General features: G+C 65.4%; 191 protein-coding genes, 1 tRNA gene, 1 other RNA gene and 4 pseudogenes. 105 read left to right on the top strand and 92 right to left on the bottom strand.

Going from position 1 to position 206,534, the window contains the following annotated elements:
• Positions 1–102 (top strand): annotated as a pseudogene (locus tag C7T96_RS18280) (IS5/IS1182 family transposase); the annotation flags it as partial.
• A 16-nt stretch (positions 103–118) separates the two neighbouring features.
• Here the strand turns inward: C7T96_RS18280 and C7T96_RS18285 are convergent.
• Positions 119–934: a tetratricopeptide repeat protein gene (locus C7T96_RS18285; RefSeq protein WP_106572704.1), complete on the bottom strand. Its 816-nt coding sequence runs from the start codon at positions 932–934 to the stop codon at positions 119–121.
• Positions 935–1,054: 120 nt separating this feature from the next.
• Between C7T96_RS18285 and C7T96_RS18290 the strand changes: the two genes are divergently transcribed.
• The 3 genes from C7T96_RS18290 (at position 1,055) to C7T96_RS18300 (ending at position 3,709) form a co-directional block, all read left to right on the top strand.
• On the top strand, positions 1,055–2,431 hold the full coding sequence (locus C7T96_RS18290; protein WP_106572705.1) for a leucyl aminopeptidase family protein: 1,377 nt from the start codon (positions 1,055–1,057) through the stop codon (positions 2,429–2,431).
• Between the two features lie 73 nt (positions 2,432–2,504).
• Positions 2,505–2,855 (top strand): MarR family transcriptional regulator, encoded by a 351-nt coding sequence (locus C7T96_RS18295; RefSeq protein ID WP_106572706.1) that lies wholly within the window; start codon positions 2,505–2,507, stop codon positions 2,853–2,855.
• Complete coding sequence (locus tag C7T96_RS18300) at positions 2,852–3,709, top strand: NlpC/P60 family protein (protein WP_106572707.1); 858 nt, start codon at positions 2,852–2,854, stop codon at positions 3,707–3,709. Before C7T96_RS18295 ends, C7T96_RS18300 begins: the two co-directional genes overlap by 4 nt.
• Before the next feature lie 27 nt (positions 3,710–3,736).
• On the opposite strand, the gene C7T96_RS24090 is transcribed toward C7T96_RS18300, so the two are convergent.
• The 8 genes from C7T96_RS24090 to C7T96_RS18335 form a co-directional block, all read right to left on the bottom strand.
• The gene (locus C7T96_RS24090) at positions 3,737–3,874 is read right to left on the bottom strand and encodes a hypothetical protein (protein ID WP_158264414.1); all 138 of its coding nucleotides are present in this window, start codon (positions 3,872–3,874) and stop codon (positions 3,737–3,739) included.
• 109 nt (positions 3,875–3,983) lie between these two features.
• Positions 3,984–4,934: a glyoxylate/hydroxypyruvate reductase A gene (locus C7T96_RS18305; protein ID WP_106572708.1), complete on the bottom strand. Its 951-nt coding sequence runs from the start codon at positions 4,932–4,934 to the stop codon at positions 3,984–3,986.
• 26 nt (positions 4,935–4,960) lie between these two features.
• Positions 4,961–6,589 carry an ABC transporter ATP-binding protein gene (locus C7T96_RS18310; RefSeq protein ID WP_106572709.1) on the bottom strand — a complete coding sequence of 543 codons (1,629 nt, stop codon included), beginning with the start codon at positions 6,587–6,589 and terminating at the stop codon, positions 4,961–4,963.
• Positions 6,586–7,737 carry an ABC transporter permease gene (locus C7T96_RS18315; RefSeq protein ID WP_106572710.1) on the bottom strand — a complete coding sequence of 384 codons (1,152 nt, stop codon included), beginning with the start codon at positions 7,735–7,737 and terminating at the stop codon, positions 6,586–6,588. The genes C7T96_RS18310 and C7T96_RS18315 overlap by 4 nt, the downstream gene beginning before the upstream one ends.
• Positions 7,737–8,828, bottom strand: coding sequence for a microcin C ABC transporter permease YejB (locus C7T96_RS18320; protein WP_106572711.1), 1,092 nt, complete (start codon positions 8,826–8,828; stop codon positions 7,737–7,739). Before C7T96_RS18320 ends, C7T96_RS18315 begins: the two co-directional genes overlap by 1 nt.
• 39 nt (positions 8,829–8,867) lie before the next feature.
• Complete coding sequence (locus tag C7T96_RS18325) at positions 8,868–10,739, bottom strand: extracellular solute-binding protein (RefSeq protein WP_106572712.1); 1,872 nt, start codon at positions 10,737–10,739, stop codon at positions 8,868–8,870.
• Between the two features lie 13 nt (positions 10,740–10,752).
• Positions 10,753–12,591, bottom strand: coding sequence for an extracellular solute-binding protein (locus C7T96_RS18330; protein WP_245414172.1), 1,839 nt, complete (start codon positions 12,589–12,591; stop codon positions 10,753–10,755).
• A 179-nt stretch (positions 12,592–12,770) separates the two neighbouring features.
• The gene (locus C7T96_RS18335; RefSeq protein WP_106572714.1) at positions 12,771–13,541 is read right to left on the bottom strand and encodes a cytochrome c family protein; all 771 of its coding nucleotides are present in this window, start codon (positions 13,539–13,541) and stop codon (positions 12,771–12,773) included.
• 165 nt (positions 13,542–13,706) lie between these two features.
• Here C7T96_RS18335 and C7T96_RS18340 point away from each other — a divergent pair, with 165 nt between their 5' ends.
• Both C7T96_RS18340 and C7T96_RS18345 read left to right on the top strand, forming a co-directional pair.
• A complete protein-coding gene (locus tag C7T96_RS18340; protein ID WP_106572715.1) occupies positions 13,707–14,444 on the top strand; it encodes a 3-deoxy-manno-octulosonate cytidylyltransferase in 738 nt (245 codons plus the stop codon).
• A gap of 4 nt (positions 14,445–14,448) precedes the next feature.
• Positions 14,449–15,315, top strand: coding sequence for a prephenate dehydratase (locus tag C7T96_RS18345; protein ID WP_106572716.1), 867 nt, complete (start codon positions 14,449–14,451; stop codon positions 15,313–15,315).
• Between the two features lie 65 nt (positions 15,316–15,380).
• On the opposite strand, the gene nudC is transcribed toward C7T96_RS18345, so the two are convergent.
• Positions 15,381–16,325, bottom strand: coding sequence for an NAD(+) diphosphatase (gene nudC / locus C7T96_RS18350; protein WP_106572880.1), 945 nt, complete (start codon positions 16,323–16,325; stop codon positions 15,381–15,383).
• A 33-nt stretch (positions 16,326–16,358) separates the two neighbouring features.
• Positions 16,359–16,778, bottom strand: coding sequence for an HIT family protein (locus C7T96_RS18355; RefSeq protein WP_106572717.1), 420 nt, complete (start codon positions 16,776–16,778; stop codon positions 16,359–16,361).
• 239 nt (positions 16,779–17,017) lie between these two features.
• On the opposite strand from C7T96_RS18355, the gene ffs reads away from it, so the two are divergent.
• The 5 genes from ffs to C7T96_RS18380 all read left to right on the top strand — a co-directional run bounded on the left by ffs (position 17,018) and on the right by C7T96_RS18380 (position 21,366).
• Positions 17,018–17,115, top strand: an RNA gene (ffs, locus tag C7T96_RS18360) — signal recognition particle sRNA small type.
• 83 nt (positions 17,116–17,198) lie between these two features.
• Complete coding sequence (locus tag C7T96_RS18365) at positions 17,199–19,058, top strand: DNA polymerase III subunit gamma/tau (protein WP_280951742.1); 1,860 nt, start codon at positions 17,199–17,201, stop codon at positions 19,056–19,058.
• 16 nt (positions 19,059–19,074) lie between these two features.
• The gene (locus C7T96_RS18370) at positions 19,075–19,398 is read left to right on the top strand and encodes a YbaB/EbfC family nucleoid-associated protein (RefSeq protein WP_106572719.1); all 324 of its coding nucleotides are present in this window, start codon (positions 19,075–19,077) and stop codon (positions 19,396–19,398) included.
• Positions 19,399–19,486: 88 nt separating this feature from the next.
• Positions 19,487–20,488, top strand: coding sequence for an LLM class flavin-dependent oxidoreductase (locus C7T96_RS18375; RefSeq protein WP_106572720.1), 1,002 nt, complete (start codon positions 19,487–19,489; stop codon positions 20,486–20,488).
• A gap of 32 nt (positions 20,489–20,520) precedes the next feature.
• A complete protein-coding gene (locus tag C7T96_RS18380) occupies positions 20,521–21,366 on the top strand; it encodes an arylamine N-acetyltransferase (protein ID WP_245414173.1) in 846 nt (281 codons plus the stop codon).
• A 102-nt stretch (positions 21,367–21,468) separates the two neighbouring features.
• On the opposite strand, the gene C7T96_RS18385 is transcribed toward C7T96_RS18380, so the two are convergent.
• From C7T96_RS18385 to rmuC, 3 genes are read right to left on the bottom strand one after another with little or no spacing between them, the layout of a single operon-like run.
• The gene (locus C7T96_RS18385) at positions 21,469–22,698 is read right to left on the bottom strand and encodes a lytic murein transglycosylase (protein WP_106572882.1); all 1,230 of its coding nucleotides are present in this window, start codon (positions 22,696–22,698) and stop codon (positions 21,469–21,471) included.
• Positions 22,699–22,723: 25 nt separating this feature from the next.
• Positions 22,724–23,329: a recombination mediator RecR gene (gene recR / locus C7T96_RS18390; protein WP_106572721.1), complete on the bottom strand. Its 606-nt coding sequence runs from the start codon at positions 23,327–23,329 to the stop codon at positions 22,724–22,726.
• Positions 23,330–23,386: 57 nt separating this feature from the next.
• Positions 23,387–24,640 carry a DNA recombination protein RmuC gene (gene rmuC / locus C7T96_RS18395; RefSeq protein WP_106572722.1) on the bottom strand — a complete coding sequence of 418 codons (1,254 nt, stop codon included), beginning with the start codon at positions 24,638–24,640 and terminating at the stop codon, positions 23,387–23,389.
• 101 nt (positions 24,641–24,741) lie between these two features.
• Between rmuC and def the strand changes: the two genes are divergently transcribed.
• From def to truA, 4 genes are all read left to right on the top strand, one after another.
• Entirely contained in the window at positions 24,742–25,272 is a 531-nt protein-coding gene (gene def / locus C7T96_RS18400) for a peptide deformylase (protein WP_106572723.1), read from the top strand.
• A 79-nt stretch (positions 25,273–25,351) separates the two neighbouring features.
• Positions 25,352–26,287, top strand: coding sequence for a methionyl-tRNA formyltransferase (fmt, locus tag C7T96_RS18405; RefSeq protein ID WP_106572724.1), 936 nt, complete (start codon positions 25,352–25,354; stop codon positions 26,285–26,287).
• Positions 26,284–26,781, top strand: a complete 498-nt coding sequence (locus C7T96_RS18410) for an N-acetyltransferase (RefSeq protein ID WP_106572725.1) — start codon at positions 26,284–26,286, stop codon at positions 26,779–26,781. Before fmt ends, C7T96_RS18410 begins: the two co-directional genes overlap by 4 nt.
• A 5-nt stretch (positions 26,782–26,786) precedes the next feature.
• Positions 26,787–27,530, top strand: a complete 744-nt coding sequence (gene truA, locus C7T96_RS18415) for a tRNA pseudouridine(38-40) synthase TruA (protein WP_106572726.1) — start codon at positions 26,787–26,789, stop codon at positions 27,528–27,530.
• 22 nt (positions 27,531–27,552) lie between these two features.
• Here truA and C7T96_RS18420 read toward each other — a convergent pair whose 3' ends face one another.
• Both C7T96_RS18420 and dapE read right to left on the bottom strand, forming a co-directional pair.
• Positions 27,553–28,146, bottom strand: coding sequence for a transporter (locus C7T96_RS18420; protein ID WP_106572727.1), 594 nt, complete (start codon positions 28,144–28,146; stop codon positions 27,553–27,555).
• 7 nt (positions 28,147–28,153) lie between these two features.
• Positions 28,154–29,341 carry a succinyl-diaminopimelate desuccinylase gene (gene dapE / locus C7T96_RS18425; protein ID WP_106572728.1) on the bottom strand — a complete coding sequence of 396 codons (1,188 nt, stop codon included), beginning with the start codon at positions 29,339–29,341 and terminating at the stop codon, positions 28,154–28,156.
• A gap of 144 nt (positions 29,342–29,485) precedes the next feature.
• Here dapE and C7T96_RS18430 point away from each other — a divergent pair, with 144 nt between their 5' ends.
• Positions 29,486–30,523, top strand: a complete 1,038-nt coding sequence (locus tag C7T96_RS18430; protein WP_106572729.1) for a 2-dehydropantoate 2-reductase — start codon at positions 29,486–29,488, stop codon at positions 30,521–30,523.
• A gap of 29 nt (positions 30,524–30,552) precedes the next feature.
• Here C7T96_RS18430 and C7T96_RS18435 read toward each other — a convergent pair whose 3' ends face one another.
• Positions 30,553–32,136: an adenylate/guanylate cyclase domain-containing protein gene (locus C7T96_RS18435; protein ID WP_106572883.1), complete on the bottom strand. Its 1,584-nt coding sequence runs from the start codon at positions 32,134–32,136 to the stop codon at positions 30,553–30,555.
• Between the two features lie 327 nt (positions 32,137–32,463).
• Between C7T96_RS18435 and C7T96_RS18440 the strand changes: the two genes are divergently transcribed.
• Positions 32,464–32,901: a YqaA family protein gene (locus C7T96_RS18440; protein ID WP_106572730.1), complete on the top strand. Its 438-nt coding sequence runs from the start codon at positions 32,464–32,466 to the stop codon at positions 32,899–32,901.
• 63 nt (positions 32,902–32,964) lie between these two features.
• Here the strand turns inward: C7T96_RS18440 and C7T96_RS18445 are convergent, their stop codons facing one another.
• From C7T96_RS18445 to dapD, 3 genes are read right to left on the bottom strand one after another with little or no spacing between them, the layout of a single operon-like run.
• Positions 32,965–33,678, bottom strand: coding sequence for a hypothetical protein (locus C7T96_RS18445; protein ID WP_106572731.1), 714 nt, complete (start codon positions 33,676–33,678; stop codon positions 32,965–32,967).
• Between the two features lie 9 nt (positions 33,679–33,687).
• Complete coding sequence (locus C7T96_RS18450; RefSeq protein ID WP_158264415.1) at positions 33,688–34,050, bottom strand: DUF805 domain-containing protein; 363 nt, start codon at positions 34,048–34,050, stop codon at positions 33,688–33,690.
• A gap of 5 nt (positions 34,051–34,055) precedes the next feature.
• Positions 34,056–34,910, bottom strand: a complete 855-nt coding sequence (dapD, locus tag C7T96_RS18455) for a 2,3,4,5-tetrahydropyridine-2,6-dicarboxylate N-succinyltransferase (protein ID WP_106572884.1) — start codon at positions 34,908–34,910, stop codon at positions 34,056–34,058.
• Between the two features lie 150 nt (positions 34,911–35,060).
• Between dapD and C7T96_RS18460 the strand changes: the two genes are divergently transcribed.
• On the top strand, positions 35,061–35,900 hold the full coding sequence (locus C7T96_RS18460; RefSeq protein ID WP_106572733.1) for an LOG family protein: 840 nt from the start codon (positions 35,061–35,063) through the stop codon (positions 35,898–35,900).
• Between the two features lie 36 nt (positions 35,901–35,936).
• Here C7T96_RS18460 and C7T96_RS18465 read toward each other — a convergent pair whose 3' ends face one another.
• Complete coding sequence (locus tag C7T96_RS18465; protein ID WP_106572734.1) at positions 35,937–36,650, bottom strand: pyrimidine 5'-nucleotidase; 714 nt, start codon at positions 36,648–36,650, stop codon at positions 35,937–35,939.
• Between C7T96_RS18465 and C7T96_RS18470 the strand changes: the two genes are divergently transcribed.
• Positions 36,649–37,551, top strand: coding sequence for a GGDEF domain-containing protein (locus tag C7T96_RS18470; protein WP_245414174.1), 903 nt, complete (start codon positions 36,649–36,651; stop codon positions 37,549–37,551). The genes C7T96_RS18465 and C7T96_RS18470 overlap by 2 nt on opposite strands.
• Before the next feature lie 83 nt (positions 37,552–37,634).
• Positions 37,635–38,540, top strand: coding sequence for a DMT family transporter (locus tag C7T96_RS18475; protein ID WP_106572736.1), 906 nt, complete (start codon positions 37,635–37,637; stop codon positions 38,538–38,540).
• Positions 38,541–38,569: 29 nt separating this feature from the next.
• Here C7T96_RS18475 and argB read toward each other — a convergent pair whose 3' ends face one another.
• On the bottom strand, positions 38,570–39,466 hold the full coding sequence (gene argB, locus C7T96_RS18480) for an acetylglutamate kinase (protein ID WP_106572737.1): 897 nt from the start codon (positions 39,464–39,466) through the stop codon (positions 38,570–38,572).
• A gap of 273 nt (positions 39,467–39,739) precedes the next feature.
• On the opposite strand from argB, the gene C7T96_RS18485 reads away from it, so the two are divergent.
• Together C7T96_RS18485 and yihA are read left to right on the top strand one after the other, a co-directional pair.
• The gene (locus C7T96_RS18485; RefSeq protein WP_106572738.1) at positions 39,740–40,378 is read left to right on the top strand and encodes a CatB-related O-acetyltransferase; all 639 of its coding nucleotides are present in this window, start codon (positions 39,740–39,742) and stop codon (positions 40,376–40,378) included.
• Positions 40,375–41,031, top strand: a complete 657-nt coding sequence (gene yihA / locus C7T96_RS18490) for a ribosome biogenesis GTP-binding protein YihA/YsxC (RefSeq protein WP_106572739.1) — start codon at positions 40,375–40,377, stop codon at positions 41,029–41,031. The genes C7T96_RS18485 and yihA overlap by 4 nt, the downstream gene beginning before the upstream one ends.
• Positions 41,032–41,082: 51 nt before the next feature.
• Here yihA and msrB read toward each other — a convergent pair whose 3' ends face one another.
• Entirely contained in the window at positions 41,083–41,592 is a 510-nt protein-coding gene (gene msrB, locus C7T96_RS18495) for a peptide-methionine (R)-S-oxide reductase MsrB (RefSeq protein ID WP_106572740.1), read from the bottom strand.
• Positions 41,593–41,781: 189 nt separating this feature from the next.
• On the bottom strand, positions 41,782–42,339 hold the full coding sequence (locus tag C7T96_RS18500) for a fasciclin domain-containing protein (RefSeq protein ID WP_106572741.1): 558 nt from the start codon (positions 42,337–42,339) through the stop codon (positions 41,782–41,784).
• Between the two features lie 273 nt (positions 42,340–42,612).
• Between C7T96_RS18500 and C7T96_RS18505 the strand changes: the two genes are divergently transcribed.
• A complete protein-coding gene (locus C7T96_RS18505; protein ID WP_106572742.1) occupies positions 42,613–43,413 on the top strand; it encodes a glutathione S-transferase family protein in 801 nt (266 codons plus the stop codon).
• Between the two features lie 36 nt (positions 43,414–43,449).
• Here the strand turns inward: C7T96_RS18505 and C7T96_RS18510 are convergent, their stop codons facing one another.
• The 5 genes from C7T96_RS18510 to rpmH form a co-directional block, all read right to left on the bottom strand.
• A complete protein-coding gene (locus C7T96_RS18510) occupies positions 43,450–44,190 on the bottom strand; it encodes an anti-sigma factor (protein WP_106572743.1) in 741 nt (246 codons plus the stop codon).
• Positions 44,187–44,726 carry a sigma-70 family RNA polymerase sigma factor gene (locus C7T96_RS18515; RefSeq protein ID WP_106572744.1) on the bottom strand — a complete coding sequence of 180 codons (540 nt, stop codon included), beginning with the start codon at positions 44,724–44,726 and terminating at the stop codon, positions 44,187–44,189. The genes C7T96_RS18510 and C7T96_RS18515 overlap by 4 nt, the downstream gene beginning before the upstream one ends.
• Before the next feature lie 151 nt (positions 44,727–44,877).
• Positions 44,878–46,695, bottom strand: a complete 1,818-nt coding sequence (gene yidC, locus C7T96_RS18520) for a membrane protein insertase YidC (protein ID WP_106572745.1) — start codon at positions 46,693–46,695, stop codon at positions 44,878–44,880.
• Positions 46,679–47,047 (bottom strand): ribonuclease P protein component, encoded by a 369-nt coding sequence (rnpA, locus tag C7T96_RS18525; protein ID WP_280951743.1) that lies wholly within the window; start codon positions 47,045–47,047, stop codon positions 46,679–46,681. The genes yidC and rnpA overlap by 17 nt, the downstream gene beginning before the upstream one ends.
• 16 nt (positions 47,048–47,063) lie before the next feature.
• On the bottom strand, positions 47,064–47,198 hold the full coding sequence (gene rpmH, locus C7T96_RS18530; RefSeq protein ID WP_106572747.1) for a 50S ribosomal protein L34: 135 nt from the start codon (positions 47,196–47,198) through the stop codon (positions 47,064–47,066).
• Between the two features lie 335 nt (positions 47,199–47,533).
• On the opposite strand from rpmH, the gene C7T96_RS18535 reads away from it, so the two are divergent.
• The 7 genes and pseudogenes from C7T96_RS18535 to C7T96_RS24395 all read left to right on the top strand — a co-directional run bounded on the left by C7T96_RS18535 (position 47,534) and on the right by C7T96_RS24395 (position 53,861).
• Positions 47,534–48,376 (top strand): DUF547 domain-containing protein, encoded by an 843-nt coding sequence (locus C7T96_RS18535; RefSeq protein WP_106572748.1) that lies wholly within the window; start codon positions 47,534–47,536, stop codon positions 48,374–48,376.
• Positions 48,377–48,386: 10 nt separating this feature from the next.
• Positions 48,387–49,133: a TVP38/TMEM64 family protein gene (locus tag C7T96_RS18540; RefSeq protein ID WP_238719639.1), complete on the top strand. Its 747-nt coding sequence runs from the start codon at positions 48,387–48,389 to the stop codon at positions 49,131–49,133.
• A gap of 61 nt (positions 49,134–49,194) precedes the next feature.
• The gene (locus C7T96_RS18545) at positions 49,195–50,625 is read left to right on the top strand and encodes an FAD-dependent oxidoreductase (RefSeq protein ID WP_106572750.1); all 1,431 of its coding nucleotides are present in this window, start codon (positions 49,195–49,197) and stop codon (positions 50,623–50,625) included.
• 31 nt (positions 50,626–50,656) lie between these two features.
• Complete coding sequence (locus C7T96_RS18550; RefSeq protein WP_106572751.1) at positions 50,657–52,153, top strand: HAMP domain-containing sensor histidine kinase; 1,497 nt, start codon at positions 50,657–50,659, stop codon at positions 52,151–52,153.
• Positions 52,154–52,158: 5 nt separating this feature from the next.
• Positions 52,159–52,362 (top strand): annotated as a pseudogene (locus C7T96_RS18555) (ATP-binding protein); the annotation flags it as partial.
• Positions 52,363–52,823: 461 nt separating this feature from the next.
• Positions 52,824–52,900, top strand: a tRNA-Arg gene (locus C7T96_RS18560).
• A gap of 721 nt (positions 52,901–53,621) precedes the next feature.
• Entirely contained in the window at positions 53,622–53,861 is a 240-nt protein-coding gene (locus C7T96_RS24395) for a hypothetical protein (protein ID WP_106572753.1), read from the top strand.
• A 551-nt stretch (positions 53,862–54,412) separates the two neighbouring features.
• Here the strand turns inward: C7T96_RS24395 and C7T96_RS18575 are convergent.
• Positions 54,413–54,733 (bottom strand): hypothetical protein, encoded by a 321-nt coding sequence (locus C7T96_RS18575; protein WP_106572754.1) that lies wholly within the window; start codon positions 54,731–54,733, stop codon positions 54,413–54,415.
• A gap of 97 nt (positions 54,734–54,830) precedes the next feature.
• On the bottom strand, positions 54,831–56,012 hold the full coding sequence (locus C7T96_RS18580) for a hypothetical protein (protein WP_106572755.1): 1,182 nt from the start codon (positions 56,010–56,012) through the stop codon (positions 54,831–54,833).
• A gap of 161 nt (positions 56,013–56,173) precedes the next feature.
• Between C7T96_RS18580 and C7T96_RS18585 the strand changes: the two genes are divergently transcribed.
• The 3 genes from C7T96_RS18585 (at position 56,174) to C7T96_RS18595 (ending at position 57,608) form a co-directional block, all read left to right on the top strand.
• Positions 56,174–56,812, top strand: a complete 639-nt coding sequence (locus C7T96_RS18585) for a hypothetical protein (protein WP_106572756.1) — start codon at positions 56,174–56,176, stop codon at positions 56,810–56,812.
• Positions 56,813–57,039: 227 nt separating this feature from the next.
• A complete protein-coding gene (locus tag C7T96_RS18590; RefSeq protein WP_106572757.1) occupies positions 57,040–57,282 on the top strand; it encodes a hypothetical protein in 243 nt (80 codons plus the stop codon).
• Entirely contained in the window at positions 57,279–57,608 is a 330-nt protein-coding gene (locus C7T96_RS18595; protein WP_106572758.1) for a DUF3768 domain-containing protein, read from the top strand. The genes C7T96_RS18590 and C7T96_RS18595 overlap by 4 nt, the downstream gene beginning before the upstream one ends.
• 58 nt (positions 57,609–57,666) lie before the next feature.
• On the opposite strand, the gene C7T96_RS18600 is transcribed toward C7T96_RS18595, so the two are convergent.
• The 4 genes from C7T96_RS18600 to C7T96_RS18615 all read right to left on the bottom strand — a co-directional run bounded on the left by C7T96_RS18600 (position 57,667) and on the right by C7T96_RS18615 (position 65,363).
• A complete protein-coding gene (locus C7T96_RS18600) occupies positions 57,667–61,269 on the bottom strand; it encodes an autotransporter domain-containing protein (RefSeq protein WP_106572759.1) in 3,603 nt (1,200 codons plus the stop codon).
• A gap of 153 nt (positions 61,270–61,422) precedes the next feature.
• Complete coding sequence (locus C7T96_RS18605; protein ID WP_158264416.1) at positions 61,423–61,746, bottom strand: recombinase family protein; 324 nt, start codon at positions 61,744–61,746, stop codon at positions 61,423–61,425.
• Positions 61,747–62,208: 462 nt separating this feature from the next.
• On the bottom strand, positions 62,209–62,718 hold the full coding sequence (locus C7T96_RS18610) for a hypothetical protein (protein ID WP_106572761.1): 510 nt from the start codon (positions 62,716–62,718) through the stop codon (positions 62,209–62,211).
• Positions 62,715–65,363 carry an AAA family ATPase gene (locus C7T96_RS18615; protein WP_245414175.1) on the bottom strand — a complete coding sequence of 883 codons (2,649 nt, stop codon included), beginning with the start codon at positions 65,361–65,363 and terminating at the stop codon, positions 62,715–62,717. The genes C7T96_RS18610 and C7T96_RS18615 overlap by 4 nt, the downstream gene beginning before the upstream one ends.
• A gap of 304 nt (positions 65,364–65,667) precedes the next feature.
• On the opposite strand from C7T96_RS18615, the gene C7T96_RS18620 reads away from it, so the two are divergent.
• The 3 genes from C7T96_RS18620 to C7T96_RS18630 are packed head-to-tail and all read left to right on the top strand — an operon-like array spanning position 65,668 to position 67,941.
• Complete coding sequence (locus tag C7T96_RS18620) at positions 65,668–65,874, top strand: CopG family transcriptional regulator (protein WP_158264417.1); 207 nt, start codon at positions 65,668–65,670, stop codon at positions 65,872–65,874.
• Positions 65,874–67,031 (top strand): DNA cytosine methyltransferase, encoded by a 1,158-nt coding sequence (locus tag C7T96_RS18625; protein WP_106572763.1) that lies wholly within the window; start codon positions 65,874–65,876, stop codon positions 67,029–67,031. The genes C7T96_RS18620 and C7T96_RS18625 overlap by 1 nt, the downstream gene beginning before the upstream one ends.
• A complete protein-coding gene (locus C7T96_RS18630; RefSeq protein WP_158264418.1) occupies positions 67,021–67,941 on the top strand; it encodes a NotI family restriction endonuclease in 921 nt (306 codons plus the stop codon). The genes C7T96_RS18625 and C7T96_RS18630 overlap by 11 nt, the downstream gene beginning before the upstream one ends.
• Here C7T96_RS18630 and C7T96_RS18635 read toward each other — a convergent pair.
• From C7T96_RS18635 to C7T96_RS18675, 9 genes are all read right to left on the bottom strand, one after another.
• A complete protein-coding gene (locus tag C7T96_RS18635; RefSeq protein WP_106572765.1) occupies positions 67,938–68,351 on the bottom strand; it encodes a very short patch repair endonuclease in 414 nt (137 codons plus the stop codon). The two genes, C7T96_RS18630 and C7T96_RS18635, sit on opposite strands and share 4 nt — an antisense overlap.
• 413 nt (positions 68,352–68,764) lie before the next feature.
• Complete coding sequence (locus tag C7T96_RS18640) at positions 68,765–70,243, bottom strand: TraM recognition domain-containing protein (protein WP_245414176.1); 1,479 nt, start codon at positions 70,241–70,243, stop codon at positions 68,765–68,767.
• A complete protein-coding gene (locus C7T96_RS18645; protein WP_106572766.1) occupies positions 70,240–70,473 on the bottom strand; it encodes a hypothetical protein in 234 nt (77 codons plus the stop codon). Before C7T96_RS18645 ends, C7T96_RS18640 begins: the two co-directional genes overlap by 4 nt.
• Positions 70,470–70,967, bottom strand: coding sequence for a hypothetical protein (locus tag C7T96_RS18650; RefSeq protein WP_106572767.1), 498 nt, complete (start codon positions 70,965–70,967; stop codon positions 70,470–70,472). Before C7T96_RS18650 ends, C7T96_RS18645 begins: the two co-directional genes overlap by 4 nt.
• 23 nt (positions 70,968–70,990) lie before the next feature.
• Entirely contained in the window at positions 70,991–72,262 is a 1,272-nt protein-coding gene (locus C7T96_RS18655; RefSeq protein ID WP_106572768.1) for a relaxase/mobilization nuclease domain-containing protein, read from the bottom strand.
• Complete coding sequence (locus C7T96_RS18660; protein WP_199190513.1) at positions 72,259–72,726, bottom strand: hypothetical protein; 468 nt, start codon at positions 72,724–72,726, stop codon at positions 72,259–72,261. The genes C7T96_RS18655 and C7T96_RS18660 overlap by 4 nt, the downstream gene beginning before the upstream one ends.
• A 227-nt stretch (positions 72,727–72,953) precedes the next feature.
• Positions 72,954–74,324 carry a hypothetical protein gene (locus C7T96_RS18665; protein ID WP_146149209.1) on the bottom strand — a complete coding sequence of 457 codons (1,371 nt, stop codon included), beginning with the start codon at positions 74,322–74,324 and terminating at the stop codon, positions 72,954–72,956.
• 359 nt (positions 74,325–74,683) lie between these two features.
• Positions 74,684–74,878, bottom strand: coding sequence for a hypothetical protein (locus tag C7T96_RS18670; RefSeq protein ID WP_106572770.1), 195 nt, complete (start codon positions 74,876–74,878; stop codon positions 74,684–74,686).
• A gap of 359 nt (positions 74,879–75,237) precedes the next feature.
• A complete protein-coding gene (locus C7T96_RS18675; protein ID WP_106572771.1) occupies positions 75,238–77,670 on the bottom strand; it encodes a DUF3772 domain-containing protein in 2,433 nt (810 codons plus the stop codon).
• 269 nt (positions 77,671–77,939) lie between these two features.
• Here C7T96_RS18675 and C7T96_RS18680 point away from each other — a divergent pair, with 269 nt between their 5' ends.
• The 9 genes from C7T96_RS18680 to C7T96_RS24235 all read left to right on the top strand — a co-directional run bounded on the left by C7T96_RS18680 (position 77,940) and on the right by C7T96_RS24235 (position 85,876).
• The gene (locus tag C7T96_RS18680) at positions 77,940–78,827 is read left to right on the top strand and encodes a LysR substrate-binding domain-containing protein (RefSeq protein WP_106572772.1); all 888 of its coding nucleotides are present in this window, start codon (positions 77,940–77,942) and stop codon (positions 78,825–78,827) included.
• Between the two features lie 141 nt (positions 78,828–78,968).
• Positions 78,969–79,970 (top strand): L,D-transpeptidase, encoded by a 1,002-nt coding sequence (locus C7T96_RS18685; protein ID WP_106572773.1) that lies wholly within the window; start codon positions 78,969–78,971, stop codon positions 79,968–79,970.
• A 120-nt stretch (positions 79,971–80,090) separates the two neighbouring features.
• Positions 80,091–80,420: a hypothetical protein gene (locus C7T96_RS18690; RefSeq protein WP_106572774.1), complete on the top strand. Its 330-nt coding sequence runs from the start codon at positions 80,091–80,093 to the stop codon at positions 80,418–80,420.
• Between the two features lie 15 nt (positions 80,421–80,435).
• Positions 80,436–80,879, top strand: a complete 444-nt coding sequence (locus C7T96_RS18695) for a hypothetical protein (RefSeq protein WP_106572775.1) — start codon at positions 80,436–80,438, stop codon at positions 80,877–80,879.
• 109 nt (positions 80,880–80,988) lie between these two features.
• Positions 80,989–81,777, top strand: a complete 789-nt coding sequence (locus tag C7T96_RS18700) for a CPBP family glutamic-type intramembrane protease (protein ID WP_106572776.1) — start codon at positions 80,989–80,991, stop codon at positions 81,775–81,777.
• Between the two features lie 79 nt (positions 81,778–81,856).
• The gene (locus C7T96_RS18705; RefSeq protein ID WP_106572777.1) at positions 81,857–82,519 is read left to right on the top strand and encodes an MliC family protein; all 663 of its coding nucleotides are present in this window, start codon (positions 81,857–81,859) and stop codon (positions 82,517–82,519) included.
• A gap of 10 nt (positions 82,520–82,529) precedes the next feature.
• Positions 82,530–84,596, top strand: coding sequence for a M13 family metallopeptidase (locus C7T96_RS18710; protein ID WP_158264419.1), 2,067 nt, complete (start codon positions 82,530–82,532; stop codon positions 84,594–84,596).
• 29 nt (positions 84,597–84,625) lie between these two features.
• The gene (locus C7T96_RS18715; protein WP_106572779.1) at positions 84,626–84,940 is read left to right on the top strand and encodes a hypothetical protein; all 315 of its coding nucleotides are present in this window, start codon (positions 84,626–84,628) and stop codon (positions 84,938–84,940) included.
• A gap of 162 nt (positions 84,941–85,102) precedes the next feature.
• Positions 85,103–85,876, top strand: a complete 774-nt coding sequence (locus C7T96_RS24235) for a hypothetical protein (RefSeq protein ID WP_199190514.1) — start codon at positions 85,103–85,105, stop codon at positions 85,874–85,876.
• 14 nt (positions 85,877–85,890) lie between these two features.
• On the opposite strand, the gene C7T96_RS18725 is transcribed toward C7T96_RS24235, so the two are convergent.
• The 12 genes from C7T96_RS18725 to C7T96_RS18780 all read right to left on the bottom strand — a co-directional run bounded on the left by C7T96_RS18725 (position 85,891) and on the right by C7T96_RS18780 (position 95,565).
• Positions 85,891–86,097 (bottom strand): DUF3955 domain-containing protein, encoded by a 207-nt coding sequence (locus C7T96_RS18725; RefSeq protein WP_245414177.1) that lies wholly within the window; start codon positions 86,095–86,097, stop codon positions 85,891–85,893.
• A 223-nt stretch (positions 86,098–86,320) separates the two neighbouring features.
• On the bottom strand, positions 86,321–86,980 hold the full coding sequence (locus C7T96_RS18730) for an SH3 domain-containing protein (RefSeq protein WP_106572781.1): 660 nt from the start codon (positions 86,978–86,980) through the stop codon (positions 86,321–86,323).
• Positions 86,981–87,081: 101 nt separating this feature from the next.
• On the bottom strand, positions 87,082–87,399 hold the full coding sequence (locus C7T96_RS18735) for a hypothetical protein (protein ID WP_106572782.1): 318 nt from the start codon (positions 87,397–87,399) through the stop codon (positions 87,082–87,084).
• A gap of 250 nt (positions 87,400–87,649) precedes the next feature.
• Positions 87,650–88,396 (bottom strand): hypothetical protein, encoded by a 747-nt coding sequence (locus tag C7T96_RS18740; RefSeq protein ID WP_106572783.1) that lies wholly within the window; start codon positions 88,394–88,396, stop codon positions 87,650–87,652.
• Between the two features lie 52 nt (positions 88,397–88,448).
• Complete coding sequence (locus C7T96_RS18745) at positions 88,449–89,807, bottom strand: hypothetical protein (RefSeq protein ID WP_106572784.1); 1,359 nt, start codon at positions 89,805–89,807, stop codon at positions 88,449–88,451.
• Between the two features lie 112 nt (positions 89,808–89,919).
• On the bottom strand, positions 89,920–91,035 hold the full coding sequence (locus C7T96_RS18750; protein ID WP_106572785.1) for a nucleotidyltransferase family protein: 1,116 nt from the start codon (positions 91,033–91,035) through the stop codon (positions 89,920–89,922).
• Between the two features lie 15 nt (positions 91,036–91,050).
• The gene (locus tag C7T96_RS18755) at positions 91,051–91,446 is read right to left on the bottom strand and encodes a hypothetical protein (protein ID WP_106572786.1); all 396 of its coding nucleotides are present in this window, start codon (positions 91,444–91,446) and stop codon (positions 91,051–91,053) included.
• 100 nt (positions 91,447–91,546) lie between these two features.
• Positions 91,547–91,834, bottom strand: coding sequence for a hypothetical protein (locus C7T96_RS18760; protein WP_106572787.1), 288 nt, complete (start codon positions 91,832–91,834; stop codon positions 91,547–91,549).
• A 269-nt stretch (positions 91,835–92,103) separates the two neighbouring features.
• Complete coding sequence (locus C7T96_RS18765; RefSeq protein ID WP_106572788.1) at positions 92,104–92,595, bottom strand: MarR family transcriptional regulator; 492 nt, start codon at positions 92,593–92,595, stop codon at positions 92,104–92,106.
• Positions 92,592–93,293, bottom strand: a complete 702-nt coding sequence (locus tag C7T96_RS18770; protein ID WP_106572789.1) for a fumarylacetoacetate hydrolase family protein — start codon at positions 93,291–93,293, stop codon at positions 92,592–92,594. Before C7T96_RS18770 ends, C7T96_RS18765 begins: the two co-directional genes overlap by 4 nt.
• An 11-nt stretch (positions 93,294–93,304) precedes the next feature.
• On the bottom strand, positions 93,305–94,354 hold the full coding sequence (gtdA, locus tag C7T96_RS18775) for a gentisate 1,2-dioxygenase (protein ID WP_106572790.1): 1,050 nt from the start codon (positions 94,352–94,354) through the stop codon (positions 93,305–93,307).
• Between the two features lie 29 nt (positions 94,355–94,383).
• On the bottom strand, positions 94,384–95,565 hold the full coding sequence (locus tag C7T96_RS18780; RefSeq protein ID WP_106572791.1) for a 3-hydroxybenzoate 6-monooxygenase: 1,182 nt from the start codon (positions 95,563–95,565) through the stop codon (positions 94,384–94,386).
• Positions 95,566–95,771: 206 nt separating this feature from the next.
• On the opposite strand from C7T96_RS18780, the gene C7T96_RS18785 reads away from it, so the two are divergent.
• The 7 genes from C7T96_RS18785 (at position 95,772) to C7T96_RS18815 (ending at position 104,467) form a co-directional block, all read left to right on the top strand.
• Positions 95,772–96,893, top strand: coding sequence for a hypothetical protein (locus C7T96_RS18785; RefSeq protein ID WP_106572792.1), 1,122 nt, complete (start codon positions 95,772–95,774; stop codon positions 96,891–96,893).
• A gap of 27 nt (positions 96,894–96,920) precedes the next feature.
• Entirely contained in the window at positions 96,921–98,873 is a 1,953-nt protein-coding gene (gene asnB, locus C7T96_RS18790; protein ID WP_106572793.1) for an asparagine synthase (glutamine-hydrolyzing), read from the top strand.
• Between the two features lie 29 nt (positions 98,874–98,902).
• Complete coding sequence (locus tag C7T96_RS18795) at positions 98,903–99,175, top strand: acyl carrier protein (protein ID WP_106572794.1); 273 nt, start codon at positions 98,903–98,905, stop codon at positions 99,173–99,175.
• 12 nt (positions 99,176–99,187) lie between these two features.
• The gene (locus C7T96_RS18800; protein WP_106572795.1) at positions 99,188–100,738 is read left to right on the top strand and encodes an AMP-binding protein; all 1,551 of its coding nucleotides are present in this window, start codon (positions 99,188–99,190) and stop codon (positions 100,736–100,738) included.
• Complete coding sequence (gene nadE / locus C7T96_RS18805) at positions 100,735–101,724, top strand: NAD(+) synthase (protein WP_106572796.1); 990 nt, start codon at positions 100,735–100,737, stop codon at positions 101,722–101,724. The genes C7T96_RS18800 and nadE overlap by 4 nt, the downstream gene beginning before the upstream one ends.
• A 99-nt stretch (positions 101,725–101,823) precedes the next feature.
• Positions 101,824–102,627, top strand: a complete 804-nt coding sequence (locus C7T96_RS18810; RefSeq protein WP_106572797.1) for an enoyl-CoA hydratase-related protein — start codon at positions 101,824–101,826, stop codon at positions 102,625–102,627.
• A gap of 16 nt (positions 102,628–102,643) precedes the next feature.
• Positions 102,644–104,467: an acyclic terpene utilization AtuA family protein gene (locus C7T96_RS18815; protein ID WP_106572798.1), complete on the top strand. Its 1,824-nt coding sequence runs from the start codon at positions 102,644–102,646 to the stop codon at positions 104,465–104,467.
• 108 nt (positions 104,468–104,575) lie between these two features.
• Here C7T96_RS18815 and C7T96_RS18820 read toward each other — a convergent pair whose 3' ends face one another.
• Positions 104,576–104,977 (bottom strand): ester cyclase, encoded by a 402-nt coding sequence (locus C7T96_RS18820; protein WP_199190515.1) that lies wholly within the window; start codon positions 104,975–104,977, stop codon positions 104,576–104,578.
• Positions 104,978–105,150: 173 nt separating this feature from the next.
• Here C7T96_RS18820 and C7T96_RS18825 point away from each other — a divergent pair, with 173 nt between their 5' ends.
• Complete coding sequence (locus C7T96_RS18825) at positions 105,151–105,993, top strand: LysR family transcriptional regulator (protein WP_106572800.1); 843 nt, start codon at positions 105,151–105,153, stop codon at positions 105,991–105,993.
• A gap of 65 nt (positions 105,994–106,058) precedes the next feature.
• On the opposite strand, the gene C7T96_RS18830 is transcribed toward C7T96_RS18825, so the two are convergent.
• The 11 genes from C7T96_RS18830 to C7T96_RS18885 form a co-directional block, all read right to left on the bottom strand.
• Positions 106,059–106,994, bottom strand: a complete 936-nt coding sequence (locus C7T96_RS18830; RefSeq protein ID WP_245414181.1) for an oligopeptide/dipeptide ABC transporter ATP-binding protein — start codon at positions 106,992–106,994, stop codon at positions 106,059–106,061.
• A gap of 116 nt (positions 106,995–107,110) precedes the next feature.
• A complete protein-coding gene (locus tag C7T96_RS18835) occupies positions 107,111–108,166 on the bottom strand; it encodes an ABC transporter ATP-binding protein (RefSeq protein WP_106572802.1) in 1,056 nt (351 codons plus the stop codon).
• A complete protein-coding gene (locus tag C7T96_RS18840) occupies positions 108,163–109,146 on the bottom strand; it encodes an ABC transporter permease (protein ID WP_106572803.1) in 984 nt (327 codons plus the stop codon). Before C7T96_RS18840 ends, C7T96_RS18835 begins: the two co-directional genes overlap by 4 nt.
• 3 nt (positions 109,147–109,149) lie before the next feature.
• On the bottom strand, positions 109,150–110,130 hold the full coding sequence (locus C7T96_RS18845; protein WP_106572804.1) for an ABC transporter permease: 981 nt from the start codon (positions 110,128–110,130) through the stop codon (positions 109,150–109,152).
• 71 nt (positions 110,131–110,201) lie between these two features.
• Positions 110,202–111,818, bottom strand: a complete 1,617-nt coding sequence (locus C7T96_RS18850) for an ABC transporter substrate-binding protein (RefSeq protein ID WP_106572805.1) — start codon at positions 111,816–111,818, stop codon at positions 110,202–110,204.
• Between the two features lie 257 nt (positions 111,819–112,075).
• Positions 112,076–113,470, bottom strand: a complete 1,395-nt coding sequence (gene lpdA / locus C7T96_RS18855) for a dihydrolipoyl dehydrogenase (RefSeq protein ID WP_106572806.1) — start codon at positions 113,468–113,470, stop codon at positions 112,076–112,078.
• Positions 113,471–113,474: 4 nt separating this feature from the next.
• Complete coding sequence (locus C7T96_RS18860; protein ID WP_106572807.1) at positions 113,475–114,833, bottom strand: dihydrolipoamide acetyltransferase family protein; 1,359 nt, start codon at positions 114,831–114,833, stop codon at positions 113,475–113,477.
• A 1-nt stretch (position 114,834) separates the two neighbouring features.
• Complete coding sequence (locus C7T96_RS18865) at positions 114,835–115,848, bottom strand: alpha-ketoacid dehydrogenase subunit beta (protein ID WP_106572808.1); 1,014 nt, start codon at positions 115,846–115,848, stop codon at positions 114,835–114,837.
• A 2-nt stretch (positions 115,849–115,850) separates the two neighbouring features.
• Positions 115,851–117,083, bottom strand: a complete 1,233-nt coding sequence (locus C7T96_RS18870) for a 3-methyl-2-oxobutanoate dehydrogenase (2-methylpropanoyl-transferring) subunit alpha (protein ID WP_106572888.1) — start codon at positions 117,081–117,083, stop codon at positions 115,851–115,853.
• 340 nt (positions 117,084–117,423) lie between these two features.
• The gene (locus C7T96_RS18880) at positions 117,424–118,248 is read right to left on the bottom strand and encodes a metallophosphoesterase (RefSeq protein WP_158264420.1); all 825 of its coding nucleotides are present in this window, start codon (positions 118,246–118,248) and stop codon (positions 117,424–117,426) included.
• Between the two features lie 154 nt (positions 118,249–118,402).
• Complete coding sequence (locus C7T96_RS18885) at positions 118,403–119,332, bottom strand: sugar phosphate isomerase/epimerase (RefSeq protein WP_106572811.1); 930 nt, start codon at positions 119,330–119,332, stop codon at positions 118,403–118,405.
• Between the two features lie 274 nt (positions 119,333–119,606).
• Between C7T96_RS18885 and C7T96_RS18890 the strand changes: the two genes are divergently transcribed.
• From C7T96_RS18890 to C7T96_RS18975, 18 genes are all read left to right on the top strand, one after another.
• Positions 119,607–120,281: an XRE family transcriptional regulator gene (locus C7T96_RS18890; RefSeq protein WP_199190516.1), complete on the top strand. Its 675-nt coding sequence runs from the start codon at positions 119,607–119,609 to the stop codon at positions 120,279–120,281.
• A gap of 10 nt (positions 120,282–120,291) precedes the next feature.
• Positions 120,292–121,884 carry an ABC transporter substrate-binding protein gene (locus C7T96_RS18895; RefSeq protein ID WP_106572813.1) on the top strand — a complete coding sequence of 531 codons (1,593 nt, stop codon included), beginning with the start codon at positions 120,292–120,294 and terminating at the stop codon, positions 121,882–121,884.
• Between the two features lie 65 nt (positions 121,885–121,949).
• Positions 121,950–122,975: an ABC transporter permease gene (locus tag C7T96_RS18900; protein WP_106572814.1), complete on the top strand. Its 1,026-nt coding sequence runs from the start codon at positions 121,950–121,952 to the stop codon at positions 122,973–122,975.
• Positions 122,972–123,805 carry an ABC transporter permease gene (locus tag C7T96_RS18905; RefSeq protein ID WP_106572815.1) on the top strand — a complete coding sequence of 278 codons (834 nt, stop codon included), beginning with the start codon at positions 122,972–122,974 and terminating at the stop codon, positions 123,803–123,805. Before C7T96_RS18900 ends, C7T96_RS18905 begins: the two co-directional genes overlap by 4 nt.
• On the top strand, positions 123,802–124,692 hold the full coding sequence (locus C7T96_RS18910) for an ABC transporter ATP-binding protein (protein WP_106572816.1): 891 nt from the start codon (positions 123,802–123,804) through the stop codon (positions 124,690–124,692). The genes C7T96_RS18905 and C7T96_RS18910 overlap by 4 nt, the downstream gene beginning before the upstream one ends.
• Positions 124,689–125,501, top strand: a complete 813-nt coding sequence (locus tag C7T96_RS18915) for an ATP-binding cassette domain-containing protein (RefSeq protein WP_106572817.1) — start codon at positions 124,689–124,691, stop codon at positions 125,499–125,501. The genes C7T96_RS18910 and C7T96_RS18915 overlap by 4 nt, the downstream gene beginning before the upstream one ends.
• The gene (locus C7T96_RS18920) at positions 125,488–125,991 is read left to right on the top strand and encodes a GAF domain-containing protein (protein WP_106572818.1); all 504 of its coding nucleotides are present in this window, start codon (positions 125,488–125,490) and stop codon (positions 125,989–125,991) included. The genes C7T96_RS18915 and C7T96_RS18920 overlap by 14 nt, the downstream gene beginning before the upstream one ends.
• A gap of 2 nt (positions 125,992–125,993) precedes the next feature.
• Positions 125,994–128,069 (top strand): hydantoinase/oxoprolinase family protein, encoded by a 2,076-nt coding sequence (locus C7T96_RS18925; RefSeq protein WP_106572819.1) that lies wholly within the window; start codon positions 125,994–125,996, stop codon positions 128,067–128,069.
• Between the two features lie 11 nt (positions 128,070–128,080).
• Positions 128,081–129,745, top strand: coding sequence for a hydantoinase B/oxoprolinase family protein (locus tag C7T96_RS18930; RefSeq protein WP_106572820.1), 1,665 nt, complete (start codon positions 128,081–128,083; stop codon positions 129,743–129,745).
• Between the two features lie 27 nt (positions 129,746–129,772).
• Positions 129,773–130,609, top strand: a complete 837-nt coding sequence (locus C7T96_RS18935) for an aspartate/glutamate racemase family protein (protein ID WP_106572821.1) — start codon at positions 129,773–129,775, stop codon at positions 130,607–130,609.
• A gap of 92 nt (positions 130,610–130,701) precedes the next feature.
• A complete protein-coding gene (locus tag C7T96_RS18940) occupies positions 130,702–131,814 on the top strand; it encodes a Xaa-Pro peptidase family protein (protein ID WP_106572889.1) in 1,113 nt (370 codons plus the stop codon).
• Positions 131,815–131,921: 107 nt separating this feature from the next.
• Positions 131,922–132,920 (top strand): zinc-binding dehydrogenase, encoded by a 999-nt coding sequence (locus tag C7T96_RS18945; protein ID WP_106572822.1) that lies wholly within the window; start codon positions 131,922–131,924, stop codon positions 132,918–132,920.
• Between the two features lie 117 nt (positions 132,921–133,037).
• Entirely contained in the window at positions 133,038–134,609 is a 1,572-nt protein-coding gene (locus C7T96_RS18950) for a hydantoinase B/oxoprolinase family protein (protein WP_106572823.1), read from the top strand.
• A 105-nt stretch (positions 134,610–134,714) separates the two neighbouring features.
• Positions 134,715–135,641, top strand: coding sequence for an ABC transporter ATP-binding protein (locus tag C7T96_RS18955; RefSeq protein ID WP_106572824.1), 927 nt, complete (start codon positions 134,715–134,717; stop codon positions 135,639–135,641).
• Positions 135,638–136,399, top strand: a complete 762-nt coding sequence (locus C7T96_RS18960; RefSeq protein ID WP_106572825.1) for an ABC transporter permease — start codon at positions 135,638–135,640, stop codon at positions 136,397–136,399. Before C7T96_RS18955 ends, C7T96_RS18960 begins: the two co-directional genes overlap by 4 nt.
• A gap of 184 nt (positions 136,400–136,583) precedes the next feature.
• Positions 136,584–136,889, top strand: coding sequence for a DUF6074 family protein (locus tag C7T96_RS18965; RefSeq protein ID WP_106572826.1), 306 nt, complete (start codon positions 136,584–136,586; stop codon positions 136,887–136,889).
• A gap of 428 nt (positions 136,890–137,317) precedes the next feature.
• The gene (locus C7T96_RS18970; RefSeq protein WP_199190517.1) at positions 137,318–138,289 is read left to right on the top strand and encodes a flagellin; all 972 of its coding nucleotides are present in this window, start codon (positions 137,318–137,320) and stop codon (positions 138,287–138,289) included.
• A gap of 166 nt (positions 138,290–138,455) precedes the next feature.
• Positions 138,456–139,295: a protein-glutamate O-methyltransferase gene (locus tag C7T96_RS18975; RefSeq protein WP_245414178.1), complete on the top strand. Its 840-nt coding sequence runs from the start codon at positions 138,456–138,458 to the stop codon at positions 139,293–139,295.
• Between the two features lie 135 nt (positions 139,296–139,430).
• On the opposite strand, the gene C7T96_RS18980 is transcribed toward C7T96_RS18975, so the two are convergent.
• Complete coding sequence (locus C7T96_RS18980; protein WP_106572890.1) at positions 139,431–139,979, bottom strand: VOC family protein; 549 nt, start codon at positions 139,977–139,979, stop codon at positions 139,431–139,433.
• A 175-nt stretch (positions 139,980–140,154) separates the two neighbouring features.
• On the opposite strand from C7T96_RS18980, the gene C7T96_RS18985 reads away from it, so the two are divergent.
• Positions 140,155–141,384, top strand: coding sequence for a hypothetical protein (locus C7T96_RS18985; RefSeq protein WP_106572829.1), 1,230 nt, complete (start codon positions 140,155–140,157; stop codon positions 141,382–141,384).
• Positions 141,385–141,400: 16 nt separating this feature from the next.
• Here C7T96_RS18985 and C7T96_RS18990 read toward each other — a convergent pair whose 3' ends face one another.
• The 5 genes from C7T96_RS18990 to C7T96_RS19010 all read right to left on the bottom strand — a co-directional run bounded on the left by C7T96_RS18990 (position 141,401) and on the right by C7T96_RS19010 (position 147,480).
• The gene (locus C7T96_RS18990; protein ID WP_106572830.1) at positions 141,401–141,652 is read right to left on the bottom strand and encodes a formate dehydrogenase subunit delta; all 252 of its coding nucleotides are present in this window, start codon (positions 141,650–141,652) and stop codon (positions 141,401–141,403) included.
• Complete coding sequence (fdhD, locus tag C7T96_RS18995) at positions 141,642–142,466, bottom strand: formate dehydrogenase accessory sulfurtransferase FdhD (protein ID WP_106572831.1); 825 nt, start codon at positions 142,464–142,466, stop codon at positions 141,642–141,644. Before fdhD ends, C7T96_RS18990 begins: the two co-directional genes overlap by 11 nt.
• Before the next feature lie 13 nt (positions 142,467–142,479).
• Entirely contained in the window at positions 142,480–145,365 is a 2,886-nt protein-coding gene (fdhF, locus tag C7T96_RS19000) for a formate dehydrogenase subunit alpha (protein ID WP_106572832.1), read from the bottom strand.
• Between the two features lie 76 nt (positions 145,366–145,441).
• Positions 145,442–146,998 (bottom strand): NADH-quinone oxidoreductase subunit NuoF, encoded by a 1,557-nt coding sequence (locus C7T96_RS19005; protein WP_106572833.1) that lies wholly within the window; start codon positions 146,996–146,998, stop codon positions 145,442–145,444.
• Positions 146,995–147,480, bottom strand: coding sequence for a formate dehydrogenase subunit gamma (locus C7T96_RS19010; protein WP_106572834.1), 486 nt, complete (start codon positions 147,478–147,480; stop codon positions 146,995–146,997). The genes C7T96_RS19005 and C7T96_RS19010 overlap by 4 nt, the downstream gene beginning before the upstream one ends.
• Positions 147,481–147,896: 416 nt before the next feature.
• Between C7T96_RS19010 and C7T96_RS19015 the strand changes: the two genes are divergently transcribed.
• The gene (locus tag C7T96_RS19015) at positions 147,897–148,577 is read left to right on the top strand and encodes an NYN domain-containing protein (protein ID WP_106572835.1); all 681 of its coding nucleotides are present in this window, start codon (positions 147,897–147,899) and stop codon (positions 148,575–148,577) included.
• A gap of 2 nt (positions 148,578–148,579) precedes the next feature.
• Here the strand turns inward: C7T96_RS19015 and C7T96_RS19020 are convergent, their stop codons facing one another.
• From C7T96_RS19020 to C7T96_RS19035, 4 genes are read right to left on the bottom strand one after another with little or no spacing between them, the layout of a single operon-like run.
• Positions 148,580–149,482 carry a LysR family transcriptional regulator gene (locus C7T96_RS19020; RefSeq protein ID WP_106572836.1) on the bottom strand — a complete coding sequence of 301 codons (903 nt, stop codon included), beginning with the start codon at positions 149,480–149,482 and terminating at the stop codon, positions 148,580–148,582.
• Positions 149,483–149,539: 57 nt separating this feature from the next.
• Positions 149,540–149,767 (bottom strand): DUF4287 domain-containing protein, encoded by a 228-nt coding sequence (locus C7T96_RS19025; protein ID WP_106572837.1) that lies wholly within the window; start codon positions 149,765–149,767, stop codon positions 149,540–149,542.
• A 27-nt stretch (positions 149,768–149,794) separates the two neighbouring features.
• Positions 149,795–150,283 (bottom strand): VOC family protein, encoded by a 489-nt coding sequence (locus tag C7T96_RS19030; protein WP_106572838.1) that lies wholly within the window; start codon positions 150,281–150,283, stop codon positions 149,795–149,797.
• A gap of 23 nt (positions 150,284–150,306) precedes the next feature.
• A complete protein-coding gene (locus tag C7T96_RS19035) occupies positions 150,307–150,717 on the bottom strand; it encodes a VOC family protein (RefSeq protein WP_106572839.1) in 411 nt (136 codons plus the stop codon).
• Between the two features lie 263 nt (positions 150,718–150,980).
• Between C7T96_RS19035 and C7T96_RS19040 the strand changes: the two genes are divergently transcribed.
• The 3 genes from C7T96_RS19040 to C7T96_RS19050 all read left to right on the top strand — a co-directional run bounded on the left by C7T96_RS19040 (position 150,981) and on the right by C7T96_RS19050 (position 158,470).
• A complete protein-coding gene (locus C7T96_RS19040; RefSeq protein ID WP_106572840.1) occupies positions 150,981–152,135 on the top strand; it encodes an Mrp/NBP35 family ATP-binding protein in 1,155 nt (384 codons plus the stop codon).
• Between the two features lie 241 nt (positions 152,136–152,376).
• Entirely contained in the window at positions 152,377–154,197 is a 1,821-nt protein-coding gene (locus tag C7T96_RS19045) for an adenylate/guanylate cyclase domain-containing protein (protein ID WP_106572841.1), read from the top strand.
• A gap of 85 nt (positions 154,198–154,282) precedes the next feature.
• Positions 154,283–158,470: a cytochrome P450 gene (locus C7T96_RS19050; protein ID WP_106572842.1), complete on the top strand. Its 4,188-nt coding sequence runs from the start codon at positions 154,283–154,285 to the stop codon at positions 158,468–158,470.
• Between the two features lie 44 nt (positions 158,471–158,514).
• Here the strand turns inward: C7T96_RS19050 and C7T96_RS19055 are convergent, their stop codons facing one another.
• Positions 158,515–159,204 (bottom strand): Crp/Fnr family transcriptional regulator, encoded by a 690-nt coding sequence (locus C7T96_RS19055; RefSeq protein ID WP_245414179.1) that lies wholly within the window; start codon positions 159,202–159,204, stop codon positions 158,515–158,517.
• Between the two features lie 151 nt (positions 159,205–159,355).
• Here C7T96_RS19055 and paaG point away from each other — a divergent pair, with 151 nt between their 5' ends.
• On the top strand, positions 159,356–160,153 hold the full coding sequence (gene paaG, locus C7T96_RS19060; RefSeq protein WP_106572844.1) for a 2-(1,2-epoxy-1,2-dihydrophenyl)acetyl-CoA isomerase PaaG: 798 nt from the start codon (positions 159,356–159,358) through the stop codon (positions 160,151–160,153).
• Between the two features lie 124 nt (positions 160,154–160,277).
• Here paaG and C7T96_RS19065 read toward each other — a convergent pair whose 3' ends face one another.
• A complete protein-coding gene (locus C7T96_RS19065) occupies positions 160,278–160,730 on the bottom strand; it encodes a carbon monoxide dehydrogenase subunit G (RefSeq protein WP_106572845.1) in 453 nt (150 codons plus the stop codon).
• Positions 160,731–160,873: 143 nt separating this feature from the next.
• On the opposite strand from C7T96_RS19065, the gene C7T96_RS19070 reads away from it, so the two are divergent.
• Entirely contained in the window at positions 160,874–162,691 is a 1,818-nt protein-coding gene (locus C7T96_RS19070) for an IlvD/Edd family dehydratase (RefSeq protein ID WP_106572846.1), read from the top strand.
• 60 nt (positions 162,692–162,751) lie between these two features.
• On the opposite strand, the gene C7T96_RS19075 is transcribed toward C7T96_RS19070, so the two are convergent.
• A complete protein-coding gene (locus tag C7T96_RS19075; protein WP_106572847.1) occupies positions 162,752–164,242 on the bottom strand; it encodes a PLP-dependent aminotransferase family protein in 1,491 nt (496 codons plus the stop codon).
• A gap of 212 nt (positions 164,243–164,454) precedes the next feature.
• Here C7T96_RS19075 and pgi point away from each other — a divergent pair, with 212 nt between their 5' ends.
• Together pgi and C7T96_RS19085 are read left to right on the top strand one after the other, a co-directional pair.
• Entirely contained in the window at positions 164,455–166,098 is a 1,644-nt protein-coding gene (gene pgi, locus C7T96_RS19080; RefSeq protein WP_106572891.1) for a glucose-6-phosphate isomerase, read from the top strand.
• 4 nt (positions 166,099–166,102) lie between these two features.
• A complete protein-coding gene (locus tag C7T96_RS19085; RefSeq protein ID WP_106572848.1) occupies positions 166,103–166,804 on the top strand; it encodes an HAD family hydrolase in 702 nt (233 codons plus the stop codon).
• A gap of 54 nt (positions 166,805–166,858) precedes the next feature.
• Here the strand turns inward: C7T96_RS19085 and C7T96_RS19090 are convergent, their stop codons facing one another.
• Positions 166,859–168,556, bottom strand: a complete 1,698-nt coding sequence (locus C7T96_RS19090) for a long-chain-fatty-acid--CoA ligase (protein ID WP_275068976.1) — start codon at positions 168,554–168,556, stop codon at positions 166,859–166,861.
• 187 nt (positions 168,557–168,743) lie between these two features.
• A complete protein-coding gene (locus tag C7T96_RS19095; protein WP_106572850.1) occupies positions 168,744–169,307 on the bottom strand; it encodes a DUF924 family protein in 564 nt (187 codons plus the stop codon).
• Between the two features lie 226 nt (positions 169,308–169,533).
• Here C7T96_RS19095 and C7T96_RS19100 point away from each other — a divergent pair, with 226 nt between their 5' ends.
• The 5 genes from C7T96_RS19100 to C7T96_RS19120 all read left to right on the top strand — a co-directional run bounded on the left by C7T96_RS19100 (position 169,534) and on the right by C7T96_RS19120 (position 174,807).
• On the top strand, positions 169,534–171,126 hold the full coding sequence (locus C7T96_RS19100) for an ABC transporter substrate-binding protein (protein ID WP_106572851.1): 1,593 nt from the start codon (positions 169,534–169,536) through the stop codon (positions 171,124–171,126).
• 85 nt (positions 171,127–171,211) lie between these two features.
• Positions 171,212–172,216 (top strand): ABC transporter permease subunit, encoded by a 1,005-nt coding sequence (locus C7T96_RS19105; protein ID WP_106572852.1) that lies wholly within the window; start codon positions 171,212–171,214, stop codon positions 172,214–172,216.
• 4 nt (positions 172,217–172,220) lie between these two features.
• Positions 172,221–173,129, top strand: a complete 909-nt coding sequence (locus C7T96_RS19110) for an ABC transporter permease subunit (protein ID WP_106572853.1) — start codon at positions 172,221–172,223, stop codon at positions 173,127–173,129.
• Between the two features lie 2 nt (positions 173,130–173,131).
• Entirely contained in the window at positions 173,132–173,983 is an 852-nt protein-coding gene (locus C7T96_RS19115; protein WP_106572854.1) for an ABC transporter ATP-binding protein, read from the top strand.
• Entirely contained in the window at positions 173,980–174,807 is an 828-nt protein-coding gene (locus tag C7T96_RS19120) for a dipeptide ABC transporter ATP-binding protein (protein ID WP_106572855.1), read from the top strand. Before C7T96_RS19115 ends, C7T96_RS19120 begins: the two co-directional genes overlap by 4 nt.
• Here the strand turns inward: C7T96_RS19120 and bhcR are convergent, their stop codons facing one another.
• Entirely contained in the window at positions 174,808–175,647 is an 840-nt protein-coding gene (gene bhcR, locus C7T96_RS19125) for an HTH-type transcriptional regulator BhcR (RefSeq protein WP_106572856.1), read from the bottom strand.
• A gap of 235 nt (positions 175,648–175,882) precedes the next feature.
• Here bhcR and bhcA point away from each other — a divergent pair, with 235 nt between their 5' ends.
• From bhcA to bhcD, 4 genes are all read left to right on the top strand, one after another.
• Positions 175,883–177,082, top strand: a complete 1,200-nt coding sequence (gene bhcA, locus C7T96_RS19130; protein ID WP_106572857.1) for an L-aspartate--glyoxylate aminotransferase BhcA — start codon at positions 175,883–175,885, stop codon at positions 177,080–177,082.
• A gap of 20 nt (positions 177,083–177,102) precedes the next feature.
• On the top strand, positions 177,103–178,059 hold the full coding sequence (gene bhcB / locus C7T96_RS19135) for a beta-hydroxyaspartate dehydratase BhcB (protein ID WP_106572858.1): 957 nt from the start codon (positions 177,103–177,105) through the stop codon (positions 178,057–178,059).
• A 30-nt stretch (positions 178,060–178,089) separates the two neighbouring features.
• Complete coding sequence (locus tag C7T96_RS19140; protein WP_106572859.1) at positions 178,090–179,211, top strand: DSD1 family PLP-dependent enzyme; 1,122 nt, start codon at positions 178,090–178,092, stop codon at positions 179,209–179,211.
• A gap of 95 nt (positions 179,212–179,306) precedes the next feature.
• Positions 179,307–180,272 (top strand): iminosuccinate reductase BhcD, encoded by a 966-nt coding sequence (gene bhcD, locus C7T96_RS19145; protein WP_106572860.1) that lies wholly within the window; start codon positions 179,307–179,309, stop codon positions 180,270–180,272.
• Positions 180,273–180,590: 318 nt separating this feature from the next.
• Here bhcD and C7T96_RS19155 read toward each other — a convergent pair whose 3' ends face one another.
• Entirely contained in the window at positions 180,591–181,517 is a 927-nt protein-coding gene (locus C7T96_RS19155) for a helix-turn-helix domain-containing protein (protein WP_106572861.1), read from the bottom strand.
• A 228-nt stretch (positions 181,518–181,745) separates the two neighbouring features.
• Here C7T96_RS19155 and C7T96_RS19160 point away from each other — a divergent pair, with 228 nt between their 5' ends.
• The 11 genes from C7T96_RS19160 (at position 181,746) to C7T96_RS19210 (ending at position 194,815) form a co-directional block, all read left to right on the top strand.
• Complete coding sequence (locus C7T96_RS19160) at positions 181,746–183,860, top strand: PQQ-dependent dehydrogenase, methanol/ethanol family (protein ID WP_106572862.1); 2,115 nt, start codon at positions 181,746–181,748, stop codon at positions 183,858–183,860.
• Positions 183,861–184,293: 433 nt separating this feature from the next.
• Positions 184,294–185,253 carry a sugar-binding domain-containing protein gene (locus C7T96_RS19165; RefSeq protein ID WP_106572863.1) on the top strand — a complete coding sequence of 320 codons (960 nt, stop codon included), beginning with the start codon at positions 184,294–184,296 and terminating at the stop codon, positions 185,251–185,253.
• A gap of 54 nt (positions 185,254–185,307) precedes the next feature.
• A complete protein-coding gene (locus tag C7T96_RS19170) occupies positions 185,308–186,492 on the top strand; it encodes a RuBisCO large subunit C-terminal-like domain-containing protein (RefSeq protein WP_106572864.1) in 1,185 nt (394 codons plus the stop codon).
• Between the two features lie 25 nt (positions 186,493–186,517).
• Entirely contained in the window at positions 186,518–187,504 is a 987-nt protein-coding gene (locus C7T96_RS19175; protein ID WP_106572865.1) for a substrate-binding domain-containing protein, read from the top strand.
• Between the two features lie 78 nt (positions 187,505–187,582).
• A complete protein-coding gene (locus C7T96_RS19180) occupies positions 187,583–189,070 on the top strand; it encodes a sugar ABC transporter ATP-binding protein (protein WP_106572892.1) in 1,488 nt (495 codons plus the stop codon).
• Positions 189,067–190,050, top strand: a complete 984-nt coding sequence (locus C7T96_RS19185; RefSeq protein WP_106572866.1) for an ABC transporter permease — start codon at positions 189,067–189,069, stop codon at positions 190,048–190,050. The genes C7T96_RS19180 and C7T96_RS19185 overlap by 4 nt, the downstream gene beginning before the upstream one ends.
• Entirely contained in the window at positions 190,047–191,042 is a 996-nt protein-coding gene (locus C7T96_RS19190) for an ABC transporter permease (protein WP_106572867.1), read from the top strand. The genes C7T96_RS19185 and C7T96_RS19190 overlap by 4 nt, the downstream gene beginning before the upstream one ends.
• Entirely contained in the window at positions 191,039–192,574 is a 1,536-nt protein-coding gene (locus tag C7T96_RS19195) for an FGGY family carbohydrate kinase (RefSeq protein ID WP_106572868.1), read from the top strand. Before C7T96_RS19190 ends, C7T96_RS19195 begins: the two co-directional genes overlap by 4 nt.
• Positions 192,571–192,885, top strand: a complete 315-nt coding sequence (locus C7T96_RS19200; protein WP_106572869.1) for a putative quinol monooxygenase — start codon at positions 192,571–192,573, stop codon at positions 192,883–192,885. Before C7T96_RS19195 ends, C7T96_RS19200 begins: the two co-directional genes overlap by 4 nt.
• On the top strand, positions 192,882–193,805 hold the full coding sequence (locus C7T96_RS19205) for a thiamine pyrophosphate-dependent enzyme (RefSeq protein WP_106572870.1): 924 nt from the start codon (positions 192,882–192,884) through the stop codon (positions 193,803–193,805). Before C7T96_RS19200 ends, C7T96_RS19205 begins: the two co-directional genes overlap by 4 nt.
• A 2-nt stretch (positions 193,806–193,807) precedes the next feature.
• Positions 193,808–194,815 carry a transketolase C-terminal domain-containing protein gene (locus C7T96_RS19210; RefSeq protein WP_106572871.1) on the top strand — a complete coding sequence of 336 codons (1,008 nt, stop codon included), beginning with the start codon at positions 193,808–193,810 and terminating at the stop codon, positions 194,813–194,815.
• Between the two features lie 1,024 nt (positions 194,816–195,839).
• Here C7T96_RS19210 and C7T96_RS24240 read toward each other — a convergent pair.
• The 7 genes and pseudogenes from C7T96_RS24240 to C7T96_RS19245 all read right to left on the bottom strand — a co-directional run.
• Positions 195,840–196,040, bottom strand: a pseudogene (locus C7T96_RS24240) (transposase); the annotation flags it as partial.
• A gap of 465 nt (positions 196,041–196,505) precedes the next feature.
• Positions 196,506–197,345: a fumarylacetoacetate hydrolase family protein gene (locus C7T96_RS19220; RefSeq protein ID WP_106572872.1), complete on the bottom strand. Its 840-nt coding sequence runs from the start codon at positions 197,343–197,345 to the stop codon at positions 196,506–196,508.
• A 33-nt stretch (positions 197,346–197,378) separates the two neighbouring features.
• The gene (locus C7T96_RS19225) at positions 197,379–198,209 is read right to left on the bottom strand and encodes an ABC transporter ATP-binding protein (RefSeq protein ID WP_245414180.1); all 831 of its coding nucleotides are present in this window, start codon (positions 198,207–198,209) and stop codon (positions 197,379–197,381) included.
• Positions 198,209–198,979: an ABC transporter permease gene (locus C7T96_RS19230; RefSeq protein WP_106572873.1), complete on the bottom strand. Its 771-nt coding sequence runs from the start codon at positions 198,977–198,979 to the stop codon at positions 198,209–198,211. Before C7T96_RS19230 ends, C7T96_RS19225 begins: the two co-directional genes overlap by 1 nt.
• A gap of 68 nt (positions 198,980–199,047) precedes the next feature.
• Complete coding sequence (locus C7T96_RS19235) at positions 199,048–200,052, bottom strand: ABC transporter substrate-binding protein (RefSeq protein ID WP_106572874.1); 1,005 nt, start codon at positions 200,050–200,052, stop codon at positions 199,048–199,050.
• A gap of 59 nt (positions 200,053–200,111) precedes the next feature.
• On the bottom strand, positions 200,112–200,861 hold the full coding sequence (locus C7T96_RS19240; RefSeq protein WP_106572875.1) for an ABC transporter permease: 750 nt from the start codon (positions 200,859–200,861) through the stop codon (positions 200,112–200,114).
• Positions 200,862–200,985: 124 nt separating this feature from the next.
• Positions 200,986–201,750, bottom strand: coding sequence for a DeoR/GlpR family DNA-binding transcription regulator (locus C7T96_RS19245; protein ID WP_158264421.1), 765 nt, complete (start codon positions 201,748–201,750; stop codon positions 200,986–200,988).
• Between the two features lie 223 nt (positions 201,751–201,973).
• Here C7T96_RS19245 and C7T96_RS23945 point away from each other — a divergent pair, with 223 nt between their 5' ends.
• The 5 genes and pseudogenes from C7T96_RS23945 to C7T96_RS19265 form a co-directional block, all read left to right on the top strand.
• Positions 201,974–202,591, top strand: coding sequence for a hypothetical protein (locus C7T96_RS23945; RefSeq protein WP_146149210.1), 618 nt, complete (start codon positions 201,974–201,976; stop codon positions 202,589–202,591).
• Positions 202,592–202,633: 42 nt separating this feature from the next.
• Positions 202,634–203,824: a four-carbon acid sugar kinase family protein gene (locus C7T96_RS19250; protein WP_106572877.1), complete on the top strand. Its 1,191-nt coding sequence runs from the start codon at positions 202,634–202,636 to the stop codon at positions 203,822–203,824.
• Positions 203,812–204,816 carry a 4-hydroxythreonine-4-phosphate dehydrogenase PdxA gene (gene pdxA / locus C7T96_RS19255; RefSeq protein ID WP_106572878.1) on the top strand — a complete coding sequence of 335 codons (1,005 nt, stop codon included), beginning with the start codon at positions 203,812–203,814 and terminating at the stop codon, positions 204,814–204,816. The genes C7T96_RS19250 and pdxA overlap by 13 nt, the downstream gene beginning before the upstream one ends.
• Positions 204,803–205,693, top strand: a complete 891-nt coding sequence (locus tag C7T96_RS19260; RefSeq protein ID WP_106572879.1) for a hypothetical protein — start codon at positions 204,803–204,805, stop codon at positions 205,691–205,693. The genes pdxA and C7T96_RS19260 overlap by 14 nt, the downstream gene beginning before the upstream one ends.
• A gap of 46 nt (positions 205,694–205,739) precedes the next feature.
• Positions 205,740–205,856 (top strand): annotated as a pseudogene (locus C7T96_RS19265) (ATP-binding protein); the annotation flags it as partial.
• Positions 205,857–206,534 lie beyond the last annotated feature (678 nt).

Here is a 206,534-nt window from a genome sequence, read left to right on the forward strand (position 1 = left end):
AAACTCAAGGACTGGCGGCGTATCGCAACACGCTATGACCGGTGTGCCCACACCTTCTTCTCCGCCATCTGCATCGCAGCCACCGTCATCTTCTGGCTTTGATCAATGAGTCCTGAGCCTAGTTGGTCGCCTTCTTGTCTTCCTTCTTGATTTCGTTCCAGGCGTTCTGCTGGGCAAGCATCGAGCGCAAATAGGCGACGTTGGCTTCCGCCTGCTTGGGCGACAATTCCTGGCGCGCCAGTTTCTCGGCCTCGCCGAACCGGCCTTGCAGGCCGACCACCAGGGCCAGGTTCTGCCGCACCCGGCTGTCGGCGCCGGATGCCGCGACGGCCTGGCGCAAATAGGTTTCGGCCGTTCTCAGGTCGCCTTCCAACACATAGGACATGCCCAGATTGGACAGGATCGACGGCTCGTCGGGTTTCAGGTCCAGTGCCTTGCGATAGAGCGTGCGCGCTTGCGCGGAATTGCCGAGCTGGTCGAGGATCGCCGCTTCGGCCGAAAACAGTTTCCAGTCCGGATATTCCGGCGTCTGCGCGCGGCGGATCGCATCGAGCGCGGTCTCGAATTCGCCGGCCGCCGCCAGGGCCTTGCCGTAGGCGGCAAGCACCGAGCGGTCCTTGGGGTGCGCGATCGCCAGCTTGCGCATCACCGCCAGCGACTGGTCCGTCTTGCCGGTCATCTGCAGCACGTTGGCATAGCGTATCGCCACGCGCTTGTCGGTGGGTGCCTTGGTGAAGGCGCGGCCCAGCGAAACCGCGGCTTGCTGCAATTCCTGCGGGGACATCTGCTCGACGGGGCGCGAATTGCCGCGGTCGATCGAGCCGGTCGTCAGGCGCGAATTGGCGCAGCCCGCGACACTGGCGGCCAACGCAATGGCGAGGGCGGCGCGGCGCCAGCGCCTTGCGGTTGCGTTCGCGTCGCGATTGGTCAACATGCGCTCGTCTCCGCTTCGCTGCATCATGGGTTTGATGGTGCGGCCATCTGGAGGCAGAAATATTCCGTTAACCCTAACGGTTGGTTAAGGACGCCAGCCTCCCGTAAGGATAAGTGCCCGATGCCCGTCGAACTGATCGCCGAAAAACCCGCTACCGCCCGACCGGTCCATCTCGTCACCAAGGCCGGGCTCGACGCGGCCGGGCTCGACGCGGCCGCGCGCGCCTGGGCCGGAGCGAACGGGTTTTCCGGCAAGGTTGGCGAATTGCTGTGCTACCCCGACGAGACCGGGCGCCTCGCCGGCGCGCTTTTAGGGTGGTCCGCGACGCGGGAGGGGTTTTCGCCGCTCGCCACCGGAAGGCTGGCGCGACACTTGCCGCCGGGCGACTGGTTTTTCGCCGGTTCGCTGGACGAGCCGGACAATGCCGCGCTCGGCCTTTTGCTCGGCGGCTATCGCTTCACCCGCTACGGCAAGAAGCAGGGCGACGATTTGCGCTTCGTCGCGCCGCAAGACGTCGATGTCGACCGTCTTGAGCGTATTGCCGCCGGTGTGTTCATGGCCCGCGACCTGGTCAATACCCCGACCAACGATCTCGGCCCCGATGCGCTCGAGCAGGCGGTGCGCGGTCTCGCCGCCCGGCACGGCGCTGCCGTGTCGGTGATCGCTGGCGAGGCGCTGCTCGAACAGAATTTTCCGATGATCCACGCCGTCGGTCGCGCGGCCGCCCAGGCGCCGCGGCTGATCGATCTCGTTTGGGGACCGCAGGATGCGCCGCGCGTCACCCTGGTCGGCAAGGGGGTCTGCTTCGACACCGGTGGGCTCGACATCAAGCCGGCAAGCGGCATGCGCCTGATGAAAAAGGACATGGGCGGGGCTGCCAATGTGCTCGGCCTCGCTTCGATGATCATGGCGGCGGGCCTGAAGCTGCGCCTACGCGTTTTGGTGCCGGCGGTCGAGAATGCGATTGCCGGTGACGCCTTCCGCCCCGGCGACGTTTTGAAAAGCCGCAAGGGACCGACGGTGGAGATCGGCAATACCGACGCCGAAGGCCGCCTGGTGCTCGCCGACGCGCTGGCGCTGGCCGACGAGGAGGCGCCGCAGCTTTTGATCGACATGGCGACCCTGACCGGAGCGGCGCGCGTCGCTCTTGGGCCGGACCTGCCGCCCTTCTACACCGACGACGACGCCTTCGCCGTCGCGCTGGCCGCCGAGGCCGGGCGTGTCTGCGATCCGGTGTGGCGCATGCCGCTGTGGGCGCCTTACGATGCCGGACTTTCCTCCAAGGTCGCCGACGTCAACAACGTCACCACCGACGGCTTTGCCGGCTCGATCACCGCCGCGCTTTTTTTGAAGCGCTTCGTCGAACGTGCTGCCACGTGGGCGCATTTCGACATCTTCGCCTGGAGCCCGACCGACCGGCCGCATGGCGTAGCCGGCGGCGAGGCGCAGGCGATCCGCGCGCTTGAGAGCCTGTTGGCGGCGCGCTATCCGGCGTGACTGGCTTGCCTCGGGCAACATTTCGGGGTTGAATGAAACGGACCCGAAACAAGCCTTGTGAATCAAGGAAGACATGTCCGTATCCTTGCGTCCGAGCCAGGCATTGAGGCTGTGGCAGCACGTATCGCTGGCCGAGGTGCTGGACGATCGGCCGGATCTGAGCATGCGCCAGACCGCCATTCTCTTGACGATCTATCTCGATCCGCCGCCACATACCGTGCGCGGGCTTGCCGCCAGACTTGCCGTGACCAAGCCGGTCATCACGCGTGCACTCGACACCATGGGCGCGCTCGGCCTCGTCAGCCGGCACCGCGACGACAACGACAAGCGCAATGTGCTGATCAAGCGTACGGTCAAGGGCGCGCTCTATGTCGAGCGCCTCGGCGACGTGATCATCGAACAGGGACGGGAGTTGCCGCTGTGACGGTTCTGGATCGCAGGCTTCACGCCTATCGCGAGGATCTCGCCGACACGCGTTTGCAAGGCCGGGTCGCAGCGCCGCGCTTCGTGTCGCCGCGTGCCAGGCGGATCGCGAGCCCTGTTGTTGACTTGCTGGTCGGGCCCGATCGCGCTTCGGGCGTCAATTCCCAGTTGCTGCGCGGCGCCGACGTCGACCTGTTCGACGAACGCGACGGGCTCGCCTGGGTCCAGGCGCGTGAGGACGGTTATGTCGGTTATGTCGAAGCCGCCTCTCTGGCCGAACCCGGTACTGCAGCGACCCATGTCGTGATCGTGCCGCGCACCTTCGTCTATGGCGTGCCCGACATGAAATCACCGCGCATCGCCGCGCTGTCGATCGGCACCCGGCTTGCCGTGACCGGCACGGCCGAAACCCGCGGCAGCCGTTTCGCGATCACCGCTGACGGCGAAGCCGTGTTTGCCGATCACCTGCGGCCCGTCGGCTGGGTTGCGCCGGACTATGTCGCCGTCGCCGAGCAGTTCGAGCATGCGCCCTATCTGTGGGGCGGCACGTCCGGTTTCGGTCTCGATTGCTCCGGCCTGGTCCAACTCGCCATGAGGATGGCCGGCACGATCGTGCTGCGCGATTCCGACATGCAGGAAGCGATCGGCGCACCGCTCGATCCTGGGCCGGACTTCCAGGCCGTGCGCCGGGGCGATCTGGTGTTTTGGAAGGGCCATGTCGCGATCGTCACCGCGCCCGGCGAGGTCATTCATGCCAACGGCAATACGATGACGGTCGCGCGCGAGCCGCTTGCAGCGGCCATTGCCCGGATAGCGCGGCTGTTCGGCGCGCCGACCGTTCTGCGGCGGCCCTGAGCGTGATTTTTCCGTGCGGGCGCGCCGTCAGCGTCCCCAGTCCGGTGTCTGTTCGCCAATAACGAACGGCGAGGGCGCCCGCGTCGCGACGCCAAGCTGAACGAAAAACGCCGCGAGCGCGACGGCAACCAGGGCGAGCCTGGCATAGTGAGCGATGCCGGCCATGATCTCTTCTCCGGTCCCGTGTCCTCTGCCGCTTGGTCGCGGCGATGCCGGAGAAGGTTCAAATCGGTTGTTGTTATTGGAAACCGGTGGCGCCAGGCCCGGCGCGGGATCAATAGCCGGCCTTACGATCGACGAGATTGCGCAGGGGCTCGCCCCGGTCGCAGGCATCCATCTGTTCCAGCATAAAGGTCGCCAGATGGTCGGGATCGGAGGCCGCGGCCGCATGCGGGGTGACGAACACGCGCTCGTGCGTCCACAACCGGCTCGTTTCCGGCAGCGGTTCGCTCTCGAACACGTCGAGGCTCGCTTCCTTCAGCACGCCGTCGTCGAGGGCGCGCAGGATATCAGCGCTGTTTTGCAGAAGCCCGCGCCCGGCATTGATCAGTACGGCCCCGCCGAGCGCGTTGTCGCGCCGCAGCTTCGACAACAGCACGTGGTCGACTATGCCCGTCGTTGCCGGCGTCAGCGGCAAAAGCACGACCAGAATGTCCGTTGCGCCCAGAAAGGCGTCGAGACCCGCCGAGCCGCCATAGACGTCGACGCCCTCGACCGGGGCGCCGCTCCGGCTCCAGCCATTGACCCGGAAGCCGAGCGTAAGCAGCGCCCGGGCAGCCGCGCGACCGAGTTCGCCCATCCCCATAATGCCGACCGAAACCCTGTTCGCCGCCGGCTGCGGCGGCTCGATCCAGGCCTTGCGCCTTTGCTGCGCGCGGTAGAGAAAGCCTTGGCGGTGATGGTCGAGCACGCGCCACACCACGTATTCTGTCATATATTGCGTCAGGTTGTCGGCCACCACGCGCACGATCGGCACGTCCGGCAGATCCGGGTCGGCGAACAAATGGTCGACCCCGGCGCCGCCCGAGAAAACCGCCTTGAGATTGGGCAGGCCGACGAGCAGCCCGGGGTGCCGGTTCCACACCACGGCATAGTGGATCGACGTGTCGACCGGACGTTCGCGGTCCAGCACCACCTCGCGGCCCGCCGACAGCCTCTTGCGCCAGTGCTGCGGGTCGAACCCGGCGACGGACAGGAGAACGCGGCCTTTGACGGGAGCTTGCATAGTGTGTGCGGTCTTGCGCCTGAAAACTACTGGCTGACCACGCCCTCCGGCGCGGCGGTGATGTCGAAGGCGGCGGCGAGCAACGCCCGCGTATAGTCCGATTGCGGCGCCCGGAATATCCGCTCGGCCGGTCCGGCCTCCACGATCTTGCCGTTGCGCATCACGATCACCTCGTTGGCGAGCGCGCGCACCACCTTCAGATCGTGGCTGATGAACAGATAGGCCAGGTCGTGGCGTTTCTGCAGGTCGCGCAGCAGGTCGACCACCTGTGCCTGCACGCTCATGTCGAGCGCGGAGGTCGGTTCGTCGAGCATGACGAATTTCGGCTTCAGCACCATGGCGCGTGCGATCGCGATGCGCTGGCGCTGGCCGCCCGAAAATTCGTGCGGATAGCGGAAGCGGGTCTGCGGATCGAGCCCGACCTCGTCCAGAACCGCCACCACGCGCCGGTCGCGTTCGTCCGCCGACAGCGCCTTTTCGTGGATGGCAAGCCCCTCCTCGATGATCTCGGCCACCGACATGCGCGGGCTGAGCGAGCCGAACGGGTCTTGGAACACGATCTGCAGTTCGCGGCGCAGCGGCCGCATCTCCTTGAACGACAGGGCATCGATGGCGCGTTCGCCGAAGCGGATGCCGCCTTGCGAGGCGATCATCCGGCACAGCGCCAGCCCTAGCGTCGTCTTGCCCGAGCCCGATTCCCCGACCACGCCCACGGTCTGCCCGGCACGCAGCGTGATGTCGACGCCGTCGACCGCCTTCACGTGGTCGACGGTACGGCGCATGAAACCCTTCTTGATCGGAAACCAGACCCGGATGGCGTCGCCGGTCATCACCTGTCGGGCGGCCGCGTCGGCCGGCGGCGGCTCGCCCTTCGGCTCGGCGGCCAGAAGGTGCCTGGTATAGTCGTGTTGCGGATTGTCGAAGATCTCTTGCGTCGGCCCGGCTTCGACGATCCTGCCCTTGGTCATCACGCAGACGCGGTCGGCGATGCGCCGCACGATGCCGAGGTCGTGGGTGATGAACAGCATCGACATGCCGTTCTTGCGTTTCAGCTCGTCGAGAAGCTCCAGGATCTGCGCCTGCACGGTGACGTCGAGCGCGGTGGTGGGCTCGTCGGCGATCAGCAATTGCGGTTCGTTGGCGAGCGCCATGGCGATCATCACGCGCTGGCGCTGACCGCCGGACAGTTGGTGCGGATAGGCGCCGAGCCGTTTTTCCGGCTCGCGGATTCCGACCTCCTCGAGCAGCGCCAGCGTGCGTGCGCGCGCTGCGGTGTCGCTCATGCCCTGATGCAGTTTCAGCACCTCGCCGACCTGCTGCTCGATACTGTGCAGCGGGTTGAGCGAGGTCATCGGCTCCTGGAAAATCATGGTGATGTCGCGCCCGCGGATCTTGCGCAGCGCCTGTTCCTTCGCGCCGAGCAGGTCCTGGCCGTCGAACAGGATTTCGCCGGACGGATGGCTGGCGGCCGGATAGGGCAGGAGTTTCAGCACCGACAGCGCCGTCACCGACTTTCCCGAGCCGGATTCGCCCACCAGCGCGACCGTCTCGCCGCGGCCGATGTCGAACGACACGTGGTCGACAGCGAGGCTTTGCTTCTCGTCCTGCGAGAAGGCGACGGAAAGATCGCGAACGGAAATAAGGGGCGCGCTCATTTGAACGTCTTCCGGGGGTCGAAGGCATCGCGGGTCGCCTCGCCGATGAAGATCAAGAGCGACAGCATCAGCGAGATCACCACGAAGCCGGTAATGCCGAGCCAGGGCGCGTTGAGGTTCTGCTGACCCTGTTTGAGGAGTTCCCCCAAAGAAGCCGAACCCGGCGGCAGGCCGAAGCCGAGAAAGTCGAGCGAGGTCAGCGTGGTGATCGAGCCGTTGAGGATGAACGGCAGAAAGGTCAGCGTCGCCACCATCGCGTTGGGCAAGAGATGGCGGAACATGATCGTGCGGTTGGGCACGCCGAGCGCGCGGGCGGCGTTGACATATTCGAAATTCCGCGCCCGCAAGAACTCCGCCCGCACCACGCCGACGAACCCGACCCACGAAAAAAGCAGCATGATCGCCAGCAGGATGAAGAAGCCCGGCGGCAGGACGGCGGCGATGATCAGGATCAGGTAGAGCACCGGGATCGACGACCAGATCTCGATGAAGCGCTGGAACAACAGGTCGGTCCAGCCGCCGAAATAACCTTGTACGGCGCCGGCCGATACGCCGATCACCGCCGAGCACAGCGTCAGCGCCAGGCCGAAAAGCACCGAGATGCGGAAGCCGTAGATCGCCCGCGCCAGCACGTCGCGGGTCTGGTCGTCCGTGCCCAGCCAGTTCCAGTTGCCGAGCGTGCAGCTCGGGTCGTCGGCACCCTGCGGATAGCGCGCGCAGCGCGTCTCGCGGTCGTAGAGCCAGGACGGCTTGGCGGGCGCGGCTTCGGGAATCTCGTTGTTGACCGTGCGGTAGGAATAGCGGATGGGCGGCCAGATCAGCCAGCCATTGGCCTCGATCTCCTCGAAGATCACCGGGTCGCGATAGTCGGTCACTGCCAGGAAGCCGCCGAATTTTTCCTCCGGATAGTCGACAAGCACCGGAAACAGGATCTCGCCCTTGTAGGAGGCCAGCACCGGCTTGTCGTTGGCGATGAACTCGGCGAACAGCGACAGGACGAACAGCACTAGGAAAATCCACAACGACCAGTAGCCGCGGCGGTTCGCCTTGAAATTCTGCCAGCGGCGCTGGTTGAGCGGCGACAGCCAGCCACGGCGTGGGGCGGCCTTGGCCGGCGGGGCGTCGGGAGCGGTGACGGCACGCTGCATCACACGTCCCTCCGCTCGAAATCGATGCGCGGATCGATCCAGGTGTAGACCAGGTCCGAAATCAGCCCGACGACGAGGCCGATCAGGGAAAAGATGAACAGATTGGCGAACACTACCGGGTAGTCGCGGTCGAGCACCGAGCGGAAGCCCAGAAGGCCGAGCCCGTCGAGCGAAAAGATGTTCTCGATCAGCAGCGAGCCTGTGAAGAAGGCCGAGATGAAGGCGGCCGGGAAGCCGGCGATGATGATCAGCATCGCGTTGCGGAACACGTGACCGTAAAGCACCTGGCGTTCGGTCAGCCCCTTGGCGCGCGCGGTGACGACATATTGCTTGCGGATTTCGTCGAGGAAGGAGTTCTTGGTCAGCAACGTGTTGGTCGCGAAGGCCGACAGCACCATCGCTGTCAGTGGCAGGGTCAGGTGCCAGAAATAGTCGACGATGCGTTCCGGCCACGACAATTCGTGCCAATTGTCGGAGACCAGGCCGCGCAGCGGGAACCAATCGTAGAACGAGCCGCCGGCGAAAAGCACCATCAGGAGGATGGCGAACAGGAAGCCGGGAATGGCATAGCCCACAATGACGATGCCGCTGGTCCATATGTCGAAGCTGGACCCGTCCTTGACCGCCTTGCGAATGCCGAGTGGAATCGAGATCAGGTAGGAAATCAGCGTGATCCACAGGCCGAGCGAGATCGAAACCGGCATTTTTTCCAGGATCAGGTCCAAGACCGTGATGTCGCGGAAGAAACTCTCGCCGAAATCGAACCGGGCATAGTCCCACAGCATCTTGAAAAAACGCTCGAGCGGCGGTTTGTCGAAGCCGAACTGCACCTCGAGCTGCTTGATGAATTCGGGGTCGAGGCCCTGCGCGCCGCGATATTTGGAATCGCCGGCATCGAAGTCCTGCACGCCCGAATCGCCGCCGCCGCCCGAAATGCGGTCGGCCGCGTCGCCGCCCTGGCCGGTGATGCGCGCGATCACCTGCTCGACCGGTCCGCCTGGCGCGAACTGGATGACGGTAAACGAGATCGCCATGATCCCGAACAGGGTCGGGATCATCAAAAGCAGGCGTCTGAGGATATAGGCTCCCATCAGTCCGCCGCCCCGCAACCCGCCTTCATGTCGGAGCGTCTAGGATTTCCCAATTGCCTCTGCCTTGTCAGGATCGACCCACCACAATGTCTCGACCGGGAAGCCGTAATCGGGTTTCGGCTGCTTGAAACCGAACATGTCCCAAAAGGCGGCCCGGTGATTCGCCGCATGCCAATTTGGAATCCAGTCGTGCCGCGCGCGCAAGACCCGGTCGAGCGCGCGCATGACCACGGTGAAGCTTTCGCGGTCGCCGGCTTCTTCGGCAAGCGCGATCAGCGCATCGACCGCGGGGTCGGCCGTTCCGGCCAGATTGCGCGAGCCGGGCAGCCTGGCCGAGCGCGAATGGAAATAATGCGTCAGCTCGTCGCCCGTCGGCGTGGCGGTGAAGGAGGCGGCGATGCCCAGCATGTCGAAATCGAAATCGAGCTGGCGCGCCTGGTACTGCGTCGCGTCGACCAGGCGGATCGAGGCGTCGATGCCGACCGCCTTCATGTTCTCGACAAAGGGCGAATCGACCCGCACGAAAACCTGGTCGCGCACCAGGATTTCCAGCGCGAGCGTTTCGCCCTTGTCGTTGCGCACCAGCGTGCCGTCGCGCGTCCAGCCGGCTTCCGCCAGCAGCCGCGCCGCGCGGGAAAGCAGTTTTCGGTCGCGCCCCGACCCGTCGGAGACCGGCGGCGTCACCGCCTCGCCGAACGCCGCCTCCGGAATCTGCCCGCGAAACCGTTCCAGGATCATGCGCTCGGCGGGCGAGGGCAGGCCGGTGGCCTTGTAGTCGGAACGCTCGAAGGTCGAGTGCGAGCGTTCATAGGCGCCGTAGAAAAGGTTGCGGCGCGTCCACTCGAAATCGAAGCACAGTCCGACCGCCTCGCGCACGCGGCGGTCGCTAAATCGCTCGCGTCGCTGGTTGAGCGCCCACGCCTGCATCGACGGGCGCAATTCGGATGGAAATTCGCGCTTGACCACCTTGCCGTCCTCGACGGCGGGAAAGTCGTAACCGGTCGCCCACACCCGCGAGGTGAATTCCTGCCGGTAGGTTACCTCGCCCTTCTTGAAGGCTTCGAACCCGGCCTGGCGCTCCTGATAGAACTCGATGCGGATGCGGCCGAAATGGCCGAGTCCCTTGGCGACCGGCAGCTCGCGCGCCCAGTAATCCTCGACCCGGTCATATTCGATCCAGCGCCCCGGCTCGAACCGGCCGACCTTGTAGGCGCCCGAGCCGAGCGGCGGCCTGAGTTCGGAACTGTCGAACGGATGCGTCTCGTAAAAGGTCCGCGAGACGATCGGAAATACCGATACGCCCAGAATGGTGCGCGCCGACTGGTCGCCGGAAAAACTGATGCGGAAGGTGTGGTCGTCGACCGCGACGGCCTCGCGCATGTGCGTCAGCGGCAACAGTAGGCTCGGATGGCCTTTTTCCTTGAACAGATTGTAGCTGAAGGCGACGTCGTGCGCGGTCAGCGGGCTGCCGTCGTGAAAGCGGGCCTGCGGCCGCAGCGCGAAGGTGAAGCTGTTGCGATCGTCCGAGATCGACACGGTTTCCGCAACCAGCCCGTAGAGCGCGTCGGGCTCGTCGAGCGCACGCGTCATCAACGCGTCGAAACACAGTTCCATGCGCGGCGGCGCGTCGCCGCGCGACACGAAACTGTTCAGCGTGTTGAAGGTCAAAACGTTCTGATTGAACCCCCAGTTCGGCGGCGCGAAATTGAACGTGCCGCCCGCCGGTGCGTCCGGGCTCGCATAGTCGAAATGGGTGAAGTCGGGCGCGTATTTGAGATCGCCGAAGGCCGACAGCCCGTGCAGGCTGCGGCCCGTCGGTGGCGCGGCCAGCGCCGCACCGGGCAAGTGGGCAAGGCCAAGCGCGGCGCCGGCCAGGGCCAGGAAATCGCGGCGGGGCAAGGTGTTTGTCATGGCTGGGCCCGGCTCAGTTCTGGCCGCTCGTTTTTCCGGCAAGGGCCGCCGCCTTCTCCGGATCGATCCACCATGAATCGATATCGGCGCCGATATAGGACGGCTGCTCGTCGGGAATGCCGAACTTGTTCCAGTAGGCGAGCCAGAGCACCGAGCGGTGCCACTGCGGCACGACGTAGAAATTCCACAGCAATACCCTGTCGAGCGCATGGGTCGCCGCCACCAGTTCCGCGCGATCCTTGGCGTAGATCACCTTTTCCACCAGCGCGTCCACCACCGGGTCCTTGATGCCGGGAAGGTTGCGCGAGCCGGGCTGGTCGGCCGCCGTCGAGCCCCAGAATTCGCGCTGTTCGTTGCCGGGCGACAGGGACTGGGCGAATTGTCCGGTGAGCGAATCGAATTCGAAGCCGCGCAGCCGGTTGATATATTGCGAGGTATCGACGATCCGAAGCGTGGCGTCGATGCCGAGCTTGCGCAGCGTGGCGATATAGGAACCGGTGATCACCTCGTCGGTCGGGCTGCGGCCTAGAAATTCTATTCTGAACTGCTCTCCGCTCGCCTCGCTGACCAGCTTGCCGCCCTTGATCACCCAGCCCGCCTCGGCAAAAAGCTTGACGGCGCTGCGCAGATGGGTGCGCTCCGCCTGTGGGCTGTCATAGACCGGCAGGGTGAATTCCTCGGTGAAGACTTCCGGCGGCAACTGGTCTCGGAATTCTTCGAGAATGGCCAGTTCGCGCCCCTCGGGCAGGCCGGACGAGGCCAGTTCGCCGCCTTCGAAATAGCTGTCGGTGCGTGTGTTCTGGCCGTAGAAGAGGTTGCGGTTCATGCTCTCGAAATCGAGCGCGATGGTCAGCGCCTGGCGCACCTTGCGGTCCTGGAATTGCGGCCGCCGCAGATTGAGCACGAAACCCTGCATCGGTTCGTTGCTCGAGGTTGGAAATTCGCGCTTGATGACGTCGCCGGCCTTGAAGGCGGGAAAGTCGTATTCCACCGTCCAGCGTCTCGAGCTATTTTCCGGCCTGATGTCCTCGAGCCCGCCTTTGGTGAAGGCCTGCCATTCGGCATTCTGATCCTGGATATAGATATATTTGCGCCGGTCGAAATTGTTGCGTCCGACATTCACCGGCAGATCCGCCGCCCAATAATCCTCGACGCGCCGCCACACGATTTCCGCTCCGGGCCGGAAGCTCTCGATCCGGTAGGCGCTCGAGCCGAGCGGCGGTTCCAGCGTCGGTTGGGTGACGTCGCGCTTGTTGCCCTTGGCGTCGACACCGTCCCACCATTGTTTGGGCAGAACCGGCATGTCGCCCAGAATATGCGGCAATTCGCGATTGCCGGTCTGGTCGAAGGAGAATTCGATCTCGCGTTCCGAAAGCGCCTTGGCTTCGGTCACGCTGGAGAAGTAGCGATTGAAATTGGGGCTGTTTTCTTTCAGCACGCCGAAGGTCCACACCACGTCGTCGGCGGTGATCGGTGTGCCGTCGTGCCATTTGGCTTGCGGGTTGAGCCGATAGGTGGCCGACGAATAGTCGTCGGGATATTTGTAGGCTTCAGCGATCAGCGGGTGGCTCGTGCCCGGCTCGTCGGTCGATTGCTGCATCAGCGTGTCCCACAACAGACCGCCGAAAAAATTCAGCCCGGCCGCCGGCGTGCCGCGCACGATGAACGGGTTGAAACTGTCGAACGTGCCGGCCGTAACCGAATTCAGCGTGCCGCCCTTCGGCGCGTCGGGATTGACGTAGTCGTAATGGGGAAAGTCGTCGAGATATTTGGAGGTCCCGATCAGCGAGGTCGTGGTATGCCACTGCCCGTCGGCCGCGCGGGCATGTTCGGCCGGCGGCGTCAGCAGCATGGCTCCCAGACACATGCTTGCGAATATCGAAAAACGCCTCATCTCACTCCCTTCGATCTTGCCGGCTCGGCTGGTCCGCCGCGTGCCGCGGTGAAACCGCATCCGCTGTTTCTGGCACAGGCTAACAAAAAAAGCCGGGGTGAACCCGGCTTTTTCGTGGAATTGAGATTACAATTTGGTCATTCGGCGGCCGGCTTTTCGGCCTCCTCGCCAGTGTCCGCGGCGTCGTCGGCGGGAGCGGCCTCTTGCTCGGCAGCCGGTTCCGCGTCGGTCTCTGCGGCCGGCTTTTCGGCTTCCCCGCCGCTTTCGGCAGCGTCATCGGCGGGGGCCGCGTCGGTTTCGGCAGCCGGCTGGTCGCCCGCGGTGGCGTCGTCCGCCTGGGCGGCCTCTTCCTCCGTCGGCACTTCCGGCAATGGCGCCGGGCTGTCCGACAGCGTGTGCAGATAGGCGATCAGGTCGGCGCGCTCGTCCGGCTTCTTGATGCCGGCGAAGCCCATCGCGGTGCCTTTAACCAGGCCTTTCGGCGAGGCCAGGAAATCGTCCAGATGCTGGTAGTCCCACACGACCGTGCCGTCCTGGGCGAACTCCTGCATCGCGCCGGAATAGGAAAAGCCCTCATGCGTGGCGATCGGTCGGTTGACGATGTCCCATAGATTGGGACCAACCTTGTTGGCGCCGCCATTGTCGACCGTGTGGCAGGCCGCGCATTTCTTGTACACGTTCTCGCCCGCGCCCGCATCGGCGGAAGCCAGGCGCACGGCGATCGGCTCGATTTCCGGAACAGCGGGGCCGCCACCGCCGCCTTCCTCTTCGGCCACCTCGATCGCGTAGCCGGCATTCTCCGGCGTGGGGCTGGCAAAGATCGAGTCCGATACGATGCCTATGGTGAACACCACAAAAGCCGCGCCGAGCAGCCCGCCGAGCAGTTTGTTGAGTTCGAATGAATCCATGTGAACCGAGGCTCCTGAAATCCGCGACCGCCTGCCACCGCATACGGTCCGCACCGGCTGAAACCGGCCAAGTTGCGCGGAACGGGTCTAGGTCTTTTGCTACGGCCTTGCAACACATATAAGACCTATTCCATGTGAGACGTTTTGCCACTTTTCCCGCCCCAGATGTCGATTGTCATTCTCATACCAGCCCGCATGGGCTCCACCCGCCTGCCGGGAAAGCCGCTCGCCGATATTGCCGGCAAGCCGATGATCGCCCATGTCGCGGCGCGGGCGGTTGAAAGCGGGCTCGGCCGCGTTGTCGTGGCCGCCGACAGCGACGAGATCTGCAGCAGCGTGCGCGCTCATGGCCACGAGGCGGTGTTGACCGGCAGCCATCACGAATCGGGATCGGACCGTATCTTCGAGGCCCTGCAAACGCTTGATTCGGCGGGCGAGGTCGAAACCGTGATCAATCTTCAGGGCGACCTGCCCACGATCGATCCCGCCGATGTCGCGGCCGTGCTGGAGCCGTTGCGCCGGGCCGAGGTCGATATCGCCACGCTCGGCGTGGAAATCGTCGCGGAAGACGAAAAGACCAATCCCAACGTCGTCAAGATCGTCGGTTCGCCGACGGCGCCGGCGACGTTGCGGGCGCTCTATTTCACCCGCGCCACCGCCCCGTGGGGCACGGGGCCGCTCTACCATCATGTCGGCATCTATGCTTACCGGCGCGCCGCTCTGGAACGTTTCGTCGCACTTGCCCCCTCGCCGCTGGAGCGGCGCGAGAAACTGGAACAGTTGCGCGCGCTCGAAGCCGGCATGCGCATCGATGCCCGCATCGTCGACGCCGTGCCGCTCGGCGTCGACACCCCCGCCGATCTCGAACGCGCCCGTGCGGCGCTCGCTATCCGAGGAAACTGACCGCATGTCGTCCAAGACCAACAAGATCGCCTTTCAGGGCGAGCCGGGCGCGAATTCCGACACCGCCTGCCGCAACATGTTTCCCGAGATGGAGGTGTTGCCCTGCGCGACGTTCGAGGACGCCTTCAACGCGGTCGAGACCGGTAAGGCCGACCTGGCGATGATCCCGATCGAAAACACCATCGCCGGCCGCGTCGCCGACATTCACTATCTGCTGCCGGAATCGCGGCTGCATATTGTCGGCGAGTATTTTTTGCCGATTCATTTCCAGCTGATGACGCTGCCTTCGGCCGACATCGACGACATCAAGGCCGTCTACAGCCATATTCACGCGCTGGGCCAGTGCCGCAAGGTGATCCGCCGCCACCGGTGGAAATCCGTGGTCGCCGGCGACACCGCCGGCGCGGCGCGGCTCGTCGCCGAGGAGGGCGATCCTACCTGTGCCGCGCTGGCGCCCAGGTTGGCAGCCGAGCTTTACGGGCTCAAGGTCGTCGCCGAGAACGTCGAGGACACAGACAGCAACGTGACGCGTTTCGTCGTGCTGTCGAAGACCAAGCGCTGGGCCGAGCGCACAAGGCCCGACACCACGATGATGACCACCTTCATCTTCCGCGTGCGCAACCTGCCAGCCTCGCTCTACAAGGCGATGGGCGGGTTTGCCACCAACGGCGTCAACATGACCAAGCTGGAGAGCTACCAGCTCGGCGGCAAGTTCTTTTCGACGCTGTTTTACGCCGATGTCGAGGGCCACCCCGACGACCGCAATGTGGCACTGGCGCTTGAGGAGCTGCAGTTCTTCTCGCGCGAGGTGCGCATTCTCGGCGTCTACGAGGCCCATCCCTTCCGCGCCACCCAGAGCGAGGACGACTGAAGCTGGCGGCGGCCGGCGCAAGTCGTTATGCCGCTGCCTATCGGCGCCCGCTGCGCGGGTGGGCTTTACCCGTCGGCATCCGCCCAGGCGCTGATCAGGTGGTGCGCGATCGCCATTTTCGGCGGCACCAGCACGCCGCCGGGATGCGTGCCGGCCACGATCTGGCGGGTTTCGGCGCGGCTGAACCAGCGGCAGTCCTCCAGCTCGGTCGTGTCGGCATCGATCGCCTCGGTTATCGCCTCGCCATAGCAGCCGATCATCAGCGAATGCGGGAACGGCCAGGGTTGGCTGGCGTGATAGACGACGCGGCCGATCCGGATGCCCGCCTCCTCGAAGGTTTCGCGGCGCACCGCGTTTTCGATCGTCTCTCCGGGCTCCACGAAGCCGGCCAGGCATGAATACATGCCCGGCATGAAATGCGGGCTGCGGCCCAGCAGGCAGGCGTCGCGCGTCACCGCGAGCATGATGACGACCGGGTCGGTGCGCGGAAAATGTTCCGCCCCGCAGGACGGGCAGGTTCGCTTGAAGCCGCCGTCGCGCATTTGCGAGCCCGCGCCGCAGCGGCTGCAGAAACGATGGGTGTGGTGCCAGGCCAGCATCGCCGCGCCCTGCGCCAGCGCGCCGAGCGCGGCCGGGTCGAGCAGGCCCTGCATATAGATCGAGCGATAGTCGATCGCCTTGACCGTATCGGGAAGATCGTCGACCTCGCGGCCGGCCGGCGCCGCCATCACCGGCCCGTTCGCGTCCCATCCAAGCAGGACCGCATCGGCGAGCTTGGCGTCGAGCGCGCGCGCCTCGTCGGCGCCGTACCAGGCCGAAAAGCTTTCGCCGGCCTTTTTAAGATGCATGCGTCCCCCGCCCATCACCATCACGCGGCAGGCGGGATCGGCAAGCGCGGTCTCGACATCGTCGTCCCTGCGGTTTTCCGACTGCCGGTCGATCGCGTTGCCGGCGAAGCCGACAAACTGGCTCGCCTCGCGTTCGGGCGCGTCGAACAAGTGAAATCCCATCAGGTCAGCTTTCATTTCTGGGGTATAGGGCCGTTACAGCCTTTGCCGGATACACTCCACGAACTGGTGCAAATCCTCGCGGCGATAGGGTTCGCGCAAGCCATGCCCCCAGACCGGGCCGGGCCAGTTCGGGTCGCCTTCCGAGCGTGCGACGATGTGGACGTGGAGCTGCCGCACCACATTGCCGAGCGCGGCGACGTTGACCTTGGTGCATCCGGTTTGCTCCTTCAGCGCCTGACCGACCAGGTTGACCTCGAAAGTGAGCATGGTCAGGTCGAGCGGCGTCAGCTCGAACAGCTCTTCGACGCCGGTGCGGTGCGGCACCAGAACGAGCCACGGCCAGCGGCGGTCGTTCATGACGCGCAACTCGCACAGCCCGAGCCAGATCAGCGGCTCGCTCTCCGCATTCAGCCGCCGGTCCAGGATGAAACCGTGTTCTTGCCCCCGCATCATGGGCGTTTCCCCGATCTGGTTGTCCGAAGGCTAGAACCGTTCATCGTCAAATGGAAGCGGTTTGATGGGCAGGTTTTTTGGCTCCGGCCGGTGAAAAACCGCGTTGGGAAAGGCAAGGCGGCGGGGGATCGCCATCGTTTGCGCGCATTGCGCGCGCGTCCGTGGGTCCCGCGCGTCATCGTGCGTTGCCATGTTGCGGCCCCTTGCATTTGCCCGCGCAATTGACGATATGGGGCGTGGGAGGTTGGTGGTGGACGAGCCACTCGCCAACCGGGTCAGGTCCGGAAGGAAGCAGCCCTAACGAGCCACGGCACGGGTCATCGTGCCAGCCTCCCACCTCACCGTTGCGCTCCAGGGCCAATCGACATTTCGAGTTCCGGCGCGGCGCGGCATTGACGCCGCCAACCCGCCGCGCGAGATTTGAGCGGACCGGGCGTCCATGATCCGGGCAGTCAGACGGAGCGACATCGAGCCATGAGCGAGGCCGGCGCAGGCGACAGCAGGGAGCGTGCCTATCGCGTGCTCGCCCGGAAGTACCGGCCGCATGATTTTCAGGATCTGATCGGCCAGGAGCCGATGGTGCGCACGCTGACCAACGCATTCGCCAGCGGGCGCATCGCCCAGGCCTGGATGCTGACGGGGGTGCGCGGGGTCGGCAAGACCACGACGGCGCGCATTCTGGCCCGCGCCCTCAATTACAAGACCGAGGCGGCCGACCGGCCCTCGATCGACCTCGCCCAACCCGGCGAGCACTGCCAGGCGATCATGGAAGGCCGGCATGTCGACGTCATCGAGATGGACGCCGCCTCGCATACCGGCATCGACGACATCCGCGAAATCATCGAGCAGGTCCGCTACGCCCCCGTGTCGGCGCGTTACAAGGTCTATATCATCGACGAGGTCCACATGCTGTCGACGCAGGCCTTCAACGGCCTGCTCAAGACGCTCGAGGAGCCGCCGCCGCATGTGAAGTTTATCTTCGCCACCACCGAGATCCGCAAGGTGCCGATCACGGTCCTGTCGCGCTGCCAGCGTTTCGATCTGCGCCGCATCGACGCGGGCGTGCTGGTGGAGCATCTGCGCGGGATCGCCGCCAAGGAGGAGATCGCCGTCGAGGACGAGGCGCTGGCGATGATCACCCGTGCCGCCGAGGGCTCCGCGCGCGATGCGCTGTCGATTTTCGACCAGGCGATCGCCCACAGCGCCGGCGCGGTGACGGCGGCGACGGTGCGCGACATGTTGGGCCTGGCCGACCGCGCCCGCGTCATCGACCTGTTCGAGAGACTTATGCAGGGCGACATCGCCGCGGCGCTGGCCGAGTTCCGCGCTCAGTACGACGCCGGCGCCGATCCGGCCGCCGTGTTGACCGACCTTGCCGAGTTCACCCATCTCGTCACCCGGTTGCGTTTCGTTCCCGAGGCCGCCGACGACGCCGCCCTGACCGAGGACGAGCGCGTGCGCGGGCCGAAATTGGCCTCGGATCTGTCGGTGCGGATATTGTCCAGGGCCTGGCAGATGCTCCTGAAGGGCATTCCCGAGGTGCAGGCCTCCAGCCGCCCGGTCAGCGCCGGCGAAATGGTGCTGATCCGCATGGCGCATGCCGCCGATCTGCCGACGCTCGACGAGGTGCTCAAGCGCGCCGACGACGGCGCCGAGCCCGCACCGGCCGGCGGACCCGCCCGCCGCACGTCCGCGCCGGGGCCGGGCGCCGGCGCGCGCGCGGTGTCCGCGCCCGTTGCGCTCGCCTCGGGCAATGGCGGCGGCGGCGCGACCATGCGGCTGGCTGCGACGACGCCGGAAGCGGCAATTCAGCCGCACCAAAGCCATCCCGCACCGGCCGAGACCGCGCAGCCCGAGCCGCGCATCGCCTCGCTGGCCGACATCGCCGCGCTGGCCGACAGCAATCGCGACCTGGCCTTCAAGGTGCTGGTCAAACGTTGCGTGCGGCCTGTCAGGATCGAGCCGGGCCGGCTCGAGGTCAGCCTGACCGACGACGCGCCGAAGACGTTGCTGGGCGACATCACCTCTCGCCTGCAGCAATGGACCGGCCGGCGCTGGATCGTGTCCTTGTCGCGCGAACGCGGCGACGACACGATGGCCGAGAAGGAGGCCAGCCGGCGCGAAAGCGCCATTCTCGATGCGCGCGCAGACCCCGAGGTCGCGGCGATCCTGGCCCGTTTTCCCGGCGCCCGCATCATCGACGTGCGCATCCCCGATGCGGTCGCGGCGGACGAACCCATGGTCGAACCGGCGCCGGACGCCGACGAAGACGACAGCTGAACACGAGGACAGTGCAATGAAGGATCTGATGGGCCTGATGGGCAAGGCCAAGGAAATGCAGGCCAAGTTCGAGGCCATGCAGCAGGAGATCGCCGAGCTCGAGGCATCCGGGCAGTCGGGTGGCGGCTTGGTCAACGTCACGCTTTCTGGCAAGGGCGAGATGAAGCAGCTCAGGATCGACCCGTCCCTGTTCAAGGAGGACGATGTCGAGATTCTGGAAGACCTGATCCTGGCCGCGCACAATGACGCCAAGGCCAAGGCCGAGGCGTTGATGCAGGAAAAGACCAAGGAACTGACCGCCGGCCTGCCGATCCCGCCCGGTTTCAAGCTGCCGTTCTAGATCGGCGCCCGGCCGGGCACGGGGTGGCTTGGTCGTCCTTGCCCGATCCGCCCTGGTATCCGCCCGCGCTGGCCCCCATATCCGTGCCATGATCCCGATTTCCGTTCTCGACCTGGCGCCCGTCGCCGAAGGCAGCGACGTCGCCCGGTCGCTGGCCAACACGCTCGATCTGGCGCGCCATGCCGAGGGCTGGGGCTACCGTCGCTACTGGCTGGCCGAGCACCACAACATGCCCGGCATCGCCAGCGCCGCCACGGCGGTGGTGATCGGCCAGGTCGCGGCCGCGACCTCCACCATCCGCGTCGGCGCCGGCGGCATCATGCTGCCCAACCACGCGCCGTTGATGGTCGCGGAAGCCTTCGGCACGTTGGCGGCCCTTTACCCGGGTCGCATCGATCTCGGCCTCGGCCGCGCGCCGGGCACCGACATGGCGACCGCCCATGCGCTGCGTCGCGGGCTGAACGCCGATCCCAACGCCTTCCCGCAGGACGTGGTCGAGTTGATCGACTGGTTCCGCCCGCCGCAGCCGGGCCAGCGCGTGCAGGCGGTGCCGGGCGCCGGTCTGGAGGTGCCGATCTGGATATTGGGCTCCAGCCTGTTCGGCGCCCAGCTCGCCGCCGCGCTCGGCCTGCCCTACGCCTTCGCCTCGCATTTCGCGCCGGCCGAGATGGAAAACGCCGTGCGGATCTATCGCGAACGCTTCAAGCCGTCCGAACAGCTCGCAAAACCCTATGTCATGCTGGGCATGAGCGTGTTCGCCGCCGAGACCGACGCGGCGGCGCGGCTTTTGTTTTCCTCGCAGCAACAGGCTTTCGTCAATCTGCGCTCCGGCCGGGCCGGCAAGCTGCCGCCGCCGGTCGAAAATTACCAAGACACGCTCGATCCGTCCGCCAGGGCGATGCTCGCCCAGGCGCTCTCCTGCGCGGTGGTGGGATCGCCGGAGACGGTCAAGGCCGGCATCGCCGATTTCACGCGCCGCACCGGCGCCGACGAGCTGATCGTCACCGGCCAGATCTTCGATCACGCCGCCCGGCTGCGCTCCTTCGAGATCCTGGCCGATTGCCATCGCGCCCTGGCACGGGCCGCCTGAGGAATGCGCGGCGCGACGTCACGGAGGGGACGGTGACGGCCGGCATTCCGGAGGACGGCGGGCTCGATCTCGACGCCTATTTCCGGCGTATCGACTATCGCGGCGAGCGCGCGGCGACGTTGGCGGTGCTGCGGCAGCTTCATTGTCTGCATCCCCAGGCGATCGCTTTCGAAAATCTCGATCCGCTGCTCGGCCGGCCGGTGAAGCTGGATCTGGCTTCTGTGCAGGACAAGCTCGTCCGCTCAAGGCGCGGCGGTTATTGTTTCGAGCACAACCTTCTGTTCTGGCAGGTGCTTTCCGCGCTCGGCTTCCAGGTGACGGGGCTCGCCGCCCGGGTGATGTGGGGCCAGCCGGACGAAACCGCGATCCCGCGCGCGCATATGCTTTTGCGCATCGCGCTCGACGGCGAGACCTGGCTTGCCGATGTCGGCTTCGGCCGTATGACCCTGACCGCGCCGTTGCGCCTTGCCGCGGGCGTGGTCCAGTCGACCCCGCACGAGGACTACCGCATCGTCGATGGTGGCGATCATTTCCGCCTGCAGGCCGCGGTCGACGGCGACTGGCGTCCCGTCTACCATTTCGACCTGCAGCGGCAGCAGCCGATCGACTACCGGGTCTCCAGCTATTATATGGCGACCCATCCCCAATCGCATTTCACCTGGACGATCATGGCGGCCCGGCCGACGCGCGACGGGCGTTTTACCCTGTCGAACGACCGCCTGACCTTCCGCGGGCACGACGGCGCCGTCCGCCAGCGCCGGCTGGAATCGATTGACGATTTCGTCGAAACGTTCCGAACCGATTTCGGCGTCGAAGTCCCCGACCGGGCCGGTTTTGCCGCGCGCGTCAAGGCAACCGGCATCCTGAAAGACGCTTAGGGCGTTTCCAGGCGAAGCGGACAGCGGTTCGCCGCTCAAAAAAGCGTCGAAATAGTAAGGTGGAGTCGGTCTGCGGTTCCGTAACAGGCAGAACGCCCTGGCTCAGCGCAGCGCCCGCACCAGCCCGGAATCGGGAAAGCAGGTCGGCGCGCGGCCGTTTTTCGTCTGCCAGGCCCCGATCGAGCGGCGCGTCTTGAAACCGGCCAGCCCGTCGGCGCCGCCGACATCGTGGCCGAGCCGTTCCAGCCCGCGCTGCATCGCGGCGATGTCAGCCCGGTTCAGCCGGTCGATCGCCGTCCAGCCGCCGGCAAAGCGGCGGTCGCCATAGGCGATGCGGTCGCCGGCATGGCCGACGAATAGCGCGTAGACGTCGCTCTCATTATACTGTTTCAGCACGTAGAAATTGGGCGTGACGATGAAGGCGGGGCCGAAGCGGCCGGCCGGCATCATCAGATAGCCCTCGCCGGTGAGCTCGTGGGCGGGAAACGGTTTGCCGCCGACGCGCTTGATGCCCATCGCCGCCCAGTCGGCGATCCGCCGGCCGCGGTCCGGTCCCTCGAGGGCGCAGGACACGTCCCGCGGCACCGTCACCTCGAACCCCCAGTCGCGCCCCCGCACCCATCCGTGCGCGTCGAGATAGCGCGCGATCGAGGCCAGCGTATCGGGCTCGGAATTCCAGATATCGGCGCGCCCGTCGCCGTCGCCGTCGGCGGCGAATTTCAGATAGGAGCTCGGCAGGAATTGCGGCTGGCCGAGCGCGCCGGCCCAGGACGATTTCATGCTGCGCGGGTTGATCTGGTTGCGGTCGGCCAGAACGAGCGCGGCCAGCACCTCGGTGCGGAACATCTCCTTGCGCGTCGACAGGAACGCCTTGGTGGCCAGAACCTGGAACGCGTCGTGCGGGATCTTTGCCCGGCCGAAGCCGGATTCGCGGCCCCAGATCGCAAGAATGATTCCGGCCGGCACGCCGTGGCGCTTTTCGATCGCCGCGAGCGTGCCGCGATGCCGCTTGAGCCGTGCCCGCCCGCCGGCGGTGACGCCGCGCACGGTGTTTTCGTTGAAATAGGCGGCCGGCGAGCGGAATTCGGCCTGATGCTGCGCCACAGGCGCCTTCTTGCCGGGCAGGACGAGATCGGGCAGGTCGAGATTGGGCGAGACGCCGGCAAAGGCGGCCTCGAAGGTGGCGCGCGACACGCCGTTGGCCTTGGCGGCCGGCCACAGATCGGCGTCGAGCCAGGCGCGGAACTGTTTTTCGAGCGAGGACGCGCCCGCCGGCACTGTCGCCAGAAGCAGCGCGGCGGCGAGGATGGCAAGGCGGCGCAGGCGTGTCATGTCGGTTTCCTGGGCAAACAATGCGTCAAAATGTGGTTCTCGACTTCAGCGCCGCCGCGAGCGTTCCCTCGTCGAGATAGTCGAGCTCGCCGCCGACCGGCACGCCGTGGGCAAGCCGCGTCACCTTGACCCCGAGCCCGTCCAGCTGGTCGGTGATGTAGTGCGCGGTCGTCTGGCCTTCCACCGTGGCGTTGACGGCCAGGATCAGTTCGCCGATCTCGCCGCCCGCGACGCGGTCCACCAGCGCCTTGATATTGAGATCCTCGGGGCCGACGCCGTCGAGCGGCGACAGCGTGCCGCCGAGCACATGGTAGCGCGCGTTGATCGCGCCGGCGCGCTCCAGTGCCCAAAGATCGGCGACGTCCTCGACCACGATCAGCGTTGCCGGGTCGCGGCGCGCGTCGGTGCACACCGTGCACGGGTCGCTGGTATCGACATTGCCGCAGGTCGAACAGATGCGCACCGTGTCGACCGCCTCTGCCATGGCCGCCGCCAGCGGCTCCAGAAGCTGCTCCTTCTTCTTGATCAGGTGAAGGGCGGCGCGCCGCGCCGAGCGCGGGCCGAGGCCGGGCACCTTGGCCAGCAACTGGATCAGGCGTTCGATTTCGGGGCCGGCGATTCGCTTCGACATGGCGCATGTCTACGTGCAATCCGGCCGCGATTGAAGCGCCGAGCGCGGCAAAAGCGTTCAATCGTCGCCGTCGACCACGCGCAGCCGCAGCGAGCCGGTCTTGGATTCGGCCATCTTGGGCGGGCTGCTGCCGTCGGCCTCCGCCGCCCCGCCGTCGCCCGCGCCCAGTTCCAGCGCCTCGATCTTCTCGCCGCGCCTGGTCACCTTCTCCGTCGAGGTCAGGATCAGGTCGAGATCGCGATTGGCTTGTGAGAAATGCGTCTGCAGTTTGCGCACCCGTTCGTCGAGCCGCCCCACATCCAGCATCAGCCGCGCCACCTCGCCCTGGATCAGATGCGCCTGCTCGCGCATGCGCGCATCCTTCAGCACCGCCTGGATGACCTGGATCGACAGCATCAGCAGCGACGGCGACACGATCACGATGCGAGCGCGGTGGGCGCGCTGCACCAGCGCCTCGAAATTTTCGTGGATCTCGGCGAAGATCGATTCCGACGGCACGAACATGAAGGCCGTGTCCTGGGTCTCGCCCTGGATCAGATAGCGTTCGGAAATCGCCTTGATATGCACGTCGATGTCGCGGCGGAAGGCTTGCGCGGCCTGTTTTTCGGCCTCCGGGCTTTCGGTTTCTCCGGCCGCGCGGATCGCATTCCACGATTCCAGCGGGAATTTGGCGTCGATCACCAGCGACGGCGCGCCGTTCGGCATCTTGACCAGACAGTCCGGCCGGTTGCCGTTCGACAGCGTCGCCTGGAATTCATAGGCGCCCGACGGCAGTCCGTCGGCCACGATCGCCTCCATGCGCGACTGGCCGAACGCGCCGCGCGTCTGCTTGTTGGCCAGGATCTGCTGCAATTGCACGACCTGGCCGGCCAGAGACTGGATATTGCCCTGGGCGGTGTCGATCACGGCCAGCCGCTCCTGCAGCTTGGCCAGGCTTTCGTGCGTGGCGCGGGCCTGCTGGCTCATCGACTGGCCGAGCCGGCCGGTCATCGTGTCGAGCCGTTCGGAGATCGCCTTGTTGAGTTCGCCCTGCCTGGACCCGAACACCTCGGCGATGGTCGCCATCCGGCCCTGCATTTCCGATTGCGCGCGCGTGATCTCGGCCATGCGCGCCTCCGCCTCGCGGGCTGCCGCGGCCGCGTCCGCCGCAGCTCTTGCCCGCGTTCGCGCCGCACGCATCAGCGCCACGATCAGCAGAACGATCAGGACCAGGATCAATCCCGCGCCGGCCAGCAGCGCGTGCGCGACGGTCAACGTGGCCTCGCCGAGCAGAAACAGTGGCTGGGACAGGAGCGGCGTGATCGGGTCCATCCCGCCATCCTAGTCGATTCGTTTGCGTCGCATAAGATCAAAACAGGAACATTGGCTAAGATGGAGTTGACGCTCACACGACCACCGATTACCTGAAGACCATGTCGATCAAGCCGCTCGTTTTCCTGCCCGATCCCGTCCTGCGCCAGGTTTCCAAGCCCGTGGAGCGGGTGGACGAGACTGTCCGGGCGCTTGCCGACGACATGCTGGAGACGATGTACGAGGCGCCGGGCATCGGCCTGGCGGCGATCCAGGTCGGCGAGCCGCTGCGCCTGCTCGTCATCGACCTGTCCAAGGAGGACGAGCCGCGCGCGCCGCAGATCTTCATCAATCCCGAAATCGTCGCCTCGGTCGACGAGCGCTCGGTCTACGAGGAAGGCTGTTTGTCGATTCCCGACTATTACGCCGAGGTCGAGCGGCCGGCTGCGGTGACCGTGGACTATGTCGACATCGACGGCAACAAGCGTCAGGTCGATGCTGACGGGCTGCTTGCGACCTGTCTTCAACACGAGATCGACCATCTCAACGGCGTTCTGTTCATCGACCATCTGTCCAGGCTGAAGCGCGACATGGTGGTCAAGAAGTTCAAAAAGATCGCTCGGGACAAGCCGCCGTCGCGGATGGCGGGGTAGGCAGCTTGATCTTGCCGCGCCAACCCGTTTGAAGCGGGGTGGTGCGCGCGTCCCTTGGTCCTGCAACGGGTAGTCCAACATGCCGCTTCGTCTCGTTTTCATGGGCACGCCCGATTTTTCCGTGCCGACGCTGCGCGCGGTTGCCGCGGCCGGCCACGACATTGCGGCCGTCTACACCCAGCCGCCGCGCAAGGCCGGACGTCGCGGGCTGGAGGTGACCCGGTCGCCCGTGCACCGCGCCGCCGAGGAGCTCGGCCTTCAGGTGCGCACGCCGGCCTCGCTCAAGGGCGCCGACGAGCAGGCTTCCTTTCGCGACCTGGCCGCCGACGCCGCCGTCGTGGTGGCTTACGGCCTGCTGCTGCCGAAACCGATCCTCGACGGCACCCGGCTCGGCTGCTTCAACGGCCACGCCTCCGCCCTGCCGCGCTGGCGCGGCGCGGCGCCGATCCAGCGCGCGATCATGGCCGGCGACAGCGAGACCGCGATGATGGTGATGAAGATGGAAGAGGGGCTCGATACCGGTCCCGTCGCTTTGCAAAGGCAAGTCGAGATTGGCCCGGACATGACGGCCGGCGAACTGCACGACGTTCTGGCGCGGGAATCCGCCACGCTGATGGTGGAGGCCTTGGCCGCGCTCGAGGCCGGCCGGCTTGCCCTGACGCCGCAGCCGGCCGAAGGCGTCACCTACGCCAAAAAGATCGACAAGGGCGAAACCCGTATCGACTGGACGCGGTCGGCGACCGAGATCCACAATCACATTCGCGGCCTGTCGCCGTTTCCGGGTGCCTGGTGCGAGGCGCCCCTGGCCGACAGGCCCGAGCGGCTGAAGATCCTGCGTTCGGCGCCGGCCGAGGGAACGGGCGCTCCCGGTGTCGTGCTCGACGACGCGCTGACGATTGCCTGCGGCACTGGAGCGGTCCGCCTGGTCGAGCTGCAGCGCGCCGGCGGCAAGCCGATGACGGCCGAGGCCTTTCTGCGCGGCGCAGCGCTGCGCCGGGGAGATACGGTGTCATGACCGAAACGGGCATCAGGACGGCGACCGACGCCGACCGCGCGGCGATCTTTTCGGTCGAGGAGGCCGCCTTCGCGCGCACCGACGAGGCCGAACTGGTCGACGCGATCCGCCGCGACGGCGACGCCGTGCTCGAACTGGTCGCCGAACGCGATCGGGCGCTCGTCGGTCACGTCCTGTTCTCGCGGCTCGGCGTCGACGACACGTCCCGCTTCGCGGCCGTCGCGCTGGCGCCGGTGGCGATCGCGCCAGCGTTGCAGGGCCGCGGCATCGGCACGGCGTTGATCCAGGAAGGCCATCGACGTCTGCGCGCGGCCGGCGAACGGCTTTCCGTCGTTCTCGGCGATCCGGCCTATTACGGCCGCTTCGGGTATACGCACCGGCGCGCGGCCGGATTCGAAAGCCTGTTCCAGGGCAACGCACTCCAGGCGCTTGCCTGGGGTGCCGCGCCGGCGACCGGCCGCCTGGTCTATCCGCGCGCTTTCGGCGTCGGTTGAGCGCCATGCCACGCTACCGGCTCGACATCGAATATGACGGCACCGCCTATGCCGGCTGGCAGCGCCAGGCCGACCAGCCCTCCGTGCAGGGCGCGATCGAGGCGGCGCTGTTCGCCTTTTGCCGCGAGCGGGTGACGCTCGGCGGCGCCGGCCGCACCGATGCCGGCGTCCACGCCACCGGGCAGGTCGCGCATTGCGACCTTGACCGGGACTGGCCGGCCGACACCGTGCGCGACGCCGTCAACGCCCATCTCCAGATGGCCGGCGAGACAGTCGTTATCCTGGACGCGGCCAAGGTCGGTCCGGATTTCGATTCGCGCTTCTCCGCCCGCGGCCGACATTATCTTTACCGCATCATCAATCGCCATCCGCCGCTGACCCTGGAACGAAACTTCGCCTGGCACGTGAAGAAGGAACTCGACGTCGAGGCCATGCACCGGGCCGCGCAGCGCCTGGTCGGTCATCACGATTTCACCACTTTTCGCTCGGTGCGGTGCCAGTCGAAAAGCCCGGAAAAGACGCTCGACCGTCTCGACGTGACGCGATCCGGCCCGCTGATCGAGATCCGCGCCTCGGCGCGCTCCTTCCTGCACAACCAGGTCCGCTCCATGGCCGGCACGCTCAAGCGGGTCGGCGATGGCGGCTGGAGCGCCGACGACGTCAGCGCCGCGCTTGCCGCGCGCGACCGCACCGCCTGCGGGCCGGTGGCGCCGCCGGGCGGGCTTTGCTTGATCAAGGTCGACTATTGAACGGCGCGCCGCGCCCCGGCGATCAGGCCGGCGGCAGCGCGTCGAGACCGAACAGCGCCTGCAGCGTCAAAAGCACGCCGATCGACAGCGCCAGCATCAGCGCGAACACCGCGCTTGCCAGGCCGGCGCCGCGGTCGATCACCGCATTGGTCAGCCGCCACGACAAGGCCATCGTCACCAGGAAGGCGGCGAGCGACAGCAGCGCGGCCAGCTCGTCGGCGCCCGGCGCCAGCAGGCGCACCAGCGTTGCCGGCAGCATCAGCCAGATCAGCAGCGCAGAGCCCCAATTGCTGGCCACCACGTAAGGCACGAAACGGTCGCCGACCCCGAGGGGTTTGGCCACCAAGGCCAGGACGATTAGCGGCAGCACCCAGGTTGCCAGATCGATCACGCCAAGCAGGAACACGATCCCGAAACGCCCGCTTGCGCCGACCGCGAAATCGCCGGCGAAGCTCGCCCAGCCGACGGTCAGGGCGGGAACCGCTACCACGATGGCATAGAACGAGTTCCAGAAGCCGTCCGCCGACAGGTCGAACAGACGAACCGCTTCCGGCTTGCCCATCATCAGCCGCCAGGCGCCGGTTATGTAGGTCTGGATATCCTGGGCTGACGGCATCGGCGGACTACTCGAACCACAGCGCCAGCAGGCGCTGATAGATCTGCGTCAGCGTCTCCAGGTCGGCCAGCGCCACGTGTTCGTCGACCATGTGCATAGTCTGGCCGACCAGCCCGAATTCGACCACCGGGCAATAATCCTTGATGAAGCGGGCATCCGACGTGCCGCCGGTCGTCGACAGTTCCGGCTGGCGCCCGGTCACGTCGCTGACCGCTTTGCGCATCAGCGCGATCAGCTTGTCGTCGTGGGTCACGAACACCGGGCTCGGCCGGTCGCGCCAGTCGAGTTCGAACGACACGGGCTCCGGACGGCCGGGTCGCAGCCGCGTGAGCTGCGCCGCCCGGTCGAGCCGGTCGTGTATTTCCGCCTGCAGGCTTTCCGCTGTCCACCGGTCGTTGAAGCGCACGTTGAAGCTGGCCGTGGCCGAAGCGGGGATGACGTTGACGGCCGGATTGCCGACGTCGACGCTGGTCACCTCCAGATTGGTCGGCTGGAAATTCTCGGTGCCCTCGTCATAGGCCGGATGCATCAGCGCGTCGATCAGCATGGTGAGCCCGCGCACCGGATTGTCGGCCAGGTGCGGATAGGCGGCATGGCCCTGCCGGCCGGCGACGCGCAGCGTGCCCGACAGCGAGCCGCGCCGGCCGATCTTGATCATGTCGCCGAGTTGTTCGGGATTGGTCGGTTCGCCGACCACCGCGGCGTCCCAGCGCTCGCCTTTGGCTGCCGCCCATTCCAGCAGCCTTTGCGTGCCGTTGACGGCCGGGCCTTCCTCGTCGCCGGTGATCAGCAGCGAGATCGAGCCTGCCGGCGCGCCGTGCTCGCCAATATGGCGGGCGACCGCCGCCACGAAACAGGCGATGCCGCCTTTCATGTCGACCGCGCCGCGGCCGAACATGGCGCCGTTGGCGACGGTGGCGGCGAAGGGGGGATGCGTCCAGGCCGCCTCGTCGCCGACCGGCACGACGTCGGTGTGCCCGGCAAAACACAGATGCGGCCCGGCGCCGGAAAGCCTTGCATAGAGATTTTCGACGTCCGGCGTGCCCGCCTCGCTGAACACCGGCCGTTCGACGGCAAAGCCGAGCGGGTCCAGCATGGCCTCAAGCGCCGACAGCGCGCCGGCTTCGGCCGGTGTGACCGAGGGACAGCGGATCAGGGTGGCCAGATTGGCGGCGGGATCGACGGGCAGTGACATGAGGCGGATGGATAGTCGAAAGGACGGCCCCTGTCACGCCGCGAAACGGCATCGGCATTTGGGCCAGATGTCACCCGCAAAACCGGCCGGACGCTTGACGCGGCCGCTGCAATGGCTGTGATGGCGGAGAGAGCGGAGGACGGGATGCGCTTTGACGACCAGACCAGGATCGCGGTCGCCGGCGCCGGCAGCATCGGCTGTTATGCCGGTGCCTGCCTGGCGCTTGGCGGGCGCCGGGTGGCGCTGCTGGCAAGGTCGCGCGTCGTCGATGCCGTCACCGGGGCCGGTCTTGCGGTCCGCGACCTCGACGGTACGCAGCGTCATTTGCCTGCCGGTCGTGTCCAGGCCGGCGAAAACCCCGCAGCCGTGCTGGTTGATGCCGACATCGTGCTTGTCACCGTCAAGAGCGGCGCGACGCGGGAAATGGCCGGGCTGATCGCGCGCCATGCCAGGCCGGGCACGGTGGTGGTCAGCCTGCAGAACGGCGTCGCCAACCCCGCCGCGCTGCGGGCCGGGCTGGGCGCGCGCCATCCGGTCGTGGCCGGCATGGTGCCGTTTAATGTGGTTGCCGCGATGCCGGCCGATGGCGCGCCGGTCTTTCACCGCGCGACGGAAGGCACGACCCTGGTCGACCCCGTGCCCGAAGGGCTCGCCGCCTTCCTCGACGTCGCCGGTTTTCCCGTTTCGGCCGCCGCCGACATGGACGCCGTGCTGTGGGGCAAGCTGCTGCTCAATCTCAACAACGCCCTCAACGCCCTGTCGGGCCTGCCGCTGGCCGACGAACTCGCCGACCGGCGCTGGCGGCGTGTGCTGGCCGTCCAGATCGCCGAGGCGCTTGGCGCGATGAAGGCGGCCGGTATCAGGCCGGCGCGCATCGGGCGCTTGCGGCCCGGCCTGCTGCCGGCGGTGCTGCGTCTGCCCGATCCGCTGTTTCGCCGTCTCGCCCGACGCATGCTCGCCGTCGATCCCGCCGCGCGTTCCTCCATGTGGGAGGATCTGGAACGGGGCCGGCCGACGGAGATCGACCAGTTTCAGGGCGCTGTGATCGCGCTGGCAGAACGCCATGGCCGTGCCGCGCCCGCCAACCGCGCCGTACTGGCCGCGATCCGGCGCGCCGAGCGGGCCGGGCGCGGGGCGCCGCGGCTCGAGCCGGAGGCTGTGCTGGCGCAAGCCGCACGCTAGGACGCTGTCGCCGGCAGCGTTTCGCCATCTCAGCCGGCGGTTTCGGGAGGTTTTTCCGGTCGTGCGCCGCGCACGGCGTCCAGTGCCTTTTCGAGCACGGTCTCGGCGCGCCGCCGCGCCCCGGCGTCGAGACGGTCGACGTCCAGAAACAGCGACAGGCCGCTCTCCGCCTCGTTGATCGTGGCCGGCGCGTCGTCGCCGTCGTGAATGCCTTCGACGGCATAGGGCACGATTTCGCCCGAAATGCCTTTCAGCGTGATCGGCTGCAGGGGACGCGCGCGCACCCTGTCGCGCACATGCGCCCAGGTCTCGTAGGACAGCACGATGCCGCCCGGTTCGGCGATGTGTTGCAGGCGTGCGGCCAGGTTCGCCTCCGCGCCGATGATCGTGTAGTCCATCCGGTCGGCCGAGCCGAAATTGCCGACATTGCAGTAACCGGTATTGATGCCCATGCGCACCTCGAACGGCTTTTCGATGCCGCGCCGGCGCCATTCGCCTTTCAGCGCCACCATGCGCCGCTGCATGGCCATCGCCATGTCGAGACAGGCATTGGCGTCCTCGCGCGCGCCGCGCGTGTGCGGATCGCCGAAGAAGGCGAGGATGGCGTCGCCGATGAACTTGTCCACGGTTGCGCCATGCGCGTGGGCGATCGCCGACATTTCGGTAAAATACTCGTTGAGCAGGTTGGTCAGCTCCTCCGGCTGCAGATGTTCGGAGGTCTCTGTGAAATCCTTGATATCGGAAAAGAAGATCGTCAGTTTCTTGCGCTCGGTCGAGATCGTGACGTCCTTCTCGCCGGAAAAGATGCTCTTGTAGATCTGCGGCGACAGATATTTCGAGATTTTCATCGACACCGAGGCGAGGAAGTCGTTCGTCTCCTCCAGCTCGCTGTTCATCCGCCGGAATTGATTGGCCTGGCGCCAGTTGAGGCCGGTCAGTGCGATGCCGAACGCGCCGGCGCCGGCGAAATAGATGAACAGATATTTGAAGGAAAAAAGATTTTCCGCGATCGGCTGATGCACGGTGATCGCCTGGATGCCGCGCACGTCGCCCACCCTCCAGTCATGTTTGGGACTGAGCGGATGATTGTTGTGGCACGACACGCAGGCTTGGCCGAGAATGACGGGAACCGCCATGCGGATCTCGCGCTCGAACAGCGAGCCGGCGATCTCGGTGGCCACGGCGTCGGGGTCGCGCGATGCGCGGAAGGAGGCGAGCGCGGCGCGCTCGAAACCGTCGAGCCGGTGCGCGGCCCGGCTCGTGAAGGTGAAATCGGACACGAAGCGGTAGCCGATTTCCTCCTCGCCGCTGGTGCCGATCACGTCGCCGAGTTCGAGCGACAGCGTTGCCGGGATCGGTACCGCTCCGGGAATGTCGGCATAGTCGTGCGCGGCGATGCTGTCGCCGTCATGGCCCTGCACCCGGCTCACGATATTGGTGGCGTAATAGCCGCGTATATCGTTGAGCATCCGGTTCAGGGTCCGGGCCTGGACGGTCAGCGCCCGGTCGGACAGGTTCTTGAGATCCATCCACACGGCAACGGGCAGCAAAACCAGCGCCAGCACCACGATGGTGCCCAGCAACCAGGGGCGTTCGGCGGCGTAAAGCCACATGCGCCCGATCGCGATGTCCTTGTCTTCGGCGGGTTGCGACACGGTTTTCTCCCAGCCCTCTCCCCGAAACTGAGAGGATAGCCAACCAAAGCGCCCGTGACGAGCGCGATCCGTATCGGTGCGCGGGTTTGGCGTTTGCCAGTGTCTGGCGGCGGCGATAGGAAGCGGGCGCGAACGGCCTCGTCCGGCCTCGATTGCCGCCAGGCCCGCGATGTGCGGCTTTCGCCGGCCCTTGCGGGGCGCGAGGCTTATCGCGTTCGCCTGCCGGCGGGTGATCCGAAGACGGTCTTCGGCAAGTGCCGTCGCCGAGAACCGGGGTGGTGTCGAATGGACGGAGTGTTCGCGCTCGCAAGCTTGTTTGCCGTCGCCTTCGTTGCCGCGACGATCCTGCCGGCCCAGTCGGAGGCCGCGCTTGTCGGCTTGCAGCTCGCCGGTTATCCGCTCGGCCTCACCATCGCCGTCGCCAGCGTCGGCAACACGCTCGGCGCGGTGGTCAATTGGGCGCTCGGGCGCGGCGTGTCGCGCTACCGGGATCGTCGTTGGTTCCCGGTCTCGCCCAAGGCACTTGCCCGCGCATCGAACTGGTATCGCAGATGGGGGCGCTGGAGCCTGCTTTTGTCATGGGCGCCGATCGGCGGCGACGCGCTGACCGTCGCCGCCGGGGTCCTGCGTGAACCCTTCTGGAGCTTTGTGCTGCTGGTGGCGGTGGCCAAAACCGGGCGCTATGTCGCGGTTTCGGCGCTCGCAGCCGGTCTTTGGGGCTGAGCGGCCGTTCGCGACCGTTCCGGAGCGGGGCTGGGGAAGCGGGACGGAGAGGGGGTGGCGGCTCTAGTCCCCCTTCGCCTTCATCCCGGCATCGCCGATCAGCATGATTTTTTGCCAGATCTTGCGCGACAGATTGGTGCCGAGCGTCTCGATATCGTTGACCGCGTCGACCACGATACTGTCGTTGACCGACTGTGCGTAGAGCGCGGCAAGTTTGCCGGTGATCGACAGCATTTCGGAGCAGTAATCGAGATAACGCGCCAGGTCGCCCGCGCCCAGCGTGCGTTGCGGCGAGCTTCTGGTGCGCCGGAAATCGGCCGACAGGGCGGCCGGATCCTTGGTCAGCTGATGCATGTCGATGACGTGGATCATCGAGCGCAGCCCGTGCAGCTGCCGGAACACGCGCTTGCGTTTGATGCGCTCTTCGGCGCTGACCAGCGAGAACAGGCCGAGGCCGGCCAGCAGCAGCGTATTAATCGAGGCTTCCAGACCCTGGACGAAATCGAACGCGCCGGTCGGCGTCCGGTCGAACGAGACGATCGTGCCCACGAACACGAAGACCGACGCCCCGACCAGGATGACCACGCCGATCAGGGCGCGCAGCCAGCCGATCGGCGCCTCCAGCGCCTGCGCGCCCTGGACGAGATCGCGCGCCAGAAGGACCAGCTCATGCGCGACCTTGCGCAGTCCGGCCTCGGGAAAGCGCTCCTCGACCCGACGCTCCAGTATCTCGGCTGTGAGAATGATGCGTTCGGGGTCGAGGGTGCGATAGGCCATCGCCCGGCTCTATTTCGGCGCGTTGGTCTGCGCGCCGAAGCGGTTTGGTCCTTGCGTGCCCGGCGCTAGGCACAAGAACAGATACATCAAAATGTCGCCGATGATGAAGAACACCGCGAACCAGCCCGGCTGGTTCATGTCGTGCAGCCGTTTCACCGAGGTGGCGACATGCGAGATCAGCGTTGCGCCGACCACCAGGAGGAAGATCCCGCCCCAGAAGGTGGCCGTCGCGTCGTTGTCGCCGGCATTGATGATGCGATAGATCGGATAGACCCGGAGCAAATAAAGCAGCAGCCCGGCCAGCGCGTAGGCTTGGCGGCTGAGGCGGCCGGAAAAGCCGAAGAACAGCCAGAGGATTTGGCCCGGACCCACCTGGTTCAATCCCTCAGCAGCTCGTTGATCGAGGTCTTGGAGCGTGTCTTTTCGTCGACCCGCTTGACGATGACGGCGCAGTAGAGGCTCGGGCCCCAATCCTTGCCGGGGATGGTCTTGCCCGGCATCGTGCCGGCCACCACCACCGAATAGGGCGGAACCTCGCCGTAAAACACCTCGCCGGTGGCGCGGTCGACGATCTTGGTCGATTTGCCGATGAACACGCCCATGCCGAGCACCGAGCCCTCGCGCACGATGCAGCCCTCGACCACCTCCGAGCGCGCGCCGATGAAGCAATTGTCCTCGATGATTGTCGGCCCGGCCTGCATCGGCTCCAGAACGCCGCCAATGCCGACGCCGCCCGAAAGATGCACGTTCTTGCCGATCTGCGCGCACGAGCCGACGGTCGCCCAGGTGTCGACCATCGTGCCGGCGTCGACATAGGCGCCAAGATTGACGAAGGAGGGCATCAAGACCGCGCCCGGCGCGATATAGGCCGAGCGGCGCACCACCGCGTTGGGCACGGCGCGGAAACCGGCCTTCTCGAACTCGTTCGCGCTCCAGCCGTCGAATTTGGACGCCACCTTGTCCCACCACACGGCTTCGCCCGGTCCGCCCTTGATGATCTCCATCGGGTTGAGCCGGAAGGACAGAAGCACCGCCTTTTTCAGCCATTGGTTCACCCGCCAGGCGCCGTCGGTATCGCGTTCGGCCACCCGCGCCTGGCCGCGATCCATCAGCTCGAGCGCCGTCTCGACGGCGTCCCGCACCTCGCCGCGCGTGGTCGTGCTGACGTTGTCGCGCGCCTCGAAGGCCTGTTCGATCGTGCGCTCGAGGGCTGCGAGGTCAGGCTTGTGCATCCAGGGCTCCATTACAACGTCTCATTAAGGGATAGGCTTTAGCCATAGATGGGGCGAAAGTCGCGCGGAACCTATGTCAACGCCATGGGAGGGTCAATCGCGACCATGCCGGGCGGAGGGTGCAAAGCGACGCACAAGGGGACTGGACGCATGAACCCGATGGACAAGAACGGCTGGACGCCGTTGCCGCATTCGGATGAGGATCTGGAACGCTCGCGCAGCGTGCCCGATACCGAGCAGACGCGGTCGTCTGCCTATCGCCTGGCCTGGGACGACGACGATTTCATGACCCGGCGCGAACTGCGCGCCGTGCGCCTGCAGCTCGAGCTGTTGAAGCCGGAAATGGCGCTCGCCGAGCGGGGCATCCGCTCCACGGTGATCCTGTTCGGCGGCGCGCGCATACCCGAGCCCGGCGGCGAGGCCTGGGCGGCCAAGAACAAGGTGCAGGAAAAGAACCTGCTCGCCAACAGCCGCTATTACGAGGAGGCGCGCAATTTCGCCCGCCTCTGCTCGCATCACTCGGCTGCGTCCTACTACCGCGAATTCGTCATCGTCACCGGTGGCGGTCCGGGCGTCATGGAGGCCGGAAATCGCGGCGCGGCCGATGTCGGCGCGCCCACGATCGGGCTCAACATCGTCCTGCCGCACGAACAGGCGCCCAACCCCTACGTCACGCCCGAACTGTGCTTCAACTTCCATTATTTCGCGATCCGCAAGATGCATTTCATGATGCGCGCCAAGGCGGTCGCCATCTTCCCCGGCGGTTTCGGGACCATGGACGAGTTTTTCGAAACGCTGACCCTGATCCAGACCGGGCGCATGGAGCGGGTTCCCGTCATCCTGTTTGGCCGCGCGTTCTGGGAAGGCGCGGTCAATATCGACTTTTTGGCCGAGCAGGGCACCATCTCGCCCGACGACCGCAACCTGATCGACTATGTCGACACGGCCGACGAGGCCTGGGACCGCGTCAAGCGTTTCTACGAGATCTGACGCGCGCCGCTGGCGCGAACCTGCGGCGCCGGCCAGTCAGGCTTTGCCGCCGGCTGGATTGATCGCGGCCAGGAAGCCGGCGAGATCGTCGGTCACGTAGTCGACATCGTCCTCCTTGTCGGCGTCCTGTTCCCAGATTTCCGCAAAGGTCGGCTCGAAATTGCGCGGCACGATCAATACCGTCTTCATGCCGAGCGCCTTGGGCACGGCGAGGTTGCGGGCCAGATCCTCGAACATCACCGAATCGGCGCCCGCGACCCGGTGTAGCGCGGTGAACTTGTCGTAGGTCTCGCGTGCCGGTTTCGGCACCAGCCCGGCGGCCACGATGTCGAATATGTCGTCGAAATGGTCGAGGATGCCAAGCTGTGCCGCCGTGCGCTCGGCATGGCCGCGATCGCCATTGGTGAAGATGAACTTGCGGCCGGGCAGGGTCCGGATCTGCGCGCCGAGGGCCGGGTCGGGCGCGAGATGGGTGTAGTCGATATCGTGCACCTTCTGCAGAAAATCGTCCGGGTCGATGCCGTGGCGGACCATCAGCCCGTTCAGCGTCGTGCCGTGCTCGCGGTAGAGCTCCTTCTGCAGCACGCGCGCCTGATCGCGCGGCAGTTCCAGCAGTTCCGACACATAGGCCGTCATGCGCACGTCGATCTGGGCGAACAGGTTCGAGTGGTGCGGATAAAGCGTGTTGTCGAGGTCGAACACCCAGTTGCGGATGCCGGTGAAGTCGGACGATTCGGGAATCTGTGTCATGCCGCCTTATCGCATCTTTGCCGCAGCGATGACAGCGGACACGACCATCCGGCAGTTCCGGATCGTTTCAAATTTGACCGAAGTCTCATACCGGATTTTTAACGGTGCGATGGCAACAGCGGCCCGTGGGGAGTACGCAATGCGCTCTATTGTTTTGAACTCGGCACTGATCGCCGTCGGCGCCATGGCGACCTCGGTTTTGGTCGCTTTCAGCCTTATGCGGCTGCAAGGCCTGTCCCTGGGACCCAATGGCCTCCTGATGTCGCTCGTATGCCCGTTGGTGATCGGCTGGCCTGTTAGTGCCTTCCAACTGTACCAGCGGCGGCGGTTCCTCGACATGCACGCCCGACTGGCCCGCGCGCACACCGATCTGCACCAGGCGCATGCGCGGCTGGCCGAGCGGGCGAGCCGCGATCCGATGATCGGCATGCTCAATCGCGAAAGCGCGCTCGACGCGATCGCCGGCGAGCAGGCGACGGGGGGCGACGGCGCCCTGCTGATTGTCGATGCCGATCATTTCAAGGCGGTCAACGATACCTATGGCCACCAGGCGGGAGACGTTGCGCTGGTGGCGATCGCCAATGCGATCCGCCGTGCCCTGCCGCGCGGCAGCATTGTCGGCCGCATCGGCGGCGAGGAGTTCGCTGTCTACCTCCCCGGTTGCCGGGGTCTTGCGATCGCGCAGGTCGGCGAGGATATCCGGCGCGCGGTCGCGGCGACGTCGTTCAGGCCGTCCGACCGGCCGGTGCCGCTGTCCGTCAGCATTGGTGGCACGCACTTTTCCCGCGCCCTGACGGTCTCGCAGGCGCTGCGCAGCGCCGATCGGCGTCTCTACCTGGCCAAACGGGCCGGGCGCGACTGCGTGGTGACGCAGGACGACGAGAACCGCGCGGCCGCATGACGGGACGAGGCCGGTCCGTGGCGTTCCTCTTGCCTTGAAGGTCGCGGTCGGCCTAGATCGCCTCTTTTACGCGAGGGGCGTTCTTGGAACTCTGGATACCGATCACCATCGCGGCCGCGTTCCTGCAGAACATCCGTTCCGCGATGCAAAAACATCTCAAGGGCGTGATGGGAACCACGGGGGCAACCTTCGTGCGCTTCGGTTTCGGCGTGCCCTTCGCGCTTGTGTTCGTGGCCATGCTGCATCTCGGCGCCGGCCATGCGCTGCCTCGGCTCAACGCGACCTTCTTTGCCTGGATGCTCGTCGGCGGGCTCGGTCAGATCGCGGCCACCTTTTTGCTGATCCACCTGTTCTCCTTCCGCAACTTCGCCGTCGGCACCGCCTATTCGCGCACCGAGCCGGCGCAGGCGGCGCTGTTCGGCCTGATTTTCCTCGGCGAGAAGGTCTCGGCCGGCGCGCTGGCCGCCATCGGCGTCAGCGTGTTCGGCGTCATGCTGATCTCGGTCGCCCATACGCCCTTGAGCTGGCGGGCGCTGTTTGCCTCGCTGGCCGGTCGCAATGCCCTGGTCGGGCTTGCCTCGGGGGCCTTGTTCGGCATCACGGCGGTTGCCTACCGCGCCGCCTCGCTGGCGCTCGGCGGACCCAATTTCATCATGCAGGCCGCGGTCACGCTTGCCTGGGTGATCGTGTTCCAGAGCCTGGTCATGGCCTTGTGGATGCTGTGGCAGGACCGGGCCGAGATCGGCCGCATCCGCAAGGCGTGGAAGCCGGCCCTGGTGGTCGGGCTTGCCGGCGCCACGGCCTCCTTCGGCTGGTTCATGGCCATGACGTTGCAGCAGGCGGCGGTGGTCAAGGCGCTGGCGCAGGTCGAGATGATCTTCACCTTCGCCTCGACGGTCTATTTCTTCCGCGAGCGTATCAATTTGATGGAAACCGCCGGCTGCCTGCTGATCGTGGCCGGCATCCTGCTTTTGCTGGCGATGGGCTGACGCCGGGCGCAGGCCCGCGCCGTCTCGCGTTACGGCACGATCAGCGTGCCGGCGCCGTGCTCGGTAAACAGTTCCAGAAGTACGGCATGCGGCGTCTTGCCGTTGAGGATGACCACCCCTTCCACGCCGCGCTCGATCGCCTCGATACAGGTCTCCACTTTCGGGATCATGCCGCCCGAAATGGTGCCATCGGCGATCAGCGACCTGGCTTCGGCCACCGTCAGCTCGTCGATCAGCGTCTTGTCGCGGTCGAGCACGCCCGGCACGTCGGTCAGAAACAACAGCCGCGAGGCCTTGACGGCGCCGGCGATCGCCCCGGCGAAGGTGTCGGCGTTGATGTTGTAGGTGTGGCCGTCGCGGCCTGGCGCCACCGGCGCGATCACGGGGATCATTTCCGAACGGGCCAGAAGGTCGAGCAGCGTGCGGTCGACCTCGACCGGTTCGCCGACGAAACCGAGATCGAGCACGCGCTCGATGTTGGAATCGGGATCGATCGCGGTCTTGTGCGCCTTCTCGGCGAACACCATGTTGCCGTCCTTGCCGCACAGGCCGATCGCCCATTCGCCCTCGGCGTTGATCAGCGCCACGATCTCCTTGTTGATCGAGCCCGCCAGCACCATCTCGACGATCTCGACGGTCTTGGCGTCGGTGACGCGCAGGCCGCCCTCGAATTTCGATTCGATGCCCATCTTGGCCAGCATCGCCGCGATCTGCGGCCCGCCGCCATGCACGACGATCGGGTTGACGCCCGACTGTTTCAGCAGCGCGATATCGCGGGCGAATGCCCGGCCGAGCTCCGTGTCGCCCATGGCATGGCCGCCATATTTGACCACCACGGTTTTGTTCTCGTAGCGCTGCATATAGGGCAGCGCCGCCGAAAGCAGACGCGCTTGTTCCCGGGCTGTGGCGGCAATGTCGCTCGTCATCGGTTTCCTGTTGCGGCCGTTAAAAAATGTCCGGCGGGTCATAGCGGGAAAGCGGGGATCGGGCAATTGCTGCCGGCGCCCGCGCCCCCCTGAGGTCGTCTATGCCGGTTTTTCGTGGACGCGTGACGCTTGCGGCGTTATAAGCGCGGCCTCTTTCGGGGAGTACGGGTTCGATGAACAAGGTTGCCTGATCCGCACGAAACGGCGTCGTCGCGCCGGGCCGGATCGTTTGTCCCGCACCCTGTTCATCATGCTCACCGAGAAAGACGCCCCATGCACGCGCCTGATCCGCACGACACCCACCCGCTGCCGTTCCACCCGCGCACCGCGTTTCTGAAACCGTTGATCACCCGCCCGACCATCGAGGTCGGTGACTACACCTATTACGACGACCCGCTTGGCCCCGAGCGTTTCGAGGAGCACAACGTGCTCTATCATTTCGACTTCGTCGGCGACCGGCTCGTCATCGGCCGTTATTGCGCCATCGCCGCCAACACCCGTTTCATCATGAACGGTGCCAACCACGATCTGCGCGGCTTTTCCACCTTTCCGTTCGCCATTTTCGGCGGCGCCTGGCGCGACAGTTTCGATCCGCAATCGCTGGCTGCCGGGTTTCGCGGCGACACGGTCGTGGGCAACGACGTCTGGTTCGGCATCGACGCCACGGTCATGCCCGGCGTGACGATCGGCGATGGCGCGATCGTGGCGGCCGGCGCCATGGTGTCGGCCGATGTGCCGCCCTATGCCGTGGTCGCTGGCAATCCGGCCCGCATCGTGCGCATGCGCTTCGATGCCGCCACCGTCGAGCGCCTGCTTGCGGTTGCCTGGTGGAACTGGCCTGTTGACAAGGTGACGCGCAACATCGATGCCATCGGCGGAAACGATCTGGAACGGTTGGAATCAGCGACGTGAGCGAGACGAAAACCGACAGCGGCACCGGGCGGGACTTTCCTCGCGCGTGGGTCTTCATTCGCGGCGTGCCGGCGATGAAATTCCTGCCGCCGGAAGGCCCGCCCGAGATCGCCTTCGCCGGCCGGTCGAATGTCGGCAAATCGTCGCTGATCAACGCGCTGGTCGGCCAGAAGGCGCTGGCGCGTACCTCCAATACGCCGGGCCGCACGCAGGAGCTGAACTATTTCGTGCCCGACGGCCACGCCGGCACCGCCGATGACCTGCCGCCGCTCGCTTTGGTCGACATGCCGGGTTACGGCTTCGCCAAGGCGCCCAAGGCGGTGGTGGAGAACTGGACCAGGCTGGTGTTCGACTATCTGCGCGGCCGCGTCACGCTGAAGCGCGTCTACGTGCTGATCGACGCCCGCCACGGCGTCAAGGCGATCGACGGCGAGGTGATGGACCTGCTCGACCGCGCCGCAGTCTCCTATCAGATCGTTTTGACAAAGGCCGACAAGATCAAGCCGCCGGCGGTTGAAACCCTGCTCGCGCAGACTTTGGCAACGGTCAAGAAGCGGCCCGCGGCCTATCCCGAGGTGCTGGCCACCTCGTCGGAGAAGGGCGTCGGCATTGACGGCCTGCGCGCCGCGATCATGACGGCAATCGCCTCGTAGGCCGGGCCGGGCGTGGCGCGAAGCGCTGCCCGGTCGCCGTTTTTGCGTCGGTTATGCCGCGCCGGAAGGTTTGAAGGCAAGCGCCAGCCCGTTGATGCAATGGCGCTTGCCGGTCGGCGGCGGGCCATCGTCGAAGATGTGGCCGAGATGGCCGCCGCAGCGGCTGCAATGGCACTCCGTGCGCACCATGAAGAACGACCGGTCCTTCCGCGTGCCGACCGCGTCGGGCAGCGCCTCCCAGAAGCTCGGCCAACCGGTGCCGGACTCGAACTTGGTCTGGGAGGAGTAAAGCGGAAGATCGCAGCCCGCGCAATGGAACGTGCCGGCGCGTTTTTCATCGTTGAGCGGACTGGTGAAGGCGCGTTCGGTCGCCTCCTCGCGCAGCACCTTGTAGCGCTCGGGCGTCAGGATTTCCCGCCACTCGGCCTCGGTCTTTTCGATTTCGAACTGGTCTTTGTCCTTGGCCATTGCCGGGCTCGCTATGTCCTGACGCGCCAGGAGCGGCAATCCGGCCACGATGGCGGCGCCGGTCGAGCCGTAGAGAAAAAATCTTCGGTTCATGGCGGTCTCCTTTTCCAGCTAGCGTATCGGGCAGGCACGGTCACGGAGAAATCAATTCGCCTTGACGAAGACCGGCGCTTGCGCGAACGCTCCGCGCCACGGCTTGGCCGTGGCGCGGAGCGTGCCCCGCCGCCGCACGGGGGGGTCGAAAATCCGCGGCGGCGCCGCGAGAGCGGGTGGCGCCGGGCCTTAGGCCTTCGGCAGCAGCACCGTGTCGATGACGTGGATGACGCCGTTCGACTGGTCGACATCCGCAATCGTCACGGTGGCGACGTTGCCGTTCTCGTCGGTCAGCGTGATGTTGTCGCCGTCCATCTTGGCCTGAAGCATGCAGCCGCCGACGGTTTCGACGGGATGGTTGCCGCCGTCATCCTTGATCATCTTGCCGATCGCATCCGACATCGCCTCGGCCGCCACCACGTGGCAGGTCAGAACCTTGGTCAGCGTGTCCTTGTTCTCCGGCTTCAGCAGCGTGTCGACCGTGCCGTCGGGCAGTTTGTCGAAGGCGGCGTTGACGGGCGCGAACACCGTGAACGGCCCTTCGCCCTGCAGCGTCTCGACCAGGCCGGCCGCCTTGACGGCCGCCACCAGCGTGGTGTGGTCCTTCGAGTTGACGGCGTTTTCGACGATATTCTTGTCGGCATACATCGCCGCTCCGCCGACCATCGGATTGTCGGCATGGGCGATGCCGGCGAGGGTGGAGACGGCGAAGGCGCCGGCGAGTGCGAGAAGCTTGGAATTTTTCATCGTATCGAAACTCCCTGTTGGTTTGTCCCAGCGGGTGGGCAGGCGAAGACACGGGATCGTTTGACCGAGAGTTTCAGGGACGAATCGTTGAAAGTGAAAGCTGATTTATTCCGAATGTTGATGTAACGACGCCGCCGACTGGAAGGCGTTGGTCCGCAGCCTGGCCTGCTTTATCGTTTGCTCGGCCGAGTCGGAGCCGGTGCCGCGGCAGGGCGGCGCGGCCGCGACCGGCGTCTGTCGGACCGCCACTGGAAAGCAAAGAGGTGCTGCATCATGCCCGACCAGTCGAAACCGGTCGTCTACCACATTCCCGTCTGCCCGTTTTCGCAGCGCCTCGAGATCCTGCTCGAACTCAAGGGACTGCGCGACCGTGTCGCCTTTCACGTCATTGACATCACAAAACCGCGCCCTGACTGGCTGCTCGAACTGACCGACGGGACGACCGCGCTGCCGGTGCTTGCGACCGAAAACGGCGGCGTCATCAAGGAAAGCCTGGTCATCATGGCCTATCTCGAGGACCGCTTCGCCGAGCGGCCGGTGGCGCGCGCGGACGCTTACGAGCGCGCGGTCGAAAACATGCTGATCGCCCGCGAGGGCCCCTTCACCGCCACCGGCTATATGTTCGTCCTCAACCAGGATCCGGCCGCCCGCGCCGGTTTTCACGACAAGATGCTGGGCCATTACCGCGATTTCGACCGCTTCCTGCGCAAGCACAATCCCGACGGGCCGTTTCTGTTCGACCGGTTCGGCCTTGCCGAAACCGTGTTCACGCCGATGTTCATGCGCTTCTGGTTCCTCGACTATTACGAGGATTTCGACCTGCCGGTGGAGGGGTTCGAGCGCGTCGCTGCCTGGCGCGAGGCCTGCCTGGCGCATCCGGCCGCCGGCCAGGTGAGCCGCGAGGAGATCGTCAAGCTCTACTACGACTACGCGCAAGGCGCCGGCAATGGCGCGCTTTTGCCGGGGCGGGCGAAATCGAGTTTCGTGTTCGAGCCGTCTTGGCGCGCGCGGCCCTGGCCGCCACGCGCCAAATACGGAGAACCGGCGGACGACGCCGCCTTGGGCTTGGCCTGATCGGACTTTGCTTTCGGCGGCCGGGTGCCGTCGCGGTCAAATGGCGCGCAAGTCGCCGGCCGCCACGACCGGACCGGTCGGCTGGCCGGTGGGGGAGCCGCCGGCCGGTTCGAGACTGATCGCAAACACCGCGCCGGCCTCGATCTTGCGGCGCAGCGCCTCGCCGACGGCGAGATGGACGGTGGAGCCGGCCGGGATAATCCCGAGCGAGGCCGGCGGCGTGTCGCCCTCGATTACCCACAATTCGAAATCGCGGCCGCCGTCGCGCTCGCCGGTAACGTGCGACAGCCCGATATCGCGGGTGCTGGCGTCGTAGACGACGAAATAATGAACATTACTTTCCTGCGGCGCCAGCGAAGCCACCAGGCGCCCGGCCGGTTCGTCGACCGGCGGCGGCGCAAGCAGCGGCACGGCCAGGGCGAGAACCAGCCCTGCGATCGCCGCGGCCGCGATGCCGCGCCACACGGCAAGGCTTTGCCACAAGCCGCCTGCGGGAGCCGCGGCCCCCCGTGGCGTTGCCGTGGCGCCGTCGGCCGCAAACAACCGTGCGTCGAGCCCGGCCTTGACCGCTGGCGGCGGCTCGACCGGTTCGTAACCCGCCGCCAGCGGCGCCATATGCTCTTCCCAGCGATCCACCAGCCGGGCGAAGTCCGGATCGGTCTCGATCCGGCGGGCGGCCGCGCGGCGGTCGTCGCCGTCGAGCGCGCCGAGCACATAGTCGGCGGCCAGCGCGTCGTCGCCGGTCAGTTCGCGTCCGTTGTCGTCGGCAGCGCTCATCGCTCCAGACAGTCCCTGAGTTTCAACAGGCTGCGCCGCAGCCATGTCCGCATCGTGTTCAGCGGCACGCCGTGCCGCGTGGCAAGCTCGGCATAGCTGTCGCCGCTCAGATAGGCGCCGCGCACCGCCGCCGACCGCTCGTCGTCGAGTTCGTCCATACAGTCGTCGATGCGCCGCCTCTCGCTGGTCATCACGGCGACGGATTCCGGTCCAGGCTTAGGATCGGCGATCTCGGCGGCATGGTCGATCGGCGCACCGCTCGGGCGCCGCGCCCGCAGCTTGTCGATCGCATGGTTGCGCGCCACCGCCACCAGCCACGAGATCGGACTCAGATCCGAGACGGCGAAGCGGTCGGCCTTGGTCCATATTTTGACATAGACGTCCTGCAACGCTTCCTCGGCCTCCGCCCGGTCCCTCAAGACACGCAGGCACACGCCGAAGAGTTTCGCGCTGGTTTGCCGGTAAAGCAAATCGAAAGCCCCGCGATCCTTCATCGCGGTACGGACGATCAGTTTTGTAATGTCGTGCGGCGTCATGCCGGCTCAACCTAGCGCGCCGCGCTGTATTTGCAATGCGGCATCGCCCCATTGCGGCGATGGAAAGCGGCGCGGCGCTCCGCCGCCCCGTTTCCGGCATCAAAAAGCCCGCACGCGGCGGGCTTTCCGAACTTGCGCCGATCCGGTTCGGCTATTCCGCCGGCTGTTTCGGCTTCTTCTTGAACAGCCCGCCCAGATTGTCCCACAATTCGATCTTGGCGCCCTGGCGCTTCATGATCACGCCCTGCTGGAGGATCGACAGGAAGTTGTTCCAGGCCCAGTAGATCACCAGCCCGGCCGGGAAGGTGGCCAGCATGAAGGTGAACACCACCGGCATCCAGTTGAAGATCATCGCTTGGGTCGGGTCGGGCGGCGTCGGGTTCATGCGCATCTGCAAGAACATGGTGATGCCCATGATCAGCGGCCACACCCCGATCAGCAGGAAGGCCGGCACGTCGTAGGGCAGAAGTCCGAACAGGTTGAAGATCGACGTCGGGTCGGGTGCGGCCAGGTCCTGGATCCAGCCGAAGAACGGCGCGTGCCGCATTTCGATGGTGACGTAAAGCACCTTGTAGAGCGCAAAGAAGACGGGAATCTGGATCAGCACCGGCCAGCACCCGGCCAGCGGATTGATCTTCTCCGTCTTGTAGAGCTCCATCATCGCCTGCTGCTGCTTCATCTTGTCGTCCGCGTATTTCTCGCGGATTTCCAGCATTTTCGGCTGAACCTTCTTCATGTTCGCCATCGACTTGTATGATTTGTTGGCGAGCGGGAAGAAGATCAGCTTGACCACGACGGTGGTGGCGAGGATCGCCAGGCCGAAATTGCCGAGCAGCTTGTAGAGCCAATCGATAAGATAGAACATCGGCTTGGTGATGAAATAGAACCAGCCCCAGTCGATCAGCAGGTCGAACTGGCGGATCTGCCGGTTTTCCTCGTAGGCGTCGACCCGGGAGACTTCCTTGGCGCCGGCAAACACCATGGTTTCCACGGTTGCCGACCCTCCGGCGTCGACCACCATCGGATCGGACAGGAAATCGGCCTGGTAGCGCGAGCGGTTGTCGTCGAGATAGACGAAGCGCGGCTGGAAGGCCTGCTTGCCCGACGGCACCATCGCCACGGCCCAGTATTTGTCGGTCATGCCGAGCCAGCCGTCGCTCGATTTCGACGGCACGATCTTGCCGTCTTCCTCGACGTCGGAATAGTCGATTTCCTGCAGACCTTCCTCGCCGGTGACGCCGATCAGGCCCTCGTGCAGTACGTAGATGCCGGTCGTCTGCGGTTTTTCGAAGCGCGTCACCCGACCGTAATTGCTGATCGAAACCGCGTTGCCCGAGGCGTTTTCGATCGTGTCGGACAGCGTGAACATATAGTCCGAATCGACCGCGACAGTGCGCTTGAAGGTCAGGCCCTTGTCGTTGGTGAAGGTCAGCACGACCGGGTTCTGCGGCGTCAGCTTCGCATTGCCGTCGACCGACCAGACCGTATCGTAGCTCGGCACCTGGCCGCTCGCCTCGCTGCCGACATAGCCGATTTCGACGTAATAGGCGTTGGGAACCGCCGACGGGTTGAGAAGCTCGATGTTGGGCGAGTTCTTTTCCACCGTCACGCGGTAGTCTTTGAGCAACAGGTCGTCGATACGTCCGCCCGTCAGGTTGATCGAGCCCGCAAGGCGCGGCGTGTCGATGACGACGCGACCGCCGCCGGCGAGCGCGTCGTCGCGGCCGCCCTGTCCGGCCGGCCCGCCGGGCACGTCGGCCGGCGCGGCGCCGGGTATGTCGGGGTTCACCGCCGGCGCGCCGGTCGCGCCGTCGGCCTTTGCGGCTCCGTCCGCCTCGGCCTGTTCCGTCTCGAGGCGGGTTTGCTCGCGTTGACTCTCGATCTTCGGGTTGACGTAAAAGACCTGCCACACCGTCAGGATCAGGATCGACAGCGCGATCGTGATGAAGAAATTACGGTTGTTTTCCATCAAGAGCCGTTCCGCGCATTCGTCGGGAGAGTTCGCTTTTCAGCTGGTCGAAGGGTATCGCCGCGATTTCGCGGCGCCCGACGATCACATAGTCCTTGCCGCGCGCCATGTCATCGGCTGCGTGCGTGCGCACGGCCTCCTTGAGGCGACGCCGGATAAGGTTGCGTATAACGGCGTTGCCGGTTTTTTTTGTGACCGTCAAGCCGAGGCGCGGCGCGGCGTCGTCGCCACGATCGTAAACCTCGAGCAGAAACAGACGTCCGCGCCGTTTTTCTCCGCGCCGTGCGGTCAGAAAATCGGCGCGTTTGCGCATCCGTTCCGGCGGGCGCGCACTGCGCCGGTTGCCGGTCAACGCCGCGCGGTCCGGTTCAGGCCGAAAGCCGGCTGCGGCCGCGGTTGCGCCGCGCCGCGATGACGCGGCGGCCACCCTTGGTTGCCATACGGGCGCGGAAGCCATGACGGCGTTTGCGCACGAGCTTGGACGGCTGATAGGTACGTTTCATTTATTTAATACCGCGGCGTGCGGCCCTTCTTGGATCTATCTCTTCAAAACAGGAGCTTTCGGATCTGGACGTGGGCGCACACAAATGGCGCCGGGCCACGGACCCGAACGTGCGGCGGCTTATAAAAAGATGGTCGCCGGAAGTCAATGAAAAGCCGGCATCTGGCGCGCTGGCGCTCGAAATGTCGTGACGAGACGGCTCACGAAAGGGTGAGGCCCTTTCGGAGTGCGGTCAATAGACGGTGAGATCGCGGCCTGACGGGTTGTACCCATCCGGTTGCTGGGCCAATTCGGGTGGGTGTTTCTTTGCCGCACCCAACGCCACAGGATTGTGCCATGCCCGATGCCGCCACCCGTAAACCGGCCCCGCGCGCGACACGGCGCCACGTGCTGGCCGGCGGCGGCGCGGCCGCGCTTCTGGCAATGGCGGGCGTGCCGGCCTTGGCGGCGCCGATCGGCGCGTTCGGGCCGCGCGGCACGCGCGGGTTCGACCATGCCGCCTACGACCGGCTCCTGCAGGCCCATGTCAGGCCCGACGGACACGGTTACAACCGCGTCGACTATCGCGGTTTCGCCGCGTCCGGCCGCGCGACGCTGAAATCCTATCTCGACCGTCTGCAGCAGGCCCGCCCGTCGACTTTCGGCCGCGCCGAGGCGCATGCCTACTGGATCAATCTTTACAATGCCAAGACTTTGGACGTGGTGCTCGACAACTATCCGGTCGCCTCGATCAAGCAGATCAATCTCGGCGGCGGCGGATTGTTCGGTCGCGGCCCCTGGTCGAAGAAGATTATCCGCGTCGAGGGGCGCGACGTCTCGCTCGACGATGTCGAGCATCGCATCGTGCGTCCGATCTTCGCCGATCCGATGAGCCACTATGCGCTCAACTGCGCCTCCTATTCCTGCCCGAACCTGGCCGCCCGGGCCTTTACCGGCGCCAATCTGGACCGGTTGATGGCCGACAACGCGGCCGCCTACGTCAATCACCACCGTGGCCTCAGCGTCGCCGGCCGTGCGATCACCGCCTCCAGGCTCTATTCCTGGTACGCGTCCGATTTCGGGGGCAGGGGGCGGTTGAAACGGCATTGGCGCCGTTTCGCCGCGCCGCCGCTGAAAAACGCCCTCGACACAGCGCGGCTTGGCGATTTCGTTTATGACTGGGCGCTCAACGATGTCTGAGGAGACAGCCATGTCCGGCGATGCCGGCAACAGCCCGACCGGCCGGCGCGCGGCGCTGTGGCGCTACGCGCCGATCGCCGTCGTCGTGGCCGGGCTGCTGTTCGGCTATGCCATGGGCTGGCACCGCTTCCTGTCGCTTTCCTATCTGTCAGAAAGTCGCGAGATGCTGGCCGCCTTCGTCGCGGCGCATTACGGACGCGCGGCTGTGCTGTTCTTCGCCGCCTATGTGCTGGCCGTGGCGTTTTCCTTCCCGGCCGCCTCGGTGCTCACCGTCCTTGCCGGTTTCCTGTTCGGCTGGCTGGTCGGCGCCGTGCTGGTCGCGTTTGCCGCGACACTCGGCGCGACCGTCGTCTTCCTGGCCGCGCGTACCGCGTTCGGCGACGTGCTGCAGCGCAGGCTCGGTGCGCGCACGGCGCGTTTGGCCGACGGGTTCCGGCGCGACGCGTTCGGCTATCTGCTCGTGCTCAGGCTGGCGCCGATCTTCCCGTTCTGGATCGTCAACATCGCCCCGGCGTTCTTCGCGGTCGAGCTGCGCACCTACGTCGCCGCCACCTTCATCGGCATCCTGCCCGGCACGCTCGCCTATGCCTGGCTCGGCGCCGGGCTCGACAGCGTCCTGGTCGCGGCGGGCCAATCCGGCCGCGACATTGCGCTTCGCGATCTGGTGACGCCCGAAATCACGCTCGCCTTCGTCGCGCTCGCCCTTGTTGCGGCGATCCCCACCATCGTAAAGAAGGTCGGCGGCCGGCGCGCCTGAACCGCGGTGCCGCCGCGTCGCCGCGAAAGCCGGCCGGCCCGGGGCCATGCGAAGGGATTTTATGACCGATACGATATTGAAACCGGATATTTGCGTCATCGGCGCCGGTTCCGGCGGCCTGTCGGTCGCCGCCGCCGCCGCCGCGTTCGGCGTGCCGGTGGTGCTCGTCGAAAAGGGCAGGATGGGCGGCGATTGCCTCAATTACGGCTGCGTGCCCTCCAAGGCGTTGATCGCGGCCGGCAAGCGTGCCGCCGCGCTGCGCGGCGCATCCGCCTTCGGCATCGCCGACGTCGAGCCGAAGGTCGATTTCAAGGCCGTCAACCGCCATGTCCGGGACGTGATCGCGGCGATCGCGCCGAATGATTCGGTCGAGCGCTTCACCGCGCTCGGCGTTCATGTCATCCGCGGCCAGGCGCGCTTCACCGGCCCGCGCACGGTCGTGGCCGGCGACACCGAGATTCGCGCCCGTCGCTTCGTCGTCGCCACCGGCTCCTCGCCGATGGTGCCGCCGATCCCCGGGCTCGACGATGTCGATTTCCTGACCAACGAGACGATTTTCGATCTCACCCGCCGGCCGTCGCGGCTGATCGTCATCGGCGGCGGGCCGATCGGCATCGAGCTCGCCCAGGCCCATCGCCGTCTGGGTTCGGAGGTGACCGTGCTCGAGGCGTTTTCAGCACTCGGCCGGGACGATCCCGAGGCGGCCGCGGCGGTCCTGGAGCGGTTGCGCGGCGAAGGCGTCGTCATCCGCCAAAACACCGCCGTCGCGCGGGTCGAACGGCGCGGCAAGACTGGGGTGCGGGTCTATGTCGAGACCGACGCCGGGCCCGAGCCCATCGACGGCAGCCATCTGCTCGTGGCCACCGGTCGCACGGTCGATGTCGACGGGCTCGGCCTCGACGAGGCCGGCATTGCCCACGACGAAAAGGGCGTGAAAGTCGACGCCAAGCTGCGCACCACCAACCGCCGCGTCTACGCGATCGGCGATGTCGCCGGCGGGCCGCAATTCACCCATGTCGCCGGCTATCATGCCGGGCTGGTCGTGCGCGCGCTGCTGTTTCGCCTGCCGGCGCGCGAGAACCGTGCCATCCTGCCGCGGGTCACCTACGCCGATCCCGAGCTCGCCCAGGTCGGCATGACCGAGGCCGAGGCTCTCAAGGCCCGTGGCGGGGTCCGCATTCTGCGCTGGCCCTATGCCGAAAACGACCGCGCCCAGGCCGAGCGCCAGACCGCCGGCTTCATCAAGCTGATGGCGGATCGGCGCGGCCGGTTGCTCGGCGTCACGATCGTCGGCGCCAATGCCGGCGAGATGATCAATCTTTGGGCCCTGGTCCTGTCGAAAAAACTGCGTCTGCGCGACGTCGCCGCCTATGTGCCGCCCTATCCCACGATGAGCGAAATTGGCAAACGCGCCGCGATCACCTATTTTTCGGGTGCGGCCCGCAAGCCGGTGGTCAGGCGGCTGATCGCGTTTTTGCGATTGTTTGGCTGACCGGCCGGTCCGCGCGGGCAGGAAAGGCGCGATGACGAGCCACGACAAAGCCCAGCACGGCGATGACACCGGTCCGGACGGTTCGGCCGGTCCGGCCGCCTGGCCACATCGCCTGTCGACCAAGCTTTTGTTGTTGACCATCGTGTCGGTGCTGATCGCCGAGGTGCTGATCTTCATCCCGTCGGTGGCCAATTTCCGGCTGCGCTGGCTCGAGGAGCGGCTGTCGACGGCCGCCGCCGCCAGCGTGCCGTTGATCGAAAGCGGTGAGATCGAGCTGCCGCCGCAACTGCGCGACGACGTCTTGATGGCGCTCGGCGCCAAGGCGATCGCCGTGCGCGACGAGGGCGTGTCCCGGCTGCTGGTGGCGTCCGACATGCCGCCCGATGTCGACGAGCACGTCACCCCGTCCGAGGTCGGCCCGCTGGCCGCGATCGCCGGCGCGCTCGACACGATGATGGAGGGCGGCGACCGCATGCTGCGCGTCTACGGGCGCGTCGGCGACAGCCCGATGGATTTCGAGCTGATCCTGCCCGACGCCAAACTTCGCGCGGCCATGTTCGTCTATGCGCGCAACGTCGCGCTGTTGTCGTTGCTGATTTCGCTGATCACCGCCGGGCTGGTGTTTTTCGCCATCCACGCGCTGATGATCAGGCCGATTCACGGCATGCGCCGGGCCATGTCCGCCTTCGCTGAGGCGCCCGACGATCCCGGCCGCATCATCCGCCCCTCCGGCCGGCGCGACGAGATCGGCATCGCCGAGCGCGAATTGTCGGTGATGCAGAACCAGCTCCACCAGACGCTGGGCGAACAAAAACATCTCGCCGATCTCGGCCTGGCCGTGTCCAAGATCAATCACGACATGCGCAACATCCTGGCGTCCGCGCAGTTGATCTCGGACCGGCTGCGTGCGGTCAAGGACCCGTCCGTGCAGATGTTCGCGCCCAAGCTGGTGCGCGCCATCGACCGCGCCGTCGGCTACACCGAGCGCGTTCTGGCCTATGGCCGCGCCCACGAGGCGCCGCCGACGCGCCGCATCCTGCGGCTGCGCACGCTCGTCGCCGAGGTCGAGGGCCTGGTCGGTCTCGATCCGCGCGCCGACATCGAGTTCGTCAACGCGGTCGCGCCCGATTTCGAGGTCGACGCCGATGCCGAGCAGCTCTTCCGTGTCCTCAACAATCTGTGCCGCAACGCCGTCCAGGCGATGGCGGCCGACCGGGAGGGCTCGCTGGTGCGCCGGCTGACCGTGTCGGCCGAGCGCGAGGGCAGCGTCAGCCGCATCCTCGTCGAGGACACCGGTCCGGGCCTGCCGGCCAAGGCGCGCGACAATCTGTTCGCCGCCTTTCGCGGCGCGGCGCGCTCCGGCGGCACCGGTCTCGGCCTGGCGATCGCCCATGAGCTGGTGCGCGCCCATGGCGGGGCGATCGAACTGGTGGAGAGCGTCGGCGGGCGCACCCGGTTCTTGATCACGATTCCCGACCAGCCGGTCCGGCTCGACGAGGCGCGCCAGACCATCCGCCGCCCGGCCTGAGCGGCCATCTGTTTGCCGCCTTTCGCGGCGCGGCGCGCTCCGGCTGCACCGGTCTCGGCCTGGCGATCGCCCATGAGCTGGTGCGCGCCCATGGCGGGGCGATCGAACTGGTGGAAAGCGTCGGCGGGCGCACCCGGTTCTTGATCACGATTCCCGACCAGCCGGTCCGGCCCGACGAGGCGCGCCAGACCATCCGCCGCCCGGCTTAAGCGGCCATTGCCGGGCGCCGGGGCAGGCCGGGCGAACCCGTTGCGCAGCCCGGCCGATCCACGACGCCCGACACCGGTCCCGCGATCCGCATCCCGACGGGTGGGTGGCGGCGGACGTGGCGCGCCGGTCGATCGGGCCGTCCATCCTTGGCGCAAGGCGACCGTTTGATCGCCGGGATCGCACGGTCAGGCCGGGCGTGCGCGGCGCCATGGCCGCTGGACGGCGCCGGGCACCGCCCGCGCCCCGCAACATTCCTTCCAGCCCCGCGTCCGCCACCGGCTGGCTTACGCTGCGCTGTGGCCGCGTCCGCGCAGCGCGGCGGTCTCGCAGGGCCGCCCGCCGAAAGCGCAAAGTTTTCGCCCGCGCCCGCTTGCTTTTCGCCCGCGTCTTCATTAGGTAGCGGTTTCGTTTGCGGATGGCGGCAACGCCCGTCCGCGGGCCGCCCTGGACGCGGCCCCGCGCGCCCGTAGCTCAGCTGGATAGAGCACCAGACTACGAATCTGGGGGTCAGAGGTTCGAATCCTTTCGGGCGCGCCATACCGTTCTCACCATCGCCAAGAGCACCTAACACCCTGAATGGTAAAGACAAATTTGCCGTTCTAAATCCCGTTTCGCGGGCATAGCGCAGGCGGTCGGCAAATGCGAGTTTAAGTACCGTGCGCCGGTTCTCCAGCTTGCCCGAAACCCACTGATTCCAAGGGTTCGCCAGGAATCCGAGCGCCGTTCTAAGTGTATCGTCGAAGCTGCTTTTCGGACGTTTGGCATCCGCCATGTTTTCCCGGACGACCAGTTTCTCCTCTTCCAGCTTGGCAATGCGGTCCTCGTAGGCGCCGATGACGCTCGGCGTTTTCGCTTCGACCACGCGTTCCAGGAACTGCTCGATCTGCCTGTCAATCTCGGTCAGGCGTTTCCCGAGCGACCGGGACTGCGACTGCGTTTGCTCCCCGATATGGTTCCACCATTCGCGCAGCATGCCGCACGCGATGCGAAACAGGTTTTCACTCGGTTGCAGCTCTTTCAGAAGGCTTTCGAGCTCGCCTTCGATCCTGTCCCGCCGGATCGACTTCCCGTAGCTGTCACATCCCCGCTTTGGACACAGGTAGTAGGGATAGCGGCCGTGCGAGCCCTTCGACCAGCAGGCGGTCAGAGGGGTGCCGCAATCCGCGCAGGCAACGTGTCCCCTCAAGGGGAAGTCCTCATTCAGGTTCTTGCGGCGCGGCGTATAGGTCGCCCCGTCAAGACGCGCGAGGATGCGGCGATGGACATCGAAGGTGATCAGGCCTTTGTGCTGACCTTCCCTGAGCGAGACGCCCCACTTCCTGGCCTCGACATACCCGGCATAGACGGGATTGCGCAGCAGGATCGCCACGCGCTGGTTGGTCACCCGTCCGGTCGCGCTTTTGGGAAACAGCGGTTCGTCCTGCAAGAAGCGCATGACTTCCGCCTGGTTTTCGAACTCGCCGTGGGCGTAGCCTTCGAGCACGCGCTGGACAATTGATGCCACGGGTTCATCGCGCGTGAGGATCATGCCGCGTCCGGTGACACGCTGGTGCCTGAAGCCGGTCGGAGCCTGAAACGGCCAGTAGCCGTTCACCACACGGGCGCGCATGCGGTTTCTTGTCTGCTCGCCGTTCTTCTGGCGCTGGTGCTGCGAGACGCTGGCGAGCAGGTTTTCGACGAGGATCGAGTCCGAGTCCTCACCGAACTCGATGGAGGGCGATTCCAGCACCGCGCCTGCTGCGAGAATGGCGGAGCGCAACTGGATATGCTGCTCGACGCCGCGCGCCAGACGCGAAACGTCATCGATCAGGAAGACGATCCCGTCCTTGCGGTGATTGCGGGCGTAGGCAAGCGCTTCCTTGACGCCCGGTCGCTCGATGGTGCTGCCCGACGCGTCGTCGCCAAAGACCGCGACGATCTTGTACCCCTTCATGCGCGCGAACTCGCGGCAGCGCGTTTCCTGGCTGCGGATTCCGTCCCCGGCCTTGCGCTGCTTGGCACTCGATACCCGGCAATAGATGATGGCTTTTTCGCGTTTCTTGTCCTGTGTCATGCCGGGCCTTCCCTTTCGTCGTCGTCCGCTGGCGTCTCCGTGATGTTTGAGGACGGCATTGTACCATCAGCGGACTCCGGCCCGGAGTTCTCGTTGAATTCCTCGAAGAGTTGCCCACAGACATCGACGCTGTAGCCCAGCCACGCGAAGTGGAACATGATCGACCAGAGGGTTTCGAGCAGCTCGCGCTTCTGGTCCTCGCTCAGGTCCATGCCATCGAGCTCGCCGAGATATTTGTCATGATCGAGGTCGAGCGAGCCCGCAGCCCCCGCATTCTTCGGCAGGTCGTTCAGGGAGATTGGGTCAGTCTTTCTCATCGCTGGCCTCCTTCCGTCCTGCCTGATTTGAGAAAACAGACAGGATACAGGAAATAATTCCCAAATACAATGAAAATATTCCTAGCCTGACACATCATCAATGCTTCGTGCCGCTATGGAAACTCGGGTTGAACGGGCACGCGAAATCTTCATCGCGAAGGTAGACCTCCGCCGCCAATCTCGCCGTTTCCCGGCTGGCGCGCCGGGCATCGGCAAGCGATATGTCGGACACATCGTCCTCGGGCGGCGGCGTGGCGTCGCGGAACTGCCCCATCAGGAAGGCGACCAGGATCAGTACCCAGTCGATGGCAATGCCGACCGCGATCTGGGGAACGAGTTGATCCGCATGTTTGAGGATGGCCCCGGCCTTGGTGAGCGAGTGCCGATCAGGCAGGACAAGCGCGGCCAGCCGGTCTTCGAGCTTCCCGGCCATGACCTCCAGGGCGTCGGCAACATTCGCCAGTTCGCCCTGGAGTGCGTCGATCCCGTCATCCTGGCGCTGCCTGAGCGCGGCGCCCCGCGCCGTGCCGCGAATGCCCAGGCTTTGGCGCAGATCGGCAGCAGCGCTCCGCAGGACGGCAACCGGCACCCGACTGCGCAAAAGCGCCAGCAGGCTACGGGCCGCGATGTCATTGCCGTTGGCGAAGGCCGCATTCAATTCGGGGATGCGCGCCATGATGGCCGCCTGTGAACTCGAAAGCACCTTGGCGGAATCCGCGATCCGATCTGCCGCATTTGAGAGCGCGTCGGTCAGGGCGCCCGCGCCCGGCGAGCCGGTACGGCAACCCTCGCTGCGCTCGCAATCCGCCTGCGCGCGAAGCCGGGCGGCGCGGTCGCTCAGGTCCGGCGCGAGCTGGCCTGCTTCGAGGGCGAGGGCTTGTAGGTCGCCCGCCACGTCCATCAGGGCGTCAATATGGCGCGCCGCATGAATGGCCAGCGCACTGCCACCGCCCGTGGCGAGCACATTCGTATAGGTCGAGAACATGGCGACCAAGACCATCAGCGTGGCGATCATGGGGATGAAGCCGTGGCGCAGGCGTTTTTGGACATAGGGAATGCCGCCCAGCACCAGAATGAAGATCAGGTGCAGGAGCGCCCCGCAGGCACAGGCGATTCCGAATGCCGCGAAAGCCGCAAATGCGGGCGGTTGGATCGTATCAGCCAGGAACTCGCGGTAAGAGATGAACGAAAGGAAACCCGAGACCCCGGCAACGATCATGGACACGACCGTCGTGGCGTTGCGGTATTCGGCGGATAATCGGACCAGCTTCCTGCGCACGTGTTCGTTCCCGCATCGGGTTTCGCTGTGGATCAGCGGATATCGATAGCGGTATTACAACCGGATGTCAGAGCCGGACGGGGTGGTCCACCCAAGCAGAAAATTATGTGGACCCTACCGGGCCGCGCCTAACTCGTTGTGACGATTCGGGAAATTTCTGTATGGTCGACGCCGGAAAACGAAAACCAGGCAGGCGTACGCGGCGGCTCTATCATTCCGCCAAGATCAGCGACTACCAGTTCAAGAAGGTGCTGTGGCAGTTCACGCTCGACCATTCGGCGGCGGAGGCCGCCAGCCATGTTCGCCTCAGTGCCAACAGCATCAGCGCCATCTACGCCAAGCTTCGGCGGTTCTTTTTTGACTACCGGCTCTTTTCTGATCCCTACAAGGGCGGTGACCCGAGGGACGGGTTCGACGTCGAGGGCTATGAGGATATCGAACACCTTCTTCTTACGTTCCATCTCAAACGCGTGTCCGAAAAGCGCGGCCAGCTCGATTCACGCATGGACGCGCCGGACTACCATTTTGCCGAAAGCAACTGGCGCTTTGACTATCACGCGATGAAAGCTGATCGCGGCCCCGATCTTGTGCACAAGATGATGTTCGAAAACCTGCTCGAATTCATCCGCCGTTTTGGTCCGGTCGGCGCCCGGCGCAAGCCTGGCTTCCGGGAATGGCTTGAAGGCCGCCGCCTCGCCCTTGAGCAGCTGGACCGGCGCATTGTCTGGCTTGAACGCAATTCCACTCGTTTCCGTGATCCCTCAGCCCGCGACGAGCTGCGCCGGATGCGTGAGGACTAAGCTCTTCATTGGGTGTTTTTTCCGGATGGCTCCGGTTTTTGCTGCCGGGCTCGCCACCCAGCCGTGACGATGGCGGTTATGTCTGGCCGCCGCCCACCGTTCAATGGCCTGCCCGCTCCATTCGCTTCGCTCCCGTGTTGACCATGACCGGCGGTCTCCAATGCGTCCCGACGTCTCCCGCGCATCGGCTGGATGGTCCAGCCCTCAACCAGCAAAGGAGACATCCGATGAAAAAGAAAACCACCAACGAGAAACCGCTCTTCCGCGTGACCTTCTCACGCATCGAGCAGGACAGGGACGGCAACGATATCGTCACCCGGCCCAAGGAGATCGGCGCCATCTGGCCGCGCAAGAACGGCAAGCAGGGCGGCATCCTCTCATTCGCCCATATCCCGGTCGAACTCGCACAGCGCAAGGGCGTCATCTTCGTCCTGCCGGTCGATCAGGCCGACAACGGGGGCTCACAATGAGCCCCCGCCTTACCATCGCGGAGCTCAACGATAACTTCCGCAAGGCCTTTGCGCCCGGAACCGTCGTTGCCACGCGGGGCGTCATGGCGCTGCCGGAAAAAGTCCGCGAACGCATCGTCCGCAAAGTGCGAAGCTTCGATGACTTCACGCCGGACAACGATCCGCATGGCGAGCACGACTTTGGCATGATCCGGGACCCTGATGCGGGTAACATCTTCTGGAAGATCGACTATTACGATCTCGACTGCGAGATGGGTAGTCCCGATCCGTCCGACGCGGCGGTTACACGCCGCGTGCTGACGATCATGCTGGCCAGTGAGTACTGATCGCGCTGACTATCGACCGAAACCGGCGCGGCTACGCGCCGGTTTTTCTGTCACCGGCCTAAAACCGCATTCCGGCGCGGGCGGAAAGGCCATGCTCCTGGCCTTCATTGGCGAGCGCGCCGCGATATTCGAACGTGATGTCGACGGTATCCTCGAGCGTGAAGGCAACACCGGCATTGAAGAGGACGGTATCGCGGGGAAGGTCGATCCCGCGCACGTCAAACTCCGACGCCGGTGCGTCCCGGAAGGCGTGTGAGTGTTCCGAGCCGGTGTTGCCGATGACATGCTGCCAGCCGACGCCCGCGCGCAGGGTGGCCGTACCATCACCGGTTTCGATCCTGTGCGCGCCGTCGATACCGAGTGTGGCAAGCCCGATATGGTCGGTCTGGGCATCGGCCTCCAGTCCCGCTTCGCCATCCTCGCCAAAACTCCCAGAGCGGCGGACGATATACGCGCCATCGAGATGAGGCCGCAGTTGTGATTTCCTGTTGCCGATAGGGCGGCTGATGCGCGCGAAGATCTGGCCTGTTTGGGCGGAGTAGTCAGCCCCGCTTTGCCCGTCGAAGCCGGAGAAGGATGTATCGCGATCCGTCCCGATATCGTGAAAGGTGAGCGAGGCGCCGCCTTCGATATCAAGACCGGTTTCGCCGATGGGCTCGCCGCCATAGATGAGGGCATGCAGATTGCGGCTGGTGGCGGTCGAGGCGCGGCCATCGACATCGATCAGGCTCTGGCTGTAGCCGATGCCAACGCCAAAATGGCCGTCATCGCCAAGTTCTGCCTCGAACCCGGCCATCATGCCGCCATGCGCGGTATCCGCCGAGGCACTGTTGCCGTCACCCTTGAACCAGCCATCCGTTGCGAAAGCCTCGACCCAGTAGGGTGAACCGTCTTTGGTGTCCTTGCGACCCTGCGGGCGGCGCAGCGCGATATCACGCAAGCTGCGCTGCTCCCTGATCTGCGCGGCGGAAAGGCTGGCATGGACCTCGCCGGAAAGCGCATCGAGAGCGGCGCGGGTCGCGACGTCGCCGGAGACGAGATATAGCGCGCTGACCGCGCCGTTGGCGCCCGCATTGCCGCTCGCGCCCGCTACGGCCAGTTGGTTGCGGCTGCGCGCCCGCGCCTGCATGACCGCGGCGTTGCCCGAAAGGGTCAGGAAGACATTGTTCGCCCCATAGGTCAAAACGCCGTTGACGGTGGCCGGTGTGGTCAGCGTATCGAATGCGCCTGCCACGCCACCATCGGCGGTGATAATCGTATAGGCGGTGCCGAGCGCGAAGTCGGGGAAAGGGATGACCTGCACCGTGCCGCCATTGATGGTGACGGTGCCGCTTGCATCGAGGAGGTCGCTTTGCCCGGCACTGTTGATCTCGACTTCATAGGTCGAGCCCGGATTGAAGGTGGCGTTGACCACCGGGGTGGTGCCGATGGAATTGCCCGGGGCAACCGTGCTGCCATTATCGAACACCACACTGCCCGCGCTGCCCGTTCCGTCGAACCGGCTGCCGCTGCCAAAGGTCATGGTGCCGCCCATCTCGCCCGACAGGCTGATGCGGGCATCGCTGATCGCCACTGTTCCCGCGAACCCGCTGCTGTCACCGGAAAGGATGGTGTGCCCGGCTTCGAAAGTGAGGGTGCCGTTGCCGCTGATCCCGGGCGCGAATGTGTAGTTGGTGCCGGTATGGTTGAAGACGATCTCGCCGGTGCCCGATCCGAAGTTGATGGCGCCGGCATCGATGATGCCGGGTGCGGCAGCGGCATCGCCTTCCGCCGCCCCGATGTTGAGCGTGCCGGTCGAGCCACCCGCGCTGGCAATCGTCAGTGTCCCATCGACATCCAGCGTGCCGTCGTCGCTGAGTGTCAGTTCGCCGGTGCCGCTGTGGCCGACACTCATTGCCCCGGTATTGGTCCACGAAGAACCGGTCCCGGCGATCAACACCTCGCCATCCGATCCGGCGATGTTGCCGAGACGTCCGGTCGTGGATGTAACCATCCCGCCGCCGCGTATCTCCATCAGCCCGTCCGAACCATTGCCGCTGCTGACGATCAGGGTCGTTGCCGCCGATGTGGTGGCGCCGTTGCGCACGATCAGCGTACCCGATCCGTTGTTGCCCACGGTCAGCGTGCCGGTGTTGACCCAGGACGATCCGGCGCCATCGACGATAACATCGCCGGTCGCACCCGCGCTGTGTCCGGCGATCCCGGAAGCGCTTTCCAGGTTCGCGCCGCCAAGGATGTTTATTGTTCCGTCACCACCGGCGCTCTGTCCGACATAGGCCACGCCTCCGGCATCGACCGCAGCCCCGTCCTCGATATCGAGGACCCCGGTGCCACTGGTCCCAACGACGAAGTGGCTCGATGTTATGAGCTGCGATCCGGCGCCGCGCACAAGCATCTGCCCGCTTGCACCGGCCTGTTCGCCGATCCGGGTGGTCAGGTTGGTGACCGTTGCTCCGTCGAGGACGTTGAAGACGGCTGATCCGGTGTTGCTGAAACCGACCCAGAGAGCGATATCGCTCGACATGGACGATCCGGCGCCGGTTACCGTGACCTCGCCATAGCCGCCCAGCGTTCGGGCCAGATAGATGTGACCGTCGCTCTCGACATCACCGCCGTTCTGAATGGTTACATAACCAGAGCCGTTGTACCCGACATGAATATCGCCGGTGCTGGTCCATAGCGAGCCCGCACCATCTACGGTCACGGTGCCGGTCGATCCGCTGGCGTTGCCAATATAGCCGGTGGCGTTGTCAAGGGTGCCACCGCTCAGGATGTCCAGTGTGCCATCCGAGCCGTTCAGCACGCCAACCTGTAGTGAACTGGTTGCAGTGACTGCTCCGCCATCCTCTATGGTCAAGGTACCGGTTCCGGTCCTGCCGACCTGCAACTGTCCGGTGTGGCGGATCTCGGAACCGGCATCCGAGACCGTCACCTCGCCCGTGCTTCCGGCGCTGAGTCCGACATAGAAATTGCCGCCGGAATCGACCGAGGCGCCGTCTTCGACATCAAGGATACCGATCCCGCTGTTCCCGACGATTACCTGGCCTGGAGACGTCAGCGTCGATCCCGCACCACGTAGCAGGATCTCGCCGTCCGCGCCCGCGAGTTCTCCGATCAGGGTCGTAGCGGCGTCAACCGTTGCTCCGTCGACCACATTCATGAGTGCCGACCCGGTATGGCCGACATAAAGCGCATTGTCCCCGCTCATCGACGATCCCGCGCCAGTGACCGTTACCTCTCCATAACCGTCCGCGGTACGACCCAGATAGATGCTGCCGTCGCTCTCAACGTCGCCGCTGTTCTGAATGGTCACATAACCGGAACCACTAAAGCCGACATAAAGGTGGCCGGTACCGGCCCAGCGGGAACCATCGCCATCGACCGTCACAGTTCCGGTCGATCCTACGCCGGTTCCGACAAAGGCGGCCGCATTGTCCAGCGTTCCGGCATTGATGATGGACAGTTCGCCATCGCCGGTGTCCGGAACGCGGAGGTCCTGGATATTGACGCCATACCCGTCAATCGATGCTGCCGGGCTGTCTGTGCCTATGAATGCCGCGTCGCCCGCGCCCGGTGCGACTCCGCCAACCCAGTTGGTGGCTTCCTGCCAGTCCGAATTGGTGGCGCCCGACCATGTGATATTCGCGCCGTAGGCGGGCATGGCCGCGGCGCTGAGGAGCAGGGCAAAGAAGGGCGTTCGTCTGTTGAGCAATGAATAAAATAGAAGGCAAGGTGTTGAACAATAAATTTAGCGACTAGGATAACAAAATGGGGTTTTCTTGTAAAATTTGTTGCCGCGACGTTCTTATGTAATTCAAACCTCTGTTCGCATTGCCTCACGACGCATGGCCCGGCTGAGCGTCCATTCGGCAACGCCATATTGTTCGGCCAGTTCGGCGCGGGTCGAGGCGCCAAGATCGATCAGGCGTCTTGCTTCCGATAACTGGCGTTTGCTGAGTTTGGGCGGACGCCCGATGCGTTTGCCACGAGCCCGCGCGGCGGCGATGCCTTCCTTGGTGCGCTGGATCAGAACGTCGCGCTCGAATTCGGCCACCGCGCTCATCAGCGTGAAGGTCAGCTTGCCATGCGGCGTCGCGTGATCTCCAGGCAGATTTCGCCGCAGCTGCGGAAACCACACACACGCCATCGCTGAAAACCGATCTCAACGACCTCGGCTTTGGCCGATAGTTCAGGGCACCGAACGGTAGGCAGTTTTCACGGATAGCGCAGACCGCAAGGTGTGCGAGGGTAGTACCTCGCAACCTTGGCAAGGGAGGCCCGCTGCGCGCCTCCCGTTGCATCCCTCCCGGCCTGTGGCGCAATCCTCGGCATTGAGCCTTGATGCGCCAGTCAACCGTATCGCCGGTTGATCACTCGCAGGACCTGGAGACGTGCCTCTCCACCTGCACCGGACCATGCACAATCGTCTGGCCGATTGATCACCAGCCAGGAGAGCCTTCGAGCTCCCCCGGCGCCCCCATGACCCAAGGGAGACTTCGCTCTCCCTCCGGCCACCCATCGAGCAAAGGGCGTTCCTGCCCTTGTGCAATCCTGACCAACCGTCCGCCGATTGGATGCCGCTATTGGCTGATGAGCGAGTTCACGGCGCGCTTCCAAACCGGTGATGCAGTTCAAGCGCCTTTATCAGCGCGGTATTTGCATGAGTGAAGTTTTCGAGCTGATCCTTCATCCGATAGGCCCACTTCATGCCGTGCAGATAATTGTTGCGGTAGCGGTACACGACAATCAGCACCGCCGCCGCGGCTTCTGACGGATCGTCGCTCTCGCCCTTCAGGACCCTTTCTACAAGCTCCTGCCTGTCACCATTGCGGAAATGCAGGTGGTCGAAGTGATCAGTGAACGCCCCGTCTTTCACATACCTGTTCCGAAAATAGGCGACGCTCTCCGCGAAGGTGTCTTTGGCTGGGGCGCCTTGCGTGACCCAATATGCTGCGAGATTGACAATCGCTTTGGCGCTGCCGCTCGAGTTCAATGCATCGGATTCGAACAGGCTCCAAAGCAGCGCAAAGTGCGTGATCGCCTCACGCTCGTTTATCGTGAGGTCGGCAAAGCCCGGAGCATGGTCGTTTAGCCATTCGACTGTATTCATTGCAGGTACTCAATCTTTGACTGCGCGGCCTTTATCTTCTCGACCCATTCCTTGAGTGCCGTGATTTCATGCTGGACCGCCTCTGGTTTGGGCAGCGGCGAATTGAGGGCATCCGCCGAACTATGCAGCAGCACTGAGCACCGCCCATAGGCCTTGCGCATCGCGACACAGTCTTCCATCGTCAGCATCGTGAGCTTGGCCAACCCTTTGGTTTCGACCTTGTTGGAAAGGCGCTTCAGCACAGGTCCGACAGCTTCTTCGACGGCGCGCTCCCATGTTGAGCGCAGGCGTTTTTGGAGCGCATCGACGGCGCTCTCCCAGCCGTCATGGTCACCACTGATGTAAAGAGCCTTCTGATTATCAAGTTGCTTTTGCATCCCCTCGATGACCTTTTCGATTGGCTGGGCTCGGGCAGGCGGATCAAGCTGGACAAATCCTGCGTGGTCGTCAGTACGGGTGACCGAACGAAACGCGATGTGCGTCCTCTTTTCCCGGCACTCTTGATCGAGCAGGAACAGGAACGCGATGTCATGCGTAAGCACAATAATCTGCCGGTGCTCGCCTTCAGCGGCTAGCCGTTTGGCGACAGCCTCGCGATGCATGTGGTCGAGGGAGGAAACTGGGTCGTCGAAAACGATGCCCGAACGGCTCTCGGTTGTTGCGAGTTCTGCCATGAACGCGGCGAGTGCAACGCACCGGTGCTCACCTTCGCTCAGCACTTCGCCCACTTTCGCAGCAGGCTTTCGCATTAGGCTCACTCGAAAGTGCGGTACGCCGTAGCTCGATTTCTCCTTGCGGAGTTCAATGGCAAGGCCGGCAACACCAAGCTTGTCTACCTCGCGTGCGAACTCGGCACGCAACGTATTGGTTACAAGCTGCTCCGCGATCTCTCCGCTCATCGTAGTGATCTTGTTGGTCGACGTGTCCTTTGCGCGATCATGCAGAACAGCGATTTTCTTGCGGCGGCCAATCTCTGCGAGCACGTCGTCCAGTACCACGGCAAGCCATTCGCGATCCGATAGCTCATACAACTCATCCCTCAATTTCGCGCGCTCGTCGGATTCGTCTTCCGCCCGCAACGCCGAAATCCGTTCCGACAACGCTGCCTCGTGTGCGGCGATCGCCTCGTTTGGCCATGCCGAAATAGCTGGTATCACGGCGGATTCATCGACGGCATCGCCACGCAGGGCAGCGCGCAGCCGCCATTTTGCGGTCACTAGCGAGCGCCGTATGATCCCAGCCAATTCCCCATCATTCAATTCGTCTCGAACGAAGACCGATATCGCGGCAACTTCGGACGCACCGATGTTCCCGCCATCCATTACATCCACGGCCTCATTGAACGCTTCCAGAGCTAGCTCCTCTTTGCGTTTGGTTTCGTCCTTTACGAATTTCTCGAACCGAACCATCCGGCCCGCGGCTTCGGCGTCCAGCTCCTGCTGGCAAAGAACACAACGCGCGCCTTCCGAAGTCATTGGGAAAGCGAGATCGGGATATGCCTTCTGCGTCGAATAATCGCGTGCAGCTTCCCACAATGCACGCCACACATCCGACCCGGCATCCGGCAGCGGCTCGTCCGCAAATAGATCGCTCGCGGCGGCTTCCGCCGCGCGGCGAGCGGACTCATATGCCGAATGGAGCCTGCGCAGGCGAGCAACCCGTTCGTCAGTGGTGGCATCACTAAGCCGAGCGAACGCTTCTCGGGCAGCAACAAGCTTTTCACGTTGCGCCTCATTCTTTCGCGCCGCCTTAGTCGGGTCGTTACCCAGGTCAGCCTTTAGCGTTTCAAGGCGCGCCTTTTCTTTGTCATTCAGCGCTGCGAGATTCCGAATGTCCTGTTCATTGGTGCCGCCGTTCAGTTCAGCAATCAGTTTGGCTGTCGTGGTTCCTCCATGAGTGTTGGGTAGCTTGATCGCTTCCGGCGTTTGTTCTTCCAGCCCCATAATCTCGGCGCTTACCCGCTTCTTGATCTCCTTACAGGCCTCGGCAAGCTGCTCCAGAACACGCATTGGAAACGGCGTATAGGCAACATCATTGACTTCATTTACATGGATGTTAGCAGTGCGGCTGTCGAAGACGCTAACCGCAGACAACAGCGGGTCCGCCGCGCTCTCCCCGGCCCATGTCTCGCTCTTGTTTTGACCGTTCGCCGAGAAGTCGATGACGGCCTTCGACGTTCCTGGCTTTGCAGTATAGATGTTCGGCAAAATGCGGTCGCCTTTTGGGGGCGTTCGGGCGCGGCAGACTTTCTTCAGGATGCGGGCATAACCGGATTTCCCGGAACCATTATCGCCATAGACAACTGTAAGCCCGGACTTATCAAACGTCAGACGCTCGCCCGCCTTCAGAGCATTGACGTTTTCGACTTCGCGAATGGCCCGTAAGGTTATGGCGAAGGCCGCCGACTGCGGGTCCGGAATATGCTCGCGCGCAAGAGGTACGGCACCGACTCCGCCGTTCTTGCAGAGCTCTGTCAGTTCTTTGAGATCAGCTTCGTCCAACTCGCCCTTTGTGCAGAAACGGCGAAGGGCATCGCGTTGCCATTTCGGGCAACCTGTCGACCATGTGAGAATGTCGGCAAGGGCGTCTGCCTCGCTGCTCGTTTGTTCAATCCGCTCCTGGGCTTGGATCGCCGCATCGGTCATTCTCGGGTGCCTCGCCGTGAACGCTATTGTTCAATTAATATGCGCCGTTCACAAATAGAAATACTTAGCTTCCGGCGTATAATACAAGCGATTGCTGCTGGTTCAAACTCTAAAACATGTCTGTCTTCGGGGTCGGCTTGGGTTACAGGGAGACTACATTGGCCCTTGCGTATCCGCGCATGTCAGCACAATTCAATCTTATGTCTTGAAAAAAGAACAAAACGGTAACAAATTGTTATTGACGTGCCGCCAGAATCCCATGCATCCTATGCACAGTGCTGCACTTTACAGCAAGGTGAGTCGCATGGCTTCAAAGAACCGCTTGACGGTCAATTTGTCGGATAAGGAATACGCCGCCCTCGATCGGCTGGCGGAGCGATCGAAGGTATCTAAGGCTTGGCTGGGACGTCATGCCATCAGCGCACTGCTAGAGCAGGCGCAGAACCAAAACGATGAGCCACAAATGCCGCTGCCGCTGGCCGGCCAGGCGGGCAAGAAGGGCAGGCATTAATGGCGAGAAAAGTTCTCACAGCGATCGATCTTTTCTGCGGTGCTGGTGGCTTGTCGGAGGGGTTCAGGCAGGCAGGTTTTCATGTGCTCGCAGGACAAGATTTTGACGAGCAGGCTGGCGCCACTTTTGCCGCGACCCATCACGAAGCGACCTTCATCGGTGGTCCCATTCAGAACGTTACACCGCAACAGCTTCTCAAGGCGGCAGGCATGAAGCGCGGGGAAGCTGATGTCATTGTCGGAGGTCCACCCTGCCAAGGTTACTCCGTCTACAATCACCAGCGCGGCGTCGACGATCCTCGCGCCGGGCTATTTCGCGAATACCTCCGGATAGTTGAAGGCATATACCCCCGCTGGATCGTCATGGAAAACGTCACGGGGATCACATCAATCGCGGATGGCGGAATTGTCCGTGAGATTACGCAAGGCATGAACCAGCTCGGCTATCGCGTCGAGATGAAGGTGCTCAAGGCCGAAGAGTATGGCGTCCCACAGGAGCGCCGCCGGGTCTTCTTTATTGCGACGAGGACCGACTGTCCAATCTTGTTCCCGGAGCCGACTCATGGCGAAGGGCTTGAGCCGTTCGTCACGGTTTGGGACGCAATTTCTGATCTGCCCGTTCTCCGGAACGGTGCTGGCAGCGACCTGGCCAAGTACGCGAAATCGCCGCAAAACAGCTATCAGGCTCTTCTGCGCGGAGATTGCATGCAGGTGACGAACCACTCGGCACCGCGTCTCGCGCAAATCAACGAAAAGCGAATGACGCACATACCGCCGGGCGGCTCATGGCGTGATATCCCGCTCGATTTGCTTCCGGCCGGAATGCGCCGGGCAAAACGCAGCGATCACACGAAGAGATATGGCCGTCCGCGTAAGACGGACCTTGCCTGCACGATCCTGACAAAATGCGACGTGCATTGGGGAGCGTACATCCACCCGACTCAAAACCGCTCGTTCAGCGTTCGCGAGGCGGCACGCCTGCAATCCTTCCCTGACTTCTTCAAATTTCAGGGAAGCCGCACCGAGCAGTATGTTCAAGTCGGCAATGCCGTGCCTCCGCTACTCGGCAAAAAGGTCGCCGAGAGCCTGATCGCGGCCTCGAAGATGAAACGAAGTGGCTGCGAAAATATGGGTGAGGATCTGCCGATTGCCGTTTGATCCCGAAACCATCATCGGAGAAGTCCTCGGTCGGAAAGCGCAAAAAGGGATAAATCCGGAAGAGAGCGGTTTCGAGTGCCCGTTTATTCATTCACGCTGCCCCAAGCGCAGCACGCAACTTCCTGACGAACCTTACCCAGTTTGCACGTTGTGGCGCCGTGGCGAGGGTAAGCCTGAAGAAGACTTGATTTTTGTTTGCCCGAAGCGATTTTACGCCGTCGACTTTCTCAAAGAAGTCGTCGAGCATTGCTGGCCTGGCGAAAAGCCAAAATCGCCTCAGGTCGCTCCTGAAGTGAAGATGACCGGATTTGGCAACGTCGACTTCGTTATTGCCGATGTACAAGACGATGGCGAAATCGGACAATTCCTGTCAGTCGAATTGCAGGCGATCGACATCACAGGCTCTGCGTTCAAAGCCTATGAGGCCCTTCGTGCGGGCGAAGACCTCGACGAGCGGCCTACCTATGGGTTCAACTGGGACAATGTCTACAAGCGATACATCACGCAGCTGATCCGCAAGGGCTATTTCCATCATCACTGGAAATCGAAAATCGTCGCGGTGATCCCGGAGCAGGTGTACCGTTATATCGTCGGGCGCGCCGACTTCATGCGGTCCTCCGACGTCAAAGAAACCCAGGTTAACATTATCTTCATGACGTACCGGCTCGAAAACGACCCATCGCGGCCCGGCGAATACCGACCGCAACTCGTTACTGTTGAAGGCACGAGTCACTCGAATCTGCAGAACGCGATCCTCTACAAGGAAGCGCCAAAAAGAGATATGTTCACGACACAGATCAAGAAATCGCTTGTCCGTTCTTTGAACTTGAGCGATCTGATCAACGCTGGAGCATTCCCTTTGATGGAATACCACGAGGAAGAGGGACCTGTTCCGCCAGAAGCGGACTAAGGACTCAGAAAATCCGTGAGCCGTTCTACCAAAGGCTCCGGGTTCCCACTTTCACACTCCCACAACACCAGCACATCCCAGCCAGCCGCTTTCAACTGGCATCTGACCTTCATATCGCGCGCCACGTTGCGAGCAAGCTTCGGCCCCCAATAGTCGGTGTTCGATCGCGGCGTATGGGCCTTCTTGCAATTGGGGTCGCCGTGCTGATGCCAAAAGCAGCCGTGCACAAATATGACCTTCTTCCTTGATCGAAAAACGATGTCCGGTTTGCCCGGAAGGTCCCGGCAGTGAAGCCGGTAGCGATAGCCGAGTCCGTGGAGTAGGCGCCGTACAATCATCTCCGGCGCAGTATCCTTGCCCCTGACCCGCGACATCAGCCAGCTTCGACGTTCCTTGGTAAGTCTGTCCATCCGATCAAGCTAGTTTGCGAAGGAAGCCGCGGCAAATCTAGGCTGGTGAAGCATAGAGCCGGTTGCTATTATTCACGCCGTGGCGTCTCCCGGCTCACGCCGGGCTGGGCTCTACTCGCTGCGCTCGCCAAGCCCCCGCGGGTCTTGGCCATCCGGTGACGATCCCTGACGCAAAAGCGGTACCCCTCGCCGGCGGTCGTCGGTGCCGTGTCCCGCCAGCGGCGGCGCTATGCTGACGCTCCTGCGGCCGCGTTGTTTCTCAAGTTTGGGGCTTCGCCCCCGGCACGGGCAAGGGCGCGGTCTCCCGAGGCTCCGCGCCTGCGGCTTGTGCGCCCGCCGCGCCGATCCTTGCTCGCGCCACCCCCATTCTCGCCGAAGGGCAGGGGTTCAGGCGGGCTGAACCCCAATCATATTCAATCGTCATCTTCCCCGCTAAGGCTTTGCAGGATGCCAAGTATGTCGCTGTCATCCCCGCCGGGCACGGTCGGCATCGCCGGAGCGGCGGTCCGGTCAAGCCAGGCATATTTATCGGGCTTCAGGCGCACGTCCCGCAGGTAGCCTGAGAGTTCGGGTCGCTCCCAGTAGTTGGGCACGTCGACGGTGAAGAACCCCCAGTCGCGCGAATCCAGCAGGGCACTGTCGCCGCCGGTCGCGCGTCGAATGTCCTCCACCTGGAGCAGGGGCCGCGACTGCTCGGAGAGATTGTCCCCCGACCCGCTGACCTGGTTGGTGTTGACATTGAACCCGCGCACCATGACCGAGGTGCGCCCCGAACGGTGCTCGATATCGCGCAGCGTCTCGCTGCCCGGCAGGCCGCGATAAAGCGTGAGGGCAACGGCCTTTTTCCAGACCCGGGCCGTCTCCTTGCCGTAGCGCGTTTCGATCTGCGTCGCCGCGTCCTGGAACACGCCCAGGAAGTTGATCCCGCCCTGGCGGTACAAGGTCAGGATTTCGAGGAAATTGGACACATAAAGCTGACCCCATTCCTCGCCGATCACCAGCGCGCGAAGCGGGCCGTGCGCGTCCGCGAAGCGCTCGATCACGGCGGCAGTCATCGCACCGACGAGTGTCCGGCTGGTCTCGCTGCGTGCCGATCCGATAATGAACAGTGCCGTGCGCCCGGTCTTCATGTCCGCCGGATCGAAGGAATTATGGTCCGTGGCCGCGCGGCCCGCAGTACCCGGCTGGAAACCCTGAAGGCGCTCGATGATGGTCGAGGAGTAAGCGTTCCACTGGTTGGTCGAGCGCGTCATGCTGGCAATGTTGAGGCACATACCGGCTTCGTCCTGAAGGCGCGAATCCGCTGCCCAGACTTTCAGGTCCTCGGCAATTTCGCTCGCGCCGCGCCCGAAGAAATCCCAAAGTCCGCCCGGGGTGCACGGCCAGCGCTCCGAGGGATAGAGCGCGGTGATCTTGTTGTAGAGCGCGAACATGGAGCGCACGCCCTGGCCGATCCATCGATGCCCCGCATGCGGGTCGACCGGTACCAGATAGCTTGCCGCGTCATAGGCGGCATCGCCGACCACGGCCCGGAGTTCGGGCCGCGCCGCAATCTCCATCACGCGCGTGTTGAAGTTGAAAGTCTCCGATGGGTAGCCGTGCAGGCGACCGGGATTGATGAAGCGCACCCGGTAACCCTGGCGCTCGAGGGTTTTCCAGCACAGCCAGGCAAGTTCGGCGTCTTTCGGGTCGGGTATGATCTTGGTGAAGTGCGCCGTGCGCGGCGAGACAAGATTGACCCCGAGAAAGCGGGTCAGCTTGCCCTTGCCCGCCTGCGCATCGATAGCCACCGGCTCGGTGCCGTCATAGACAAGCGGATGGCCCTGGCGGAACCCCATCTCGATGCCGCGCCTGATGTTCTTGTATTCCGGCAGGGGCGCCAGCGCACTCACAGCAGCCCCGAGCGGTTGATGGCCTCTTCGTCGTCCAGTTTCGCATGGCCGAGCGAGCCGCTTGGATTGGCCTCCAGCATGGCCGCGAGCTGCGCCGCCGCCTGCGCCTCCGCCCGGTCGCGGGCGATCCGCGCCTGCGCGGCATCCTCCCACGCCAGCCGCTGCTCGGCGTGGGATTCGAGCATCCAGAAAAACTGGTAAATCTCCATCAGGCGGCTGAACGTCCTCATGCCTGCTCCTCCTCATCGTCCCAGGTAGCGTAGCGGAAAGGAGCGGGTTTCTCGGCCACCGGCCTGGTTTCCGGTTCGGGCAGCGCGGGGCGCTGCTCCTGCGGCCAGGCCTGATCCGGGACCGCATCGTCCATTTCGGCCATGAGGACTTCGATGCCGAGCGAGCCCGCGACGTAGCCGAACAAGGCCATGTAGGGCAGGAAGTCCCATTCGATGGTTACGCCGAGCAGCACGTCGAGCAGGACGAAGAAGAAGGGCACGAGCCCCATGCCCGCCAGGCCGCGCTTCACGAAGCCGCGCGCTTCCTCGGGGGTGATGACGAACTTGCGCCCGATCCGCAGCGGACGGTTCCAGGCGAAGAGGGCAAGGACGGTCATCACGAAGGCGATGAACGCCGCCGCAAAAAACGCCATCAGCGCCAGGCAAGCGAGTCCGGCAACGACAAGGCCGACCGCCATGCCGACATCGCCATTGTTGTTGTTCGAGGACATCATCCCATCTCCTTTGGTCAGAAAGGCTACCGCTCCAGTCCGAGACCGGGCGATTGCTCGCGGCCCGGTGCATGCCCGGGATCGCCGCGTGCAAAGTTCAGGTAGCGACCCACATCGCGGCGCAGTTCGAGCAGGCGCTCCGCCTGCCTTGTGCGCAGCTCGCGGAATTGCGCCTGGAGCACCGCCCGCTGTTCGAGGTGTTTTTCGATGAGTGCCTGCCGCTCGTCCTTCTGCCGTTCGCGCTGTGCCAGCGCTTCGGCCTCGTTGAGACGGCGAGCCTCCTGATATTTGCCCGTGAGGCGGTGCCACAGGCCGCGCAGTCCCTTCGGGAGACGCGTCGCCCGCTCGCGCGTGGAATCTTCCCATTCGCGCTTTTGCCGCTCGTCCAGCGCTGTGCGCGCCGTGCGGTGGTGGCGCGTCATCTCTTCCTTGTACGCACCCAACTGGTTCGAACGGGCGCGGAACTGCGCCCGCGATTCCGCCATGTGGCGGCGGATCGCTGGCGTCATGCGCTTGCCGATATCCGCACGCACCGCATCGACGCCCGGCAGGCCGGTTCCCTCGCCCAGCCGCGCCCGGACATCCTTGGTCTTGAGTCCCAGCATGCGGGGCAAGGACCAGACCTCGCCCGTGTGATCGACGGCGACGAAGCCGCGCCGGTCGCCCCTGGCCAGGAAGAAGCCGTGTTCCTCCATGCCGCGCGCCAGCGCCTTGCGGTCGTCCGCATGCGTCCAGCAATGCTGGAGCGTCGACTTGATCCAGCGCGGGTCCATGCCCTGGCGCTTGGCCTGCTGCCATTCGGCCAGCGTGAAATTGACGGGGTTGCGTTCGGCGGGGTTTTGAAGGCCGCGCGGGAGCTGCCAGCCGTTTTCCAGGAACAGTTCCCTGGAGACTTCGCGCAGCTTGCCCTTGAAGAAAGAGAGCTGTTTCGCGGTCATGGTTTCGGCGTCGATGCGCCCCCACACGCAATGCGCATGCCGCCGGGCTTCCTTTTCGTGCAGGACGATGGCGCGCGGCTGCCCTTCAAGCCCCAGGCGTTTTTCGGTCCGCTCGATGGCGTTCATGAACACGTCCACCGGCACGCGCTCGCCTTCCGGCGGATTCAGCGAGAGCGAAAACAGATACTGGCGGCACTTCGTGCCCTTCGAGATCGCTTCCGTTTCCTTGAATGCCTCTCGCAGGTCGTTCGAGGCGAAGCCGCGTATCTCGTGCAGCGTGACATGCTCGTTTTCGTCGGTGCGAAGCAGGTGCGCCGCAAGATTGCGGCCACCGCCGCGCTGTGAGCCCTGGAGGATCATGTGTCCTCCGAAGCATTGGCGAAGGAGGATGGGTCGCGTTCAGGCTTCATGCCGAGCGCGACCAGGAACAGGCTGCGCAGCGCCCGGACGTCCTGCACGGCGCCCACCAGCTCGGCTTCGGTTTCGGGTGTTACCGGCAAGGAGCCGGTATTTACCGCCCAGGCCAGTTGATTGAGATTATTCGCCAGCCGGGACCGGCCCAGCAGTGCGAGCCCTCTGGCAAACGCGGTTCGATCTACAACATGAAAGCCGCTTCCGCGCGGTCTGATGGGCGGTGTCCCGATGGCCTTGGCCTTGATGTAGGCCCCGAGCGGCGCCCCGCCCGCTTCCTTCTCAAGGCTGGCGCGTTCGGCCTCGCTCAGCCGGATGCTGAATGGCGAGGGACGCGTGCGCTTCGGCTTGTTCGCACGAACCGCCTTGTCTGCTTCCCGTCCGGTCTCGTTGAATGCCTTGCCTAGGGACATGGCGGCACCGGCGGATCCCCAGGATCCCGGTGCTCAAGGTAGGTGTTCCAGTCGGCCAGAACCTCGAACAATTCGTTCGAAGTTGCGCCATCGAGGCGCGCCATTCTATCATATTAAAACTGTTGTGCTTTCTGCATTTCCGACTGTCAGTCATTGGCGACGAAAAATGGCCGTATAGGCACGAAGTACGGTCATTTCAGGTCATGGGATGTTGATACGGGTCGTCTCTACTCGGCGGGACCATCCGCTGTCCGCAGGGCGGCGGGATCATCGATCCCCGGATGTTTCGACAGCCAGTGCGTGACGCTCCGCAGCGCCAGGCGGGCGATATGCTCTGATCGCGCCGCGAGCTGGCTCCAGTCCTCCGCATGTCGGACGTTCGTTCCATGGAGGGTCTGGCTCCGCGCCACGCCGTAAAGCTGCTCGATGAACTGGTCGAGCGTCGTTCCATCCTTGAAGGTCTGCCGTTTTCGATCGAAGGATAGCCTCGCGGTGAGCAGGTCCACGATCCCCTGCTTCTCCTGTCCGCCCGCCAGCGCCTCGATCGCCGCCGCGTGCTTGACGGAGGCCAGCAAGGGAGAATGCTCGACGCAGGCCTGCTGAAACCACCACAGGCTAAGGAACAGGGCGTTCATCATCCGCGGTCGTGACGAGCTGGCAACGTGAAGGTACTCGGAAAACGTCTCGCCGATCACATCGAAGAACCACGTGTAGTGCTCGTAGTGATCTTTCCATCTCGCCGCTTCGATCATCGGACCATGCGGGAGCCGCGCCAGCGTGTGGTTTGAGGCCCCGAACTTGCCGTCGACCAGGACGATCGTTTCGCGATGGTGCTTGCGGCCGTGATCGTAAGCAAGCCCGATCCCGCGAAGCGCGTCCGATGGTTTCTGCCACAGCAGGCTGACTGCCGCGAGCGACATGCGCGCCGCCGTCGATGCTCGCGCCTCGGCCATACGAGGGGACATCGATCGAACCGAGACGGTGCAGACGGTTCTGCACTCTCCAATGACATCGAGGGCGGTTCGCTCCCACATGCTGTCGACGGAGCCCTTCCTGCGCCTGATCGGCAGGCCGGACCAACGGCGCGCGATCCGCCGCGCGGCGACGGGAGAGAAGGCCGCCAACGCCGCCATTCGGTCCAGCCACTCGCTGCGGTCCTCGATCCGGACGGGACCGATCTCGATCGCGGCCACGGGCTTCGCGAAAAGATCGCAGCCGAACACTAGGTCGCGCGCCGGCTGCGATTGAGCTGTCGTTTCAGCAAGCGAATGGCCGACAGCCGCCTTCACCGTCCGGATGTTCTCGGCGCGATCATCGTCCAGGTCGATCGACGCTAGCACGGCGCCGAAGGCCTTCGCGACCTCCTTGCCGAATTCCTTCCGGGAATAGGATCGCGCAATGCCAGCGTCGTTCTGCTCAAGGATCCGCTGGTAGCTGGTCAACAGCAGTTCGATCCGGTCGTTGATCAGCAGCGAACGGCCGTCCTCAAGGGCGATCGACGGTGGCATGCTCCACAGCGAATTCTCGGCCGCAGGCGCGCCGCGGCTGATCGCCAGCAGCTCGTCAACGATCTCGCCGATCAGTTCGTCTTTGGTCACCTCGCCCGTCCGTCTGCGTGCCATCCGCGCCGGAAGTGAATCCTTCGCCGGACTCGGCCATTTCCCGAAACGTGCAAGGACTCGCCCCTATAAGCAAGAGGCCTCGATTTCCGAGGGTACTCCATGCCCTCGGTGTGTTGCGCCCCCCTGTCGCCGATTTGAAGACCGAGCATCGCGCAGGCTTCGCCTCTCTGGAGAGCGGCCCGATTTCGAGGATGCCCCCCTGCCGGCTGGTGGCGCAAGGCTCCCCCTCCGGATGGAATGAGGTAGCTTCCGAATACCGGATCGGTGTGAGAACTCCGGCCTCTGTATGGGGGTGGTACCCCATTCGGGGAAAGACCTGTGCCGGCCGAAGGGTGTTATCTCCGGTGCATCAATCGCTCACGGTAGCGATGCCCCAAGGCGTTGAGCCGCACCTCGCCATCGCGCAGCCGCTCGCCGACGCCGTGTTCGACCAAGGCCTCAAGCCAACCTTCGGGCGGCGCGCCTCGATAGTCGAGATACTGCTCAACCGCGAGGCTCGCGGCAATATTCCACTCTTCGATACCTTCCATCTCGTGCGATCCCGCGAATCGTTGTCACCGAACATACTCGAAGTCTTATCCGCTCAAGAAACCGCGCGAAAACCGCCCTTCTGGGACGCCGCATTTGCGGGCTTTCTAGCCATTACCGAAGCGTTCACAGTACGTTCTGGGGTTCTTGGAACGTCTGAATCGGGGCCGAAAGCCACCGTCGAGATCAGTCAACACTTAACAGTGGCTGTTCGGTCCTGGGCACCCGGAAACGGTCGTTCCGCTGTCCTCCCCGAAATGAACATTATGCCTGCGAAGCGCCCGCACCCGGTGACGCGCACCGTGCGGTCGCCGCCCTGCAAAACGCTGCCCGTGTCTTCATCGCCAAGACCGGCCCGCGCTCAGGAGCCTGGCGTGCGCGGGGTCTCCTCCGCCGTCGTGGGCGCGTCGCCCGCGGTGTGCGACCGCAAGAGCGCCCGGGCGAGGTCCTCGACATTGCGCACGGTGATGTCGCGTTGGGGAAACGGGATCTCGATGCCGGCCTTGTTGAGTTCCGCGTAGATCGTGAACAAAAGGTCGGACCGCGCGGTCAACACGTTGGACACGTCCTTGAGGAAGCAGCGCAGTTCGAAGTCGAGCGAACTGTCGCCGAGCCCCATGAACAGCACCGCCGGCTCGGGATAGGACAGCACCATGTCGTTGTCCCTGACCGCGTCGAGCAGGATCTGCCGGGTCTTTTCCAGGTCGCTGCCATAGGCGACGCCGACCGGGACGATCACGCGCCCGGTCTGCGTGGTCAGCGTCATGTTCTTGACGGTGCCGGCGATCAGGTCCGAATTCGGCACGATGACGTCGTGCCGGTCGAAGGTCTGGATGCGGGTCGAGCGCACCGCGATCTTGCGCACGATGCCCGAATGCCCCGATACCTCGATCCAGTCGCCCTCCTTGATGGGCCGCTCGACCAGCAGGATGATGCCGGACACGAAGTTCGACACGATCGCCTGCATGCCAAAGCCGATGCCCACCGACAGCGCGCCGGCGACGATGGCCAGGTTGGAAAGGTCGAGTCCGGCGGCCGACACCGCGATCAGCGCCGCCAGCGTGATGCCGGCATAACCGAGCCCGGTCAGCACGGCGTTGCGCCCGCCGCTGTCGAGCCGGGTGCGCGGCAGCACCGTCGTGCCCAGGAAACGCTGAAGCCAGCGCGTGGTGAAGACGCCGAGCACGAACACGGCGATCAGCGTGAAGACCACGCCGACCGACACTCTGATGCCGGCGATCTCCACGCCCTGGGTGAGCAGGATCCAGACCTCCGAGATATCGGCGATCCGCGCGCCCCAGATCAGCGCAAAGGCCGGTAGCGAGGCGATCAGCACCAACAGCCCGACGGCGAAAGGCAGGAGCGTGACCGCGACCCGCTCATCGGGCTGGTGGCCGCCCAGAAGCCGCGTCACCGTGCCGGTCAGGACGTGGTAGACGGAAAGGCAGAAGGCCAGCAGCGCCATCGACAACACCATCGGCACCATCGCCTGCCGGGCGATCTGCACGTAACCGGCGACCGAGAACAAGATCGCCAGCGCGGCGGCAAGCTGCAGCGCGCGCGCGGTCAGCCCGGTCAGGGAGATCGCCGCCTCGTCGCCGGCCGCTTGCGCCGTGCCGGCTTTGTCGGAGCCTTGGGCCGGTGTCCGCAGCAGGCCCGCCAGCCGCCACAAAAGCAGGCTTCCGGGCACCACGACGATCGCCGCCATCACCGAGCGCGAGGCCGGCGTGAACTGGAAGTCGCGTTCCATCGCCTCCAGGATGGCATCGAACCCCAGCACCAGGGCGAGGGCGAGCGCGACCCAGGTCGCGCGCATGGCCGTCTGGTCGTCTTGCTCGACGAGCCGGCGTTCCGGCTGGCTCGGCGCGAACACCGCGTGCGCGAGCCAGTAGGCGATGACCAGCAGCAGCGCCAGCGTGACGGCGACCGCGTCGAGCGATTTGGCCGACGGTGGTGCCAGCCGCAGAGACAGGAAGGCGACCGCCAGCAGGCCGGCGCCGGTTGCCGGGAGCACGAGCCGCAGCGCCAGTGCCAGCCCGGTATAGCCGCGCTTGCGGATGGCGCCCGTCGCCGCGGCGCTCGCGGCTTCGAGGCGGCGCATGGCGCGCGGATGCACGAACACAAGCACGAACAGCCCGATCGCCGACAGCAGGCCCGCCAGCGGCAGGCGCTGGCGCATCAGCGCGCCTTGCGTCGGACTGGTGACGATGTCGCCGAGCTCGTCCAGCACGCGCCCCAGATAGGCCGACACTTCGCTCAAAGCCGGCAACCAATAGGTCGGCACCAGCGGCGAGGGGTCGCGTGCCAGCAATTCGCTGCGTTGCCGTGCGCGGATCAGCTTGTCGATTTCCTCGATCAGCACCTCGGCGCGGTTATGGGCCTGGCGGGCGGTCAGCACCGGCGCGTCGGCGATCGCGATCGCCTCCTGCAGCGCCTTGCGTTGCGTGGCGATGCGTTCCGGTTCGGCGTCCTTCTCTGCCGGCGGCGGCCCCAGCGCCTCCAGTCTGGCCTTCAGCGTCAGTGTTTCGATATTGCCGCGCTCGATGATCTCCAGCGCCTCGCTGCGGGTCGCGGCCACATCGCTCCTGAGGATCTCCAGCGCCTCGTTCGAGGCGCGCGCATTGCGCAGCGTCTCCTCGGCCCTTTCCGCCGTTTCGTTCCACTCGGCAACGCGCTGCTCGAAGGTTTCCGGCGTATCCTGCGCGTCCGGCGCATTCTGGGCGCGCGCCGGTCCGGCTCCGGCGATCAGCGCCAGCACCAACACGGTCAGAAAATGCGTGATGAAGCGCGCCATGCGATCCTCGGTTCCCCCCGATGGCCGATATTGGCCCGATTTTGCCGCCGCGAACAAGTCGGTTGGTCCACGGCGCCGAGAGATTGGCACAAAGTCGAACTTTGTGCGCAGCGGTGGCCATGGTGTATTTCTGCATGGTTCGGGAGACTGGATTTGCTTTTGACAGAGGCGATGGCGCAGGCGCGCGGGCAAGGTAGCCAGGGAGGCAAAATCCCGCCAAGCGGCCCCGGCGGCCCCGTCTTTTCTGACGGCCGGCCTGGTTTGCGGCCATGAACCGGCACAGGGCGAACATGCGCGCCCTCGAGATTTTCGAGGCCGTTTCCCGACACGAATCGATCCATGGGGCTGCCGCCGAGTTGGGCGTCACCCAGAGCGCGGTCAGCCATCAGATCCGCAAGTTGAGCGAGGTGGTGGGCGAAAGGGTCGTGGTCCGTTCGGGGCGCGGCATCATGCTCACCCCGGCCGGCCGGCGCCTCGCGGCCAAGCTGCAGGTGGCCTTCACCCAGATCGAGCGCTCGCTGGCGGAAGTGGTGGGCACCGACCGCGACGTGTTGCGGCTGGCGATCTGCAGCAGTTTTGCGCCCGGATGGCTGATCGGGCGGCTCGGCAGTTTTTTTGCCGCGCATCCCGAGATCGATCTGCAATTGCGCATGTATGCCCAGGACCCCGAACTCACCGACGCCGTCGCCGACGCCTTCGTGACCACCCTCCCCACGGAGCGGGGGTTTTGGGCGATGCAGCTTCAGGCCGAAAAGCTGATCGCGGTCGCGCCCGCGCCCGAAAGCCGGTTCGCGTCGCAATCCCTGCCCTTGGTCACCACCACGCTCGATCCGCTGCGCCTGGGCGATGACTGGATCGCCTGGTCGAGAATCGCCGGCGTGGCGTTGACGGACATCCACACCGGCCGCTGGTTGCAGACGTCGCACTACCTGCTCGCGCTGGAAATGGCCAAGAACGGACTCGGTATGGCGCTTGTCCCCGATTTCCTGGCCGCGCGTGATATCGAAGCGGGCCGGCTCAGGGCGCTGTCGCCGGCGCGGCTGCCGACCGAGGAGGATTATTATTTGTGCATCAAGGCCGCGCGGCGCGACGAGACCGCTCTGCGGGCTTTCGAGGCCTGGTTCCGGCGTCAGATCGCAGAAACCGGCGGGTCATGAGGCAAAATCAACAATGATTATCAGAACTCATTGGACCTTAATCGATTTATGGGCCGTAATGAAAGCGAATAGAGGGTGTGCAAACGTTCGTGACGGCCGCGCCAGACGGCCGAACGGCGTCGACTCGATGGGAGAATCGAAATGAGCGGAGCTGGCCCACATGGCCTGACCCGTCGCCACTTCCTTGCCGGTGGAGCGGTCGCTGCGGGTGCGTTTTTCGGTGCCGAAGGCATTGCCAAGGAAGTTCTCAAGGAAATCCACGAATTGCAGCCGGGCGAGTTCACCTGGCATCCCGACCGCCAGCCGGATGGGCCGGTCGCCGTGGTCGTGTCGCTGCCCGAGCAGCTTGTCCATGTCTATCGCAACGGCGTGCGCATCGCGGTCTCGACCTGTTCGACGGGCAAGAAGGGCCACGGCACGCCGACGGGCGTGTTCGTCGTCCTGCAGAAGGACAAGCACCATCGCTCCTCGACCTACAACAACGCGCCGATGCCCAATATGAACCGGCTCACCTGGTCCGGGATCGCCCTGCATGCCGGCAAGCTGCCCGGTTATCCGGCCTCGCATGGCTGCATACGCCTGCCCTTGGACTTTTCCGCGAAACTCTTCACCATCACCCATCTCGGCACGCCGGTGATCATCTCCGGCGCCCATTCCGATCCCTGGGAGCTGAAACATCCCGGCATGGTGCTTAGCGGCTATGCCGAACACGAATTCGAGAAGATCGAAGCGACCCTGAAGGGCAAGAAGCATCCCAAGGACTGGACCGAGGCCGAAGCCCATCCCGTGACGTCGGTGATCGCCTCATCGTCCGGCAACGAGATTTTGCTGGTGGAAAACGGCGAGGTCCTGACCACGGGACGTCTGACGATCAAGGGCAATGGCAAACTCGGCAATCATGTTTTCGTCCTGCAGGGCGCGCATGGCGGGTCGCAGGGCATGCATTGGGCCGGTATCAGTCACAACAGCGAAGGTGTTGGCGCCTTCGCGCGCGAGGAAGACGTGCTTGTGCGTCTGACCGCCGATCATGCCTTCGTCACCAAGATGGGCGCACGCATGCACCCCGGTATGACGATGGTCGTCACCGACGCGCCGCTCCATCCCGAAACAAGGTCGGGCAAGGACTTCGTCATCATGTCGTGAGCGGGCCGCGCCTGGCCGCGATGGCGGCGCGCGGCAGCCGTCCGTCGGCCCCGCGCAGTGCGGTGGCGCACGACTTCCAATCGTTCTGGCCGGCCTGTCCGGCAAACCGTGGAGAAAGCGATGTCCAGCGTCTTGATAAGGTTTTTCGTTGCGGGAGCGCTTGCGTTTTCGTTCGCCTCCCCGGCGCTCGCCCAGAAAAGGCACCATTCGAAGAACGAATCGCGGACCGCGGCGGCGGTGGTCGGCGGCCTTTTGGTCGGCGCGGCCGCGCTTGCCGCCTCCTCGCGCCACCATCGCCATCGCCACCATTATGAGTCCCGTCGGGCTGTGCGCGCGTCCCACGCGCCTTTCAGTCCGGCCCCGCGCATCACCTGCTATCCGGCGCAGCGGAGCTGCTATCGCGCCAATGGCCGCTACGCCCCGCGCTGGACGCGGCGCCTGTATCGCTAGACGAGGATGGGGATCATGAAATCGAAGCCTTTTGCAATGACGGTGGCCTGCGCGTTTGCGGTCCTGTCCATGGCCGCGCCGGCCGCGGCGATCAACGATGAAGGGGCCTTCGTGCGCGCCCATGCCCTCGATCTGCTCGAGGACAAGCTGACCGACGACCAGTTCACCGGGCTGCAATTGCTCGCCCATCAGGCCGCCATAGCCTCGGTCTGCGTCGGCTTCGAACTGGACGAGACGCGCTTTCTCGAAAAGTTCGGCGCGCTCGCCCACGAATCCGAAGCCGAGATGTCGGACGAGCAGAAACAATATTTCGAGCGCCACCTGCTGGTCGTCTACGGCATCCTGATCGGCGGCGAACTGGCCACGGCCGCCGAAGATCCGGGCGAGACCTGCCACGAGGCCGCCGAGACGCGGGCCGACCCCGAGTTTGCCGAAGAGCAGGTCTGGGCGTCGGAATAGAGAATGGGTGTCGCCGCGCTGCGCTGGCCGACGCGGTGCCCAGACCGTCATTGCGGCCAGGACCGCGAGCGAGGCGGCGCGCAGGTAAGGATTGCAAAAGGGGCTGACGATGCATGAAAGTCCCGCGCCGGTCGCGGCTTCGCAGCGTTTTGCCTGGCTGGAACGTCCTGGCGACGATTTTCCCTATTACCGGGGGCGGCCGGTCGCGATTTCGGCCGCTGGGTGGTGGGTCGTCATGGTCGGTGTCGTCGCGGGGTTCGCGGTCTTCGTCTATCCGCCGCCCTTCCTGCGCGGCCAGTTTTCCGGTTTCGTGCCGGCTGCTCTTTATGCCGCGATCCCGCTTGCCGCGCTGGCCTTCGTCGCCGGTCGCGCTTGGACGGCGATCTTTCGTCCGCTGCGGGGGCGCGATTTCCTGTTGATGGCTGGCTTCGCCGTTCTAAACATCGCCGTGACGCTCGTCGTCGGCGCGATCATGGTCAACCTGATGCAGACCACGGCCAACGAGGTCGTCGCCGATGCCGGCGCCCTGCAGGGCGCCGGGCTGTGGCTGTTTTTCGCGCGCACGGCCGTGCAGCTGCTCGGCGAGGAGGTCATGTCGATCCTGCCTTTCCTGGCCGTGCTCGCCTGGCTCACGGGGCGCGGCATGGGTCGCAGGGCCGCGGTCGTCGTGGCGACGCTGGCGGCGGCGGTCATTTTCGCCGCCGCGCATCTGCCGACCTATGGCTGGAACGTCGCTCAGGCGCTGATGGGCGTCGGGATGGCGCGCATCGTGCTTTTGCTGCCCTATATCGTCACCAAGAATATCTGGGTGTCGACCGGCGCCCATATCCTGAACGACTGGGCGATCTTCGCCGTCTCCATCCTGGGTGCGGCGGGGGTGGCCGAAGACGGCGGATGAGGCGGGCTGGACCCTTCACGCGCGGCACGGTCCGAGACCGGCGTCGGTGCGCACGACGAACCGGGACGAGGAGAGCTGCATGACACATATCCGAGATTGGCGTTTTTTCGCCGGACGCGGGCGCCGGCTCGCCTTTGCCGTCTTCTGCGCCCCGGCGCTTTTTGCCGGCAACGTTCCGGCGCTGGCCCAGGACGGCCCGTCCTTCGACTGCGCCAAGGCGCAAAGCGCGGCCGAGAAGCTGGTTTGCGGCGATGCCGAACTGGCCGCGCTCGACCGGTTGCTGGCGGATCGCTTCGCTGCGGCGCTCGCGGCGGTTCGCACGCTCGACGCCGGCGCGACGGAAGCCGAAGACGAACTTCACGCCTATCAGCGGGGTTGGGTCAAGGGGCGCGACGAATGCTGGAAGGCCGAGGACCAGCGCGCCTGCGTCGAAGGCAGTTATCTACGCCGCGATGGCGAACTGGTCGCCCGCTTCCTGCTCGAAAGCCCGACCGCCACCACCGCCTGGCAATGCGGCGACAGCCCGGCCAACGAGGTGGTCACCATGTTCTTCGACACGCAGTTGCCGTCCGTCCGTTTCGAGCGCGGCGACAGCGTCGACACCGGCTCGCTGGTGCCGAGCGGTTCGGGGGCGAAATATGAAGGCAGCTTCGGCCGCTCGATCTGGATCAAGGGCGAGCGGGCGACCTATCGCGACCCCGACCCGGACGGCGCCGAATATGAATGCAGGGCCACGAACTGAGGAGGCCGTGATGTCCCGTTTTGCCGCCGTGCTTCTGTCTGGAGCCGCCTATGCCGCGCTGTGCGGGACCACGGTTGCGCAGGAACTGCCGCCGCTCGGTCCCGACGATCTGATGTTTTCGGTCGAAAACATGGATACCGGCGTCGATCCCAGCCAGGATTTCTACCGGTACGCCTCCGGCAGATGGCTCGACCGGATCGAGCGGCCGTCGGACCGCGCCTCCTGGGGCGTGTTCGAGATCATGACCGAGCGCCTGATCAAGCAGATGGCCGCCACCGCGGCCGAGGCGGGGCGGGCAGCCGCCGGTGCGCCCAAGGGCAGCGCCGTGCAGCTCGTGGGCGATTTCTACAACGCCTATATGGATGTCGAGGCGATCGACGCGGCCGGCATCGGGCCGGTGCGCGGCCTGCTCGACCGGATCGAGACGATCGCCTCGTTGGACGACATGACCCGTTTCATGGCCGAGCAGGCGGTGATCGCGGGGCCGAGCCTGTTTGCCGTGGTCGCGCCGAGCTCCGACCCCGCCGACAGCAAGCGCTACGCGATGTTCGTCGCGGGCCAAAGCTTCGGCGTCGACGACAAATTTCTCGACATCTACCGCAATGCGCAGGGCGACCCGCGGGTGGACGCCTATCGCACCTATGTCGAAGACGTCATGACGATTGCCGGTTATGCGCCCGCCGACGCGGCCCGCATCGCGGAGACCACGCTTGAGATCGAATTCGCGCTCTATGCCGGATTGCTGACACCGGAGGAGGCCAACGATCCGCGCAACCGCTATACCAAAAAGACCTATGACGAGGTGCAGGCGCTGATCCCCGCGCTCGATCTCGAGCTCTACCTGGACACGATCGGCTTCGCCAAGCCGGATGCGTTCTACATGTTCGAGCCGCGCGCCCTGCAGGCCCTTGCCGAGCTCTGGCGCACCACGTCGCTCGGCGCGCTCAAGGACTATGCCGCGTTTCGTGTCGTCGACAATTACAGGCCCTTCCTGACCACGGCGCTTGACGCGCCGGCAAAGGCGCTCGATCTCGCCCTCCTCGGCGCCAGCGCCGACCGTCCGCGGCAGGACCGTCTCTACCGGCTCTTCATCGACACGCTCGGCCACCCGGCTTCCCGGATCTATGTCGACGCCCATTTTTCCGAGGAGACCAGGGCCGACGTGCTCGACATGGTCGAGCGTATTCACGCGGTGTTCCGCTCCCGCATCAAGACCCGCGAATGGTTGTCGGAAGAGACCCGCGCACAGGCGCTCGAGAAGGTCGCCAAATTCTATTACAAGGTCGGCTATCCGGACAAATGGATCGATTTCTCGAGCGTCGATATCGGCCCCGACCCGGTTGCCAATATGATGAATCTCGGTGCCTTCTCGATGGCCCGCCTCGCCGAGAAGCTCAAACGTCCGGTCGAGCACGACGAATTCAACGCCTCTTCGACGCTGCCGATCGTGGTCAATGCGGCCTACAACCCCTCGATCAACGGCTTCGAGGTGTCGGCGGCGATCGTGCAGCCGCCGGTCTATGCGCACGACATGGATGCGCCGCTGCGTTTTTGCCGCACCGGCGCGATCATCGGCCACGAAATGACCCATGGTTTCGACAGCGGCGGCCGGCTTTATGACGCGACCGGCAATTTCCGCGACTGGTGGACGCCGCAGGATGCCGAGGCCTTCGAGGCCGAGGCGCAGAAACTCATCGACCAGGCCAATGCCTTCGAGGTTTTGCCTGGCCTTCATGCCAACGGTCCGCTGAATGTCAGGGAGAACATGGCCGATGTCGGCGGGATCACCTTCGCCTACGAGGCGTTGATGACCTATCTCGACGAACATCCGCAGGAAAATGTCGAGATCGACGGCTTCACGCCGGCGCAGCGCTGCTTCCTGGGCTGGGCCCAGCTTTGGACGATGAAGGCGGCCGAACCCTATTTGCGCGCCATCGTCGCCGGCAACGGCCATCCGCCGAATTTCTACCGCACCGTTGCCGCGCTCCAACATGTCGACGCCTTCTACGAGGCTTTCGGGATCGAGGAGGGCGATCCGATGTGGCTGCCGCCGGCCAAGCGGGTCCATGCATGGTGAGGCGGCTTTTCGAAGGAGACAGCGCAGACATGAGCAACGTTGCAAAAAGATGTTCGCATACGGTCATGCTGGCGGCCATGGCCGCCATTGCCGGCTGCACGCAGACGGCGCCGCCGGACGATCAGCCGGCGCTGCGCTCGGGAAGCGCCGACGATGAGAGGGCCTGCCTTGCGGCCGTGGCCGGGCAGACGGGAAACACGGTCACGGTGCTCAGCTCGGAATTTTCCGAGGCGGCGACGCTGGTGATGGTCGGCGTGGGGCCGGACCGCGCGCCGTGGCGCTGCCTGATTTCCGGCGGCGTGGTCACCGAGGTGATGTCGATGGTCGACGAGGGCGCGCTTTAGATTTCGGCCCCGGCGGCGGCCTGTCGGTGCGCTCGCCCTGTTGCTGCTCATCGGGCTGGCGCGGCGGGCGGCATAACCGCATCACGCGCTTCTTGGCCGCGCCGCCGTCCCGGACTATTATCGTCGACGAGGCGGCTTTGTTGGTGAAAAGGAACTGGCATCATGTTTGGCGTGTTTCGCGTCCTATCGGTCTTTCTGGTCCTCTCGCTTTCGGCAACCGGCCTTGCGCTCGCCTCCGACGCGGTTCGTCACCAGGAGGTGCGTTTCGCGGCCGGCGAGAGTTCCACCACGCTGTCCGATCGGATCGTCGGCTACGGTTCGGTCGACTATCTGCTCGACGCGCGCGCCGGTCAGACCATGACCGTCGTGTTCGAGCCCAGCAATGCCGGCGCCTATTTCAACATTTACGAGCCGGGCAAGGGGCCGGGCGAGGAAGCGATGTTCATCGGCGCGATCAACGGCAACGACTATTCGGGCGTGTTGCCCGCCGACGGCACCTACACCGTTCAGGTCTATCTCGTGCGGGCCGCGGCCCGGCGCGGCGAGGAGGCCGACTACCAGCTTCACATCGGCATCGACGCGATGGGCGGGCAAGCCGGCGCGGCGGCGCCGTCGACCGCGACCAGCGTGGCCGAGACCGACGCGCGCGTCGCCGGCACGCCCTACAGCGCCACCGGCAAGATCGATTGCACCTTTACCGGCGACGAGACCGTGACGCGCTGCGATTTCGGCGTCGTGCGCGCCGGTGGGGCGGTGGCGACGGTCGATATCGTCTTTCCCGACGGCTTCAAGCGCACGCTCGATTTCGACAACGGCGTCGTCACCAGCCCGCAAACCGGCGAGGTCGCGACCCATCGCGAACAGGACACCACGTTCGTGACCGTCGACGGGGCGGAGCATTTCGCCATCCCCGATGCCGTCATCGAAGGCGGTTGAGGCCGGCGCGCCGTCTATCCGCTCAGCCGGCGCAACAGTCTGGAAACGGCCATGCCGGCGAGGCCGGCAAACCCGACCAGGACGAGCAAGGACCCGATCGGAAGCAGGAAGAAGGGTTCCCTGAGGATGCCGTTCTCGTCGACATCGCTGCCGATCAGGCGAAACGCCGCCAGACAGGCGAGCCCAGCGACAAGCAGAACCGTCATCAGTTTCGTGGGCACTATGGCTCTCCGCTATGTGTGGGGCCGAACGGTTTGCGCTGACGCGGTGGCGGCATCGCCGCGCGCCGGCTTGTCGCAACCGTCTCGGTTTGGAGCCGCGATCTTCTTCACCGAAATGTCCGAAATATGACCCGTCGCCGTTGGCTTTCTGCACGGCGAAGAGGCGCGGGAACGAAATCCGCGCCCTTTCCGTCAAAGCGGGTCCGCCGAGGCGGAGCTTGCCTCATTCCCGCAGATAGCGTCCGTTGACCCAGCCGGTGAACTTCTGCTCGAGGCCGGCCTCGATCCGGCACCATCTGGACTGCCCGTGCATGGCGCAGCCGAGATTGCGTACGCGGTCTCCGTTGGCCAGTTCGCCGATCACCGGATTGCCGGTGCCCGGTGCCGAACGCACATTGAGCGTGTCGTTGGCCGGTACGTTGGCCACGCGCCAGAAATCGGGTCCGCCCGACAGCCCGTCCGCGTAGTCGGGATCGGCGCCGCCGCCGATGCCGATCGACAGCGCGTAGTCCGCCTCCTCGTCGCGGCGCGCGGCATTGGGCATCAGATAGACGCGGATGCGGTAGTCGCCGTCCTGCGGAAGCATGCCGGCAAAGCTGTTGCCGCTGCTCGATCCGACATGGATCGCGGTTTCGCTGCCGGCCGGCAGCAGGTTGAAATAGGCCGACAGGTTGGTGGTTTCGAACTCGATCGCCATGTCCTGGCCGGCGCGCGCGCCGAGCAGGTAGTCTACGATCTCGTAACCCCGGATCGTTCCTCCAAGCATGGTACCGGAACTGCCGGCCTCGAACCGTACCCTTTCCTCGCGTATCTCCTGCGCCCCGGCCTTGCCCATGCCAAGGGCGAGCAGGACCGCCAACATGACGATCGAGAAAATCCGCATTTGGACACTCCTTTCCTTCCTGGTCTGGACAAAGCGTGCCCGCCGCAGAACGATCCAGGTGGCTCAGGGCCGTTGCGCTCGACCGGTTTGCCGCAGACGCGTCAGGCCTCGCATTCGGCCGGGTTGACCTCCACGACGCTTTCATAACGCCCGTTGGCGGTGACGACCTGTGCGCAGGTCCGGGACTCGGCGTTCCACCAATAGGCGGTCAGTCCGCGCGTGCGGGCCAGTTCGTAGCCGCGCAATTGCAGTTGCGTTTCGCCCCCGGCGCCGCGCGCTCCGACCAGGTCGGCGATATCGACCGGTGCCGCCGGCGCGCTCGCCACACCGGGAAGCGGTTCGCTGCCGCTGCCGCCAGTGTCGGTCTGGCATCCGAAAAGCACGGCGAGGGGAACGGCAAGCACAAGGCGTGAATACATGACGAGTTTCCATCTCCTGTCTGCGGCACGCTCGACGGGATCGATCCCCCCGAGGGCCTCGATGATTGAAGATTAACGAAGAAACGCACGGCGAAAATCTGAAATCCGTAGGCAATGAATGATCTGAAGTCACCAATGGCGCTGCCGGAGCCCTTCGCATCCGCCCCAGCGTGGCGATATCGCACCGTCCGTGTTCCCGCGCGGCACACCGACACTGACGGTCAAGCGATCCATCGGACGATAAAGGCCGCTAACAGGTTCCGATCCCGCCATTGGTGGCGTCTCGCGTCGCCGCGGTCCGGCGGTTTTGCGTATCCCGGTCGGGTCCGCACGCACCCCGGTCGCCCGCGATATGGGCGATGATGTGGTCGACGATTTCCGTATCGTTATGCATCGTGCTCTGGTCGACGACCATCCAGCCCTGCTGTTCGCCCAGCGCGCGCAGGATTTGCCGGACCTGTTGCTGATAGGCGCAGAACGCCTCTTGCGGGTCGCCGGTGAAACCGTCCCAACGACCGATTTCGGTTTCCTTGAAGGCGCTGCGCCGCGCCCAGGCCATGTGCGGCTCCAGATCGAGCAGCACCACGAGGTCCGGCTCGGCGGCTTCGGTGAAGAAGCCGCGCAACGCTGCGATCTCGATTCCGCTGCGCAGATGCGCCTTGGCGATCACCCGGAAATAGGAACCGTCCATGACGTGCAGCGTGTCGCTGTCGCGGGTCGCCTGTCGCCGGAAATACTGCCCCGCGGCCGCGAACCAGGCGGCGAGCAGATGGAGGTAGAACCGGGTTCCCAGAAGGTCCTGGCCGGGTTCGGCGCGACTTGGCCACAGCGCCTCCTTGAGCAGCGCCAGCCTGCCGTCGGCGAAGCGGTCGCCGAACGAAAGGTCTTTTTTGTCGACATAGACGGCCCGCCGGCCGCTCGCGGTTAGGGCGCGCGCGAGCTTGCGGCTGATATGGGTTTTGCCCGCCCCGTCGATGCCTTCTATCGCGATCAGCATGAAGCCTCCCCTGAACGTCCCGCCATCGCGCTGGTCACGGTGCGCAAACCGTTCACTCGGCCGCGATCTTGGTCTCGGACTGCTGGACGGCTGCGGCGGGCTCGTCGCCGGCAATGGCCGCGCACACGGCCGCCGCCGCGTAGCCGCCGCTGACCAGAGCCGGGATCAGGCCGCGAAACCGTCCGACGGCGTCGCCGCAAAACCAGATGTTTTCGGCCGGGCCCTTCAGGTTCAGATCGTTGAGCGGGAATGCGCCGACGCCTTCGATGGCGGGAAACAGGCACACGGTCTCGGGCGAATAGAGGTCGGGATACTGGTCGACCAGAAGTCGCAGGCTCCCGCTCAGGATCGCATGCAATTCCTCGGGCAGCATCGCCGCGATATCGCCGCGGCGGAACTCCGCGCGCGGATGCCACGGTCGCCCGTCGAGCGCGGGCGTGCCTGCCGCGCCTCCGTCCAGAAACGCCGGCAACGGCTGCCACAGCGCGCTTTCGCTTTGTGCCAGCGCCTGCTGGTACTGCCGCCACAGCCGTCGGCCCTTGTCGACGGTCTCGCCGCAAAACCGCGCCAGAAGACCGAAATTGGAATAGCCCGAGGGCGGGCCGTCGGAGCGGCCCGACAGCGCCGAAGGCCCGTTATAGGGGATGAGCCAGACCTCGCCGTTGCGGCAGGTGCAGAAGGTTCTGACCTCGGTGTCGAGCGCGTTGATGATGTATTTGACGTCCGGCCGGTCGACCGCGTTCAGGAAGCCGACATGGTTGGGATGCTCGATGCGGATGCCGAATTCGTATCTGAGCTCGGCCGTGGGCGCGAGCTCCGGCATCAGGTCGGCGATCGCCTGCGGTCCGAACCGGCCGGTGGCGACGACGACATGGCTGAAGTCGTCCTCGCGGGCCGAGCCGCCTTCCCGCCGGCTCCGCACCGTATATCCCGCGCCGTTGCGGCGTACGCGTTCGACCGACGTGCCGGTCTCGATCCAGGCCCTGTAGTCGCGGCTCAGCGCGGCAATCAATTCCGCCCGTTGTTCGAGCGTGCCGTAGCTCGACGGATAGTCCTTGGTGGTGATCGGGTCCCCGGTCCACACGAAGTCGCCGCCGGCGGGCCCCTGTGTGACCGGAACCTTGATGCCGACGCCGTCGAGCAGGGCGCAGATCCGGTCGTAGGCCGTCCACAGCCGGTCCTTGTCGCGCAGCCGATAGAGATGGGAGCCGGACGGGTGGAAGCTGAACTTGCCGTCGGAGAACAGGCCGGCTCCGCCGATGCCGCATCCCAGCTCGCTCGCTTTGTCGTGATGCCGCTCCTCCAGCGCCCGGCCGGCCTCGAACAGGCGAAACTCGATCCCGCTCGCGGCCAGGCAAAACGCTGCGGCCAGTCCCGCCGGTCCGCCGCCGATGATAGCAATACGCGCCATGTCCAACTCCTGCGATGAATTCGGTGCACCGGCCGATCCGTCCGGCCGGGTCGATGGTCTTTGTGCCCCGTGGAAAAGTGTGAGCGCCGCGGCGCGGGTCGGCAGTGTCCGGTCAGGCGAGGGCGAAATCGTTCACCACCACGCGCGACAGCAGCTTGGGGATGAGGTCGCCGTAATCGCCCGGGTCGGGAATGCCTTTCTGGTTCGGCATCAAAAGCGCGATGACGTGTTCGGGGACCGGCGTGGCATAGAGCCGTCTTTGCTGCTCGAAGACGTAAAACAGCGCCGAGGCGAAGCCGTATTTGCGGGCCAGAAGCAACAGTTCGGCCCAGTCGATCGCGTCCTGGTGGCGGCGCACCAGCGCATCGATGTCGCCCAGCATATAGGGCTTGACCGTGCCGTGCTGGAAGGCCTCGAAATAGGCCCGCGCGGCGCTGAACCACAAGGCGGTCGTCGGCCCTTGGCACCAGATTGACTGTCCGAGCACGGTGTCCGGCCCCGCGCCGCGCCACACGTCTTCCTCCTCGATCCCGTTCGCCAGGCCGAAATGAATGTCGACGAAGACCGGCATCAGCACCGTGCCGTCGCCCTGGACGAAGGATTTTATCTGCCGTTGCCGCCATTCCCTGGGCATGAGCCTGGCGTCGAAGCCGGGCTGCAGCGCCTCCACCTTGGTCACCGAGTGCAGGGCGTATTTGTGCTCGAGCGTGTTTTTGGTGATCCGACGGAACATGTGGGTGAAGTGCCCGTTGGCGGGGTCGAACACGCCGTGCTTGAAGCCGAGCCCGTAAAGCGCCTTCTGGACGCGCCACACGTCCTTCGGCCGCACCATGATGTCGAGATCCTGCATCGGCCGCAAAAACGGGTCCGGAAAAACGGTCGCCGCCATCAGCGCGCCCTTGAAGATATAGTGCTCGATGCCGTTGTTCTGGAACGTGTTGAGGATCTGCGCCAGCATCCGGAACTGCACCACCGTGCGCAGCTCGGAGAGCTTCGACCACCCCGCCATATAGGCCGCGACCCAGTCGGGCACGGTGCGCCACAGGCCCAGCCGCTCGAGGTGAAACCGACACAGCGGGATCGTCTGGTAGGTTTCGGCCCGCCACAGCACGTAGGCCCAGTCGATCTCCTTGCGGACAAGGCTTGCGAGCCGTTCGTCGCCGGCATCGTCGAGCCGCGGACGGCAGGTCAAAAGCAGAAAGGTTTCCTCACGAGAAAGATGGATCATCGTCCCGCTCCCGCGCTAGGTTTTTTGCGGCGGCTTTTTCGACTTGCCGTCATCGTCGGCGGAGGCGGCCTGGGGCGCGGCTGCACCGTAATGCTGCAGAAGCTGCCTGTACTGATCGAGCTGCTGGTCGAACTCGGCGAAGTCGCGGTCGAAGCCCTGGCCGAAGATTTCCTCCAGATTGGCCTCGCCCGATGCGGCGCCCTCGGCGTCCTGCGCGGTCAGATGAACGGCGTTGGAGGCGAGCGCGCTGAACGGGAACAGGGCCGGCACGTCGGTGTCGCGCCCGTTTTTGCGCCCCATATTCGCGCCGATATCCTGCAGGATCGGAACGGCGAGCTTGCCCGACAGGGTGATTACAAAGGTGCCGTCATTCTCCTCGACGGTGTACCCGAACAACAGACCGTCGCCCATTCTTGCCTCCCATGGTTGTGTGCGTCAGTGCGCTACGGAGCGCCTCCGTGGTCGGACGCGCCCCGTGGTCTGCGGTGTCGTGCGCGTGCGGCGAGCACCTTCATGCGCGCGCGCGCTGAATGGAAAAGGACCTGCGGCGCAGCGCGTTGCCGCGTTTCCAAAGCCGGACCTCCGCCTTCGACAGGGCAAGCGCCCTGCGGCCCATTGCCATCATCGCCCAGTATTTCTTCCGGTTGCCGCGAGAGCGGTGGCGTTTGGCGAGCGTGAAGCAGTTGCGGGCCATCTTCAGGTGGCGGCCGGCCGGGGAGGCCCAGAACCGGTTGGAGCGTCGTCGGACAGCCGGCTTGGCACGGGCTGCCTGCAAAAACGGATTTCGCGAATAGGCCATGCTTTCTCCTCCTTCCTGAACCGTCTTAAGATAAAACAACCATAGGTAGAGGTCAACATAAATACACTTTAAACGTAGTGAGAGGGGGGACGCGACGGCCGGGCGTGCGGAGGCGGCCGCACCGCCCGCGCCGTGCGTCCGGTTGGTGCTGTGCGCGCGGTGTCGGGGCGTCGGGGCGTCGAGGCTCGCGCCCAGACGGCTCCGCAGGTCTCTCGATAAGGATCAGGCCGTGCCAGTGGCGCGGCTTGCGGTCGGGCGCGCGAAACGCCTCACGCCTGCGGCAAGCTGTGCGGGGCGCGGCTCAGCCGGTTGTTGCCGTCTGCCATCTTGGCCAAAAGCGCGGTCAATTGCGCGCGCTCCGACGGCGAGAGCGGCTCGACCATGCGCTCCTGCGCCTGGCGGGCCAGCGGCATCGCCTTGGCCAGCAGGGCGCGGCCGGCTTCGGTGATCGCGACGATCTTGGCGCGGCGGTCCTTGCGCGAGGGCGTGCGCGTGACGAGATCGCGTTGCGCCAGCTTGCCGAGAACGACCACGATCGTCGTGCGGTCGAGGGCGGCGACGCGGCCGAGACTGGCCTGGTCCATCGCGCCGAACCGCTCCAGCGCCGCCAGCAGGCCGAATTGCAGCGGCGTCAGGTCGACGGCGCGGCAGTCCTCCAGAAACACCGCGACCCCGATCTGGTGGCACCGCCGCAACAGATGCCCCGGCATGTCGAGGAAATTGTCCTCTTGGCCGTGTCCGGCGGCGGTAGGGTCGTTCATGCCTCGGGCTCGCCGATAAGGGTGGTGATGCTGCCGAGACCGTCGATCGCGACCGTGCATCGGTCGCCGGGCACCAGCGCGCCCACGCCCGCCGGCGTGCCGGTATAGATCAGGTCGCCAGGCGCGATACGCATCGAGTGTGACAGGATCGAAATGATCTCGGGCACCGACCAGATCAGTTCCGACAGATCGGCGTCCTGGCGCGTCACCCCGTTGACGCTGAGCCGGATCGAGCCCGCGTCGGGATGTCCGCATGCCGGGACCGTGTGGATCGGCCCGCAGACCGCGGACCGGTCGAAGGCCTTGCCCCAGTCCCAGGGCCGGCCTTGCTCGCGCGCCTCGAACTGCAGGTCGCGACGGGTCAGGTCGTTGCCGATCGCATAGCCGTAGACATGGTCGAGCGCGGCGGCCTCGGCGATCTTGAAGCCGGCGCGGCCGATCGCGACCACCAGTTCGGCCTCGTGGTGCAGGTTCTTGGTCAGCGGCGGATAGGCGACGGTCGCGCCGTCCTCCACGATCGCGTCGGCGGGCTTGGTGAAGAAGAACGGCGCCTCGCGGTCGGGATCCTTGCCCATTTCGCGGGCATGCGCGGCGTAGTTGCGGCCGACGCAGAAGATGCGGCGCACCGGAAAGCGCGCGGTCTCGCCTGCAACGGCGAGGCTCGGCCGAGCCGGCGGGGAAAAAACGTAGTCGGTCATGATGGGCGCTCTCAGTGGTTGCCGCGGTCTTCGCGCCACAGGCCCAGCTTGTCCTGGGCGGCGCGATCGGAATAGGAAAACAGCACCGCGTCGGTCGCGGGCTCGTGGACGATGCGTTTCCACGACGGGGCGACGAAAATGTCCTTCGGACCCCATTCGAACACTTTTCCGTCGATGGTCGTGCGGCCCGATCCCTCCACCGCCACGAACACCGTGGCGTCCGTCGAGCGATAGGTGGCCGTGGCGAAGCCTGCCGGCAAAAGCTGCAGGAACGTGGCGATGGTCGGCATCGCGTAGCCGCCGTCGACCGGGTTGACGTAGCGCAGCTTGAGCCCGTGGCACGGGTCCCACTCCTCCTGGGCGCGCATCTGCTCCAGTGCCGCGCGCGAGCGCTCGTAGGGATAGTTGAAGATCGGCGAGGTCTTTTTGCGGGGCTCGAAGTCGACCGGCAGGAGATTGGCGCCGAAACGGGCGAGCGAATCGCCGGTCCTGCGCGAGATCGGCTGCTCGTCGTCGGGATAGCCTTCCGCGAACGAGGCGTCGAAGAACGAGATCATCGGGATGTCGAGCCCGTCGAGCCAGATCATCGGCTCGTCGGTGCGGTTGCCGTGGTCGTGCCAGGCGCCGGGCGGGGTGATGACGAAATCGCCGTAACGCATGATCGTGCGTTCGCCGTCGACCGCGGTATGGGCGCCGTCGCCGTCGAGCACGAAGCGCAGCGCGGATTGCGAATGCCGGTGCGCGGGCGCGACCTCGCCCGGCATGACGAGCTGCAGGCCGGCATAGAGCGATGTCGTGATCCGGCTCTGGCCGCGCAGGCCGGGATTTTCCAGGATCAGCACCCGCCGTTCCGCCTCCTTGGCGGTGATCAGCCCGCCGGCCTCCAGAAGATAGGCCTTCGCCTCCTCGTAGTTCCAGCAATGGGCCACGCAGCCGCTTGTCGGCTCCGGCGTGATGATCGACGACATCACCGCCCAAAGCGGGGTCAGGCTCTTCTTGTCGATCTTGTCGTAAAAGGCCTTGCGTTGCGGCGTCTCGGCCGGCTTCTCGGTCAGCGACATGCGGGTCTCCTCCTTGCGGCTCTCGTCTCTCAGGCCCGCGCGAGCCCGGTCCCGCCATAGAGCCATTCGAGGCGGTCGTAATACTGTTCGGGCGACAGAGAGGTCATCACCTGGTTGCGCACCAGCGCCTTGGCGCCGGCCGGATGGTAGATGTACTCGCCGATCAGGCGCGAATCGATCTGCACATGGGCCGTGCGCGGCACCCGGTTGTGCTGGTAGGCGGCAAGGGCTGTTTCGACGTCGCCCGCGTGCGCGTCGAGCATGTGCGCCAGGCAGACCGCGTCTTCCATCGCCATCGCCGCGCCCTGGGCGAAATATTGCAGCATCGGATGGGCGGCGTCGCCCAGCAGGGCCACCCGGCCGTCGACCCAGCGCTCGGCCGGTTCGCGGTCGCACAGCACCCACAATTTCCAGTTCGTGCCGTGCTCGAAGATTTTTTGCGCGCGCGGGTGGATATGCTCGAAACCGCGCATGACTTCTTCCACCGGCACCGGCTTGCCGGTCACGGCCTCCTCGACGTCGTTGTGGTAGGTCACGACCAGGTTGAACATCTTCCAGCCCTGCAGCGGGTAGTGGACGATGTGGCATTTCGGGCCGGCCCATAGCGTGGCCGCGTTCCAGCGCAGATCCTCCGGCATGCGCTCGACCGGGATCACGGATCGGTAGGTGGTGTGGCCCGACACGATCGGGTCGCCGTCGGCCAGCATCTGGGCGCGGATCGGCGAGCGCAGCCCGTCGGCGCCAATCAGCGCGCTGCCGTCGAGCGGCTCCCGGCCGGCGCAGAATACCCGTACCGCCGCGCCGTCCTGGTCGTAGCGTTCGACCCGGTGCGAGGTGCGGATGTCGACCAGCCCTGTGTTTCGGGCAGCCTCCACCAGCGCCATGTGCAGGTCGGCGCGATGCACCACCGCATAGGGATTGCCGAAACGCTCGCGAAACGGCTGATCGAGCGGAATATGCACGATCTCGTCGCCGGTCAGCCCGTCCATCAGGCGCAATTTGTCGATGAAGACGGCTTCCGCGCGCGCCTGGTCGCCGACGCCGAGTGCGTCGAAACAGTGGAACGCGTTCGGCGCGAGCTGGATGCCGGCGCCGATCTCGCCGATTCTCGAGGCCTGCTCCACAACGATGGAGGCGCGGCCGCTGCGGGCGAGACCGAGCGCGGTGGCGATGCCGCCAATGCCGCCGCCGGCGATGATAACCGGTCGCATGGCTGTTCCTCCCCAATAATAATCAGTATTATGAGCATAATACTGATTAGTGCAAGCGCGCTTGTCGCGGCAGGGCCGGATCGCCGTTTCGGCCTGGCTTCAACCGAACCTTAATCCCCGGCATCTAATATGACCGCGGTCGTCCCGTATGGCTTGCGCTGGGTTGCGCGTATCGGCCTGGCGGATCGGCCGGATCGGATTGACGGATGATACAGCATCACACCGACACCACGCGAAGCTTGGTTGCAGCCGACGTCCCGGTTGTCGCGCGGCTGTTCCAGAAGATCCTGCGCAAGACCCGCGAGCCCGCCACGCCGGCGCTCGAAACCTATCTCGCCAGCGTCTTTCTGGACGGTCCCGACCGCGATCCGGAGATCAATTCCTTCGTCCATTTGCGCCGCGACGGCTGCGTCAACGGTTTTGTCGGTGTCCTGCCGCTGCCCTTGCTGGTCGGCGACAGGCCGGTTCGCGGCGCGTTGTGCGGCACGCTGATGGTCGAGGACCACGCCGACGATCCCTTTGCCGGCGCGCGGCTGATGCGCGCCTTTCTCGGCGGTCCGCAGGACGTTTCGCTGACCGAGACCGCCAACGACATCTCCACCACCATGTGGCGCAAGCTCAGGGCCACCGTTCTGCCCGACCACAGCCTGGAATGGCTGCGCGTGATCCGCCCGGCCGGTTTCGCCGCCGAGATGGCCGCGCGCGCGGTCGGCCTTGGCGGCGTGCTGCGCCCGCTCGCGCGTCCCGTCGACGCGCTGGTCCGGCGCGGAGGCGACGGCCCGTCCTGGACCCATATGCCGGTCGGGTTGCCCGCCGGCACGCTGGCCAGCGCCGAGGTCGACGATGGCGAGGCGGCGGCTTTGTTTGTCGAATTGACCGGGGGCTACGAGGTGCGGCCAAACTGGCGCGCGCAAAGCCTCGCCCGGATGTTGGCCGAATCCCGCCGCAAGGCGGTCTACGGCGCCATGGTGCGCCGCAAGGTCGTGGCCCGCAACGGCCGCCCGGTCGGCCTGTTTCTCTATTACGGCGACCCGGGGCGTGTCGGGCGGGTGGTGCAGGTCCTGCACGCGCCCGGCCAGGCCGGCATTGTCCTCGACAGCATGCTCGCCCATGCCGGCGAAACCGGCCTTGTCGCGTTGCGCGGCCGCACCATGCCCGCACTTCTGGAGGCGATGCTTGGCCGGCGTTTCATGTTCGTTCACGCCTCCTCCTCCATCGTGCACGCGCGCGACAAGAGCCTGATCGAGCCGTTTGTCGCCGGCAGGGCTTTTTTCAACGGGTTTGCCGGCGAATCCTGGTCGCGCTTGATCGGAGACCGCTTTGACTGAGTTCGCTCCCAAGACGGCAGGCTGTCCATGTGCGGCATAGCGGGGTATTGCGGCGACGGCGTCGCGCCGCAGGACGGCGCGGCGCTGTTGTGGCGCATGGGCCGCGAGCTCGCCCATCGCGGCCCGGACGGACAGGGCAGCCATGTCGGCCGCGGCATCGGCCTCGGCCATCGCCGTCTTGCCGTCATCGACCTTTCCGACGACGCCGCCCAGCCGATGGCCAGCGCCTGCGGTGCGATCCGCATCGCCTATAATGGCGAGGTCTTCAATTACCTCGAACTGCGCGACGAGCTCGTCGCGCGCGGCCGGCGTTTTCGCACCGAGAGCGACACCGAAGTGGTGCTGCAGCTCTACGAGGAGTTCGGCCCCGATTTCGTCGCCAGGCTCAACGGCGATTTCGCGCTGGCGATCTGGGACGGGCGCAACCGGCGCCTGCTCCTGGCGCGCGACCGCATGGGCGTGCGCCCGCTTTTTTACCACTGGCTGCGCGGCACGCTCTATTTCGCCTCCGAGATCAAGGCCCTGATGCAGGTGCCGGGTTTTTCGGCCGAGATCGATCCGCTGGCGCTCGACCAGATCTTCACCCTGTGGACGCCGCTTGCGCCGCGCACCGCTTTCAAGAATGTCAACGAACTGCCGCCGGCTCACATGATGATCGTCGAGGGTGGCCGCGCCGTCACCCGGCCCTATTGGGCGCTCGATTTTCCGACGCCGGGCGACGGCGCCTCGCCGCGCGCCGAGGACGATGTCGCGGAGGAATTGCGCGCGCTGCTCGAGGACGCCACCCGCATCCGCATGCGCGCCGATGTCGAGGTCGGATCGTTTTTGTCCGGCGGCCTCGATTCCTCGCTGATCTCCGCCATCGCCGCCCGTCAGGCGCCGGGCCGGCTGCGCACCTTTTCGCTCGCTTTCGACGATCCCGCCTTCGACGAAAGCCGCCATCAGGAAACGATGGCCGCGGCGCTCGGCACGCGCCACGATGTCCTGACCTGCCGGGCCGGCGACATCGCGGCCGCCTTTCCCGCCGTCGTGCGCCAGATGGAGCGGCCGGTCCTGCGCACCGCGCCCGCCCCGCTCTATCTGTTGGCGCAGCGTCTGCGCGGCGAGGGGCTCAAGGTGGTGTTGTCGGGCGAGGGCGCCGACGAGATTTTCGCCGGCTACGACGTGTTCAGGGAGGCGCGGATTCGCCGCTTCTGCGCGCGCCAGCCCGGCTCTAAGCTGCGGCCGCATCTGTTCCGCAGGATCTATCCCTATATCGCCTCGCTGCAGCAGCAGACGCCGGAATATCTCGCCGCGTTTTTCGGCGCCGGCGCCGATCTGCCCGACGATCCGCTGTTTTCCCACCGGCCGCGCTTCCGCGCCACCGCCGGGGCGAAGCTGTTTTTCTCGCGCGAGCTCAAGGCCGAACTCGCCGGCTACGACGCGGCCGAGGAGCTGGCGGCCTCGCTGCCGGCTGAGTTTTCCCGCTGGCACCCGCTCCACCAGGCCCAGTATCTGGAGACGCGTTTTCTCCTGCCCGGCTACATCCTGTCGGCCCAGGGCGACCGCATGGTCATGGCGCACGGGGTGGAATCGCGCTTTCCCTTCCTCGACCACCGCCTGGTCGAGTTCGCCGCGCGCATCCCGCCCGATATGAAACTGCGCGGCCTGCGCGAAAAGCACATTTTGCGCCGGGCCGGCGCCGACCTGTTGCCGGCCGAGATCAGCGACCGCCCCAAACAGCCCTATCGCGCGCCGGAGAGCGTGTCGTTCGCCGGCCGGGACGGCGCCTATGTCGAGGCGCTGATGGCGACGCCACGCATCGCCGAGGATGGGCTTTTTAATCCCCAGGCGACCCGGAAACTGCTCGACAAGCATGGCCGCGGCGCGGTCGCCGGCTTCCGCGATAGCGCCGCCTTCGTCGGCATTCTTTCCACCCAGCTCTGGCTGCGGGAATTCGCCGGCACCGCGACCCGCAAGCAATCCGCGCAGGCCGTGTGACGGCGCTCAAACAACGAAAGGCTCATCCGATGTCAGAACCTGTCCACCAGCACATCCGCGAGTTCATCGTCGAGAACTTCCTGTTCGGCGACGACGACTACGAGCTCGACAACGGCGTCTCGCTGATCGAAACCGATCTGGTCGATTCCACCGGCATCCTGGAACTGGTCTCCTTTCTCGAGGAGCGCTTTGAGATCGCGGTCGCCGATGCCGACATCGTGCCGGCCAATCTCGATTCCATCGACCGCATCGCCGCCTTCGTCGCCCGCAAGCGCGGCGAAGGTCAAAGGCTGGCCGGCTAGCGCGGCGCAACCATGCCGGTGATCGCCCGCGTCGAGCAGTTTCTGCGCCGCAGCGCCGCCGCCGGCGCCGATAAGGTCGCGATCGTCGACGCCGACACGCGGCTGAGCTACGCCGAACTCGACGCCGGCGCCGACCGGCTCGCCGCCGGGCTTGCCGCGCGCGGCGTCAAAAGCGGCGACCGCGTCGTCGTGTTGATGGACAATATCTGGGAAGCCGCGCTGTCGATCTTCGCCGTGCTCAGGGCCGGCGCCGTCTTCTGCCCGGTCAATCCCTCGACATCGGCCGACATGCTCGCCCACATCCTTGGCGACTGCACGCCGCGCGTCGTGCTCACCCAGGCCAAATATGCGCGCGCCGCCACCGTGGCCGCCGCCGGCCTCGCCGCGCCGCCTTTGATCGTCGCCGCCCGCGCCGTCGCGGCGCTGCCGCAAGGCGTTGCCGGCTTCGAGAGCCTGCTGGAAGAGACGCACGCCGAACGCGTGGCGGAGGGCGATGCGTCCGACCTGGCGATGATCATCTACACTTCCGGCTCGACCGGCCGGCCCAAGGGCGTGATGATCGCCCACACCGCCATGATCGCGGTCTCCGGCTCGATCGCCACCTATCTCGACAACGGCCCGGCCGATGTCGTGCTCGCCGTGCTGCCGCTCTCCTTCACCTACGGGCTTTACCAGCTGATCGTCGCCGCCCGGGTCGGCGCGACCCTGGTCTTGGAGAAGAGCTTCGCCTTTCCCCACGACGTGCTCGCGCGTGCTCGCGCCGAGGGCGTCACCGGCCTTCCTCTGGTGCCGACCATGGCGGCGATGATTCTCGGCCTGTCGGAGCTTAAGCCCGGCGCGCTGCCGGCGCTGCGCTATATCACCAACGCCGCCGCCGCCCTGCCGCCGGCCCATGTCGCCGGCCTCGGGCGCCTGTTTCCGGGCGTGCGCATTTATTCCATGTACGGCCTGACCGAATGCGCCCGCGCCAGTTTCCTGCCGCCCGAGGAACTCGAGCGCCGGCCCGATTCGGTCGGCAAGGCGATCCCCGGCACCGAGATCGCCATTCTCGACCAGGCAGGCCGTCCGGTGCCGGCGGGTGCGGTCGGCGAGCTGGTGGTGCGCGGCCCGCACCTGATGCGCGGCTATTGGGGCGACGAGGCGGCCACCGCCCGGGCGCTGCGGCCCGCTCCCGCCCCCGGCGCGCGCCAGCTTCGCACCGGCGACCTGTTTCGCGCCGACGCCGACGGTTTCCTCTATTTCGTCGGCCGCACGGACGATATCGTCAAGATCCGCGGCGAAAAGGTCGCGCCGAAACGGGTGGAAACCGTGCTGCATGCCTGTGCGGGCGTGCGCGAGGCGCTCGTTTTCGGCGTGCCCGATCCTGTGCTCGGCCACGTCCTGCACGCCGCCGTCGTGCGCGCCGATCCGAATCTCGACGACCGCGCCATCCTGCGCCACTGCGCGCGCAACCTGCCCGATTTGATGGTGCCCAGGAAGATCGAGTTCCGTCAGGCCCTGCCGAAAACCGCGAGCGGCAAGGTGGTGCGGCGGCTCGTACTCGAAACAGGAACAGACCGATGAACCAGCATTCCGTCCCCGTCTTCTCGCCCGACGCGCTCGCCATCGACCCCGAGGCCGAGATCGAGCGCATTGTCGCCGCGCTGCGCGCCCAGCTGCGCGGGACGCTGCGCAAGCGCGGCCTGGTGCTCGGCCTGTCCGGCGGCATCGATTCCAGCGTCTGCGCCGGGCTCGCCGCCAGGGCCGTCGGGCCCGACAGGGTTCACTGCCTGTTGATGCCCGAGGACGATTCCGATCCCGAAAGCCTGCGGCTCGGCCGGCTGGTGGCCGAGCGGTTCGCCCTGACGGCCGAGGTGGAGAATATCGGCCCGGCACTCGCGGCGATGGGCTGTTACGACAGGCGGGACGGCTTCATCCGCCAGGTCGTGCCCGCGTACGGGCCGGGCTGGAGCTCGAAGATCGTCTTCGCCAACGCGCTCACCACCGCCGGGTACAACATGTCGTCGCTGGTGGTCCGCGATCCCGAAGGCCGGGTGGAAAAACACCGCCTGCCGGCCGAGGCCTATCTCGGCATCGTCGCGGCGACCAACATGAAGCAGCGCACGCGCAAGCAGTTCGAATATTATCACGCCGACCGGCTCAACTACGCCGTTATCGGCACCCCGAACCGGCTCGAATACGATCAGGGCTTTTTCGTCAAGAACGGCGACGGCGCCGCCGACGTCAAGCCGATCGCCCACCTCTACAAGTCGCAGGTCTACCGGCTCGCCGAGCATCTCGGCGTGCCGCCGGAGGTGTGCAGCCGCCCGCCCACCACCGACACCTATTCCATGGCCCAAACGCAGGAGGAGTTCTATTTCGCGCTGCCCTACGACAAGATGGATCTGTGCCTTTACGCCCTCGACAACAACGTGCCCGCCGCCGCCGTCGCCGGCGCGGTCGCCCTGAGCGAGGACGAGGTCGCCATGGTCTGGAAGGATATCGCCGCAAAGCGCAAGGTGGCCCGCTATCTCCATCTCGGCCCCCAGCTTGCCGCGCCGCTCGCCTGACGCCACACTGGGCCGCGAAGGGGGCGGCCGCCGCCGCGCCCCGACCGTTTAACCGAGTCGGCGGACAGGACCGCGATCCGGTCGAAAGGACGCCAGCGCATGACCGATCTGCCATCGACCGAGACGCTTATTCTGGAACGGGACGGGGGCTGGCTGACGGTCTGGCTCAACCGGCCCGCGGCGCGCAACGCGCTGTCGGCGGCAATGGCCGACGAGCTTGCCGCCACCGTTGCCGCGCTCGCCGGCGATCCTTCGATCCGCGGCGTCACCTTTCGCGGCAAGGGCGACATGTTCTGCGCCGGCGGCGACCTCAAGGATTTCGGCGCGCTGTTGCGTGACGACGTCCCGCGCGCCGACATCGTCGAGTTCAGCCGGCGCGCCGGCGCCCTGTTTCACGCCGTCGACACCTTGCCGCAGGTCACCGTCATGCTCGTTCACGGCGCGGCCATGGCCGGGGGGCTCGGTCTCGTCTGCGCCGGCGACATCGTGATTGCCGCCGCCGATGCCAGATTCGCGCTCACCGAGACCATGCTCGGCATTCCCCCGGCGCAGATCGCGCCCTTCGTCGTCCAGCGCGCCGGCAGGGCGGCCGCGCGCCGGATCATGCTGACGGGCGCCCGTTTCGACGGTGGCGAGGCACTCAGGCTTGGTATCGCCGACCAGCTTGCCGACGACGTCGCCGGCCTCGAGGCGGCCGAGGCCGCGGTGCGCGCGGCCGTGCGCCGCTGCGCGCCGGGCGCCAACGCCGTCACCAAGAACATCGTGCTCGCCGCCGGGCGCCTGGACGGATCGGCGCTGCGCGATCTCGCCGCCGACGGGTTTGCCGAGTGCCTGCTCGGCGAGGAGGGCCGCGAGGGCGTCGCCGCCTTCCTGGAAAAGCGCAAGCCGCGCTGGGCGGTTTGAGGGGGCAATCGAAACCATGACGGCACGGACGGTACGGATCGGCGGCGCCGCGGCGGCCTGGGGCGACACGCTCCTGGGCGCGCGCCAGCTCGTCGAAAAGGGCGATGTCGACTATCTCGTCGGCGATTATCTGGCCGAGGTCACCATGGCGCTGCTGGCGCGCGCCAGGGCGAAATCGCCCGAAGGCGGGTTCGTGCCCGACTGGCTGGCCTCGGTCGAACCGGTCCTGCCCGAAATCCACAAAAAGCGCATCCGGCTCGTCACCGACAGCGGCGGCATGAACCCGGCCGCCTGCCGCGACGCCTTCGTGGCCGCCGCCGACGCGGCCGGGCTCGCCTTCAAGGTCGCGGTCGTCACCGGCGACGATCTGACCGCGCAGGCGGACGCGATCGCCGCCGCCCGCCCGCCGGAGATGTTTTCCGCCGCGCCGCCGCCGGCGGCCTTCGCCTCCGTCAACGCCTATCTCGGCGCGACCGCGATCGCCGCGGCGTTGGACGCCGGCGCCGATGTCGTCATCGCCGGCCGCATCGTCGATTCGGCGATGACGCTCGGTCCGCTGATGCACGAGTTCGGCTGGCGCCACGACGACTACCACCGCCTCGCTGCCGGCAGCCTCGCCGGCCACGTCATCGAATGCGGCTGCCAGGCGACCGGCGGCCTGTTCACTGACTGGCAGGAGGTTGCCGACGGCTGGCACGACATGGGCTTCCCGATCGTCGAATGCGCTGCCGACGGCAGTTTCGTCGTCACCAAGCCGCCCGGCACCGGCGGCAAGGTCTCGCGCGGCACGGTCGCCGAGCAGATCGTCTACGAGATCGGCGACCCGCGCGCCTATCGCCTGCCTGACGTGACCTGCGATTTTTCCGAGGTGGTCCTGGACGAGATCGGCCCGGACCGCGTGCGGGTCAGCGGCGCGCGGGGCCGCGCCCCGGGGCCCGACTACAAGGTCTGCGGCACCTATCTCGACGGGTTTCGGCTGGTGACGACCTATATGATCGCCGGCTTTCAGGCCGGCGCCAAGGGCCGGCGTACCGCCGAGGCGCTGGTCGAGCGCACCGCGCGCATCATGCGCGCCAAGGGGTTTGCGCCCTATCGCGAGGTCTCCATTGAGGTGATCGGCGCCGAGGACACGTATGGCGCGGCCCGGCGCGCCTTCGAGGCGCGCGAGGTGGTGGTCAAGATCGGGCTCAAGCACGACGACGCCAGGGCGCTGGAGGTGTTCGCGCGCGAATTCGCCCATCCGGGCGTCGCCATGGCGCAGGGCCTGACCGGCGTCATGCACGGCCGGCCGAAACCGGTGCCGGTGCTGCGCGTCCATTCCTTCCTGTGGCCGAAGCGCGACGTACCGGTTTCGATCGATCTCGACGGCGACATCCGCCCCGCCGCCATTGCCGATACGAGGGCCGCCGCCGACCCGCCGCCGCATGCCGCCCCGCCGGCGCCCGTTGCCGCCGGCGTGACGACGCTGGTGCCGTTGCGCGCGCTCGCCTGGGGGCGCAGCGGCGACAAGGGTAATCACGCCAATATCGGCATCGTCGCCCGTCGGCCCGAATTCTATCCCTGGCTGTGCCACCAGGTCACCGCCGCGCGCATCGCCGGTTTTTTCGCGCATTATCTGGAGGGCGAGGTGCGGCGCTACCTGCTGCCCGGCTTTGGCGCGCTCAACTTCCTGCTCGAGGACGTGCTCGGCGGCGGCGGCACCGCCTCTCTGCGCTACGATCCGCAGGCCAAGACCTATGCCCAGATGGTGCTCGACCTGACCGTCGAAATCCCCCGGGCCTGGCTCGACCCCGACGGCCCGCTCGCCGGCTGGCGGCTGGAGGCGGAAGAGGGTGCGTAGACAAACGATCGCAGGTGGATGACCGTCTTCGTCAAATGCTCGGCGGTTGGTCGATCGACCGCGTCGGGCGGCCCACCGCACCGAGCGATGCGGTGAGCCGCATTTCGATCATTCGGCGCTCAGTTGCTGGATTGCCGTCGCCCATTCTTCGACATGATAGCTTTTGACGATCTTGCCGTCGTCGACCGTGTGGATGTCGATCGACATGATGTCGAAGCTCTTTCCCGTTGCCGGGTCGACCCCGAGGAAGGGCCCCTGCGGCGTTCCGGTGGCGCGTCCGCGAACGACGAACCTGTTGCCGTCCCGCAATATCTCTTGCGGCTCCCAGGTCAGGTCGGGGATCAGTCCCCCAAAGGCGTTGAGCGTCTTGATCAGCCCTTCTGCGCCCGGACCGCCCAAAGGCGTCGGCGTGGAAACCCAGTCTTCCGCCACGACGCTGCGCACCGCCTCGGGCGTCGCGTCAGCGGGTGTGGTCAACAGATCGGCATAGAAGCTTCTGACGACGGCCATATCATCCGCGAACGCCGCGCCTGACATGAGACCGGTAAGGGCAACAGCGGCAGCGAGTCGAAGTTTTTTCATTGCTCTGTTCCTTTCGAAAGTGTTGCGCGATTGATCTAGCCGCGATCGACTTTGTCGAGTAGAACAGAACGAAATAACTATTTGTTCGGATATAAGGAACAATGGGTTTCCCCGTCAGCTATCAGACCCTGCGACGGCTTTTGTATTTCGAAGCGATCGCGCAAGCACGGTCCATCAATGGGGCCGCCTCCCGCCTGGGGCTGTCCAAACCCGTGCTTTCAGAAGCCCTCTCGACACTGGAAGACGAACTTGGCGTGTCGCTTGCGGTCCGCTCGACCCGCAAGTTCGAGTTGACGGAAGACGGGATCAAAGTTCGCAGGAAGGTCGAACGGATTCTCGAGATCGCGACCGATATCGGGAAAATCGGGATCGGCGACCAGCGGCTTGGCGGTGCGATTACGATCACGCTGCCGGCGGAACTGGCTGTGTTCTGGCTCCCAAGGCGATTGAAGGGATTTCACCAACGCCACCCCGATGTCACGATACATGTTCACAGTTCCGATCAGATCGAGAACATTCGCGTATCCGTGATTGAACTCGCCTTGCGAACGTCGTTCCATTCACGGACGCCGACGACGGACACGATGATTGTTATGCCGCTCGCCATTGTTGCAAGTCCTGAATTGGCTGACGTGCCGTTCGACCGTATCCCTTTGCTGGAACATGCGCATATCGGAGGTGAAGGGCGATCGATATTCGGGACGGGCTTTTCTCGAATCGTGCGCGTCAACAATCGCAACGCTGCGATCGCGATGGCGCGTGAGGGCTTAGGCGCCGTTCGTGTCGTCCGGGCAGGGGTGGCGTCCGAGATCTCTGACGGCACACTTGTAGACCTGATGCCTGGCACCGACATTGGCGCGCTCGAGGTGCGGCCGGTGTTCAGAGACAGGCACCCATCGGTGCTCGCATCGGCATTTTGGACCTATTGCCGAAATGCCGGTTGAAAGCCGGCGCAATCGAAACAGCGGTCCGCCGCGTTGAGCGCACTGAAGCGAAAACCCGGCTCCGATCAGGGCTGCGTCTTCGCCGGGTCCTCGGCGAACAGGTGACAGCGCACCGCAGCGTCGCCCACCAGATGCGCCGGCGGCGTGTCGGTCGAGCAGTGCTCCATCACGAACGGGCAGCGCGGATGGAAATGACAGCCCGGCGGCGGGTTGACCGGGTTGGGAATCTCGCCGGCGATCGCCAGCCTTTCCTTGCCCTCCATCTCGATGTCGGGCACCGCGTCGAGCAGCATTTTTGTATAGGGATGTTTCGGCGCCGCGAACAACTCGCGCGCCGGCGCCTCCTCCACCAGCCGGCCGAGATAAAGCACCCCGACCCGCGTCGCCACGTGCCGCACCACGGCCAGGTTGTGGCTGATGAACAGATAGGTCAGGCCGAGCCGCTCCTGCAGGTCGCGCAACAGATTGAGCACCTGCGCCTGCACCGACACGTCCAGTGCCGAGGTCGGCTCGTCGCAGACGATGAATTGCGGGTCGGAGGCGAGCGCGCGCGCGATCGCGATGCGCTGGCGCTGGCCGCCGGAAAACTCGTGCGGGAATTTCTGGCCGTCGCGCGCGTCGAGCCCGACCAGCGACAGCAATTCGCCCACCCGCGCGGCGCGGTCCTTTGGGTCGGCGATCAGGTCGAACGCCTTGATCGGCTCCTCGATGATCGCCTGCACGCGCCAGCGCGGATTGAGGCTGGCGAACGGGTCCTGGAAGATCATCTGGATCTTGCGGCGCATGCGCCGCATCGCATCCGCGCCCTTTTCGCCCCACACGTCGGTGCCGTCGATCGACACCCGTCCGGCCGAGGGCGGCAGCAGCCCGACCGCCATCTTGGCAATCGTCGACTTGCCGGACCCGGATTCGCCGACCAGCGCGTAGGTCTCGCCGCGATTGATCGAAAAATCGACCCCGTCGACCGCCGTCAGCGTCACCCGCCCGCCGCCTTCGATCATCCGGTTGAGCCAGGGTTTGGAAAGATCGAACACACGCCGCAGGCCGCCGATTTCCACCAGCGGCACGGCGTCTTGGTCCGGCGCGGCCGGGCGCGCAGGGCTTGTGTACGCGGCCGTCATGATGTCGCCTCCGGCGTTTCGTCCGCCGCCGCGATGCCGCGCGCGGCGGCCGCGCGCGCCACCGGCTCGGGCGGGCGGCGCGCGGGGTCGGGATCGTGCAGGAAACAGGCCGCGTCGCTGGCGCCGGCGGAGTAGGGGTGCGGGCGTTCCGCCCGGCAGCGCGCGAAGGCGTGGTCGCAGCGCGGGTTGAAGGCGCAGCCGTCGGGGATGGCGCCCAGCCGCGGCATCGCGCCCGGAATCTGCGCCAGTTCCTCGTCGGGGTCGCCGGCCAGCGAGGGGATCGCCGACATCAGCCCGTGCGTATAAGGGTGCTGCGGATGTTTGACGACCGCGCGCACCGGCCCGATCTCGGCGAGCCGGCCCGCATAGAGCACGCACACCCGGTCGGCGGTTTCCGCGATCACCCCCATGTCGTGCGTGATCAGCATCACCGAGGCGCCGCGCTCCGAGCACAGCCGTTTCAACAGCGCGATGATCTGGGCCTGCACCGACACGTCGAGCGCCGTGGTCGGTTCGTCGGCGATCACCAGTTCGGGGTCGGCGCACAGCGCCAGCGCGATCACCACACGCTGGCGCATGCCGCCGGAAAACTGGTGCGGATAGGCCGAGAGCCGGGCGCCGGCGGCCGGGATGCCCACCTCCTCGAGCAGTTTCTGCGCCTTGTCGCGCGCCGCGCGCTGCGACAGACGCTCGTGGGTGAGAATGGTTTCGGTGAGCTGGTCGCCGATCCGGTAAAGCGGGTTGAGGCTGGTCAGCGGGTCCTGGAAGATCATGCCGATGCGTCGGCCGCGTATGCGCCGCATCTGGTCCGGCCCCAGATCGTCGATGCGCTCGCCGCCGAGCCGGATCTCGCCGGCCGCCACCCGCCCCGGCGGCTCCAGAAGGCCGATAATCGCCGAGCCGGTGATCGACTTACCGGCGCCCGATTCGCCCACCACCCCCAACACCTCGCCCGGCGCGATGTCGAACGACAGATCGTCGATCGCCCTCAATACGCCGGCGCGCGTGGGGATCTCGACCCGGAGATTGCGGACGGAAAGCGTTGCTGTCATCTGAGCTTCGGATTGAGTGCGTCGCGCAGCCAGTCGCCGAGCAGGTTGACGGCGAGCGCGAGGATTGCCAGCGTGATGCCGGGAAAGATGGTGATCCACCATTCCCCGGAGAACAAAAAATCGTTGCCGATCCGGATCAGCGTGCCCAGCGACGGCTCGGTCGGCGGCACGCCGACACCCAGAAACGACAGCGTCGCCTCGGTGATGATGGCCAGCGCCAGATTGATCGTCGCGATCACCAGCACCGGACCCAGCACGTTGGGCAGCACGTGCTTGAACATGATCGTCCACGGCCTCAGTCCGATCAGCCGCGCGGCCAGCACATATTCCTTGTTGGCCTCCACCAGCACCGAGCCGCGCACCGTGCGCGCATACTGCACCCAGAACGACAGCCCGATCGACAGCACCAGCACCACCAGCACCACCTGGTCGTAGGATTGCGGCCCGGCCATCGCCCGCGCCACGCCGTTGATCAGAAGCGCGATCAGGATGGCGGGAAAGGTGAGCTGCACGTCGGCGATGCGCATGATGACGGAATCGACCGCCCCGCCAATATAGCCGGCCACCAGGCCGAGCGTGACGCCGATCACCATCGCGAACAAGACGCTGGCGAACCCCACCGCCAGCGAGATGCGCATGCCGTAGAGGATGGTCGACAGGATGTCGCGGCCCTGGTCGTCGGTGCCGAGCAGGAAGCGCGCGTCGCCGCCCTCCATCCAGGCCGGCGGATAGAACGAATCCAGGATCGAGATCGTGGCCGGGTCGAACGGGTTGTGCGGCGCCACCAGCGGCGCGAACGCCGCCGACAGGATCATCACCAGCGTGACGGCGGCCGACACCACCGTCACCGGCGAGCGGACGAAGGAGTACCACAGATCCGATTCCAGCGCCCGGCGCAGCCGTCCCTTCGCCGGGGGCGCACCGTCGCCGCCGCGCGCCGCCACCGCGCCGTTTGTGGTCTCGCCGGCGACATGGGGCATCGGCTATCTCCTGGCTTCGCCGAGGCGAATGCGCGGGTCGACCGCCACGTAGAGCAGGTCGACGATGAAGTTGATCGCCACGAACAGGAACGCGATCAAAAGCAGGTAGGCGGCCATGATCGGGATATCGACGTTCTGCACCGCCTGCAAAAACAGCAGCCCCATGCCCGGCCACTGGAACACGGTTTCGGTGATGATGGCGAAGGCGATGATCGAGCCGAGCTGCAGCCCGGTGATGGTGATCACCGGCACCAGCGTGTTCTTCAGCGCATGCCCGAAATTGATGGCGCGCCGCGACAGCCCGCGCGCGCGGGCGAATTTGATGTAGTCGGTCCGCAGCACTTCCAGCATCTCGCCGCGCACCAGCCGCATGATCAGCGTCATCTGGAACAGGCCGAGCGTGATCGCCGGCAGGATCAGCGACAACAGTCCCGACTTGGTCAGCAGTCCGGTCGTCCACACCCCGCCGAGATTGACCGTCTCGCCGCGCCCGAACGAAGGCAGCCAGCCGAGATTCACCGAGACCACGAAGATCAGCAGGATGCCGATCAGAAAGGTCGGCAGCGACACGCCGATCAGGCTGATCGCCAGGAAGCCGCGCGCCAGGAGCGTGTTGCGATAGAGCCCCGTATAGACGCCCATCGGCACGCCGACGGCGAGCGCGAACAGCGCCGACACGAAGGACAGTTCCAGCGTCGCCGGCAGGCGCGACGCGATCAGCGCGGCGACCGGCTGCTTGAACTGGTAGGAAATGCCGAAATCGATCTGCACCGCCTTCACGATGAAGCGGGAAAACTGGATCATCACCGGATCGTTGAGCCCGAGCGCCTGGCGCAGCGCCTCGCGCTCGGCCGGCGAGGTGTCGACCCCAACGAGCTGGTTCACCGGGTCGCCGACGAAGCGGAACATCAAGAAGGAGATCAGCGCGACGACAAGCATGACGCCGAGCGCCTGCATGAACCGCCTGATGGCGAATGCGATCATCGATTGTGCCCCTGAAGTCCATGCCTCCCCCGCGCGCCGGGCGCGCGGGGGTCAGATGGCGGTTTGGACGTTCAGTTCACCGTGGCCCAGTAGAACAGGACCTGGTTGTCCGGACGCTGGACGATGTCGATGTTCTTGCGCTTGCCCCACACCAGCGACTGCTGATGCAAGGGGATGTGCGAGACCTCGTTGGTCATGATCGTGTAGGCTTCCTTGATCAGCGCATCGCGCTTTTCAGGATCGATCTCGCCGACGATCTTGGCCGCCAGAGCGTCGACCTCCTCGCTGCAATAGCCGCCGAGATTGAACGGCCCGCCCTTGCCGGTCTCGTCGCGGCAGCCGACCAGATTGGTGATCACGTTCCACGAATCGAACGAACCGGGCGTCCAGCCGAGCAGGTAGAAGTCGGTGTCGTAGCCGCCGGGCGCCAGCACCTTGGCGAAATACTGCGCCTTGGGCTGGGCGTTGAGGTTCACCGTCACGCCGATCCGCGCCAGCATCGACACCACCGCCTGGCAGATCGCCTCGTCATTGACGTAGCGGTCGTTCGGGCAGTCCATGCCGACCGAAAACCCGTCCGGATAGCCCGCATCGGCCAGAAGCTGCTTGGCCGCGTCCGGGTCGTGGGGCAGCCGCTCGAACTCGCCCGAGCCGCTGAACAGCTCGTTGGCGATCAAAAGCGGCACCGGCGTCGACAGGCCGCGCATCACGCGTTCCTTGATCGCCTCCATGTCGATGGCCTGATAGATCGCCTTGCGCACATTGACGTCGCGGAACGGGTTCTTGCCCTTGACGTCGGATGTCGGCAGCTCGTCGCGGAACTGGTTGAAGCCGAGATGGATCACGCGCAGTTCCGGGCCGGTCAGCGCCTCGGTGTTCGGGTCGCTGTTGACGCGCGGAATGTCCTGCACGGGAACCGGATCGACCAGGTCGACGTCGCCCGCCAGAAGCGCGGCGACGCGGGTGCCGTCGGCGGCGATCGGCGTGAACACCACCTCGGTCAGATTGTGTTCGGGCTCGCCCCACCAGCCCTCGTTGGGCTTGAAGATCGTCTTCACGCCCGGCTCGTGGCTGTCGATCACGAACGGGCCGGTGCCGTTGGCCTTGAACGCCGCCGGTCCGGGATTGGTGTCGCGCGCCGAGACCGGCGAGACCGCGCCTTCCGCCTCGGCCCATTCCTTGTCGAAAATATACCAGGTGTCCCACTCGTAATGCAGGATCGGGTTGGGCGAGGTGAGCTTCACCTCCACCGTATGGTCGTCGATCTTGGTCCACTGCGAATCGGCGGGGATGCGGGTCTTCAGGTCCGATGTTTCGGCGCGCACGCGATCGGCCGAGAAGATGACGTCGTCGGCGGTGAAATCGTTGCCGTTGGCGAATTTCACGCCCTTGCGCAGATTGAAGCGCCAGGTCAGCGGGTCGACGACCTCCCAGCTCTCCGCCAGGCCCGGAATGATCTTGAGATCCTTGTCGCGCTTGGTCAGGCCCTCATAGACATTGCCCAGCATGCCGAGCGTGAAGGTCTCGTTGAGCGAATAGGGGTCGAGTGCGTTCAGCGTGCCCTGAAAGGCGAACCGCAGGGTTTCGGCGTGGGCGGTCGAGCCCAGAAGCAGTCCCGCGCCAGCGGCGGCCAGGGCCACCTTGCGGCTTCGCACGCGCAGACTACGAAGCGATTGTCCGATGCTCATGATTGTCTTCTCCCATTGGCGAGCATTGATGGTTTTTTGATTATCAGAAGAAATGCTCTTGGCCGGCACTATTCAGAAAACCCGCACGGCGCGCAAGCCATGTTCTTTCCGGACCCGGCAAGGTTGTGCCGAAAACGCGCGAAATTGGCCCGAAACGGGCGTATTTTGCGCGGAAAACTGCCGTAGCCTATCGAAAATCATGCGAAATCACGCTCGAATTCGCATCGTTCGATCCCGATCGTCGCAGCCGTTGCGCGTCAGATATGCAGGGCGTGACCGAGCGTGCGCAGGGCGGCTTCCTGGAACGCCTCTCCCAGCGTCGGATGGGCGTGGACGGTCTGCGCCACGTCTTCCAGCCGCGCGCCCATTTCGATGGCGTGGGCGAAATAGGACGCGAGTTCGGAAATCTGCGCGCCGACCGCCTGCACGCCGACGACGAGATGGTTGTCGGCGCGCGCGACGATGCGCACGAAGCCGTCGTCGCGCTCGATCGTCATGGCGCGGCCGTTGGCCTGCAGCGGAAAGCTCGCGCTGCGCACGTCGAGCCCGGCCGCGGTCGCCTCCTGCGGCGACAGGCCGGCCGTCACGATCTCGGGATCGGTGAAGCAGACCGCCGGCACGCAGTGCCGGTCCCAGGCGCGCCTTTTGCCGGCCACGATCTCGGCCACCATCTCGCCCTGCGCCATCGCGCGGTGCGCCAGCATCGGCTCGCCGGTCACGTCGCCGATCGCGTGGACCCCGCGCATGGAGGTGCGGCATTGGTCGTCGACGGCGATGAAGCGCCCGTCCATGGTCAGGTCGAGCTCTTCCAGCCCCCAGCCTTTTGTGGCCGGGGCGCGACCGACCGTGACCAGCACCGCGTCGGCCGGCACCGTGCCGGACTGCCCGCCATCGGTGTAGGATAGCGTTCCGGCGCTCGCCGAATGCCGCTCGGCCTTGACCCCGGTCAGCACGCGCACGCCGAGCGCCTCCAGGCGCTTCTTGACCGGCCTGGTCAGTTCCTCGTCATAGGCGGGCAGGATGCGGTCCATGGCTTCCAGCACGCTCACCTGGCTGCCGAGCTTGGCGAAGGCCGTGCCCAGTTCGAGCCCGATATACCCGGCGCCGACCACAGCCAGCCGTTGCGGGATCTCCGTCAGCGCCAGCGCGCCGGTCGACGACAGGACGGCGCCGCCGAACGGCAGTCCCGGCAGCTCGACCGGGGTCGAGCCGGTCGCGATCACGATATGGTCGGCCGTGACGGTCTGGGGGCCGGTCGGCGTGTCCACATGCACCGTCTTGCCGTCGCGAAACCGCGCCCAGCCGTCGACATGCTTGACGCCGGCCTTCTTCAGGAGCCCGCTCACCCCGTTGGTGAGCCGGCGCACGATGCCGTCCTTCCATTCGGCGGTCTTGGGATAGTCGATCCGGGCCTCGCCGGCATGGATGCCGAGCGGCGTGCCGCCGGCGGCGAACGCGCTCGCTTTGGCGAATTCGTCGGCGGCGTGGATCAGCGCCTTGGAGGGAATGCAGCCGACATTGAGGCAGGTTCCGCCCGGTTTCTCGGCTTCCACGATCACCGTGTCGAGGCCGAGCTGGCCGGCGCGTATGGCGCAGACATACCCGCCCGGCCCGGCGCCGATGACCAGCAATTGGCACTTGATGTCTCTCATCCTGTCAGTCCTCGATGAAGATCGATGCCGGCGTTTCCAGAAGCGTCTTGATCCGCTGCACGAAGACGGCTGCCTCCCAGCCGTCGATGATGCGGTGGTCGAAGCTCGACGACAAATTCATCATTTTGGCCGGCAGGAACTGGGCGCCGTCCCAGACCGGACGCACCTGCATCTTGTTGACGCCGACGATCGCGACTTCGGGATGGTTGATGACTGGCGTCGTGGCGATGCCGCCGAGCGCGCCGAGCGAGGTGATGGTGATGGTCGAGCCGGACAGTTCCTCGCGTGTCGCCGTGCCGTTGCGCGCCGCCTCCGCCAGTCTGGCGATCTCCGCCGCGCACGCCCACAGATCGAGCGTCTCGGCGTGGCGTACGACCGGCACCACCAGCCCGTTGCGGGTCTGGGTGGCGATCCCGACATGCACCCCGCCATGCTGGTGCACGACCCCGGCCTCGTCGTCGTAGAGCGCGTTCAAGCCGGGCTGTTCGCGGATCGCCTTGACCATCGCCAGCAGCAGGAACGGCAACACCGTCAGCCGCGTCTGGTCGTCGCGCTTGCGCGTGTTGAGGGCGGCGCGCAGATCCTCCAGCGCGTCCATCTCCACTTCCTCGACATAGGTGATGTGCGGAATGCGCGATTTCGCCACCTGCATCTTTTCGGCGATGCGCCGCCGCAGGCCCACCACCTTGAAGTCGGTGACACGGTTGTCGGGCGCGCGCGCGGCAACCGCGCCGGGGCGGTCGCCGGCTTCCAGATGCAGGTCGAGATCCTCGTGGGTGATGCGGCCGGCCGGACCGCTGCCGCGCACGAAACGCAGATCGACGCCGGCCTCGCGCGCCCTCAGCCGCACGGCCGGCGCGGCGAGCGGCTTGTCGCCTTCCTTGCGCGTCTGGGCCGGCAAGCGGCGGTCGCGCGCGGCTTTGCCCGCCGGCGGCGCCGGCGTGTCCGGCCGCTCGCGTGGCGCGGCGGGCGCGTCCTGCGCCGCGTCGTCGTCCGGCTGCCTGTTGGCGGTCGTCTCGGCCCCATCGGCTGCTGGTCGCGCCGGCGCCGCCGGCTCGTCCTCGTCTTCCGCCTGCGGCGCGGCCGGCTTTGGCGCTGCGGCCGCGTCGTCGTTGCCGTCGCCGGCGACCTCGATCTTCAGAAGCGGCGCGCCGACCGAGATCTGCTCGCCGACCTCGCCGCCGAGCCAGGCGACGGTGCCTTCGACCGGCGAGGGAATTTCCACCGTCGCCTTGTCCGTCATCACGGCGGCCAGCACCATGTCCTCGGCCACCGGATCGCCGACCTTGACGTGCCATTCGACCAGCTCGGCCTCCGCGATCCCCTCGCCGACATCCGGCATCTTGATGACGTGCTGGCCCATCTCAGCCCTCCATCAGTTCGCCGAGCGCGGCGCCGACCCGTGCGGGGCCGGGAAAATAGGTCCATTCCTGCGCGTGCGGGTAGGGCGTGTCCCAGCCGGTGACGCGCCGGATCGGCGCTTCCAAATGGTAGAAGCAATGTTCCTGCACCAGCGCGGCGAGTTCGGCGCCGAAACCCGAGGTCAGCGTCGCCTCGTGCACGATCAGGCAGCGTCCGGTCTTCTTCACCGAGGCCACGATCGTGTCGAGGTCGACCGGCAGCAGCGTCCTCAGGTCGATCACCTCGGCGTCGACGCCGCTCTCCTCGGCCGCCGCCTCGGCCACGTAGACCATGGTGCCGTAGGCGAGCACGGTGACGGCCGCGCCCTCGCGCCGCACCACCGCCTTGCCCAGCGGTTCGGTGAAATGGCCGGCCGGCACCTCGCCCAGCGCGTGTTTCGACCACGGGATGATCGGCTTGTCGTGGTGGCCGTCGAAGGGGCCGTTATAAAGCCGTTTCGGCTCCAGGAAGATCACCGGATTGTCGTCCTCGATCGAGGCGATCAAAAGCCCCTTGGCGTCGTACGGGTTCGACGGCACCACCACTTTCAGCCCCGACACGTGGGTGAACAGCGCCTCCGGGCTCTGGCTGTGCGTCTGGCCGCCGAAAATGCCGCCGCCGGTCGGCATGCGGATGGTGAGCGGGCAGGTGAAGTCGCCGGCCGAGCGGTGGCGCAGGCGCGCCGCCTCCGACACGATCTGGTCGTAGGCGGGATAGACATAGTCGGCGAACTGGATTTCCACGCACGGCCTCAGCCCGTAGGCGGCCATGCCGATCGCCGTGCCGACGATGCCGCATTCGCTGATCGGGCTGTCGAAGCAGCGATCGCGCCCGAACCGTTCCTGCAGGCCCTGGGTGCAGCGGAACACGCCGCCGAAATAGCCGACATCCTCGCCGAACACGACGACGTTGTCGTCCTTTTCCATCGCCACCATATGGGCGTCGCGGATCGCCTCGATCATCGTCATGCGCGGCATCGTCAGTACCCCGCTTCCTGGCGTTGGCGCCTGAGATGCGGCGGCATGGTGTCGTAGACCTCCTCGAAAATGTCGCGCGGCGAGGCTTTCGGGCCGCTGTGCAGCGTGCCGAAGGCCTCCGCTTCCTTCTGCGCGGCCAGCACCTCGGCGTCGATCTCCGCCTCGGCCTGGCTGTGGCGCTCCTGCGTCCAGGCGCCCACGGCGACCAGATGGTTTTTTAACCGTTCGACCGGGTCGCCGAGCGGCCAGGCGTCCGATTCCTCCTTCGGCCGGTAGGCGGACGGATCGTCCGAGGTCGAGTGCGCGGCGGCGCGGTAGGTAACGTATTCGATCAGCACCGGCCCGAGATTGCGCCTAGCCCGCTCGATCGCCCATTTGGCCACCGCGTGGACGGCGAGATAGTCGTTGCCGTCGACCCTGAGCGAGGGAATGCCGAAACCGTGGCCGCGCGCGGCAAACGTGCCCGAGCCGCCGCGTGCGATGCCCTGGAAGGTCGAGATCGCCCATTGATTGTTGACGATGTTCAGCACCACCGGCGCCTTGTAGGTCGAGGCGAAGACCAGGCCGGCATGGAAGTCGCTTTCCGCCGTCGAGCCGTCGCCGATCCAGGCCGCGGCGATGCGGGTGTCGTTCTTGATCGCCGACGCCATCGCCCAGCCGACCGCCTGCGGAAACTGGGTGGCGAGATTGCCGGAGATCGAGAAGAAGCCGAATTTCTTCGACGAATACATCACCGGCAATTGCCGACCCTTGTTGGGGTCGCGGGTGTTGGAATAGATCTGGCACATCATGTCGACCATCGGATAGCCGCCGGCCAAAAGCAGGCCCTGCTGGCGATAGGTCGGAAAATTCATGTCGCCGTCTTCCAGCGCCTTGCGGAAGGCGCAGGCGATCGCCTCCTCGCCCAGGCACTGCATGTAGAACGAGGTCTTGCCCTGGCGCTGCGCCATCAGCATGCGCCGGTCGAAGGCGCGCACGCGCATCATGGCGCGCAGCCCGTCGAGCGTCTCCTGCGCGGTCAGCGTGCCCGCCCACGGACCCACCGCCTCGCCCTTGCGGTTCATCACCCGGATGATCGAATAGGCCATGTCGCGGATGTCTTCCGGCGGCACGTCGATCGGCGGCCGCTCGACGCTGCCGGCCTTGGGGATCTTGACGTTGGAAAAATCCGGCTTGCCGCCCGGGCGCACTTCCGGCTCTGGCACGTTGAGGCGAAGCGGCTTGTGTTCGGCCATGGCATCGGGCTCCCGGTGGTCGGGGGAGCAAACGCGCCGGCCGGCGTTTCGTTCAAGGCCGCCGGGCCGCGCCGTCTCCTCCCTGGTGCCGATCATCCACCTTCGTCACGCCGACGCAAGAAAAAGTCGCGGTCGCGAGGGCCGGCGGCGCATGATCGCAACAAGGCTACGGCCGATGTCGCGCCGGCGAAATTTTGTGAGCCGGAAAGCCGCCCAAACACGCGCAGTCTTGCGTGAAAAAGAAGCGATTTTGGCGTCGCTTTTGCGATTTTTGCATTTTTTCGAGGGCAAAATCGCAATTTCTGCGGTCGAATCGAGGTGTTTTCGGCCCGAAAACCGCTCAGGAAAAGCCGCGCACCGTCGCCGCGTCGAGAATGGCCAGCTCGCGCCGGTCGGAGGCGAGCGGCACGAAGGCGACCGACAGCGCGCCGTCGCGCACGCTGCACAAGGCAAACGATCCGCCGGCCACGAACCGCAGCCCATCGCGATAAAGAACGTCGTTGGCGTTGTGGAGCCCGGTGGTGGTGACGACCGGCACGCCGTTCCATATCGCAACGCGGTCGTAGTGGACGTGGCCGGTCACAATGCCGGCGACGGGGTGGCCGGCGATGGCCTCCGCCAGGCGCCACGTATCGGCCGCGCCGAGGCTTTCCCAGCCATAGCCGGTGCCGGGTGCGACCAGCGGCGCGTGGTGCATGACCAGCAGCTTCGCCGCTTCCGGATGGCGCCGCAGCGCGGCGTCCAAAAAGGCGAACTGGTCCGCGCCGAGCGCGCCGGCCACCTTGCCGGCGACGCTGGTGTCGAGCGTGACGACGTGGAGGCCGCCGATCAGTCGGTCGTGGCAGTAGGGGGCGGTGGCGCCGGTCGGCTCATCGAGCATGCCGGCATAAAAACCCGGTCGTGTGTCGTGATTGCCGAGCGCGTAGAGGGTTTTAAGGCCGTGCGCCTCGACCACGGCGCGCACCCGCCGGTAGCTTTCCGGATCGCCGCGGTCGGTGATGTCGCCGCTGACAACGACGAAATCGGGACGCGGCGCGATCGCGGCGATCGTTGCCATCACCGCCGCCAACCTGTCGAGATTGGCCGCGCAGGCATCGTCCTCGGCGTGCGGTGGAGAGATGGCGTGCAGGTCGGTCAGGTGGACGAAGGTAACGGCATCGCTCATCGAAAACTGTCCGCGTCGGAAAGGGGCAGGGTGCGACCTGGGTCGGCGGGACGGCCACCATGTCGCAAAGCGGCCCGGTGCGGCAAGCACCGGGCCGGGATTTTGTCGCGGCCGGGCCGGCGCCGCGGCCGGCGCGGCACCCGGCCAGGCCGGTTCAGGCCGCCGCGGCACGTGCCGTTGTGCGTGCCCGCGCCGCCAGCGCCTTGGTCGCGTCGACGGCCTCCTGAGCGGCGTACCAGTAGCGCTGCTGCAGTTCGATATTGAAGACGACGCCTTCGGGGAACGTGCATTCGGCGAGGATTTCCTCCCACGGCAGGTCGCCCCAGCCGACCGGCAGATGCAGGTCGCCATGGCCGTAGGCCAGGCGTTCGCCGATGGTGAACATCCAGATGTCGTCCTGGCGTCCGAAACTGTCGTGGACATGCAGATGGCGGCCATAGGGCGCCAGCGCCTTGATCTCCGCGACGAAGTTCTGGCGCGCCCCGGCGAAGTCGAGATTGATATAGGCGTGGCTGAAATCGATCGTCGCGGCCACGTTGGGATGGGCGATCGCGGCCAGCTCGTCCGCCAGCCGCTGCGGCGAAGAGGCGTGTACGCTGCCGTCATAGCCGCCGAACATCGTCTCCACGCACAGGTAAAGCCCGTTCTGGCGGGCGATGTCGCCGCCGCGCGCCAGCCATTCGCGCTGCCGGTGATAGGCCGCCTTCAGACCGTCGCCCGATTGGTGGCGTGCGAGCCCGGAATGGACGACATAATGCTTGGCACCCAGTTCGGCAGCGACTTCGAGCGACGCGGACAACACGTCGAGATGGCGCGGCAGCCGCCGCGCCTCGTCCATGAAGTTGATGGCGAGCGGCCCGTGCACGGAAAACGCCACCGACCGGCCGGCGCAGGCGCGCTTGATCTCCTCCAGGCGCGGCCGCCGGATCTTGCCGCCGACGATCACGTCGAGATCGAAGATCGGCAGTTCGATCGACTCCACGCCCAGCGCCTCGATCAGATCGAGTTCCGCGGCGAAGTCCGACAGATCGTCCTGTCGTTTGCGCGCTGACAGTCCCGTTCCCGCGACACCGTTTTCGAGCATGAGAATTCCTTTCCAGTCTGGTCCGCGCCGCGCGCGGGGGAGTGATTCGTAGCCCGCGAACCTGCCCGCCGCGTATGTCAGCCGTCTGACAGCCGGATGGAGGTTTTGCGACGGCGAACGAGCGCGCCGCGGTGCGGTGGTGCATGCGGATTTGCATGGCGGGGCGATTCGTGCCGCGATTTCAGAGTTTTAGCCTGACTAAAATTCTGCTTGACTCATGCCATCGCTGAAGGCATCGTTTTTTACAAATACTAAAACGATCGAGGGAGCGATTGTGGACGAGCAGGTCGCACGCGAAGGCAACGGCGCCGCCAACCAGGATCCGCTGGGCGAACGGCTCAGGGCCCGGCGTCGCGAACTCGGCCTGACCCTCAAGCATGTCGCCGAAGGCGCGGGTCTGTCGGTCGGTTTCATCTCCCAGATCGAACGCGGCATCACCACTCCGTCTCTGTCCTCGCTGGTGTCGGTCGCGCGCGTGCTCAAGGTGCATGTTTCGGAATTCCTCGCCCAGCCGCAACTGACCGTTCCGACCACCCGGCACGACCAACGCCCGCATTACGCGGTCGGCTCCAATTCGCTCGTCTACGAGCGGCTGTCGGCCTCGTTTCCGGGAAACGTCCTGCGCAGCGTCATCATCCACGAACCGCCGGGATACCGTTCCGAACCGATCGCGCATGAGGGCGAGGAAATCTTCTACGTGCTTGCCGGCGGGATCACGGTCGAGGTCGAGGGCGAGGTCCATATTCTGGAGCCCGGCGATTCGATCCATTTTCCGTCGACCCGGGTCCACTCGTCCTGGAACCACACCGGCGCGCCGTCGACCATCCTGCACACCTGCACGATGGACGTGTTCGGCGACGAGCCGGGCGATGCGACGCACAGCGTCGTGCCGGCGGTGCGCAAGAAGGGCGGCCGCCACCAAGCAACTGCCAAGAGCCAGAAACCATAGGGGAATTGTGATGAACAGGATTTCGAAATCGCTTGCCGCGGCGCTGCTTGCCGCGACCACGCTCGCCGCCGCGCCGGCGCTTGCCGAAACCGTTTTGCGCCTCGACGAGGTGCCGGTCGGCGAACTCGATCCCGGCAAGGCGACCGACTACGCCGACTCCATCTTGATGTTCAACATCTACGATACGCTGGTCATCCCGGCCCAGGGCGGTCCGGGCTATGTGCCGCATCTGGCCGAAAGCTACGAGGCCGACGGCAACGACTTCGTGTTCACGCTGCGCCAGGACGTGAAATTCCAGAGCGGAAACCCGCTGACGGCCGACGACGTGGTGTTCTCCTTCGAGCGCATGAAGGCGCTTGGCCAGGGCCTGTCCTTCCTGTTCAAGAATGTCGACGGCGTCGAAAAGGTCGACGACGCCACGGTGCGCTTCAAGCTCTCCCAGCCGTATTCGCCGTTCGTGGCCTCGCTGGTGCGCCTTCCGATCGTCGACAAGAAGCTGGTGATGGACAATCTCGGCGAGGGCGACGGCGAGATGAAGGATTGGGGCCAGGCCTTCCTGTCGGCCAACGGGGCGGGCACCGGCGCCTACAAGGTCGTCTCGCACAATCCGCAGGAAGAAACGGTGATGGCCAAGAACGCCGATTACTTCCTCGGCGTGGCCGAGGTCGCGCCGGACACGGTACGCTTCCGCTACGGGCTCGAGGCGGCGACCGTGCGCACGCTGATCGCGCAGGGCGAGCACGACATCTCCTCGCAGTGGCTGCCGCCGGAAGTGTTGAAGTCGCTTGCCGCCGACGGCGCGCAGATGCTCAAGGAGACCGGCGGCGGCGCTTTCTACATCAAGATGAACACGGCCAAGGCGCCGCTCGACGACGTCAATTGCCGGCTCGCGCTCGCCAGCGCCTACGACTACGCCTCCGGCCTCAAGATGGTCGCCGTCACCGACGACGTGGCGCAGGGCTCGCCGGCGACCGGCGGCGTGCCGGTCGGCATGTACGGCGCCAAGCCGGCCTCCGAGGCGATGAACCGCGACCTGGAAAAGGCCAAAGAGCACCTGGCCGCGTGCAAGTACAAGCCCGAGGATTTCAATCTCGAAATCTCCTGGATCGGCGAGGTGCCGATCGAAGAGCGTTTCGCGCTTCTCATGCAGGCGAATTTCGCCGAGCTCGGCATCAAGTCGGAGATCAGGAAACTGCCATGGGCGCTGTTCACCGAACAGGTGACCAAGCCGGAGAATACGCCGCATATCTCGCAGATCTTCGCCAACGCGGTCACCGGCGATCCCGACACGCTGCTTTATCCGATGTACCATTCCTCGGCCGCCGGCACCTGGCAGTCGCCGGAATATCTGAAGGACGAGGCGGTGGACGCCGCCCTGGAGAAGGGGCGCGCGGAGACCAGCGACGAGGGCCGCCAGGCCGCCTACACGGCCCTCAACGACCGGCTGATGGAGATCGCCCCGTCGATCTACGCCTATGACCGCCAGTCGATCTTCGCCGCCTCCGACCGGGTCAAGGTGCCGGCGCTGTCCGATCCCGCCAAGGCGTTCGGGCTGGACGGTTTCGGCTTCACCTTCCGGCTCATGGAAATGACCGCAGAGTAACTCCCAGGACGCCGGCCGGCGGCAGGCGCGCCGTCGGCCGGCACCGCGCATCACGGGTAAGCATCATGCCGCCAGTCGTCCGCCTCCTTGCGAAGCGGCTGGGGACCTCCCTGATCGTCCTTGTCGGGGTCTCCATGCTGATCTTCACCATCGCCCGGGTCATCCCCGGCGATCCCGCGCGCATCGCGCTCGGCCCCAACGCCACGCCCGAGCAGGTGGAGACGCTGCGCGAGCGGCTGCACCTCGATGAGGCGCTTCCGGTCCAGTACGGCTACTTCCTGCGCGACCTGTCGCGCGGCGATCTCGGCATATCGCTTTATACCAACCGGCCGGTGACGGCCGACATCGCCCAGTTCCTGCCGGCGACGCTGGAGCTGATCCTCGTGGCCGGATTGATGATGATCCTGATCGGCCTGCCGCTCGGCGTGATCGCGGCGCGCTATCGCGGCTCGTGGGCCGACCATGCGGTGCGCATCTTCACGCTGCTCGGCGTGTCGGCGCCCAGTTTCGTCTGGGCGGTGATCCTGATGCTGATCTTCGCCTTCTACCTGCCGCTGTTTCCGATCGCCGGGCGCATCGCCGACAGTTACGCCATCGCCTCCGTCACCGGCTTCCTGACCATCGACACGCTCATCGCCGGCAATCTCGCCGCTTTCGGCAGCGCCGCCTGGCACATCGTGCTGCCGGCCTTCGCGCTGTCGCTGTCCGGGATCGGCCAGGCGGCGCGGCTGACGCGCTCCAACATGGTCGAGACCTACGACAAGCCGTTCATCGAGATGGCGCGGTCCTACGGCTTTCCCGAGCGCCGCATCGCGCGACGCTTCGCCTTCCGTCCATCGCTGATCCCCTCGCTGACGATCATCGGCCTCGATTTCGCGGCCATGCTCGGCAACGCCTTCCTGGTCGAGGCGGTGTTCGCCTGGCCGGGCCTGTCGCGCTACGGCGTCGCGGTGATCCTGCGCAAGGACCTGAACGCCATCGTCGGCACGGTTTTGATCATCTCGGCCATGTTCCTGCTGGTCAACATCATCGTCGACCTCCTGATCGCCTTCATCAATCCACGCATCCGTTATTCGCAGAGGGCGTCATGAAGCGGGCAGCCTATATCCTGGTGCGCAATCCGCTGTCGCTGACCGGCGTGATCCTGATTGCGCTGGTGGTGTTCGGCGCGCTGTTCGCCGACCTGATCGCGCCGTTCCCCGAGCATCGCGGCGCGGTGGTCGATTTCGCCAATTTCAACAAGCCGCCGGAATGGCCCTATCTGTTCGGCACCGACCTGGTCGGGCGCGACCTGTTCTCGCGCATCCTCTACGCCTACCGGATCTCGCTGCTGCTCGGCGTGGTCGTGCTGGCGATCGCGGTCCCGATCGGTGTGACGATCGGGCTGGTCGCCGGCTATGTCGGCGGCTGGGTCGAATATGTGCTGATGCGCATCACCGACGTGTTCCTGTCGATCCCGCCGCTGGTGCTGGCCATGTCGATGATGGGCCTGCTGGAGCCGACGCTGACCAACGGCATGCTGGCCGTCACGGCGATGTGGTGGCCCTGGTATACGAGGCTGGTCTACAATCTGACCCGTTCCGAGAAGGAAGAGGGCTACGTGCTGGCCGCCGAGGTGATCGGCGCCTCCAGAGCGCACATCATCTTCCGCGAGATCCTGCCCAACTGCGTGCCGTCGATCGTCACCAAGATGACGCTCGATCTGGGCTTCGTCATCCTGATCGCCTCCTCGCTGTCCTTCCTCGGCCTGGGCGTGCAGCCGCCGACGCCCGATCTCGGCTCGATGGTCGCCGACGGCGCGAAATACCTGCCCGATTCCTGGTGGCTGACGGTGTTTCCGGGGTTGGCGATCCTGGTCGCGGTGTTCGGCTTCAACCTGCTCGGCGACGCGCTGCGCGACATTCTGGGGGTCGACCAATGAGCGCGCCGACGCTGCGGATCGCCGATCTCGGCCTCGGCTTCCGGACATGGGCCGGGCCGGTCGAGGTGCTGCACGGCATCTCGCTTCACATCAACAAGGGCGAGCGCGTGGCGCTGGTCGGCGAATCCGGCTCCGGCAAATCGGTCACCGCGCGCATCGTTCTCGGCCTGCTGCAGGAGCTCAAGAGCGCCCGCATCTCCGGCACGGTCGAATTCGAGGGTCGCGATCTCGACCGCCTGTCGGCGCGCGAGCGCCACGCGTTGCGCGGCACCAGAATGTCGATGATCTTCCAGGATCCGACCTCCTCGCTCAATCCGGTCTACCGGATCGCGCCGCAGTTTCACGAGGTCTTGAAGCGCGCCGAACCGGCGATCTCCGAGGCCGCCGCCCGCGCCAGGGCCGCCGCGCTGCTTTCGGCCGTCGCCATCCCCGAGCCTGAGCGCGCGCTGGACTCCTATTCCTTCCAGCTCTCCGGCGGCATGAACCAGCGCGTGATGATCGCCATGGCGCTCGCCAACGAGCCGGCGCTCTTGATCGCCGACGAGCCGGGCACGGCGCTCGACGTCACCGTTCAGGCGCAGACGCTGGCGCTGATGCGCGACATGGTCGAACAGCACCACACCTCGGTGCTGTTCATCTCCCACAATCTGGGCGTGGTGCGCGAGTTCGCCGACCGCGTCTACGTCATCTACAAGGGCCGCATCGTCGAGCACGCCACCGCCGAGGGGCTGTTCGCCGATCCGCGCCATCCCTATACGCGCGCGCTGTTATCGGCGGTGCCGCGCATCACCGGCGGCGGCATTCCCGAGATCGAGGACGTGTCGGAGGATTATTACCAGCCGCTCGTCGTGCACGAGGGCTGCGGCGAACCGGAGGGCGCGGCATGACCGGTCTTTTGTCGTTGCGCAACGTCTCCAAGGTCTTCACCCTCGGCCAGCGCGAGATCCGCGCCGTCGACGACGTCTCGTTCGACGTCGTGGAGGGCGAGTGCCTGGCGATCGTCGGCGAGAGCGGGTCGGGCAAGTCGACCATCGCCAACATGATCCTCGGCATCTACCCGCCCTCGATGGGCACGATCGCCTGGCGCGGCGACGTGCTGCCGGCGCGGCGCGAGCTGCGCCATCGCCGCGCGATCCAGCTCGTCCAGCAGAACCCGCTCTCCTCGCTCAACCCGCGCCGGTCGGTGGGCGCGTCGCTGCGCCTGCCGCTCGACGTGCACGGCATCGGCGACCGCTCGCACCGCGCCGACAGGGTCGCGCGGCTGCTCGAGGAGGTCGGCCTGCCGGCGGACTTCATGAACCGCTCGCCCGCGGCCCTGTCGGGCGGCCAGCGCCAGCGCGTGGCGATCGCGCGGGCGCTGGCCAGCGAGTCCGACCTGGTCGTGCTCGACGAGCCGACCTCGGCGCTCGACGTGCTCGTCCAGGCGCGGGTTTTGAAGCTGCTCGCCGATCTGCGCGACAAGCGCGGGCTGACCTATGTGTTCATCACCCACGACTTGTCGGTGGTGCGCAACATCGCCGACCGCGTCGCCGTGTTCGAGAAGGGCTGCCTGCGCGAGCTGGGCACGACCGAAGCGATATTCGCCAATCCGCAGCACGCCTATACCCGCCGCCTGATCGCCGCCGTGCCGGTGGTCGCCGACGCGGAGGTGGCGTTGCGCAACCGTCTGATGGAGAACGACGATGCAGCCGCCTGACTACGCGCCATTCGTGAACGAGGCCGCGCGCGCCGACAACCAGCCGCAGGCCGCCTTCGACGCCTTGTGCGCGCTGACCGAGCAGATCGTCGGCGTGAAACTGTTCACCATCATGACGCACGACGCCAAGAACGGCGTCGCCGGGCGGATCTATTCCAACATGCCCGACGCCTATCCCGTGTCCGGCACCAAGCCGGCCAACGAGACCGACTGGTCGCGCCTGGTGATCGGCCAGAGAAAGACCTTCGTGGCCAACGACATCGACGGCATCCGCGCCGTCTTCGACGACCACGAGCTGATCCGCACGCTCGGCTGCGAAAGCGTCATCAACGTGCCGATCGAGATCGACGGCAAGGTCGCCGGCACCATCAACTGCCTGCACGAAGCCGGTTTCTACACACCCGAGCGGGTCGCCGCCGCCGAAGCGCTCAAGCTTCCCGGCATGGTCTGCCTGCTCCTGAACGAACGCCTTCAGCCCAGGGGAGCCTGACAATGGCCGCAAACACCATCCGCGTCACGACCGATGTCGGCGGAACCTTCACCGATCTGGTGTGCTTCGAGACCGACGGCACGACCGGCGAGGCCCGCATCGTCACGGCGAAGTCCGACACCACGCCGCCCGATTTCGAACAGGGCGTGCTCAACGTCATCGCCAAGGCCGGCGTCGACCCCGCCGCGATCGACTTCCTGGCGCATGGCACGACCGTGGTCATCAACGCCTTGACCGAGCGCAAGGGCGTCAAGGTCGGCCTGATCACCACCGAGGGTTTCCGCGACACGCTGGAGATCGCGCGCGGCAACCGGCCCGACTTCTTCAACCTGCACTACGAGAAGCCGAAACCCTTCGTGCCGCGCTATCTGCGCCGCGAGCTGCCCGGCCGCATCAGCTACAAGGGCGAGGAGATGAAGCCGCTCGACCTGTCCGGTCTTGCCGCGATCCTCGATGATTTCAAGGCCGACGGCGTCGAGGCGGTGGCGATCAGCTTCCTGCATTCCTACGCCAATCTGTCGCACGAGCAGGCCGCGCTCGCCGAGGTGCGCAGATTGTGGCCGGAGGTCTCGGTCGTGTCCTCGCACCAGATCACCCGCGAATGGCGCGAATACGAGCGCACCAACACCGCCGTGCTGTCGGCCTATGTCCAGCCGATCGCCGAACGCTATCTGTCGCGGCTGGCCGGCGGGCTCAAGGAAAAGGGCCTCAAGGGCAGCCCCTACATCATGCAGTCCAATTGCGGGGTCGATTCGCTGGAAAGCGTTTCCAAGATCCCGATCACCATGGTCGAATCCGGTCCGGCCTCGGGCTTCTGGGGCGCGGCCGAGCTTGGCAAGCTGATCGGCGCGCCCAACGTGCTGGCGCTCGACATCGGCGGCACGACGGCGAAGTGCTCGCTGATCGAGGACGGCCAGGTCAAGATCATGACCGATTACTGGATCGAGCGCGACCGCACCTCGGCCGGTTATCCGATCATGGTGCCGGTGGTCGATCTGGTCGAGATCGGCAATGGCGGCGGCTCGATCGCCTGGGTCGACGATTTCGGCAAGCTGCATGTCGGTCCGCAATCGGCCGGCGCGATGCCGGGCCCGGCCGCCTATGGCCGCGGCGGCGACAACGCCACCACCACCGACGCCAATCTCTGGCTCGGCCGCATCAACCGCGACTATTTCTGCGGCGGCGAGGTCACGGCCGACATGGCGGCCTCGGAAAAGGCGATCCGCGCCGTCGGCGACAAGCTCGGCGTCGACGCCGAGGAGGCGGCGCGCGGCATCATCCGCATCGCCAACAACAACATGGTCAACGCGCTCAAGCTGGTCTCCCTCAACCGCGGCCACGACCCGCGCGACTTCACCCTGGTCGCCTTCGGCGGCGGCGGCGCCATGCATGCCGTGGCGCTGGGCCAGGAGCTCGGCGTCAAGAAGGTGGTCGTGCCGGCCGGTGCCGCGGTGTTCTCGGCCTGGGGCATGATGATGTCGGACCTGCGCCGCGACTATTTCGTCACCAGGCTGGCCGACCTCAAGCCCGGCGCGGCCAAGGCGGTCGAGGCGCTGTTCGCCGAAACCGAGGCCCAGGCGCGCAAGCAGTTCACCGACGAGGGCGTGCCGGCCGAAAAGGTCAAGTTCCTGCGCTACGGCAAGTTCCGCTACCAGAACCAGGAGCACACCACCGAAGTGCTGATCGAGGAGGGCGCCATCACCGACGACCGCCTCGCCGGCATCGAGGCCGCCTTCCACGAGGCCTATGAGCGCGAATACACCTACCGCCTCGACGCGCCGGTGGAACTGGTCGGCATCCATCTGGTCGCCTCGGCCGAGGTCGGCAAGCTGACCATGACCGAGCGCCAGCCGACCGGCACGCCGTCGAGCGCGGCCCTGAAGGGGAACCGCGACGTCGACTACGCGCTGGAAGGCGTCCACACGGCCGCGATCTACGACGGCACCAAGCTGGAACCGGGCATGCGTTTCGACGGCCCGGCGATCGTGGAGGACCCCGGCACCACGGTGGTGATCCATCCCGGCAACGCGGTCGAAATCGACGGTTACGGCAATATCCACATCACTCTGTCGCAGTGAGGAGAGGCGAGATGGCGAACGCTTCCAACGACCCGATCACGCTCGAGATCATCCAGAACTCCCTGCAGGCGACGGCCGACGAGATGTTCGCGGTGATGAAAAAGACGGCGATGAGCTCGATCATCTACGAGGTGCTCGACATGGGCACCGGCATCACCGACGCCAAGGGCGCGCTCGCCTCCTCCGGCGCCGGCATTCCCGCCTTCATCGGCGTGCTCGACAAGGCGGTGAAGGTGATCGTGGAGAAATTCTCCAAGCCGGGCGATATCGAGCCCGGCGACGTCTTCGCCACCAACGACCCCTATTATGGCGGCGTCACCCATTTGAACGACATCATCGTCGCCATGCCGGTCTTCGCCGGCGGCCGCATTATCGCCTGGACGGCCAACATCGCCCATAATTCCGATGTCGGCGGCATGGCGCCGGGCTCGCTGAGCGGCGAGGCGACCGAAATCTTCCAGGAAGGGCTGCGGCTGCCGGCGATCAAGCTGATCGCCAAGGGCGAGACGATCCGCTCGGTGATGGAGATCATCAAGGTCAATTCACGCATGCCCGACGTGCTGGAAGGCGACGTGTGGGCGGCGATCGCCTCGGTGCGCATCGGCGCCAAGCGCCTGCAGGACATCGCCGAAAAATACGGCGTCGGCACGTTCGAGAACGCCATGGCCTCGTTCATGGATTTCGGCGAACAGGTCTCGCTGAAGGAGCTCGCCAACCTGCCCAAGGGCACGTTCGAACTGTCGGAGGAGCAGGACGACGGGCGCATCTTCAACGTCAAGATCACCATCGACGACGACACGTTCACCGTCGACCTGCTCGACAATCCCGACCAGTCGGACAATCCGGTTAACACCAGCCGCGACGGCGTCATGGTCGCCGCGCAGATGATCTTCAAGTCGCTGACCGACCCCTATTCGCCGGCGAACGAGGGTTCGTTCCGGCCGATCCGGCTCCTGACCCGCGAGGGCTCGGTGTTCCACGCCAAGGAGCCGGCGCCGATCGGGTTCTATTACGAGATCGAGCTGCGCGTGTACGACATCATGTGGCGCTGTCTGGCGCCGCACATGCCCGAACGCCTCGCCTCGGGCCATTTCGCCTCGGTGTGCGGCACCTTCATCGGCGGCATCCACCCCGATACCGGCCGGCAATACACCATCATCGAGCCGCAGCTCGGCGGCTGGGGCGCGAGCCGCGGGCGCGACGGCAATTCGGCGATCTTCTGCGGTTTTCACGGCGAGACCTACAATTGCCCGGCCGAGATCAACGAGGCGCGCAACGGGCTTCTGGTCGACCGCATGGAGCTCAATCTGGAGCCGGGCGGCGAAGGCAAGTTCACCGGCGGGCGCGGCATCGTGATGGACTACCGGCTGCGCGCCGACAACGGCTTTCTGACCGCCGGCTACACGCGCTCGAAGTTTCCGCCCTGGTCGCTCGACGGCGGCAAGGAGGGTTCTCCCAACTATGTCGAGGTGATCCGCAAGGACGGCGAGCGCGAAAAGTTCTCCTTCGTGTCCGGCCTGACCACCCACACCGACGACGTCATCCGGGTGGTGACCGGCAATGGCGGCGGGATCGGCGATCCGAAGGAGCGCGACCGCGAGGCGGTGGCGCGCGACATCAAGAACGGCCTGATCACGCCGGAACGGGCGAAGGAAATTTACGGTTACGCCGGCTGAGCGCCGGTCCTTGGGAAGGAGGATGAAATGACCCAATCACCGCTGAAGATCATGTATCTCAATCCGCTGGCGAGCAGCGCGGCCTATGACGACATTTTCGCCGACATGGCCCGCGACCACAAATTGCCGGGCACCGAGGTGCACGTGACCTCGCTGCCGGAGGCCGCGGGCGGCTTCACCCATATCGAGTACCGTTCCTACGAGGCGATGGTCACCCGCGGCATCATCCGCGCGGCGCGCCAGGCCGCCAGGGAAGGGTTCGACGCGTTCGCGATCGGCTGCTTCTACGATACCGCGCTCCACGACGCGCGCGAGATTTCCGGCGACATGATCGTCACCGCGCCGTGCCAGTCGTCATGCGAAATCGCCTCGACCATTTCCAACCGGTTCGGCGTCATCGTCGGGCGTCGCAAATGGGTCCACCAGATGCAGTCGACCGTGCACGATCTCGGCCACGCGCACCGGCTGTCGGGCTTTTATCATGTCGAGCTCGGCGTCACCGAGTTCCAGGCCGACCATGCCGAGACCGGCCGCCGGCTGATCGAGGCCGGCCGCAAGGCGGTGGAGGAGGATTTCGCCGAAGCGCTGATCCTCGGCTGCACGATGGAGGTCGGCTTTTATCGCGAAGTCGAAAGAAAGCTCGGCGTGCCGGTGATTGATCCGTCGATCGCCGCGCTCAAGCGGGCCGAATACGCCGCCGTCCTCAAGCGCCAATGCGGCTGGATCCCGTCGCGCAAATGGTCGTGCGAGGCGCCGCCCGAGGAGGAGATCGCCCGTTTCGGCGGCTTCGACGACGGCGAGATCTTCGGCAACCGCGTCGTGGTGCCGGCCGAGGAGGCAGGCCCGGCCCGCCGCGCCGCCTGACATTGAACCGGCCGGCACGCGCTGCAGACGCGGGCCGGCCCATCCTGGCGGCGATCGGCCGCCGAGACAGCATTTTTTCGTTCGAGGACCCCATGACCGAGCCTTCTTCCAACCAGACCGCCGACCGTCTCGCCCGCCTGCGCGAGGCGATGAAAGCCGAAGCGGCCGACCTCGTCGCCATCGCGCCCGGCTCGCACATGGACTGGCTGGTCGGCTTCCATCCGCACCCGGACGAGCGCCCCTGCCTGCTTTTGGTGGGCGCTGAAAAGGAGGCGTTCCTGATGCCGGCGCTCAATGCCGAAGGCACCCGCGAGCACACCGACATCGCCTTTCACACCTGGTCGGACGACCTGGGCCCGAAGGCCGCGCTTGGCGAAGCTCTTGCCGCGATCGGCGCCGAGGGAGCGAAAACCGTTGTGCTCGACGAAACCATGCGGGCCGATTTCGCGCTGCTCGTGCTCGACGCCCTGCCGGGCGCGACCCACGCCTTTACCGACCGCACGCTCGGCCGGCTGCGCATGGTCAAGGACGAAGGCGAAATCGCCAAGCTGAAGATGAACGCCGAAATCGCCGACCGCGCCATGCAAAAGGCGTTCGCCGCGATCCGGCCGGGCATGGCCGAAAAGGACCTCGCACAGGCGGTCAAGGACCATTTCGCCGCCGAGGGCGCCGTGCCGTCGTTCTGGATTGTTGGCGGCGGACAAAACGGCGCCTTTCCCCATCACCAGTCGGGCGACAGACCGCTTGCCGAGGGCGATGCGATCGTCATCGACATCGGCGCGCGCAAGGCGGGCTTTCCGAGCGACATCACCCGCATGGCCGCAGTCGGCCGTCCGCCCGAAGGCTACGGCCAGATCCACACCATCGTGGAAAAGGCGGTCCAGGCGGCGATGAAGGCCGCGCGTCCGGGCGTGAAGGCGAGCGCGGTCGACGCGGCCGCTCGCACGGTGATCGCCGATGCCGGCTACGGCGAGTATTTCGTGCATCGCACCGGCCACGGCATGGGCATTGACGGGCACGAGCCGCCCTACATCACCGCCACCGCCGACACCGTGCTGGAGGAGGGCATGGTGTTTTCCATCGAGCCCGGCATCTACCTGCCCGGCCGCTTCGGCATCCGCCTGGAGGAAATCGTCGTGCTGCGCGCCGACGGTCCGGAAATCCTCTCCGGCCTGCCGCGCGACCTGCATGTCGCGAAGGCTTGAGGAGAACGCGCAAAGCCGCCGGTTTTGCGCTCGATCCCGACAAACGACACAGTGCCGTCACCGAAAAATCAAAGGGCCGCGAGGGTGCGGCAGCGGGAGGAAACGACATGCCGAGAGAATGGGTGATCGACGCCTATGACGGGTACGAGGGCCTGCGCCTGGCGGCGTGCGAAAAGGGCGAGCCCGGACCGACCGAGATCAGGATGCACATCGAGGCCTTTGCCCTCAACTGGGGCGACATGGACCTGATGAAGGACAATTATTCCTTCAGCTTCGAAAGCTTTCCCGCGCGGATCGGTATGGAAGCCGCCGGGATCGTCGAAGCGGTGGGACAGGACGTGACCGGAATTGCCGTCGGCGCGCGCTACTGCACGCTGCCCTATTTCTACTACAATCGCGGCGCCAGCGCCGACACGCTGGTCATCGACCAGAAATATGTGACGCCGGCGCCCGAGGGCATGAGTGCCGTCGAGGCGGCATCGATCTGGATGCAGTACATGACCGCCTACTACCCGGTCGTCGAACTCGCTGGTGCGAAGAAGGGGGTGAACATTCTGGTTCCCGCGGGCACGAGCACCGCCGGGACCGCCGCTCTGCAAATCGGGCGTCTGTGCGGTGCGACCATGATCGCGACCACGCGTTCGGAACGAAATCGGGACTATCTGATGCAGTCCGGCGCCGACCACGTCTATGTCGACGGCAGCGGCGATCTGGCCGATTTTCTGATGGAGGCGACCCGAGGCGCGGGCATAGATGCCTCGTTCGATCCGGTCGGCGGCGATTTCGTCCTGCGCTACGGCCCGGCAATGGCGCGCGGCGCCAAGCTGATGCTCTACGGACTATTGACCGCGGAACTTCCCAAAATCCCTTATGTCGACATGTGGCAGAAGAATGCCTGGCTGCACATGTATTCGCTGTTCAACTACGTCGAGGACCAGGACGCGCAGGATCGCGGAACGGCCTTCGTCTACAAGGCTTTGACCGATGGGAAGCTGACGCCCAACGTCGACCGGGTCTTCCCGATGGACGCCTATGTCGACGCATGGCGGTATCTTTCCGGGCCGCGCGCAAACTACGGTAAGGTCGTCGTCGATACCGGCAGATGAACCAAATGCCCGACCGGGCGGATTGCTTCTTGGAGCCGGGGACGATCCCCGGGCCTCCGCCGCCCGGTTCATCCGGGAGGTGTTGCGAGAGCACCATGCCTTTAGGATTTGAGGACAATGACGAAACCTGCTGACCCGTTTACGATATCCGTCATCCAGGCGAGCCTGGTTTCGGCGGCCGACGAGATGTTCGCGGTCCTGAAAAAGACCGCGATGAGCCCGATCATCTACGAGGTGCTCGATGTCGGAACCGGCATCACTGATGCCAGGGGCGAACTGGTTTCGTCCGGCGCCGGCATCCCGACCTTCGTCGGCGTGCTCGACAAGGCGGTCAAGCGCATCGTCGAGCTGCACGGGATCGAGGCGATCCGCGACGGCGACTGCTACGTCACCAACGATCCCTATTATGGCGGCGTCACCCATCTCAACGACGTCGTCATCGCGCTGCCGGTCTTCGCGCATGGCGAGCTGGTCGCCTGGACTGCCTCGATCGCGCACTGGAACGATCTCGGCGGCATGACGCCGGGCTCGATGGCGGTCGACGTGTCGGAAATCTTCCAGGAGGGGCTGCGCCTGCCGGCCGTGAAACTGTTCGAGAACGGCCAGCCGTTGCGGTCGGTGTTCGACATCATCGCCGCCAATTCGCGCCTGCCGGATTTCGTCAACGGCGATCTGTGGGCCCAGGTGGCGGCCAGCCGCAAGGCCGAGACCCGTGTGCGCCAGCTCGTCGAAAGCTACGGGCTCGCCGCCTATCGCGCCGCGCTTGCCGATCTGTTCGTGGAGGGCGAGCGGCGCGGCCTGGCCGGTCTCGCCAGCCTGCCGGAAGGCACGTTCACGGTCGAGGAGGAACAGGACGACGGCGCTCTGTGGCAGGCCGCGATCACGGTGACGAAGGACCGCTTCGTCGTCGACCTGAGCGGCAATCCGCAACAGCGCGCCGCGCCCTACAACACCAGCCGCGACGGCGCCGTGATCTCGGCCCAGATGATCTTCAAGGCGCTGACCGATCCGACCTTGTTCGCCAATGCCGGCTCGTTCCGCGCCCTGGAGGTGATCACCGAGCCGGGCACGATCTTCCACGCCACCGGCACCGCGCCGCACGGCTATTATTTCGAGACCCGCATCCGGCTCTACGACATGCTGTGGCGCTGCATGGCCCGGGCGATGCCGGAGCGCCTGCCGGCGGGGCATTTCGCCTCGATCTGCGGCACGGTGATCGCCGGCGATCATCCCGACAGCGGCCGCCGCTTCACCATGGTCGAACCGCAAATGGGCGGCTGGGGCGCGACCGCGACGCGCGACGGGCTCGACGCGATGTATTCGGCCAGTCACGGCGAGACGTTCAACTGCCCGGTCGAGATCTGCGAGGCGCGCTACGGCCTCGACGTCGGCTACAAGCGGTTGCGCGACAGCGGCGAGGGCAAGGGCCTGCATGCCGGCGGCCGGGGCATGGAAACCAGCTACAGGCTGCGCGCGCCGGCGATCATGTCGGCCGGATACAGCCGCGCCCGCCAGCCGGTGTGGGGCGCCAATGGCGGCGCGGACGGCGGCGTCAACGGCCTTGCCGTGCGCCATCCAGACGGCAGCCGTCAGGACTACACCTTCGCCAGCGGCGTGAGGCTGCAGCCCGGCGACGAGGTTCTGGTCGGCACCGCCAATGGCGGCGGCTGGGGCCGGACGCCGGCCTGACAAAAGGACCGGCCCCGGCAAATCAGCGCCATGGCCTGTCAGGAGGGCGGGCGGGGGGCGCATTGCGGGCCTGACATTTGCGCCGTCTTCGGGTATCGCAGGCGCATGCAGCCGATCATTTCCGTCTCGAATCTCTCCAAGACCTACGATTCCGGTTTCCAGGCGCTGAAAGGCGTCGACCTGGAGGTCCGCAAGGGCGAGATTTTCGCCCTGCTCGGCCCCAACGGCGCCGGCAAGACCACGCTGATCTCCATCATCTGCGGCCTGGTCAACCGCTCCGGCGGCGCCGTGGCGGTGGACGGGCACGACATCCTTACCGACTACCGCGCCGCGCGCGCGCTGATCGGTCTCGTGCCGCAGGAACTGACCACCGACGCGTTCGAGACCGTGTGGGCGACGGTGTCGTTCACGCGCGGCCTGTTCGGCAAGCCCGCCGATCCGGCCCATATCGAAAAGGTACTGCGCACGCTTTCCCTGTGGGACAAGCGCGACGACAAGATCGTGGCTTTGTCGGGCGGCATGAAGCGCCGGCTTTTGATCGCCAAGGCGCTGTCGCACGAGCCGCGCATTTTGTTTCTCGACGAGCCGACGGCCGGCGTCGACGTCGAGCTGCGGCGCGACATGTGGGAGATGGTTCGCGGGCTGAAGAGCTCCGGCGTGACCATCATCCTGACCACGCATTATATCGAGGAAGCCGAGGAGATGGCCGACCGCGTCGGCGTGATCAGCGAAGGCCGCATCATCCTGGTCGAGGAAAAGGCCGAACTGATGCGCAAGCTCGGCCGCAAGCAGCTCACCCTGCAGCTCAAGGAGCCGCTCGGCGCGCTGCCGCAAAGCCTCGCCGAGTATGAGCTGAGCCTGTCCGAGGACGGTCTGGCGCTGACCTACGACTACGACACGCGCGCCGACCGCACCGGCATCACCCGCCTGCTCAGGGCGCTGGACGGCGCCGGCATCCGCTTTACCGATCTCGACACGCGCCAAAGCACACTCGAGGAAATCTTCGTCGACCTGGTGAGGAACGACCGATGAACCATCGCGCGATCTGGGCGATCTACCGGCAGGAAATGGCGCGCGCCTTCCGCACCGTGCTGCAAAGCATCGTGTCGCCGGTGATCTCGACCTCGCTCTATTTCGTCGTCTTCGGCGCGGCGATCGGCTCGCGCATCCAGGAGATCGGCGGCGTCAGCTACGGCGCCTTCATCGTGCCGGGCCTGATCATGCTGTCCTTGTTGACGCACAGCATCTCCAACGCCTCCTTCGGCATCTATTTCCCAAAGTTCACCGGCACGATCTACGAGATCCTGTCGGCGCCGGTCTCGCATCTGGAGATCGTCGTGGCCTATGTCGGGGCGGCCGCCACCAAATCGATGATCCTGGGCGCCATCATCCTGGCGACCGCGACGCTGTTCGTGCCGCTGCGCATCGAGCATCCGCTGGTGATGGTGCTGTTTCTGGTGCTGACGGCCTGCACTTTTTCGCTGTTCGGCTTCATCATCGGCATCTGGGCCGACGGTTTCGAGAAGCTGCAGCTCGTGCCGCTTTTGATCATCACCCCGCTCACCTTCCTCGGCGGATCGTTCTATTCGATCGACATGCTGCCGCCGTTCTGGCGCTCCGTCACCCTGTTCAACCCGGTCTTGTATCTGGTCAGCGGTTTCCGCTGGAGCTTTTACGGCCACGCCGATGTCGGGGTCTGGGTCAGCCTGACGATGACGCTGGTCTTCCTGGCCGTGTGCCTGGGGATCGTGTCCTGGATCTTCCGCACCGGCTACCGGCTGAAAAGCTGACGCGCGCACGGCGGCTGCAGCCGGCGCTAACTTTCCCGAAAGGTTCTCGCCCGCAAGCTCGACCTATCGATCGCAGGCGATTCGCGATTCTAGGCCGAGGCCGGGCAGGGACGGCAGATGGCGGACCGACAGGTCCGACAGCCGCCCGCGATCCCGGCCGGCGTGTGTGAGGGGAGACTTTGGGGTGAAGGCAGATCACGATTCACAAGGAGACGGCGCGCACAGCGCCCGGGTCGTTGCATTTCCGCTGTGGCGGCGGGCCGACGCGGTGGCGCGCGCCGCAAGGGCGCTGGCCGCGCTCGGCGATCTCGACGCGCGCGACGATTACCGCCACCGGCTCGCGGCGCGGTTTTTCGCCGAGCTCGACGCGCTCGGCCTGAGCGAGGCCGACCAGGACGAGGAGGTCGGCGCGTTCTTCTACGAGGTCGAGTTCGCGCTCGAGGATCTGTTCGGCGAAGCGCTGAAGGACGTCACCACCGGCATGGTCTGACCGGCCGCCGCGCCTCGGCGCGCGCCGATCTCGCGGTCGCGGCGCGGTCATCGGCCGAATCATATTTCGACAGTCATGGGCAGGGCCGGCGCGGCTTCCACGAAGGCGCGCCGGCCCTGTCGGCGTTAACGATCGGCCCGACCGCGCATTAACTGCCGCGGGCACATGTTTGCGTGAGTTTTGCGGGAAATAACGAGAATCCGGAGATTCTTCCGCGAATGGGGCGGAAAACCGCATGGGCGGCGCACGATATCGGCAATGCAGGCCGGCCGGCCACGCGAGTGTTAACCAGTTTACCGTTTGTTAAGCATGATCGTTCACAAAGGTTAAGACGCGGCGAGACGGCTGTCCGGCGGAGGCCGGTGGCGGGCCGCAAAGAGACAAATCGGCAGCCTGCGACGCCGCGGGCGAGACAAAAGGGGCCTAGCGTGTCCAGCATTCTGACCAACGCCTCCGCGATGACCGCGCTGAAGAGCCTGCAGGCGACCAACAAGGCGCTGTCGACGACGCAGGCGCGCATCTCCACCGGTTACCGTGTCGCCGAGGCCAGCGACAACGCGGCCTACTGGTCGATCGCCACCACGATGCGCTCCGACAGCAAGGCGTTGTTGACCGTGCAGGACGCGCTCGGTCTCGGCGCGGCCAAGATCGACATCGCCTATACCGGCATCAACAACACCATCGACGTGGTCGACGAGATCAAGGCCAAGCTGGTGGCGGCCCGCGAGCCGGGCGTCGACCGTTCCAAGATCCAGGCCGAGATCACCGCCCTGCAGGGCCAGCTCGTCAGCAATGCCGCCGCCTCGTCCTTCTCCGGCGAGAACTGGTTGTCGGTGGATTCGGATTCGCCCGGCTACAACTCGGCCAAGTCGATCGTGGCCTCGTTCACCCGCGCCTCCGACGGCACGGTGTCGGTGTCCACCATCACCATCAACACCGACAGCGTGAAACTGTTCGATGCCGGGGCCAACACCGTGACCGGCGGCGTCGGCCTTCTCGACGGCGTCTATGACGAAACCACCGGCGCCCTGCACGCCGACCAGACCACCGCCGCGGGCGTCTTCACCGTCGCCACGCTCGACATTGCGGGCCTGACCAACAACGCGGCCGACCTGACCAGGCTCGACAATTTCATCAAGGGCGTGGACGACGCCATCAGCCGCATGACCAAGGCCGCCTCCGATCTCGGCGCGTCCAAGAAGCGGGTCGATCTGCAGGTCTCCTTCGTCAACAGCCTGATGGACGCGATCGAACGCGGCGTCGGCGCGCTGGTCGACGCGGACATGAACAAGGAATCGACCCGCCTGCAGGCGCTGCAGGTCCAGCAGCAGCTCGGTATCCAGGGCCTGTCGATCGCCAATTCCTCGGTCCAGGGCATCCTGTCGCTGTTCCAGGGCTGATGACGCCGGGCCCCTAAACCTATAAAGGCGAGGCCAGGAGGAGACGCTGGCGCACCGCAGCCTGCCGCGAGGCGGAGCGGCGCATCAACGGCCACATCGCGGCACGCAACGAGGGCACAGGGACACTGAATTGAACCGAGCTGCCGTGCCTCCGACAGGCGGAATCGTGCCCGGTGACTATGTGCTCACCGAGGCGGATTTTTGCCATATCGCCTCGATCCTTCACGATCACGCCGGCATCCACCTGCCGCAGGCGAAGGCCGCGCTCGTCTATGCACGTCTGGCCAAGCGCCTGCGGGCGCTCGGGCTCGAGAATTTTCGCGACTATTGCGCGCTGGTGGCCGGCAGCGACGGTCTCGGCGAGCGTCAGAAAATGGTCGCGGCGCTGACGGGCGACGGCACCAAATTCTACCGCGAGGCCGATCATTTCGACCATCTGAGAACGCGCGTGCTTCCCGCTCTTGCGGCACGCGCGCGACAAGGCCAGCCCATCCGGATCTGGTCGGCTGGATGCGCGGGCGGCGAGGAACCCTACACGATCGCGCTGGTCTTGCTGTCGGCGATGCCCGACGCGGCCCGCCACGATGTGCGGCTTTTGGCGACCGACATCGACCCCCAGATGGTCCAGCAGGGAAGGGCCGCCATCTATTCCGAGGCAGCGCTTGCCGACGTTCCGGCGGATTTGCGGACAAAGTGGTTTTCCGAGCGTGCCGGCGCCGGCGAACCGCGCTGGCAGGCGCACGAGAGCCTGCGCGACCTGATCGCGTTCCGCGAACTGAACCTGTTTGCCCGGTGGCCGATGAAAAAGCGTTTCGACGCGATTTTCTGCCGCAACGTCGCCATCTATGTCGACGCCGCCAAGCAGGCCGAGCTTTGGATGCGCTTTTCCGCGGCCCTGAAGCCGTCCGGCGTGCTTTATGTCGGACAGGGGGAATGCGTGTCGGGCCCGGCGGCAAGACATTTCGCCGCCGACGGACCCGCAACCTGGCGTCGCCTGCCCGGCTGAGGAACGGTCGAGCCGGCCTCGGTTTTCCGCCACGGCGCCCGCTCCCATTTCGCGGACTTCAGCGGCGCTCGAGCGGCCGCGCAAGCGCCGTTGCCCGGCTTGCCACATCAGCCAGGTCCGGCCGCATGCGCCGTATCAATCGGCGATCTCGGCCAGTTCCCGTTCGTGCAGCCATTCGGCATGGCGCGGCGCCCGCTTGGTGCGCGACCATTCCTCCAGCATGTCCCATTTGACGGCATCGAGACGTTTCATCAGCGCCTCTTCCTGCGGATCGGGGCAGGCGAGCTCGACCCGATGGCCGTTCGGGTCGAAGAAATAGATCGAGTGGAAGATCGAATGGTCGGTGACGCCGAGCACGTCGATGCCGTTGGCCTCGAGCCGCTCCTTGAAGGCCAGCAGCGTGTCGCGGTCGGCGACCTTGAAGGCGATGTGCTGGACCCAGGGCGGCGTGTTCTGGTCGCGCCCCATCTCCGGCTTGGTGGGCAGTTCGAAAAAGGCCAGAACATTGCCGTTGCCGGCATCCAGGAACACATGCATGTAGGGATCCGGCTCGTGGGTCGAGGGCACGTGATCCTCGGCGATCGCCAGCACGAAATCCATGTTGAGATTGTTCACATACCACTCGACCGTCTGCTTGGCGTCCTTGCAGCGATAGGCGACGTGGTGAATTTTCTCGATCTTCATCGGCGGGTCCTCCATTAATTTGGTTGCACTTGTAATTGTTGCGTTTGTAACTAACAAGACCAAACGAGACGCGGCGCGCGAATTTGGCGCCGGCGCCGGTCCGGCCTATGATGGCCCGGTCCCGGCTTCCGGCCGGGCTGTCTGTCAAAACGGTCCTTCGGGTGGGAGGTTCGCCATGGGGAGATTGTCGGCCATCGCATGTGCGATCGGGCTTTTCGCGACCACGCCGGTGCTGGCCGACGAGATCCGCGGCAGCGCCTTCAAATCGGGCAATTGGGAAGGCGGGGCCTACGATGCCGATGGCGGGTTCAGCCACTGCGCGATCTCGGCGGCCTACAAATCCGGCATCCGGCTGCATTTCGCCATCGACAAGGACTATTACTGGCGCATGGGCATGTCGCATGCCGACTGGACCATGCAGCCCGGCGAGAACCTCGCCATCCGCTACCAGATCGACAAGCACAAGGTCGTCTCGGCGACTGCCAAGGTGATCTCGTCCGGTTTCCTGCTGGCCGAGCTGATCGCCAAGGACTATTTGTTCGACCAGTTTCGGCGCGGCCGGCTTTTGAAGGTCGAGGCCGGCGGCCAGCTTTATTCCTTCACCCTGAGCGGCACGTCGCGTGCCCTGGCGCGCACGCTCAAATGCGTCGGGCGCTATCTCGACCATACCGCACCGGTCGCCAGGGCGCCCGCGCCCGCACCGGCCGCAAAGGCGCCGGCGCCGATCGCCAAGACGCCAGCCGCGCCGGCGCCCGCCGCCAAGGCACCGGAAAGAGCCGAAACCCCGGCCGTCGCCGCGCCGCGCTTGCCGGGTTCGGGCGTGCCCAAGACACCGGCCGCCCCGCCCGAACGGGTGGCGGCGGCCAGTCCGCCGGCCAAACCCACCGCGCCGCCGCAGACGCCGGCCGCAGAAACCGGCCCGGCTTATGCCGAGTCACCCAAGGACATACTCGATGCGACCCGCTTCGTGATCGCGCTGTTTACCGCGAGCGAGTTCGCCGACCACAAGCTGACCGACCAGGGCGAACTCGACGCCGAGACGCCGGAGTTCCTGCGCCGGGCGGCCGTCGGCTGGACCTCGCCCGATACGCGCGGCACGTTGCATGTTTTCACGGCCGGCGCGGCCGCCGGCACGGTGTTGGCCGACATGATCGCCACGGATTCACGCAAATGCGCCGGCTCGTTCGCCTCCGGCAAGAAACCCGCCGAGGACGACCCGGCGGTTCTGACCGCCTTCACCGCCTGCAAGACGGGCGAGGCCTACGATTTCTATGCCGACTACCTCGCCTTCGAGGCGGGGTCGGGGCAGATCTATCTGATGTCGAGCCTGCAGGCGGGCACGTCGGCGATCAATCGCGAGGTCTCCGGCAGGCTGGCGCGCAACGTCGCGCTGGTCAGGCAATAGAGCGAATAGGGCGCCGTCAAGCGGTTTGCTGCGCCGGCCGCCTGACCTTGTCGGCCGCCTCGGCGACCAGCGGGCTCAGCCCCTCGCCGCCGGCGTCGACGATCTCGAAGAACTGACGCCGCATGCGCGGCTCCCAGAAATCGTTGATGTGTTTGGCCACGCCCTCGGCCGCCTCGGCGGGCGGCATGGTCTCGAAAAAGCGTCCGATCTGGTTCGCCATGTAGACGAGCTTGTCCTTGCCGGTGCGCGTTTCGTGCTCAGGCGACATTCTGGCTGGCTCCGTTCCTGATCCGCTCGGGATGGGTGAAGATGTCGAACTCGTCGCCGCGCACCAGCGCGACCAGCGTCATGCCGGCCTCGTCCGCCATGCGGATGGCGAGCGCGGTCGGCGCCGAGACCGCGATGATCGCGCCGGCGCCGATGGCCGCGGTCTTCTGCACCATTTCCACCGACACGCGCGAGGTGACGACGACCGCGCCGCTGGCCCCGTCGATGCCTGCTTTGGCCAGCGCGCCGGCAAGCTTGTCGAGCGCGTTGTGCCGGCCGACATCCTCGCGCGCGGCGACGATGCCGCGGCCGGGGCGGTAAAAGCCGGCCGCGTGCACCGCGCCGGTCTCGGCGTGCAGCGGCTGCGCCTCGGCCAGCAGCCTGGCGGCGCCCGCGATGTCGTCGGCCGAAAGCGTAAGTATAGACTGACCGACATCCGCGACCGCGCGCATCGCCTCCTCGATCGATTCGATGCCGCACAGGCCGCAGCCGACAGGGCCGGCCAACCTGCGCCTGCGCGCCTCGAAGCGCCGGTTGGCCGTGTCCTTGAGGCGGATCTGGATATCGATACCGGGCCCGGCGTCTTCGATCGTGATCGCGTCGACCTCGTCCGGTGCCGCGACGATGCCCTCGGTCAGCGCGAAGCCGAGGGCGAAATCCTCGAAATCGGCCGGTGTCGCCATCATCACCGCATGGGTGGTGCCGGCGAAGCTGAGCGCCACCGGCGTCTCCTCGGGAACCATGCGCGCGGCCGCCCGGTTTGCGCCGGCGCGGCGGGCGATCCGCGAGGTCGAACTCAGCGGCGGCCGGGTCATGACGCGGCCATCCTCATTCCGCCGCTTCCAGCGGCCGGGCGATGCGGCGGGCCAGCCGGGCCTGTTCCTCGTATTCGACCTGCCAGTCGGACGGCCCGTTCGACGGCGAGACCTGGACGGCGGTCACCTTGTATTCGGGGCAGTTGGTCGCCCAGTCGGAAAACTCGGTGGTGACCACGTTGGCCTGGGTGTCGGGGTGATGGAAGGTGGTGTAGACCACGCCCGGCGCCACCCGGTCGGTGACCAGCGCCCGCAGCGTCGTCTCGCCGGCCCGGCTCCTGATCCTGACCCAGTCGCCGTCGCGCAGGCCGCGCTGCTCGGCGTCGTGGGGATGGATCTCCAGCCTGTCCTCGCTGTGCCACACGACGTTGTCGGTGCGCCGGGTCTGCGCGCCGACATTATATTGCGACAGGATGCGCCCCGTCGTCAGCAGCAGCGGGAAGCGCGGCCCGGACTTTTCGTCGGTGGCGACATAGTCGGTGCGGATGAACTTGCCCTTGCCGCGCACGAAGCCGCCAATATGCATGACCGGCGTGCCGGTCGGCGCCTTGTCGTTGCAGGGCCATTGCACCGAGCCCTCGCGTTCCAGCAGGTCGTAATCGACCCCCGCGAAGCTCGGCGTCGTCAGCGCGATCTCGTCCATAACCTGGGCGGGATGGGTATAGGCCCAGTCGAGCCCCATCGCCTGGGCGAGGCGCTGGGTGACTTCCCAGTCGGCCAGCCCGTTTTTCGGCGCCATCACCTTGCGCACGCGGTTGATGCGCCGCTCGGCATTGGTGAAGGTGCCGTCCTTTTCCAGGAAGGTCGAACCGGGCAGGAAGACGTGGGCGTAGTTGGCCGTCTCGTTGAGGAACAGGTCGTGCACGACCACGCAGTCCATCGCCGCCAGGCCGGCGGCGACGTGCTTGGTGTCGGGATCGGACTGCAAAATGTCCTCGCCCTGGATGTAGATGCCCCGGAACGTGCCCTCGACGGCGGCGTCGAGCATGTTGGGGATCCGCAGGCCCGGTTCCGGGTCGAGCGCGACGTTCCACACCGCCTCGAACACCTCGCGCGTGGCGTCGTCCGACATGTGGCGATAGCCCGGCAATTCGTGCGGGAAGGAGCCCATGTCGCAGGCGCCCTGGACGTTGTTCTGGCCGCGCAGCGGGTTAACGCCGACGCCCGGCCGGCCGATATTGCCGGTCAGCATGGCGAGATTGGCGATCGCCATCACCGTGGTCGAGCCCTGGCTGTGTTCGGTCACGCCGAGCCCGTAATAGATCGCCGCATTGCCGCCGGTGGCGTAGAGCCTGGCCGCGGCGCGGATCGTGTCGGCCGCAACGCCCGAAACCTTCTCCACCTCTTCAGGGCTGTGCTGCGGCTCGGCGGCGAAGGCGGCGAAATCCTCGAATTCCGACCAGTCGCAGCGCTCGCGGATGAAGGCCTCGTCGAACAGGCCCTCGGTGACGATCACGTGGGCGAGTGCGGTCAAAACCGCGACATTGGTGCCGGGCCTGAGCGGCAGATGGTGCGCGGCCTCGACATGCGGCTGGCGCACCAGGTCGATGCGGCGCGGGTCGATGACGATCAGCTTGGCGCCCGCGCGCAGCCGCTTCTTCAGCCGCGAGGCGAACACCGGGTGGCCGTCGGTCGGATTGGCCCCGATGACCAGCGCGACGTCGGTGTGCTCGACCGAATCGAAATCCTGCGTGCCGGCCGAGGTGCCGAAGGTGGTCTTCAGCCCGTAGCCGGTCGGCGAATGGCACACGCGCGCGCAGGTATCGACATTGTTGTTGCCGAAACCCTGGCGGATCAGCTTCTGGACAAGGAAGGTCTCCTCGTTGGTGCAGCGCGAGGAGGTGATGCCGCCGATCGCGCCCTTGCCGTACTGGTACTGGATGCGCCGGAACTCGCCGGCGACATGCGCGAACGCCTCTTCCCAGCTGACCTCGCGCCAGGGGTCGGTGATCTTGTCGCGCACCATCGGGTTCAGGATGCGGTCCTTGTGGGTGGCGTAGCCCCAGGCGAAGCGGCCCTTGACGCAGGAATGGCCGCGATTGGCCTTGCCGTCCTTGTAGGGCATCATGCGCACCAGCTCGTCGCCGCGCATCTCGGCCTTGAACGAGCAGCCGACGCCGCAATAGGCGCAGGTCGTGACCACCGAATGTTCCGGCTGGCCGATCTCGATCACCGATTTCTCGCGCAGCGTCGCGGTCGGGCAGGCCTGCACGCAGGCGCCGCACGACACGCATTCGGACTCGATGAACGGCTGGTGCATGCCCGCCGACACGCGGCTTTCGAAGCCGCGCCCCTCGATCGTCAGCGCGAAGGTGCCCTGCACCTCCTCACAGGCGCGCACGCAGCGCGAGCACACGATGCATTTGGACGGGTCGTAGGTGAAATAGGGGTTGGATTCGTCCTTCTTCATCCAGCGGAAATTCTCCGCCCCGTCGCCGGCGCGCCGGGCATGGACGTGGTTTTCGCCGTCATAGCCGTAGCGCACGTCGCGCAGGCCGACCACGCCGGCCATGTCCTGCAACTCGCAATCGCCGTTGGCCGCGCAGGTCAGGCAGTCGAGCGGGTGATCGGAGATGTAGAGCTCCATCACGCCGCGGCGGATGTCCTTGAGCTTGCCGGTCTGGGTCTTGACCACCATGTCGGGCGCCACCGGCGTGGTGCACGACGACGGCGTGCCGTTGCGGCCTTCGATCTCGACCAGGCACAACCGGCACGAGCCGAAGGCGTCGACCATGTCGGTGGCGCACAGTTTCGGGATCTGGATCCCGGTTTCCATCGCCGCGCGCATGATCGAGGTGCCTTCCGGCACGGTGACCGAAAACCCGTCGATCGTCAGCGTGACGTCTTTGTCGGCGTCCGATTTCGGGGTTCCGTAGTCGATTTCGGTGATCAGACCCATGGGATCGCTCCTGAACCGAATGTCTATCCTGCCGCCTTATCGCGGCGGCAATGGGGAAGGGCGGCGAGGCGCTCGGTCACTCCGCCGCCTCATTCATCGCCCGGGGACGAAAATCCTCGGGAAAATGCGTCAGCGCGCTCATCACCGGATAGGGCGTGAAGCCGCCGAGCGCGCATAACGAGCCGAACTTCATCGTGTTGCAGAGATCGCTCACCAGCGCGATTTGCGTGTCGAGCGCCTCGCCGGCGGCGATCTTGTCGATCACCTCGACGCCGCGGACCGAGCCGATCCGGCACGGCGTGCACTTGCCGCAGCTTTCGACGGCGCAGAACTCCATCGCGAAGCGCGCCTGTTTGAGCATGTCGGCCGTGTCGTCGAACACCACGATGCCGGCATGGCCGATCAGCCCGTCCTTGGCCGCGAACGCCTCGTAGTCGAACGGCGTGTCGAACAGGGCGCGCGGGAAATAGGCGCCGAGCGGGCCGCCGACCTGCACCGCCTTGACCGGGCGGCCGGTCGCCGTGCCGCCGCCGATCTCGTCGACGATCTCGCCCAGCGTGAGGCCGAAGCCGGCCTCGAACAGGCCGCCATGGCGTACATTGCCGGCGATCTGGATCGGGATCGTGCCGCGCGAGCGGCCCATGCCGAAATCGCGGTAGAACCCCGCGCCCTTGTCCATGATCACCGGCACGGAGGCGAGCGAGATGACGTTGTTGACCACGGTCGGGCGGCCGAACAGACCCTTGTGCGCCGGCAGCGGCGGCTTGGCCCGCACCTGGCCGCGCTTGCCCTCGAGGCTTTCCAGGAGCGAGGTTTCCTCGCCGCAGACATAGGCGCCGGCGCCGACACGCACTTCGATGTCGAAGGCGTTGGGCGAGCCGAGCACGCTGGCGCCCAGAATGCCGGCCGTGCGCGCGATCGCGATCGCGGCGTCCATGACGCGGATGGCGTGCGGATATTCCGAACGCAGATAGACGTACCCCTTGGTGGCGCCGGTGGCGATGCCGGCGATCGCCATGCCCTCGATCAACACGAAGGGATCGCCCTCCATGATCATCCGGTCGGCGAAGGTGCCGCTGTCGCCCTCGTCGGCATTGCAGACGATATATTTGCGCGCGTCGGTCGTCGCGAGCACAGTTTTCCACTTGATGCCGGTCGGAAAGCCGGCGCCGCCGCGCCCGCGCAGGCCCGATTCCGTTACCTGCTCCACGATCGCGGCCGGCGTCATGGCGACCGCTTTTTCCAGCCCCGCCAGCCCGCCATGGGCGCGGTAATCGTCGAGCGACAGCGGGTCGGTGATGCCGCAGCGCGCGAAGGTCAGCCGGCTTTGCCGCTTCAGGAACGGAATTTCCTCCGGGTCGCCGAGCCGCAGCGCATGGTCGCCGCCGGCAAGCAGGTCGGCGGCCAAAAGCGCGGGCACGTCGGCGGCCGCGACCGGGCCGTAGGCGATGCGACCCCGCGCCGTCTCGACCTCGACCATCGGCTCCAGCCAGTAGAGCCCGCGCGAACCGTTGCGCACGATTTCGGCGTCGAGCCCCCGTTCGGCGAGCCCGTCGGCCAGAGCGCGCGCGACCTTGTCGGCGCCGAGCGCCAGTGCGCCGGAATCGCCGGGAACGAAGATCCGCGCCGTCACGACCGCACCTCGCGGGCGATCGCCGCGACCGCGTCCCGATCGAGGCGGCCTATCACCTGGCCGTCGACCATCGCCGCCGGCGCGCAGGCGCACAGGCCCAGACAATAGACCGGCTCCAGCGTCACCGATCCGTCGGCTGCGGTCTCGTGAAAGCCGATGCCGAGCAGATCCATCAGCCGCGCGGCGAGGGCGTCGCCGTCCATCGACTGGCACGCCTCGGCCCGGCACAGCTTCACCACGTGTCGCCCGGCCGGTTCGCGACGGTAATCGTGGTAAAACGACACCACGCCGTGCACCTCGGCCCGCGACAGGTTGAGCGCGTCGGCGATCACCGGCAGCGCTTCCTGCGGCACGAAGCCGAACTCGGCCTGCACGCCGTTGAGAATCGGCAAAAGTGGACCTTCCAGCCCTTGCGTCGCCGCGATGACGGCGTTGGTCCGTCCGGCGACATCCGCCGGCGCCTGGGTACCCTGCTGCTGCATGGCGTGCAGCGCCCTCCCTGTTCGGCGCGCCGAAGAGCGGCGCTAAGTGGTTAGGAAACCAGACGAAACCGCCACAATCAATAAAGCGGTTCCGTCGCTTGATAGAAAATTTCTATCAAACATCACTGCCAGCGAACCAATAGGTCAGCGGTCCAGGGCAAGCTTGTCTGTCAGCGCCGCAGTCCCGTTCAAAAGCGGCGCGGCTAATGGCGCAGCTGCATGATGGTGCTTGGCTGCATGTGAGATGGTTTTGAGGGACACGCCGCAATTGCGCGTATCTTGCGGAATTGCGACATTGAACAAAAAGGTCGAATATCTTATATGTCTTATGTCAACCAGTGGCAGCGTGCTGTCACTCCAAAAGCCGCAATGGAGCAATCCTGCGCGGCTTTTGCGTCTTTGGGTTCGGGTGCCCAATGAGAGCGATATTTTATATCGACGGTTTCAATTTCTACTATCTCAGGACAAAGAAGCAGCCGCAGTTTAAGTGGCTGAACATGAAAGCGCTTGCCGACCTAATCGTGCAATCCGGCACCACGGTTGACAAGGTTAATTACTATACGGCGCCGGTCTCAGGTAAAATAGATGATGATGCACCAAGGCGGCAGCAAAAGCTCTTCGCAGCATTGCGGACAGAGCCAAAAATTTCCATCCATAACGGTCGTTTTTTATATGCCGAGAAATGGGCTGGTCTGGTGCAGCCGCCAAGGGCGAAGCCCGACGGGTATGTTTGGAATATGCCAGCTCCTGCCGTCGTGTACGTGACCAAAACAGAAGAAAAGGGTAGCGATGTGAATTTAGGCGTTCATTTGGTTCGGGATGCCTTTGTGAATGCGTTCGACGTGGCCTACGTCATCACGAACGATACCGATCTCGTTGAGCCAATCCGTATCGTCACTCAAGAGGTCGGCAAACAGGTTTGCATTGTCGCACCGTGCCGCTCGCGAAGCTCGCGCCCTATTCCGTCCCCATCCTTGGAAGCCGTAGCGTCATTCAAGCATTATATCGATGATGCCGAACTGGCTGCGTGTCAGTTTCCTCCTGTCGTCAAGAGGGCGGGTAGAAAGGATATTGAGCGCCCTGCTACGTGGGTTTAGCGTCAGGCTTTTTTGCCATCGGCATAGGTGGCCAGTTTTGCGGCCTCGTCCAGAAGCGCCGCGACCAGCGGCACGTGCGGCTCGCGCCGTGTGGCGACCATGCCGACGATGTGGCTGGCGTCCGGCTCGACGATCGGAATCGCCCGGATCGGCTCGGAAAAGCCGAATGTCTCGGCCAGGTTGAGCGGCATGATCGAGGCCCATTTGCCGGTACGTATGTGGGAAAACAGCACGATCATCGAGTTCGATTCCAGCGTCGGCCGCGACACGGTGCCGGCCTCGGCCAGATGATGGTCGATGATGCGCCGGTTCTGCATGTCGGGGGTGAGCAGGCACAGCGGCAGTTCCGCGACCTCGGCCCAACTCACCTGGCTTCGATCCGACAGCGCGTTGCCGACGGCGGTGATCAACTGATAGCGCTCCGAATAAAGCGGCACCGAAGTGACGTTGCCGAGCGGCTCGTTGTCGAGATAGGTGATGCCGACATCGATGTCGAAATTGCCGAGCAGCGACAGCACCTCGATCGAGGTGCGCGACAGCACCGAGAAGCTGACGCCGGGATGGCGCTCGCGAAACGGCGTGGTGATGCGCGCCACCATGGCGAGCGCGGTCGGAATGGCGGCGATGCGGATGCGGCCCGACAGACCGTTGCGCGCCGCGCGCATCTCCTCGCGCATGGCGCGCGCGTCGCCGACGATGCGGCGCGCCCAGCCCAGAACCTGCTCGCCCTCGGCCGTCAGGCCCTGGAAGCGCGAGCCGCGCTTGACCAGCATCACGCCGAGCTGGTCCTCGAGCTGCTTGACGGCGGCCGACAGCGTCGGCTGGCTGATGCCGAGCGTCTCCGCCGCGCGGCCGAAATGCTGTTCGCGGGCGAGGGCGATGAAGAATTCGAGCTTGTCGATCATGACCGGACATTACCCCTCCCTACGCCGGCGCGCCACTCGCCGCGCCGGCCGGGGCGTTCAATCGCCGGGTTTCTTCTTGCCCGACAGCAGCGCGTAGATCGCCATCGAGTGGCCGTGGCCGAGCCCGAACTCGGCTTTCAGCCATGAGACGATCTGGTCCGCCTTCACTGCCGGCTTGAGCAGCGGCCCGTCCATCAGGCCCTTTTCTTCTGCCATCCGGTAAAAATCGTCGGGGCTCTTGCCGGTCTTTTTCTCGATCGTGTCGAGATAGGCCTGGAAGGACATCGATATGGCTCCGTTTATCTTATCGGCTCAGCCCTTTGCCGCGGCTTCCAGCGCCGCCACGTCGAGCTTGACCATCCCCATCATGGCGGCGGCGACGCGCCCGGCGGCGTCCCGGTCGGGACCCTGCATGAGACGCGGCAGCGCCTCGGGGACGATCTGCCAGGCAAAACCGTATTTGTCCTTCACCCAGCCGCATTGGACCGCGCGCCCGCCATCGGCGCACAGCCTGTCCCAATACGCGTCAACCTCCGCCTGGTCGGCGCACAGCATCTGCAAGGAGACGCTGTCATTGGGCGTGGCGTCGGGATGGGCGCCGCCGTTGAGGCACACGATGCGGTGGCCCTCGATGACGACTTCCGCCGTCAGGACCTGGCCTTCCTTCGTATAAGGCTCACCGCCGCCGGGCGCCCTGGCGATCGCGCCGAGCTCGGCCCGGCGGAACACCGAGGCATAGAAGCGGGCGGCTTCCTCGGCCTCGGCCTCGAACCACAGCCAGGTGCTGATCCTGCTTTCCATGTCGCTCTTCCGCTGTCGACGGTTCATGTCTGCGCGCAATTGATCATCCACGCCGTGCCGTAGCGGTCCTTCACCATGCCGAACTTCTTTGCCCAGAAAGTTGGTTCAAGGGGCATGGTCACCGTGCCGCTGTCGGCGAGCGCGTCGAAGATCTTTTCGGCGCGCGCCTCGTCTTCGAGCTGGATCGAGATCGACACGCCCTGCTGCTCGGCAGGCCCGAATTCCGGCGGCGTATCCGCGCCCATCAACTCGCCCGCCTCGGTGACGAGGTGGGCGTTGAGGATCTTGTCCTGCCATGCGGCCGAGACCTCGCTGCCCGCCGGGGTCTCGGCATGGGTGAGCATGGCCTCGATCCGGCCGTCGAGCACCTTGGCGTAGAATTCGAAGGCCTCGCGGCAGCGGCCGTCGAAGGAAAGATAGGGAACGAATTTCATCGCAATGTCCTTTTCGATCGTGGTGGCGGGCCGGGCCCGGTCCTTGCGTGGAAGCCGCCCGGTGGCAGGCTTTCACGATGACGACGAACGGCACGAGTGCGTTTCGACAGCAGCGGCCGATTTTTTCTCCGGCGCATGGCGGCGTGGCCGAAGCGAGCCAGTCGGCGGATTTGTCGCTCTTGGCCGGGCCGGCGATCTGTCTTATTCCAGGGTCGACGAGTTCCGGCCCGCGATCTCAGACCCAAGCGAATGCGAGAGATGTCATGAGCGTCACAAAACAAGCCGTCCTGGAAAAACTGCGCTCCATCAAGGGCCCCGATTTCGAGGGCGATATCGTTTCGCTGGGGCTGGTGTCGGAAATCTTCGTCGCCGACGGCAAGGTGTTTTTCTCCATTACGGTTCCCGCCGAGCGGGCCCAGCAGCTCGAACCGTTGCGCGCCGCCGCCGAGCGTGCGGTCAAGGCGATGCAGGGGGTAAACGGGGCGGTGGTCGCGCTGACGGCCGAGCGCAAGGGCGGCGGCATGGAACGCGCGCCGGCGCCGCGCCCGGCCCCGCCCCCGCAGGCGCAACGCCCGGCCGCCGCGCCGCAGGGCGCACCCGCGGGACGCCAGCCCGGCAAGCGCGAGGTTCCAGGCATCGGCGCCATCATCGCGGTCGCCTCGGGCAAGGGCGGCGTCGGCAAATCGACCACGGCCGTCAACCTGGCGCTCGCCCTCAAGGCGGCCGGCAAGCGCGTCGGTCTGCTCGACGCCGACATTTACGGGCCGTCCATGCCCCGCCTGCTCGGCATTTCCGGCAAGCCGGAGACCGTCGACGGCAAGATCCTGAAGCCGATGGAGAAATACGGCCTCAAGGTGATGTCGATCGGCTTCCTGGTCGAGGAGGAGACGCCGATGATCTGGCGCGGGCCGATGGTGGTGTCGGCGCTGACCCAGATGCTGCGCGAGGTTGCCTGGGGCGAACTCGACATCCTGGTCGTCGACATGCCGCCCGGCACCGGCGACGCGCAGCTGACCATGGCCCAGCAGGTGCCGCTCGCCGGCGCCGTCATCGTGTCGACGCCGCAGGACCTGGCCCTGATCGACGCCCGCAAGGGGCTGAACATGTTCCGTCGGGTCGACGTTCCCGTGCTCGGCATCGTCGAGAATATGAGCTATTTCATCGCGCCCGACACCGGCAAGCGCTACGACATTTTCGGTCATGGCGGCGCCGAGGCCGAGGCCGGCCGGCTCGGCGTGCGCTTTCTCGGCGCCGTGCCGCTGGAAATGGCGATCCGCGAGACGTCGGATGCCGGCGCGCCGGTGGTGGCGAGCGAGCCGGACGGCCCCCACGCCGAAAAATACCGCGCGATCGCCGAGGCCGTCCTGGCCGGCATGAGCGCCGAAACCCAGCCGGTTCCCGATATCGTCTACGAATAGGCGACCGGTTCGCTTCGCGGCGCAAAGGGCCGGGCGGCAAGCGCTCGGGATATCCGCGGTGGAATCGTGCAATCGGATTTGCTAATCAAAACCCTGCGTTGTCCTTCGGGACACGTCGTGGGGCACATATGATTGTTTGTTTCTCGGGCAGGCCGGGCTTGGCGGCGCCTGTCGAACGCGGATTGAAGGGGGCGGGCGTGTCCGTCGTTTGCGTGCACGCGGCCGCGATCGGGGGGCGCGAGTGAGCAGCCGGCAGTTCACGCGGCAGGTGGCGACGATCGTGTCGATCGACGCGGCCGGATTCTCGCGCCTGATGGGCATGGATGACGAGGCCGCCGTCGCCGCCTTCGAGAGCCATCGCGACATCATCCGCGACTGCTGCGCGAGCCATGGCGGGCGCATGTTCGGTCCCGCCGGCGACAGCATGATGGCCGAATTCGGCGCCCCGGTCGACGCGCTCCTAGCCGCGATCGAGTTCCAGCGGCGCATCGCCAGTGCCAATCAGGAGGTGCCCGAGGCCGGGCGGATGGCGTTTCGCGCCGGGATCAATACCGGCCAGGTGATCGTCCGCGACGAAAGCCTTTATGGCGACGACGTCAACATCGCCGCGCGGCTGCAGGAAATCGCGCCGGAGGGCGGCGTGGTGGTGTCGGAGACGAGCTGGCACCATCTGCGCGGCGTGGCGGCCGTCCGCTTCGCCGATCTGGGCGTGCAGGAGTTTCACAATATCCTGCTGCCGGTGCGCGCCTTCCGCGTCGACCCGCCCGACGCGGGCGCCGTGAACGAGACCGACCGAACGGTAGAGGCGCTGCCCGCCTCGGCGTTCTCCTTCTTCCGTGCCGACGGCAAGGGCGGCCCGCCGGCGATCGCGGTGCTGCCGTTCCGCATCGAGGGCGGCGCCCCCGAGATCGGCTACATGGCCGAGGGCATCGCCGAGGATATCGTCGTCGGCCTGTCGAACACGCGCTGGCTGCCGGTGATTTCGATGAATTCCAGCCTGCAGTTCAGGGACGAGGCGGTGTCGCCGGAGGCGGCCGGCCGCGCGCTCGGCGCCCGCTATGTCGTCACCGGGACGATCGCGCGCGCCGGCGACATGCTGCGGGTGCGCGTCGCGCTCGACGACGCCTCGACCAACCGCACCATCTGGTCGCGCCGGTTCGACCGCGAGCTCGCCGACATGTTCGCCATGCAGTCCGAGATCGGCAACGAGATCGTCGCCATGCTGGAAAAGGAGGTCGACCGCGTCGAGCAGGCGCGCACCTTCCGCATCCCCTGGGAGGGGCTGGAGAGCTGGCAGCTCGTGCGCCGCGGACGCTGGCACATGCAGCGCCGCACGCGCGAGGACACCGCGCTGGCGCTGGATTTTTTCGAAAAGGCGCATGAGCGCGACCGCAACGCCAGCACCGTGCTGAACGAGCTCGCCTGGTGGTATTTTTGGCGTTCCTGGCTGAATTTCGGCGATGGCGGCGAGTATCGCGAGGATCTGGCCCGGGTCGAGGACTATTCTCGCAAGGCGCTCTACATGGACAGCCAGGACGCGCGGCCGCACGCCCATCTCGGCATCGTCGACATCATGCTGGCGCGGCCGGCCTCCGCGCTCGAGCATTTGTCGGAGGCGCTGCGCATCAATCCCAGCTTCGCCTTCGCGCGTTCGGCCATGGGCAGTGCGCATCTGCTTCTGGGCGAGCAGAAACGCGCGATCCCGCTTTTCCTCGACGCCGACCGGCTGAGCCCGTTCGACCTCTACCGGTTCCACAATCTCGGCGAGCTTGCCGCCGCTTATTGCTTCGACGAGGATTGGCGGGCGGCTGCGACCGCGGCCGACCGCTCGCTGTCGCTGGCGCCGTCCTACTGGTATGCGCGCTTCCTGAAGATCGTGGCGCTGGGCGCGCTGGGCGAAGGCGCCGCCGCGGCGGCGGAACACGCGATCCTGTTTGCCCGCCACCCGCAATTTTCGACCACGCGCGTGGAATGGGTCCCCTACAGCCGGCCCGAGCTCAACCGGTTCCTGATTGCGGCCTACGAGCGCGCTGTCGCGCAGTGCGAGCAAGAAGAGCGCTAGACGGTCGGCTTATGTGAAGCGTCTCACTTACAAAGGGCGCGGCATCATCCCACTGCTAGGATCGCGGCCATATGCGGGAAACGGGATGTTCCGGACAAAATATCATGACGGCGTGCGGGCGGCGCAGGCGGCGCAGCGTCCGGTAGGCGAGATGCCGCCCTTCGATCCCGAGCGCCTGCGCGGCACCGGGCCGATCGCGCGAGCGGTGTCGGCGTTTCTGGAAAATCCGCGACCGGCCGCCCGTTTCTTCCGGCGCTATTGGCCGATCCTGTCCTTGGGCAAGACCGTCATCCTGTTCAAGAACGCCGATGTGCGCGAGGTCCTGGAGCGCCAGGAGGATTTCGAAACCCCGTTCGGCCCGGAAATGACGGAAATGGCGGGCGGCGCCAATTTCGTCCTCGGCATGCAGGACGGCGCCGAATACCGGCGCGTCAAGTCCGCGCTGCTGTCGGCTTTTCCGCCGTCGGAGGTCGAAGCCGTCGTGCGCCCGATCGCGGCCCGCCACAGCGCCGAGGTCATGCGCGCCGCCGTGCCGGGCTTCGACGTTGTCGACCGGATGCTGAAAATCGTGCCGGTGCGGATCTGCCGCGACTATTTCGGCCTGGCGATCGAGGACGAGACCGCCTTTGCCGACTGGGCGATCGCGCTGTCGTCGCTGTTTTTCGCCGACCCGACCGGCAGCGCCGGCACGCGCGAGCTCGCCGTCGTGGCATCCGCGCGCATGCTGGAGACAATCGACCGCTCGCTGGCGCGCGTGCGGGCCGGCCACGGCCCGAGCGACACGCCGCTCGCCCGGCTGGTCGCCATGCGCGACGCGGACCCGGCCGCACTCAGCGAAGACGAAATCCGCTCGGTGATGATGGGCATGATCGCCGGGTTCACGCCGACCAATCTGCTTGCCTCCGGCAACGCGCTCGACGTCGTCTTGACGATGCCGGAGGCGCGCGCGGCGGTCGAGGCCGCGCTTGCCGCCGACGACGACGCCGCGCTGACCCGGGCCATCGACGAGGCGATGCGCTTCAAGCCGATCAATCCCGGTCCGTTTCGCATCGTGCCGCGCGACACGGTGCTGGCCAAGGGCAGCCGGCGGCAAAGGACGCTCAAGGCGGGCACCACGGTCTGGCCCTGGACCGTGTCGGCGATGTTCGACGAGGACGATGTCAACCAGCCGGACCGGTTCGATCCCGAGCGGCCGCAGCGCAATTCGCTGGTGTTCGGGCACGGCATTCACTGGTGCGTCGGCGCCGCGCTCGCCAGGGTCCAGATCGGCGAGGCGTTTCGCGCCCTGTTTTCCAGACCGGGCCTGCGCCGGGCAGCGGGCACGCCGGGCCGGCTTGCGCGCCGCGGCGCCTTTCCCGAAAGGCTGTGCGTGGAGTTCGACGTCCCGGCCGAAGCGCGCCGTGTCGAGCATGCCTTCGTCACCATCGCCGTGCCGGTCGCCGGCACCGTCGCCCCCGCGCGGCTGCGCTCCATGGTCGACGCGCTCGGCAATCCGGCCGGCGGCGAGATCCGCGCCGCCCTCGACGGGACCGGCCTGGTGCATTTCGCCAGCCTGTCGGTGATCGGCAAGGCCGATCAGGCCAGCGAGCGCCCGGACGAACCCAGCCACCTGGTGCTCGAATTTTCCGCCGACGGACCTGAGAAAGCCGCGATCGCGGCCGTGGCCGACAAAGCCGGTCCGTGGCTGCGGCCGATCTTCGAGGCCGCCGGCGCGCTCGACGAAAGGGCGGATTTCGCCGACCTGCTGCACCGGCATTGCCTGGCCGTCTCGCCGGCGCCGGGCGACGTGGCCGGGCTTTGCTTCACCGGCACGCCCGGCCATTCGGTACGCCGCATCCTGGCCGAGGAGGATCTCTCAACCGAGGTGAACGAGATCGTCTGCGCCCAGCCGGCCGGCCCGGGCGACAGCGCGCTCGACCGTCTCGACGCGGTGCGGCGGGCGCTGGCCGACAGGGGCGGCTACGACTGGGCTTTCCAGGCCGCCCCCAGCGGCCTCGACGCGCCGGTCGGTGATGTGTGGGACATGGTGCGCAAGACCGTTCTGGCGCCGCGTCCGCTCGCCGCTGTCGCCGCCGCGTTCGTCATCGTGTCCGCCGGTATCCTGTTCTTCGCCTTCCAGGCGCCGTTCGACGGTTTTTTCCGGGGACTGTTCTCCATCCTTGCCGCGCTGGCTGTCGGTCTGATTGCCCTGTGCGCGCTGGTCGGCCTGCCGGCCGCGTTCGCCTATTGGCGCTTCCGCCGCCTGGAGCGGGAAACGCCGATCGAGGCCGGGCCACTGCCGCGCGAGCGTTTCGAGCCGATCGTGGCGCGCGAGGATCACGGCGTGCAGAACCACCTCGCCGCGATCTCGGTGATGAAGCCAGGCCGTCTGCGCCGGCTCGCCCTGCGGCTCGCCTTCTTCACCATCCTGCAATTCGTGCGGCATGTGTTCGCGCCCGGGCGGCTCGCCGATATCGGCTCGATCCACTACGCGCGCTGGGTGCTGCTGCCGGGCACAGACAAGCTGCTGTTTTTCAGCAATTACGGCGGCAGCTGGGGCAGCTATCTGGAGGACTTCGTCACCAAGGCGGCGAAGGGGCTGACGGGGGTTTGGAGCAATACGGCCGGTTTCCCGAAGGCGAACAATCTGTTCTTCGACGGCGCGACCGACGGCGACCGCTTCAAGCTGTGGGCGCGGGCCCAGCAGATCCCGAGCCTGTTCTGGTATTCGGCCTATCCCACGCTCACCACCGGCGCGATCCGCCGCAACGGCGCGATAAGGCACGGCCTGGCCAGCGCGCGCACCGACAGCGAGGCCGCGGCCTGGCTTGCCCTTTTCGGCTCCAAGCAGCGCACCGCCGGCGGACTGGAGACCGAGGACATCCAGTCGATCCTGTTCGGCGGCATGGGGCGGCTTTCCGAAGCCCGCCTGGTGGCGCTGCGCATGCCCGCGCGCATGTCCGATGCGGCCAGGCGCGACTGGCTCGACCATCTTGTGCGCAACACCGCCTTCGGCGCCGCCGAGCCGACCGAGGCGGCGATGGTCAGCGCGTTTGCGCCCGGTGGTCTGGTCAAGCTCGGCCTGACCGGGCTCGGCGACGGGCTTCCGGCCTCCTTTCCGACGGTCTTTCGCCAAGGCATGGCCGACCCGCATCAAAGCCGGGTGCTGGGCGATATCGGCGACAATGCACCGGAGCGCTGGGAATGGGGCAGTCCCGACGCGCCGGTCGACGCGGTGCTGGTGCTTTATGCCGACACGCCGGACCGGCTGCAGAAAAATGGCGACGCGTTGCTGAAACTGTCGCAGGCGGCCGGCATGGAGACGGTCATCAGCCTGGCGCTGGCGATCGAGCGCGACGACAAGGGAAAGCCGATCGAGCATTTCGGCTTTCGCGACGGCATCTCCCAACCGGTTATCGCCGGCACGCCGCGCGCACTGCGCGCCGCCGCCGCGCAGCACCGGGTCGCCGCCGGCGAGTTCATTCTCGGCTATCCGGACGAACTCGGCCGATGCCCGCCCTCACCGGTGCTCGGCGCCGGGCTGGACGCACGCGGTCGCCTGTCGGGTCGCGTGCGTGCGGCCGGCGCCGGCGAGGATCCGCAATGGCGCGATTTCGGCCGCAACGGATCGTATCTCGTCATTCGCCAACTGGCCCAGAATGTCGATGCTTTCGAGAAGTTCTGCCGCGATACCGCGCGCGCGCTCGGGCGCGGCGAGATCGGCGGCCGGCCGGCGCCGGAATGGGTCGGCGCGAAACTGCTCGGCCGCTGGAAGGACGGCACCTCGCTGATCAGCCAGCCGACATGGCGCGCGGGGAAGGCGCCCGACAACGGCTTCCTGTTTGCCCGTGACGATCCGCAGGGACGCCAATGCCCGTTCGGCGCCCATATCCGCCGTTCCAATCCGCGCGATTCGCTGGGGGCGAAGCCGGAAACGCAGATCCAGATCTCCAAGCGTCATCGCATCCTGCGGGTCGGGCGGACCTACGCCAGAAAGGCCAAAGGCGGTAAAAAAGCCGACAAGGGCATGGTGTTCATGTGCTTGAACGCCGACATCGAACGTCAGTTCGCCTTCATCCAGCAGACCTGGGTGAACAATCGCGGCTTCGAGAGCCTGCGCGAGGAGGCGGACCCGCTGGTCGGCAATGTGGCCGGCGCGGGCTGTTTCACGATCGCCGGACCGGACGGGCCGCTGCGCTTGAACGGGCTGAGTGCCTTCGTGACCGTGCGCGGCGGCGGCTATTTCTTCGTGCCGGGCAGGCGGGCGCTGCGCTACCTGCTTTGCCAGACATAGGGTGGTGCGCTTCGCCCCGGGCAGCGTCCGCCGGCACGCCGGCGTCAGCCGTCCGGCGCCGAGCCGAGCTTTTCCAGCACGGCATGGTTCACAACCTTGAGCCCGCCGCGCCGGATTTCGATCACGCCGAGGCGGCGCCAATCGGTCAGCGTCTTGTTGATCGATTCCCGCGTCGCGCCGAGAAACTCGGCCAATTCCGACTGCGAGATGCCGATCCAGCCGGTCTCGTCCTGGATCAGTTCGCACAACAACAACAGCCGTTTGGCCAGCCGCGCCTCGATCTTGAGCAGGGCCTGGTCGCCGAGCTCCGCGCTGACCCAGCGCAGCCTGGCGCACAACACGCCGATCATGGCGCTGGCGAGCCGGGGATGGGCCTCGATGCGGTCGAACAATTGCCGCCGCGACACCGACACCAGGGTGGCTTCCGTCAGGCAGGTCGCGGTGGCCGTGCGCAAACCGCCGTCGAGCGCGCCGATCTCGCCGATCAGGCTCTTTTCGGTCTCGATATTGGCGACCAGCTTGCGCCCGCCTTCGGAATAGATCGCGATCTCGATCGTGCCGTCGATGACACCGTAGACCCGGTCGGCCTCGTCGTCCTGCATGAACAGGTGGTGACCGGCCTTGACCCGCTCCTGCGGACAGCCGTCGAACAGCGCTGCGAACAGTTTTTCCTCCAGGCGGACCTGTTGCTGCTCGCCCGCCGACCTATCCATCAGTTCACTTGCCATACCCATACCCACCCGGTATCCGCCGCCATGCCGGATCGCTTCTCTCGGCGGGGCGCTTTCTAGCGAGGCCGTCGCCTAAAGCGAAATTGATCGCGGGCGCGCGACATGTAAACTTGCGCGAGCCCTGCCGGCCGGCGGATCCAGGAGAACCAACCCGATGAGCGACGCACCAGTATTGCATGAACAAAAAGACGGTTACAGCGTCATCACGCTCAACCGGCCGGATCGTTTGAACGCGTTTAACGAATTGCAACACCAGCAATTGCGCGCGGCGCTCGACGCCTGCGAGGCCGACGCCGGCTGCGGCGCGATCGTCCTGACGGGCGCCGGCCGCGGCTTTTGCGCCGGCCAGGACCTTTCGGACCGCGATCCGACGCTGATCGGCGACAATCCCGACCTCGGCAAGACGCTGGAAACCTTCTACAATCCGCTGGTGCGCAAGATCAGGGCGATGCCCAAGCCCGTCATCTGCGCCGTCAACGGCGTGGCCGCCGGCGCCGGCGCCAATATCGCGCTCGCCTGCGACATCGTGATCGCGGCCAAGTCGGCCAAATTCATCCAGGCTTTTTCCAAGATCGCGCTGATCCCCGACGCGGGCGGCACCTACTGGCTGACCCGGCTGGTGGGCGAAGCGCGCGCCAAGGCGCTGGCGCTGATGGCGCATCCGCTTACCGCCGAAGACGCCGCCGACTGGGGCCTGATCTGGCGGGCCGTCGACGACGAGCATCTGATGGCGGAGGCGACCAGGCTCGCCGAGGGTTTCGCCGGCGGACCGACCCACGCCTATGCGCTGACCAAGCAGGCGATCCATGCCGCCTCGACCAATTCGCTCGACGCGCAGCTCGACCTGGAGCGGCAATTGCAGCGCGAGGCAGGCCGCTCCGACGACTACAAGGAAGGCGTGAGCGCCTTCCTCGAAAAGCGCCCGGCAAATTATCGGCGCAAGGCGGGATAGGGCGTGCCGGCGGCCAACGCCGGTCTGTGCCGGGGCGGGGCCTCCGCATGGATATCTGGCGCCGCAAACCGAAACGGCCCGCGCGGAGGCTGCGGGCCGTCCGGTCGTTACGGGCTCTATCGCGTCAGGACTTGCTGACCTGCTCGTTCAGATTGGAAAAAAACTGTCCGGCGAGCTTTTTCGACGTCGACATGATGAGGCGGCTCCCGAGCTGGGCGATCTTGCCGCCGACATCGGCGTTGACCTTGTAGGTCAACAGCGTCTCGTTCGGGCCTTTCTCGACCAGTTCGACATCGGCGCCGCCCTTGGCGAAGCCGGCGATGCCGCCCTTGCCTTCGCCCTGGATCGTGTAGGAATGCGGCGGCTTGAGGTTCTTCAACTCGACCTCGCCGGAAAATTTCGCCTTGATCGGCCCGATCTTCAGCGACACGGTCGCCGCCATCTCGGTGTCGGACTTCTTTTCCAGGCTTTCGCATCCCGGGATGCTGGCTTTCAGCACGTCGGGATCGTTGAGCGCCTTCCACACCTCGCCGATCGGAGCCTCGATCGTCTCCTCACCTTCCATATTCACGGCCATGAATGTCTCCCTTACTCTCGGCGTTCGACCTAACCCAGTCGCCCGCGCGTGTCCATCGGCATGTGGTCGCGGACCCGCGCGCATATCCTTGCCGCCGCCGGCCCCTTGCACTAACCATAAGCCGATCACGATGGGAGGGCGCGATGACGGACAGGGCGAACGGTCACCGGCGGCAGACGACCAGGCTGCGTTCCCAGCAATGGTTCGACAATCCCGACGATCCCGGCATGACGGCGCTTTATCTCGAGCGCTATCTCAATTACGGCCTCACCCGCGAGGAACTGCAATCGGGCAAGCCGCTGATCGGCATCGCCCAGACCGGCTCCGATCTGTCGCCCTGCAACCGCCACCATATCGAGCTGGCCAAAAGGCTGCGCGCCGGCATCGAGGCGGCCGGCGGCATCCCGCTGGAATTTCCGGTCCACCCGATCCAGGAGACCGGCAAACGCCCGACCGCGTCGCTCGACCGCAACCTCGCCTATCTGGCGCTGGTCGAGGTGCTCTACGGCTATCCGCTCGACGCGGTCGTGCTGACGATCGGCTGCGACAAGACCACCCCGGCGCTCTTGATGGCCGCGGCGACCGTCAACATTCCCGCGATCGCACTGTCGGTCGGCCCGATGCTGAATGGCTGGCACAAGGGCCGGCGCACCGGTTCGGGCACCATCGTGTGGGAATCGCGCGAGCGGCTGGCGGCCGGCGAGATCGACTATGACGAGTTCATGGAGATCGTGGCCTCGTCCGCGCCCTCGGTCGGCTATTGCAACACGATGGGCACGGCCACGACGATGAACTCGCTCGCCGAGGCGCTCGGCATGCAGCTTCCCGGCTCCGCCGCCATTCCCGCCCCCTACCGCGAGCGCGGCCAGATCGCCTACCAGACCGGCCGGCGCATCGTCGCCATGGTCGAGGAAGACCTGAAACCGTCCGACATCATGACGCGGGCGGCGTTCGAAAACGCGATCGTCGTCAATTCGGCGATCGGCGGATCGACCAACGCGCCGATCCACCTCAACGCGATCGCCCGCCATCTGGGCGTGCCGCTCGACAATGACGACTGGCAGGCGCTCGGGCACGAGATCCCGCTTCTGGTGAACCTGCAGCCGGCGGGCGACTATCTCGGCGAGGACTACCATCACGCCGGCGGCGTTCCCGCCGTGGTCGCCGAGCTTGTGAAGGCCGGCCTGCTGCCGCATCCCGACGCCGTGACCGCCAACGGCCGTTCGATCGGCGACAATTGCCGGGCGGTCGAAACGCTCGACACGGACGTCATCCGCCCGGCGGCGCGGCCCTTGAAGACGGCGGCCGGGTTCATCAATCTGAAGGGCAATCTGTTTGCGTCGGCGATCATGAAGACCAGCGTGATTTCCGACGAGTTCCGGGCGCGCTACCTGTCGGACCCGGACGACCCCGACGCCTTCGAGGGCACGGCTGTCGTCTTCGACGGCCCCGAGGATTATCATGCCCGCATCGAGGATCCGGCACTCGGCATCGACGAGCGCTCGATCCTGTTCATGCGCGGCACCGGCCCGGTCGGCTACCCGGGCGCGGCCGAAGTGGTCAACATGCAGCCGCCGGCCGCGCTGTTGAAGCGCGGCATCCACGCCTTGCCCTGCATCGGCGACGGCCGCCAGTCGGGAACCTCGGGCAGCCCCTCGATCCTCAATGCCTCGCCGGAGGCGGCGACGGGCGGCGGGCTGGCGCTGTTGCGCGACGGCGACCGGGTGCGCATCGATCTCGGCAAGGCGAGCGCCAATATGCTGGTTTCCGACGAGGAACTGGAGCGCCGTCGCGCCGAGCTGGCCGAACGGGGCGGTTACGCCTTTCCCGACCACCAGACGCCGTGGCAGGAGATCCAGCGCGCCATGGTCGACCAGCTTTCAGAAGGCATGGTGCTGAAACCGGCGCTGCGTTATCGCCGGATCGCCCAGGAAATGGGCATCCCGCGCGACAATCACTGAGCCGAGCGCGGCGGCGGCCCGCAAGACCGGGCGGCCTTTGCGGGCGGTGCGCGGCGCAGCTCAGGCGGCGGCGCGCCGTCCCGCCGCCGCGGCCAGTTCCCGGATGCCGGGCTCGATGTTCTGCAGCGGGATCGAGGAAATCCCCAGCCGCATGAACCGCGTCGGAGCGCTGGCGGCGTCGAAGAAGCGCGCGCCGGGCTCGATCAGCACGCTGCGCGCCGCCGCGATCTCGGCAAGCTTGCCCGAATCGATGTCCGACGGGCCTCGCAGCCAGATCGAGGTGCCGCCCGCCGAATCCGTCATCCGCCAGTCCGGCAGGTGACAGGCGATGGCCTGTGCCAGCCGCTCGCGGCGCTCGGCGAAGGCGCTCGACAGGCGCCGCACCAGCGCGTCGTGATGGCCGAGCGACAGGAAAAGCGCCACGGCGCGCTGGTTGTTGGCCGGCGGATGGCGCAGCATGAAGCGCCGCAACGCGCGCAATTCGGCGATCAGTTCGGCCGAGGCGACGATGTAGCCGAGCCGCAAACCGGGCGCGAGCGTCTTCGACATCGAGCCGACATGGATGACGCGGCCGGTCCGGTCGAGGCTTTTCAGCGCCTGCTGCGGCGCGTCGTCGATCAACTGGCTGTCGTACCCGTCCTCGATGATGATCTGGTCGTGCTCGACCGCGCGCGCCAGCAGGTCCTCGCGCCGCGCGGCGCTGAGCGGCACCATGGTCGGGCAATGATGGCTCGGCGTGACGAACACGTAGCCGCAATCGTCGGGAATGCGGTCGGTGACGATGCCGTCGCCGTCGACCGGCACGGGCACCGTCTCCGCGCCCGAAAGCCGGAAGATCGAGCGCGCATCGGGATAGCCGGGCTCTTCCATCGCCACGCGCATGCCCTTGCCCATCAAAAGCTGCGCCAGCATGTAAAGCGCGTTCTGCGCGCCCAAGGTCACGATGATCTCGTCGGGATTGGCGAAGATGCCGCGGCGCGGCAGGAGGCGCGCCTGGATCTGCTCGATCAGAAGCGGGTCGTCCTGGTCGACCATGTCGGCGGCCCAGTCGCGGATTTCCAGCACCGCCAGCGCCATGCGGTTGCATTCGCGCCATTCGGCGGTCGGAAACAGCGCCGGATCGAACTGACCGTAGACGAAGGGGTAGGACGACTTGATCCAGTTGTCCATCTTCATCGGCGCCGGCATTTCGCTGGCCGGGATCTTGCGACGGCGCTTCCAGTCGAGGCCGCTGGCCGACGGCAGGCCCTTGGGCACCTGCCGCGAGGGCGTGGTCAGCACTTCCGGATTAACGAAATGTCCGCGCCGCTCGCGCGCGATCAAAAAGCCCTGGTCGACGAGCTGCTGGAAGGCGAGCACCACCGTGCCGCGCGCGACACCGAGCTTTTCGGCCAGGATACGGCAGGACGGCAACGGCATGGAGGGCGAGATCTGTCGATCGAGGATCGCCGCCACGATCGCCTGCCGGATCTGCGCCTGCAGCGTCTGCCCGGAATCGGGCGAGATGGTGAACAGTCCGGACCAGATCGCGGAATCGTTTCTCGTAGCCATGGCGCAACACCCTCCACCTAGACCATTAAACAGGTGTTTAGTGCGCTTCAAGACTGGTCCAACCACCTCTGCCAGGCTTTTTTGTCACCGATGCAATTCCGCAACGAAAGGTTTGGCAGCAAACGGCCATGCAACAGGCGCGGGTGAAATCGACCGGAGCGCTTCTTTTCGCCGATGAAATACTCTAAGTGCGGACGGGAAAGGACGACACCGTGGACCGCAACGCCTTCGATCGCGCGCTCGCCGCGCTGCGCGCCTCGCGCGAGGCGCCCGTGCCCTTCGACATAGCGGCCGCGTTCCGCGCCGATCCGGGCCGTTTCGAGGCGTTTTCGCTGCGCCTCGACGATCTCCTCCTCGACTGGTCCAAGACCGCCGTCGACCACGCCATCATGGGCCTGCTCGCCGAACTCGCCCGCGCGGCCGGGGTCGAACAGCGGCGCGCGGCGATGTTTGCCGGCGCGGCGATCAACGCCACCGAGGACCGGGCCGTGCTCCACGTCGCCCTGCGCGCGCCGCGCACGGCTTCCTTCCGGGCCGGGGGCGAGGACGTGATGGCCGGCGTTCACGACGTTCTGGCGCGCATGGCCGCCTTCTGCGACGCGGTCAGGCAGGGCACGCTGGCCGGCGCCAGCGGCCGGCCGTTCACCGACATCGTCAATATCGGCATTGGCGGCTCCGATCTCGGGCCGGCCATGGCCACCCAGGCGCTGGCGCCGTTTCACGACGGGCCGCGCTGCCATTTCGTCTCCAATGTCGACGGCGCCCACATCGCCGACACGCTGAAGGGGCTGGAGCCGTCGACCACGCTTTTTGTCGTCGCCTCGAAAACCTTCACCACCGTCGAGACGATGACCAACGCGGCGACGGCGCGCGACTGGATCGAGCGCGCGCTCGGGCGCGAGGCTGTCGGCGCGCATTTCGCCGCCGTCTCGACCGCGCTCGACAAGGTGGCGGCCTTCGGCATCGGCGCCGATCGGGTGTTCGGTTTTTGGGATTGGGTCGGCGGCCGCTACTCGTTGTGGTCGGCCATCGGCCTGCCGATCATGCTGGCGATCGGCCCGACGCGCTTCCTGGAGTTTCTCGCCGGGGCGCATGCCATGGACGAGCATTTTCGGGCCGCGCCGCTTCTGGAGAACATGCCGGTCGTGCTCGGCCTGATCGGCTTCTGGCACCGGGTGGTGTGCCGCTATCCGGCCCGCGCCATCATCCCCTACGACCAGCGCCTGGCGCGCCTGCCCGCCTATCTGCAACAGCTCGACATGGAATCGAACGGCAAGTCCGTGCTTGTCGACGGCGGTCCGGCGGCGACCGCCACCGGCCCGCTGGTGTGGGGCGAGCCCGGTACCAACGGCCAGCATGCCTTCTTCCAGCTTCTGCACCAGGGCACCGACGTCATCCCGGTCGAGTTCATCGCCGCCGCCCGCGGCCACGAGCCGGCGCTGGAGGCCCATCACGCGCTGCTGCTGGCCAATTGCCTGGCCCAGTCCGAAGCGCTGATGAAGGGGCGCACGCTTGAAGAGGCGCGCGCGCAGTTGCGGGACCGCGGCCTGGCGGACGCTGCCGTCGAGGCGCTGGCGCCGCACCGCGTGTTTGCCGGCAGCCGCCCCTCGGTCACCATTCTGCACAAATCGCTCGACCCCTATGCGCTCGGCCGGCTGATCGCGCTCTACGAGCATCGGGTTTTCGTCGAGGCCCAGCTTTTCGGCATCAACGCCTTCGACCAGTGGGGTGTCGAGCTCGGCAAGGAACTGGCGACCGCGCTGCTGCCGGTCCTGCGCGGCGCGCGCGGCGCGGACGACAAGGACGCCTCCACCGCCGGGCTGGTCGACTATGTGCGCGCCGGCTGGCGGGGCTGAGAGAATGGCGATCCGGGGGATTCTGTTCGACAAGGACGGCACGCTGGTCGATTTCCACGCCACCTGGTCGGCGGTCGCAGAGGCGCTCGCCCACGAGGCCGCCGGCGGCGACCGCGCCCGCGCCGCAGCCCTGCTCGCCGCTGTCGGCTACGACGCCGCTGCCGGTCGGTTTCAGGCCGATTCGGTGCTGGCGGCCGGCACCAATGCCGACGTGGTGGCGCTGTGGTATCCGGCGCTCGAGCCGCAGGCGCGCCAGGAGATGATCGTCCGTTTCGACCGGCTGACGGCGCGCCGGGGCGCGGCCGCCGCCGTCGCGGTGCCGGGCTGCGCGCAGGCGATCGAAGCCCTGCAGGCGGCCGGATTGCGGCTCGGCGTGGCGACCAACGATTCCACCGGCGGGGCGGAGCAGACATTGGTGAGCCTGGGCATCGCCCAAATGTTCGACGCCGCTTACGGTTACGATGCCGTCGCGGCGCCGAAGCCGGCACCCGATACCGTTTACGCGTTTTGCGACCTGACGGGGCTGAAACCGGCCGAGATCGCCATGGTCGGCGACAACCGCCACGATCTCGACATGGCGCGCGCGGCCGGCGCGGGCTTGGCCATCGGGGTCTTGTCGGGGACCGGCACGCGCCAGTCCCTGGCCGGCGCCGACGTCATTCTGGACTCCGTCGCCGCGCTGCCGGATTGGCTGGCGCGGCGCTGAAGGCGCTGCCGCCTTTGGAAACGCGGCCGGCGGCGGGTTTGCCCGCGCGACGCGTCAGTCGCGCAATTCCCGCCTGAGGATCTTGCCGACATTGGTCTTGGGCAGTTCGTCGCGGAACTCGATCTGCTTGGGGCGCTTGTATCCGGTAAGCTTGTCCTTACAGTAATCGTAGATGTCCTGCTCGCTCAGCGTCGGGTCCTTCTTGACGATGAAGAGCTTCGGCACCTCGCCGGATTTCTCGTCCGGTACGCCGACCGCGGCCACTTCCAGCACGCCGGGATGGCCCGCCACCACCTCCTCGATCTCGTTGGGATAGACGTTGAAGCCGGAGACGAGGATCATGTCCTTCTTGCGGTCGACGATCTTGACGAAACCGTTCTCGTCCATGAAGCCCATGTCGCCGGATTTGAAGAAACCGTCGGCGGTGAAGACATTGGCGGTCTCTTCGGGCCGGTTCCAGTAGCCGGACATCACCTGGGGACCGCGAATGCAGATCTCACCGACCTCGTCGAGCCCGAGATCCTTGCCGTCCTCGTCGCGGATGGCGATTTCGGTCGACGGGATCGGCAGGCCGATCGTGCCGGTGAAGGTGTCGCTGTCGAAGCGGTTCGCCGTCGCCACCGGCGACGTTTCCGACAGTCCGTAACCTTCGGCGATCACGATTCCGGTCAGGTCCCGCCAGCGCTCGGCGACGCCGCGCTGCACGGCCATGCCGCCGCCGAACGTCAACAGCAGCGGCTTGAAGTCGATCTTCTGGAAGTCATCGTTGTTCAACAGCGCGTTGAACAGCGTGTTGAGGCCGGGAAAGACGTTGATGGCGTATTTGTCGAATTCCTTGACCAGCGCGGGAATGTCGCGCGGATTGGGAATGAGGATGTTTTCGGCACCCTGCTGCATGCCCATGACCGCGTTCACCGTCAGCGCGTAGATGTGGTAAAGCGGCAGCGCGCACAGATAGACCGCGCGTTCCGGCCGCGGCTTTTTCGCATAGGCGCTTTCGATCCAGATCGCGTTCTGCGCGACATTGGCCAGGATGTTGCTGTGCAGCAGCGTCGCGCCCTTGGAGACGCCGGTCGTGCCGCCGGTATATTGCAGGAAGGCGACGTCGTCGGGGCCCTGTTCGACCGGCTTCAGCCCGGCTGCCGCGCCGGCGGCGAGCGCGTCGTTGAAGGGAAGGTGGCCGGGCAGCGACCAGGCTGGGACCATCTTCTTCAGCCGCCGCACCACCAGATTGACGATCAGTCCCTTGAAGCCGAGCAGGTCGCCCATGGTGGCGACCACCACATGCTTGACCTTGGTGCGCGCGATCACCGCCTGCAGCGTGGCGGCGAAATTTTCAAGGATAACGATCGCTTCGGCGCCGGAATCATTGAGCTGATGTTCCAGTTCGCGCGGCGTGTAGAGCGGATTGACGTTGACCACCGTGAAACCGGCCCGCAGCGTGCCCATCATGGCGATCGGATATTGCAGCACGTTCGGCATCATGATGGCGACGCGCGCGCCCTTTTCGAGGCCCTTGGACTGCAGGAAGGCGCCGAATTCGGCCGACTTCCTCTCGACCTCCGCATAGGTCAGCGATTTGCCCATGCAAGTGAAGGCCGGCCTGTCGGCATAGGTCTTGCAGGCGTCGGAAAGCAGGGCGCCGATCGAGGGGGCGGGCAACGGGCCGATCTCGGCCGGCATGCCTTCCGGATAGCTTTTCAGCCACGGGCGCGCGGCGGTCGTTGCCTTGTTCGCATTGGTCTTGGTCACTGTCACCTCCCTCGCGCCGATGAGCGCATTTCGCCGCCAGCGCATCCTTATCGACCACTGTCGGCCACGCGCGCTGTCGATGCAATCGCCGGCTCGTATCTAGGCCCAACTCGCCGGTCCGCGCAATATTTACGTATACGTAAAAGTAATCAAGCGGCCGGGCCGGACCGCAGCTCTTGCGGTTTGTCTATTGGCCGTAGCCGCTATGGCCTTTCAGGAAGTCGATCTCGTCCTTCGTGCTGGTCCGCCCGAGCGCCTGGTTGCGATGCGGAAAGCGTCCGAAGCGGGCAACGATGTCGCGGTGCTCAATGGCGAATTTCAGACTGTTCTCATTGCCGAGGTCGCGGAACAGCTTCACCGACAACTCCTGGTCGGCGAGCACCTCGGAATGCATCAGCGGCATGTAGAGGAACTGCCGTTCGGCCTGGGTCATGGCATTGTCGTAGCCGCGCTCGATCGCGCCGTGGGCGATCGAAAGGGCACCGGGATCGCCCGCAAACGCGTTCGCGGTACGGCGGTGGATGTTGCGCGTGAACTGGTCGAGCACGATGATGGCGGCCAGTGCGGTGCGCGCGTCGCCGAGAAAACGTTCAGGCGGCGCTGCCAGTACCGCCGCGCAGGTTTGCGCGAATTGCGCCTCGATGCGTTCGTCGATCTTGGGATCGCCGGAATACCAATCTTCCGGGCCGAGTTCCTCGAACCAAAATCCAAGTACGGCGTCGGTATCGAGACTATGCGTTGTCGTGTTCATGGCGCCTCCGATCTTCCAGTTAGGCGACACGCGATAAAATTGCAAAGCGTCGATGTTACGAACGCAGGCCGCGAAGGAAAAATTTTCTCACGTCCCGCGCGATCGGGGACGAAACTTCCCCAAGGGCATCGCAGGCGGGTGTTTCCATGCTGAAAAATCGGTGCTTATATGCCGGCTTCACGGACCGGGCAAAACGGTCCCGGACAAGGAATGGGAGTACATTCACATGAAACGGTATAGCTTCGCGGCCGCGCTTCTGGCTGCGACGATGCTTGGTGGCGTGGCCAACGCCAAGACGCTGGTCTATTGCTCCGAAGGATCGCCCGAAGGGTTCGATCCGGCGCCGTACACCTCGGGCACGACGTTCGATGCCTCGGCCAAGCCGATTTACAGCCAGCTGGTGGAGTTCGAGCGTGGCACGACGAATGTCATTCCCGGCCTCGCCGAAAGCTGGGACGTGTCCGACGACGGTCTGGAATACACCTTCAAGCTGCGTCCCGGCGTGAAGTTCCACACCACCGACTTCTTCACCCCCACGCGCGATTTCAACGCCGACGATGTGCTGTTCACCTTCGAGCGCCAGTTGAAGAAGGATCATCCCTGGAACGAATATACCGCCGGCATTTCCTGGGAATATTTCAACGCCATGTCGATGCCCGATCTCATCAAGGAGATCGTCAAGGTCGACGACATGACCGTCAAGTTCGTGCTGACGCGTCCCGAGGCGCCGATGGTGGCGAACCTGGCCATGGATTTCGCCTCGGTGATGTCGAAGGAATATGCCGACAAGCTCGAGGCCGACGGCAAGATGGACATGCTGAACCAGCAGCCGGTCGGCACCGGCCCGTTCCAGTTCGTCGCCTATCAGAAGGACGCGGTGATCCGCTACAAGGCCAATCCCGATTACTGGGACGGCAAGCAGCCGATCGACGATCTGGTGTTCGCCATCACCACCGACGCCTCGGTACGCCAGCAGAAGCTGATGGCCGGCGAATGCCATGTCGCGCCCTATCCGAACCCGGCCGATCTGGAGGCGCTGAAGGCGGCCTCCAACCTGCAGGTGATGGAGCAGGAAGGCCTGAATGTCGGCTATCTGGCCTACAACACACAGATGGCGCCGTTCGACAATCCGAAGGTGCGCAAGGCGCTCAACATGGCCATCAACAAGCAGGCCATTCTCGACGCCGTGTTCCAGGGGGCCGGCCAGGCCGCCAAGAACCCGATCCCGCCGACGATGTGGTCGTATAACAACGCGGTCGAGGACGATCCGTACGATCCCGAAGCCGCCAAGAAGATGCTCGAGGAAGCCGGCGTCGCCGATCTGTCGATGAAGGTGTGGGCGATGCCGGTGCAGCGTCCCTACAACCCCAACGCCCGACGCATGGCCGAACTGATCCAGGAGGACTTCTCCAAGGTCGGCGTGACCGTGGAGATCGTCTCCTACGAGTGGGGCGAGTATCTGGAGCGGTCCAAGGCGACCGACCGCGACGGCGCGGTGCTGCTTGGCTGGACCGGCGACAATGGCGACCCGGACAACTTCCTCGCCGTTCTGCTCGGCTGCGACGGTGTCGGCGGCGCGAACCGCGCCCAGTGGTGCCACAAGCCGTTCGACGACATGATCCAGAAGGCCAAGGTCATCAGCGACCAGGCCGAGCGCACCAAGCTCTATGAAGAAGCCCAGATGGTGTTCAAGGAGCAGGCCCCGTGGGCGACGATCGCCCATTCGGTCGTCTTCATGCCGATGTCGACCAAGGTCACCGGCTACAAGATGGACCCGCTCGGCTCGCACCGCTTCGACGGCGTCGATCTGGCCGAATAAGCGCTTCTGGCGCCGTTGAGGCGCCGCAATCGTCTCCCTCCCGCGTCGCACAGGCGCGGGAGGGAGTTTGCAAAGTCTGAGAGAAATGCTCCGTTTTCTCCTGTACCGGATCGGCCTGCTGGTTCCGACCTTTATCGGCGTGACCATCGCCGCCTTCGGCTTCATTCGCATCCTGCCCGGCGACCCGGTTCTCCTGATGGCGGGAGAGCGCGGCGTCAGCCCGGAGCGCTACGATGAACTGATGCGCCAGTTCGGTTACGACCGGCCTTTGTGGGAGCAGTATTTCGATTTCCTCGGCGGCATCGCCACCGGCGATCTCGGCAATTCGCTGGTGACCAAGAAGCCGGTCTTCGACGAATTTTTCGCGCTTTTCCCCGCAACCCTGGAACTGTCGATCTGCGCCATCATCTTCGCCATGCTGCTCGGCATTCCGGCCGGCGTGCTGGCGGCCACGCGGCGCGGGTCGTGGCTCGACCAGACCGTGATGGGCACTGCTTTGGTCGGCTATTCGATGCCGATCTTCTGGTGGGGCCTGCTGCTGATCATCCTGTTCTCCGGCATCCTGCAGTGGACGCCCGTCTCCGGCCGCGTCTCGCTGCTTTATTTCTTCCCGCCCGTCACCGGCTTCATGCTGATCGACAGCCTGCTTTCGGGCCAGAAGGGGGCATTCACCTCCGCCGTGTCGCACCTGATCCTGCCCACCATCGTGCTCGGCACGATTCCGCTCGCTGTCATCGCCCGCCAGACCCGTTCGGCGATGCTCGAGGTGCTGGGCGAGGATTACGTCCGCACCGCGCGCGCCAAGGGGCTGGCGCCGGTCCGCGTCATCGGCCTGCATGCGCTGCGCAACGCGCTGATCCCGGTGATCACCACGATCGGCCTACAGGTCGGCGTGCTGCTGGGCGGCGCGATCCTCACCGAGACCATCTTTTCCTGGCCGGGCATTGGCAAATGGATGGTGGATTCGATTTTCCGGCGCGACTATCCCGCCGTCCAGGGCGGGCTGTTGATGATCGCCGTGGTCGTCATGCTGGTGAACCTCATCGTCGATCTGCTCTACGGGCTGATCAACCCCAAGATCAGGTATTAACGCCATGGCCGACGCCTCCACGACCGCCGCCGCCAAGCCGATCGATCCGCGCCTGGCCGTGCTGCGCGAATTCTGGTTCTATTTCAGCGAAAACCGCGGCGCGGTGATCGGGATGTGGGTGTTCCTGTTCGTCGTCGCGATCGCCGTCTTCGCCGACGTGATCGCGCCCCACGGCGCGATCGACCAGTATCGCGACGCGCTCTTGAAACCGCCCTTCTGGCAGGAAGGGGCCGACCCGCGCTTTCTGCTGGGTACCGACGCGGTCGGCCGCGATATGCTGTCGCGGCTGATCTACGGCAGCCGCTTTTCGCTGTTCGTGGGTTGCATCGTGGTCTCCGGCGCGCTCATCGTCGGCGTCATCGTCGGGCTGGTGGCCGGCTATGCCGGCGGGCGCGTCGACGCGCTGATCATGCGGGTGATGGACATCATCCTGGCCTTTCCGAGCCTGTTGCTGGCGCTTGCCCTGGTGGCCGTGCTCGGCCCGAGCCTGATCAACGCGATGATCGCGATCGCCATCGTCCAGCAGCCGCACTACGTGCGCCTGACGCGCGCCGCGGTGCTGTCGGAAAAGACCAAGGACTATGTCGTGGCCGCCCGGGTCGCCGGGGCCCGTCCGCTCAGGCTGATGTTCGTCACCATCCTGCCCAACTGCCTGTCGCCGCTGATCGTTCAGGCCGCGCTGTCGTTTTCCACCGCGATCCTGGATGCCGCCGCGCTCGGCTTTCTCGGCATGGGCGCGCAGCCGCCGACGCCCGAATGGGGCACGATGCTGGCCGAGGCGCGCGAGTTCATCCTGCGCGCCTGGTGGGTGGTGACCTTTCCGGGCGTGGCGATCCTGGTCACCGTGCTGGCGATCAACCTGATGGGCGACGGCCTGCGCGACGCGCTCGACCCGAAGCTGAAGAGGTCGTGAGCATGCATCTTCTGGAGATCGAGAACCTGGTCGTCGAGTTCGAGACCGCCGCCGGTCCCTTCCGGGCCGTCGACGGGGTGTCTCTGCATGTCGACGAGGGCGAGGTGCTGGCGATCGTCGGCGAATCCGGCTCGGGCAAATCCGTGTCGATGCTGGCGGTGATGGGGCTGCTGCCGTGGACGGCGAAGGTCAGTGCCGACGCGATGCGTTTCGCCGGCCGCGATCTGCTGTCCCTGACCGCCAGCCAGCGGCGCAAGATCATCGGCAAGGACATCGCCATGATCTTCCAGGAGCCGGTCGCCAGCCTCAACCCGTGCTTTACCGTCGGCTTCCAGATCGAGGAGGTGCTGCGCGTCCATATGGGCCTCGACGGCAAGGCGCGCCGCGCCCGCGCGATCGAGTTGCTGAACGATGTCGGCATTCCCGATCCCGAACAGCGCCTCGGCGTGTTCCCCCATCAAATGTCCGGCGGCCAGTGCCAACGCGTGATGATCGCGATCGCGATCGCCTGCAATCCCAAGCTGCTGATCGCCGACGAGCCGACCACGGCGCTCGACGTGACCATCCAAAAACAGATTCTCGACCTGTTGATGAACCTGCAGATCGAAACCGGCATGGGCATGATCATGATCACCCACAATATGGGCGTGGTCGCCGAAACCGCCGACCGCGTCGTGGTGCAGTATAAGGGCCGCAAGATGGAGGAGGCCGACGTGCTGTCGCTGTTCGAGGCGCCCAAGCACAATTACACCAAGGCGCTGCTCGCCGCGCTGCCGGACAGGGCGACCGGCGACAGGCTGCCGACGATCTCCAGCATCTTTAATGAAGACGTGGACGGCGGAGCGCCGGCATGAGCGAGGTCGTCCTGGAAGGTCGCAATTTGGTGCGCGACTATCATGTCGGCGGCGGGCTTTTCTCGTCCGGCCGCGTCGTTCACGCGGTCAAGGACGTGTCGTTCAAGGTCGAGAAGGGCAAGACGCTGGCCATCGTCGGCGAGTCCGGCTGCGGCAAGTCCACGCTGGCGCGCATCATCACCATGATCGACGCGCCTACCTCCGGCGACCTGCTGATCGACGGCGACAAGGTCGACATCGTCAAGGACGGGCTGACGCCGGAGATGCGCCGCAAGGTGCAGATCGTGTTCCAGAACCCGTACGGTTCGCTCAATCCGCGCCAGAAGATCGGCGACGTGCTCGGCGAGCCGCTGCTCGTCAACACCGCCATGCCGCCGGCCGAGCGCCGCGACCGCGCCATGCAGATGCTGCTCAAGGTCGGCCTTGGCCCGGAGCACTTCAGCCGCTATCCGCACATGTTTTCCGGCGGCCAGCGCCAGCGCATCGCGATCGCGCGCGCGCTGATGCTCAACCCGCGCCTGCTGGTGCTCGACGAGCCGGTTTCGGCCCTCGACCTGTCGGTGCAGGCCCAGGTGCTGAACCTGCTCGCCGATCTGCAGGACGAGTTCGACCTGACCTACGTCTTCATCAGCCACGACCTGTCGGTGGTGCGCTACATCGCCGACGACGTGATGGTGATGTATTTCGGCGAGGCGGTCGAATATGGCAGCCGCGAGCGGGTGTTCTCCGACCCACGGCACGACTACACCAAGACGCTTTTCGCCGCCACGCCGCGCGCCGACGTGGAAAGCATCAAGGCGCGGCTCGCCCGCCGCGCGGCGTAATCAGTCCTCGACCGGCCTGGGCGGGCGTCCGCCGACCGCGTCGGTGATGCGTGCCGCGGCGTCGCGCACCAGCGCGCCGTGCCAGGCGTCCTTGTCGGGCGCCACCCGCACCGACGGTCCCGAGATCGAGATGCCCGCCACCGCTTCGCCATAGGCGTTGAACACCGGGGCGGCGATGCAGCGCATGCCGGCCGTGCGTTCCTCGTCGTCGACGGCCCAGCCGCGCGCGCGGATCGCGGCGATCTCACGGCCGAGCCGGGCCGGGTCGGCGACGGTCTGGTCGGTGAAGGCGGTCAGGCCGTTGTCGCGGATGATGCGCTCGACCCGATTGGGCGGCAGGAATGCGAGCAACGCCTTGCCGATGCCGGAGGCGTGGACCGGCCCGCGCGTGCCCGGCCGGAAGAAGGCGCGGATCGGTTCGTGGGTCTCGACCTGGCTGACGAAGATCACCTCGCCGCCGTCGATGATGGCCAGGTTGGCGGTTTCGCCGGTCGCGGCCATCAGTTCCTGCATCACCGGCCGGCTCTGCTCGACCAGGCTGGTGCGGCCGAGAAAGGTGCTGCCGATGCGAAACGCCTCCAGCCCCACGAACCAGAGCTGGGTGTCCTGTTCGAACTCCACGATGCCGTGTTTTTGCAGCGTGATCAGCACCCGGTAGACCGTCGACGGGGCCTGCCCCATCGCCGATGCGATTTCCGACAGCGACAACCCGTTGGCGTCGGCGACGCGCTTGAGGATCGCAACCGCCCGGTCGAGCGACTGCACCGAACCGCCCTGCTGCGTGCGGTTGAAGGCACGCGGTCGGCCGCGCGAGCGCTTGATCCGATCGTCGGTCTCCACCGGTTCCTCTTCGCTCCTCGTTTTCCAAAAAAGTTTTCTGCTAGTTAGAAAAAATGAAAGCATAGATAAAACAAAAGGTAAATCCGGTTTTCCAAAGAAATGAAAAACTTTTTCAGAAAAATTGCGTCCTGCTGCCCTCCGCCTTATCGTGAGGCGAGTTTGAAGCAGTCATCGCCGGCGTGTCGACGCCGCGCGACAAGGCCGCTCGATAAGGCCGCGCGATGGAGGATGATCCATGTCGACCCAGAACCCGGTTTTCATACCCGGCCCCACCAACATTCCCGACCGTCTGCGGCGCGCCATCGACGTGCCGACGATCGACCATCGCTCGAGCCTGTTCGCCGAGGCGTTCAGGCCGGCCGTGGAGGGCGTCAAGCGCATTTTGAAGACCCGCACCGGCGAGGTGATCGTCTTTCCGGCGACCGGGACCGGCGGCTGGGAGGCCGCCATCACCAACACGCTGTCGCCGGGCGACAAGGTCCTGGCCGCGCGCCACGGCATGTTCTCCCATCGCTGGATCGATTTGTGCACGCGCCACGGGCTCGATGTGGAGGTGATCGAGGCAGAGTGGGGCGAAGGCCTGCCGGCGGACCGGTTCGAGGCGGCGCTGACCGCCGACACCGGCCATCGCATCAAGGCGGTTCTGGCCACCCACAACGAGACCGCGACCGGGGTGCGCTCCGACATCGCCGCCGTGCGCCAGGCGCTCGATGCGGCGCGCCATCCCGCCATGCTTTACGTCGACGGCGTCAGCTCGATCGGTTCGATGGATTTCCGCATGGACGAATGGGGCGTCGACCTGGCCGTCACCGGTTCGCAGAAGGGTTTCATGCTGCCGGCCGGGCTCGCCATTGTCGGCGTCAGCCCCAAGGCGCAGGCGGCGATGGAAAAGGCACGCTGCGCGCGCTGCTTCTTCGATTTCCGCGACATGCTGTCGTCCTATCAGCGCGGCGGCTATCCCTATACCCCGCCGCTCAACCTGATCTTCGGCCTGGTCGAATCGATCAGGATGCTGGAGGAGGAGGGGCTGCCCAGAGTGTTCGCACGCCATTTCCGCATCGCCGAGGGCATCCGCAAGGCGGTCGAGGCCTGGGGACTGGCCCTGTGCGCGCGCGACCCGCGGCTTTATTCCAACACCGTCAGCGCCGTCGTCGTCCCGCAGGGACTGGACGGCACCAAGGTCGTCACCCATGCGGCCGAAAAGTTCGGCGTCGCCTTCGGTGTCGGCCTGGGCGAGGTTGCGGGCAAGGTTTTCCGCATCGGCCATCTCGGCTCCATGACCGACGTCATGGCGCTGTCGGGCATCGCGACGGCGGAGATGGCGATGGCCGATCTCGACTTTCCCGTCCAGCTCGGCTCCGGCGTGCGCGCCGCCCAGGACTATTTCCGCGCCACCAACGGCATGACCAACCGTCTCACCAGCAAGGCGGCCTGATGATGGATACGGCAACCAGCATGTATATCCCCAGCTATGACGATGTGTGCGCGGCGCACGAGCGCATTGCGCCTTATGTCCACCGCACGCCGGTGCTGACCAGCGCCTATCTGAACGGGCTGTCCGGCGCCGAGCTGTTCTTCAAATGCGAGAATTTTCAAAAAGCCGGCGCCTTCAAGGTGCGCGGCGCCTGCAACGCGGTCTTCGGCCTGTCGGACGCCGAGGCCCGGCACGGCGTGGCCACCCATTCCTCCGGCAACCACGCCCTGTCTCTCACCTATGCGGCCGGCCGGCGCGGCATCAGGGCCACCGTGGTGATGCCGGAGACCGCCCCGAAGGCCAAGATGGATGCCGTGCGCGGTTATGGCGGCGAGGTGATCACCTGCGCGCCCAGCACCGAAGCGCGCGAGCGCACGCTGGAGGCGCTGGTCGAGCGCACCGGGGCGGAATTCGTCCATCCCTATAACGACCACCGCGTCATCGCCGGCCAGGGCACCTGCGCGCGCGAGCTGCTCGAGGAGACCGGCGAACTCGACGCCGTGGTGGCGCCGATCGGCGGCGGCGGCATGATTTCCGGCACCTGCCTGACGCTGGCCAGCCTGGCGCCGACGACCAGGATCTTCGCCGCCGAACCCAAAAACGCCGACGATGCCTACCGCTCCTTCAAGGCCGGCCGCATCATCGAGGACGACGCCCCGCAGACCGTTGCCGACGGGCTCAAGGTCTCGTTGCGCGAGCGCACCTTCCACTTCGTGTCGACCTATGTCGCCGACATCCTGCTGGTCACCGAAGACGAGATCGTCGCCGCCATGCGCCTGGTCTGGCAGCGCATGAAGATCGTCATCGAGCCGTCGAGCGCGGTGGCGGTCGCGGCCGTCCTGAAAAATCCCGGCCTGTTCGCCGGCCGGCGCGTCGGCGTCATCCTGACCGGCGGCAATGTCGATCTCGACAAGCTGCCGTGGATGGCGCGCGCCTGACCCCCTTGTTTCGTTTTCGAGGAGACTTCGATGACCATCAATATTCCCGCGTCGGTCGGCATGCCGGTCGAGGAGGTCGACACGCCGTGCCTGCTCGTCGATCTCGACGCCTTCGACCGCAATATCGACACCATGGCCGGTTTCATGAAAAAGCACGGCCTGCGCCACCGCGCCCACGCCAAGACGCATAAATCCTCCGACATCGCCATCATCCAGGTCGAACGCGGCGGGGCCGTCGGCGTGTGCTGCCAGAAGGTCAGCGAGGCCGAGGCGCTGGTTTCGGCCGGCGTGCGCGACGTGCTGGTGTCGAACCAGGTCGTCACGCCGAAAAAGATCGAGCGGCTGGCCGCCATGGCGACCAGGGCGCGGGTGCTGGTCTGCGTCGACGATCTCGGCAATGTCGACGACCTGTCGGCGGCGGCGCAGAAATACGGCGTCACCATCGAGTGCCTGGTCGAGATGGATGTCGGCGCCGGCCGCTGCGGGGTGCGCCCGGGCGCCGATGCCGTGGCGCTGGCCAAGAAGATCGATGCCGCGCCGGGGCTCAAATTCGCCGGCCTGCAGGCCTATCAGGGCAAGGCCCAGCACGTGCACGATTTCGAGGAGCGCAAGGGGCTGATCGACAAGGCGGTCGGCATGGTGCGCGAGACGGTCGACCTGCTCAAGGCCGAGGGGCTTGGCTGCGACATCGTCGCCGGCGCCGGCACCGGCAGCTATTATTTCGAGGGCGACAGCGGCGTCTACAACGAACTGCAATGCGGCTCCTACATCTTCATGGACGCCGACTATCAGCGTGTGAAGAACGACAAGGGCGGCTTCATCGGCGAGTTCGACAACGCGCTGTTCATCTACACGACCGTGATGTCGAAGACCAAGACCGACCGCGCCATCTGCGACGCCGGGCTGAAGGCGCAGAGCGTCGACAGCGGCCTGCCGGTGATCTTCGGCCGCGACGACGTCACCTATATCGGCGCCTCCGACGAGCACGGGGTGATCTCGGATCCCGACAACAAGCTTCGTCTCGGCGACAAGCTGAAGCTGGTTCCCGGACATTGCGATCCCACCGTCAACGTCCACGACTGGTATGTCGGCATTCGCAACGGCCGCGTGGAAGCGCTGTGGCCGGTCACCGCGCGCGGCATGTGCCTGTAGCCGCCGCGATGCGGATCGCGAATGCCCACGCCCGGCGCGCGCAAGGGGAGGCGCGCCGGGCGGATTTTTGCCCGGACAGGAGAGTGGACCCGCCGATGATCGTGATTCCGGAACATCTGGTCGAAAAACTGTTTACGGCCGAGGCCGCGTTCGAGGCGGTGGAAGCCGTCTTCGCCGCCATGAGCCGACGCGAGGCGGTCAATTTCCCCGTCGTGCGCGACATGATCGGCCATGCCGAGGCCGTCTACGGCATCAAGTCGGGCTTCGACCGGGCCGGGCTCGCGCTCGGTCTCAAAGCCGGCGGTTATTGGCCCAACAATGGCGACAAGGGTCTGACCAACCACCAGTCGGCGGTGTTGCTGTTCGATGCCGACACCGGCCGGCCGGCCGCGATCGTGTCGGGCAACCATCTGACCGCGATGCGCACCGCCGCCGCGAGCGCGATTTCCATCCGCCATCTGGCGCGCCCGGACGCGCGCGTGCTCGGCATGGTCGGCGCCGGACACCAGGCCGGTTTCCAGTTGCGCGCCGCGCTCGCCCAGCGCGCCTTCGACAGGGTGGTGGCCTGGAACCTGCATCCCGACATGCTCGACCGGCTCGGCGGGGTGGCCGCGGAAGAAGGCGTGCCGTTCGAGGCCGTCGAACTCGACCGTCTGGGCGCGGAGGCCGACGTCATCGTCACCATCACGTCGAGCTTCGCGCCGATCCTCAAGCGCTGTCACGTGCGGCCGGGCACGCATATCGCGGCGATGGGCACCGACACCAAGGGCAAGCAGGAGCTCGATCCGGCGCTGGTCGCCGCCGCGCGCGTGTTCACCGACGAGGTCGCGCAATCGGCCTCGATCGGCGAATGCCAGCACGCGGTCGCCGCCGGCCTGATCTCGCGCGAGGATATCGGCGAGATCGGCGCGGTCATCACCGGCACGCTTGCCGGCCGCCGGTCGGCCGACGACATCACGCTGTTCGACGGCACCGGCGTCGCGCTGCAGGACCTCGCCGGCGCGGCCCGGGTGGTCGAGCTCGCCCGCGACACCGGCCCGCTGGCGACCGTCGATCTGTAGAGGGCGTTTCCAGGCAAAGCAGAAGCAGGCTCGCCGTTCGTAAACGCGTCAAAACAATACGTTAGCGCCGATCTGCGAATCCGTGAGAAGCAGAACGATTTACACAGGATGCGCGGCCGCGGCGGGCCGGCTTCCAGCGCCGTCAAGTGCGGGATCATCCACAGGCAGCGAGGGAATCGACGCCAGCCTTGCCACCATCGCGCCGCGCGGCTCGCTCCAGCGGTCGGCGTTGTCGGCAATCGGCGCGAAGGCTTCCGCCGTGCGCAGGTAGAGCCGCTGGCCTTCCAGCGTCAGCGCGACGCCGCGCGCGCATTGGCCTCAGGCGTGCAGGCGGGCATAGCTGCTTGGCGAGCAGCCGTAGCGGCCCTTGAAGGACCGGTTGAAATTGGAAATGTCGTTGAAGCCGGAGCGCAGCGCGACGTCGGTGACGTTCATCGGCTGCGCAGCGTTGCCGAAATGGACCAGGAATTCCGCCGCCAGCGCCAGCCGCTTTTCGCGCAGAAGCTGAATGAAACTGGTGCCGCGGCCGAGAAAGTCGCGCTGCAACTGCCGCTCGGAAATGCCGATCACGCGCGCCAGCCAGGACAGCGACAGGTCGGGCCGTGCCAGATTGCGCTCCATTACCGAGACCGCGAGCTCGAAGCGATTGTCGCGCGACGACAGGCGGCTGGCGTCCATCTCGGTTTGCCCGGGCGTGAAGGCGATGCGTGTCAGGTCGAACAGATAACCGGGATCGGCATAGGTCTTGCGCGGCGTGCCGCGGGCCTTGCCGCCGCCGAGAAAGGCCTGCATCGGAGCGCTCATCGGATGGCCGCGCTTCAGCGCCCGGCCGAGCCTGAGCCGCCCGTCGCACTCGAGCAGGAAGGCGCCGCGCGGCATGTGCACCGACAGGAAATGCGACCGCGTGTCGGCGTAGAGGATCCGCGCCACCTTGGTCGAATCCAGAAGATAGAACTCGCCCGCCTCCACGATCTCGCGCCGGCCCATATGGTCGATCAGCGAGCGGCCGGAAAGCTGCATGATCAGGAAGATATATTCGCTCTCGTCGCGGCGGATGCCGGCGGCCGAGCGATCGATGTGATCGAGGTCGCAGGCGATGTCGGCCATGTCCAGCCCGTGGAACCGCGACAGGCCGACATGGCCATCGACAATCTCCTGCCCGTGTCCGGGCACGCCATAATAGTGGCCGCAGGTCCGGCGCAGCCGCGCTTCCCAATCCTCGAACCGCACGAAGAGGTCCTCCATTCGTGGCCGCGCGGGTTCCCGACCGGCGCCCGTCTTTTTTGGCCAATGGTAGCGGAGTACCGCCAATATTGGCAAGCAGCGCCGCTGCCGGTGCGGCGGCGTGAATGTCCAACCGGCATGGCGCGAGAATCCAAGCCAGCGCGCCCGATTGCGGCTAAAATGACGCCGTCGGATCCGCAGGGAGGTGTCTGCTGGAATGCGGCGAACTGTTTCGATCGGGAGGACGTAATGCCAAGACCCATTGCCCTTGCCGCGCGCGCCGTGCTGGCCGGCGCGACCTGCGCGATCCTGGCCACGACGCTGGCCGCGCAGGAACTGACGCCGGATGCCATCACCGAGGCGGTCTCGGCCGTCGACACGGCGGCGATCATCGCCAACAGGGACGAGACCAGGAACTGGCCGACCCACGGCCTGGACTATCAGGAGACACGTCATTCCAAGCTGAAGGGCATCACCGTCGACAACGTCTCCAGGCTCGGCCTCGCCTGGTCGGCCGACCTTCAGTCGCGCCGCGGCGTGGAGGCGACGCCGATCGTTGTCGACGGCGTGATGTATGTGACCGCGTCGTGGAGCGTCGTGCACGCCTTCGACGCCGTCACCGGCGAAAAATTGTGGCGCTACGATCCCGAAGTGCCGAAGGACTATGCCTACAAGGGTTGCTGCGACGTCATCAATCGCGGGGTCGCCGTCTATGAGGGCAAGGTGTTCGTCGCCGCCTATGACGGCTATCTGCACGCCATCGACGCGGCGACCGGCGCGCGGGCGTGGAAGACCGACACGATCGAAAACCGCGCCATGTCCTACACCATCACCGGTGCGCCGCGGGTTTACAAGGGCATGGTGATGATCGGCAATGGCGGCGCCGAATATGGCGTGCGCGGCTACATCACCGCCTATGACGCGGCGACGGGCGCGGAGAAATGGCGCTGGTACTCGGTACCCGGCGATCCGTCCAAACCCTTCGAGGACGACAGCATGAAGGCGGCCGCCGAGACCTGGGACCCGGCCGGCAAATGGTGGGAGGCCGGCGGCGGCGGGACGATGTGGGATTCGATGGCCTTCGATCCCGAACTCGACCTGATGTATGTCGGCACAGGCAATGGCAGCCCCTGGAACCGCAATCTCAGGAGCCCGGCCGGCGGCGACAATCTCTATCTGGCCTCGGTCGTGGCGTTGAACCCGAATACCGGCGACTATGTGTGCCACTATCAAGAGACGCCGGGCGACAATTGGGACTACACCTCGACCCAGCACATCATCCTGGCCGATCTGCAGATCGACGGCCAGGCGCGCAAAGTGTGGCTACACGCGCCCAAGAACGGCTTTTTCTACGTTGTCGACCGCACCGATTGCGGCTTCATCTCGGCGGAGAAATTCGTCGAGGTGGACTGGGCGACCGGCTATGACGACAACGGCCGGCCGATCGAGGTCGAGGGCGCGCGCTCGCGAACCGACCCCTGGGAGACGGTCCCCAGCCCCTATGGCGCCCACAATTGGCACCCGATGTCGTTCAACCCCGAGACCGGGCTGGTCTATATCCCGGCCCAGGGCGTGCCGCTGGTCACCCAGCACAATCCCGACTGGAAGCTCAACACCCATGTTCCGGGCGCGGCGATGTCCAATCTCGGCTGGAATCTCGGCTATCTGTTCAACACGGTCGCGCCGCAGGCAACCCCGTTTGGCCACCTGCTCGCCTGGGACCCGGTCGACCAGAAGGAGGTCTGGCGCGCCAATTACGTCTCGCCCTGGAACGGCGGCACGCTGACGACGGCCGGCGGCCTCGTCTTCCAGGGAACCGCCGACGGCCGTTTCGTCGCCTATGACGCCAAGACCGGCGACATGCTGTGGCAGACACCGGTCGGCACCGGCGTCGTCGCCGCGCCGGCGACCTGGGAAAAGGACGGCGTGCAATATGTCACCATCGCGGTCGGCTGGGGCGGCGTCTACGGGCAGATGCAGCGCGCCACCGAAAAGACCGGGCCGGGGCGCGTCTACACCTTCATGCTCGAAGGCAAGGCGGCGATGCCGCCGATGATCGAGCGCGAGCCGGCGACGCTGGTCTCCGGCGTGCCGTACGATCCCGAGGATATCGGTCCAGGCGCTGCGCTCTACGTCTCGAGCTGCCTGTTCTGCCATGGCGTGCCCGGCGTCAACAATGGCGGCAACATTCCCAATCTCGGTTTCTCGAGCGCCGACACGCTGAACAACGCCGCGGAGCTGCTGCTTACCGGCGCCTTCGTCGAGGGCGGCATGCCGAGCTTCGAGGGCAAGCTCACCGAGGCGGACGTGAACAAGATCGTCGCCTTCATCCAGGGCACGGCCGACGCGGTGCGGCCGAAATGACTGACCGTGCGGCGGGAGCCCCGGCTTCCGCCGCCGGCCTACACGAACGCGCTATGATGATGGCGCATTTGTTTTGTCGACGTGCAGCGGGCAGGTCTTCGATACCGAGGCCGGCAGGGCCTCGAAGTCGTCGAATTCGCGGGCATAGGGCGCCTGGCTGGCTTGTCCGCTCGGCCTCGAAGGCCTCCCAGAGCGTCTGCGCGGGCCGGCCAGGTTGATGGCGATCCGCCTTAGCGAAGATGATGCACTGGTCGAGCGGCCACGCTCATTCACTTCCGGCACATGGAAGACGGATCGACTGCCGCGCCATCCACGTCTGCGCATTGCTAGACGTCGCCGCCGCATCGCTCTGGATGCTTTGAATGTCGATTCAGCCTAGCAGGCCGACTGGCAGGGGATGTAGAAGGGGTGCTTTCGCCAACCGGTTCTCGCTATGCAAGACAAGAAGATTGCCCGCATCAACCTGCTCGCCGACATCGCCGAGGCCGTGCTGGTGGAGGGGCTGACACAGCAGCAGGCGGCCGAACGCTTCGGCCTGTCGCGCCCGTCGATCTCACGCCTCCTGACCGAAGCGCGCGAGGAGGGGATCGTCCACATCGAGATCCGGCGCATGCACGCCGAGAACGAGGAGGTGGCGCGCCGGCTGATGCAGCGCTTCGGCCCGGCGACCGTCTATGTCGCCGGCGTCACCGCGCAGGACGGACGGCAGGCGCAACAGAGCTATTTCCGCTATGCCGCCGAGCGGGTCGAGGCCCTGCTCGAGCCCGGCGACCTGGTCGGCATCACGCTCGGCACGACGCTCGGCGGCTTGGTCGACCGGCTGGCCGAGAGCGGATTGCACGGCATCTCGCTGGTCCAGCTCTGCGGCTCGATCGGCGCGGCCGACGATTTTCTCGACTCGCATGCGCTGGTGGCGCGGCTGTCGCAGGCGCTGCATGCGAGCTGCCTCTATCTGCATGCGCCCTACGCGGTGGAAAGTCGCGAGATGCGCGACATGCTCAACCACAATCCGTCCAACGCGCTATGCATCGAGCAGGGGCGCAAGGTCGGCGTCGCGCTGGTCGGTCTCGGCATGGTCGGTGCCCGGCAGTCGTCGCTGCACCGCGGCGGGCACGTCTCGAGCCAGACGATCGCCGCCTTCGGCAAGGCGGGCGCCGTCGGCGACGTCGCCGGCTTCTATGTCGACGCGCTCGGCCGCCCCGTCGACACCGGTAAGGCCGGCTTCTGGCGCACGGGCATCGGCTTCGAGGATTTCGCGCGCATTCCGCGCCGCGTCGGCTTCGCGTTCGGTGCCTCGAAGGCGCCAATCATCGCCGCCGCGTTGCGCGGTCGACTGATAACGCACCTGGTCACCGACCAGGAGCTGGCACGGCAGGTTTTGGACATGGCGTGAGGCGCGGCCACAATTCATTTGACAAATGTTTGTCTGTGAGCAATCAAATGTCACATGAATATGTCCGACACCATGGACCGGCCGGTCTTTGCCGATATCGCGCCGCGCGCGCTGTCCGGGGCGCGCATCGAGGCGCGCTACCGGTTGCGCTGCGTCGGCGCGGCGGCGCGCGAGCTGGCCGAGCTGATCGGCCACGAACACACGGTGGAGCTGTCGGCCGGTCTTCTCGGTGACGGCTTCCTGGCGCGCGAGATCGTCGGCCGCGTCGAGGCGCTGAGCGAGCGCGACGGCTACAGCGACTGCCGCATCTCCTATGCCGGCGAGCTGGGCGAAGGCGGGCTGCCGGTGCTGCTGACGCTGGTCATGGGCAATGCCGGCTTCTTCCCGCAGGTCGAGCTCGTCGATCTCGTGCTGCCGGAGCGCTTCGGCGAGGCGCTGCCGGGGCCGCGCTTCGGAACGGCGGGGGTGCGCGCGCTCGCGGGCCGGCCGCACGGGCCGCTGACCGGCACGGCGCTGAAGCCGCTCGGGGCCGGGCCGCAAGAGCTGGCGCGCATCGCCGGTGCGATGGCGCGCGGCGGCATCGAAATCCTGAAGGAGGATGACGGGCTTTCGGCGCAGCCCTTCGCCCGTTTCGAGGAGCGCGTGCAGCGCTGCGCCGACGCCGTGGCCGAGGCGAACGCGCAGACCGGCTCCAAGTGTCTTTACTTTCCGAACGTCTCGGGCGCGCTCGACGGCCTGCTCGAGCGCGCGCTGCGCGCCCAGGAGCTGGGCGCCGGCGGTCTCGAGCTGCTGCCCGGGCCGATGGGCCTCGACGCGGTGCGCATGCTATCCGCGCATCCCGACATCACGGTCCCGGTCGCGGTGCATTCGGCCTGGCAGGGCGCGTTGTGCCGGCCGCCCAATCCGGCGCTGTCGCTGGCCATGGCGTTCGGCGTGCTGCCGCGTCTGGCCGGCGCCGACATTTCCATCATGCCGTGTTTCGGCGGCCGTTTCGGGCTGTCGCGGGTGGCCTGCGGCGAGACCGGCACGGCGCTGCGCCGCGCGCAGGGCGGCCGTCGCACCGCCCTGTCGATGCCCGGCGGCGGCGTGACGCTCGACGGCCTCGCGGCGCTCGCCGAGGTGTACGGCGCCGACACGGTGTTACTGCTGTCGGGCGCGCTGTTCGCCGGCGGCCGTCGCCTCGAGGACACCTGCCGTATCTTCGCCGAGCGCACGCGGGCGCTTGCCGAGACCGTTTGATTCCACTGCAAGGAGGAGACCCTCGATGAAAACAAGACTGAAGTTTATAGCCGCCAGCATGCTGGCGCTTTCGGTGGCGACCGCAGGCGGCGCCATGGCCGACAACAAGACGATCGCCACCGTGGTGAAGATCGCTGGCGTCGGCTGGTTCGACCGGATGGAGAAGGGCGTCGACGCCTTCGCGGCCGCTAATGCCGACATCAACGCCTTCCAGCAGGGTCCCGGCCAGGCCGACGCGGCCCAGCAGGCGCAGATCATCGAGGATCTGATCGCCCAGAACGTCGACGCCATCGGCGTGGTGCCGCTGTCGGCCGAAACACTGGAGGCGGTGCTCAAGAAGGCGCGCGAGAGAGGGATTGTCGTGGTCGCGCATGAGGGCGCCACGCTGGAAAATATCGACTACGATGTCGAGGCGTTCGACAACGAGGCCTACGGCGTGCACCTGATGGACGCTCTGGCCGAGCGGATGAACGGCAAGGGCGACTACGCCACCTTCGTCGGCGCGCTGACCAACGTCACGCATAACATCTGGGTGGACGCGGCGGTGGCGCACCAGCGCCAGAAATATCCGGAAATGAACTGGCTGGGCGAGAAATACGTGTCCGACGAAGATGCCCAGACGGCCTATCGCAAGACGCAGGAGATACTCGTCACACACCCATCCGTGCGCGGCTTTCTCGGTAGCTCGTCCAACGACGTCGTCGGCATCGGCCAGGCGATCGACGAGGCTGGCCTGAACGACGCCACCGAAGTGGTTGGTACGTCGATCGTGTCGATGGCCGGCAGCGGGCTCGAGAACGGCTCGATCGACATGATCGCGGCCTGGGATCCGAAGGATGCCGGTCTGGCGATCAACGAGATCGCGGCGCGCGTGATGCGCGGCGAGACGATCGCGCAGGGCGACGATCTCGGCATTCCGGGCTACGAGTCCGTCACAGTCGACGGCAAGGTCGTCACCGGGTCGGCCTGGATCGACATGACCGCTGACAATATGGGCGACTACGACTTCTGATCGCGCATCCCCTCATTCCTCCCAGACGCGCCGCCCGCGCCGGAAACCCGGTGCGGGCGGCGGACCGAAATGCATGATATGAACGACGTCAGCTCAACCACGCACCGCATCGAGGCCCGCGACATCTCCAAGCGCTACGGCGGGGTGCAGGCGCTTTCGGGCGTGTCCCTCGTGGTGCGGCCGGGCGAAGTGCTGTGCATCGCGGGCGAGAACGGTTCCGGCAAGTCGACCTTCTCGAAATGCCTCGCCGGCACCGAAACGCCCGACAGCGGGCAGTTCTTCCTGGACGGGACGCCGATCGGCGCGCTCGGCCAGATGGATCGCATGCGCGCCGGCATTCACATGATCTATCAGGACTTCTCGCTGTTCGAAAACCTCAGCGCGGCGGAGAACATTCATCTCGTCAAGCAGGCCTGCGAGGGTCGGCACCTGGTGGCGCGCGGGCGCGGACGCGCCGAGGCGCTCGCCGCGCTGGCGGCGATCGGCGTCGACATCGACGGCGACCGGCTGGTCGAAAGCCTGTCGGTCGGCGAGAAGCAATCCGTCGCCATCGCCCGGGCGATGGTCCAGAACGCCAAGCTCATCATCATGGACGAGCCGACGACGGCGCTGACCGACCCGGAGATCGCGCGGCTTTTGCAGACGGTGCGCCGGCTCAAGGCGCAGGGCGTCTCGTTCATCTTCATCTCGCACAAGCTGGAAGAGATCATCGAGCTGACGGACCGCACCGTCGTGTTCCGCAACGGCCGGCGCGTGCTGGAGGCCGATACGGCCGAGCTGACGGAGGCGACGCTGACGCGGGCGATGATCGGCCGCGACCTGCCCGAGCCGGCGCCGCGGCCGGCCGCCGGCAAGACCGGAGCGCCCGTGCTCGAGGTTCGCGGCCTGGCGCGCAAGGGCGCCTTCGGTCCGCTTGACCTGACGGTGCACAGCGGCGAGATCGTCGGCCTCGGCGGCCGTCTCGGTGCCGGGCGCACGGCGCTGGCGCTGACGCTGTTCGGCGCCGCGCGGGCGGATGCGGGCAGCATTGCCGTCGACGGAAAAACGGTCACACTGGCACGCATCCCCGACGCGCTGGCCCTCGGTATTGCCTACCTGCCGGAGGACCGGCTGACGGAGGGCCTGTTCCTCGATCGCACGATCAGCGAGAACATGACGCTGACGGTGCTGCCGAAGCATGCGCGCGGGCTCGGCCTGCTGCGCGCCAGGACGCTGCGCGGGCTGGCGCACGACTGGGTCGAGCGGCTGAGCATCGCCACGCCGCATGTCGACCTGCCCGCCAAGGCGCTCTCGGGCGGCAACCAGCAGCGCGTCGTGCTCGCCAAGTGGCTGGCCGACATGCCGCGCCTGCTGATCCTCAATCGGCCCACGGTCGGCGTCGACGTGGGCTCCAAGTTCGCCCTGCACACGGTGATCCGCGAGGTCGCCGACCGCGGCGTCGGCGTCATCGTCATCTCCGACGACCTGCCCGAGCTCGACGCGGTCAGCGACCGCCGCCTGCTCGTCGAGGACGGCCGTATCACGGCCGAGCTGGACAGCTTCGTCGACAGCCGGAGGGTGGCATGAAAGCGTTGCTTCTGCGTCACGAGACGGTGCTGCTGGCCGTCATCGTGCTTCTGGTTGCGATCGTCGGCAGCCTCAATCCGAATTTCTTCTCACTCATCAACCTGTTGTTCCTGATGAAGAACAGCATGGTGATGCTGGTGCTTTCGCTGGGCTTCTTCCTGATCCTGGTGATCGGCGGGCTGGACATCTCGTTCGCGGCCGTCGCGGTGACGGCGATGTACATCACGCTGAAGGTCGCGACCGGTATCGACATGGAGATGGGCTTCGTGCCGATCCTGATCGGTGCGGCGGCGATCGGCGCGGCGTTGGGCTTCCTCAACGGCGTCCTGGTCTCCTGGCTGGGCGTCTCGTCGCTGATCGTGACGCTGGGCACGATGAGCCTCTATCGCGGCTTTCTGCTGTTCTTCTTCGGCACGGAATATCTGCGCAAGCTGCCTGAAGGGGTGATCGAGTTCTCGCGCAGCAACCTGTTCCAGGTGACGGCGGCGAACGGTGCGAAGGTCGGCTTCCACAGCTCGTTCCTGCTCGTCGCGCTGATCGCGCTGGCGGTCGGACTGCTACTGCGCTTCACGGTGGTCGGCCGGCAGGCCTTCGCCATGGGCGCCGACCGGGTCGCCGCGGCGCGCGCCGGCTTCCGCGTCGGTCGCATCGAGATCGGCTTCTATGCGCTGGCCGGCGCGCTGGCGGGCATCGCGGGGCTGCTGTCGGCGAGCTTCATCCGGGTCGCCAATCCGTTCAGCATCATCGGCATGGAGCTCGACGTGATCGCCGCGGTGGTGATCGGCGGCGCGGCGATCACCGGCGGCCGCGGAACCGTGATCGGCACGGTGCTGGGCGTGGCGCTGATCGCGGTGCTGCGCAACAGCCTGACGCTGCTCTCCGTTCCCGCCTACTGGCACGACCTGGGCGTCGGCATGGTCATCCTGGCCGCCGTCGTCATCTCCTCCCTGCGGCTGGCACAGACGAGCGCGAAGCCATGAGCGGATCCCTCGACACCCGAACCCTGGTCCTCACGGCGCTGGCGGTGGCTGTGGCGGCCGCCTTCGGGCTGGCCGTGCCGGATACTTTCCTGACGCTCGGCAACCTGCAGTCGATGCTTCTGCAGGCCAGCGTGATCGGCATTCTGGCGCTGGCCGTGGCGATGTCGCTAATGAGCGGCGGCATCGACCTGTCGATCAATGCGGTGGCCAATCTCGCGGCCATCGTCGCGGCGCTGGTCATGGCGACGCTGACGCCGGCGCTCGGTCCGCTGCCGGCCATTCTCGCCGGCCTCGCCGCCGGGCTCGCCACGGGGCTGGCCTGCGGCGCGCTGAACGGCGCCTTGATCGCCTTTCTCGGCTGTCCGCCGATCCTCGCCACGCTCGGTACAATGATGGTGTTCGCGGGCCTGGGGACGGTGGTGACGCGCGGCGAAACCTTCGCCGGTCAGCCGGGCTGGGCCGCGTTCGGCCGGCTGACGGTCGCCGGTATTCCTATCGCGGCGCTGATCTTCGTCGGGCTGGCGGTGCTGCTTGCTGGTTTCGTGCAGCGCACGGTGACCGGACGGCGCCTGGTGATGGTCGGCGCCAACGTCAAGGCGGCGCGGTTCTCCGGCGTTCCGGTGCGCAGCGTGCTGGTGCGCACCTATGCCACGAGCGGCACGCTGGCCAGTATCGCCGGGCTCGTCAGCCTGTCGATCGCCAACTCGGTCAATGTCGATTTCGGCAGCTCCTACCTGCTGCTGGCGGTGCTGATCGCCGTTCTGGCCGGCGTCTCGCCGGAGGGCGGGCGCGGCAACATCCTCGGCGTGATCGCGGCAGTGCTGCTGCTGCAGCTTCTCTCGACGGGGCTGAACATGACCTATCAATCCGGCAGCTCGAACTTCCTCAAGGAATTCGCCTGGGGGCTGGCGCTGCTGACCGTGCTGGCGGTGAGCCGTTTCGATACGGCCGGCTGGCTGAAAGCGAAACGTTCGGAGGAGGGCGGCCAATGACGCAGTATCTGATGGGCATCGACATCGGTTCGTACGAATCGAAGGGTGTGCTGACCGACACGTCCGGCGCGGTCGTCGCGCAGGTGGCGCTGAAGCACGAGCTGGAGTTCCTCGGCAACGGCCAGGTTGAGCACGATGCCGAAAAGGTCTGGTGGGGCGAGACGGTCACCCTGTGCAAGCGGCTCTTGGCGCAGAGCGGCGTGGCCGCCGACGCGGTGGCAGGTGTCGGGCTGAGCGGCGTCTTCTCAATGCTGCCGGTCGACCGCGCCGGCAAGCCGGTGCGGCGCGGCGCCATCATGTACGGCGTCGACACGCGCTCCACCGCCGAGGTGGCCGAACTCGTCGAGCGGTTCGGCGCCGACACCATTCTGGCGCGCACCGGCAACGGCCTCAGCGTTCAGAACATGGGACCCAAGATCCTGTGGCTGAAGAGGCACGAGCCGGAGGTCTTCGAGGCCGCGCACAGCTTCCTGCCCTGTGCCGGCGCGATCGCGGCGCGGCTGACGGGCGCCTTCAACATCGACCACATGAGCGCCGGCTTCTACGGCCCGCTCTACGACCCCGCGACCGGCGACTGGGCGGCGGATCTGTGCGAGGGGATCGTGCCGCTCGACAAGCTGCCGGCCGTCAAATGGGCCAGCGAAATCGGCGGTCGCGTGACCGCCGAGGCGGCGGCGGCGACGGGGCTCGCCGAAGGCACGCCGGTCACCGTCGGCACCTCGGACGTCGCGGCCGAGGCGCTCAGCATCGGCGTGACGCGGCCCGGCGACATGATGCTGATGTACGGGTCGACCGCCTGGATCACGCTGATAACGCCGGAGCCGTATCGCCACGAGCGGCTGTGGTCGTCGCCCTATCTGTTCCCCGGCACCTACAGCCTGCATGGCGGCATGGCGACCTCCGGCGCGCTGACCCGCTGGGTGCGCGACGTGATTGCCAGCGACCTGGTGCGCGGCGAGGCCGACGGCGGCGAGGACGCCTATGGCGTCCTGACAACGCTCGCCGACAACGTTCCGCCGGGCTCGGACGGCATCGTGATGTTGCCTTATTTCAGCGGCGAACGGACGCCGATCGACGATCCGCACGCACGCGGCGTGATCTTCGGGCTCAACATCACGCATGGCCGCGCGCATCTGTTCCGCGCCGCGCTCGAGGGGGTCGGCTACTCGATCAACCACGCGCTCGAGGTGATGTCCGAGGCCGGCGGCAAGGCCGAGCTGGTCTCGGTCGTCGGCGGCGGCACCAAGAGTCCGGTCTGGCTGCAGTCGGTTTCCGACATCACCGGCGTGGCGCAGCAGGTGCCCAAGGTCGTGCTCGGCGCATCCTACGGCGACGCGTTCCTGGCGGGCTTCGCCACCGGCCTCATCGAGGACCCGGCCGGCATCGGCGCCTGGGTCGAGATGGAGCGGCGCATCACGCCGAACCCCGACAACGCCGCGGTCTATCAGGCGCGCATGCGCGTCTACCGCGAGCTTTACGAACGCAATCGCGACCTCATGCACGCGCTTGCCGGCGAAGCGGGCACGGCATGATGCGCCTGATCGCCACTTTCACGCCGCGCGCCGGCGCGGCCGAGAATGTGCGCGCCATCCTGCGCGCCACGGCCGAAGCGTCGCGCCGCGAGGCCGGCGTTCTGGCCTACGACCTCTATGCGCCGACCGAGGGCGGCGACACCCTAATCACCATCGAGAGCTACACCGACGCGGCCGCCTTCGAGGCGCATCTGGCAAGCGCGCATGTCGTGCGGGCGCAGGCGGCGCTGGACGGCCTTCTGGCCCACGAGGCGGCGGTGCAGACGCTCGATCCCTTGATGCCAACTTCCTGCGAGGACGAACAGCGATGACCCAGGCGGACCCGAGGCGCAACGACGGCTGGATCGCCGACTGCCAAAAGCTTGCCGACGGCATCCGCAAACGGGTGCTCAGCCACACGGTGACGCATGGCGGCTATCTCAGCCAGGCCTGCTCGTCGGCCGAGGTGTTCGGCTATCTTTACGGGCGCGGCATGAATCTCGGGCCCAGCGAAGGCCCGCTGGTGCCGCCGCCGTTTTCCGGCGCGCCGTCGCGCAACAACCCCGATCACACCAGCGGGATGCTCTACAACGGCCGTCGCGCGGCCGACAAGGACCGCTTCTTCCTGTCGCCGACGCACTACGCGATGACCCTCTATGCGACGCTGATCGAAAGCGGACGTCTGGGCAAGGACGGGCTCGACCAGTTCAACACCGACGGCAGCACGGTCGAGATGATCGGCGGCGAGCATTCGCCGGGGCACGAAACCAATGGCGGCAGCTTCGGCCAGACGATCAGTCAGGCGGCCGGCGTCGCCTGGGCGCGCCGGCGCAAGGGCGACAGCGGCAAGGTGTGGGTGTTCCTGTCGGACGGCGAGTGTCAGGAGGGGCAGACCTGGGAGGCGATCATGACGATGGCCTTCCAGAAGCTCGACAACATCCACATCGTCGTCGACAACAACGGCCAGCAGGTCGACGGGCGCACCGAGGAGGTGATGGGCCTGGAGCCGCTTGACGACAAGTTCCGTGCCTTCGGCGCCGTCGTCGTGCGGGTCGACGGCCACGACATCGCCGCGCTCGACAACGCCTACCAGACGCCGCATCCGGGCAAGCCCCTGGTGGTGATCGCCGACACACGGCCGACGCAGGGCATCACGCTGCTCGAGCAGCGCTATCCAAACCTGCATTACGTCCGTTTCAAGAACGAGGACGAGCGCTCCCGCTACGCCGCGGCGCTGAAGGAGATGGAATAGACATGGAAACGATCAGCCGCGTCCACGCCAAAGCCCTCACCGCCTGGGGCGGCGAACACCCCGAGGCGGTGGTGCTGTCGGGCGACCTGACCGCAAGTTGCGAGGCGGACGGCTTTCGCGACGCCTATCCCGACCGGTTCCTGTCGATGGGACTGGCCGAGCAGAACATGCTGGGCTTCGCGGCGGGACTGGCGCGCGAGGGACTGCGTCCGCATCTGCACACCTTCGCGGTGTTCATGTACCGCCGCGCGCTCGACCAGTTCGAGATGTCGATCGCCTATCCGAACCTGCCGGTGCGCGTCTTCGGCTTCCTGCCGGGGGTGACGACGCCAGGCGGCGCCAGCCACCAGGCGATCAACGACATCGCGGTGCTGCGCTCGCTGCCGAACATGACGATCCTGGAGGCCGGCGACGCGACCGACGTGGAATCGATGCTGCCGCTGGCCAACTCGATCGACGGTCCGGTCTATTGCCGCATGCTGCGTGGCGCCCTGCCGCGAATTTTCCCGGCCGAGGACAAGCTGGTTCTCGGACGCGCCCGCTCGCTGAGCGAGGGCGACGACATCGCGCTGTTCAGCACCGGGATCTGCACCGAGGAGGCGATGCGCGTCGTTCACGTGCTAAAGGAGCGCGGGCTGTCGGTGCGGCATCTGCACGTCACGACCCTGAAGCCGTTCGACGACCCGCAGGTGCTCGAGGCCTGCCGCACGGCGCGGCACGGCGTCATCACGATGGAAAACCACACGCGGGTCGGCGGGCTCGGTGCCTGCGTGGCCGAGACGATCGCGGAGAACGGCCTCGGCGTGCGGCAGATCCGGGTGGCGCTTGACGACACCTATCTGCAGGGCGCCAGCCCGAAATTCCTGATGAAGCGCTACAACATCGACGCCGGCGCGCTGGTGCGCGCGGTCGAGACGCTGATCGGGCGCGACCTGGCCATCAGCGAGGCCGATATCAGCCAAGCACGCATCGACACCTATATCGACGACAAGCAGCAGGAAGCGCTCTGACTCAAATAGAATATGTATGTACGAACTCGTCGTAGGGTGCGGCGGCGCGCCGTTTAGCGCACGTCAACGGCTTGCCGCTCAGCCCGTCAAGCCCGTTTTCGGCTGGCTTGCCGTTCCGTACGGCCCGGCACATAGCCCTTGCACCCGTTCGGGTCAGGCGCGCGTCATACGCTTGATTGAGGCACCCGAAATCTCCGCCGCATTCGGTGCACCTTGTTTGGCCGGGAACGGACGGGAAGCGTCATGCGGGCTCGCGTCCGCGAACGATGCGGCATCGCTTTCCTAAACATGGAGACACTGCGACGACCCGACTGAGACGGCTGGCCGAGGGGGCGGCTTTGATGGCCGGAAGTGCCTGAAACCCGCCTCGTCTTTGGATGGGGAGAGTCATAACCTACGGAAAAGACGCAGCTATTCCGAGACGGCGGGGAGACGGGAGCGGTACAGGAAAAGAGTGGTGCCGAGTGTTGTCTGCGGCTAACGCGTCTCTGACCTGAATTCCCTGATACCTGGCGAAAAACAGGGAATTGGCCGCGATTGCGGGCGCTTTCCCCATTTCCCGATCGATTTTCCAGCGCAAGATCAGCGGCTTGCCTGCGAATTCCCGTTCGCAGGAACAGGGAATTTCCCGATTGATGCAGGCCGTGCCAGCTACATATCAGGGAATTCTGCAGCCGTTGGCAGCCAATACGTTGTCGTTACGTGGGACCGCATTGTCGTTAAGCGGGATCGGATTGTCGTTAGGTGGGACACAGAGCGCCGTCTCTCGGGAATGGATTGGCATGGAGCGGGAGCCGGTTGTCGTCGAGCGGATATGTATCTCGCCTTGGCGAGATCGGGATGCCGTTCAACGAGACGACTTTGTCGTTTTACATGCGGCCCGGCGCCCTGACGAGAACGCGACGGCTTAGGCTGCGATTCATCCTCCAGATACCGCAGCAGCTCAGGAGCGGGGGGTTCCGATCCCGTTGACGTGTGGCCTGTCGATCCAAGGATAATGGCACTCAGATAGCACAAGCGCCCGACCCTCAGTGTGACCTAGAGCGTGGCGCTTGCTGCCCTTGATCTCCTTGCCGGCGTCATAGCCCCGAGGTCCGCGGCTCTCGCAAGTCTTGACGCTCTGGCTGTCAATGATCGAGGCTGTAGGTGAGGCCTCCTGGCCGCAACGCTCGCGGTCCAGCTTCAGGAGCTGGTGGTTGATCTTCTCGGACAGGCAGTCGTCGCGAGCACAAAGCTCTCTGAACCGATGTGGACCCTGTTCTTCGAACTGCATACCGGCCCCATGATCAGAGGCCTGACACACGACCGATAGAAGCACTGCTGCAGAAGTCAGAAGAAAATCCTTGCAAAGTTGAGGGCATCCACACACGCCCCGCCCCGATCGGCAGCGCAGACCTAAAAGCTTCGTTTGACGAGGTCGATCGCCAGGATATGCACGGCTGACATGGTCTCTTCCTTCGAAAGCACCACAACGGCGCTCATGGCATCATACGATGCCGGGCGAAGGGGGCACCCACCGCATCAGTTCAATTCCGGCTCATTCTCTTCTCCTTCAGGAGCTCGAATTAAGCCAGATTCTAACAGTCAGCGTGGACTACTTTCCGGGATTCAGGTCACCAGGTTAAAACACGAACAGGGCCTATCTATCTACCGGGGGTGAATGGAGAGCAGGTCATCTCGCATGTGTAAACTATTCGTACGCGACCACACGCTGCATCTGTTCGCCAAGTCCCTCGACACCTAGTCTCATGATCTGCCCGGGCTGGAGGAAAACAGCGGGCTTTTGTCCCAGGCCCACTCCCGGTGGGGTTCCGGTTGTAATCAGGTCGCCCGGTTGTAGCGACATGAATTGCGAGACATAGGACACGATGGTCGCCACATCGAATATCATGGTCCGCGTGGAGCCGTTCTGATAGCGATGCCCGTCCACTTCGAGCCAGAGATACAGGTCCTGAGGGTCGCGCACCTCGTCTCGCGTTACAAGCCAGGGGCCGATTGGCCCGAATGTATCGGCAGACTTTCCCTTGATCCACTGGCCGCCCATCTCCAGTTGGTAGGCTCGCTCCGACACATCATTGACCACGCAGTAGCCGGCTATATATTCAAGTGCATCGGCTTTTTCGACATACCGCGCTTCGCGAGCGATCACGACGCCCAGTTCGACCTCCCAATCGGTTTTGGTCGATCCCTTTGGGATGATCACGTCGCTATTGGGTCCCACGATCGAGGAAGTCGCCTTCATGAACACGATCGGTTCGTCGGGAATTGGCGCGCCGGTTTCGGCGGCATGGTCGGCATAGTTCAGTCCGATGGCAACAAACTTCCCGATACTGTTAACACACGGCCCGATCCGCGGCGTACCTTCAATCGCCGGCAACCGGTTGGCATCCAGATTTTGTGCCCAACTCATATCCGCCAATGCCGCGCCATTGATATCTTGCACAACGCCGGACAGATCGCGCAGTAATCCGTCATTTCCCAGCAATGCAGGGCGTTCCCGTCCCGGCTCTCCAACCCGCATCAACTTCATTGTTCCTCCTTTGGCTTGCCAGGCAGCCGTCGATCATTTCTCAAAACTGTAAAGACCCATTCGTTCGAACGCGCCATAGAGCTTGCCGGCATACTCGTTGAACACCTCATAGTGTCCAAGGTGAGCCGGGCGTGGGCGCGGCAAATCGATCACTATCTCTTCGACCAACCGCCCAGGGGTAGGCGACATCACCAGAACACGATCAGACAAACCTATCGCTTCTTCAATCGAATGGGTTATGAACAGGACCGACATCCGCCGCTGTAGCCATAGGAGCTCCAGTTCGTGCCTGATCTGCGTACGCGTGATCGCGTCCAATGCCCCGAACGGTTCATCCATCAGCAGTAGGGACGGGTCGTGTACCAATGCACGAGCGATGGAAACCCTCTGACGCATACCGCCTGAAAGTTGTCTCGGATATCGGTCTTTTGCATGTGCCAATCCGAGTTGACCAAAAAGCGCGTGAGCGCGCGATTCCATTTCCTTCTTGGGGAGGTGTCGAATCTGCTGTTGCAACATGACATTCGAGAAGGCCGTACGAAAATCCAGAAGAAGGTGATCTTGGAACACGATGCCGACATCGGTAATTGGCCCGGTCTGAGGCGCCCCGTCGATAAAAATCTCGCCTCGACTGGGTGAAAGCAGCCCCGCCGCCATCAACATTGTGGTCGACTTTCCGCACCCCGAAGGTCCAATCACCGACACGAATTCACCTGGCGAAAGGTCCAGGCTGAATTCCTCAACAGCAACCTTTCCGTCAAAATGCTTGCCCACATCGCGCATCTGCACACCAATCCCACCGTCGCGCGAACTAGTGTTTGGAGTGGCTTTGTTTGCCAGGCCCATGGGGCTATCCTTGTTCATTACCTGTCCTCGTGAGGCATCCAGGGCAGCAACACGCGCTCAAGTTGCCCCATGACCAAGCTCAACATTACTCCGAGAAGAGAAGCCGCTATGATTCCAGCGAATACGAGATCGAGGTCCATTCGCGCACTTGACGTCAGGATCAAGTATCCAATCCCGTCGTTTGATCCGACGTATTCAGCAACTATTACCGCAATGACCGCATAGATCATTGATGTCTTCATACCGGTAATGATCTCCGGCAAAGCGCTCGGGAACTGAAAGCGCCAGAATGTTTGCCGCGGGCTCGCCCCCATCGATGCGGATACAAGGTAAATTCGTGAATCCATGGCGCGAAACCCAAGTGCGCTATCGACTAGTATGGGAAAAAAACTCATCAGCATAACTAGAATAGATTTGGGAAAAATACCGATTCCGAACCAGACTATCAGGAGTGGCGCGATTATCGTCTTGGGAAAGAATTGTAAGGCCACCACAATAGGGTACACTGTCCGTTCGGCGCGTGGTGATGCGACAATCGCGTAACCTAACGGCACACCGATCATGACACTGATGACAAATCCGATAAGAATGACGCGCAAGGTTGCCCAAGTCTGCTCCAGCAGGAGCCCGACATTCTTGACCATCGCTACCCAAACGTCCTGAGGCGACGGCAAAAGGAACCGGGGGATATCAAACAGGACATTTGCCACGCTCCAAAGTGTCCCGATGGCAGCTATGACAATCACTGGTCCTGCAAGTTCTAGAATTAGCAAATTCTTTTTAAGCATAACGGATCAATACCGGACGAGGCGCTATGCCCCTTGGCGTGTAGCGCCAAGGGGCTGAAAGCCGGGACTTAAGGGCAAGCGGGCAATTCGGCGGGCAGGAATTCCCGCGTGATGTAATCGCTTATGGGCCGATTGTCAGGGAGGTTCATGAAGCCGGTCATCACGCCGTAGCTTTCATCAAGTATGGCTTGCGATGGCCAGCCAAGTCCCGGAGCCTCAGGCGCGCAATATGTGGATTGGACGGCATCCTGAACGGTGAACAGGATATCATCCTTCTTGCCGGCCTCCGGGTGCTTCGCCAAAAGCGCGTCGACAGCAATTCCGGGATTGTGGGTCGCTTCGCTGAATGCGCGAAGGGTGGCGGCGAGGAAGCCCCGCACTGCATCAGGGCGTTCTTCCAGGATTTGCCGATTGACCACCAGGCTGTGACCCAGGATGGGTACGCCGTAATCCCTCAGATAAACAAACTTTGCCTTCAGTCCCCGCTCATTGAGCTTGGGCTGCTCAAATCCCGGGATAGTTATGTAGGCATCAATCTGATCGTCGGCATAGAGGTTCAAAAGAGCCGAAGCGTCCACGCTGATCACTTCGACCTTTGACTTGTCCACTTCATTGACGGCGATCATCGCATCGAATAGTGGGACCTGGATTCCCCCAGGTTGCAATGCGATCTTGCGACCCTCGAGATCCTTGGGCGAATTGATTCCCGAGTCGGGGCGCACCATCAGTGCATAGCCATCGTCCTGTCTGATCGCCATAACGATCTGAATAGGTGCACCTTTGGCTACCAGATCGAAGGCTGACACAGCGCCGGCCATTCCGATGTCTGTCTGCCCGGAGGCAACCAGTTGGCTTGTTGCCGAAGAGCCTCGTCCCGGTTCTATTTGAACCTCAAGACCGGCGTCGGCGTAATAGCCCTTTTCCTGTGCCAGAAAGAAGGCCTCGTGATAGGGCCCCACTGCCCAGTTCAGTGTCAATTTCAGTTGTTCCTGCGCCGATGCAACCTGTGCGACGCAAGCCATGGTCAACCCAACCAGACCGCACTTGGCTGCTCTTAAAGATGTATGGATCATCCTCTCTTCTCCTCCCCTAAGGTATGCGCGCCTGGCGCGCAGTTGCGACCGCACTAAACTCAAGATCTTTTGTATTTAGTCATCCGGTGCTCGATGAGAGTGATTGCGGCTGTCAGCACCAAGCCCATCGCGGCAACCACGACAATCGCCGCAAATACAAGATTCAAATCGTCATTGCCCATGGCGATCATCGCGACATAGCCCAGGCCGTCATTGGCAGACACAAACTCGACCACGACGGCTACGGTCACAGCGATGATCAGCGATGTTTTCAAACCCGAAAGGAGTTGCTCCAGTGACGCGGGTACACGAACCAACGCAAGGGTTTGCAGAAACGTCCCTCCCATCGAGCGGGTGATATAGAGCAGTCGCGGGTCGAGATGCCGGATCCCCGCGATGGTGTTGATAAGGACAGGTACAAACGAGACCAGCGAGATCAGCACAATCTTCGAGCCCAGTCCGTGCCCCATCCAAACAATCAGGAGCGGCGCTATCGCCACTTTGGGCATCGTCTGCAAGAATACGATCACATGGTAGAGCGAACGGTCGAGGAAGCGCGATAACCCTATCGCGACGCCAAACGCAAAGCCTAGAAGGGACCCAACGGCAAAGCCTAGCAGAATTGCCTCAAGAGTAACGAGCGAAGCAGACGCGAGGTAGGATGCATTGGAGAAAATCGACCGGGCCAGTTCGGAGGGGGCGGGCAACACAAACCGTGAAACCGAAAATGCACGGACTGCGATCTCCCAGAATACTATTACCACGGCCACCGCGATCAGCGGTTCGGCACAAACCCTCCATCTTGCCATGGCCCTACTCCCTCAGAAACGGGAGTAGTTCGATCTCCCGCGGTGGTCACTCAGGGGCATTCGAGCACAACTCGTCAATTAAAACAATATAAAACATTTTTAAACGTTTTTAAACGCTGATCAGTCAACCCTCGCAAACGATCAAGCGGTCGCCTCCGATTGCGGGAGGCAGGTCAGAAGGGCGAACGTCCATAAACAGACGCGTCACCTCATCCAGTGAACAAATCCTGTAGAAACTGGTTCTGCCCCATTTCGTGGAGTCCGCTACGCACCAGGTTTCTTTCGCGCGAGACATAGCGAAGCGTTTGAGTTCAACTGCGGATGAACTTGCATTGGTAACGCCATTTTCAGCGTCGAGACCGCTTCCGCTGAAGACAAATACATCGAAATGCATATTTGCGATCTGCATGTCCGCCGGTGAACCGAAAACGGATTGGGTTACCAAGTCTACCTCTCCCCCGAGCTGATAGAGGAATATGCCGCGCGCTGCAACAAGGTGCGAGGCGACGGGAATCGAGCATGTTGTTATAGTCAAAGGTAGGTTTTCTGTCTGGGCTCGAGTGGCGATAGCTTTCGCAATTCCGGCGGCAGTACTGCCTGCATCGATAAAAAGTGATTGTCTCGGAGTCAGCATATTGGCCACCAGGTCGGCAAGTTTGCGCTTGGCATCCACCTGTTTGGTTGCGCGCTGCAGGAAACCCGGATCATTCCGATCACTCAAAACCGCGCCGCCCCACACCCGGCGCACAAGACCCGCCCCCTCCAGTTCGTCCAGATCGCGGCGTAATGTCATGCCTGAAACGCCGCAAAGCGTGGCCAGATCCGAAACGGATCGCGCCTCCTCTTTGGAAAGATTACTAAGGATGCGCCTATGTCTGTTATCTTTCACCTGGCCATCCCTTTTTTGCGGCACGCCGACGGACAGCGGAGCCGGGAAACCTGTTCGCGCAGTTCCCAATCAGGGCAACCAGCGCTGTTGATCGACCAATTCAATCGAATTTTCCATACTGGACTAGTCGGAATAAACATATTACACCAAAAATGAACAAAATTGAATACGAGGCATCATGTTAGGACCCGCTGCGATAATAATCTGGAATGGGATCGAATCCATGGCCAAGGACGAATTCATCGCTTGGCATAACCGCGAGCATATTCCGGAACGTGTTGATATTCCAGGGTTTATGACCGGACGTCGCATGCGTGAAGTTTCCGACGATACATATCTCACGCTCTATGATCTCAGCGGAACCGAAGTTCTCAATTCCGTTGCTTATCAGACTCGATTGAACGCGCCAACGGAATGGACCTCTCGAGTTGTTCCGCATTTTCTCCAAACCGTTCGCCTGCTGTCGGAGCGCGTTGCGACCGAAGGTCATGGTGAAGGTGGGTATGTTTTGGCCGCACGATTTACCAGGGAACAAATTGAAGTCGCAACAGGCACCGCACTGCGTAAGTTGTTAAGCCGCTACCGGACTGATGACCCCGAGATACTGGCTTGGCATATTTACAAGACAGACAGTGCCGCAAGCCAGAAAAAGACGGCCGAGAGTGCAGCGCGTCGTAATGATGCCGATCAATCAGCGGCCACTCTTCTGGTCGAAGCGTCAAGTCTCGATTCGCTCAACGCATTGAAGATGGCTCTAGCCGATCTGCTCGGAAAAACGTCGATCGTCAATCTGTACACGCAAGAAGTTACCCTGGTCCGCGATGCAGAACCTGGTGATTGATCGCGGACATTTTCGCTGGAAGTCGGATGGAGTTCCAATGCGATGACCACTACGCTGACCTGTATTGCTGACGATCTGACTGGGGCCGCGGACTGCGCAGCCTCTTGCCGAAATTCCAACTTGCCAGCCGTCATCTGGCTAGCTTCTGCCTCATGGACTGATGATTCCACGAAGGTAGTGGTGTTGGATATCAACAGCCGCGATGCATCTTCAGCCGACGCGGTCGCGCGCGCCGTCAAGGCCCACGACTTTGCCAGGGGGCGGTCTGGTGTGATCTATCACAAGATCGATACTTTGCTGCGCGGGAACTGGTCGGCAGAAATCGCATCGGTCGTTAGACGATCCAAACACGCTTGCCAGCCACTGGTAATTGCACCGGCATACCCTGAATTGGGAAGAGGGACACAGGGTGCCACCATGATAGTCCATGGTGAAATGCGGGACGATCTGTCAATCTCGGCTCCCTTATCCCATCTCGGATTAGTGGTTCACGAGGTCCCCCTCGACATAGTGCGTGACGGGCTTGCATCGGTGAAAAAATCAGTTGGCTCAATTCTTGAGCGAGCTGATGTGGTTGTCTGTGATGCTGTCACTCGCTCCGATCTTGATACGATCGCCCAAGCAGGGGATGCGCTGGGCATAAAGTACTGGTGCGGATCAGGTGGGCTGATTCGTTCAATCGCACCACTGCTGGATCTTCCGCATGACCCGTGTCCTCTGGTGTTGGGAAATGAAGACCCGGCATTGATCGTCATCGGGTCGTTGTCCCAATCAGCCCGAGCGCAGGCAGCTATGCTCGTAAAGCAGAACCTGGTTCACTGGATTGAAGCAGGGCAAGACCTCAAGCTTCTGATCTCGCGCATAAGGGAAGTCCGCGCACTCTTAAATTCAGGCCAAAGCGTTCTGATCACGACTGCACCCACCAACGCAGAAACAATTTCGGATCCATCCTTGGTCGAGAATCTGGCCGAAGCATTAACAGTGGCAGCAACAGACACTTCTCTATTGGTCCTTGTGGGCGGAGCTACTGCCCGCGCCTTGCTGGACGCGATGAATGTTGGCGCGCTCGACGTTCTGGGAGAGACCGAACCAGGCTTCACCATAGCGACCACGGACCATAACGGTCGTCAACTGACCGTGGCCCTCAAACCCGGTGCCTTCGGTAGCCGGGCTTCGGTGGCCAACTCACTTCGCGCAATGCGCAGAAAGGACGGCTTTTCATGCGCCCATTGATCGGAATCAGCATGGGAGACCCTGCTGGTATTGGCCCCGAGATCATTGTGAAAGCCGCAGAAAACGGCGAGTTGCACAATCAGGTGCGGCTTTGCGTGATCGGACATCCCGACAGGCTCCGCACTGCCGCAAGGCTTTGTGGTACGAAATTGCCGATTGAAGAAGTGAGCGCCGATGCCTTGCCAAGCAAGGTCGGGGGCAATGGTCTCTATTGTCTACAGGCTTGCAACCTGTCCAACGGACTCGCATGGGGCCAGGTTTCCAGTGAGGCTGGGCATGCCGCATTCGAATGCTTGGAAAAAGCCGTTCGGCTAGCTCAGTGCGGCAAAATTGACGCGATATGCACTGCCCCCTTGAACAAGGAGGCGCTGCATAGTGCCGGTCACATGTTTCCTGGCCATACAGAGGCGCTGGCGGCCATGACCAACACCCCTGAGGTTTCAATGATGTTGGTTACCGAAGGACTGCTGGTGATCCATGTGACTACCCATATTGGCCTGCTCGATGCTATCGAACGGATCGATGCGCCTTTGGTGAAACGGACGATTCTGCGCGGTATTGAGGCCCTGGAACAAACAGGTGTGAAGGCTCCACGGGTGGGAGTATGTGGTATCAATCCCCACGCAGGTGAGAATGGTTTGTTTGGCCGAAACGAGGAAACGGAGAAAATTGTCCCCGCCGTTGAAGCTTTACGGGCTAGGGGATATAGGGTCGATGGCCCTCTACCTGCGGACACATTGTTCTATCTGGCGCGCAAAGGCAGCTATGATCTGGTGGTCGCGATGTATCACGATCAGGGACATGGTCCGGTAAAAGTGTTGGGACTTGAGGCGGGCGTGAATGTCACGGTGGGACTTCCCATCATCCGTACCTCGGTCGATCACGGAACGGCTTTCGATATCGCTGGCACGGGTCGTGCCGACCCGCGGAGCCTGGAGGCGGCAGTTCTGAGAGCTGCAAGCCTGGCGAGTTCCCAGAATGAACCGCGATAGTGTGCACACCGATGCCTCACAAAAGAGCATGGATCACGGTGTAATTCAGTCCCCGTCGTTGCGTTTGGGCGGGTCAACAAAACTGCTATGCATGATCGGGCACCCGATCGCTCAAGTGCGCGCCCCCGAGCTTGTGACCAACGAATTCAACCGCCGGGGTATCAATGCGGTTCTGGTGCCATGCGATGTGCAGCCACGGGATTTTGCCACCGTCCTTCCTTCACTGATGCGCATTGAAAACCTTGCCGGGTTTTTGATCACCGTCCCTCACAAGCCGCGCGTTGTGGAATTTGCTGATAGCCTTGGTCCTCACGCCAGTCATGCAGGAGTTGCAAGCGCCTTGGTGCGTCTGGCGGATGGGCGATGGAGGGGCGAGGCGTTCGACGGTATCGGTTGCATCGAGGCCTTTCGCCATCGAAGCGTTGACCTGGTCAACAAGCGTGTAATGCTGTTGGGGTGTGGCGGCGCTGGCAGTTCCATGGCGATTGCGCTGGCAAAAGAAAAACCTGCCGAAATCTACCTGGTTGATCCAATTATTGAACGCGCAGAAGCTTTAATGCAGGCCGTTCTCAGCACCAATGCGTCTGTCAAGCTCATGTCTCACAACAGGCCGATCCAGCTCAGCGACATCGACATTCTGATCAACGCTTCAACCATAGGCATGCGTGATCCATCACACATGCCGATTGAGGTTGATTGCTTTCCCAAAAACATCGTTGTTTTCGATGCAGTCGCCAAAGAAGGCGGTACCAAACTTCTAAACCTTGCGAGAGCGAACGGATGCGTTGCCATCGATGGCGTTGACATGATGCACGGTCAAAACGGCAAAATCGTAGACTTCATGGTCGACGGTTGGGCCGAAGCCAGACACTCATAAATTCGCCACAGCGTACCTGCGATTCCCGGACAACGTGATCGCCTTCTCCGCCTTCGGCGATACCAAGATGACCAGCGCGTTGCTCGATCGCCTGACGCACCACTGCGAGATCGTCGAGACCGGAAACGAATCCTGGCGCTTCAAGTGCCGCTCTCAAAGCTAAGCTGAAAGCCAATCAGCCGCACCCGATCAGGCCGTGCAACCCCGACCAGCTTCGTCTGATCGGGCGCTCGCCGCCGTGCCCTTCAACAACCCAGGCAGGGGGGCTTTTCCGCGAAAGTACGGGGTCCCGTTTCCATGGTCATTGACATTCTAGGCGACCGTACGGCGCGGTATCGGCTTCGAGCACGGATTGGAACAGGCCATGGCTGCCTGAACCGAAGGTATCGGTTACGGTTTCCCAAACGAAAGCCGCAGTTTGACGAGATTGGCGAATGGAAGCTGATGGTCGGAAGGGTTGAACACCCGCGCCCGTCCTGAAAGCCTGGTTCAAAAACAGCGCTGCGACGCCAAGATCTCTGTGAGGTCCAGGACGCGCAGATGTCTATCTTCGTGACAGAAGCAAATCGCTAATGTCCACGCGGGCCGAATCGCATGGCGCCGGTGGTGACCAAACGCAGAGCGTTCTGGGCCTTGTCCGCTTACCGAAGACGTCCTGTCAGGCGCTGGACAGGTGGCGATCACAGAGTTGTGAACACCGGAGAGTGGGCTGTATTTCGAAGTTTCAAGAGCGGCTGACGTTTAAAACCCATTTGAAGCCCTTTCAAAGGGTGTTTGAGGACTAGCCCTTCAAAAGTCGCACGTTTCCGGCTTTCTCGGTGCTTCCAACCGTCTTGGACAG

This window comes from Nitratireductor sp. StC3 (genome assembly GCF_003015025.1).
GTDB lineage: Bacteria > Pseudomonadota > Alphaproteobacteria > Rhizobiales > Rhizobiaceae > Mangrovimarina > Mangrovimarina alexandrii.

Coding starts and splice junctions, on each gene's coding strand:
- C7T96_RS18285 (WP_106572704.1), bottom strand. CDS start 934: ATGTTGACCAATCGCGACGCGAACGCAACCGCAAGGCGCTGGCGCCGC.
- C7T96_RS18290 (WP_106572705.1), top strand. CDS start 1,055: ATGCCCGTCGAACTGATCGCCGAAAAACCCGCTACCGCCCGACCGGTC.
- C7T96_RS18295 (WP_106572706.1), top strand. CDS start 2,505: ATGTCCGTATCCTTGCGTCCGAGCCAGGCATTGAGGCTGTGGCAGCAC.
- C7T96_RS24090 (WP_158264414.1), bottom strand. CDS start 3,874: ATGGCCGGCATCGCTCACTATGCCAGGCTCGCCCTGGTTGCCGTCGCG.
- C7T96_RS18305 (WP_106572708.1), bottom strand. CDS start 4,934: ATGCAAGCTCCCGTCAAAGGCCGCGTTCTCCTGTCCGTCGCCGGGTTC.
- C7T96_RS18310 (WP_106572709.1), bottom strand. CDS start 6,589: ATGAGCGCGCCCCTTATTTCCGTTCGCGATCTTTCCGTCGCCTTCTCG.
- C7T96_RS18315 (WP_106572710.1), bottom strand. CDS start 7,737: ATGCAGCGTGCCGTCACCGCTCCCGACGCCCCGCCGGCCAAGGCCGCC.
- C7T96_RS18320 (WP_106572711.1), bottom strand. CDS start 8,828: ATGGGAGCCTATATCCTCAGACGCCTGCTTTTGATGATCCCGACCCTG.
- C7T96_RS18325 (WP_106572712.1), bottom strand. CDS start 10,739: ATGACAAACACCTTGCCCCGCCGCGATTTCCTGGCCCTGGCCGGCGCC.
- C7T96_RS18330 (WP_245414172.1), bottom strand. CDS start 12,591: ATGCTGCTGACGCCGCCGGCCGAACATGCCCGCGCGGCCGACGGGCAG.
- C7T96_RS18335 (WP_106572714.1), bottom strand. CDS start 13,541: ATGGATTCATTCGAACTCAACAAACTGCTCGGCGGGCTGCTCGGCGCG.
- C7T96_RS18340 (WP_106572715.1), top strand. CDS start 13,707: ATGTCGATTGTCATTCTCATACCAGCCCGCATGGGCTCCACCCGCCTG.
- C7T96_RS18345 (WP_106572716.1), top strand. CDS start 14,449: ATGTCGTCCAAGACCAACAAGATCGCCTTTCAGGGCGAGCCGGGCGCG.
- nudC (WP_106572880.1), bottom strand. CDS start 16,325: ATGGGATTTCACTTGTTCGACGCGCCCGAACGCGAGGCGAGCCAGTTT.
- C7T96_RS18355 (WP_106572717.1), bottom strand. CDS start 16,778: ATGATGCGGGGGCAAGAACACGGTTTCATCCTGGACCGGCGGCTGAAT.
- C7T96_RS18370 (WP_106572719.1), top strand. CDS start 19,075: ATGAAGGATCTGATGGGCCTGATGGGCAAGGCCAAGGAAATGCAGGCC.
- C7T96_RS18375 (WP_106572720.1), top strand. CDS start 19,487: ATGATCCCGATTTCCGTTCTCGACCTGGCGCCCGTCGCCGAAGGCAGC.
- C7T96_RS18385 (WP_106572882.1), bottom strand. CDS start 22,698: ATGACACGCCTGCGCCGCCTTGCCATCCTCGCCGCCGCGCTGCTTCTG.
- recR (WP_106572721.1), bottom strand. CDS start 23,329: ATGTCGAAGCGAATCGCCGGCCCCGAAATCGAACGCCTGATCCAGTTG.
- rmuC (WP_106572722.1), bottom strand. CDS start 24,640: ATGGACCCGATCACGCCGCTCCTGTCCCAGCCACTGTTTCTGCTCGGC.
- def (WP_106572723.1), top strand. CDS start 24,742: ATGTCGATCAAGCCGCTCGTTTTCCTGCCCGATCCCGTCCTGCGCCAG.
- fmt (WP_106572724.1), top strand. CDS start 25,352: ATGCCGCTTCGTCTCGTTTTCATGGGCACGCCCGATTTTTCCGTGCCG.
- C7T96_RS18410 (WP_106572725.1), top strand. CDS start 26,284: ATGACCGAAACGGGCATCAGGACGGCGACCGACGCCGACCGCGCGGCG.
- truA (WP_106572726.1), top strand. CDS start 26,787: ATGCCACGCTACCGGCTCGACATCGAATATGACGGCACCGCCTATGCC.
- C7T96_RS18420 (WP_106572727.1), bottom strand. CDS start 28,146: ATGCCGTCAGCCCAGGATATCCAGACCTACATAACCGGCGCCTGGCGG.
- dapE (WP_106572728.1), bottom strand. CDS start 29,341: ATGTCACTGCCCGTCGATCCCGCCGCCAATCTGGCCACCCTGATCCGC.
- C7T96_RS18430 (WP_106572729.1), top strand. CDS start 29,486: ATGCGCTTTGACGACCAGACCAGGATCGCGGTCGCCGGCGCCGGCAGC.
- C7T96_RS18435 (WP_106572883.1), bottom strand. CDS start 32,136: ATGTGGCTTTACGCCGCCGAACGCCCCTGGTTGCTGGGCACCATCGTG.
- C7T96_RS18440 (WP_106572730.1), top strand. CDS start 32,464: ATGGACGGAGTGTTCGCGCTCGCAAGCTTGTTTGCCGTCGCCTTCGTT.
- C7T96_RS18445 (WP_106572731.1), bottom strand. CDS start 33,678: ATGGCCTATCGCACCCTCGACCCCGAACGCATCATTCTCACAGCCGAG.
- dapD (WP_106572884.1), bottom strand. CDS start 34,910: ATGCACAAGCCTGACCTCGCAGCCCTCGAGCGCACGATCGAACAGGCC.
- C7T96_RS18460 (WP_106572733.1), top strand. CDS start 35,061: ATGAACCCGATGGACAAGAACGGCTGGACGCCGTTGCCGCATTCGGAT.
- C7T96_RS18470 (WP_245414174.1), top strand. CDS start 36,649: ATGCCGCCTTATCGCATCTTTGCCGCAGCGATGACAGCGGACACGACC.
- C7T96_RS18465 (WP_106572734.1), bottom strand. CDS start 36,650: ATGACACAGATTCCCGAATCGTCCGACTTCACCGGCATCCGCAACTGG.
- argB (WP_106572737.1), bottom strand. CDS start 39,466: ATGACGAGCGACATTGCCGCCACAGCCCGGGAACAAGCGCGTCTGCTT.
- C7T96_RS18485 (WP_106572738.1), top strand. CDS start 39,740: ATGCACGCGCCTGATCCGCACGACACCCACCCGCTGCCGTTCCACCCG.
- msrB (WP_106572740.1), bottom strand. CDS start 41,592: ATGAACCGAAGATTTTTTCTCTACGGCTCGACCGGCGCCGCCATCGTG.
- C7T96_RS18500 (WP_106572741.1), bottom strand. CDS start 42,339: ATGAAAAATTCCAAGCTTCTCGCACTCGCCGGCGCCTTCGCCGTCTCC.
- C7T96_RS18505 (WP_106572742.1), top strand. CDS start 42,613: ATGCCCGACCAGTCGAAACCGGTCGTCTACCACATTCCCGTCTGCCCG.
- C7T96_RS18510 (WP_106572743.1), bottom strand. CDS start 44,190: ATGAGCGCTGCCGACGACAACGGACGCGAACTGACCGGCGACGACGCG.
- C7T96_RS18515 (WP_106572744.1), bottom strand. CDS start 44,726: ATGACGCCGCACGACATTACAAAACTGATCGTCCGTACCGCGATGAAG.
- yidC (WP_106572745.1), bottom strand. CDS start 46,695: ATGGAAAACAACCGTAATTTCTTCATCACGATCGCGCTGTCGATCCTG.
- rpmH (WP_106572747.1), bottom strand. CDS start 47,198: ATGAAACGTACCTATCAGCCGTCCAAGCTCGTGCGCAAACGCCGTCAT.
- C7T96_RS18535 (WP_106572748.1), top strand. CDS start 47,534: ATGCCCGATGCCGCCACCCGTAAACCGGCCCCGCGCGCGACACGGCGC.
- C7T96_RS18540 (WP_238719639.1), top strand. CDS start 48,387: ATGTCCGGCGATGCCGGCAACAGCCCGACCGGCCGGCGCGCGGCGCTG.
- C7T96_RS18545 (WP_106572750.1), top strand. CDS start 49,195: ATGACCGATACGATATTGAAACCGGATATTTGCGTCATCGGCGCCGGT.
- C7T96_RS18550 (WP_106572751.1), top strand. CDS start 50,657: ATGACGAGCCACGACAAAGCCCAGCACGGCGATGACACCGGTCCGGAC.
- C7T96_RS24395 (WP_106572753.1), top strand. CDS start 53,622: ATGGACATCGAAGGTGATCAGGCCTTTGTGCTGACCTTCCCTGAGCGA.
- C7T96_RS18575 (WP_106572754.1), bottom strand. CDS start 54,733: ATGAGAAAGACTGACCCAATCTCCCTGAACGACCTGCCGAAGAATGCG.
- C7T96_RS18585 (WP_106572756.1), top strand. CDS start 56,174: ATGGTCGACGCCGGAAAACGAAAACCAGGCAGGCGTACGCGGCGGCTC.
- C7T96_RS18590 (WP_106572757.1), top strand. CDS start 57,040: ATGAAAAAGAAAACCACCAACGAGAAACCGCTCTTCCGCGTGACCTTC.
- C7T96_RS18595 (WP_106572758.1), top strand. CDS start 57,279: ATGAGCCCCCGCCTTACCATCGCGGAGCTCAACGATAACTTCCGCAAG.
- C7T96_RS18600 (WP_106572759.1), bottom strand. CDS start 61,269: ATGCCCGCCTACGGCGCGAATATCACATGGTCGGGCGCCACCAATTCG.
- C7T96_RS18610 (WP_106572761.1), bottom strand. CDS start 62,718: ATGAATACAGTCGAATGGCTAAACGACCATGCTCCGGGCTTTGCCGAC.
- C7T96_RS18615 (WP_245414175.1), bottom strand. CDS start 65,363: ATGACCGATGCGGCGATCCAAGCCCAGGAGCGGATTGAACAAACGAGC.
- C7T96_RS18620 (WP_158264417.1), top strand. CDS start 65,668: ATGGCTTCAAAGAACCGCTTGACGGTCAATTTGTCGGATAAGGAATAC.
- C7T96_RS18625 (WP_106572763.1), top strand. CDS start 65,874: ATGGCGAGAAAAGTTCTCACAGCGATCGATCTTTTCTGCGGTGCTGGT.
- C7T96_RS18635 (WP_106572765.1), bottom strand. CDS start 68,351: ATGGACAGACTTACCAAGGAACGTCGAAGCTGGCTGATGTCGCGGGTC.
- C7T96_RS18645 (WP_106572766.1), bottom strand. CDS start 70,473: ATGAGGACGTTCAGCCGCCTGATGGAGATTTACCAGTTTTTCTGGATG.
- C7T96_RS18650 (WP_106572767.1), bottom strand. CDS start 70,967: ATGATGTCCTCGAACAACAACAATGGCGATGTCGGCATGGCGGTCGGC.
- C7T96_RS18655 (WP_106572768.1), bottom strand. CDS start 72,262: ATGATCCTCCAGGGCTCACAGCGCGGCGGTGGCCGCAATCTTGCGGCG.
- C7T96_RS18660 (WP_199190513.1), bottom strand. CDS start 72,726: ATGTCCCTAGGCAAGGCATTCAACGAGACCGGACGGGAAGCAGACAAG.
- C7T96_RS18670 (WP_106572770.1), bottom strand. CDS start 74,878: ATGGAAGGTATCGAAGAGTGGAATATTGCCGCGAGCCTCGCGGTTGAG.
- C7T96_RS18675 (WP_106572771.1), bottom strand. CDS start 77,670: ATGGCGCGCTTCATCACGCATTTTCTGACCGTGTTGGTGCTGGCGCTG.
- C7T96_RS18680 (WP_106572772.1), top strand. CDS start 77,940: ATGAACCGGCACAGGGCGAACATGCGCGCCCTCGAGATTTTCGAGGCC.
- C7T96_RS18685 (WP_106572773.1), top strand. CDS start 78,969: ATGAGCGGAGCTGGCCCACATGGCCTGACCCGTCGCCACTTCCTTGCC.
- C7T96_RS18690 (WP_106572774.1), top strand. CDS start 80,091: ATGTCCAGCGTCTTGATAAGGTTTTTCGTTGCGGGAGCGCTTGCGTTT.
- C7T96_RS18695 (WP_106572775.1), top strand. CDS start 80,436: ATGAAATCGAAGCCTTTTGCAATGACGGTGGCCTGCGCGTTTGCGGTC.
- C7T96_RS18700 (WP_106572776.1), top strand. CDS start 80,989: ATGCATGAAAGTCCCGCGCCGGTCGCGGCTTCGCAGCGTTTTGCCTGG.
- C7T96_RS18705 (WP_106572777.1), top strand. CDS start 81,857: ATGACACATATCCGAGATTGGCGTTTTTTCGCCGGACGCGGGCGCCGG.
- C7T96_RS18710 (WP_158264419.1), top strand. CDS start 82,530: ATGTCCCGTTTTGCCGCCGTGCTTCTGTCTGGAGCCGCCTATGCCGCG.
- C7T96_RS18715 (WP_106572779.1), top strand. CDS start 84,626: ATGAGCAACGTTGCAAAAAGATGTTCGCATACGGTCATGCTGGCGGCC.
- C7T96_RS24235 (WP_199190514.1), top strand. CDS start 85,103: ATGTTTGGCGTGTTTCGCGTCCTATCGGTCTTTCTGGTCCTCTCGCTT.
- C7T96_RS18730 (WP_106572781.1), bottom strand. CDS start 86,980: ATGCGGATTTTCTCGATCGTCATGTTGGCGGTCCTGCTCGCCCTTGGC.
- C7T96_RS18735 (WP_106572782.1), bottom strand. CDS start 87,399: ATGTATTCACGCCTTGTGCTTGCCGTTCCCCTCGCCGTGCTTTTCGGA.
- C7T96_RS18740 (WP_106572783.1), bottom strand. CDS start 88,396: ATGCTGATCGCGATAGAAGGCATCGACGGGGCGGGCAAAACCCATATC.
- C7T96_RS18745 (WP_106572784.1), bottom strand. CDS start 89,807: ATGGCGCGTATTGCTATCATCGGCGGCGGACCGGCGGGACTGGCCGCA.
- C7T96_RS18750 (WP_106572785.1), bottom strand. CDS start 91,035: ATGATCCATCTTTCTCGTGAGGAAACCTTTCTGCTTTTGACCTGCCGT.
- C7T96_RS18755 (WP_106572786.1), bottom strand. CDS start 91,446: ATGGGCGACGGTCTGTTGTTCGGGTACACCGTCGAGGAGAATGACGGC.
- C7T96_RS18760 (WP_106572787.1), bottom strand. CDS start 91,834: ATGGCCTATTCGCGAAATCCGTTTTTGCAGGCAGCCCGTGCCAAGCCG.
- C7T96_RS18765 (WP_106572788.1), bottom strand. CDS start 92,595: ATGAACGACCCTACCGCCGCCGGACACGGCCAAGAGGACAATTTCCTC.
- C7T96_RS18770 (WP_106572789.1), bottom strand. CDS start 93,293: ATGACCGACTACGTTTTTTCCCCGCCGGCTCGGCCGAGCCTCGCCGTT.
- gtdA (WP_106572790.1), bottom strand. CDS start 94,354: ATGTCGCTGACCGAGAAGCCGGCCGAGACGCCGCAACGCAAGGCCTTT.
- C7T96_RS18780 (WP_106572791.1), bottom strand. CDS start 95,565: ATGCGACCGGTTATCATCGCCGGCGGCGGCATTGGCGGCATCGCCACC.
- C7T96_RS18785 (WP_106572792.1), top strand. CDS start 95,772: ATGATACAGCATCACACCGACACCACGCGAAGCTTGGTTGCAGCCGAC.
- asnB (WP_106572793.1), top strand. CDS start 96,921: ATGTGCGGCATAGCGGGGTATTGCGGCGACGGCGTCGCGCCGCAGGAC.
- C7T96_RS18795 (WP_106572794.1), top strand. CDS start 98,903: ATGTCAGAACCTGTCCACCAGCACATCCGCGAGTTCATCGTCGAGAAC.
- C7T96_RS18800 (WP_106572795.1), top strand. CDS start 99,188: ATGCCGGTGATCGCCCGCGTCGAGCAGTTTCTGCGCCGCAGCGCCGCC.
- nadE (WP_106572796.1), top strand. CDS start 100,735: ATGAACCAGCATTCCGTCCCCGTCTTCTCGCCCGACGCGCTCGCCATC.
- C7T96_RS18810 (WP_106572797.1), top strand. CDS start 101,824: ATGACCGATCTGCCATCGACCGAGACGCTTATTCTGGAACGGGACGGG.
- C7T96_RS18815 (WP_106572798.1), top strand. CDS start 102,644: ATGACGGCACGGACGGTACGGATCGGCGGCGCCGCGGCGGCCTGGGGC.
- C7T96_RS18820 (WP_199190515.1), bottom strand. CDS start 104,977: ATGGCCGTCGTCAGAAGCTTCTATGCCGATCTGTTGACCACACCCGCT.
- C7T96_RS18825 (WP_106572800.1), top strand. CDS start 105,151: ATGGGTTTCCCCGTCAGCTATCAGACCCTGCGACGGCTTTTGTATTTC.
- C7T96_RS18830 (WP_245414181.1), bottom strand. CDS start 106,994: ATGATCGAAGGCGGCGGGCGGGTGACGCTGACGGCGGTCGACGGGGTC.
- C7T96_RS18835 (WP_106572802.1), bottom strand. CDS start 108,166: ATGACAGCAACGCTTTCCGTCCGCAATCTCCGGGTCGAGATCCCCACG.
- C7T96_RS18840 (WP_106572803.1), bottom strand. CDS start 109,146: ATGCCCCATGTCGCCGGCGAGACCACAAACGGCGCGGTGGCGGCGCGC.
- C7T96_RS18845 (WP_106572804.1), bottom strand. CDS start 110,130: ATGATCGCATTCGCCATCAGGCGGTTCATGCAGGCGCTCGGCGTCATG.
- C7T96_RS18850 (WP_106572805.1), bottom strand. CDS start 111,818: ATGAGCATCGGACAATCGCTTCGTAGTCTGCGCGTGCGAAGCCGCAAG.
- lpdA (WP_106572806.1), bottom strand. CDS start 113,470: ATGAGAGACATCAAGTGCCAATTGCTGGTCATCGGCGCCGGGCCGGGC.
- C7T96_RS18860 (WP_106572807.1), bottom strand. CDS start 114,833: ATGGGCCAGCACGTCATCAAGATGCCGGATGTCGGCGAGGGGATCGCG.
- C7T96_RS18865 (WP_106572808.1), bottom strand. CDS start 115,848: ATGCCGCGCATGACGATGATCGAGGCGATCCGCGACGCCCATATGGTG.
- C7T96_RS18870 (WP_106572888.1), bottom strand. CDS start 117,083: ATGGCCGAACACAAGCCGCTTCGCCTCAACGTGCCAGAGCCGGAAGTG.
- C7T96_RS18880 (WP_158264420.1), bottom strand. CDS start 118,248: ATGAGCGATGCCGTTACCTTCGTCCACCTGACCGACCTGCACGCCATC.
- C7T96_RS18885 (WP_106572811.1), bottom strand. CDS start 119,332: ATGCTCGAAAACGGTGTCGCGGGAACGGGACTGTCAGCGCGCAAACGA.
- C7T96_RS18895 (WP_106572813.1), top strand. CDS start 120,292: ATGAACAGGATTTCGAAATCGCTTGCCGCGGCGCTGCTTGCCGCGACC.
- C7T96_RS18900 (WP_106572814.1), top strand. CDS start 121,950: ATGCCGCCAGTCGTCCGCCTCCTTGCGAAGCGGCTGGGGACCTCCCTG.
- C7T96_RS18905 (WP_106572815.1), top strand. CDS start 122,972: ATGAAGCGGGCAGCCTATATCCTGGTGCGCAATCCGCTGTCGCTGACC.
- C7T96_RS18910 (WP_106572816.1), top strand. CDS start 123,802: ATGAGCGCGCCGACGCTGCGGATCGCCGATCTCGGCCTCGGCTTCCGG.
- C7T96_RS18915 (WP_106572817.1), top strand. CDS start 124,689: ATGACCGGTCTTTTGTCGTTGCGCAACGTCTCCAAGGTCTTCACCCTC.
- C7T96_RS18920 (WP_106572818.1), top strand. CDS start 125,488: ATGCAGCCGCCTGACTACGCGCCATTCGTGAACGAGGCCGCGCGCGCC.
- C7T96_RS18925 (WP_106572819.1), top strand. CDS start 125,994: ATGGCCGCAAACACCATCCGCGTCACGACCGATGTCGGCGGAACCTTC.
- C7T96_RS18930 (WP_106572820.1), top strand. CDS start 128,081: ATGGCGAACGCTTCCAACGACCCGATCACGCTCGAGATCATCCAGAAC.
- C7T96_RS18935 (WP_106572821.1), top strand. CDS start 129,773: ATGACCCAATCACCGCTGAAGATCATGTATCTCAATCCGCTGGCGAGC.
- C7T96_RS18940 (WP_106572889.1), top strand. CDS start 130,702: ATGACCGAGCCTTCTTCCAACCAGACCGCCGACCGTCTCGCCCGCCTG.
- C7T96_RS18945 (WP_106572822.1), top strand. CDS start 131,922: ATGCCGAGAGAATGGGTGATCGACGCCTATGACGGGTACGAGGGCCTG.
- C7T96_RS18950 (WP_106572823.1), top strand. CDS start 133,038: ATGACGAAACCTGCTGACCCGTTTACGATATCCGTCATCCAGGCGAGC.
- C7T96_RS18955 (WP_106572824.1), top strand. CDS start 134,715: ATGCAGCCGATCATTTCCGTCTCGAATCTCTCCAAGACCTACGATTCC.
- C7T96_RS18960 (WP_106572825.1), top strand. CDS start 135,638: ATGAACCATCGCGCGATCTGGGCGATCTACCGGCAGGAAATGGCGCGC.
- C7T96_RS18980 (WP_106572890.1), bottom strand. CDS start 139,979: ATGAAGATCGAGAAAATTCACCACGTCGCCTATCGCTGCAAGGACGCC.
- C7T96_RS18985 (WP_106572829.1), top strand. CDS start 140,155: ATGGGGAGATTGTCGGCCATCGCATGTGCGATCGGGCTTTTCGCGACC.
- C7T96_RS18990 (WP_106572830.1), bottom strand. CDS start 141,652: ATGTCGCCTGAGCACGAAACGCGCACCGGCAAGGACAAGCTCGTCTAC.
- fdhD (WP_106572831.1), bottom strand. CDS start 142,466: ATGACCCGGCCGCCGCTGAGTTCGACCTCGCGGATCGCCCGCCGCGCC.
- fdhF (WP_106572832.1), bottom strand. CDS start 145,365: ATGGGTCTGATCACCGAAATCGACTACGGAACCCCGAAATCGGACGCC.
- C7T96_RS19010 (WP_106572834.1), bottom strand. CDS start 147,480: ATGCAGCAGCAGGGTACCCAGGCGCCGGCGGATGTCGCCGGACGGACC.
- C7T96_RS19015 (WP_106572835.1), top strand. CDS start 147,897: ATGAGAGCGATATTTTATATCGACGGTTTCAATTTCTACTATCTCAGG.
- C7T96_RS19020 (WP_106572836.1), bottom strand. CDS start 149,482: ATGATCGACAAGCTCGAATTCTTCATCGCCCTCGCCCGCGAACAGCAT.
- C7T96_RS19025 (WP_106572837.1), bottom strand. CDS start 149,767: ATGTCCTTCCAGGCCTATCTCGACACGATCGAGAAAAAGACCGGCAAG.
- C7T96_RS19030 (WP_106572838.1), bottom strand. CDS start 150,283: ATGGAAAGCAGGATCAGCACCTGGCTGTGGTTCGAGGCCGAGGCCGAG.
- C7T96_RS19035 (WP_106572839.1), bottom strand. CDS start 150,717: ATGAAATTCGTTCCCTATCTTTCCTTCGACGGCCGCTGCCGCGAGGCC.
- C7T96_RS19040 (WP_106572840.1), top strand. CDS start 150,981: ATGAGCGTCACAAAACAAGCCGTCCTGGAAAAACTGCGCTCCATCAAG.
- C7T96_RS19050 (WP_106572842.1), top strand. CDS start 154,283: ATGTTCCGGACAAAATATCATGACGGCGTGCGGGCGGCGCAGGCGGCG.
- C7T96_RS19055 (WP_245414179.1), bottom strand. CDS start 159,204: ATGGGTATGGCAAGTGAACTGATGGATAGGTCGGCGGGCGAGCAGCAA.
- paaG (WP_106572844.1), top strand. CDS start 159,356: ATGAGCGACGCACCAGTATTGCATGAACAAAAAGACGGTTACAGCGTC.
- C7T96_RS19065 (WP_106572845.1), bottom strand. CDS start 160,730: ATGGCCGTGAATATGGAAGGTGAGGAGACGATCGAGGCTCCGATCGGC.
- C7T96_RS19070 (WP_106572846.1), top strand. CDS start 160,874: ATGACGGACAGGGCGAACGGTCACCGGCGGCAGACGACCAGGCTGCGT.
- C7T96_RS19075 (WP_106572847.1), bottom strand. CDS start 164,242: ATGGCTACGAGAAACGATTCCGCGATCTGGTCCGGACTGTTCACCATC.
- C7T96_RS19085 (WP_106572848.1), top strand. CDS start 166,103: ATGGCGATCCGGGGGATTCTGTTCGACAAGGACGGCACGCTGGTCGAT.
- C7T96_RS19095 (WP_106572850.1), bottom strand. CDS start 169,307: ATGAACACGACAACGCATAGTCTCGATACCGACGCCGTACTTGGATTT.
- C7T96_RS19100 (WP_106572851.1), top strand. CDS start 169,534: ATGAAACGGTATAGCTTCGCGGCCGCGCTTCTGGCTGCGACGATGCTT.
- C7T96_RS19105 (WP_106572852.1), top strand. CDS start 171,212: ATGCTCCGTTTTCTCCTGTACCGGATCGGCCTGCTGGTTCCGACCTTT.
- C7T96_RS19110 (WP_106572853.1), top strand. CDS start 172,221: ATGGCCGACGCCTCCACGACCGCCGCCGCCAAGCCGATCGATCCGCGC.
- C7T96_RS19115 (WP_106572854.1), top strand. CDS start 173,132: ATGCATCTTCTGGAGATCGAGAACCTGGTCGTCGAGTTCGAGACCGCC.
- C7T96_RS19120 (WP_106572855.1), top strand. CDS start 173,980: ATGAGCGAGGTCGTCCTGGAAGGTCGCAATTTGGTGCGCGACTATCAT.
- bhcA (WP_106572857.1), top strand. CDS start 175,883: ATGTCGACCCAGAACCCGGTTTTCATACCCGGCCCCACCAACATTCCC.
- bhcB (WP_106572858.1), top strand. CDS start 177,103: ATGTATATCCCCAGCTATGACGATGTGTGCGCGGCGCACGAGCGCATT.
- C7T96_RS19140 (WP_106572859.1), top strand. CDS start 178,090: ATGACCATCAATATTCCCGCGTCGGTCGGCATGCCGGTCGAGGAGGTC.
- bhcD (WP_106572860.1), top strand. CDS start 179,307: ATGATCGTGATTCCGGAACATCTGGTCGAAAAACTGTTTACGGCCGAG.
- C7T96_RS19155 (WP_106572861.1), bottom strand. CDS start 181,517: ATGGAGGACCTCTTCGTGCGGTTCGAGGATTGGGAAGCGCGGCTGCGC.
- C7T96_RS19160 (WP_106572862.1), top strand. CDS start 181,746: ATGCCAAGACCCATTGCCCTTGCCGCGCGCGCCGTGCTGGCCGGCGCG.
- C7T96_RS19165 (WP_106572863.1), top strand. CDS start 184,294: ATGCAAGACAAGAAGATTGCCCGCATCAACCTGCTCGCCGACATCGCC.
- C7T96_RS19170 (WP_106572864.1), top strand. CDS start 185,308: ATGAATATGTCCGACACCATGGACCGGCCGGTCTTTGCCGATATCGCG.
- C7T96_RS19175 (WP_106572865.1), top strand. CDS start 186,518: ATGAAAACAAGACTGAAGTTTATAGCCGCCAGCATGCTGGCGCTTTCG.
- C7T96_RS19180 (WP_106572892.1), top strand. CDS start 187,583: ATGAACGACGTCAGCTCAACCACGCACCGCATCGAGGCCCGCGACATC.
- C7T96_RS19185 (WP_106572866.1), top strand. CDS start 189,067: ATGAAAGCGTTGCTTCTGCGTCACGAGACGGTGCTGCTGGCCGTCATC.
- C7T96_RS19190 (WP_106572867.1), top strand. CDS start 190,047: ATGAGCGGATCCCTCGACACCCGAACCCTGGTCCTCACGGCGCTGGCG.
- C7T96_RS19195 (WP_106572868.1), top strand. CDS start 191,039: ATGACGCAGTATCTGATGGGCATCGACATCGGTTCGTACGAATCGAAG.
- C7T96_RS19200 (WP_106572869.1), top strand. CDS start 192,571: ATGATGCGCCTGATCGCCACTTTCACGCCGCGCGCCGGCGCGGCCGAG.
- C7T96_RS19205 (WP_106572870.1), top strand. CDS start 192,882: ATGACCCAGGCGGACCCGAGGCGCAACGACGGCTGGATCGCCGACTGC.
- C7T96_RS19210 (WP_106572871.1), top strand. CDS start 193,808: ATGGAAACGATCAGCCGCGTCCACGCCAAAGCCCTCACCGCCTGGGGC.
- C7T96_RS19220 (WP_106572872.1), bottom strand. CDS start 197,345: ATGAAGTTGATGCGGGTTGGAGAGCCGGGACGGGAACGCCCTGCATTG.
- C7T96_RS19225 (WP_245414180.1), bottom strand. CDS start 198,209: ATGAACAAGGATAGCCCCATGGGCCTGGCAAACAAAGCCACTCCAAAC.
- C7T96_RS19230 (WP_106572873.1), bottom strand. CDS start 198,979: ATGCTTAAAAAGAATTTGCTAATTCTAGAACTTGCAGGACCAGTGATT.
- C7T96_RS19235 (WP_106572874.1), bottom strand. CDS start 200,052: ATGATCCATACATCTTTAAGAGCAGCCAAGTGCGGTCTGGTTGGGTTG.
- C7T96_RS19240 (WP_106572875.1), bottom strand. CDS start 200,861: ATGGCAAGATGGAGGGTTTGTGCCGAACCGCTGATCGCGGTGGCCGTG.
- C7T96_RS23945 (WP_146149210.1), top strand. CDS start 201,974: ATGGCCAAGGACGAATTCATCGCTTGGCATAACCGCGAGCATATTCCG.
- C7T96_RS19250 (WP_106572877.1), top strand. CDS start 202,634: ATGACCACTACGCTGACCTGTATTGCTGACGATCTGACTGGGGCCGCG.
- pdxA (WP_106572878.1), top strand. CDS start 203,812: ATGCGCCCATTGATCGGAATCAGCATGGGAGACCCTGCTGGTATTGGC.
- C7T96_RS19260 (WP_106572879.1), top strand. CDS start 204,803: ATGAACCGCGATAGTGTGCACACCGATGCCTCACAAAAGAGCATGGAT.